At 67.4% G+C, this 220,886-nt stretch carries 222 protein-coding genes, 2 tRNA genes, 1 other RNA gene and 1 pseudogene; 104 read left to right on the plus strand and 122 right to left on the minus strand.

The annotated features are described in order from the left end of the window. Positions 1–55: 55 nt before the first annotated feature. Positions 56–262 carry a hypothetical protein gene (locus FHY50_RS10965; RefSeq protein WP_140230756.1) on the minus strand — a complete coding sequence of 69 codons (207 nt, stop codon included), beginning with the start codon at positions 260–262 and terminating at the stop codon, positions 56–58. 80 nt (positions 263–342) lie between these two features. On the opposite strand from FHY50_RS10965, the gene hrpB reads away from it, so the two are divergent. The 5 genes and pseudogenes from hrpB (at position 343) to FHY50_RS14490 (ending at position 4,610) form a co-directional block, all read left to right on the plus strand. Next, positions 343–2,805 carry an ATP-dependent helicase HrpB gene (gene hrpB / locus FHY50_RS10970; RefSeq protein WP_140230757.1) on the plus strand — a complete coding sequence of 821 codons (2,463 nt, stop codon included), beginning with the start codon at positions 343–345 and terminating at the stop codon, positions 2,803–2,805. A 30-nt stretch (positions 2,806–2,835) separates the two neighbouring features. Next, positions 2,836–3,117, plus strand: coding sequence for an ETC complex I subunit (locus tag FHY50_RS10975; protein WP_140230758.1), 282 nt, complete (start codon positions 2,836–2,838; stop codon positions 3,115–3,117). 37 nt (positions 3,118–3,154) lie between these two features. Further along, positions 3,155–3,937 (plus strand): enoyl-CoA hydratase-related protein, encoded by a 783-nt coding sequence (locus tag FHY50_RS10980; RefSeq protein WP_140230759.1) that lies wholly within the window; start codon positions 3,155–3,157, stop codon positions 3,935–3,937. 2 nt (positions 3,938–3,939) lie between these two features. Continuing rightward, a pseudogene (locus tag FHY50_RS14535) lies at positions 3,940–4,122 on the plus strand (nitroreductase family protein); the annotation flags it as partial. Positions 4,123–4,229: 107 nt separating this feature from the next. After that, positions 4,230–4,610 carry a nitroreductase family protein gene (locus FHY50_RS14490; protein ID WP_208402836.1) on the plus strand — a complete coding sequence of 127 codons (381 nt, stop codon included), beginning with the start codon at positions 4,230–4,232 and terminating at the stop codon, positions 4,608–4,610. Between the two features lie 6 nt (positions 4,611–4,616). Here FHY50_RS14490 and FHY50_RS10995 read toward each other — a convergent pair whose 3' ends face one another. From FHY50_RS10995 to FHY50_RS11055, 13 genes are all read right to left on the minus strand, one after another. Next, positions 4,617–5,771 carry an acyl-CoA dehydrogenase family protein gene (locus FHY50_RS10995; RefSeq protein WP_140230762.1) on the minus strand — a complete coding sequence of 385 codons (1,155 nt, stop codon included), beginning with the start codon at positions 5,769–5,771 and terminating at the stop codon, positions 4,617–4,619. Positions 5,772–5,837: 66 nt separating this feature from the next. Next, a complete protein-coding gene (locus tag FHY50_RS11000) occupies positions 5,838–6,314 on the minus strand; it encodes a hemerythrin domain-containing protein (RefSeq protein ID WP_140230763.1) in 477 nt (158 codons plus the stop codon). A gap of 96 nt (positions 6,315–6,410) precedes the next feature. Continuing rightward, a complete protein-coding gene (locus tag FHY50_RS11005) occupies positions 6,411–7,658 on the minus strand; it encodes a putative DNA modification/repair radical SAM protein (protein WP_140230764.1) in 1,248 nt (415 codons plus the stop codon). 39 nt (positions 7,659–7,697) lie between these two features. Then, the gene (locus FHY50_RS11010; protein ID WP_140230765.1) at positions 7,698–9,137 is read right to left on the minus strand and encodes a hypothetical protein; all 1,440 of its coding nucleotides are present in this window, start codon (positions 9,135–9,137) and stop codon (positions 7,698–7,700) included. Positions 9,138–9,202: 65 nt separating this feature from the next. After that, positions 9,203–9,604 carry a hypothetical protein gene (locus FHY50_RS11015; protein WP_140230766.1) on the minus strand — a complete coding sequence of 134 codons (402 nt, stop codon included), beginning with the start codon at positions 9,602–9,604 and terminating at the stop codon, positions 9,203–9,205. 53 nt (positions 9,605–9,657) lie between these two features. Beyond that, the gene (locus FHY50_RS11020) at positions 9,658–10,194 is read right to left on the minus strand and encodes a demethoxyubiquinone hydroxylase family protein (protein ID WP_140230767.1); all 537 of its coding nucleotides are present in this window, start codon (positions 10,192–10,194) and stop codon (positions 9,658–9,660) included. Beyond that, positions 10,194–10,673 carry a disulfide bond formation protein B gene (locus FHY50_RS11025; protein ID WP_140230768.1) on the minus strand — a complete coding sequence of 160 codons (480 nt, stop codon included), beginning with the start codon at positions 10,671–10,673 and terminating at the stop codon, positions 10,194–10,196. The genes FHY50_RS11020 and FHY50_RS11025 overlap by 1 nt, the downstream gene beginning before the upstream one ends. Positions 10,674–10,683: 10 nt before the next feature. Beyond that, a complete protein-coding gene (locus FHY50_RS11030) occupies positions 10,684–12,027 on the minus strand; it encodes a S41 family peptidase (protein ID WP_140230769.1) in 1,344 nt (447 codons plus the stop codon). A gap of 103 nt (positions 12,028–12,130) precedes the next feature. Continuing rightward, positions 12,131–13,285, minus strand: coding sequence for a murein hydrolase activator EnvC family protein (locus FHY50_RS11035; RefSeq protein WP_140230770.1), 1,155 nt, complete (start codon positions 13,283–13,285; stop codon positions 12,131–12,133). Positions 13,286–13,289: 4 nt separating this feature from the next. Further along, positions 13,290–13,712, minus strand: coding sequence for a 23S rRNA (pseudouridine(1915)-N(3))-methyltransferase RlmH (locus tag FHY50_RS11040; RefSeq protein ID WP_140230771.1), 423 nt, complete (start codon positions 13,710–13,712; stop codon positions 13,290–13,292). A gap of 12 nt (positions 13,713–13,724) precedes the next feature. Further along, complete coding sequence (gene rsfS / locus FHY50_RS11045) at positions 13,725–14,111, minus strand: ribosome silencing factor (RefSeq protein ID WP_140230772.1); 387 nt, start codon at positions 14,109–14,111, stop codon at positions 13,725–13,727. Positions 14,112–14,119: 8 nt separating this feature from the next. Further along, entirely contained in the window at positions 14,120–14,743 is a 624-nt protein-coding gene (locus FHY50_RS11050; protein ID WP_180345112.1) for a nicotinate-nucleotide adenylyltransferase, read from the minus strand. Positions 14,744–14,762: 19 nt separating this feature from the next. Continuing rightward, the gene (locus FHY50_RS11055) at positions 14,763–16,010 is read right to left on the minus strand and encodes a glutamate-5-semialdehyde dehydrogenase (protein ID WP_140230773.1); all 1,248 of its coding nucleotides are present in this window, start codon (positions 16,008–16,010) and stop codon (positions 14,763–14,765) included. Positions 16,011–16,060: 50 nt separating this feature from the next. Here FHY50_RS11055 and FHY50_RS11060 point away from each other — a divergent pair, with 50 nt between their 5' ends. Beyond that, entirely contained in the window at positions 16,061–17,122 is a 1,062-nt protein-coding gene (locus FHY50_RS11060) for a DUF3667 domain-containing protein (RefSeq protein WP_140230774.1), read from the plus strand. A 30-nt stretch (positions 17,123–17,152) separates the two neighbouring features. Here the strand turns inward: FHY50_RS11060 and FHY50_RS11065 are convergent, their stop codons facing one another. The 6 genes from FHY50_RS11065 to FHY50_RS11090 form a co-directional block, all read right to left on the minus strand. After that, positions 17,153–17,845, minus strand: a complete 693-nt coding sequence (locus tag FHY50_RS11065; RefSeq protein ID WP_140230775.1) for a GIN domain-containing protein — start codon at positions 17,843–17,845, stop codon at positions 17,153–17,155. 42 nt (positions 17,846–17,887) lie between these two features. Then, positions 17,888–18,613 (minus strand): head GIN domain-containing protein, encoded by a 726-nt coding sequence (locus FHY50_RS11070; RefSeq protein ID WP_140230776.1) that lies wholly within the window; start codon positions 18,611–18,613, stop codon positions 17,888–17,890. A 109-nt stretch (positions 18,614–18,722) separates the two neighbouring features. After that, positions 18,723–19,256, minus strand: coding sequence for a CarD family transcriptional regulator (locus FHY50_RS11075; protein WP_140230777.1), 534 nt, complete (start codon positions 19,254–19,256; stop codon positions 18,723–18,725). A gap of 246 nt (positions 19,257–19,502) precedes the next feature. Continuing rightward, entirely contained in the window at positions 19,503–19,844 is a 342-nt protein-coding gene (gene fdxA, locus FHY50_RS11080) for a ferredoxin FdxA (RefSeq protein ID WP_140230778.1), read from the minus strand. A gap of 36 nt (positions 19,845–19,880) precedes the next feature. Next, positions 19,881–20,183, minus strand: a complete 303-nt coding sequence (locus FHY50_RS11085) for an RNA-binding S4 domain-containing protein (protein ID WP_140231167.1) — start codon at positions 20,181–20,183, stop codon at positions 19,881–19,883. Between the two features lie 13 nt (positions 20,184–20,196). Further along, the gene (locus FHY50_RS11090) at positions 20,197–22,680 is read right to left on the minus strand and encodes a helicase-related protein (protein ID WP_140230779.1); all 2,484 of its coding nucleotides are present in this window, start codon (positions 22,678–22,680) and stop codon (positions 20,197–20,199) included. A gap of 185 nt (positions 22,681–22,865) precedes the next feature. On the opposite strand from FHY50_RS11090, the gene FHY50_RS11095 reads away from it, so the two are divergent. From FHY50_RS11095 to FHY50_RS11105, 3 genes are read left to right on the plus strand one after another with little or no spacing between them, the layout of a single operon-like run. Continuing rightward, positions 22,866–24,362, plus strand: coding sequence for a M23 family metallopeptidase (locus FHY50_RS11095; RefSeq protein WP_243846628.1), 1,497 nt, complete (start codon positions 22,866–22,868; stop codon positions 24,360–24,362). A 37-nt stretch (positions 24,363–24,399) separates the two neighbouring features. Next, a complete protein-coding gene (locus FHY50_RS11100; RefSeq protein ID WP_140230780.1) occupies positions 24,400–25,542 on the plus strand; it encodes a CaiB/BaiF CoA transferase family protein in 1,143 nt (380 codons plus the stop codon). A gap of 32 nt (positions 25,543–25,574) precedes the next feature. Beyond that, on the plus strand, positions 25,575–26,357 hold the full coding sequence (locus tag FHY50_RS11105; RefSeq protein ID WP_140230781.1) for an SDR family NAD(P)-dependent oxidoreductase: 783 nt from the start codon (positions 25,575–25,577) through the stop codon (positions 26,355–26,357). Between the two features lie 9 nt (positions 26,358–26,366). On the opposite strand, the gene FHY50_RS11110 is transcribed toward FHY50_RS11105, so the two are convergent. After that, the gene (locus tag FHY50_RS11110) at positions 26,367–27,125 is read right to left on the minus strand and encodes a FadR/GntR family transcriptional regulator (RefSeq protein WP_243846629.1); all 759 of its coding nucleotides are present in this window, start codon (positions 27,123–27,125) and stop codon (positions 26,367–26,369) included. Between the two features lie 156 nt (positions 27,126–27,281). Between FHY50_RS11110 and FHY50_RS11115 the strand changes: the two genes are divergently transcribed. After that, positions 27,282–28,328, plus strand: a complete 1,047-nt coding sequence (locus FHY50_RS11115; RefSeq protein WP_140230782.1) for a flavin reductase family protein — start codon at positions 27,282–27,284, stop codon at positions 28,326–28,328. 23 nt (positions 28,329–28,351) lie between these two features. Here FHY50_RS11115 and FHY50_RS11120 read toward each other — a convergent pair whose 3' ends face one another. From FHY50_RS11120 to FHY50_RS14235, 5 genes are read right to left on the minus strand one after another with little or no spacing between them, the layout of a single operon-like run. After that, positions 28,352–29,137 carry a crotonase/enoyl-CoA hydratase family protein gene (locus FHY50_RS11120; RefSeq protein ID WP_140230783.1) on the minus strand — a complete coding sequence of 262 codons (786 nt, stop codon included), beginning with the start codon at positions 29,135–29,137 and terminating at the stop codon, positions 28,352–28,354. 29 nt (positions 29,138–29,166) lie between these two features. Beyond that, a complete protein-coding gene (locus FHY50_RS11125) occupies positions 29,167–29,814 on the minus strand; it encodes a winged helix-turn-helix domain-containing protein (protein WP_166745429.1) in 648 nt (215 codons plus the stop codon). Continuing rightward, complete coding sequence (locus FHY50_RS11130; protein ID WP_180345113.1) at positions 29,783–30,733, minus strand: transposase; 951 nt, start codon at positions 30,731–30,733, stop codon at positions 29,783–29,785. Before FHY50_RS11130 ends, FHY50_RS11125 begins: the two co-directional genes overlap by 32 nt. Continuing rightward, positions 30,721–31,650: a hypothetical protein gene (locus FHY50_RS11135; RefSeq protein WP_140230785.1), complete on the minus strand. Its 930-nt coding sequence runs from the start codon at positions 31,648–31,650 to the stop codon at positions 30,721–30,723. Before FHY50_RS11135 ends, FHY50_RS11130 begins: the two co-directional genes overlap by 13 nt. A 4-nt stretch (positions 31,651–31,654) precedes the next feature. After that, on the minus strand, positions 31,655–31,804 hold the full coding sequence (locus FHY50_RS14235; RefSeq protein WP_166745430.1) for a hypothetical protein: 150 nt from the start codon (positions 31,802–31,804) through the stop codon (positions 31,655–31,657). Positions 31,805–31,923: 119 nt separating this feature from the next. On the opposite strand from FHY50_RS14235, the gene FHY50_RS11140 reads away from it, so the two are divergent. Continuing rightward, positions 31,924–32,367 carry a PaaI family thioesterase gene (locus FHY50_RS11140; RefSeq protein WP_140230786.1) on the plus strand — a complete coding sequence of 148 codons (444 nt, stop codon included), beginning with the start codon at positions 31,924–31,926 and terminating at the stop codon, positions 32,365–32,367. Further along, positions 32,364–32,744, plus strand: a complete 381-nt coding sequence (locus tag FHY50_RS11145; protein ID WP_140230787.1) for a PaaI family thioesterase — start codon at positions 32,364–32,366, stop codon at positions 32,742–32,744. The genes FHY50_RS11140 and FHY50_RS11145 overlap by 4 nt, the downstream gene beginning before the upstream one ends. Here the strand turns inward: FHY50_RS11145 and FHY50_RS11150 are convergent. Beyond that, positions 32,741–33,889 carry a PQQ-dependent sugar dehydrogenase gene (locus tag FHY50_RS11150; RefSeq protein WP_140230788.1) on the minus strand — a complete coding sequence of 383 codons (1,149 nt, stop codon included), beginning with the start codon at positions 33,887–33,889 and terminating at the stop codon, positions 32,741–32,743. The two genes, FHY50_RS11145 and FHY50_RS11150, sit on opposite strands and share 4 nt — an antisense overlap. Before the next feature lie 234 nt (positions 33,890–34,123). On the opposite strand from FHY50_RS11150, the gene rimP reads away from it, so the two are divergent. The 6 genes from rimP to FHY50_RS11180 all read left to right on the plus strand — a co-directional run bounded on the left by rimP (position 34,124) and on the right by FHY50_RS11180 (position 41,076). Then, the gene (gene rimP / locus FHY50_RS11155; protein WP_140230789.1) at positions 34,124–34,663 is read left to right on the plus strand and encodes a ribosome maturation protein RimP; all 540 of its coding nucleotides are present in this window, start codon (positions 34,124–34,126) and stop codon (positions 34,661–34,663) included. Between the two features lie 10 nt (positions 34,664–34,673). After that, on the plus strand, positions 34,674–36,326 hold the full coding sequence (nusA, locus tag FHY50_RS11160; RefSeq protein WP_140230790.1) for a transcription termination factor NusA: 1,653 nt from the start codon (positions 34,674–34,676) through the stop codon (positions 36,324–36,326). Continuing rightward, positions 36,307–37,062: a DUF448 domain-containing protein gene (locus FHY50_RS11165; protein WP_140230791.1), complete on the plus strand. Its 756-nt coding sequence runs from the start codon at positions 36,307–36,309 to the stop codon at positions 37,060–37,062. The genes nusA and FHY50_RS11165 overlap by 20 nt, the downstream gene beginning before the upstream one ends. Beyond that, entirely contained in the window at positions 37,059–39,725 is a 2,667-nt protein-coding gene (gene infB, locus FHY50_RS11170) for a translation initiation factor IF-2 (RefSeq protein ID WP_140230792.1), read from the plus strand. The genes FHY50_RS11165 and infB overlap by 4 nt, the downstream gene beginning before the upstream one ends. Before the next feature lie 155 nt (positions 39,726–39,880). Then, positions 39,881–40,291 (plus strand): 30S ribosome-binding factor RbfA, encoded by a 411-nt coding sequence (gene rbfA, locus FHY50_RS11175; RefSeq protein WP_140230793.1) that lies wholly within the window; start codon positions 39,881–39,883, stop codon positions 40,289–40,291. Continuing rightward, positions 40,288–41,076, plus strand: a complete 789-nt coding sequence (locus FHY50_RS11180; protein ID WP_140230794.1) for a DUF72 domain-containing protein — start codon at positions 40,288–40,290, stop codon at positions 41,074–41,076. Before rbfA ends, FHY50_RS11180 begins: the two co-directional genes overlap by 4 nt. A gap of 108 nt (positions 41,077–41,184) precedes the next feature. Here the strand turns inward: FHY50_RS11180 and FHY50_RS11185 are convergent, their stop codons facing one another. Genes FHY50_RS11185 through hemC form a run of 6 tightly spaced genes read right to left on the minus strand, consistent with a single transcriptional unit; the run spans position 41,185 to position 46,494 of the window. Continuing rightward, positions 41,185–42,315: a CaiB/BaiF CoA transferase family protein gene (locus FHY50_RS11185; protein ID WP_140230795.1), complete on the minus strand. Its 1,131-nt coding sequence runs from the start codon at positions 42,313–42,315 to the stop codon at positions 41,185–41,187. Continuing rightward, on the minus strand, positions 42,287–42,742 hold the full coding sequence (locus tag FHY50_RS11190) for a GreA/GreB family elongation factor (RefSeq protein WP_140230796.1): 456 nt from the start codon (positions 42,740–42,742) through the stop codon (positions 42,287–42,289). Before FHY50_RS11190 ends, FHY50_RS11185 begins: the two co-directional genes overlap by 29 nt. A gap of 49 nt (positions 42,743–42,791) precedes the next feature. Further along, positions 42,792–43,979, minus strand: a complete 1,188-nt coding sequence (locus FHY50_RS11195) for an acyl-CoA dehydrogenase (RefSeq protein WP_140230797.1) — start codon at positions 43,977–43,979, stop codon at positions 42,792–42,794. Positions 43,980–43,988: 9 nt separating this feature from the next. Next, the gene (locus FHY50_RS11200) at positions 43,989–44,885 is read right to left on the minus strand and encodes an MICOS complex subunit MIC60 (protein ID WP_140230798.1); all 897 of its coding nucleotides are present in this window, start codon (positions 44,883–44,885) and stop codon (positions 43,989–43,991) included. Beyond that, positions 44,882–45,574, minus strand: a complete 693-nt coding sequence (locus FHY50_RS11205) for a uroporphyrinogen-III synthase (protein WP_140230799.1) — start codon at positions 45,572–45,574, stop codon at positions 44,882–44,884. Before FHY50_RS11205 ends, FHY50_RS11200 begins: the two co-directional genes overlap by 4 nt. Beyond that, on the minus strand, positions 45,574–46,494 hold the full coding sequence (gene hemC, locus FHY50_RS11210) for a hydroxymethylbilane synthase (protein WP_140230800.1): 921 nt from the start codon (positions 46,492–46,494) through the stop codon (positions 45,574–45,576). The genes FHY50_RS11205 and hemC overlap by 1 nt, the downstream gene beginning before the upstream one ends. Before the next feature lie 146 nt (positions 46,495–46,640). Here hemC and tsaD point away from each other — a divergent pair, with 146 nt between their 5' ends. Together tsaD and FHY50_RS11220 are read left to right on the plus strand one after the other, a co-directional pair. Continuing rightward, positions 46,641–47,696 (plus strand): tRNA (adenosine(37)-N6)-threonylcarbamoyltransferase complex transferase subunit TsaD, encoded by a 1,056-nt coding sequence (gene tsaD / locus FHY50_RS11215; protein WP_140230801.1) that lies wholly within the window; start codon positions 46,641–46,643, stop codon positions 47,694–47,696. A gap of 10 nt (positions 47,697–47,706) precedes the next feature. Further along, the gene (locus FHY50_RS11220) at positions 47,707–48,684 is read left to right on the plus strand and encodes an NAD(P)H-dependent glycerol-3-phosphate dehydrogenase (RefSeq protein WP_140230802.1); all 978 of its coding nucleotides are present in this window, start codon (positions 47,707–47,709) and stop codon (positions 48,682–48,684) included. 21 nt (positions 48,685–48,705) lie between these two features. Here the strand turns inward: FHY50_RS11220 and FHY50_RS11225 are convergent, their stop codons facing one another. Continuing rightward, complete coding sequence (locus tag FHY50_RS11225) at positions 48,706–48,867, minus strand: DUF1674 domain-containing protein (protein ID WP_140230803.1); 162 nt, start codon at positions 48,865–48,867, stop codon at positions 48,706–48,708. Positions 48,868–48,935: 68 nt separating this feature from the next. On the opposite strand from FHY50_RS11225, the gene htpX reads away from it, so the two are divergent. From htpX to purH, 5 genes are all read left to right on the plus strand, one after another. Then, positions 48,936–49,880 (plus strand): zinc metalloprotease HtpX, encoded by a 945-nt coding sequence (gene htpX, locus FHY50_RS11230; protein WP_140230804.1) that lies wholly within the window; start codon positions 48,936–48,938, stop codon positions 49,878–49,880. 1 nt (position 49,881) lies between these two features. After that, positions 49,882–51,147 (plus strand): RsmB/NOP family class I SAM-dependent RNA methyltransferase, encoded by a 1,266-nt coding sequence (locus tag FHY50_RS11235; RefSeq protein WP_208402838.1) that lies wholly within the window; start codon positions 49,882–49,884, stop codon positions 51,145–51,147. 49 nt (positions 51,148–51,196) lie between these two features. After that, the gene (rpe, locus tag FHY50_RS11240) at positions 51,197–51,859 is read left to right on the plus strand and encodes a ribulose-phosphate 3-epimerase (protein WP_140230805.1); all 663 of its coding nucleotides are present in this window, start codon (positions 51,197–51,199) and stop codon (positions 51,857–51,859) included. Then, positions 51,856–53,592: a heparinase II/III family protein gene (locus FHY50_RS11245; RefSeq protein WP_140230806.1), complete on the plus strand. Its 1,737-nt coding sequence runs from the start codon at positions 51,856–51,858 to the stop codon at positions 53,590–53,592. Before rpe ends, FHY50_RS11245 begins: the two co-directional genes overlap by 4 nt. 62 nt (positions 53,593–53,654) lie before the next feature. Continuing rightward, complete coding sequence (gene purH / locus FHY50_RS11250) at positions 53,655–55,223, plus strand: bifunctional phosphoribosylaminoimidazolecarboxamide formyltransferase/IMP cyclohydrolase (protein ID WP_140230807.1); 1,569 nt, start codon at positions 53,655–53,657, stop codon at positions 55,221–55,223. Positions 55,224–55,241: 18 nt separating this feature from the next. Here the strand turns inward: purH and thiC are convergent, their stop codons facing one another. The 8 genes from thiC to FHY50_RS11295 form a co-directional block, all read right to left on the minus strand. Beyond that, positions 55,242–57,104 (minus strand): phosphomethylpyrimidine synthase ThiC, encoded by a 1,863-nt coding sequence (gene thiC / locus FHY50_RS11255; protein WP_140230808.1) that lies wholly within the window; start codon positions 57,102–57,104, stop codon positions 55,242–55,244. Positions 57,105–57,367: 263 nt separating this feature from the next. Next, positions 57,368–58,132: a hypothetical protein gene (locus FHY50_RS11260; RefSeq protein ID WP_166745431.1), complete on the minus strand. Its 765-nt coding sequence runs from the start codon at positions 58,130–58,132 to the stop codon at positions 57,368–57,370. A 69-nt stretch (positions 58,133–58,201) separates the two neighbouring features. Further along, positions 58,202–59,065, minus strand: coding sequence for a MipA/OmpV family protein (locus FHY50_RS11270; RefSeq protein WP_180345115.1), 864 nt, complete (start codon positions 59,063–59,065; stop codon positions 58,202–58,204). Between the two features lie 78 nt (positions 59,066–59,143). Further along, on the minus strand, positions 59,144–60,094 hold the full coding sequence (locus tag FHY50_RS11275; protein ID WP_140230811.1) for a phytoene/squalene synthase family protein: 951 nt from the start codon (positions 60,092–60,094) through the stop codon (positions 59,144–59,146). Next, complete coding sequence (locus FHY50_RS11280) at positions 60,091–60,672, minus strand: LOG family protein (RefSeq protein ID WP_140230812.1); 582 nt, start codon at positions 60,670–60,672, stop codon at positions 60,091–60,093. Before FHY50_RS11280 ends, FHY50_RS11275 begins: the two co-directional genes overlap by 4 nt. Continuing rightward, the gene (locus tag FHY50_RS11285; RefSeq protein ID WP_140230813.1) at positions 60,669–62,147 is read right to left on the minus strand and encodes a phytoene desaturase; all 1,479 of its coding nucleotides are present in this window, start codon (positions 62,145–62,147) and stop codon (positions 60,669–60,671) included. The genes FHY50_RS11280 and FHY50_RS11285 overlap by 4 nt, the downstream gene beginning before the upstream one ends. Then, a complete protein-coding gene (gene crtY, locus FHY50_RS11290; protein WP_140230814.1) occupies positions 62,144–63,307 on the minus strand; it encodes a lycopene beta-cyclase CrtY in 1,164 nt (387 codons plus the stop codon). Before crtY ends, FHY50_RS11285 begins: the two co-directional genes overlap by 4 nt. 40 nt (positions 63,308–63,347) lie before the next feature. Then, positions 63,348–64,457: a serine hydrolase domain-containing protein gene (locus tag FHY50_RS11295; RefSeq protein WP_166745432.1), complete on the minus strand. Its 1,110-nt coding sequence runs from the start codon at positions 64,455–64,457 to the stop codon at positions 63,348–63,350. A gap of 86 nt (positions 64,458–64,543) precedes the next feature. Here FHY50_RS11295 and FHY50_RS11300 point away from each other — a divergent pair, with 86 nt between their 5' ends. Then, positions 64,544–65,350 carry a sterol desaturase family protein gene (locus FHY50_RS11300; RefSeq protein WP_166745433.1) on the plus strand — a complete coding sequence of 269 codons (807 nt, stop codon included), beginning with the start codon at positions 64,544–64,546 and terminating at the stop codon, positions 65,348–65,350. Next, a complete protein-coding gene (locus FHY50_RS11305; RefSeq protein ID WP_140230816.1) occupies positions 65,307–65,711 on the plus strand; it encodes a DUF2141 domain-containing protein in 405 nt (134 codons plus the stop codon). The genes FHY50_RS11300 and FHY50_RS11305 overlap by 44 nt, the downstream gene beginning before the upstream one ends. A gap of 59 nt (positions 65,712–65,770) precedes the next feature. Here FHY50_RS11305 and FHY50_RS11310 read toward each other — a convergent pair whose 3' ends face one another. The 5 genes from FHY50_RS11310 to FHY50_RS11330 form a co-directional block, all read right to left on the minus strand. Beyond that, positions 65,771–67,447, minus strand: a complete 1,677-nt coding sequence (locus FHY50_RS11310) for an ATP-binding protein (RefSeq protein WP_140230817.1) — start codon at positions 67,445–67,447, stop codon at positions 65,771–65,773. A 76-nt stretch (positions 67,448–67,523) separates the two neighbouring features. Then, entirely contained in the window at positions 67,524–68,288 is a 765-nt protein-coding gene (locus FHY50_RS11315) for a TIGR02186 family protein (RefSeq protein ID WP_140230818.1), read from the minus strand. Then, a complete protein-coding gene (locus tag FHY50_RS11320) occupies positions 68,288–69,202 on the minus strand; it encodes a sulfite exporter TauE/SafE family protein (protein ID WP_140230819.1) in 915 nt (304 codons plus the stop codon). Before FHY50_RS11320 ends, FHY50_RS11315 begins: the two co-directional genes overlap by 1 nt. Positions 69,203–69,248: 46 nt before the next feature. Next, entirely contained in the window at positions 69,249–70,265 is a 1,017-nt protein-coding gene (locus FHY50_RS14415) for a hypothetical protein (RefSeq protein ID WP_243846632.1), read from the minus strand. Beyond that, positions 70,262–71,665: a glycosyl transferase family protein gene (locus tag FHY50_RS11330; RefSeq protein ID WP_140230820.1), complete on the minus strand. Its 1,404-nt coding sequence runs from the start codon at positions 71,663–71,665 to the stop codon at positions 70,262–70,264. Before FHY50_RS11330 ends, FHY50_RS14415 begins: the two co-directional genes overlap by 4 nt. A gap of 70 nt (positions 71,666–71,735) precedes the next feature. Between FHY50_RS11330 and FHY50_RS11335 the strand changes: the two genes are divergently transcribed. After that, positions 71,736–72,746 (plus strand): SMP-30/gluconolactonase/LRE family protein, encoded by a 1,011-nt coding sequence (locus FHY50_RS11335; RefSeq protein WP_243846633.1) that lies wholly within the window; start codon positions 71,736–71,738, stop codon positions 72,744–72,746. Here the strand turns inward: FHY50_RS11335 and FHY50_RS11340 are convergent. Then, the gene (locus FHY50_RS11340; RefSeq protein WP_140230822.1) at positions 72,711–73,571 is read right to left on the minus strand and encodes an inositol monophosphatase family protein; all 861 of its coding nucleotides are present in this window, start codon (positions 73,569–73,571) and stop codon (positions 72,711–72,713) included. The two genes, FHY50_RS11335 and FHY50_RS11340, sit on opposite strands and share 36 nt — an antisense overlap. Before the next feature lie 117 nt (positions 73,572–73,688). Between FHY50_RS11340 and FHY50_RS11345 the strand changes: the two genes are divergently transcribed. Beyond that, positions 73,689–74,786: a phospholipase A gene (locus FHY50_RS11345; protein WP_243846634.1), complete on the plus strand. Its 1,098-nt coding sequence runs from the start codon at positions 73,689–73,691 to the stop codon at positions 74,784–74,786. A 41-nt stretch (positions 74,787–74,827) separates the two neighbouring features. After that, on the plus strand, positions 74,828–75,352 hold the full coding sequence (locus FHY50_RS11350) for a peroxiredoxin (RefSeq protein ID WP_140230823.1): 525 nt from the start codon (positions 74,828–74,830) through the stop codon (positions 75,350–75,352). Positions 75,353–75,407: 55 nt separating this feature from the next. Here the strand turns inward: FHY50_RS11350 and FHY50_RS11355 are convergent, their stop codons facing one another. Then, positions 75,408–75,848: a DUF4168 domain-containing protein gene (locus tag FHY50_RS11355; RefSeq protein ID WP_140230824.1), complete on the minus strand. Its 441-nt coding sequence runs from the start codon at positions 75,846–75,848 to the stop codon at positions 75,408–75,410. 254 nt (positions 75,849–76,102) lie between these two features. Between FHY50_RS11355 and ppc the strand changes: the two genes are divergently transcribed. Next, positions 76,103–78,778, plus strand: a complete 2,676-nt coding sequence (gene ppc, locus FHY50_RS11360) for a phosphoenolpyruvate carboxylase (RefSeq protein WP_140230825.1) — start codon at positions 76,103–76,105, stop codon at positions 78,776–78,778. Here ppc and FHY50_RS11365 read toward each other — a convergent pair. The 7 genes from FHY50_RS11365 to FHY50_RS11395 all read right to left on the minus strand — a co-directional run bounded on the left by FHY50_RS11365 (position 78,775) and on the right by FHY50_RS11395 (position 87,534). Continuing rightward, positions 78,775–79,170 (minus strand): acyl-CoA thioesterase, encoded by a 396-nt coding sequence (locus FHY50_RS11365; protein WP_140230826.1) that lies wholly within the window; start codon positions 79,168–79,170, stop codon positions 78,775–78,777. The two genes, ppc and FHY50_RS11365, sit on opposite strands and share 4 nt — an antisense overlap. Positions 79,171–79,180: 10 nt before the next feature. Continuing rightward, on the minus strand, positions 79,181–80,044 hold the full coding sequence (locus tag FHY50_RS11370) for an SMP-30/gluconolactonase/LRE family protein (RefSeq protein WP_140230827.1): 864 nt from the start codon (positions 80,042–80,044) through the stop codon (positions 79,181–79,183). 7 nt (positions 80,045–80,051) lie between these two features. Further along, complete coding sequence (locus FHY50_RS11375; RefSeq protein WP_140230828.1) at positions 80,052–81,851, minus strand: IlvD/Edd family dehydratase; 1,800 nt, start codon at positions 81,849–81,851, stop codon at positions 80,052–80,054. Between the two features lie 286 nt (positions 81,852–82,137). Continuing rightward, entirely contained in the window at positions 82,138–83,598 is a 1,461-nt protein-coding gene (locus FHY50_RS11380) for a phospholipase D-like domain-containing protein (protein WP_337250274.1), read from the minus strand. Then, positions 83,595–84,677 (minus strand): ATP phosphoribosyltransferase regulatory subunit, encoded by a 1,083-nt coding sequence (locus FHY50_RS11385; RefSeq protein WP_140230829.1) that lies wholly within the window; start codon positions 84,675–84,677, stop codon positions 83,595–83,597. Before FHY50_RS11385 ends, FHY50_RS11380 begins: the two co-directional genes overlap by 4 nt. Positions 84,678–84,697: 20 nt before the next feature. Beyond that, a complete protein-coding gene (gene serA, locus FHY50_RS11390) occupies positions 84,698–86,275 on the minus strand; it encodes a phosphoglycerate dehydrogenase (RefSeq protein WP_140230830.1) in 1,578 nt (525 codons plus the stop codon). Between the two features lie 92 nt (positions 86,276–86,367). Then, the gene (locus tag FHY50_RS11395; protein WP_140230831.1) at positions 86,368–87,534 is read right to left on the minus strand and encodes a phosphoserine transaminase; all 1,167 of its coding nucleotides are present in this window, start codon (positions 87,532–87,534) and stop codon (positions 86,368–86,370) included. Positions 87,535–87,684: 150 nt separating this feature from the next. Here FHY50_RS11395 and FHY50_RS11400 point away from each other — a divergent pair, with 150 nt between their 5' ends. Both FHY50_RS11400 and FHY50_RS11405 read left to right on the plus strand, forming a co-directional pair. Beyond that, a complete protein-coding gene (locus FHY50_RS11400; protein WP_140230832.1) occupies positions 87,685–88,371 on the plus strand; it encodes an extensin-like domain-containing protein in 687 nt (228 codons plus the stop codon). 44 nt (positions 88,372–88,415) lie between these two features. Beyond that, positions 88,416–89,279, plus strand: coding sequence for an LOG family protein (locus FHY50_RS11405; protein WP_140230833.1), 864 nt, complete (start codon positions 88,416–88,418; stop codon positions 89,277–89,279). A 64-nt stretch (positions 89,280–89,343) separates the two neighbouring features. On the opposite strand, the gene FHY50_RS11410 is transcribed toward FHY50_RS11405, so the two are convergent. Next, positions 89,344–90,015, minus strand: a complete 672-nt coding sequence (locus tag FHY50_RS11410) for a c-type cytochrome (protein WP_140230834.1) — start codon at positions 90,013–90,015, stop codon at positions 89,344–89,346. A 122-nt stretch (positions 90,016–90,137) separates the two neighbouring features. Here FHY50_RS11410 and FHY50_RS11415 point away from each other — a divergent pair, with 122 nt between their 5' ends. Next, complete coding sequence (locus tag FHY50_RS11415; RefSeq protein WP_140230835.1) at positions 90,138–91,028, plus strand: prephenate dehydratase; 891 nt, start codon at positions 90,138–90,140, stop codon at positions 91,026–91,028. 36 nt (positions 91,029–91,064) lie between these two features. Here the strand turns inward: FHY50_RS11415 and FHY50_RS11420 are convergent, their stop codons facing one another. Further along, complete coding sequence (locus FHY50_RS11420; protein ID WP_140230836.1) at positions 91,065–92,729, minus strand: MFS transporter; 1,665 nt, start codon at positions 92,727–92,729, stop codon at positions 91,065–91,067. A gap of 73 nt (positions 92,730–92,802) precedes the next feature. Here FHY50_RS11420 and FHY50_RS14240 point away from each other — a divergent pair, with 73 nt between their 5' ends. Continuing rightward, positions 92,803–92,949: a hypothetical protein gene (locus tag FHY50_RS14240; RefSeq protein WP_166745434.1), complete on the plus strand. Its 147-nt coding sequence runs from the start codon at positions 92,803–92,805 to the stop codon at positions 92,947–92,949. A gap of 35 nt (positions 92,950–92,984) precedes the next feature. Here FHY50_RS14240 and FHY50_RS11425 read toward each other — a convergent pair whose 3' ends face one another. Beyond that, positions 92,985–93,350 carry a DUF5335 family protein gene (locus FHY50_RS11425; RefSeq protein ID WP_140230837.1) on the minus strand — a complete coding sequence of 122 codons (366 nt, stop codon included), beginning with the start codon at positions 93,348–93,350 and terminating at the stop codon, positions 92,985–92,987. Between the two features lie 164 nt (positions 93,351–93,514). Here FHY50_RS11425 and FHY50_RS11430 point away from each other — a divergent pair, with 164 nt between their 5' ends. Next, a complete protein-coding gene (locus FHY50_RS11430) occupies positions 93,515–94,063 on the plus strand; it encodes a hypothetical protein (protein WP_140230838.1) in 549 nt (182 codons plus the stop codon). Between the two features lie 25 nt (positions 94,064–94,088). Here FHY50_RS11430 and FHY50_RS11435 read toward each other — a convergent pair whose 3' ends face one another. The 3 genes from FHY50_RS11435 to dnaK form a co-directional block, all read right to left on the minus strand. After that, positions 94,089–94,709, minus strand: coding sequence for an HdeD family acid-resistance protein (locus FHY50_RS11435; RefSeq protein WP_166745435.1), 621 nt, complete (start codon positions 94,707–94,709; stop codon positions 94,089–94,091). A gap of 43 nt (positions 94,710–94,752) precedes the next feature. After that, positions 94,753–95,406 (minus strand): BON domain-containing protein, encoded by a 654-nt coding sequence (locus FHY50_RS11440; RefSeq protein ID WP_140230840.1) that lies wholly within the window; start codon positions 95,404–95,406, stop codon positions 94,753–94,755. Between the two features lie 173 nt (positions 95,407–95,579). Beyond that, on the minus strand, positions 95,580–97,442 hold the full coding sequence (dnaK, locus tag FHY50_RS11445) for a molecular chaperone DnaK (RefSeq protein WP_140230841.1): 1,863 nt from the start codon (positions 97,440–97,442) through the stop codon (positions 95,580–95,582). A 146-nt stretch (positions 97,443–97,588) separates the two neighbouring features. On the opposite strand from dnaK, the gene FHY50_RS11450 reads away from it, so the two are divergent. Next, positions 97,589–98,575: a YfdX family protein gene (locus tag FHY50_RS11450; protein ID WP_140230842.1), complete on the plus strand. Its 987-nt coding sequence runs from the start codon at positions 97,589–97,591 to the stop codon at positions 98,573–98,575. 18 nt (positions 98,576–98,593) lie between these two features. On the opposite strand, the gene FHY50_RS11455 is transcribed toward FHY50_RS11450, so the two are convergent. Further along, a complete protein-coding gene (locus FHY50_RS11455) occupies positions 98,594–99,202 on the minus strand; it encodes a TMEM175 family protein (RefSeq protein WP_140230843.1) in 609 nt (202 codons plus the stop codon). Positions 99,203–99,477: 275 nt separating this feature from the next. Between FHY50_RS11455 and FHY50_RS11460 the strand changes: the two genes are divergently transcribed. After that, complete coding sequence (locus FHY50_RS11460; RefSeq protein WP_140230844.1) at positions 99,478–99,963, plus strand: redoxin domain-containing protein; 486 nt, start codon at positions 99,478–99,480, stop codon at positions 99,961–99,963. After that, a complete protein-coding gene (locus FHY50_RS11465) occupies positions 99,956–100,516 on the plus strand; it encodes a DsbA family protein (RefSeq protein ID WP_140230845.1) in 561 nt (186 codons plus the stop codon). Before FHY50_RS11460 ends, FHY50_RS11465 begins: the two co-directional genes overlap by 8 nt. A gap of 119 nt (positions 100,517–100,635) precedes the next feature. On the opposite strand, the gene FHY50_RS11470 is transcribed toward FHY50_RS11465, so the two are convergent. Beyond that, positions 100,636–100,854: a DDE-type integrase/transposase/recombinase gene (locus FHY50_RS11470; protein WP_140230846.1), complete on the minus strand. Its 219-nt coding sequence runs from the start codon at positions 100,852–100,854 to the stop codon at positions 100,636–100,638. Between the two features lie 114 nt (positions 100,855–100,968). Further along, positions 100,969–101,059, minus strand: a tRNA-Ser gene (locus FHY50_RS11475). A 103-nt stretch (positions 101,060–101,162) separates the two neighbouring features. On the opposite strand from FHY50_RS11475, the gene FHY50_RS11480 reads away from it, so the two are divergent. Continuing rightward, positions 101,163–102,020 carry a peptidylprolyl isomerase gene (locus FHY50_RS11480; protein ID WP_140230847.1) on the plus strand — a complete coding sequence of 286 codons (858 nt, stop codon included), beginning with the start codon at positions 101,163–101,165 and terminating at the stop codon, positions 102,018–102,020. On the opposite strand, the gene FHY50_RS11485 is transcribed toward FHY50_RS11480, so the two are convergent. The 3 genes from FHY50_RS11485 to FHY50_RS11495 form a co-directional block, all read right to left on the minus strand. Then, the gene (locus FHY50_RS11485; RefSeq protein WP_140230848.1) at positions 102,017–102,799 is read right to left on the minus strand and encodes an MliC family protein; all 783 of its coding nucleotides are present in this window, start codon (positions 102,797–102,799) and stop codon (positions 102,017–102,019) included. The two genes, FHY50_RS11480 and FHY50_RS11485, sit on opposite strands and share 4 nt — an antisense overlap. 59 nt (positions 102,800–102,858) lie before the next feature. Further along, positions 102,859–103,197: a DNA primase gene (locus FHY50_RS11490; RefSeq protein ID WP_180345116.1), complete on the minus strand. Its 339-nt coding sequence runs from the start codon at positions 103,195–103,197 to the stop codon at positions 102,859–102,861. 92 nt (positions 103,198–103,289) lie between these two features. Next, the gene (locus FHY50_RS11495; RefSeq protein WP_140230849.1) at positions 103,290–104,516 is read right to left on the minus strand and encodes a multidrug effflux MFS transporter; all 1,227 of its coding nucleotides are present in this window, start codon (positions 104,514–104,516) and stop codon (positions 103,290–103,292) included. 117 nt (positions 104,517–104,633) lie between these two features. Between FHY50_RS11495 and FHY50_RS11500 the strand changes: the two genes are divergently transcribed. The 3 genes from FHY50_RS11500 to FHY50_RS11510 all read left to right on the plus strand — a co-directional run bounded on the left by FHY50_RS11500 (position 104,634) and on the right by FHY50_RS11510 (position 107,554). Continuing rightward, the gene (locus FHY50_RS11500) at positions 104,634–105,143 is read left to right on the plus strand and encodes a hypothetical protein (protein ID WP_140230850.1); all 510 of its coding nucleotides are present in this window, start codon (positions 104,634–104,636) and stop codon (positions 105,141–105,143) included. A gap of 90 nt (positions 105,144–105,233) precedes the next feature. Next, positions 105,234–106,199: an isopenicillin N synthase family dioxygenase gene (locus FHY50_RS11505; protein WP_140230851.1), complete on the plus strand. Its 966-nt coding sequence runs from the start codon at positions 105,234–105,236 to the stop codon at positions 106,197–106,199. A 62-nt stretch (positions 106,200–106,261) separates the two neighbouring features. Further along, positions 106,262–107,554, plus strand: a complete 1,293-nt coding sequence (locus FHY50_RS11510; protein WP_140230852.1) for a homoserine dehydrogenase — start codon at positions 106,262–106,264, stop codon at positions 107,552–107,554. A gap of 23 nt (positions 107,555–107,577) precedes the next feature. On the opposite strand, the gene FHY50_RS11515 is transcribed toward FHY50_RS11510, so the two are convergent. The 4 genes from FHY50_RS11515 to FHY50_RS11530 are packed head-to-tail and all read right to left on the minus strand — an operon-like array spanning position 107,578 to position 111,075. After that, a complete protein-coding gene (locus FHY50_RS11515; RefSeq protein ID WP_140230853.1) occupies positions 107,578–108,156 on the minus strand; it encodes an ABC-type transport auxiliary lipoprotein family protein in 579 nt (192 codons plus the stop codon). 11 nt (positions 108,157–108,167) lie between these two features. Next, positions 108,168–109,136 carry an MlaD family protein gene (locus FHY50_RS11520; protein WP_140230854.1) on the minus strand — a complete coding sequence of 323 codons (969 nt, stop codon included), beginning with the start codon at positions 109,134–109,136 and terminating at the stop codon, positions 108,168–108,170. Then, the gene (locus tag FHY50_RS11525; RefSeq protein WP_140230855.1) at positions 109,136–109,969 is read right to left on the minus strand and encodes an ABC transporter ATP-binding protein; all 834 of its coding nucleotides are present in this window, start codon (positions 109,967–109,969) and stop codon (positions 109,136–109,138) included. Before FHY50_RS11525 ends, FHY50_RS11520 begins: the two co-directional genes overlap by 1 nt. Then, positions 109,966–111,075: an MlaE family ABC transporter permease gene (locus FHY50_RS11530; protein WP_140230856.1), complete on the minus strand. Its 1,110-nt coding sequence runs from the start codon at positions 111,073–111,075 to the stop codon at positions 109,966–109,968. The genes FHY50_RS11525 and FHY50_RS11530 overlap by 4 nt, the downstream gene beginning before the upstream one ends. A 62-nt stretch (positions 111,076–111,137) precedes the next feature. On the opposite strand from FHY50_RS11530, the gene FHY50_RS11535 reads away from it, so the two are divergent. Next, on the plus strand, positions 111,138–111,815 hold the full coding sequence (locus tag FHY50_RS11535; protein ID WP_140230857.1) for an HAD family hydrolase: 678 nt from the start codon (positions 111,138–111,140) through the stop codon (positions 111,813–111,815). 2 nt (positions 111,816–111,817) lie between these two features. On the opposite strand, the gene FHY50_RS11540 is transcribed toward FHY50_RS11535, so the two are convergent. The 3 genes from FHY50_RS11540 to FHY50_RS11550 are packed head-to-tail and all read right to left on the minus strand — an operon-like array spanning position 111,818 to position 117,488. Continuing rightward, entirely contained in the window at positions 111,818–113,089 is a 1,272-nt protein-coding gene (locus tag FHY50_RS11540) for a DUF445 domain-containing protein (protein WP_140230858.1), read from the minus strand. 31 nt (positions 113,090–113,120) lie between these two features. Beyond that, positions 113,121–116,264: an efflux RND transporter permease subunit gene (locus FHY50_RS11545; protein ID WP_140230859.1), complete on the minus strand. Its 3,144-nt coding sequence runs from the start codon at positions 116,262–116,264 to the stop codon at positions 113,121–113,123. Between the two features lie 12 nt (positions 116,265–116,276). Beyond that, entirely contained in the window at positions 116,277–117,488 is a 1,212-nt protein-coding gene (locus FHY50_RS11550) for an efflux RND transporter periplasmic adaptor subunit (protein ID WP_140230860.1), read from the minus strand. Between the two features lie 224 nt (positions 117,489–117,712). Here FHY50_RS11550 and FHY50_RS11555 point away from each other — a divergent pair, with 224 nt between their 5' ends. Beyond that, the gene (locus FHY50_RS11555; RefSeq protein WP_244935346.1) at positions 117,713–118,438 is read left to right on the plus strand and encodes an SIMPL domain-containing protein; all 726 of its coding nucleotides are present in this window, start codon (positions 117,713–117,715) and stop codon (positions 118,436–118,438) included. Positions 118,439–118,530: 92 nt separating this feature from the next. Here FHY50_RS11555 and FHY50_RS11560 read toward each other — a convergent pair whose 3' ends face one another. The 3 genes from FHY50_RS11560 to FHY50_RS11570 all read right to left on the minus strand — a co-directional run bounded on the left by FHY50_RS11560 (position 118,531) and on the right by FHY50_RS11570 (position 119,575). Next, the gene (locus FHY50_RS11560; RefSeq protein ID WP_140230861.1) at positions 118,531–118,782 is read right to left on the minus strand and encodes a GlsB/YeaQ/YmgE family stress response membrane protein; all 252 of its coding nucleotides are present in this window, start codon (positions 118,780–118,782) and stop codon (positions 118,531–118,533) included. A gap of 160 nt (positions 118,783–118,942) precedes the next feature. Continuing rightward, positions 118,943–119,242, minus strand: a complete 300-nt coding sequence (sciP, locus tag FHY50_RS11565) for a CtrA inhibitor SciP (protein WP_140230862.1) — start codon at positions 119,240–119,242, stop codon at positions 118,943–118,945. An 84-nt stretch (positions 119,243–119,326) separates the two neighbouring features. Next, positions 119,327–119,575, minus strand: a complete 249-nt coding sequence (locus tag FHY50_RS11570; RefSeq protein ID WP_180345117.1) for a hypothetical protein — start codon at positions 119,573–119,575, stop codon at positions 119,327–119,329. 133 nt (positions 119,576–119,708) lie between these two features. Here FHY50_RS11570 and mnmA point away from each other — a divergent pair, with 133 nt between their 5' ends. Further along, complete coding sequence (mnmA, locus tag FHY50_RS11575; RefSeq protein WP_140230863.1) at positions 119,709–120,821, plus strand: tRNA 2-thiouridine(34) synthase MnmA; 1,113 nt, start codon at positions 119,709–119,711, stop codon at positions 120,819–120,821. Here mnmA and FHY50_RS11580 read toward each other — a convergent pair. Next, the gene (locus FHY50_RS11580) at positions 120,818–121,138 is read right to left on the minus strand and encodes a hypothetical protein (RefSeq protein ID WP_140230864.1); all 321 of its coding nucleotides are present in this window, start codon (positions 121,136–121,138) and stop codon (positions 120,818–120,820) included. The genes mnmA and FHY50_RS11580 overlap by 4 nt on opposite strands. Positions 121,139–121,162: 24 nt before the next feature. Between FHY50_RS11580 and FHY50_RS11585 the strand changes: the two genes are divergently transcribed. Next, on the plus strand, positions 121,163–122,203 hold the full coding sequence (locus FHY50_RS11585) for a serine hydrolase domain-containing protein (protein WP_140230865.1): 1,041 nt from the start codon (positions 121,163–121,165) through the stop codon (positions 122,201–122,203). Position 122,204: 1 nt separating this feature from the next. Here the strand turns inward: FHY50_RS11585 and FHY50_RS11590 are convergent, their stop codons facing one another. Genes FHY50_RS11590 through pdxH form a run of 3 tightly spaced genes read right to left on the minus strand, consistent with a single transcriptional unit; the run spans position 122,205 to position 124,532 of the window. Next, entirely contained in the window at positions 122,205–122,999 is a 795-nt protein-coding gene (locus tag FHY50_RS11590) for a PhzF family phenazine biosynthesis protein (RefSeq protein WP_140230866.1), read from the minus strand. 10 nt (positions 123,000–123,009) lie between these two features. Continuing rightward, a complete protein-coding gene (locus FHY50_RS11595; protein ID WP_140230867.1) occupies positions 123,010–123,957 on the minus strand; it encodes a cation diffusion facilitator family transporter in 948 nt (315 codons plus the stop codon). Further along, positions 123,954–124,532: a pyridoxamine 5'-phosphate oxidase gene (gene pdxH, locus FHY50_RS11600; RefSeq protein WP_140230868.1), complete on the minus strand. Its 579-nt coding sequence runs from the start codon at positions 124,530–124,532 to the stop codon at positions 123,954–123,956. Before pdxH ends, FHY50_RS11595 begins: the two co-directional genes overlap by 4 nt. A gap of 93 nt (positions 124,533–124,625) precedes the next feature. Between pdxH and ku the strand changes: the two genes are divergently transcribed. From ku to FHY50_RS11650, 10 genes are all read left to right on the plus strand, one after another. Then, positions 124,626–125,504 carry a non-homologous end joining protein Ku gene (ku, locus tag FHY50_RS11605; RefSeq protein ID WP_140230869.1) on the plus strand — a complete coding sequence of 293 codons (879 nt, stop codon included), beginning with the start codon at positions 124,626–124,628 and terminating at the stop codon, positions 125,502–125,504. Between the two features lie 126 nt (positions 125,505–125,630). Continuing rightward, positions 125,631–128,111, plus strand: coding sequence for a DNA ligase D (gene ligD / locus FHY50_RS11610; RefSeq protein ID WP_140230870.1), 2,481 nt, complete (start codon positions 125,631–125,633; stop codon positions 128,109–128,111). Between the two features lie 61 nt (positions 128,112–128,172). Further along, a complete protein-coding gene (locus FHY50_RS11615; RefSeq protein ID WP_140230871.1) occupies positions 128,173–130,659 on the plus strand; it encodes a circularly permuted type 2 ATP-grasp protein in 2,487 nt (828 codons plus the stop codon). After that, the gene (locus FHY50_RS11620) at positions 130,659–131,543 is read left to right on the plus strand and encodes a transglutaminase family protein (RefSeq protein ID WP_140231179.1); all 885 of its coding nucleotides are present in this window, start codon (positions 130,659–130,661) and stop codon (positions 131,541–131,543) included. Before FHY50_RS11615 ends, FHY50_RS11620 begins: the two co-directional genes overlap by 1 nt. Before the next feature lie 109 nt (positions 131,544–131,652). Then, positions 131,653–132,570 carry a DnaJ C-terminal domain-containing protein gene (locus FHY50_RS11625; protein WP_180345118.1) on the plus strand — a complete coding sequence of 306 codons (918 nt, stop codon included), beginning with the start codon at positions 131,653–131,655 and terminating at the stop codon, positions 132,568–132,570. 8 nt (positions 132,571–132,578) lie between these two features. After that, positions 132,579–133,520, plus strand: coding sequence for a YihY/virulence factor BrkB family protein (locus tag FHY50_RS11630; RefSeq protein ID WP_244935347.1), 942 nt, complete (start codon positions 132,579–132,581; stop codon positions 133,518–133,520). Beyond that, entirely contained in the window at positions 133,517–134,344 is an 828-nt protein-coding gene (gene fabI, locus FHY50_RS11635; protein WP_140230872.1) for an enoyl-ACP reductase FabI, read from the plus strand. The genes FHY50_RS11630 and fabI overlap by 4 nt, the downstream gene beginning before the upstream one ends. Then, complete coding sequence (locus tag FHY50_RS11640; RefSeq protein WP_140230873.1) at positions 134,344–134,766, plus strand: hypothetical protein; 423 nt, start codon at positions 134,344–134,346, stop codon at positions 134,764–134,766. Before fabI ends, FHY50_RS11640 begins: the two co-directional genes overlap by 1 nt. Continuing rightward, positions 134,763–135,833, plus strand: coding sequence for a chorismate synthase (gene aroC, locus FHY50_RS11645; RefSeq protein ID WP_140230874.1), 1,071 nt, complete (start codon positions 134,763–134,765; stop codon positions 135,831–135,833). The genes FHY50_RS11640 and aroC overlap by 4 nt, the downstream gene beginning before the upstream one ends. Before the next feature lie 116 nt (positions 135,834–135,949). Then, a complete protein-coding gene (locus tag FHY50_RS11650; protein ID WP_140230875.1) occupies positions 135,950–136,255 on the plus strand; it encodes a hypothetical protein in 306 nt (101 codons plus the stop codon). 61 nt (positions 136,256–136,316) lie between these two features. On the opposite strand, the gene FHY50_RS11655 is transcribed toward FHY50_RS11650, so the two are convergent. After that, the gene (locus FHY50_RS11655) at positions 136,317–137,621 is read right to left on the minus strand and encodes an adenylosuccinate synthase (protein WP_140230876.1); all 1,305 of its coding nucleotides are present in this window, start codon (positions 137,619–137,621) and stop codon (positions 136,317–136,319) included. 105 nt (positions 137,622–137,726) lie between these two features. Further along, positions 137,727–140,714, minus strand: coding sequence for a PAS domain-containing protein (locus FHY50_RS11660; protein ID WP_243846636.1), 2,988 nt, complete (start codon positions 140,712–140,714; stop codon positions 137,727–137,729). A 111-nt stretch (positions 140,715–140,825) separates the two neighbouring features. On the opposite strand from FHY50_RS11660, the gene FHY50_RS11665 reads away from it, so the two are divergent. From FHY50_RS11665 to FHY50_RS11685, 5 genes are all read left to right on the plus strand, one after another. Further along, positions 140,826–141,833, plus strand: a complete 1,008-nt coding sequence (locus FHY50_RS11665) for a fumarylacetoacetate hydrolase family protein (protein ID WP_140230877.1) — start codon at positions 140,826–140,828, stop codon at positions 141,831–141,833. A 101-nt stretch (positions 141,834–141,934) separates the two neighbouring features. Beyond that, a complete protein-coding gene (locus FHY50_RS11670; RefSeq protein WP_140230878.1) occupies positions 141,935–143,221 on the plus strand; it encodes a 3-methyl-2-oxobutanoate dehydrogenase (2-methylpropanoyl-transferring) subunit alpha in 1,287 nt (428 codons plus the stop codon). A 184-nt stretch (positions 143,222–143,405) separates the two neighbouring features. Continuing rightward, on the plus strand, positions 143,406–144,410 hold the full coding sequence (locus tag FHY50_RS11675) for an alpha-ketoacid dehydrogenase subunit beta (protein ID WP_140231183.1): 1,005 nt from the start codon (positions 143,406–143,408) through the stop codon (positions 144,408–144,410). A gap of 2 nt (positions 144,411–144,412) precedes the next feature. Then, positions 144,413–145,711, plus strand: a complete 1,299-nt coding sequence (locus tag FHY50_RS11680; protein WP_140230879.1) for a dihydrolipoamide acetyltransferase family protein — start codon at positions 144,413–144,415, stop codon at positions 145,709–145,711. Between the two features lie 9 nt (positions 145,712–145,720). After that, entirely contained in the window at positions 145,721–146,146 is a 426-nt protein-coding gene (locus tag FHY50_RS11685; protein ID WP_140230880.1) for a DUF1810 domain-containing protein, read from the plus strand. Here FHY50_RS11685 and FHY50_RS11690 read toward each other — a convergent pair. The 11 genes from FHY50_RS11690 to FHY50_RS11740 all read right to left on the minus strand — a co-directional run bounded on the left by FHY50_RS11690 (position 146,141) and on the right by FHY50_RS11740 (position 152,993). Next, the gene (locus FHY50_RS11690; RefSeq protein ID WP_140230881.1) at positions 146,141–146,626 is read right to left on the minus strand and encodes an MmcB family DNA repair protein; all 486 of its coding nucleotides are present in this window, start codon (positions 146,624–146,626) and stop codon (positions 146,141–146,143) included. The genes FHY50_RS11685 and FHY50_RS11690 overlap by 6 nt on opposite strands. Before the next feature lie 49 nt (positions 146,627–146,675). Then, positions 146,676–147,206, minus strand: a complete 531-nt coding sequence (locus FHY50_RS11695; RefSeq protein ID WP_244935348.1) for a cell wall hydrolase — start codon at positions 147,204–147,206, stop codon at positions 146,676–146,678. Between the two features lie 301 nt (positions 147,207–147,507). Beyond that, the gene (locus tag FHY50_RS11700) at positions 147,508–147,846 is read right to left on the minus strand and encodes a DUF1491 family protein (protein ID WP_140230883.1); all 339 of its coding nucleotides are present in this window, start codon (positions 147,844–147,846) and stop codon (positions 147,508–147,510) included. Continuing rightward, on the minus strand, positions 147,843–148,322 hold the full coding sequence (locus tag FHY50_RS11705) for a PaaI family thioesterase (protein WP_243846637.1): 480 nt from the start codon (positions 148,320–148,322) through the stop codon (positions 147,843–147,845). The genes FHY50_RS11700 and FHY50_RS11705 overlap by 4 nt, the downstream gene beginning before the upstream one ends. Further along, complete coding sequence (locus FHY50_RS11710; RefSeq protein ID WP_140230884.1) at positions 148,312–148,779, minus strand: PTS sugar transporter subunit IIA; 468 nt, start codon at positions 148,777–148,779, stop codon at positions 148,312–148,314. Before FHY50_RS11710 ends, FHY50_RS11705 begins: the two co-directional genes overlap by 11 nt. A 16-nt stretch (positions 148,780–148,795) precedes the next feature. Then, on the minus strand, positions 148,796–149,383 hold the full coding sequence (gene hpf / locus FHY50_RS11715; RefSeq protein ID WP_140231185.1) for a ribosome hibernation-promoting factor, HPF/YfiA family: 588 nt from the start codon (positions 149,381–149,383) through the stop codon (positions 148,796–148,798). Positions 149,384–149,447: 64 nt separating this feature from the next. After that, on the minus strand, positions 149,448–150,143 hold the full coding sequence (dnaQ, locus tag FHY50_RS11720; RefSeq protein WP_140230885.1) for a DNA polymerase III subunit epsilon: 696 nt from the start codon (positions 150,141–150,143) through the stop codon (positions 149,448–149,450). Between the two features lie 7 nt (positions 150,144–150,150). Then, on the minus strand, positions 150,151–150,759 hold the full coding sequence (gene coaE / locus FHY50_RS11725; RefSeq protein WP_140230886.1) for a dephospho-CoA kinase: 609 nt from the start codon (positions 150,757–150,759) through the stop codon (positions 150,151–150,153). Continuing rightward, a complete protein-coding gene (locus tag FHY50_RS11730; RefSeq protein WP_140230887.1) occupies positions 150,756–151,574 on the minus strand; it encodes a shikimate dehydrogenase family protein in 819 nt (272 codons plus the stop codon). Before FHY50_RS11730 ends, coaE begins: the two co-directional genes overlap by 4 nt. Next, the gene (locus tag FHY50_RS11735; RefSeq protein WP_243846861.1) at positions 151,571–152,125 is read right to left on the minus strand and encodes a Maf family protein; all 555 of its coding nucleotides are present in this window, start codon (positions 152,123–152,125) and stop codon (positions 151,571–151,573) included. Before FHY50_RS11735 ends, FHY50_RS11730 begins: the two co-directional genes overlap by 4 nt. A gap of 46 nt (positions 152,126–152,171) precedes the next feature. Continuing rightward, positions 152,172–152,993: a pyruvate, water dikinase regulatory protein gene (locus FHY50_RS11740; RefSeq protein WP_140230889.1), complete on the minus strand. Its 822-nt coding sequence runs from the start codon at positions 152,991–152,993 to the stop codon at positions 152,172–152,174. A gap of 305 nt (positions 152,994–153,298) precedes the next feature. Here FHY50_RS11740 and hemE point away from each other — a divergent pair, with 305 nt between their 5' ends. From hemE to FHY50_RS11760, 4 genes are all read left to right on the plus strand, one after another. Next, complete coding sequence (gene hemE / locus FHY50_RS11745; protein WP_140230890.1) at positions 153,299–154,351, plus strand: uroporphyrinogen decarboxylase; 1,053 nt, start codon at positions 153,299–153,301, stop codon at positions 154,349–154,351. Further along, on the plus strand, positions 154,348–154,803 hold the full coding sequence (locus FHY50_RS11750) for a CopD family protein (protein WP_140230891.1): 456 nt from the start codon (positions 154,348–154,350) through the stop codon (positions 154,801–154,803). The genes hemE and FHY50_RS11750 overlap by 4 nt, the downstream gene beginning before the upstream one ends. A gap of 202 nt (positions 154,804–155,005) precedes the next feature. Continuing rightward, positions 155,006–156,262, plus strand: coding sequence for a transcription termination factor Rho (rho, locus tag FHY50_RS11755; protein WP_140230892.1), 1,257 nt, complete (start codon positions 155,006–155,008; stop codon positions 156,260–156,262). A gap of 25 nt (positions 156,263–156,287) precedes the next feature. After that, the gene (locus FHY50_RS11760; protein WP_140230893.1) at positions 156,288–157,022 is read left to right on the plus strand and encodes a YjbE family putative metal transport protein; all 735 of its coding nucleotides are present in this window, start codon (positions 156,288–156,290) and stop codon (positions 157,020–157,022) included. Between the two features lie 55 nt (positions 157,023–157,077). On the opposite strand, the gene FHY50_RS11765 is transcribed toward FHY50_RS11760, so the two are convergent. Beyond that, entirely contained in the window at positions 157,078–157,776 is a 699-nt protein-coding gene (locus FHY50_RS11765) for a dienelactone hydrolase family protein (protein ID WP_140230894.1), read from the minus strand. A gap of 117 nt (positions 157,777–157,893) precedes the next feature. On the opposite strand from FHY50_RS11765, the gene FHY50_RS11770 reads away from it, so the two are divergent. Genes FHY50_RS11770 through FHY50_RS11795 form a run of 6 tightly spaced genes read left to right on the plus strand, consistent with a single transcriptional unit; the run spans position 157,894 to position 163,649 of the window. Continuing rightward, the gene (locus tag FHY50_RS11770) at positions 157,894–158,130 is read left to right on the plus strand and encodes a DUF6489 family protein (protein WP_140230895.1); all 237 of its coding nucleotides are present in this window, start codon (positions 157,894–157,896) and stop codon (positions 158,128–158,130) included. Further along, the gene (mnmE, locus tag FHY50_RS11775) at positions 158,130–159,437 is read left to right on the plus strand and encodes a tRNA uridine-5-carboxymethylaminomethyl(34) synthesis GTPase MnmE (RefSeq protein WP_140230896.1); all 1,308 of its coding nucleotides are present in this window, start codon (positions 158,130–158,132) and stop codon (positions 159,435–159,437) included. Before FHY50_RS11770 ends, mnmE begins: the two co-directional genes overlap by 1 nt. A 30-nt stretch (positions 159,438–159,467) precedes the next feature. Beyond that, positions 159,468–161,333, plus strand: a complete 1,866-nt coding sequence (gene mnmG, locus FHY50_RS11780; protein ID WP_140230897.1) for a tRNA uridine-5-carboxymethylaminomethyl(34) synthesis enzyme MnmG — start codon at positions 159,468–159,470, stop codon at positions 161,331–161,333. Beyond that, positions 161,330–161,947 carry a 16S rRNA (guanine(527)-N(7))-methyltransferase RsmG gene (rsmG, locus tag FHY50_RS11785; protein ID WP_140230898.1) on the plus strand — a complete coding sequence of 206 codons (618 nt, stop codon included), beginning with the start codon at positions 161,330–161,332 and terminating at the stop codon, positions 161,945–161,947. Before mnmG ends, rsmG begins: the two co-directional genes overlap by 4 nt. Beyond that, a complete protein-coding gene (locus FHY50_RS11790; RefSeq protein ID WP_140230899.1) occupies positions 161,944–162,723 on the plus strand; it encodes a ParA family protein in 780 nt (259 codons plus the stop codon). The genes rsmG and FHY50_RS11790 overlap by 4 nt, the downstream gene beginning before the upstream one ends. Beyond that, positions 162,720–163,649 carry a ParB/RepB/Spo0J family partition protein gene (locus FHY50_RS11795; protein ID WP_140230900.1) on the plus strand — a complete coding sequence of 310 codons (930 nt, stop codon included), beginning with the start codon at positions 162,720–162,722 and terminating at the stop codon, positions 163,647–163,649. Before FHY50_RS11790 ends, FHY50_RS11795 begins: the two co-directional genes overlap by 4 nt. Positions 163,650–163,667: 18 nt before the next feature. Here FHY50_RS11795 and FHY50_RS11800 read toward each other — a convergent pair whose 3' ends face one another. Then, positions 163,668–164,885: a UbiH/UbiF/VisC/COQ6 family ubiquinone biosynthesis hydroxylase gene (locus FHY50_RS11800; protein ID WP_140230901.1), complete on the minus strand. Its 1,218-nt coding sequence runs from the start codon at positions 164,883–164,885 to the stop codon at positions 163,668–163,670. A 166-nt stretch (positions 164,886–165,051) separates the two neighbouring features. Between FHY50_RS11800 and FHY50_RS11805 the strand changes: the two genes are divergently transcribed. The 4 genes from FHY50_RS11805 to ribA all read left to right on the plus strand — a co-directional run bounded on the left by FHY50_RS11805 (position 165,052) and on the right by ribA (position 170,129). Next, positions 165,052–167,331: an FtsK/SpoIIIE family DNA translocase gene (locus tag FHY50_RS11805; RefSeq protein WP_420030887.1), complete on the plus strand. Its 2,280-nt coding sequence runs from the start codon at positions 165,052–165,054 to the stop codon at positions 167,329–167,331. Between the two features lie 78 nt (positions 167,332–167,409). Next, positions 167,410–168,036, plus strand: coding sequence for a LolA family protein (locus tag FHY50_RS11810; protein WP_140230903.1), 627 nt, complete (start codon positions 167,410–167,412; stop codon positions 168,034–168,036). A 237-nt stretch (positions 168,037–168,273) separates the two neighbouring features. Then, complete coding sequence (locus FHY50_RS11815; RefSeq protein ID WP_140230904.1) at positions 168,274–169,071, plus strand: exodeoxyribonuclease III; 798 nt, start codon at positions 168,274–168,276, stop codon at positions 169,069–169,071. 2 nt (positions 169,072–169,073) lie between these two features. Beyond that, the gene (gene ribA / locus FHY50_RS11820; protein WP_140230905.1) at positions 169,074–170,129 is read left to right on the plus strand and encodes a GTP cyclohydrolase II; all 1,056 of its coding nucleotides are present in this window, start codon (positions 169,074–169,076) and stop codon (positions 170,127–170,129) included. 9 nt (positions 170,130–170,138) lie between these two features. Here the strand turns inward: ribA and FHY50_RS11825 are convergent, their stop codons facing one another. Further along, positions 170,139–170,633, minus strand: a complete 495-nt coding sequence (locus tag FHY50_RS11825) for a TetR/AcrR family transcriptional regulator (protein ID WP_166745436.1) — start codon at positions 170,631–170,633, stop codon at positions 170,139–170,141. 226 nt (positions 170,634–170,859) lie between these two features. On the opposite strand from FHY50_RS11825, the gene FHY50_RS11830 reads away from it, so the two are divergent. Beyond that, positions 170,860–171,195 carry a VOC family protein gene (locus FHY50_RS11830; RefSeq protein ID WP_244935349.1) on the plus strand — a complete coding sequence of 112 codons (336 nt, stop codon included), beginning with the start codon at positions 170,860–170,862 and terminating at the stop codon, positions 171,193–171,195. Positions 171,196–171,250: 55 nt separating this feature from the next. Here the strand turns inward: FHY50_RS11830 and FHY50_RS11835 are convergent, their stop codons facing one another. Beyond that, positions 171,251–171,937 carry an HAD family hydrolase gene (locus tag FHY50_RS11835; RefSeq protein ID WP_140230908.1) on the minus strand — a complete coding sequence of 229 codons (687 nt, stop codon included), beginning with the start codon at positions 171,935–171,937 and terminating at the stop codon, positions 171,251–171,253. Further along, a complete protein-coding gene (locus FHY50_RS11840; RefSeq protein ID WP_140230909.1) occupies positions 171,934–172,620 on the minus strand; it encodes a YggS family pyridoxal phosphate-dependent enzyme in 687 nt (228 codons plus the stop codon). The genes FHY50_RS11835 and FHY50_RS11840 overlap by 4 nt, the downstream gene beginning before the upstream one ends. Positions 172,621–172,684: 64 nt before the next feature. On the opposite strand from FHY50_RS11840, the gene FHY50_RS11845 reads away from it, so the two are divergent. After that, positions 172,685–173,203: a thiamine phosphate synthase gene (locus tag FHY50_RS11845; protein ID WP_243846638.1), complete on the plus strand. Its 519-nt coding sequence runs from the start codon at positions 172,685–172,687 to the stop codon at positions 173,201–173,203. On the opposite strand, the gene FHY50_RS11850 is transcribed toward FHY50_RS11845, so the two are convergent. Further along, on the minus strand, positions 173,200–173,937 hold the full coding sequence (locus FHY50_RS11850) for a porin (RefSeq protein WP_180345119.1): 738 nt from the start codon (positions 173,935–173,937) through the stop codon (positions 173,200–173,202). The genes FHY50_RS11845 and FHY50_RS11850 overlap by 4 nt on opposite strands. Positions 173,938–174,108: 171 nt before the next feature. On the opposite strand from FHY50_RS11850, the gene FHY50_RS11855 reads away from it, so the two are divergent. Genes FHY50_RS11855 through holA form a run of 4 tightly spaced genes read left to right on the plus strand, consistent with a single transcriptional unit; the run spans position 174,109 to position 178,561 of the window. After that, positions 174,109–174,540, plus strand: coding sequence for a DUF3576 domain-containing protein (locus FHY50_RS11855; protein ID WP_140230911.1), 432 nt, complete (start codon positions 174,109–174,111; stop codon positions 174,538–174,540). A gap of 15 nt (positions 174,541–174,555) precedes the next feature. Next, positions 174,556–177,051, plus strand: coding sequence for a leucine--tRNA ligase (gene leuS, locus FHY50_RS11860; RefSeq protein ID WP_140230912.1), 2,496 nt, complete (start codon positions 174,556–174,558; stop codon positions 177,049–177,051). Then, positions 177,048–177,551 carry an LPS assembly lipoprotein LptE gene (gene lptE, locus FHY50_RS11865; protein WP_140230913.1) on the plus strand — a complete coding sequence of 168 codons (504 nt, stop codon included), beginning with the start codon at positions 177,048–177,050 and terminating at the stop codon, positions 177,549–177,551. The genes leuS and lptE overlap by 4 nt, the downstream gene beginning before the upstream one ends. After that, positions 177,548–178,561 carry a DNA polymerase III subunit delta gene (gene holA, locus FHY50_RS11870; protein ID WP_140230914.1) on the plus strand — a complete coding sequence of 338 codons (1,014 nt, stop codon included), beginning with the start codon at positions 177,548–177,550 and terminating at the stop codon, positions 178,559–178,561. The genes lptE and holA overlap by 4 nt, the downstream gene beginning before the upstream one ends. A 23-nt stretch (positions 178,562–178,584) precedes the next feature. Here the strand turns inward: holA and FHY50_RS11875 are convergent, their stop codons facing one another. From FHY50_RS11875 to FHY50_RS11885, 3 genes are read right to left on the minus strand one after another with little or no spacing between them, the layout of a single operon-like run. Further along, positions 178,585–178,764 (minus strand): Trm112 family protein, encoded by a 180-nt coding sequence (locus FHY50_RS11875; protein ID WP_140230915.1) that lies wholly within the window; start codon positions 178,762–178,764, stop codon positions 178,585–178,587. Further along, entirely contained in the window at positions 178,761–179,366 is a 606-nt protein-coding gene (locus tag FHY50_RS11880) for an LON peptidase substrate-binding domain-containing protein (protein WP_140231187.1), read from the minus strand. The genes FHY50_RS11875 and FHY50_RS11880 overlap by 4 nt, the downstream gene beginning before the upstream one ends. Continuing rightward, on the minus strand, positions 179,363–180,265 hold the full coding sequence (locus tag FHY50_RS11885) for a tetratricopeptide repeat protein (RefSeq protein ID WP_140231188.1): 903 nt from the start codon (positions 180,263–180,265) through the stop codon (positions 179,363–179,365). The genes FHY50_RS11880 and FHY50_RS11885 overlap by 4 nt, the downstream gene beginning before the upstream one ends. A 177-nt stretch (positions 180,266–180,442) precedes the next feature. Between FHY50_RS11885 and FHY50_RS11890 the strand changes: the two genes are divergently transcribed. Next, positions 180,443–180,517: transfer RNA gene (locus tag FHY50_RS11890), tRNA-Gly, on the plus strand. A 4-nt stretch (positions 180,518–180,521) separates the two neighbouring features. Here the strand turns inward: FHY50_RS11890 and FHY50_RS11895 are convergent. Beyond that, positions 180,522–181,397 carry a hypothetical protein gene (locus FHY50_RS11895; protein WP_140230916.1) on the minus strand — a complete coding sequence of 292 codons (876 nt, stop codon included), beginning with the start codon at positions 181,395–181,397 and terminating at the stop codon, positions 180,522–180,524. Between the two features lie 135 nt (positions 181,398–181,532). On the opposite strand from FHY50_RS11895, the gene FHY50_RS11900 reads away from it, so the two are divergent. From FHY50_RS11900 to FHY50_RS11945, 10 genes are all read left to right on the plus strand, one after another. Further along, positions 181,533–182,111 (plus strand): thymidine kinase, encoded by a 579-nt coding sequence (locus tag FHY50_RS11900; RefSeq protein ID WP_140230917.1) that lies wholly within the window; start codon positions 181,533–181,535, stop codon positions 182,109–182,111. Beyond that, on the plus strand, positions 182,111–183,001 hold the full coding sequence (truB, locus tag FHY50_RS11905) for a tRNA pseudouridine(55) synthase TruB (RefSeq protein ID WP_140230918.1): 891 nt from the start codon (positions 182,111–182,113) through the stop codon (positions 182,999–183,001). The genes FHY50_RS11900 and truB overlap by 1 nt, the downstream gene beginning before the upstream one ends. Positions 183,002–183,015: 14 nt before the next feature. After that, positions 183,016–183,285 carry a 30S ribosomal protein S15 gene (gene rpsO, locus FHY50_RS11910; protein WP_140230919.1) on the plus strand — a complete coding sequence of 90 codons (270 nt, stop codon included), beginning with the start codon at positions 183,016–183,018 and terminating at the stop codon, positions 183,283–183,285. A 246-nt stretch (positions 183,286–183,531) separates the two neighbouring features. Beyond that, positions 183,532–185,880: a polyribonucleotide nucleotidyltransferase gene (pnp, locus tag FHY50_RS11915; protein WP_140230920.1), complete on the plus strand. Its 2,349-nt coding sequence runs from the start codon at positions 183,532–183,534 to the stop codon at positions 185,878–185,880. Between the two features lie 137 nt (positions 185,881–186,017). Next, the gene (locus FHY50_RS11920; protein ID WP_140230921.1) at positions 186,018–187,043 is read left to right on the plus strand and encodes a sensor histidine kinase; all 1,026 of its coding nucleotides are present in this window, start codon (positions 186,018–186,020) and stop codon (positions 187,041–187,043) included. Positions 187,044–187,172: 129 nt separating this feature from the next. Further along, a complete protein-coding gene (locus FHY50_RS11925) occupies positions 187,173–188,939 on the plus strand; it encodes a RecQ family ATP-dependent DNA helicase (RefSeq protein WP_140230922.1) in 1,767 nt (588 codons plus the stop codon). 10 nt (positions 188,940–188,949) lie between these two features. After that, a complete protein-coding gene (locus tag FHY50_RS11930) occupies positions 188,950–189,381 on the plus strand; it encodes a protein tyrosine phosphatase family protein (RefSeq protein WP_140230923.1) in 432 nt (143 codons plus the stop codon). Then, positions 189,378–189,722, plus strand: coding sequence for a hypothetical protein (locus FHY50_RS11935; protein WP_140230924.1), 345 nt, complete (start codon positions 189,378–189,380; stop codon positions 189,720–189,722). The genes FHY50_RS11930 and FHY50_RS11935 overlap by 4 nt, the downstream gene beginning before the upstream one ends. Before the next feature lie 56 nt (positions 189,723–189,778). Beyond that, complete coding sequence (locus FHY50_RS11940) at positions 189,779–190,738, plus strand: sterol desaturase family protein (protein ID WP_140230925.1); 960 nt, start codon at positions 189,779–189,781, stop codon at positions 190,736–190,738. After that, positions 190,672–192,258, plus strand: coding sequence for a GMC family oxidoreductase (locus tag FHY50_RS11945; RefSeq protein WP_140230926.1), 1,587 nt, complete (start codon positions 190,672–190,674; stop codon positions 192,256–192,258). Before FHY50_RS11940 ends, FHY50_RS11945 begins: the two co-directional genes overlap by 67 nt. Positions 192,259–192,264: 6 nt before the next feature. Here FHY50_RS11945 and pdeM read toward each other — a convergent pair whose 3' ends face one another. The 4 genes from pdeM to FHY50_RS11965 are packed head-to-tail and all read right to left on the minus strand — an operon-like array spanning position 192,265 to position 196,630. After that, positions 192,265–192,927: a ligase-associated DNA damage response endonuclease PdeM gene (gene pdeM, locus FHY50_RS11950; RefSeq protein ID WP_140230927.1), complete on the minus strand. Its 663-nt coding sequence runs from the start codon at positions 192,925–192,927 to the stop codon at positions 192,265–192,267. Between the two features lie 29 nt (positions 192,928–192,956). Further along, positions 192,957–193,931 carry an aspartyl protease family protein gene (locus FHY50_RS11955; protein WP_140230928.1) on the minus strand — a complete coding sequence of 325 codons (975 nt, stop codon included), beginning with the start codon at positions 193,929–193,931 and terminating at the stop codon, positions 192,957–192,959. A 47-nt stretch (positions 193,932–193,978) separates the two neighbouring features. After that, on the minus strand, positions 193,979–196,411 hold the full coding sequence (locus FHY50_RS11960; RefSeq protein ID WP_140230929.1) for a ligase-associated DNA damage response DEXH box helicase: 2,433 nt from the start codon (positions 196,409–196,411) through the stop codon (positions 193,979–193,981). A gap of 33 nt (positions 196,412–196,444) precedes the next feature. Further along, the gene (locus tag FHY50_RS11965; protein WP_140230930.1) at positions 196,445–196,630 is read right to left on the minus strand and encodes a hypothetical protein; all 186 of its coding nucleotides are present in this window, start codon (positions 196,628–196,630) and stop codon (positions 196,445–196,447) included. A gap of 90 nt (positions 196,631–196,720) precedes the next feature. On the opposite strand from FHY50_RS11965, the gene FHY50_RS11970 reads away from it, so the two are divergent. After that, entirely contained in the window at positions 196,721–197,719 is a 999-nt protein-coding gene (locus FHY50_RS11970; protein WP_140230931.1) for a ligase-associated DNA damage response exonuclease, read from the plus strand. A gap of 23 nt (positions 197,720–197,742) precedes the next feature. After that, the gene (locus FHY50_RS11975; protein WP_140230932.1) at positions 197,743–198,684 is read left to right on the plus strand and encodes a M20/M25/M40 family metallo-hydrolase; all 942 of its coding nucleotides are present in this window, start codon (positions 197,743–197,745) and stop codon (positions 198,682–198,684) included. Between the two features lie 52 nt (positions 198,685–198,736). Here FHY50_RS11975 and FHY50_RS11980 read toward each other — a convergent pair whose 3' ends face one another. Both FHY50_RS11980 and FHY50_RS11985 read right to left on the minus strand, forming a co-directional pair. Further along, complete coding sequence (locus tag FHY50_RS11980) at positions 198,737–200,272, minus strand: ABC transporter permease/substrate-binding protein (protein ID WP_140230933.1); 1,536 nt, start codon at positions 200,270–200,272, stop codon at positions 198,737–198,739. Continuing rightward, the gene (locus FHY50_RS11985; protein ID WP_140230934.1) at positions 200,269–201,045 is read right to left on the minus strand and encodes an ATP-binding cassette domain-containing protein; all 777 of its coding nucleotides are present in this window, start codon (positions 201,043–201,045) and stop codon (positions 200,269–200,271) included. Before FHY50_RS11985 ends, FHY50_RS11980 begins: the two co-directional genes overlap by 4 nt. Before the next feature lie 48 nt (positions 201,046–201,093). On the opposite strand from FHY50_RS11985, the gene FHY50_RS11990 reads away from it, so the two are divergent. Together FHY50_RS11990 and FHY50_RS11995 are read left to right on the plus strand one after the other, a co-directional pair. Next, positions 201,094–201,861, plus strand: a complete 768-nt coding sequence (locus FHY50_RS11990) for an SDR family oxidoreductase (protein ID WP_140230935.1) — start codon at positions 201,094–201,096, stop codon at positions 201,859–201,861. Positions 201,862–201,961: 100 nt separating this feature from the next. Continuing rightward, entirely contained in the window at positions 201,962–202,519 is a 558-nt protein-coding gene (locus tag FHY50_RS11995) for a hypothetical protein (RefSeq protein ID WP_208402842.1), read from the plus strand. On the opposite strand, the gene FHY50_RS12000 is transcribed toward FHY50_RS11995, so the two are convergent. Next, on the minus strand, positions 202,516–203,025 hold the full coding sequence (locus FHY50_RS12000; protein WP_140230936.1) for a GNAT family N-acetyltransferase: 510 nt from the start codon (positions 203,023–203,025) through the stop codon (positions 202,516–202,518). The two genes, FHY50_RS11995 and FHY50_RS12000, sit on opposite strands and share 4 nt — an antisense overlap. After that, complete coding sequence (locus FHY50_RS12005; protein ID WP_140230937.1) at positions 203,022–203,312, minus strand: 4a-hydroxytetrahydrobiopterin dehydratase; 291 nt, start codon at positions 203,310–203,312, stop codon at positions 203,022–203,024. The genes FHY50_RS12000 and FHY50_RS12005 overlap by 4 nt, the downstream gene beginning before the upstream one ends. Before the next feature lie 46 nt (positions 203,313–203,358). Between FHY50_RS12005 and FHY50_RS12010 the strand changes: the two genes are divergently transcribed. From FHY50_RS12010 to FHY50_RS12020, 3 genes are read left to right on the plus strand one after another with little or no spacing between them, the layout of a single operon-like run. Next, positions 203,359–203,754 (plus strand): metallopeptidase family protein, encoded by a 396-nt coding sequence (locus FHY50_RS12010; protein ID WP_140230938.1) that lies wholly within the window; start codon positions 203,359–203,361, stop codon positions 203,752–203,754. A 20-nt stretch (positions 203,755–203,774) separates the two neighbouring features. Continuing rightward, the gene (gene ccmA, locus FHY50_RS12015) at positions 203,775–204,323 is read left to right on the plus strand and encodes a heme ABC exporter ATP-binding protein CcmA (RefSeq protein ID WP_337250275.1); all 549 of its coding nucleotides are present in this window, start codon (positions 203,775–203,777) and stop codon (positions 204,321–204,323) included. Next, a complete protein-coding gene (locus FHY50_RS12020; protein ID WP_140230940.1) occupies positions 204,320–204,958 on the plus strand; it encodes a heme exporter protein CcmB in 639 nt (212 codons plus the stop codon). Before ccmA ends, FHY50_RS12020 begins: the two co-directional genes overlap by 4 nt. Before the next feature lie 3 nt (positions 204,959–204,961). On the opposite strand, the gene FHY50_RS12025 is transcribed toward FHY50_RS12020, so the two are convergent. From FHY50_RS12025 to FHY50_RS12035, 3 genes are read right to left on the minus strand one after another with little or no spacing between them, the layout of a single operon-like run. Beyond that, on the minus strand, positions 204,962–205,591 hold the full coding sequence (locus FHY50_RS12025; RefSeq protein WP_140230941.1) for a 2-dehydro-3-deoxy-6-phosphogalactonate aldolase: 630 nt from the start codon (positions 205,589–205,591) through the stop codon (positions 204,962–204,964). Next, positions 205,588–206,460, minus strand: coding sequence for a 2-dehydro-3-deoxygalactonokinase (locus FHY50_RS12030; RefSeq protein WP_140230942.1), 873 nt, complete (start codon positions 206,458–206,460; stop codon positions 205,588–205,590). The genes FHY50_RS12025 and FHY50_RS12030 overlap by 4 nt, the downstream gene beginning before the upstream one ends. Before the next feature lie 4 nt (positions 206,461–206,464). Further along, the gene (locus tag FHY50_RS12035) at positions 206,465–208,060 is read right to left on the minus strand and encodes a sodium/sugar symporter (RefSeq protein WP_140230943.1); all 1,596 of its coding nucleotides are present in this window, start codon (positions 208,058–208,060) and stop codon (positions 206,465–206,467) included. Positions 208,061–208,238: 178 nt separating this feature from the next. Between FHY50_RS12035 and FHY50_RS12040 the strand changes: the two genes are divergently transcribed. Further along, positions 208,239–208,970, plus strand: a complete 732-nt coding sequence (locus tag FHY50_RS12040; RefSeq protein WP_140230944.1) for a FadR/GntR family transcriptional regulator — start codon at positions 208,239–208,241, stop codon at positions 208,968–208,970. A gap of 114 nt (positions 208,971–209,084) precedes the next feature. Here the strand turns inward: FHY50_RS12040 and FHY50_RS12045 are convergent, their stop codons facing one another. Further along, positions 209,085–210,020: a ribose-phosphate pyrophosphokinase gene (locus FHY50_RS12045; RefSeq protein ID WP_140230945.1), complete on the minus strand. Its 936-nt coding sequence runs from the start codon at positions 210,018–210,020 to the stop codon at positions 209,085–209,087. Positions 210,021–210,124: 104 nt separating this feature from the next. Here FHY50_RS12045 and gltX point away from each other — a divergent pair, with 104 nt between their 5' ends. Then, positions 210,125–211,486, plus strand: coding sequence for a glutamate--tRNA ligase (gltX, locus tag FHY50_RS12050; protein ID WP_140230946.1), 1,362 nt, complete (start codon positions 210,125–210,127; stop codon positions 211,484–211,486). An 8-nt stretch (positions 211,487–211,494) separates the two neighbouring features. On the opposite strand, the gene FHY50_RS12055 is transcribed toward gltX, so the two are convergent. The 4 genes from FHY50_RS12055 to FHY50_RS12070 form a co-directional block, all read right to left on the minus strand. Then, positions 211,495–214,905, minus strand: a complete 3,411-nt coding sequence (locus tag FHY50_RS12055) for an error-prone DNA polymerase (protein ID WP_140230947.1) — start codon at positions 214,903–214,905, stop codon at positions 211,495–211,497. After that, positions 214,883–216,430 carry a Y-family DNA polymerase gene (locus FHY50_RS12060; RefSeq protein WP_140230948.1) on the minus strand — a complete coding sequence of 516 codons (1,548 nt, stop codon included), beginning with the start codon at positions 216,428–216,430 and terminating at the stop codon, positions 214,883–214,885. The genes FHY50_RS12055 and FHY50_RS12060 overlap by 23 nt, the downstream gene beginning before the upstream one ends. Next, positions 216,327–217,106: an ImuA family protein gene (locus FHY50_RS12065; protein ID WP_140230949.1), complete on the minus strand. Its 780-nt coding sequence runs from the start codon at positions 217,104–217,106 to the stop codon at positions 216,327–216,329. Before FHY50_RS12065 ends, FHY50_RS12060 begins: the two co-directional genes overlap by 104 nt. Before the next feature lie 91 nt (positions 217,107–217,197). After that, positions 217,198–217,428 carry a hypothetical protein gene (locus tag FHY50_RS12070; RefSeq protein ID WP_140230950.1) on the minus strand — a complete coding sequence of 77 codons (231 nt, stop codon included), beginning with the start codon at positions 217,426–217,428 and terminating at the stop codon, positions 217,198–217,200. A gap of 109 nt (positions 217,429–217,537) precedes the next feature. Between FHY50_RS12070 and FHY50_RS12075 the strand changes: the two genes are divergently transcribed. Both FHY50_RS12075 and FHY50_RS12080 read left to right on the plus strand, forming a co-directional pair. After that, positions 217,538–219,355 carry an ABCB family ABC transporter ATP-binding protein/permease gene (locus FHY50_RS12075; protein WP_180345120.1) on the plus strand — a complete coding sequence of 606 codons (1,818 nt, stop codon included), beginning with the start codon at positions 217,538–217,540 and terminating at the stop codon, positions 219,353–219,355. 11 nt (positions 219,356–219,366) lie between these two features. Beyond that, positions 219,367–220,323 (plus strand): alpha/beta fold hydrolase, encoded by a 957-nt coding sequence (locus FHY50_RS12080; protein WP_140230951.1) that lies wholly within the window; start codon positions 219,367–219,369, stop codon positions 220,321–220,323. Between the two features lie 145 nt (positions 220,324–220,468). On the opposite strand, the gene ssrA is transcribed toward FHY50_RS12080, so the two are convergent. Beyond that, positions 220,469–220,808: a transfer-messenger RNA gene (gene ssrA, locus FHY50_RS12085) on the minus strand. Between the last annotated feature and the right edge of the window lie 78 nt (positions 220,809–220,886).

The following is a 220,886-nucleotide window of genomic DNA, read 5'->3' on the forward strand; positions in this document are numbered from 1 at the left end:
TAGCCGAAGACACGAAAGGGGCGGGCCATGCGGTCCGCCCCTTTTTCATATCGGATCATTCCTCGTCGCTGGGTTCGTCCTCATCGACGACGAGCGCATCCTCCTCATCGGTGTCGAGCGCCTTGTCGATCTCCTCCGAAATCAGGTCGAGTTGTTCGTAGCTGGTCTCGAACTCGAACGATTCGCCATCCTCATCCTCGATCATCAGCAGGTAGCCGTCGCTGGTCGGGCTGATCGCGAAGCTGGACAGGGTCTTGGTCATGGTCGGGGTTCCTCAGAAGCGTTGCAGGGGGCGATACGCATGAATTGTGCCTTGGCTCCCGCGCCGCTAGCGGTTTCACGATGAGCGGTTTGCCGATCCACAGCGTGCTGCCCCAGTTGCTGGCCGCTCTCCAGGCGCGTTCTTCGGCAGTGCTGGTCGCACCGCCGGGCGCGGGCAAGACCACCGCGGTCGCCCCGGCGCTGTTGGATGAGCAATGGTGCGACGGTGAAATCCTGTTGCTGTCGCCGCGCCGCATCGCCGCGCGCGCTGCTGCCGAGCGCATGGCCGAGCAGGCAGGCGAACCGGTCGGCAGGACGTTTGGCTATGCCACCCGCATGGACAGCAAGCGATCCGCTGCGACGCGGGTCACCGTGATGACCGAAGGAATCTTCGTCGCCCGGATTCAGGCCGACCCCGAACTGGCAGGCGTGTCGACAATCCTGTTCGACGAAGTCCATGAACGCAGCCTCGACAGCGATTTCGGCCTTGCGCTGGCGCTCGATGCTCAGTCAGGTCTGCGACCCGAGCTGCGCATCGTGGCCATGTCCGCGACGCTCGACGGCGCCCGCTTCGCCGCATTGATGGACGACGCGCCAGTGATCGAAAGCGCAGGCCTCAGCCATCCTCTGACGATCGTCCACCTCGGCCGAGGCAATGCGGACCGCATCGAGGACGCTGTCGCCGGTGCGATTCGTCTCGCGCTGCGGGAAGCCGAAGGCGGCGTGCTGGCATTTCTGCCCGGTGTCGCGGAGATCGAGCGAACCGCCGAACGGCTTGCTGGTCTGGGGCCCGACATCGCGCTCCACCGGCTCCATGGCAGCCTCGACCCCGCCGCGCAGCGCGCCGCCATCGCCCCAGATCCCGATCGCCGCCGCAAGCTGGTGCTGGCGACGGCGATCGCGGAGACCTCGCTGACCCTCGACGGTATCCGCATCGTCGTCGATCCGGGATTGGCGAGGCGTCCGCGCTACGATCGCGCCGCCGGGATGACCCGGCTTGTCACCGAACGCGCCAGCCAGGCGGCGGCGACGCAGCGCGCCGGGCGAGCGGCGCGGCAGGGTCCCGGAACCGCCTATCGCCTGTGGGAGGAAGCCGCGACCGCTGGGCTGCCGCGCTTCGATCCGCCCGAAATCCTCGAAGCCGACCTGTCGGCGCTGGTGCTCGATTGCGCGCGCTGGGGCGTCGCCGATCCGCGTACCCTGCGCTGGATCGATCCGCCGCCCGCCGCCGCGATCGACGAAGCGCGCACGCGGCTGCGCGCGCTCGGCGCGATCGATGCGGATGGCCGTCCGACCCCGCATGGCACGGCGATCGCGGCGCTGCCCCTGGCGCCGCGGCTGGCGCATATGCTGGTCCGTGCCGGCGACCGGGGCCTTGCGGCGGTGGCCGCGCGCGTCGCGGTGCTGCTCGGCGAGCGGGGATTGGGCGGCAATGATGTCGATCTGGAAGCGCGGATGCGGCGCTGGGACGGCGAACGCGGCCAGCGCGCGGAAGCGGCGCGTCGGTTGGCACAGCGCTGGGCGCAGATGGTCGACGACAGCGGCGGCAGCACCGGCGACGCGGCCGCGACGTGCGTCGCGCTCGCTTTTCCCGATCGTGTCGCGCGCCGCCGCGATGCCAGCGGCGAGCGCTGGGCGTCGGTCGGAGGCCGCGGCTTCCGGCTCGATCCCGCGTCCAGCCTGGCGCGCAGCGAATGGCTGGCGGTCGCCGAGACGCAGGGCATGGCCGCGGGCGCGCGCATCCTGACGGCGACGCCGATCGATCCCGCCACAATCGACGCCCTCTTTGGCGAGCGGATCGTCACGGAGCGCATCGCCGCGTTCGATCCCGCCACCGCTAGTGTCCAGCCCCAGCGGCAGCGGCGTCTGGGCGCGCTCAAGCTGGCGAGCGGCCCCGACAGCGATGTGCCCCGTGCGATGATCCAATCCGCCTTGCTCGAAGGCGTGCGCACGCACGGCCTGGCGCTGCTTCCTTGGAGCGACGCCGCCGACGCACTGCGCCGGCGCGCCGCCTTTGCCCGGGCGCACGGCGCTCCTGCCGCCGCACTCGACGACGTGTCGCTGCTCGACCGCCTCGATGACTGGCTCCCGCCGCTGCTGGCGGGCAAGCGCCGCCTCGCGGCGATCGACGCCGACGCGCTGACCGCCGCGCTCGAAGGGCTGCTCGGCTGGGATGCGTTGCAGACGCTGCGCCGCCTCGCACCTGCACGCTTCGAATCGCCCGCCGGATCGAGCCATGCCATCGATTATGGCGCCGAGGGCGGTCCGCGCGTCGAGTTGCGCGCGCAGGCGCTGTTCGGACTTGCCGAGCATCCGGCGGTGGCCGCAGGCGCGGTGCCGCTGGTGCTGTCGATCGTGTCGCCCGCGGGGCGCCCGATCCAGACGACGCGCGACCTGCCCGGCTTCTGGGCGGGGAGTTGGGCGGCGGTCGCGCGCGAGATGCGCGGCCGCTATCCGCGCCATCCCTGGCCCGACGACCCGGCGAATGCCCGGCCGACGCTGCGCACCAAAAATGCGGATGCGCGCGCGCGCGCTTCGCGGTAGGACGGCCCCAACCCGCTCCGGAGGAACGCCGTGCCGACTGCCCGCATCTATCAACGCCCCAAGAACGCGATGTCGTCGGGCCGTGCCCGCACGCAGGAATGGGTCCTCGAATTCGAACCCAGCGAAGCCAAGCGCGCCGATCCGCTGACCGGCTGGGCGGGATCGGGGGACACGCGAAACCAGGTCAAGCTGGCCTTCCCCACGCTCGACGCGGCCAAGGCCTATGCCGAGCGCGAGGGTGTCGCCTTCCACGTCGTCCCCGCCCCCGTCCGCACGCTGAAGCTTCAGGCCTACGCCGACAACTTCCGGTAACACTTTACGGATCGGCGGGCAGCAGGCACCAAGCGGCATGACCTATTCGCACATCCGCTTCGACACCGCAGACGGCATCGCCACGCTGACGATCGACCGGCCGGACGTGATGAACGCCGCCGGTCCCGTCACGCTGACCGAGATCCGCGACGCGCTCGACCGCGTCCGGGACGAAGGCAGCGCACGCGTGTTGCTGCTGACGGGAAGCGGCCGCGCCTTTTGCGCCGGGGCCGATTTGTTGGGCCGCGCGCCCGGCGCCGACAACGACCTGGGTCTCAGCCTCGAACAGGGGTTCAATCCGGTGATCGAGCGGATCATGGCGCTGCCGGTGCCGGTGGTCGTCGCGGTCAATGGCGTGGCGGCGGGCGCGGGATGCAGCATCGCGCTGGCCGGCGACATCGTGCTGGCGGGCCGCTCCGCCTATTTCCTTCAGGCGTTCGCCAATATCGGACTGATTCCCGATTGCGGTTCGACCTGGCTGTTGCCGCGGCTGGCAGGGCGCGCACGCGCCACCGCGATGATGATGCTGGCCGATCGCATTCCTGCCGAGCAGGCGCAGGATTGGGGGCTGATCTACCAGGCGGTGGAGGATGACGCGCTGATGGCGGAGGCGCAGGCCATCGCCGGGCGGCTGGCGAGCGGCCCGACCACCGCCTATCGCCTGATCCGGGCCGGGATCCGGGATACCGCGACACAGAGCTTCACCGAGACGCTGGCGATGGAACGCGATCACCAGCGTCTCGCCGGCCGCACCGCCGACCATGCGGAGGGCGTCGCAGCGTTCCTCGCCAAGCGCAAGCCGAGCTTCACCGGCAGGTGAATATGCGCGCCGACGATTTCGCCGCGATCGTTGCCGAGCGGCGATCGGTCCGCGGGTTCCTGCCCGATCCGATCCCGCGCGACCTGCTCGATCGGGTGTTCGAGGTGGCGGCGAAGGCGCCGTCGAATTGCAACATCCAGCCCTGGGTGACGCACGTCGCGTCGGGCAGCGCACTCGAACGGTTGCGCGCGGCGTTGCTGGACGATGCCAAGGCCGGACGCACCTCGCCCGATGTCGAGGCATCCGGCGGCTATGGCGACCCCCTTATCGCGCGCGCAAGATCGGCGCGGCAGTGGCGTTGTTCACCGCGACCGGTGTCGGCCGCCACGACGCCGCGGCGCGCCAGGCATCGTTCCTCCGCAATTTCGAGCTGTTCGATGCGCCGCACGTCGCGCTGTTCTTCATGCCGCGCAGCTTCGGCATGCGCGAGGCGTCCGACGTCGGCATGTACGTCCAGACGCTGATGCTGGCGCTGACGGCCAACGGGCTGGGGTCATGTGCGCAAGGCGCGCTGGGGCATTTTGCCGGAACGGTAAGGCGCGTGCTCGGCATCCCCGACGATCTGCTGTGCCTGTACGGCCTCAGTTTCGGCTGGCCCGATCCCGGCCATCCCTCTGCGGCGGCGCGCACCGACCGCGCCGCAGCCAGCGATCTGGTCACCTTCCACGCGTAAGGCGCGCTACAATGCCCGCGCGATCAGCAGCTTCATGATCTCGCTCGACCCGCCATAGATGCGGCTGACGCGCGAGTTGCGGAACATCCGCGCGATCGGATAGTCGTTGATATAGCCATAACCGCCATGCAGCTGGAGACAGGCATCGACCACCTGCCCCTCGGTCTCGGTGGCGAACAGCTTGGCGATCGCCGAAGTCGGGTTGTCGAGCGTGCCCGCGATCGCCTGGTTGATGCAGTCGTTGACGAAGCAGGCCGCGACCCGCGCCTTGGCATAGAGGTCGGCAAGCGTGAACTGGGTGTTCTGGAATTCGAAGATCGGCTGGCCGAACGCGCTGCGCTCGCGGGTATATTCGACGGTCAGTTCGAGCGCGCGCTCCATCGCCGCTACCGAGTTGATCGCGATCAGCAGGCGTTCGCGCGGCAGCTCGGCCATCAGCTGGCGAAACCCCTGCCCCTCCGCCTCACCCAGCAGATTCTGCGCCGGTACCCAGACGTCGTCGAAGAACAGCTCCGACGTGTCCTGAGCCTCGTTACCGATCTTGTCGAGCATACGGCCGCGGCGGAATCCTTCGGCATCGTCCGTTTCCACGATCAACAGCGACGTGCCCCGTGCGCCTTGTGCCGGGTCGGTTTTGGCCACGACAACGATCAGGTCGGCGAGCTGGCCGTTCGAAATGAACGTCTTCGACCCGTTGATGCGATAGCCGTTGCCGTCCTTGAGCGCGGTCGTACGGATCGCTTGCAGGTCCGAACCCGCGCCGGGCTCGCTCATCGCGATCGCCGCGACGCGATCGCCATTGGCTAGGCCGGGCAGCCAGCGCGCCTTTTGCTCCTCGGTGCCGTGCAGCTGAATGTACGGCGTGATGATGACGTTGTGCAGCGAGGCGGCAAACCCTTCGATGCCCTTGCGCTGCACCTGATCGACCACGACCAGGTCGTGGCGAAAGTCGCCGCCGCCGCCGCCATAGTGCTCGGGCACCGACACGCCGAGCAGGCCCGCCTGCCCCGCCTCGTGCCAAAATGCCCGTTCGACCTGCCCGTCGGCGCGCCATTTGGCCACCCGCTCCGCATCGACCGCACGATCCAGGAACGTCGCTACCGAATCGCGAAACATCCGCAGTTCGGCATCGGCGAGATAGTCCGGTTCGGGAAAATGCATGGTGCCGCCTTTGCAAGGAACGACATCCGTCTCAAACCGCAACGCATTCCGTCAAGCGGCAATCGCTCATTCGCGGTCGTCGCCCGGCTCCTCTGCCTCCGCGCGCTGCAACTCCTTGGGCTTGCGCTGCTCGAAGATGTTGGCCAGCCTCGCTTCCTGCTCGCTCGACAAGATCTTTGACGCAGCGGGAAACATCTCTTCCTCTTCCTCGTCGATATGATGCTCGTAGCGGTGGCGCATCGCGTCGAACTTGTCCTTCCAGGCCGACGACGCGGTATCGAGCTCTGCCATCTCGCCGAAGAAATCGTCGATCTCCTTGTGCTCGGACACCGAATGCCGTGCCTCGTCGCGAAGGCCGGGCTCGGCAAGCATCGTCGCGTACAGCGACTCCTCTTCCGCTGCGGCATGAGCGGTCACTTCGACGCGAAACTCCTCGAACAGCGCCTCGCGCTTGGCGCTATCTGCCTGATCGATCCGCGCCAGCAGCGCGCGGTGGCGATCGTGATCGGCCTTCAGGTCGGCAAAGATGCGGGCATCGGCCATCGGAACGTCTCCCTTGAATGTGCTGGCCCCAACCCGTCGGCGGCGGCCGGGTTTCACCTGCGAATCGCTATCAGCCCCAAGTCGCGCGGCGCGACTTCACGCCGCGAACAGTTCGAGCTGGCGCTGCACCGGCGCGACGATCGGACGAAGGTCGGCGCGGTCGCTCAGCGCGACCGGGCGCCAGTCCTGCGCGATCAGGAACGGGCGCACCTTGGCGATCGACACCGTCAGCCGCGCGACATCGGCGAGCGCAAGCCGCCGCCATCGCCGCGACGTGAGGATGGCATTGACCGCCTTCACCCCCAGCCCCGGCACGCGCAGCAACGCCTCACGCGGGGCGCGATTAACGTCCACCGGGAAGCGGTCGCGAAACTTGAGCGCCCAGGCAAGCTTCGGGTCGATGTCCAGCGGCAGCATCCCCGTAGCGGCATCGGTCGCCTGCGCCACTTCGTCGGGACGATAGCCATAAAAGCGCATCAACCAGTCGGATTGGTAGAGGCGATGCTCGCGCATCAGGGGCGGACGCTGCAGCGGCAGTACTGCGCTGGCATCGGGGATCGGGCTAAACGCCGAATAATAGACCCGGCGAAGCTCGAACCGACCATAAAGCGATGCTGCTTTTGCAACGATGTCGCCGTCCGTCGCAGCATCGGCGCCGACGATCATCTGCGTCGATTGACCCGCGGGCGCGAAGCGCGGCGCGGATTTGAAGCGTTTGCGCGCGTCGGCGGTGTCGTCGATCGACCCGCGCATTGCGCCCATCGCGCCTTCGATCCGCTGCGCCGATTTTTCGGGTGCCAGCCGCTTGAGCCCGCCGACCGTGGGCAATTCGACGTTGATCGACACCCGATCGGCATGAACTCCCGCTTGGCGCACCAGTTCGGGATCCGCATCGGGGATCGTCTTCAGGTGGATATAGCCGCGGAAATCATGGTCCTCGCGGAGCGAGCGCGCGACCTCGACGATCTGTTCCATCGTGTAGTTGGACGATCCGATGATGCCCGACGACAGGAACAGCCCCTCGATATAATTGCGCTTGTAAAAAGCGAGCGTCAGATCGACGACTTCCCTCGCGGTGAACCTCGCGCGGCGGACGTTCGAACTCTTGCGATTGATGCAATAATGGCAATCGAAGATGCAGCTGTTGGTCAGCAAGATCTTGAGCAAGCTGATGCATCGGCCATCGGGCGCATAGGCGTGGCAGATGCCCATGCCTTCGGTCGACCCGATACCCTTGCCGCCCTTGGAATTGCGCTTGCTGGTCCCCGACGACGCGCACGACGCATCATATTTCGCAGCGTCGGCTAGGATCGCCAGTTTCTGCCGAGTGTCGAGTTGGGCCATTCGTTCGTGATATGTTCGCGAGTATCGCTTGTCTACAACTCAGGTCAAGCGGCGGGTACGGAATATCAGCAATGCCAGCAGGAAGACGGCTGCGATCGCCCATGCCTCGAACCCCTGCCACGGGGTCCATCCGCCATATTCGCTGGCGATGGTACGCAGGTATCCGCGCGCGAAGCGGTCGTGCCACACAAGATCGAGGATCGAGCGGCCGGGCTGGGTCGCCGGGTCGGGTGCGAAGACCTCCGCCGAGGCGATCACTGCATTCACGGCGATCGACAGCGCCAGCAGCCCGCTTGCCAACCAGCGTCCGATCCGCCCGCCAATATCCGCCCAATAGGGTGCCAGGCCGATCGCTAGATAGGCCAGAGCGGGCAGCGTATGGCGCGGACCGGTCGCATTGCCGCCGTTCCAGTAGAAATAGGAGGCGTTGTAGAGAAACGCCGTCGCCGCCCCGCCCACTGCCAGCCAGCCGAGGTCGCGCGTGTCCGGGTTACGGATCAGCCGCGCGATCCCGAACGGGGCCAGCAGCATGACCGGCGCCACCCAGATCATGCCGCGATCGGTGCCGAACACGATGGCGGCGAGCACTTCCGGCTTGGGATAGGTGAGGCCGAACAGTCCCTGCTGCATCCCTTCGAACCCCACCACGCCCTGGTAGCCGAGGCGAAACGGCGTGCCGAACGCGGCGAGATTATATCCGAGCAGCGGCAGCAGCGCGACGACCCCGGCGGCCAGCGCCGCGCCAAGCATGGGGTTGCGCATGGCTGGCGACAATCTCGCGGCACGCCATAGTCCCCACAGCCCGACCGGTGCGCCGACGAGCAATGCCGGATGCTCGATCACCAGCGTCCAGCCCAGCGCCGCGCCAGCCAGCGCGAACCCCGGCACCGGTCGCCGCGCTCCGGGCCGGGTCGCGCGCCGGATCGCCCAGATCGCCACCACCAGCAACGCGGTGACCGGCGCATGCCCGAACAGCGTCGTGCTCCACCCCCACACCGGACTGCCAAGGCCGAAACCGAGCGCACCGAACAGCGCCCCGCCCCTGTTGCCGGTCAGGCCCAGGCCGAGATCATAGAGCAGTACCGCCGCCAGCGCGGTCAGCGGCGCGATGATCAGCGCCACTATCAGCCGCAAACGAAGTTTCAGGAACCCGCCAAGCGCCTCGTTGCCGAAGACGTAACCGAGCGAGCCGCTGCGTTCGCCGGTGACGCCGTGCACCGCCGCGACCACGGGAAGCGCCATCAGCGTCGTGCCCGGCGCTTTGTCCATATAGCTGTGTCCGTCGAACGTCGCCTTGTCGATCGTCAGCGGCGCGAATTCGTCGATCCGTGCGTCGCCATCCTCGACCAGCGAGATCGCGGCGAACAGGCGCGTAGTGTTGTTGGGATTCCATTCCCACGACCCGAACGCCGCGATAGATCCCCACACCAGTGCGAACAGCAGCAATAGCGTCAGGCGATCCGGGCGGCGGGATTGCATGCGGCGCGCCTAGCAGCAGCGTGCCGACTGCGCCAGCTTCAGACGCTATGCCGACTGCGCCAGCGTCAGGGCAGCGGCAGGTTGGCGGCGTCGCGCTCCGCTTCCTTGCGCAATGCCTTGTTGCGTGCCGCGGCCTGCCCGAAACAGCCGCTCGCGCCGCCGACACCGACCGCCGAACACGAGCCGATACCGCTGTCGCCGGCGTCGAAGGTCGATTCGACTCGCTCGGCCCATGCCTCGTTCTGTGGTGTCACCTCAAGCTGGCGCAGTTCCTGCGGAATGCGGAACCGCTCCGCTTCACCGCGGCGGACGCACACGACGATCTCCTCGCCATCGGCGTTCGTCGGGCAGCGGTCCTGGCCATAGATCACCAGTACGCCGTCCTGCACCGCATTCTGCGCGGCGGCGGGGGCAGGGAGCATCGGTACGGCCAGCGCCGCGATTGCCACCATCCACATCTTGCTCATCACCGCACTCCTCACTCTGCTCGATCCATCAACGCACGAAGCGCGGCTTGAGGTCAAATCCGTTTCGACGCGGCAATCGCAACGCGGCATCCGGCGCGGATCAGCGCCGACATCACCGGATAGCCGATCGCCTGCTCGGCGCCGTGGTCGAGCGCCGCCTGTTTGTGCTCCAGCTCCTCGGCCTGAAAATCCAGCACCGCGGCACTCAGCTCGGGATCATCCTCGCCCAGCGCATCGAGCTGCTGCTGATAATGCAGGTCGATCTCGGTCTCGACCGCGACGGTGCATGCCATCGCCGCGCGGGGTCCGATCGCCGCGGTCACTGCCCCAAGCGCAAAGCCCGCGACGTCCCAGAAAGGCTGCAGTACCGTCGGCCGCACCCCGCGTTCGGCGATCATGCGGTCAAAGAAGGCGCGGTGGCGTTCTTCCTGCTCGGCCATCCCGGCGATCGCACGCGCCATCGGCACATGATCGCCCATGATCGCCAATTGCCCGGCATAGATGCGCGTCGCGCCATATTCTCCGGCCTGGTCGACGCGGATCATCGCCGTGGTCGGCTCGCGCCGGTCGCCGGGTCGCCATCGTGCCATCAGCCCGCCTTTCGCTTCAACAGCGCCAAGATGGCGACGGCACCGCCCAGCGAAAAGAGCGCGTTGAACCCGGCGAGCGAAATTCCCGCAAAGGTCCATTGCGGCACGTCGCAGCGCGTCAGCGGCGCGGCCATGATGTCGGCGAGCAGGTCGCCCGAACCCGACGAAGGCGCGGCCGAACAGCCGGTGATGCCATCCCACCAGCGATATTCGACCCCGGCATGGAACACGCCGATCGCTCCCGACAGCGCGATCAGCAGCGCCGCAAGCACCACCAGCGCGACGCGATTGTTGGTCTGCGGCACGAAGAACGCCAGCAGCGCCGCCGCGATGGCGCCATAATGCGGCCAGCGCTGCCAATGGCACATCTCGCACGGGTACAGCCCGCCCAGATATTGCGAGCCGAGCGCCCCCGCGATCAGCGCGAGCGGCAGCAGCAGCGCCAGCCAGCGCGCCGCGATCAGGCCGGGTCCACGCACGCGGCCGGGATCAGCGCGCCGAGCGAGTGGCAGCAGGCTTCGCCTGCGCCAGTTGCGGCCCGGTGCCAAGCCGGCCGATCGTCTTCAGCGCATAATGCAGCTGGAAATCCTCGATTCCCTGCTTCTTGAGCTGCTCGGCGGTGGCGGCAAAGCGCGGGTCGGTCTTGTCATCCTCCTCAAGCGTACGGTCGTCGACCTTAGCCTCGTTGATCAGATGGCGGCGCAGATCGGCCTCGCGGAACACCGGCCGGTCCTTGTAGTCAGGGTCGGAAATCTGCGGCACGACCAAATCGGGTTCGATCCCGCCTTCCTGCACCGACTTGCCGGACGGCGTGTAGTAGCGCGCGGTGGTGAGGCGGAGCGCGCTTTCCGGCCCGAGCTGGAGCAGCGTCTGCACCGATCCCTTGCCGAACGTGCGTTCGCCCATCACCAGTCCGCGATGATGATCCTGGATCGCGCCGGCGACGATCTCCGACGCCGATGCCGTCCCCGAATCGACGAGCACGACGATCGGCAGGCCGTTCGCCAGATCGCCGGGACGGGCGTAATAGCGCTCGATATCGCCCTTGGCACGGCCGCGCTGCGATACGATCTCGCCGCGTTCGAGGAACACGTCCGACACCTCGATCGCCTGGTTGAGCAGCCCGCCGCCATTGTTGCGCAGATCGACGATATAGCCGAGCGGCTTCTTGCCGAGCGATTTCTCGATCGCCATCATCGCCGCGCGGGTGTCGGCGCCGGTCGATGCCGAGAAGGTGTTGATGTTGACGATGCCGATGCCGTCCTTGACTTCCCACTTGACCGGCTTCTGCACGATGATCTCGCGCATCATCGTGACGTCGATCGGCTTGTCCTGACCCGGACGCACCAGCGTCAGCGATACCTTGGTCCCCGGTTCGCCGCGCATCTCGGTAATCGCCGCATCCAGCGTCTCGCCGAAGATCAGCTTGCCGTCGATGTGCGTGATATAGTCGCCGGCCTTGACCCCGGCGCGATCGGCCGGGGTATCCTCGGTCGGAGCGATCACCTTGACCGCACCGTCTTCCTGCGTGACCGTCAGGCCCAGGCCGCCGTAATTGCCCTCGGTCTGGATGCGCATATTCTCGAAATCGAGCGCATTGACATAGGAGCTGTGCGGATCGAGCGCCGCCAGCATCCCCTGGATCGCGCCTTCGACCAGCTTCTTGTCCTCGACCGGTTCGACATATTCGGCTTTGACGCGGTTGTAGACGTCCATGAACACGTCGAGCTCGCGATAGCTGTCGGTATCGACCTGCGCCATCGCCGCGGTCGCGATCGGAACGAGCGCCATCGCCGATGCGATCGCGGTTGCCTGGAGCAGCGGACGGGCCATGCGGGATACTCTTGATACGGGGTTTTGATACAGGCTTCGGGGCGATGATAGCGCCATTCGCGCCGCGATCAAAGGATGCAGTGACGATCGGTGCAGCGGCGAGTCAGCGCAGCAGCGCCACCAGGTCGATCGGGACGCCGCGCCGCCGCAGCTCGGTGGTGATGCGCGGCGCAGCGCCGGCCGGCGCTCGGCCGATCGGATCGCCCGCGGCTACGCGATCGCCGCGCTCCACGCTGGCCCGCTCGAGCCCGCTCACCAGGCTGCTCCATCCGTCGCCATGCGCCAGGATGACGACGCCGCCATAGCTTCGAAACGCGCGGGCGAAGACGACGCGACCCGCCGCCGGCGCGACCACTATCGCCCCCGGCCAGGTCGCCACCGTCAGCCCGCGTGCGCGCACGCCATTGTCCGACACCTCGCCGAGCCCGGTGACGAGCTGGCCCGCGACCGGCAGGCGATACGGCGCTTCTCCTTGCACTTCGACGCCGCGCGCGCCCGGCCGCGGCAGCGGCCCGTCCAACCGCTCGAGCGAAGCGCGGGTGTCGGCGGCGATCCCCGCCAGTTCCATCTGATCGACGATGTCGCGCGCATCCTCCCCCAGCGCCAGCGCCCTATCCGACTCGACCAGTGCAGTGCGTTCCAGCGCGACCGAGCGCAGCCGGCTTTCGGACTCGGCGCGGACGAGCGCGATTCGTTCGCGTTCGAGCGCGGCGCGCCCATCGGCCAGCGCCCGCGCCGCGCCGCTCGCCTCGATGCGCAGCCGGTCCGCGCGCTCGACTGCCCGGCGCAGCTCGGCCGAACGCGCCGCGACCACCGGCACGACGCTGGCCAGCGCCGCACGGACATGCACCAGATCGGCGGTCGATCCCGGCTGCGCGATCGCGGCGATCGCCGGACGCCGGGCCAGCGCCTGCAGCGCCGCGACCAGCCGCAGCGTCGGCGCCTGCCGCTCCGCCAGGCGGCTGCGTTCGAAGGCCAGGCGGCGCTCGATCAACGCGACACTTGCCTCCGCCGCGGCGGTCTCCGCTTGCGCCGCCGTCACCCGCGCCGCGACTGCCGCCTGCGTGACCCGTGCGCGCGCGGCCGCGTCACGCGCCCGCTCCGCCCCCGCCTCGAGCGCTCGCGCGCGTTGGAGCGCCGCCGCCTGAGCGCGCCGCGCCTCGGCAAGCCGCGCACGATCCGCCGCCGATGGGTCCGCCTGCGCGGTCAGCAGCAGCGTCGCGGCGCCTGCCAAAACGAGAATGCGGACGGCGCGCATGCCGTCACCCCTCGCGATGATAGGGGTGGTTGGCAAGGATGCTGGTGGCGCGAAACAGCTGCTCGGCCAGCATCGCGCGCGCCAGCAGATGCGGCCAGGTCAGCCGCCCGAATGCGATCAGAAGATCGGCCTCCGCACGGTCGGCATCGCCGAACCCGTCGGCGGCGCCGATCAGGAAGCGCGCCTCGCGCACGCCATCGTCGCGCCAGCGCCCGAGAATATCGGCAAAGGCCTTCGACGAAAGGTCGCGTCCCGTTTCATCGAGCAGGACCCGGCGGGTCTCCGCGGCGTAGGGCGGCATCCGGCCGCCCTGATCGGGCAGTTCGGTGATGCGCGTGTTCCAGGCGATCCGCTTGAGATAGCGGTCGATCAGTTCGGCTTCAGGCCCGCGCCCGATCCGCCCGCGCGCGACGATATGCAGCAGCACGCGGGGGCAGGATCAGTGAGTCTGGGGCGGCGCGTCGTCTCCGAACGCCCACATCCTCTCGAGATTGTAGAAGCTGCGCACTTCGGGACGGAACAGATGGACGATCACGTCGCCGGCATCGATCAGCACCCAGTCCGCGCCGGGCAGCCCCTCGATCCGCGCCGGTCGGCCGAATTCGGCCTTGATCTTCTCAGCCAGCTTGGTCGCCATCGATGCCACCTGCCGGGTCGATCGTCCCGATGCCACCACCATGTAATCGGCGATGCTCGATTTGCCGGCGAGCGGGATCGACACCGTCTCTTCGGCCTGGTCGGCGTCGAGCGAGGTCAGGACGAGCTGATGCAGCGCCTCGGCCCCTTGCGGGTCGGACGAGCGGTACGCAGCGGAGGATGTGGCCAAGAGAGCTCCTAGGACTGGGGCTGTGCGGGTTGCGGGCGGGGCGGCGCGAAACGCCGGTGCCAGGCTGGGTCGGCGGCGCGCAAGCGTGTCGCCGAAGTCGGATCGAGGCGGAAGCGCAGCAGCACGAGGGCCGGCAATCTCCACTTGGTCCAGTTCTTCGCCTGGCCTGCGGGGCGCACATGCCGTCGCAGCCAACTCATCGCAGGACTTGCGCGAGCATCCCCTTCATAGCCCGGACGCGCGATCACCGCAATCGGCATGGTGCGCGCGATGTCGCGCCAGCCTTTCCACTGATCGAACTGGGCCAGATTATCGGCGCCCATCAACCAGATGAAGTCGTGCTTGGGGCGCAACGCGACCAGCTTGCGCAGCGTATCGACGGTATAGCGCGTCCCCAGCCGCCGCTCGATCGCGGTGGGGCGGATCGGTGCATGCCGCGCCATTGCCTGAGCCGACGCCATTCGCGCCGCAAAGGGCGCCATATCGGCGGCACCTTGTTTGAGCGGATTGCCTGGCGACACCAGCCACCACACTTCGTCGAGCCCGAGCGCACTCAGCGCCGCAAGCGAGATCGCGCGATGCCCGCGATGCGCCGGATTGAACGATCCGCCGAGCAGCCCGATGCGAATCAAGAGACCGCCGTCGTCGCCATTATCCACGCACCTGTCCGGTTCCGCGCACCAGCCATTTATATGTGGTCAGCCCCTCGAGCGCGACCGGGCCGCGGGCGTGGAGGCGGCCGGTGGCGATGCCGATTTCCGCGCCCAGCCCGAACTCGCCGCCATCGGCGAACTGGGTCGATGCGTTCCACATCACGATCGCCGAGTCGACGTCGGTGAGGAAGCGTTCGGCGGTGGCGGCATCTTCGGTGACGATGGCATCGGTATGATGCGAACTGTGGCGCGCAATATGCGCGATCGCGCCGCCCACTCCATCGACCATCGCCACCGACAGAATCGGCGCGAGATATTCGGTGTCCCAATCCTGTGCCGTCGCCACTCCGATACGCGCATCGATCGCCTGCGCGTCGGCATCACCGCGCAGCTCGCAGCCGGCCTCGAGCAACGCCGCTACGATCGTATACGGATCGGGCAAGGCGCGATCGATCAGCAGCGTTTCGGTCGCACCGCAAATGCCGGTGCGCCGCAGCTTGGCATCGACGACGATCGCACGCGCCCTGGCGGGGTCGGCGGCGGCATCGACATAGCTGTGGCAGATGCCGTCGAGATGCGCGAGCACCGGCACGCGGGCATCGGCCTGAACCCGCGCGACCAGCGACTTGCCCCCGCGCGGCACGATCAGGTCGATCGCGCCCGCCGCAGCCAGCATCGCGCCCACCGCCGCGCGATCGGTGGTCGGCACCAGCTGCACCGCATCGCGCGGCAACCCCGCGCTCTCCAGCCCGGTTACGAAGGCTAAATGGATCGCGGCGTTGCTTGCCCGCGCTTCCGATCCTCCGCGCAGGATCGCGGCGTTGCCCGCCATCACGCACAGGGCCGCTGCATCGGCGGTGACGTTTGGCCGGCTTTCGAAGATGATCCCGATCACCCCGATCGGCACGCGGACGCGGTCGAGCACCAGCCCATTGGGGCGCTCGGAGCGATCAATGCGCTGTCCGACCGGATCGGCAAGCGCCGCAACCGCCTCGATTCCCTGCGCCATCGCATCGATGCGCCCCGTGTCGAGCCGCAGGCGGTCGAGCAATGCGTCGGTCAATCCCCCCTGCTCGGCGCGTGCCATGTCCTGCGCGTTCGCCTCCAGGATCGCGGCGGCGCGATTGCGAACCATGTCGGCAGCGGCGCGCAGTCCGTCCGCCTTGCGCGCGGTCGGCATCGCGGCAAGCTGGCCGGCGGCGGCGCGGGCCGCCACGCACATCGGGGCGAGATCGAACTCCATCATGCTACAAGTTGCGCTCGCGCGGCGACAGCGCAACTGATAAATGCCTGGTGATGAGTGGGGAGCTAGAGGGGGCGGCCGAACTGGCCACTGGCGGCCTGATCGCGCGCGCGTTCGAGCCGCGCGCGGGCGAGGGCGCGGGCGAAGGCGACGCAATGTGCCTCAACTGCGGGACTGCGCTGCTCGGAACGCATTGCCACCGCTGCGGGCAAGCGGCGCACGTACATCGCTCGTTCGGGGCGATCGGGCATGAACTGCTCCACGGCGTCGTCCATTTCGAAGGCAAGATGTGGCGCACGCTGCCGATGCTCGCCTTCCGTCCCGGCGAATTGACCCGGCGCTATGTCGCCGGTGAGCGCGCGCGCTTCGTCTCGCCGATGGCGATGTTCCTGTTCTCGGTGTTCACGCTGTTCGCGCTGCTGTCGATCCTGGGCGTGTCGCCGCCGACCGAAATATCGAGCGGCGCGCAAGTAGAAGCCGGGATTGCTGAAACCCGATCCGATCTCGCCGACGACCGCGAGGAAGCAGTCGAGGATCGCGATCGTCTGGCGCCCGGCGATCCGCAGCGCGCCAAACTCGACGCCCGGATCGCCGATATCGACCGCGAGGCCGCGGTGCTGGCAGCGGCGGCCACCGCGGTCAAGGGCAAGGGCAGCACCGTGACCGACATCGGCAAGACGGGCTGGCACCGCCTCGACAAGGGGATCGAAAAGGCCAACCGCAATCCGGGGCTGCTGCTCTACAAGCTGCAGGCGAACAGCTACAAATTCTCGTGGTTGCTGATCCCCCTGTCGCTGCCGTTCGTCTGGCTGCTGTTCGCGTGGAAACGGCAGTATCGCCTGTACGACCATGCGGTGTTCGTGACCTATTCGATCGCGTTCATGTCGCTGGTGTTCGTCACGCTGATGCTGCTGGACATGATCCCCGGGGCGATGCCGCTGATCGGCACCCTCGCCCTGATCGTCCCGCCGCTGCACCTCTACAAGCAACTTCGCGGCGCCTATGCGCTCAGGCGCTGGTCGGCGCTGGCGCGGACCCTCGTGCTCGGCAGCCTGATCGGCGTGGTGCTGACGATGTTCATCATAGCCCTGCTGGCGCTCGGACTGGTCGGCTAGCGTCGTTTCGCTCAAACGACACCGGGCGGGTCAGCGATCGCCTTCGCAGCGCACCGTGCCCGGTCCCTTGATATCGCACGGCGCAGTGCCCCCGACGCTGATCGCACCCAGCCCGGTGGCGGTGACGACCGCCGTACCGCGCGCGGCGAAGCTGCTGTCGCCGCCGCTTTGCGCCACCACGTCGAGGTCGCCGACCATCAGATCGGCGGCGTCGTAACTACCCGCGCCGCTGACGGTGAAGCGCCCGCGCCGCGCATCGCCTGCCAGCGCGATGATGCCGGTGCCGTTGAGCGTTGCGCGCACCTCGTCGGCATCGACGTCGCCGACGGCGATCGCCCCCGACCCGGTCAGCGACAGCACCACTTCCTGGCCGCGCAGCCGATCGACTGCGACACGCCCGCTTCCGGTCAGCACGACGCTTTGCAGCCGAGGTGTCGCCACTGCGATCTGCGGCCGGTCGGGGGTGTCGCCGGGCCAACCGCCCCACGCGCTGGGATTGACCGCGACGACGAGGATGCGGTCCTCGACGCGGACATCGACCGAATCGACCGCGCGAGAATCTCCGCGGATCGTCGCGGTCGCGCCTGTCCCGGTCGCGACCTCGACCGCGAACGGACCCTCGACGCGGACGCCATCAAATCCGGTGACCATCACCGTGCGCTCGTCGGCGGAGATGGCAGGCGCGACCGAAAGGGAAAGCGCGGCGGGCAGGATCCAGATCATCGGGCTAGGATCGCACCGAAGCGCGACCGCTGGCAAGCGGCATCAATTGCCGCAGCGCGCCTCGCCCGACCCCACCTTGCTGACGGTGCAGCGCGCCGCGCTGCCCAGATCGGCCGAGCCGGATCCGACCAGCGACACCTGCGCCGGGCCATTGACCGCGGCGCTCGCATCGCCCGACCCGGCGATCGACACCTCGGCGGTCCGAGCGCGCAGCTGCTCCGCGCGGATGTCGCCCGACCCGGCAATGTCGAGCACCAGCCGGTCGGCCGTGCCAGCCGCCGACAACGCGCCCGAGCCCGCGACCGACAGCCGTACCGCACCGCCCGCGAGCGCACCCACCGTCAGGTCGCCCGAGCCCGCCAGATCGGCGTCGAAGTCGCCCTCGGCGCGGTCGATGGTCAGGTCGCCCGAACCGGCGAGCGACCCGCCGCGGATCGCCGGCATGGTCACGGTGATGGTCACGCCCTTGTCGTCGTCGCGCCAGCGGAACCCGTCGCGCCCCTTGCGGCCGATCCGCAGCTCGTCGCCGACCTTCTTGATCTCGAGCCGTTCGATCGATGCGGGGTCGCCGGTGGCGCGGATCGCGAACGCCCCACCGGTGCGAACCTCGACATCGTCCGATCCGCGCAGCTCGACGCGGGTGAAGTCGCGCACCGGATAATCCCGCGTGACGCCGCCCTGCGCCGCGGCGGCCCCTGCCTCGCCGCTGGCGGCATTGCCCCCGCATGCCGCCAGCGGCAGCGCCGCCAAAAGCCATATCGCCTGCATATCAGCCTCCTTCGTGTATTATTAATATAATACACGCGAGGGATAGCGCACGCAAATGAAAAGGGCGGCCCGAACGGACCGCCCTCAAGCACTTCGTCGCGGCCGATATTCAGGCCGCGACCTTGTCCTTGTTGTAGATCGCGGCCGAAGCACGCAGGATCTCGAGCAGCTTCTCGAGCGCCTTGGGCTCGTCGATCTCCTCCATCGCCGCGAGTTCGCGTGCGAGGCGGCTGGCGGCGGCTTCGAAAATCTGGCGCTCGGAATAGCTCTGCTCGGGCTGATCGTCGGCACGGAACAGGTCGCGGACCACTTCGGCGATCGACACCAGGTCGCCCGAATTGATCTTGGCCTCATATTCCTGGGCGCGGCGCGACCACATGGTGCGCTTCACCTTGGGCTTGCCCTTCAGGGTATCGAGCGCCTCGCGCAGCGTCTTGTCGCTCGACAGCTTGCGCATGCCGACGCTCTCGGCCTTGTTGGTGGGAACGCGCAGGGTCATGCGCTCCTTTTCGAAGCGGAGCACGTACAGCTCGAGCTGCATTCCCGCGATTTCCTGCTTCTGGAGTTCGATCACACGGCCAACGCCGTGCTTGGGGTAAACGACATAATCACCGACGTCGAAGGACAGCGCCTTGGCAGCCATTCTGATCAACCTTTCCGTGGACCAGGCCCGAGGGGGAGCACCTGACGCCGGGTCGAGAAAACCAGGCTGGCGCGGTCGGGCCGATTACAGTTGCGTCTCTTGTGGCCGCAGCGCTCACACGCTGCGTGGATGATCCGTTTAACACAGTCGTAACAAAATTACCAGCGCACGGTTCCGCGCCGGCTGCTCATGGAACCGTTTCCAGGTGCGGACGTCGGCATATACCGCGACGCCGCGTCCGTGCAATCAATCGCCAGCGCCGGGTTCGGGCGAGAAATACTTGTCGAACTTGCCCGCCTCACCCTTGAACTTGTCCGCGTCATCGGGGGTCTGGCCCGCATTGCGGGTCACGTTGGGCCATTGCGCGGAGAAGGTCGTGTTGACCTCGAGCCACTGCTCGAGGTCGCTTTCGGTGTCAGGAAGGATTGCCTCAGCCGGGCATTCGGGCTCGCACACGCCGCAATCGATGCACTCGCTGGGATTGATCACCAGCATGTTCTCGCCCTCATAGAAGCAATCGACCGGGCACACCTCGACGCAGTCCATGTATTTGCAGCGGATGCAGGCGTCGGTGACGACATAGGTCATTGCGGGATGTGGCTCCGATGGGCGTTTCGGCCCCTGCTATTGCGGGGGGTCGGTGGCGTCAACGGGCTTTGCCGCGCTGCCTTCGGCATTGCCATCCAGCCGGGTGTACAGCGCCTGCGCCTCGGGGGCAGGCCCGCGCCGGACGGGAAGCGCCTCGATGCGCAGCACGCGCACCTCGCCATGCTGCGCGAACGCCAGCACGCTGCCGATGCGCACCGGGCAATGCGCGCGATCGATTCGCCGCCCGTCGATCCGCAGCGTACCGCGCTCGGCGAGCGCCTGCGCCGCGCTGCGCGTCTTGGCCAGCCGCGCGAACCACAAAAATCGGTCGAGCCGCATCGTTGCGGCCGCCTCAGCCAAGGTCGAGTTCCGCCAGCGCAGCGAACGCCCCGTCACGGCGAGCGGCGCGCGGCGCGGGCAGCGCACGCGCCGGACGCCGCCCACGCCAGGCCCAGTGCGGCCTGCCCTCGGCCGGGGCCACGCTCTTGAACCCCAGCATCGCCATGAGGCGGTCGAGCGTGGCCGGCGCCATCCCGATCGAGGTCGCAAAGGCGAGGTCGGGGGCAAAGGCGGCGCGGCCCTTGCGCGCATCGTGCGCGGCGCGGGCGATGCGCTCGACCAGGTCGACTCGCACCGCCTGCGCCATGATCGCGCGATATCCTCCCCCTGCCGCGGCGCGCGGCAGCACCGTGGCACCGGGCGGTGCAGCTGCGGCCGTGTCATCTCCGCGCGCGGCGAGCAGCGCTGCCCGCCACCGTGCAGGCTCGGCCTTGAACAACCGCGGATCGAACAGGTCGAGCGTACCGATCACCGCGCCGGCGCGCTTGAGCGCGCGCCGTGCCGCAGGATCGAGCCGCTCGACGGAATCACCTACCGCGCTGCGTGCGACGAAGCCTCCGCCAGTGAGCAGCGCCGCCGCGGTGACGCGCAACTGCGGATCGGACGCCGCATCGCGGGCGATCGCGTCGAGCCGGACCAGCCCTGGGACATGCGCCTCGACCCGGTCACCGAGCCAGCGCGCCAGCCGGACCTCCACCGCCGAGCGCGCCCGCATATCGAGACTGTCGAGCGCGCGGTCGAGCTTCACCCGCGGCCGGGTCAGCGCCGCCCCCGGCACCAGCGACGCGATGCGCGCGCCGTTCCATGTGATTCCCCCGCCCGACAATCCCAGGTCGCGATCGTCGGTCGCCGCGAGCGCCGCGCCGCGCCGCGCAAGTTCGCTGCCGAGACGTTTCTCCGCTGCCGCAAGCAGCATTCGCTTGTCGGTGGCATCGAGCCCGGGCAGCACCGAGAAGCGGAAGCCGTCGAGCCGCCCGATGACATGGTCCTCGACCCGCACCGCTCCGTCCTCGGCGATCGTCACCGGCAACTGGCTGGCATCGGCGCCGATCGCGCGCAGCAGCACCGTCGTGCGCTTGTCGACGAAGCGCTGCTGCAGGCTGGCGTGGAGCGCATCGGACAGTTTCTCCTCGACGCCGCGCGTGCGCTCCGCCCAATGCTGCGGATCCTCCAGCCAGTCGGCGCGGTGCGCGATATAGGCCCAGCTGCGCGCCGCGGCGATCCGCCCGGCCAGCTTCTCGACATCGCCGTCCATCCGGTCGAGCCGCGCGATCTCGTCGGCGAACCACTGGTGCGGCACATATCCCCGCCCGTCGGACAGGTGCCCGAATACGCGCCCGACGAAACGGGCATGGACATCTACGCCGAGCTTGCGGAAATCAGGGAGGCCGCACGCCGCCCACAACCGCGCGACCATGGCCGGGGAGCGAACGCGGGCGCGGACCCAATCCTCGTCGGCGAGCCGTTTCAGCACCGCGAGGTCGGTCGCCTGCGGCGCCGCGCGCAGCACGGCGTCTTGCGGGCGTTCCTCCAGCGCCGCGATCAGCGCATCGATGCTCGACAGGTCGGGCTCGCCGTCGCGCCAGTAGAGATGCTCGAGCGGCGGCATCCGGTGCCCCTCGATGGCGAAGACTTCCTCTGGCGTGAAGGCATTGGCGCCGTCCTCGCTAAGCGCTCCGAACGTGCCGTCGCGCTGATGCCGTCCGGCGCGCCCTGCGATCTGCGCCATTTCCGCCACCGTCAGCCGCCGCTTGCGCCTGCCGTCGAATTTGTGGAGCGATGCGAACGCGACGTGCGCCACGTCCATGTTGAGCCCCATGCCGATCGCATCGGTGGCGACGAGGTAATCGACTTCGCCGGCTTGGAACATTGCCACCTGCGCGTTGCGGGTGCGCGGCGACAGCGCCCCCATCACCACCGCCGCGCCGCCGCGCATCCGGCGGATCGCCTCGGCGACGGCATAGACTTCCTCGGCGGAAAACGCGACGATCGCCGAGCGGCGCGGCAGGCGCGACAGCTTCTTGGCGCCGGCATAGGACAGCGTCGAAAAACGCGGGCGGCCGATCACCTCGGCCTCGGGGACCAGCGCCTTGAGCATCGGCTTGAGGCTTTCGGAGCCGAGCAGCATCGTCTCCTCGCGCCCGCGGGCGCGCAGGATGCGGTCGGTGAAGATGTGCCCGCGCTCGGGATCGGCACCCAGTTGCGCCTCGTCGAGCGCAAGAAACGCGACCTCGCGCTCGAGCGGCATCGATTCGGCGGTACACAGCAGCCAGCGCGCCTTGGGCGGGAGGATCTTTTCCTCGCCGGTGATCAGCGCGACCTCTCCCGGCGGTTTGATCCTGACCACCCGGTCATAGACCTCGCGTGCGAGCAGCCGCAGCGGAAAGCCGATCATGCCGCTGGCATGCCCGCACATCCGCTCCACCGCGAGGTGCGTCTTGCCGGTGTTGGTCGGGCCCAGCACGGCGGTGAGCGGACTACGCGCGAACTGGCTCATGGCATCCAAGATCGCGATTGCCGCGGCGAAGCGCAAGCGCCGCGTCCTGTCGCCGCCAATAACCGCTTCGCCGCAGGGTGTGCCGCATAAGCGCCCGGTTAATTTGACTTTAAATCCTCGTCCCCACAGTGATTCGGCAAGACCGGGCCCGGGGTGGCAGTCCGGGATTTTGGGGGCCGCGCACGTTGTTCTTGCGCACCGATCAGGGGTTGAACGGCGGCGGCGGCGCTTCGAGCGGCGTCGGAGCACAGGCGTCCGCGTCGCGCGCGCTGGTTTTGCTCCCGCCCGACACGCTGCTCGATCGGCTGCGCACGACCGACTGGACGCCCGATCTCGGCTCCGACATCGGCTCGCGCACCTGGTTTCGCGGCGTCGCTACATGCCTGGCCCTGTGCGCAGGCACCTGGATGCTGGCGCCAGGCCTGTTCGATCCGCTGCCCGGAGTAACCGCTCCGGCTTTTGCCGGAGCCGATTTCGACGAGATCCGCAGCCAGTCGATCGCGCCGCTTGCGCTGGGTGCGACCACCGGCCACCGCATGGCGGCAACCGATCTGGTCGCGGCGCTTCCCGACACGCCCGAACGTCCGATCATCGACCTGACCGCGACGCTGGCGAACGGCGACACGCTGCGCCGCACGCTCGAGCGGTCGGGCGTAGCGCCGGGCGAAGCGGCGCAGGTCACCGATCTGGTCGGCCGCGCCGTCGCGCTCGGCGAGATCACGCCGGGAACCCGCCTCGACATCAAACTGGGACGCCGGGCCGTGCGTTCTATGCCGCGCCCGCTCGAAAAGCTCGCCTTCCGCGCCAAATTCGATCTCGCGGTCGAACTCGCGCGCAGCGGCGACGGCCTCGGCATCCGCCGCATCCCGATCGCCATCGACCGCACGCCGCTGCGCATCCGCGGCCGCGTCGGCACCAGCCTCTACCGCTCGGCGCGCGCCGCAGGCGTGCCTGCGCGGTCGGTCGCGGCCTTCATCAAATCGATCTCGGCCAAGGTGCCGATGACGCGAATCGGCGCCGACGACGAATATGACATCATCGTCGAACAGGCACGCGCCGAAACCGGCGAGGTTCAGCTCGGCGACCTTCTGTTCGCCGGGCTTTCGCAGGGCAGCAAGGCGGTCCAGCTGGTGCGCTGGGAACAGGGCGGAACGACGCGCTGGCTCGATCCCAAGGGCATGAACGAGCGCCGCGGCAGCATGAGCCTGCCGGTCGCCGGGCGGCTGTCGTCCGGGTTCGGCTCACGCGGCCATCCCGTTCTGGGCTTCCGCCGCTTTCACAAAGGTCTCGACATCGCCGCGCCGACCGGCACGCCGATCCATGCCGCAACCGATGGCGTCGTCGCCTTTGCCGGGCGCAACGGCGGCTACGGCAATTTCGTCAAGCTCAGCCACGGCGGCGGCATGCAGACCGCCTATGGCCATATGAGCCGGATCGCGGTGCGGTCGGGCACGCGGGTGTCGCGCGGACAGGTGATCGGCTATGTCGGTTCGACCGGCCTGTCGACCGGTCCTCACGTCCATTACGAGCTGATCAAGGGTGGCCGCGCGGTCGATCCGCGATCGGTGTCGCTCAGCAGCGTCGAGCGGCTGACCGGCAGCGACCTCGCCGCCTTCAAGTCCAAGCTCGCACGATTGATGGCAGTGCCGAGCGGCGCAGGCGCGGCGCGCGAGCCCGAGTAGCCGCTATCCGGATACGTCCCGCTTCGTGCACCACGTCATGACCGGCGCGCTGGCAGGCATCCGCATCGTCGAGTTCACCGGGATCGGCCCGGGACCCTTTGCCGGAATGATGCTCGCCGATCACGGTGCACAAGTGATCCGCATCGTTCGCCCCACCACCGCCCGGCTCCCCGCGCTCGACCGCTTCGACGTGCTCGCGCGCAGCCGATCGGTGATCGCGATCGACATGAAGACGCCAGCCGGGATTGCGGTGGTCCGCGATCTGTGTCGCTGCGCACACGGCGTGATCGAAGGCTACCGCCCCGGCGTGATGGAGCGACTGGGGCTCGGTCCCGACATCCTGATCGGTGACACGCCGGCATTGGTGTATGGCCGCATCACCGGCTGGGGGCAGGACGGCCCGCTGGCGCAGGCCGCCGGGCATGACATCAACTATATCGCGATCAACGGCGTGCTGCACACGATCGGGCGCAAGGGCGAGCGGCCGGCGGTGCCGGTCAATTATGTCGGCGACTTCGGCGGTGGCGGAATGCTGCTGGCGTTCGGCATGCTGGCCGCGCTGCTCGCGGTGCGGAACGGTGCGCCGGGCCAGGTCGTCGATGCCGCGATGGTCGACGGCTCGGCGCTCTTGTCGGGGATGGTGTGGCAGATGAAGGCCGCGGGGCTGTGGCGCGACCTACCGCAATCCAACTGGCTCGACGGCGGCGCGCATTTTTACGACAGCTACGCCTGCGCGGACGGCAAGTTCGTCGCGATCGGCGCGATCGAGGCGCCCTTCTATGCCTTGCTGCGCGAGAGACTGGGTCTGGCCGACGATCCCGCGTTCGACGCGCAGTTCGACCCCGCGGCGTGGGATGGGCTGCGCGATCGGCTCGCGGCCGTGTTCGCGACGCGCACGCGCGACGAATGGGCCGCATTGCTCGAGGGCAGCGACGCCTGCTTCGCGCCGGTGCTGTCGCTGGGCGAAGCGCTGGCGCATCCGCACATCGCCGCGCGTGGGACGTTCGTGGAGGTGGCCGGACACACCCAGCCCGCGCCTGCCCCGCGCTTCTCGAAGACGCCTGCGGCCACACCGTCCGGCGCTCGGCCCGCGGGAGAGGATGTGCGTACCGTGCTGGCTGGAATCGGCTATGACGGCGACCGGGTCGAGGCGCTGATCGCGGCGCGCATAGTCGGGTGAACCGATCGCGGATGGTACGGGAAGGAACGGCGATGGCTGGAAACACACTGATCACCGGCGCTTCCGCCGGTCTCGGCGCCGCCTTTGCACGCAGCCTGGCCGCGCGCGGCGACGACCTGATCCTGACCGCGCGCCGCGGCGACCGGCTCGAGAGCCTGGCCGGCGAATTACGCACCGCATATGGCGTGACCGTAACCGTCATTGCCGCCGATCTCGGCGTTCCGGGCGGGGCCGACGCGCTGTTCGCCGACATCGTGCGCCGCGGGCTGAGGGTCGATACGCTGATCAACAATGCCGGCTTTGGATTGCAGGGTGCGTTCGCCGACCAGGACCGCGCCGCGCTTGCCGGAATGCTCGACTGCAATTGCCGCGCGCTGGTCGAACTCAGCCATCTGGTACTGCCCGGTATGATCGCGCGGCGTTCGGGCGGCATCCTCAATGTCGCATCGACCGCCGCGTTCCAGCCGGGACCGTGGATGGCAGTCTATTACGCGACCAAGGCGTTCGTGCTGAGCTTTTCCCAAGCGCTGCACGAAGAGGTCAAGCCGCACGGCATCCGCGTCGCCGCGCTCTGCCCTGGCCCGACGCGGACCGAATTCGCGGAGCATGCCGGGATGGCGGACAGCGCGTTGTTCGCGCGGTTCGCCGGGCCGATCGACGGGGTGGTCCGCGACGGCCTGGCCGCGCTCGACGCCAATCGTGCGGTGGCCGTGTCGGGCGCGCTCAACAAGGGGCTGGCGTTCTCGACCCGCTTGGCGCCGCTCGGCATGCTGCGGCGGATGGCGGGCAGGTTGCAGAAAGGGCGGGTCCGCTGAGCGCCCCGCTCAGCGACCGGGGGCGTAGGCGCGAGCGCGGGTGGTGTCGAGGAACGCCATGTCGACGAGGTGCGTCATCGCCGCGTGCGCCTTTACCGGGTCACCTTCGGCGACGGCCTCGAACACCTTGCGGTGATCGGGCAGCGGGTCGCGGCGCAGCGGGCTGTTGCGCTGCTTGAAGATCGTCGTCCAGGCGACCGCCGCGCCGACGCCGCTGGTCAGCGACACGAGGAACTGGTTGCCCGACGCGTCGAGCAGTGCGGCGTGGAATTCCTGGTCGGCGATGCGACCGGCCTCGACCGCCAGCGTATGCGTCTCCATCGCACTCAGCGTACGTTGCATGATCTCCAGATGCGTATCGTCACGGCGGCGCGCGGCCAGCGCGGCGGCTTCGGGCTCGACAATCTTGCGCAGTTCGAACAGCGCCGCGATCAGGGCGTCGTCGGGCTCGAATTCGAAGAACCACGACAGCACGTCGGGATCGAGCATGTGCCATTTCACCCGCGCGCTGACGCGTGTGCCGGTCTTGGGTCGCGATTCGACCAGGCCCTTGGCCGCGAGCATCCGCAGTGCCTCGCGATAGGCGGTGCGCGAGATCGCCAGCCGTTCGCTGGCATCGATCTCGCCTTCGAGCACCTGGCCGGGAGCATATCGGCCCGAAACGATCGCGATACCGAGATCGCGCGCGATGCTGCCGTGGATGCGCAGCGACTTGCGCTGCGCCGCCGCTTCCCCGTCGGGCATCCGGATGTTCGCTGTCGTCGCCATCACTGGCCACCTTAGCCCAGAAGTCCGCGCGCGCAATCGCGCGCGCCCGAGCGCGACGAACGACGGGGTCGCGGCGCCCTTGGACCGCACCATCGTCGCAAACGCCGGTGGAAACTCGGGGTGCTTCGTGTATCGCCTGCCCGCGAAGGAGTATGCATGGCCAAGACGACGTTCGCCGGCTTTGGCGGCGCCCACCTCGACGCCGAACTCTACGGCCGCTCCGACAATCCCGGCGTGCTGCTGCTTGGCCTGCAAGGGGCAAGCTGGGACGCGGTCGCGGCCGCGCTGGCCGATGCCGGGCGCTACGTCATCCGCCTCGAACTGCGCAATCGCGATGTCGACGCCCAAATCGGAGATCTGCGCACCGTGCTTGCCGAACTTGGATCGCGGCCAGTCATCGTAGCGGCCGCGCAGGGCGGGAGCATCGCGGCGCTGACGCTTGGTGAGGGTGCTGCGCAGTTGGCCACCGGGCTGGTCCTGATCGATCCCGGCCCCGCCGACCCCCGTCTCGATGCCGCCGCGCGCAATCTGACGATACCGGTGCTGGCGGTGCATGGCGCGCAGGCGACCGCTGCGTTCAGCGATGCGATTCCCGATGTCGAAACCGTCGAGGCGATCGGCCCGGCGGGCATCCTCGCCGCGGATCAGGCGGATGCGTTCAGCGCGCTTCTGCTCGACTTCCTCGAACGCCGGGTGCCGCGCCAGGCACCCGAATATCGCACCGGCTCCGATCCGCGCACGCTGCGCGACGCGCTCGGATGCTTTGGCACCGGCGTTACGGTGGTGACGACGATCGAACCGGGCGGACGCCCGATCGGGCTGACCGCCAATTCCTTCACCTCGGTATCGCTCGATCCGCCGCTGCTATTGGTGTGCCTGGCGAACAGCGCCGCGAGCCTGCCGGCATTTCTCGCGGCGCCCCATTTCGCCGTCAATGTGCTGCACATCGGTCAGCAACCGGTGTCCGGGCGCTTCGCCGCGCGCGTCGAGGATCGCTTCGCGGGCACGCCGTGGGAACGCTGGGAGACCGGGGTGCCGATCATCGAGAACTCGCTCGCCAGCTTCGAATGCGCGCGTGAGGCGGTGCATGTCGCGGGCGATCATCACATCGTCATCGGCCATGTTCTGCGCGTCCGGTTCGAGCCGAGGCGCGATCCGCTGTTGTACTTCCGCGGCAAGTATCGGCGGCTGCATTTCGATTGAGGTCGCAGACAGCGATTGCCCGATCAGTCCACGAACACGGGCGCACGCTTTTCCATGTTCGCACGCACCGCCTCGATCTGGTTCGGCGTGCGCAACAGCCGTACCTGCTCGTCGCTTTCGGCCAGCAGCAGCGATGCCGCCGATGCGTCCGCCGCCTGGTTCGCCAGCCGCTTGGCAGCGCGGATCGCGTGGGGGTGGCGGCCCGCGATCGAACGGGCGAGCGCCATCGCCTCGGCATGCGGATCGTCGGCGATGCGCGTGACGAGGCCGATCCGCGCCGCTTCCTCCGCCCCGACCTCGCGCGCGGTGTAACTCAGCTCGCGCAGCACATCGTCGCGCAGCAGCGTGCGCCACAGCGCGTAGCCCGCCATATCGGGGACGATGCCCCATTTCATCTCCATGATTGCCAAGCGCGCGTCGGGCGCGGCGATGCGCACGTCCGCGCCGCTGGCAATTTGCATCCCCCCGCCGAAGCATACGCCGCGGATCGCGGCGATCACCGGCACCGGCAATTGCCGCCAGCCCCATGCCACCTGCTGGACCAGATTGGCGTCGCCATAGGGGCGGGCATGGATGTCGAGCCCCGATCCGCCGGCCGCCATGCTGGCCATGTCGAGGCCGGCGCAAAACCCGCGCCCCTCGCCCGACAGCACGACAGCGCGCAGGCCGGGCAGCGCCGCCAGTTGTTCGATCGCCGCGGCGATGGCGGCGAACATCGCCGGGTCGATCGCGTTGAGCTTGTCCGGGCGGTTGAGGCGGACGTCGGCGACGCCGCCCTCGACCGCGATCGTCACCCGCTGTTCGTCCATGATCCCGCTTCCCGGCTGTTGCCGTTCGCTTATGCGCTCAGCCGATAGCCGCGTCCACGATCGGTGTGCAGCATCGCCGGCCCGGCGGCATCGAGCCGGGCGCGGAGCCGCGAGACATGCACTGCGACGACATTGGTGCCGGGATCGAAGCGCAGTCCCCAGACATTGCGGAGCAGGGTAGCGCGCGGGACCGCGATTCCGCGACGTTCGGCCAGATATAGCAGCAGCGCGAACTCGCGCGGCAGTAGTCCCAGATCGCGACCATCGCGCGAGGCACTGCGCCGCAGCGGATCAAGCACCAGCCCACCTAGCTGGATCGGCGCGCCGCGCACCCGCGCCGCCAGCCGCGCGGCAATCTCGTGCGGCGGCGCATCGACCAGTGCTGCGTCATCGGCCCCGGCATCGAGCGCGGCGGTGACCGTCGCACCTTCGCCGCCAAGCAGCATCAGCGGCCCGCGCCATCCCCGCCCGCGAGTGCGACCGACGACGCGCGGTGCATCGTCGGTCGCGCTCAGCAGCAACGCCGCCGTCGTCGGGCAGAGGCGATCTTCCGCGATCGGCGCGAGGATCAATCCGCGCGCCTGCAATGCGGCAGCGATCGGGCCGCTATCGATATCGCTCGCCACGCGCTGCATGACGTCATGGCTAGCAAAGCGCCTCTCGATCGCGATCGCCAATCGCCTCCATTCCGGTGCAGGCGGCGGCGATTGCCGCCAGCCGCGCCCGCGCATGATCGCGTACCCGGCGACTGGGATCGGCCGTGGCCGCGGCCCAGATCGGTTCGGCCGCCGCACGGTCGGGCGCGGCACTAGCCAGCGCGGCGTGCGCCGTCACGCGCATGCGCTCGCACGGATGCGCCGCCGCGAAATGCTGCGCCAGATCGGTGCCATTTCCGCCGCCGAACTGGGCCGCCAGCGTCACCAGCGCTTCGGACGGCGCGATCGTCAGCGCGGCGTCGATGGTTCCGCGCGCGATGTCGAAGCGATGCTGGTCCACCCATGGCTGCGCCGGATCGTAGCCCAGGATGTTGAGCGAAACCGAAAACGCGTCGGGGGGCAGCTGGACATGGATGTCGCGGCGCATCCGGTACAGCATCAGCTTGCCGGGATCGAGCTTCGAGCGCTCGGCAAAGCGCAACCCGGCATGCTCCCCAGGAATGCCGCACCGCGCGGCGGGATCAATTTCGTAATAGTCGCTCCAATAGCCCGGCCCGAGATAACCGACCGTAAGGAACGAAAAATTATGGTCGTGCGGAAGGTCGTAGAAGAACGCCGCCTCCCCACTTGCGCGGACCACCGCATCGGTCCGTGCCGGCCAAAAATTGGCGCGCAGCACGAAGCGGCCGTCCGGCGGCTGCAACAGGAAAACCTGCGGACCATAGCCGTTGCTCGTTACCTGGCCGGAGCAGCGCGTCTTGAGTTCGCCGATCGCCATGTCCGCGAGGAAACTGCGGTTGCGGCCGATCCGGGCGAGCAATGGCCCAAGGCTGGCAAAGGCATCGTCATCGCGTACGTCGATGCGCGTGTCGGCGAGTGCAGCGACAAGCTGGTCGAGCTCGATCGCGCCTTCGCTGCCGGGATCTATCAGGCGTGGCACGCAGCCTCGCGCATCTTGCGGGTAACCAGCGCCAGCGTCGCCGATGCCGCGGCGTGAACTTGCGCGTCGCTGTCGCCGAGAGCCATCTCCTCCAGGCGCGGCAGCGCCGAGGCGGCATCGAGCGCGATCCATTCGCGCATCGCATCCCAGCGGAACGGCGATGCAGTATCGCGGGTGGCGGCGTCGAACTGCGCGGCGGCATCTCGTCGCCCGCAATGCCGCAGCAGCGTCAGCAGCATCGCCGTGCGCGCCGCACCGTCGTCGAGCGTCGCCTGGCGCAGCAAGCAGCCATCGGCCACAGTATATTCGCGCATGGTGGCGGCAGCATCGATGCGAACATGCGCGACCAGTTGCACGACATCGTGGCGCGGTGCCTCGATCGCCTGTGCGGTAACGCGTCCGTCGCAGCGCAGGATCGCACCGTCGGCAAGCAGGCAGGACGGCTGTTCGACGACGCGCATCCCGTCGCCTTCGACCGTCCAACGCCGCAGCTTCGCCCCGTGCGCACGGATATAGCGGGTGACGGTCATCCGGCCGCTGGCGACCACGCTCGCACGCTGCGCTGCCGCGGCGAGCGCGCACGCGTCGATGACGCTCGCGCTGATCGAGACCACCGCATTCTCGAACAGCACCGCACCCGTCCGCGACCCGTCGCGGCTGACCTTGAGCGGCACGTCGAGCAACGGCCAAGCGCGGACCTCGGCGACCAAGGGGGCGAGCAGCTCCGCCACCCAAGCGTCATCGGTAAACCATTGTTCGGCGACATCCGCCACCTGCGCGGCGCTGGTACAGTCTGCAAAACTGGCATCGATCGCGGCCCGCACCGAATGCTCGCGCCAGGCTTTCGCGAAGGCGACCGACGCCGGACGCGCGGCGAGGATTGCGCTGCGCACGGCAGGTGACGTCCCGTCGGCCATGACGTCAGCCGGTCTGGTAGATCAGCACCGCGACCGCGATGATGTGCTCGAACACGTCGTCGCGCGCCGCCTCGGCGACCCGGATCGCGCCGCTGGTGGCGATCTGCGTGCCCAGCTCGACGATCTCGTCGATGACGATCCCGAAATTGACCATGTCCCTCCCCCATTTTGCGTGGTGAGGCGCAGCGTGCCGGGGCACAGGCGCTGGGCAAAGTTACAACGCTGTAACCTCCCTGCGATTGCCCACCCGGCCCGGCATGTTAGGGAGGCAGGATGTCGGCCCAGGCTCCCCCGCAATTCGCGATCGATCCCAAGCGGCTGTTGGCGATGCGCGGCGGGCATACCGGTGCGCTCGGACTGGAATATCGCGATCACGGCGCCGATTGGGCGGAACTGGCGCTGCCGTATCGCGACGATCTGGTGGGGGACCCCGCGACCGGGGTGCTGGCATCGGGACCGATCCTGTCGATGATGGACGTCGCCACCGCGATCGCGATCTGGCTTAGGCGCGGCGCATTCCTGCCGCAGGCGACGCTCGACCTACGCATCGACTATCTGCGCGGGTCGCGCCCCGGCCAGGCGGTGATCGGCCGCGGCGAATGCTATCGCATCACCCGCTCGATCGGTTTCGTGCGCGGGCAGGCGCATGACGGCGACCCCGCCGATCCCATCGCGCACGTCGCCGGTACGTTCATGTTCACCGATCCGCCGCAATGACGCTGCCGCCCTATGCCGACTGGCTCGGTCTGACCGTAGAGCGGGAGGGCGCCGGACCGCCCGTGCTGGCGATGCCGTTTTCGGCGCGCGTGCTGGGCAGGCCGGGGTTCCTCCACGGCGGCGCGCTCGGCGGGCTGCTCGAAATGGCCGCGGTGCTGGCACTGCGCGACGCGCTCGGCGACGAGGCGGCGCGGGTCAAGCCGATCAACGTCACGATCGACTTCATGCGCGGCGGCCGCGAAAAGACGACGTGCGCACAGGGGCGCGTCACGCGCCTGGGCACCCGCGTTGCCAATGTCGAGGCCACCGCGTGGCAGGACGACCGCGACATTGCCATCGCGGTCGCCCATATGAACTACCGGTTGGTGCGCGATTAGGTCTTCGGCGTCAGCTTGAGCATCCGGCCAGCGCTGCCGTCGTCCCCGTCCTCGAGCACATAGATCGATCCGTCGGGCCCTTGTTCGACCTCGCGGATACGCGCACCCATCGGCCATTGGTCGCCCTTGGTCGCGTTGGCGCCGTCGACATCGACGCGGACCAGCGCTTCGCTCGACAGCCCGCCGATGAACAGATCGCCTTGCCATTGCGGGAACTGCGCGCCCGAATAGACCATCAATCCGCCCGGCGAAATCACCGGATTCCAGGTGACCTTGTATTTCTCGAACTCGGGCCGGGTATCGTGATCGGGGATGTCGCGTCCGTCATAATGGTCGCCGTCGGATACGATCGGATAGCCGTAATTCCTGCCCGGCAGGATCAGGTTGACCTCGTCGCCGCCCTTGGGACCCATTTCCTGTTCCCACAAATTGCCCGATGCGTCGAAGGCGAGCCCAAGCAGGTTGCGGTGCCCGTACGACCAGATCGCCGGATTGAAGCCCTGTGCCGCCAGCGGATTGCCCGGCGCAGGCTTGCCGTCCATCGTCAGCCGCAGCACCTTGCCGAGCGTCGCCTGCTTGTCCTGCGCGGGGGTGAATTTCTGGCGCTCGCCATTGGTGAAGAACAGATGGCCGTCGGGCGAAAACGCGATTCGGCCCGAATAATGGCCGTCGCCTTCGACATAGGGCGAGGCGCGGAAGATCACCTGAACATTCTGGAGCGAGGGCGAATCGCCGTCTGGCGACATCACGCCGCGCGCCAGCGCGACGCCCTTGCCGCCATCGCCCGCTTCGGAAAAGCTGTAATAGACCATGCGGTTGGTGGCGAAATCGGGGTGAAGGACGACGTCCATCAACCCGCCCTGCCCGGCGCTGTCGACCGGCAGCGTGCCCGCCACCACCTGCTTCGACTTGCCGTCCGCCGACACCAGCATCAGTTGCCCCGCCTTTTCGGTGACGAGCATGCGGCCGTCGGGCAGGAAGGTCATTGCCCAGGGCGCGTCGAAATCGGCGACCGGGGTCACCGCGAAGGGAAGGTTGCCGGGATCCGCCGCTGCCGCGGTCTGGCCATTGGCAGGCGCGGGATCGGTGGCGGCGGTGCAGGCAGCGGCAAGGCCGGCACCGGCAAGGACGAGGAAACGGGACATGGGCGCTCCTGATTGCGGGGGAAAGGACGGACCCATCGGCCCTGGATACGCATCGCGTAACGCAGGCAGTGGGCGCATCGATCCATGTCAAAGCGTGTCCGGCTTGCACGGCGCGTGCATCCGGCGTATATCGCGCTTGCTTTCCGCACCATCGTTACGGTTTGGAGGTCGGGCCCGACGGGTCCGGCGCCGATCCCGCACAGCTGGTTCGGACGGGATTTATCCGGAGACGACATGGCTGACACCGCGCATCTGACGAGCCTGATCGAGCCCGAGGCGAACGCCTTGGGGCTCGCGCTCGTGCGGGTGAAGCTGTTCGGCGGCACCTCCGATCCGACGTTGCAGGTGATGGCCGAGCGCCCCGACACGCGCCAGCTCACCATCGACGACTGCGCCGACCTGTCGCGCCGCATTTCCGACGTGATGGACGCGCTCGAGGCCGAGGGACGCGATCCGATCGACCATGCCTATCGCCTCGAAGTCTCCTCGCCCGGCATCGACCGCCCGCTGACGCGGCTGTCGGACTTTGCCGACTGGGCAGGGCATGAGGCGCGCATCAACCTGACCGCGCCGTTCGAGGGTCGCAAGCAGCTGACCGGCATCCTCGGCGGCACCGACGGCGATCGCATCACCATCGACGTGCGCAAGCACCGGCCGATGACGATCGGGTTCGATCAGGTCGCCGACGCCAAATTACTGATGACCGATGCGCTCATCGCCGCCACCGCGCCGCTTTCCAGCGAAGGCGCTGACAAGATCGAAGTAGAAGGGTAACGACACTGCCATGGTCACCGCTGTCACTGCTAACCGCGCCGAACTGATCGCCATCGCCGATGCGGTGGCCAAGGAAAAGCTGATCGATCGCGGCATCGTCATCGAAGCGATGGAAGACGCCATCCAGCGCGCCGCACGCACCCGCTATGGCCAGGAAATGGACATCCGCGCCAAGCTCGATCCCAATAACGGCGACCTGCGCCTGTGGCGCGTCGTCGAAGTGGTCGAGGAAGTCGAGGACCTGTACAAGCAGGTCAACGAGAAGGACGCGCAGAAGCTCAAGGACGGCGCCGTGGTCGGCGACTATCTCGTCGATCCGCTGCCGCCGATCGAGTTCGGCCGCATCCAGGCGCAGGCCGCCAAGCAGACCATCTTCCAGAAGGTCCGCGATGCCGAGCGCGAGCGCCAGCACGAGGAGTTCAAGGACCGCGTCGGCGAAATCATCACCGGCGTCGTCAAGCGCGTCGAGTTCGGCCATGTCGTGGTCGATCTCGGCCGTGCCGAGGGCGTGATCCGCCGCGATCAGCAGATCCCGCGCGAGCTGGTCCGCGTCAACGACCGCATCCGCAGCCTGATCCTGTCGGTACGCCGCGAGAATCGGGGGCCGCAGATCTTCCTGTCGCGCGCGCACCCCGACTTCATGAAGAAGCTGTTCGCGCAGGAAGTGCCGGAAATCTACGATGGCATCATCGAGATCAAGGCGGCGGCACGCGATCCCGGCAGCCGCGCCAAGATCGGCGTCATCTCGCATGATTCGAGCATCGACCCGGTCGGCGCGTGCGTCGGCATGAAGGGCAGCCGCGTGCAGGCGGTGGTCCAGGAGATGCAGGGCGAGAAGATCGACATCATCCCGTGGAGCGAGGACACCGCGACCTTCGTCGTCAACGCGCTCCAGCCCGCCAATGTCAGCCGCGTCGTCATCGATGAGGAGGACGACCGCATCGAGGTGGTGGTTCCCGACGACCAGCTCAGCCTGGCCATCGGCCGCCGCGGCCAGAATGTCCGCCTCGCCTCGCAGCTGACCGCCAAGGCGATCGACATCCTGACCGAGGCCGACGCGTCGGAGAAGCGCCAGAAGGAATTCGTCGAGCGTTCCGAGATGTTCCAGAACGAACTCGACGTCGACGAAACGCTGGCACAGCTGCTGGTCGCCGAAGGGTTCGGCGAACTGGAAGAGGTCGCCTATGTCGAGATCGACGAATTGGCTGGGATCGAAGGCTTCGACGAGGATCTGGCCGGCGAGTTGCAGAACCGTGCCTCCGAAGCGCTCGACCGGCGCGAGGAAGCCAATCGCGCGCTGCGCCGCGAACTCGGCGTCGACGACGAGCTCGCCACCATGCCATACATCACCGAAGCGATGCTGGTGACGTTGGGCAAGGCCGGGATCAAGACGCTCGACGACCTCGCCGATCTCGCTACCGACGAACTCGTCCAGAAGAAGCGCGTCGAGCCGCGCCGCCGCAACGACGACGCCCCCAAGCGCAGCGATGCGCGCAGCGAGGACAAGGGCGGCATCCTTGCCGACTATGGCCTGAGCGACGAACAGGGCAACGAGATCATCATGGCCGCGCGTGCGCACTGGTTCGCCGACGACGCACCCGCCGCGCCGGCCGAGGCCGAGGCCGCATCCGGGGAGGACGCTGTTGCGGAATCCTCGCAATGATACGCTAGGCGGCAAGCAGACCGGAAAGGCGGCGGACGACACGATCCGCCGCTGCATCCTGTCGGGCGAGCGCGAGGTGCGCGACCATCTGGTCCGCCTCGTGCTGTCACCCGACGGCGAGGTGCTGCCCGACGTCCGCGCCAAGGCGGCGGGGCGCGGCGCGTGGATCGGCGTCGATCGCACGACGTTCGAGGCGGCGCAGGCCAAGGGCCGGTTGCGCGGCGCGCTGGCGCGGGCGTTCAAGACCGGGGATTTCCGCATTCCCGACGATCTGGCCGAGCGGATCGAGCGTGCGCTCGAACGCAATGCGCTCGACCGCATGGGACTGGAGGCGCGTGCCGGCACGCTGTTGACCGGCAGCGAGAAGATCGAGGCGGCGGCGCGCGCGGGCCAGCTCAACCTGCTGGCGCATGCCAATGACGCGGGCGCCGACGGCGCCGGCAAGTTGGCCCAGGCATGGCGCGTCGGCTCCGAAACCGAAGGATCGGGCGCCAGGGGATTGGAATTGCCGGTCGGGCGGTCCATATTGTCCTTGGCCCTGGGCCGCGAAAACGTGGTACATATCGGGCTTACCGACGCCCGGGCGGCGAAGCGGATGAGCGAAGCGCTCGGCCGCTGGCTGCATTTCATCGGACTCGACCGCGCGAACGCGCCTTGCGAATCTGCCTCGCGGGGCGCATCGGCCATGCAGCCGACGGCGCAGGAACCGGCAGCGACGAATAGGGAATCTGAGTGAGCGATACGGACAACGAAAAGCCGAAACTGGGCACGCGCGCGCCGCTCGGCCTCAAGCGCACCGTCGAAACCGGCAAGGTGAAGCAGAGCTTCAGCCACGGCCGGTCGAACACGGTCGTGGTCGAGGTGAAGCGCCGCCGGGTGATCGGCCGTCCGGGCGAGGAAGCGCCGCGCGAGGAACCCGCGCCCGCTCCCGTCGCCGAAGCCCCGGTCGCACCGCCACCACCGCCGCCCGCGCCGCGTGCCAAGGCTGCTGACAGCCTGCTGTCGCGCCAGGAACTCCAGGCCAAGCTGCTGCGCGAAGCCGACGAGGCGCGGATGACCGCGCTCGAGGACGCGCGCCGCCGCGAGGAACAGGCACGCATCCAGGCCAATGACGACGAGCGCCGCCGCGCCGAGGAAAAGCGCGCCGCCGAGGCCGAAGCTGCCAACGCCCCGCCCGCCCCCGAGCCGGCGCCGGTCGAGCCGTCAGCTCCTGCCGCCGCCGAACCCGCTGCCGCAAGCGAGCCGGCACCGCCGCCGCCCGCGCCGCCGCAGCCGGTAGGGCTGTCGCTCGACCCCACCCTGCCCGCGCCGCGCCGGTTCACCCCGGTCGCGCGTCCCGAAATCCCGCGTCCGGCCCCCGCGCCGACGCCCACCCCCGCGGCCAGCGAGCCGGCATCCGGTTCGGGCGCATCGGCGCGGCCAGCGCCGGCCGGCACCACCGTGCCCAAGCGCACCGAGCCGCCCGCACGTCCGGCACGCGGACGCCAGGGCGACGATCGTCGCCAGTCGGGCAAGCTGACCGTCAACCGCGCGCTGGGCGACAATGACGGCGCGCGCGCGCGCTCGCTCGCCGCCCTGAAGCGGGCCCGCGAAAAGGAAAAGCGCGGCCATTCGGGCGGCCCGCGCGAGCCGCAGGTCAAGCAGGTCCGCGACGTCAAGGTGCCTGAGGCGATCACCATCCAGGAACTCGCCAACCGCATGGCGGAAAAGGGCGCCGACCTGGTCAAGACGCTGTTCAAGATGGGCATGCCCGTCACCATGACGCAGACCATCGACCAGGATACCGCCGAACTGCTCGTCACCGAATTCGGGCACAATATCGTGCGCGTTTCGGACAGCGACATCGACCTTGCGATCGACACGACCGAGGATGCCGAGGGCACGCTGCTGCCGCGTCCGCCGGTGGTGACGATCATGGGCCATGTCGATCACGGCAAGACCTCGCTGCTCGACGCGCTGCGCGGCAGCGGCGTCGCGGGCGGCGAAGCCGGCGGGATCACCCAGCATATCGGCGCCTATCAGGTCACGCTGAAGGACAAGTCGAGCGTCACCTTCCTCGACACCCCGGGCCACGAGGCGTTTTCGGAGATGCGCGCGCGCGGCGCCAACGTCACCGACATCGTCGTGCTGGTAGTGGCTGCCGACGACGGCCTGATGCCGCAGACGATCGAGGCGATCAATCACACCAAGGCGGCCGGCGTGCCGATGATCGTCGCGATCAACAAGGTCGACAAGCACGAAGCCAATCCGCAGCGCATTCGCGAACGCCTGCTCGAGCACGAAGTCGTGGTCGAGGAGATGTCGGGCGACGTCCAGGACGTCGAGGTATCGGCGCTCAAGAAGACCGGGCTCGACGACCTGATCGACAAGATCCAGCTTCAGGCCGAATTGCTCGAATTGCGCGCCAATCCCGATCGCGCGGCCGAAGGCACCGTGGTCGAGGCGAAGCTCGACAAGGGCCGCGGCCCGGTCGCGACGATCCTCGTCAGCCGCGGTACGCTCAAGGTCGGCGACATCTTCGTCGTCGGCGCCGAGAGCGGCAAGGTCCGTGCGCTGATCGACGACAAGGGACGCCAGGTGAAGAGTGCCGGGCCATCGACCCCGGTCGAGGTGCTGGGCCTGTCGGGCGTGCCGATGGCGGGCGATCCGCTGCAGGTGGTCGAGAGCGAGGCGCGTGCCCGCGAAGTCGCCGAATATCGCGCCGGCGTCATCCAGCAGAAGCGGACGACGACTTCGCCCGCCACGCTCGAGACGATGTTCAGCGCGCTCAAGGACAAGCAGGCGATCGAATATCCGCTGGTGGTCAAGGGCGACACGCAAGGGTCGGTCGAGGCGATCGTCGGGTCGCTCAACAAGATCTCGACCGACGATATCCGCGTGCGCATCCTGCAGGCGGGCGTCGGTGGCATCACCGAGAGCGACGTGACGCTCGCGGCGGCCTCGGGTGCGCCGATCATCGGCTTCAACGTGCGTCCCAACGCCAAGGCGCGCGAGATCGCCGAACGCAACAAGGTCGCGCTTAAATATTACGACGTGATCTACAACCTGACCGACGATATCCGCGCCGGCATGGCGGGCGAGCTCGGGCCGGAAGCCTTCGAGACGGTGGTCGGCCGCGCCGAAATCCGCGAGGTCTTCTCGGCCGGAAAGCATGGCAAGGCGGCGGGTCTGCTCGTCACCGAAGGCATCATCCGCAAGGCATTGAAGGCGCGCATCACCCGCGACGACGTCATCATCTATCAGGGCGAGATCGCATCGCTGCGCCGCTTCAAGGACGATGTCGCCGAAGTCCGTGCCGGCCTGGAGTGCGGCGTGACGTTCACGCAGAACTTCGTGGACATCAAGGCGGGCGACTATCTCGAGACCTTCGAGGTCGAGATGCGCGAACGGACGCTTTGATCGATGGGCGAGGAATTCAATCCGAACTCCTCGCCCTTCCTGACGCGGCTCGATCGCCGACTACGCTGTGCCGGTGAAGGCTGTGCAATTGGGTGTATCCCTGTCGTGGTAATGATTCTGGCCCCTTTCATGGTCTTTCTTTGAAGAGTCAGCGTATGGCACGCCCCACCGACACTCCCGAAACCCGCTCCGTTCGCCTGCTGCGCGTCGGCGAGCAGGTGCGGCATGCCTTGTCGGACGTGCTGATGCGCGGCGACGTGCATGACGACACGCTCGCCAGCCATCTGGTGACCATCACCGAAGTGCGGATGTCGCCCGACCTGCGGCACGCGACCGCGTTCGTGAAGCCGCTGCTCGGCAAGGCCGAGGAAGCGGTACTCAAGGCGCTGCGTACCCACACCGCCTATCTCCAGTCCGAAGTGGCACGCCGCGTGAACCTGAAATACGCCTCGAAGCTGAAGTTTCTGGCCGATGAGAGCTTCGACGAGGGCAGCCGCATCGACGCGCTGCTGCGCGCGCCCAAGGTGGCGCAGGATCTCCGGGAAGACGGGGACCGGGACGCGTGATTCGCGTCGGCATCGGCGGCTGGACCTACGAACCGTGGCGCGGCGGCACATTCTATCCCGAGAAATGGCCGCAGAAGCGCGAGCTTGAATATGCCTCGCGCGCGGTGACTGCGATCGAGATTAACGGCACCTATTATTCCAGCTTCAAGCCGGCGAGCTTTGCGGGATGGCGCGACACCGCGCCCGATGGCTTCGTGTTTGCGGTCAAGGCATCGCGTTATTGCACCAACCGCAAAGTTCTCGCCGAAGCAGGCGAATCGATTGGCAAGTTCCTTGGGCAGGGATTGACCGAACTCGGCGACAAGCTGGGCCCGATCCTGTGGCAGTTCATGGCGACCAAGAAATTCGATGCCGACGATTTCGCCGCGTTCCTGAAACTGCTGCCGGAAAAGCAGGACGGGGTGCCACTGCGGCACGCGGTGCAAGTGCGGCACGACAGTTTCCAGGTGCCCGAATTCGTGGCGATGGCCCGCGCGGCCGGCGTGGCGATCGTGTTCGCGGACTCGGCCGACTATCCCGCAATCGCCGATGTGACCGGCGATTTCGTCTATGCGCGGCTGGAGAATGCCGAGGCGCAGTATGTCGCAGGCTATGCACCGAGCGCGCTCGATCGCTGGTCGGACGCGGCGCAGGAATGGGCCGAAGGTGGTTCGCCGGAGGGTCTGCCCTATGCCGGCGCCGATCGCGCGCTCAGGCAGCCGCGCGACACCTTCATATTCATGATCAACGGCGCCAAGGAAAAGGCCCCGGCGGCGGCGCAGGCGCTGATCGAGCGGATTGGCTGAAACGCAGTCGGCTCCCTGCCCCGTTCGTTTCGAGCGTAGTCAAGAAACCTGATTGAGCGCTATACGGCGATTTCTCGACTGCGCTCGAAATCAACGGGTAAGGGTGTTTCACGGTCGCGCCGGACTCGCCCGATCCGACACCATGCGTTCGCCATCGATGACAATCGGCGAGGCAACTCCCGGAATTCCATCCATATCCAGCGCCATGCCGCGCGCCGCGACCTGCGCGTCGGCAAAGACCTCGTCGACGCGGTTGATCGGGCCGGCCGGGATCCCTTGCCTTTCCAATGCTTCGTACAGCGCCGTCTTGTCCCAGCCGCCAATCGCATGGGCGAGGATCGGAATCATCGCCGCCCGGTTGGTGACGCGCGCCGGGTTGGTGGCGAACCTTTCGTCGTCGGCCAGGTCCAGTCCCAACACCGCGCACAGCCGCCGGAACTGTCCGTCATTGCCGACCGCGACGATCAGGTCGCCATCGGCGCAGGCGAATGCCTGATAGGGGGCGAGATTGGCGTGGCCGTTGCCCATGCGGTGCGGGACGGTGCCCGACGCCATCCAGTTGAGCGCCTGGTTGGCGAGCACCGCGACCTGTGTGTCGAGCAGCGCCATATCGATATGCGCGCCCTGCCCGGTCGCATCGCGCCGCCTGAGCGCCGCCAGGATCGCGACCGCGGTATAGGTGCCGGTGAAGATGTCGGCATAGGCGATCCCGGCCTTTTGCGGGGGCCCGTCCGGCTCGCCGGTCAGCGACATGAACCCGCCCATCGCCTGGATGATGAGGTCGTATCCGGCGCGCGTCGCATAGGGTCCGGTCTGGCCGAACCCGGTGATCGACGCCGTGATCAGCCGCGGATTGACGGCGGCGAGGCTGGCATGGTCGAGGCCGTATTTGTCCAGCCCGCCGACCTTGTAATTCTCGATCACGACATCGGCGCCGCGAACCAGATCGCGCACCTGCGCCTGGCCGTCGGCCGTGGAGATATCGATTGCGAGCGATGTCTTGCCGCGATTGGTCGAGTGGAAATAGGCGGCGTCGAGGTTGCTTCCGTCCGGCCCTTGCAGGAACGGCGGGCCCCAGTGGCGGGTGTCGTCGCCCGTTCCCGGACGCTCGACCTTGATCACCTCGGCCCCCAGATCGGCCAGCAACTGCCCGCACCACGGCCCGGCAAGGATGCGCGCGAGTTCGACGACGCGCAGCCCGGCCAGTGGCTTATTCAACCCCGACGACCTCCACCGCATCCTCCTCGTCCGCGAACGCGACGAAATCGCCCGCCGCCGCGCCCATGACGGCGCGGGCAAGCGGCGCGGTGAAGGCCAGCTTGTGCTTGGCCGGATCGGCCTCGTCATGCCCGACGATGGTGAAGCGGCGCTTCTTGCCGTTGACCCGCACGGTGACGCGGCTGCCTATCCCCACTTCGTCCTCGGCGGGCTCTGGCGCGATCTCCGCGGTCGCCGCCTGGGTATTCCAATAGCGCAGGTCGCGTTTCAGCCTCTTGACCGCATCGGCGTCGGATTGGGCGGCGATCTCTGCCTCGAGCTTCCGGACCATCGCGCGGATCGCCTTGAGCCCGGCATTCGTCACCAGATTGGGGCCGACCGGGATCGGCAGCTCGAACTCGGGTTCCTTGTGCTCGTCGTCACCTTCGCGGCGGAATGCGACGCTCATGGCTGTTCTCCGATGCAAAGAGCGGGCGCGTGCGGCGCTGGAAAAATCCTCACGCGAACGCCGCGATGCCGGTGATCGCCCTCCCCAGAATCAGCCCGTGGACGTCGTGCGTGCCTTCATAGGTGTTGACCGTCTCGAGGTTGATCGCATGGCGCAGCACGTGGAACTCGGCGGCGATGCCGTTGCCGCCATGCATGTCGCGCGCGACCCGCGCGATATCGAGCGCCTTGCCGCAATTGTTGCGCTTGAGGATCGAGATCGCTTCGGGGCTGAGCGTCCCCTCGTCGAACATGCGGCCCGCCCGCAGGCAGGCGTTGAGGCCCAGCGCGATCTCGGTTTCCATGTTGGCGAGCTTCAACTGCACCAGCTGCGTTGCCGCCAGCGGCCGCCCAAACTGCTGGCGGTCGAGCGTGTAGGTCCGCGCCGCCTCCATGCAGAACTCCGCCGCGCCCATCGTGCCCCATGCGATGCCGTAGCGGGCGCGGTTGAGGCAGCCGAACGGCCCCTTCAGCCCGGCGACATCAGGCAGCAACGCATCTTCGCCGACCTCGACATTGTCCATCACGATCTCGCCGGTGATCGATGCACGCAGCGACAGCTTGCCCTCGATCTTCGGCGCGGTCAGCCCCTTCATGCCCTTTTCGAGCACGAAGCCCTTGATGCCGCCGCCATGCGCCTCGCTCTTGGCCCAGACTACGAAGACGTCGGCGATCGGCGAATTGGTGATCCACATCTTCGATCCGGAAATCGAATAGCCGCCATCGACCTGCCTGGCAGTGGTCCGCATTCCCGACGGGTCGGACCCGGCATCGGGTTCGGTCAGCCCGAAACAGCCGACCCATTCGCCGCTGGCCAGCTTGGGAAGATATTTGCGCTTCTGCGCCTCGGTCCCATAGGCGTTGATCGGATGCATCACGAGGCTCGACTGCACACTCATCGCCGAGCGATAGCCGCTGTCGATCGCCTCCACCTCGCGCGCGACCAGGCCGTACGCGACATAGCCCAGCCCTGCGCCGCCGAACTCCTCGGGAATGGTCGGGCCGAGTAGGCCAAGCTGTCCCATCTCGTGCATGATCGCGCGGTCGAAATCCTCGTCGAGATAGGCGCGGGTGACGCGCGGCAGCAGCTGTTCGCGCGCATATTGCCGCGCGGTGTCGCGCACCATCCGCTCTTCATCGGTCAATTGCGCGTCGAGCGCGAAGGGATCCTGCCAGTCGAAACGGCCCATATCAGCCATGGTACATGCTCAATTGCCTGGGGGTGATTGCGGGATCGCGGGCGCGGGGAGCGCGGTCTGCGGCGGCATCTGCGGCACCGGCGCAAAGCCGCCGCCCTGGATCGCGGTGGTCTCGATCGTGTTGAGCGCGGCGCGTGCATCGACATAGCGGCGCGCGGCGTCGGTCCAGCTCGATGCGCGCTCGGCGCCGGGCAGGCGGGCGACCTCGGCAAGCGCACCTTCGACCTGCCCGGCGTCGAGCATCCGGCGCGCGCGGGTCAGCCGGTCGTTGGGACGCGGACTCGGCGTCCCCTCGTCGCGCAGCACCACCAGATCGGACACCTCGCGGCGCAGCGCAGCCGTCCAGCTTTCGTCGGCATTGCCGCTGGTCAGGTCGGGCGCCAGCGTGTCGAGCGCGAGCCGCAAGTCCTCGAGCGTCACCGGCTGACGCGACGCAGCGATAACATAGCCGACCGCGCGCGGTTCGACCGCGCCGAAGCGTTCGCGCAGCTGCCCCTCGATATATCCGAGACCCAGCCCGCGATCGAGCGCGCGCCGCGCGGCGAACGCCACCAGCAGGCCCTCGGCGCGCGTCGCGAAGGTCGAGGCCACCCGCGAGTCGCTGTCGACATTGGCCAGCCGCGCCTCGAGCATCTGGATACGCTGCGCCAGCTGGATTTCGCGCGCATAGAGCGACGCGACATCGGTGCCGGGCGGCAGTGCCGCGGTCGGCTGCGCCGCGGCTTGCGGTTGCACCGCGGTTCCGCGTGCCGCACTGCGGCTGCCTAACCAGCGCTCGCCGAAATAATGGACGCCCGCCGCCATCGCCGCCAGTCCCGCAAGGAATGCGAGCAGCGCGACGATCCAGCCGGTACGCGCCGACGCGCGCGGCGGGCGGCCGGTATCGAAACTGCCGGTGTCGCTCATGGCGCCTTATCCTCGCGCATGGCGGGCGGGTCAATCGCCAGCGTCCGCGCCGCATCGATCAGCGCCGCGTCGCTCGGCAATGCGGCGATCGCGGTGGAGTCCCAACCGCCGCCAATCGCTTCGAGCGCCTCGGCGCTGATCGCTACCACCCGGATCGACGGGCGCAGGTCCCCGGCGACATCGCGCAGCGCCGATCCGGCCCGCGGCGAATGCACCAATGCCACCGCGCCGCCCAGCGCCGCTACCGCATCGGCAGGGGGATCGACCCGCTCGCTGGCATAGACGACGCGCGTGTCCGCGGCGAGGGCCAGCGCTTCGGTGCGGTCGCGCCCGGCAAGATGCAAGGCGCGGGCAAAGCCCATCGCCTGCGCCCATTCGCCGAGCGCGCCGACGCCGTGCGTTCCCGTCACGGCCACGGTCAGCCCGGCGGCGCGCGCCGCGTCGGCGGTTGCCTGGCCGACCGCGAGCACCGGCAGCCCCGCGAGGCTGCGCAGCCCTTCCCCGGCATGACGCACGGCATTGGCGCTGGTCAGCAACAGGCTGTCGAACCCCGCCGGATCGGGCACCTGCCACGCCACCGGCACCACCGCGAACAACGGCAGCCGCAGCGCGGTCATCCCGGCCGCTGCTATGCGCCCGGCGGTAGCGGACGCGCCCGGTTCGGGGCGCAGGACGGCGATCGGGCGCATCACTCGGCGGCGAACAGGCGGCGGATGCTGGCAGGCGCGCGCTCCAGCAGCTCGCGCGCAAGGCCGGGCGCGATCTCGATATCGCCGACCGCGCCGCGCGCTTCGCCGGCCACCTTGTCGCTGCCATCTTCGGCGAGCAGTTCGGCGCGCAGCGTCAGTTCGCCGTCGGCGATCGTCGCCAGCGCACCCACTGCCGAATGGCAATCGGCGCCAAGTTCGGCGAGCAGCGCGCGTTCGGCGGTCACGCATGCGCAGGTGGTCGCGCAGTCGATCGCCGACACCAGCGCGCGCGCTGCCGCGTCTTCGGCGCGGACCTCCACCGCGACCGCGCCTTGCGAAGGCGCGGGCAGCATCGTCTCGACCGGGATGGCATGCCCGACGTCGCCGCGCCCCAGCCGATCGAGCCCGGCTGCCGCGAGCAGCGTGGCATCCGCTTCCCCCGCCGCCACCTTGGCGAGCCGGGTGTCGACATTGCCGCGAAACACGATGATCGACAGGTCGGGGCGGATTGCGCGCAATTGCGCAGCGCGGCGCGGCGAGCTGGTGCCGATCACCGCGCCGTGCTTGAGCGCCTCGATCGACGCCGCGCCGATAAGCCGATCGCGAACATCGGCGCGCGGCAGCGTCGCGGCGATGGCGATCGGGGTAGGCCGGATCGTCTCGACATCCTTGAGCGAATGCACGCAGCAATCGACCTCCCCCGCCAGCAGCGCGCGGTCAAGCTCCTTGGTCCACAACGCCTTGCCGCCAATCTCCGCAAGCGCGCGGTCCTGCACGCGGTCGCCGGTTGTGCGGATGACGACGATCTCGAAGCTGTCAGCGCTGCGGCCGTGCGCCGCCGAAAGCGCGTCGCGGACCATGCCCGCCTGGGTGAGCGCCAGCGGCGAGCCGCGCGTGCCGATGCGAAAGAGGGATGCCATCCGCCTTGTGCTAGCCGCGCGTGCAGCTAGAGGAAAGGGATGGCGTGCATCCAAGATGCGGCACCGGCCCGCTCCCCCACCCGACCGCCCGTCCGGCATGACCATGTGGGGGGCCAGGTGGCGGAGCGGGACGGGGCTACACCACAATGCTGATCCTCGGCATCGAATCGAGTTGCGACGAGACCGCGGCGGCGCTGGTGCGGTCCGACCGCACGATCGTTGCGCACAAGCTGGCGGGACAAGAGGCCGCGCACGCGCCCTATGGCGGCGTCGTACCCGAGATCGCCGCGCGTGCGCATGTCGAGATGGTCGGCCCGCTGGTCGAGGCGGCGCTGGCCGAAGGCGGGGTCGCGCTGCGCGATGTCGATGCGATCGCGGCGACCGCCGGGCCCGGACTGATCGGCGGGGTGATGGTCGGGCTGGTCACGGCCAAGGCGCTGGCGCTGGCGAGCGGCAAGCCGCTGATCGCGGTCAATCATCTCGAGGGGCACGCGCTGTCGGCGCGGCTGACCGATCCCGACCTCCAATTCCCCTACCTGCTGTTGCTGGTATCGGGGGGGCATTGCCAGCTGTTGCTGGTAGCAGGCGTCGGCCGCTATCGCCGGCTGGCGACGACGATCGACGATGCCGCGGGCGAAGCGTTCGACAAGACCGCCAAGCTGCTAGGCCTCGGCTTTCCCGGCGGCCCCGCGGTCGAGCGGGCTGCGGCCGACGGCGATCCCCGCGCGGTGCCGCTGCCGCGCCCGCTGTTCGGTTCGCCCGAGCCGCATTTCTCATTCGCCGGGCTCAAGAGCGCAGTCCTGCGCGCGCGCGACGCGGGGACGCATCGCGCCGAAGACATCGCCGCCTCATTCCAGCAGGCAGTGATCGATTGCCTGGTAGATCGCACGCGGGTGGCGATCCGCGCCGCCGCCTTGCCGGTTTCGAGCCAGGACGGGTCGATTACCGCTCTCGTCGTCGCCGGGGGTGTCGCTGCCAATCGCTCGGTCCGCGCCGCGCTCGAAACGCTTGCTGCCGAACACGGCCTGCGCTTCGTCGCGCCGCCCTTGTGGCTGTGCACCGACAATGCCGCGATGATCGCCTGGGCGGGCGCCGAACGCTTCGCCGCAGGGCTGACCGACCCGCTCGACGTCGCCGCGCGCCCGCGCTGGCCACTCGATCCCGATGCGGAAAAGGTGCGCGGCGCGGGGGTCAAGGCATGAGGATGGGGGCATGAAGCTGGGCGTGATCGGCGGCGGCGCCTGGGGCACCGCGCTCGCGCAGGTCGCCGCGCGCGGCGATCGCGACGTGCTGTTATGGGCGCGCGAGCGCGACGTCGTGACGTCGATCAACCGCGACCATGTCAACGCCGCGTTTCTGCCGGGAATCGCGCTGTCGCCGTCGATCCGCGCTACCGGCAGCCTGGGCGAGCTGAGCGGCTGCGACGCGTTGCTGGTGGTCGCCCCGGCGCAGCATGTCCGCGCCGTACTCGCCGAAACCGCGGTCGGTGCCACGCCGCTGGTGCTGTGCGCCAAGGGGATCGAGGCGGGGACCCGGCTGCTGGTCGGCGAAGTCGCGCAAGGCGTGCACCCCCGCGCACCCATCGCGGTGCTGTCGGGGCCGACCTTTGCGCACGAGGTCGCTGCCGGACAGCCGACGGCGGTGACGCTGGCGTGCGCCGATGCCGGGCTGCGTAGCGCGCTCGCCGACAGGCTCGCCGGTCCCGGCTTTCGCCCCTACGCGTCGGACGACGTGGTCGGTGCCGAGATCGGCGGCGCGGTAAAGAACGTGCTGGCGATCGCCTGCGGCGTGGTCGAGGGTGCCGGGCTCGGCCTCAACGCTCGTGCCGCACTGATCGCGCGCGGGTTTGCCGAAATGACGCGCTTCGGCGTCGCCCGCGGCGGACGCGCGGAAACACTCGGCGGACTGTCGGGATTGGGCGACCTCGTACTGACCTGCAATTCGGTCAATTCGCGCAATTTCTCGCTCGGCCTCGGGCTCGGACGAGGTCGTTCGGCGCAGGCGCTGCTCGCCGATCGCCGGACCGTCGCCGAGGGCGCGTTCACCGCCCCCGTGCTGCGCGAGGCGGCGGCGGAGGCCGGCGTCGACATGCCGGTCTGCGCGGCGGTCTGCGATCTGCTCGAAGGCGCGCCGATCGACGCGGTGGTCGGCGCGTTGCTGGCACGGCCGCTCAAGCGCGAGGCAGCCTGAGCCTCCGGCTTGCGAACGGCCTCAGAAGTCGATCGCGATGCCCTTGTTCTCCCAGTCGCCATAGCGGACCGGGTCCTTGCCGTCGGGATCGTCCTGCGGCCGCTGCATCGGTTCGGGCTGCGGCACCGGCGGCGATTTCGAGAGATGCGCGGGCGGCTTCACGTGGGTCGGGCGTTCGCCCATCGAATCCTCCTTGCGATTGAACAATCTGGCGCCTCGCCCCACATTGGCCTGCGAAGGAGGCGGTTCAAGTGAACCAGGTCAAGACGACGATATTGCTCGCGGCGCTGACCGCATTGTTCATGGCGCTGGGCTTCACGCTCGGCGGCGCGCGCGGCGCCGTGCTCGCGCTGGTCGTGGCAGCGGGCATGAACCTGTTCACCTATTGGAACGCCGACAAGATCGTCCTCAAGATGCATCGCGCGCGGGAGGTCGATGGCACTTCCTGCCCCGAATTCGTCGGGCTCGTCAGCGAATTGGCGCGCCGCGCGAACCTTCCCGTGCCCAAGGTCTATGTCATCGATTCGCCGCACCCCAACGCCTTTGCCACCGGGCGCAATCCCGCCAATGCCGCGGTCGCCGCGACTACGGGGCTGCTCGGCATGCTGACTCGCGACGAGATCGCGGCGGTGATGGCGCACGAGATCGGCCATGTCCGCAACCGCGATACATTGATCATGACGATGGTCGCGACGATCGCCGGTGCGATCTCAATGCTCGCAAATTTCGGACTGTTCTTTCGCGGCGACGCGCGTGGCTCGATCCTGCCGACTATCCTCGCGGTGCTGGTCGCCCCGTTCGCAGCGATGATCGTCCAGCTGGCGATCAGCCGCACGCGCGAATATGGCGCCGACCGGGCCGGCGCCGAGATTTCGGGCAATCCGCGTGCACTCGCCTCGGCGCTGGCCAAGCTTGCGCGCGGCGCGGCGGCGGTGCCCAATCCCGTGACGCAGCGCAATCCGGCGGCGGCGGCACTTTATATCGTGCCCGGCCTCGGCAAGGGTGGCGACAGCCTGTTCTCGACGCATCCCGATACCGGCAACCGTATCGCCGCGCTCGAGGCCATCGCCGCCGAGATGGGGGGAAGCATGCCGTTTCCGCCGCATCGTCCGCGCATGCGCGCTGCCACGTCGGTACCCGTCACCCGTACGCCGCCGCGCCGCGCCAGCGCGCTCGATCCGAACAAGCGCCGCTAACTTGGCCGCCGTCACTTTCGATCCGCCCGGCACCGCCGCGCGGCGAGCTGCGCTTCGGCTGCTCGACGCCGTGCTCCGCCGGGGACTGGCGATCGAACAGGCGATCGGCAATGCTACCAAAGGCATCGACAAGCGCGAGGATCGTGCGCTCGCACACGCCATCGCCGCCGAAGTGCTGCGCTGGCTGCCCGATCTCGACGAACTGATCGATTCGGCGACCAGGCGTCCGCTTCCCGACGATGCCAAGGCGCGCACGGTGCTGCGCATCGCGCTGGTCCAAGCGCTGCGCATGCAGACGCCGCCGCATGCCGCCATCGCCACCGCATTGCCGCTGGTCGATGGCGGTCCTCGCAAGCTGGTGCACGGCGTGTTCGGCACGTTGATGCGCCGTCCTGCGGCCTTGCCCGAATTCCCCCGGCTTCCCGATGCCGCGGCGCTGCGCTGGCAGGCGCATTGGGGCGACGAGACCGTCGCCGCCGCGGGCCGCGCGCTGGCGGTGCAGCCGCCGCTCGACCTGACGCTCGCCCGCCCGGACGCTGAGGCGCCGCCGGGCGAGGCGCTGATGCCGCAGCACCTGCGGCTGATCGACCCCGGCGCGGTGCCGGCGCTGGACGGGTTTGCGGGCGGCGGCTGGTGGGTACAGGACCTTGCCGCATCCCTGCCAGCGCGGTTGCTTGGCGCCGGCCCCGGTCGCGCGCTCGACCTGTGCGCCGCGCCGGGGGGCAAGACGCTGCAGCTCGCGGCGGCGGGCTGGAGCGTGACCGCGGTCGATATCTCGCAAAGTCGTCTCGCGCGACTTGGCGAGAACTTGGAGCGGACCGGGCTGGCGTTCGATATCGTCGCCGCCGATCTGCTGGACTGGGCCCCGGCAAGCCCCGCCGACGCGGTTCTGCTCGACGCGCCGTGCAGTGCGACGGGCATCTTTCGCCGCCATCCCGACGTGCTGTACCGCGTGCGCCCGTCGCTGATCGCGGAAATGGCGCAGTTGCAGGCACGGCTGTTTGCGCGTGCCGCCGATTGGGTGCGCCCGGGCGGGACGTTGGTCTACGCCACCTGTTCGCTCGAACCGGCCGAAGGCGAGGCGCAGCTCGAAGGATTGCTCGCCGCGCGCCCAGATTTCGCGATCGATCCCGTGCAACCCGGTGAATTGCCCCCGGGTCTCGCACCGCACTCGCTGGGTTATGTCCGCACCCTGCCAGGAATGCTGGCCGACCAGGGCGGGCTCGACGGATTCTTCATCGTCCGACTGCGCCGCTCGCCAAGCTGACCGCGTCGCGCTTGCTAGGCCAACGCCCCATGCTACAGGGGGGCGCATCATGGCCAAGCCCGTCCGCATCGCCCCGTCGATCCTGTCCGCCGATTTCGCACGATTGGGCGAGGAAGTCCGCGCGATCGACGAAGCGGGGGCCGACTGGATCCACATCGACGTGATGGACGGGCATTTCGTGCCCAACCTCACCATCGGCCCGGCAGTGGTCAAGGCGCTGCGTCCGCATACGACCAAGCCGTTCGACGTCCATCTGATGATCTCGCCCGTGGACGCCTATCTCGACGCGTTCGCTGAGGCCGGGGCCGACACGATCACCGTCCATCCCGAGGCGGGGCCGCATCTCCATCGCACGCTCCAGCGAATCAAGGGGCTGGGGCTGCGCGCGGGCGTGGTGCTCAACCCCGCCACCCCCGCCAAGATGCTCGACTATGTGCTGGAGGACGTCGACCTGGTGCTGGTGATGAGCGTCAATCCGGGATTTGGCGGGCAGAGCTTCATCCCGAGCCAGCTGCGCAAGATCACCGGGATCCGCACGATGATCGACAAGCTCGGCAAGGACATCGATCTCGAGGTCGATGGCGGCGTCGATCAAGGCAATTGCGAGGCGGTGATCGCCGCCGGCGCCGACGCGCTGGTCGCCGGGACTGCCAGCTTTCGCGGTGGCCCGGCCGCCTATGCCGACAATATCCGCCTGTTGAGAGGCGGATGACCGACCTGCCCCCGGTCGATCCCGGCGCCGACGGGATCGAACAGGGCAAGCGGCTGGTGCGCGTGTCGGGCGATGGTGGGCTGTCGCTCGCGGATCGGCTGGCCGAGCGCTTCCACCGCCTGACGTGGCGCACGCCGCTGCACGCGCTGCGGCTGAAAGGGCATCACCCGCTCAAGCTGATCGCCGTCGCCGACGACCCGTTCCTCGGCGATCCCGATCGCGGCCATGCGCTGCTCGACGGCATGCTTAGCCTGCGCGGCGAGACGCGCAATCTCCACGAGCTCCATCTCGACCGGCCCGGCTTTTCGCCGGCGTTCGGCGAATATCTGCACAGCTTTGCGTGGCTGCGCGATCTGTCGACGGTAGCGACCCGGGCGCATGCCGCGCCGATCGCCGAAGCGCTGATGCGCGAGTGGCTGAGCGTCCATGCCGACCATGTCGCCGGCGCGGCATGGCGCGCCGACAATTGGGGCAGGCGCATCCTGGCGTGGATCGCGCATGCGCCGCTGATCCTGTCGTCGACCGATCTCGTCTATCGTTCGAAAGTCCTCAACACGCTGGCGCGCGGGGCGCGCCACATCGATCGCGTCGCTGACAAGGCTCCGGCGGGGGCGCCGCGCATCGCCGCATGGTGCGGTGTCGTCGCTGCCGGGCTCATCATTCCCGGCGGCGATCCGCGGCGCGCGTTCGGCGAAGCCGGGCTGGCGCGCGCCATCGCCTCCGGCATGTTCGACGATGGCGGCAGCGTCGGTCGCTCGCCGGCCGCGCAGCTCGAAATTGTCCAGCTGCTGACGATGCTGCGCGAAACCTATGCCGCGCGCCGCCTGCAGCCGCCCGAGATCGTCGCCGCGACGCTGCACCGCGCGGTCACCGCGCTGCTCGGGCTGATGCACGGCGATGGCGGCCTGTCGAGCTGGCAGGGATCGGGACCGATGGCGGCCGAGATGCTCGCGCAGGTGATCGATGCCACCGGTGTGCGCGCGCGGCCGCTGCGCCAGGCAGGCGAATGGGGCTATCAGCGGCTGTCGGCGGCCAAGGCGGTGCTGATCTTCGACGCCGCGCCGCCGCCGGTCGGCCGCCTCGTCGCGGGTGGATGCGCATCGACGCTGGCGTTCGAGTTTTCGGACGGACCCAATCGTATCGTCGTCAATTGCGGCGGCGCGCGCGCCGTCACCGCCAGCGTTCCCGCGCCGCTCGCCGAAGGGCTGCGGACCAGCGCCGCGCACTCGACGCTGATCGTGGGCGACAGCAATTCGAGCGCGATCCATGGCGACGGCACGCTTGGCAAGGGCGTGGTCGAGGTCGAGCTGACGCGCCAGGAAAGCGACGCCTCGAGCCGGATCGAGGCGAGCCATGACGGCTATGTCCGCCGCTTCGGCCTGCTCCACCGGCGTCAGGTCGTGCTGTCGGGGGACGGGCGCGATCTGCGCGGAGAGGATTCGCTGCTGCCGTCGGGGCGGCGCAAGGCGCGCGGCGATACCGGTTTTGCGATCCGCTTCCATCTGGCGCCGAGCGTCGAGGTTGCCGCCACTGCGGACGGGCAGGCGGCGATCCTGCGGCTGCCCGGTCAGTCGATGTGGCAATTCCGCAGCCGCGGCGCGGCGGTGTCGATCGAAGAATCGATCTGGATCGACGGCGCCGGCCGACCGCACGCTACGCGCCAGCTGGTGCTGACCGCCATGGCTCCGCCGGGCGGCGCCGTGGTCAGTTGGCTGTTCCACCGGGCACGGTAAGTACGACGCATCGGCCGAGCGCGGACTTGCACTCGCCCGCCGCGCCCCGTACCCGCCCGGGCATGACTAGCATCCCGATCCGCCGCGCGCTTCTTTCCGTTTCCGACAAGACCGGGATCGTCGATCTCGGCCGCGCGCTGGCCGCGCGCGGCACCGAACTGGTTTCGACCGGCGGCACCGCAAGCGCCTTGCGCGATGCCGGACTGACGGTGCGCGACGTGTCCGACCTAACCGGCTTTCCCGAGATGATGGACGGCCGCGTCAAGACGCTGCACCCGGCGGTGCATGGCGGGCTGCTCGGCGTGCGCGACGACCCCGCCCATGCTGCGGCGATGGCAGCGCACGGCATCGGCGCGATCGACCTCGTCGTCGTCAACCTCTATCCGTTCGAAGCGACCGTGGCCAAGCGCGCCGACCGCGATACGGTGATCGAGAATATCGACATTGGCGGGCCGAGCATGGTGCGGTCGGCGGCCAAGAACCACGCCTATGTCGCGATCGTCACCGATCCGGCCGACTATGCGATGCTCAAAGGCGGCGTCACCACGATCGACCAGCGCAGGCTGCTCGCGGCCAAGGCATTCGCTGCGACCGCCGCCTATGATGCGGCGATCGCGGGATGGTTCGGCCATGTCGACCAGGGCGCGCGCTTTCCCGATCGCGTCACGCTGCCGATGCGCAAGCTGGCCGAGCTGCGCTATGGCGAGAATCCGCATCAGCTCGCCGCGCTCTATGCCCCGAACACGGGCGGCGACGGCATCGCCGGCGCGCAGCAGCTTCAGGGCAAGGAACTCAGCTACAACAATTACAACGATGCCGACGCGGCGCTCGAGCTGGTCAGCGAGTTTCGCGACGGCCCGCCCACCGTCGTCATCGTCAAGCACGCCAATCCGTGCGGCGTGGCATCCGCAGACACGCTGATCGATGCGTACCGGGCGGCGCTGGCCTGCGACAGCGTCTCAGCATTCGGCGGCATTATCGCGGTCAATCGCCCGCTCGATGGTGCTACTGCCGAGGCGATCAGCGGCATCTTCACCGAAGTGGTTGCGGCGCCAGATGCCGATGCCGATGCGCGTGCGGTATTTGCGCGCAAGAAGAATCTGCGGCTGCTGCTGACTGGCGATTTGCCCGACCCCGCACGCAAGGGTCGCATGCTCAAGTCGATCGCCGGCGGCTTCCTGATCCAGTCGCGCGATTTCGGCACCTTGACCGACGAATTGCTGAAGGTCGTGACGCGCCGCGCCCCAACGCCGCAGGAGCTCGCCGATTGCCGCTTCGCGTGGACGGTGGCCAAGCACGTCAAATCGAACGCGATCGTCTATGCCAGGGATGGCGCAACGGCGGGCATCGGCGCGGGACAGATGAACCGCCTTGAAAGCGCGCGCATCGCCGCGTGGAAAGCAAAGGACGCAGCCGAAAAGGCGGGTTGGGAAGCCCCGCGCACGATCGGCTCCGCTGTTGCTTCGGACGCGTTCTTTCCATTTGCGGATGGGCTGCTCGCCGCGGTCGAGGCGGGCGCCACCGCCGTCATCCAGCCCGGCGGATCGATCCGCGACGACGAGGTGATCGCCGCCGCCGACGCCGCCGGACTGGCGATGGTGTTCACCGGAATGCGCCACTTCCGCCACTGATCGAACGGGCGCGAACAGCTAGCGGTCGGTCGGAAGGTACAGCTCGCTTCCTTCCTCACGAAAGCGATCGCGCATCTGCGCCATTCCCGCTTCGGCATCGGGCACCGGTTCGGCATGCGCGGCGAGGAAGCTGTCGGCGCCCTGATTCTGCTTTGCCGCGAAGTCGCGCACTTCCTGCGTGATCTTCATGCTGCAGAATTTCGGACCGCACATCGAACAGAAATGTGCGGTCTTGGCACCTTCGGCGGGCAGCGTCTGATCGTGGTAGCTTTCCGCGGTATCGGGATCGAGCGACAGGTTGAACTGGTCGCGCCAGCGAAATTCGAAGCGCGCACGCGACAGCGCGTCGTCGCGTATCTTGGCTGCCGGATGCCCTTTCGCGAGGTCCGCCGCGTGCGCGGCCAGCTTGTAGGTCACCACCCCGACCTTGACGTCGTCGCGGTCGGGCAGTCCCAGATGCTCCTTGGGGGTGACGTAGCACAGCATCGCGGTGCCGAACCATCCGATCATCGCCGCACCGATCGCACTGGTGATGTGGTCGTATCCCGGCGCGATGTCGGTGGTCAGCGGCCCCAGCGTGTAGAAGGGCGCCTCGCCGCACGCTTCCAGTTGCTTGTCCATATTGGCCTTGATCTTGTGCATCGGCACATGGCCCGGCCCTTCGATCATCACCTGGACATCGTGCTTCCAGGCTACTTGGGTCAACTCGCCGAGCGTCGCCAGCTCGGCGAACTGCGCCTCGTCATTGGCGTCGGCGATGCTGCCCGGGCGCAGGCCGTCGCCCAGCGAGAAGGCCACGTCATAGGCCTGCATGATCTCGCAGATCTCCTCGAACCGGGTGTAGAGGAAGCTCTCCTTGTGATGGCTCAGGCACCACTTCGCCATGATCGACCCGCCGCGTGAGACGATGCCGGTGACCCGCTTTGCGGTCATCGGGATATAGGGCAGTCGCACCCCGGCATGGATGGTGAAGTAGTCGACGCCCTGTTCGGCTTGTTCGATCAGCGTGTCGCGAAAGATCTCCCAGGTCAGGTCCTCGGCGACGCCGCCGACCTTTTCGAGCGCCTGATAGATGGGCACCGTGCCGATCGGCACCGGCGAGTTGCGCAATATCCACTCGCGCGTGTCGTGGATGTTGCGGCCGGTCGACAGGTCCATCACCGTGTCGGCGCCCCATCGGATCGACCAGACCAGCTTGTCGACTTCCGCCGCGACGTCGCTCGCGACCGCGCTGTTGCCGATATTGGCGTTGATCTTGACCAGAAAATTGCGCCCGATCGCCATCGGCTCGGATTCGGGGTGGTTGATGTTGCTGGGGATGATTGCACGGCCGCGCGCCACTTCGTCGCGGACGAATTCGGGCGTCACGAAATCGGGAATCGCCGCACCGAAATCCTGGCCGTCGCGGATGTGCTCGCGGATCTGCTCGCGGCCGAGATTCTCGCGCACCGCGACATATTCCATTTCGGGAGTGATGATCCCGCGCCGGGCATAATGCATCTGGCTGACGTTGGCGCCGGGACGCGCGCGCAGCACCTGCTTGCGGACATTGGGGAAGGGCTGGACCCCGCCGGAACGGTCGGGCCCGAGCTGGCCGTTATCCTCAGGGCGCACTTCGCGCTGCGCGACCTTCTCGACATCGCCGCGGCCAATGATCCAGTCGCGGCGGATTTCGGGCAGCCCCGCCATGATGTCGATGCGGGCATTTGCGTCGGTATAGGGGCCCGACGGATCATAGACGCGCAGCGGCGGTTCGCCGCACGACGGCTCGAGGTCGATCTCGCGCATGGCGACGCCGAGTGGGCCGACATGGACCTTGCGCGATCCGCGGATCGGGCCGGTGGTTACCTTGAGTTCGGTGCGGGCAGGAATGTCGGCCATGATGCTCTCCAATGGCGGGAGAGCACGGACTTCGGGAAAAAGGCCGCTCCCTCCCTACGCCGGTGTCAGGCCTGATCCCTGCGGATCAGTCCCTTAACGATGCTGTCGCGTTTCCTCGCGGAAACGCTAGGCCGGATCAGGTTCAGCGGGTCGCCGGCTCGTGCCAGCATCTCAACCGCCGATCAGCGGTCCCCCGGGGAATGGCGTTAGCATAGGGGGGGCAAGCCCCCCCGTCCAGTTCGGTCGATCGTCAGCAGATGTCATCAATCCACCGGCGTCAGCGTCACTTCGCCGCCCAGATAATAGAGAGCGGTCAGCCCTTCATAGCCCGAGTCGGTGCCGATCACGAGCCACAGCCGCCCCTCGGCATCGCTTTCGACCACCGGGCCGTCGCCGTCGCTCGACAATTGCTTCAAGCCATAGCGAGATCCGCTGCAATCGCCGGCATCGTCGGCAGCGACATTGCCCAGCACCGCGACGTCGTCGCCGCCCTCGGCCTGGTTTGCCTTGTCGAAATTGACCGAGAGCAGCCCGTCATCGAGCATCCGCGCCGGCGCCGCGCCGCTCGCCCCGGCCTTGACCGTCACCGCTTCGCCGGGCGCGCCGCCGATGCCGAAGCATCCCGCCGGGGCGTTGCTGGCGATGGTGATGTCGGTATCGACCCGATACGCCTGGTTGGGCGCCAGGTCGGCAACCGGACGCGTCAGATACATGAACACGTCGTCCGACCGGTTCTCGCTCGACAGCAGGAAACCCGTGCGGCTCGCCAGCGGCGCGGGCAGATCCTCGATCCGGGCGGTGAAGCCGATCACTTCCTCCATGCCCTGCGAATAATCGGCATAGTCCGCCAGCCAGCCCGAGGCGCCGTCCGAAAAATCGATGTCGAGGGTCACCGCGCTCGGACCGGGGCCGGGGGTCGGGGTCGCCGTCGGGGTCGGGGTTGGCGTCGGCGTCGGATCGGGATCGCCCGATCCGTTATCCTCGCACCCCGCCAGCACCAACGCCGCCGCCAATAGAATCGCTCGCATCGCTCACTCCTCGTCTGCCAATCATCGGCATGACGAGGCCGGTCGCGCGATCCCGTACGGCGTCCGGCATCAGAAGCTGTAGGCCAATCCGACTGCGCCCAGCCATTGCCCGCGCGACCCCGCCACGCTGGTGATCGGGCTGTCGCCGAAATCATTGAGCATCCGCTTGTAGGTGCCGCCCGCGACGAGTTGCAGCCCGTTCAGCAGGTCGCCGGTCAACGAATGGGTGAATGCCAGCCCGATGGTATAATGCTTCCATCCACCGTCGGCGTCATAGGCAGGCAAGCCAGACAGTACCGCATCGGGCGCAGTGACCGAGAAATAGGTGTCGGCATAGCGGTTCTCGACACGCTCCGCCGAGACGAACAGCCCGACCAGCGCCTTGCGGCTGAGCGGCGTGGAATAGCTGACCGACGGCGTCCAGATGCCGCTCTCGTGCGTGCCGGACACATCGGTGCGGTAGCTGAGCGAGGCCGAAAGCCGGTCGAAATCGCTGGTGATCACGCCGGTCTTGCCGATGCCGACATAGCCGCCGAGCTCGATCGCGATGTCGCGTTCCGGCAGCGACGCGACACGGATGTCGTCGATCGCGTCGACACTCGACCGGTTGAAGTTGACCACGGCGATCGGCCCCGCCTGGAAATCCCAGGTCGGACCGACCCCATCGCGGATCAGGTCGACGCTGGCGCGGTTGCCGAGCACGGTGAAGGCGAAGCCGCTGACTCGCCCGATCGCGGCGGGAAAGGGCGTGACGCTATAGTCGTTCGACCCCTCGTAATCGGGCAGGATCGCCGCGCCTGCGCCGACGATGGCGAAGTCGCCACCGGCATCGGGCAGGTCCGCCGCTGTCGGGGAAGCGTCTTGATCCTGCGCCTGGGCAGGGGCGACGGCGAACGCGGCGCAGGCCGCGAGGGAGAAAAGCAGGGATCGCAAGGAAAGGAACTCCGGGCAAGGTTTCAGGAGCGAAACGTCGGCGTTCAGTTTTAGGTCCGTCGTTCGCACAATTGAGGGTCAGCTGCCCGGACGGGTCCACAGATGATCGGGCCGCGCGACCGCTGCGCCTTTCTTGCGCGCCCGTGCCTGGACCCATGCCCGCGCGATCCAGCTCAGCTTTGCCAGCTTCGACGTCGACACGCGGTGGTCCCAGGCATGGTCGCCGCGCTTGGCCACTTCGCGCGCGATATCGCCGTAAATGCCCGCCGCCGCGAGGACCGCCCAGGCCGAGCGGAACGGCAGCCTTGCGGTGCCGACGCGCGCGCTCGTTTCATATTCCTCCGCCATCGCCGCCAGCCGCCGCGCCAGCACCGTCAGGCGCGGGCGGAAATGCGGTTTCATGTGCTGGCCGGGCGGGAAGTCCATCTCGGTCAACCATTCGTCGGGCAGGTAGCATCGCCCACCGCGATCATCCTCCTCGATATCGCGTGCGATGTTGGCGAGCTGGAAGGCGATGCCGAGGTCGCAGGCGCGATCGAGCGTGGCGTCGTCATCGGGATCGACGCCCATCACGACCGCCATCATGCAGCCGACGACTCCGGCGACATGATAGCAATAGCGCAGCAGGTCGGCCTCGGAGCGCGGCCGCCAGTCGGCGGTATCGAGGCGGAACCCCTGCACCACGTCGCGGGCGAAGCGCGGCGGCAGCCGGGTTTCGGCGGCGACGATGCGCAGCGCGTCGAAGGCCGGATCGCCGACCCAGTGTCCGGCCAGCGCCGCCTCGGTCTTTACCTCGATCTCGGCCAGCCGCGCCTGCGGATCGGCGACCTTGCTCAGCGCGTGGCCGTGATCCTGGCCATCGGCCAGATCGTCGCATTTGCGGCACCACGCATAGAGCAGCCAGGTGCGCTCGCGGGTCGCGCGGTCGAACAGCCTGCTGGCCGCGGAGAAGCTCTTCGAACCCCGCGCGATCGATTCCTGTGCGGTTGCGACGATCGCCGCGCGGGAAGGCACGGCGCCTGCGCTCACAGTTCCTCGCGCGTCATCCGAAAGATCGGCGTGTGCGGCACATAGGCCGCCATGCGATCGAGCAGCCGACCCAGATCGTCGTCGACGATCAGGATGTCGCGGTGCTGCGACCGCAGGAAGCCCACCTCCGCCATGGTGTTCACGAACGCGATCAGATGATCGTAATAGCCCGCGACGTTGAGCAGCCCGACCGGGTCCGAATGATAGCCTAGCTGCGACCAGCTCATCGCTTCCCACAATTCGTCCATTGTGCCGGTGCCGCCGGGAATCGTCAGGAAGCCATCGGAAAGCTCGGTGAAGCGCGCCTTGCGCTCGTGCATCGTGGTGACGGTTTCGAGGCTGGTCAGTCCGCGATGCGCGACCTCGGCATTGACCAGCGCTTCGGGAATGACGCCGATCACCTCGCCGCCCGCCGCGAGCGCGCCATCGGCTACCGCGCCCATCAGCCCAAGCCTGCCGCCGCCATAGACGACGCCGATCCCGCGTTCGGCCAGGCTGCGCCCGATCGCATGCGCGGTATTGAGGAACACGGGATCGGCGGGCGAGGCCGAGCCGCAATAGACGGCGATGCGGTTCACCGCCGCTCCTCCAGCATCAGCTCCGCCGTCGCCTTGGCGCTGCCGACCACGCCGGGAATGCCGGCGCCCGGGTGCGTGCCAGCGCCGACGAAATACAGGTTCGAGATATGGTCGTCGCGATTGTGCGCGCGGAAATACGCGCTCTGCGTCAACAGCGGCGCGAGGCTGAAGGCGCTCCCCTGATGCGCGTTCAGATCTGCTGCAAAGTCGGTCGGCATATAGCTGAACTTGGTGACGATCCGCTCGTGGATGTCGGGGATCAGCCGCCTGCCGACCTCGTCGAGGATGCGTTTTTCGAGGATCGGCCCGATTTCGTTCCAGTCCGCCGGGAATTTCGCCATGTGCGGCACCGGCGCGAGCGCGTAGAAAGTCGAATGCCCTTCCGGTGCCATCGACGGATCGGTGACGGTCGGGTGGTGAAGATAGAGCGAAAAATCCTCGCTGAGCACGCCGTGATCGTAGATGTCGGCGAGCAGCCCCTGATAGCGCGGCCCGAACAGGATCATGTGGTGCGGGATGCCCGGCCATGTCCCTTTGATCCCGAAATGCACGACGAACAGCGACGGTGAATAGGTCTTGCGCTCGAGCTTCTCGGCGGTGCGCTGCGCGCTGCGCGATCCGGTCAAGAGGTCGCGATAGCTGTGGACGATGTCGGCATTCGACGCGACCGCATCGACATCGGCATGCCATCCCGACTTGGTCGTGACCCCGGTCACCCGGTCGCCCAGCGTGACGATGTCGGTGACCGGATCGCCCAGCCGGACTTCGCCGCCGAGCCGCTCGAAATGCCTGACCATGCCGGCGATCAGCCTGTTGGTCCCGCCCATTGCGAACCACACCCCGCCGTCGCGCTCCAGCTTGTGGATCAGCGCATAGATCGCGCTGGTGTTCATCGGGTTGCCGCCGACCAGCAGCGTGTGGAACGACAGTGCCTGGCGCAGCTTCTCGTTCTTCACATAGGAGGCGACGATCGAATAGACAGATCGCCACGCCTGGTACTTGGCCAGTGCCGGCGCCGCCTTGAGCATCGAGGCGAAGTCGAGGAACGCCTTGGCGCCCAGCTTGACATAGCCTTCCTCGTACACGCCCTTCGAATATTCGAGGAACTTGCCATAGCCCTCGATATCGGCGGGATCGAGCTTGGCGATCTCCTGTCGCAGCACCGCGTCGTCATTGGTGTAGTCGAAATTGGTGCCGTCGACCCAATTGAGCCGGTAGAAGGGCGTGACTGGCGCCAGCGTGACGTCTTCGGCCATGTCGTGGCCCGACAATTCCCACAATTCGCGCAAGGCTTCGGGGGCGGTGATGACGGTCGGCCCGGCATCGAACACGAACCCGTCGCGTTCCCAGTGATAGGCGCGCCCGCCCGGCTTGTCGCGGCCCTCGAGCACGACGGTGTCAATCCCCGCCGATTGCAGGCGGATCGCCAGCGCCAGCCCGCCGAACCCCGACCCGATCACCGCTGCCTTCTTCACCGTTTATTCTCCACTATGGCCCTGATCGCGCGCCCGATCGGCACCGGCGGTTTGCCCGTCAGCACCCGCGCCTTGTCGAACAAGGTCGATTGCCCGGCATAGAAGCGGCCGACGAGGCGCGCATCCAGCCGGTAGAACCGCTCGAGCACACGATAGCGCTCTTGCGGGTCGGCGGCGCGGAACAGCATCGCCGTCAACATGCGGTAGAAACCCCGCCGCTCCCATGTCGTGCGCGCGAAGCCGTGGAGCAAGTCGTGCAGGCCGCTTCCCGACAGGTCGTGCGCATTTGCCACCAGCGCCGCGGTACGCACTGCGTCGGGCAGCGAATATCCGGTCAGCGGATGGAACAGCCCGCCGCGCATCCCCGCCTTGGCGACGCGGCTGCCGCCCGATTTCCAATACCCCTCAAAATCGCCGCCCATCGCCACCGGCAGCGCGCCGACCTCCTGCCGGACGATCCGCTCGACCTGCCAGCCCTTGTTCGCGGCGTAATCCGCGATGCGCGATGTGTTGGCGCTGCGATCGATATCGGGCGTGTCGCTGTAATAGGTGTCCTCGACGAACATCCGCGTCGCCGAGAAAGGCAGGCAATAGACGAAGCGATAGCCGTCGATCTGCGGCACGGTCGCGTCCATGATGACCGGGCGATCGCCGCCATGTGGCTGGGCCAGTTCGAGCTCTTCGCCGACGAATTTCTGCCAGCCGAGATCGAGCTGGTCGAGGTCGCCCGCGCCGCGCGTGTCGATCACCCCGCCCGCCTCGATGCGGTCGCCGCTTGCCAGCACCACTTCGCGCGCGCTCAGCCCGAGCACGCGGGTGCGCAGCATCTGTGCCTTTTTCGGCAGCGTCGCCTTCAGATGCGCGTCGAAGCGGTGCGATTCGATCGAGTAATAGGCCGCCTTGATGGTGCGGCCATGTGCCGGAAACGCGATGTCGTACTGGGTCCAGCCATGCGAGATCAGCGGTGCGACGATCCAGCGGTCGGCAGCGGCAACGTCGCTGGCGAAGAACGACCACAAGTGATTGCCGCCGAAGCCGGCGGCGCCATCGATCACGCGCACGTCGAGATCGGGCCGCGCCTTGCGCAGCGCCAGCGCGATCAGCCCGCCCGCCAGCCCGCCGCCGACGATCGCGAGGTCGCAATGGGTGGTGGACGGCATCGTCGTTCGCTAGCCGGGAATGGGGATAGGGGGAAGTGCCTCAGTCGCTCGCGCCCTGCTGCGCCAGTTCGAAATTGGCGATTTCATGCGCGACCGGGGCGTCGCGGTTGGCGAGGACGATGACGGTCCGGCCAGTCGAGGGATAATGGCGGATGTCTGTGTTGATGCCGTCGGCGCCGCCGCCATGTCCCCAGCGGAATTCGCGCGCCGGCACCCCCTCGCCATAGCCGGTGGCGAAGAAGCCCAGTCCCATGAATTCGCGATAGGTGCGGGTCGCCTGTGCGAACAGGCCAGGCGGGATCAGCTTGCCGGAACGTAGCGCCTGCACGAACGCAAACATGTCGCGGGCCGTCGATACCTGCCCGCCCGCACCGAAGCCGCGCGCCGGGATCGTCTCGCAATTGCGCACCGGCTTGCCTGCGACACTGGCATAGCCGACCGCGATATCCGCGGCGGGGTCGCTGCAGTCGGCGAAACCGGTGCGGGTCATCCCGGCAGGGGCAAAGATGTGGCGGGCGAGATAGGCTTCATAGGGTTCGCCCGACACCAACTCGACGATGCGGCCAAGCACCACGAAGCCGAAATTGCCATATTCCTGATTGCTGCCCGGCTCGAACGCTGGCGCGCGGTCGTCGTGCAGCGCGACCATCGCCGCGTGGCTGCGGGCAGCGGCGCGATTGGTCGCATTCTCCGGACCGAACAGATCGATATCGCCAGCCCCTGCGGTATGCGTGAGCAGTTGGCGGATCGTCACCTTCTCGCGGAAGTCGCGATTGCGATAGTTGGGCAGTACCTCGCCGACGCGCGTGTCGAGCGACAGCTTGCCGCCGGCGATCAGCTGCAGGATCGCGGTGCTGGTGAACATCTTGCCTGCGGACGCGAGGTTGAAACGGGTATCGGGCGTGATCATCGCCGGATCGTCGCGGTCGTCGCGCGGGTCGATCGGGCCATAGCCACGCTCGAGCAGGATGCGATCGCCCTGCGCCACCAGCACTACGCCCGAGAACCGGTCGGCCGCCGTCAGCCCCTGCGCAAATCCATCGAGCCGGGCAATTGCGAGACGATCGGCGGAGATATCCGAACCCGGCGACTGGGCGAGAGCGGGTACCGCCAGCATCGCGAGCAAGATGGTGGAAAGCGTGCGAAGCATCCAGATTCGGTCCTTCGTCAAGGCGTGATGCGCGCGACCGGCGGGCTCTGGCATACGCTTCCACCTTCGCCTAGAAGGCGCAAGCCATGTCGATCGCGCTTGCCATCCTGTTGTCCACGCTGGCGATGATCGCGATCGTCGGGGTGCGCTATCTCGCGACGAGCGGCGCGTTCGCACTGGCGACGCGGCTCACCCGCCCGGGCCTCTATACCGGGCTCGACGCGCAGATCGGACGCGAGATCAAATGGTCGCTCTACTCGGCGGTGATCTATGGCGTTCCTGCCGGGATCGTCGGCTGGGGCTGGAGCAATCTGGGCTGGACGCAGATCTATTCCGACGTCACCGATTATCCCTTGTGGTACCTTCCGACATCGGTGCTGCTGTATCTGATCGCGCACGATACCTGGTTCTACTGGACGCATCGCTGGATGCACGTACCCAAATGGTTCCGCATCGCGCACGCCGTCCACCACGCCAGCCGCCCGCCGACGGCATGGGCGGCGATGGCGTTCCATCCGGTCGAGGCGCTGACCGGCGCGATCGTCATCCCGCTGCTCGTGTTCGTGATCCCGATCCATGTCGGGGCATTGGGCGCCGTGCTCGCGATCATGACGCTGATGGGCGTGACCAATCACATGGGGTGGGAAATTTTCCCGCGGTTCATCTGGAACGGCCCATTGGGGGGCTGGCTGATCACCGCCAGCCATCATCAGCGCCACCACGAACGCTATGGATGCAATTATGGGCTATATTTCCGCTTCTGGGATCGCGTCTGCGGGACGGATGGCGGGCTGGGCAGCTTTGCGGTTCGTACCGGGCCAGCGCGGACTGCGCCGGTTGGGCGCGGCGATGCTGCTGGTCGCATTGCTGCCGGGGGCGGCGCCGACGGCTGATCTGACAATCGCGATCGAGCAGCTGCGCACCGACCGCGGCGAGCTCGGCATCTGCGTCACCGCCGATCCGGCCAGCTTTCCCGATTGCAAGGACGACGCTCGGGCGATCTGGCGCTGGACCAAGGCGAGCGCCCCCGCCCTGACCGTCGCCGGGCTGGCGCATGGCCACTATGCGATCTCGGTGATCCACGACGAGAACGGCAACCGCAAGCTCGACACCTTCGTGGGTATCCCGCGCGAAGGCTTCGGCTTTTCGAACAATCCCAAGATCGGCTTCGGACCGCCCAAGTTCGCTGCCGCACGTTTTTCGGTCGATGGGGCAGGCACACGACAGCAGGTGCGGATGCGGTACATGCTGTGAGTGCTTTGGTCCGTTCGTACGGATGCGGTACCGGGCCGGTGCCGCAAACCGGATAACGTCTACCGCCCCTGGCTGCGCCAGCGCTTGACGGTGCGGTCGATGATGCCCTCTTCTCCGCCGGTCTCGCGCCACAGTTCCGAGAACATCGGATCGCCCGACGCCGGGCGGCGCACTTCTTCGAGATCGTCGAACAGCACGCGGATCGGCGTCGCCACGCCTTCGCCGCAGATGATGCATTCGCGATTGCGCAGTGCCGGAATGGCGTCGAGGAATCCGCGCGCGCCTTCGGGCATGGCGGCACGCACGAAGGCCTGATCGCTGTCGTTGTTGAGCCGCATCGCGATGATCGTGCCGCATTGCGACAGCACGCCTTCGGCAAGGTCGGACGGCCGCTGTGTGATCAGGCCGAGCGAGATGCCGTATTTGCGGCCTTCCTTGGCTATGCGGCTGAGGATGCGTCCCACCGAAGAAGTATCGGCGTGGCGCTCGTTGGGGATGTAGCGATGCGCTTCCTCGCAGACCAGCAGGATCGGCCGCTGCGCCTCGCTGCGCGACCAGATCGCGAAGTCGAACACCATCCGGCTGAGCATTGCTACCACCACCGAGGTGATCTCGCTCGGCACGCCCGACACGTCGATGATCGAGATCGGCTTGCCGCCCGATGGAAGGCGAAAGATGCGGCCGATGAATTGCGCCATCGTGTCTGCAACCAGCATGCCGGAGAACATGAACGCATAGCGCGGATCGGCCTTGACCTCGTCGATCTTCGTCTTGAGCCGCAGATAGGGCGAGGTGTCGCCGGCGCGGTCCATCTTGCCCATTTCGAGCTGGATGATGTTGGTGAGGTCGGAGAGCAGATAGGGAATCGGCGAATCGACCGTCAGCTTGACGTCGCCCGCGAGCCGGTTCTTGGCCCGCGCCATCAACAGGCATTTGGCGAGGATGTCGGCGTCGATCTGCGAGTCGGAGCCGTCCTCGGTGACGAACACCTCGCAATGCTCGTCGAAGTTCATCAGCCAATACGGCATCTGCAGGTTGCCGACGTCGAAGATCGCGCCGTTGGTGCGGAACGCGGCGGCGTATTCGCCGTGCGGATCGATCATCACGATATGCCCCTGCGGCGCGAGGTCGCAGATGCGGTGGAGGATCAGCGCGGCGCTGGTCGATTTGCCCGTTCCGGTCGATCCGAGCAGCGCGAAGTGCTTGCCGAGCAGCGCGTCGACATACAGCGCGGCGCGGATATCGCGGGTGGGATAGACGGTGCCGATCTCGACATGCGCGCGGTCGTCGGCCGCATAGACCTGGCGCAGGTCGCCGGTCGATACCGGGAACACCTCGGTTCCGGGCACCGGATAGCGGGTGACGCCGCGGCGGAACTTGTAGAGTTTGCCGGTAAGCTTCTCCTCGTCGCCCTCGCCGAGAAAGTCGATCTGCGCCGCGATCCGGGGGATCGCACCCTCGACCATCCGCAGCGAGCGGATATTGGCGATCAGCCAGGTCGCACCGACGCGCAGCTTGACCTGCGCGCCGACCTGTCCGGCATTGACGAGCGCAAGATCGGTGTGGGTCGCAAGCGTGGCGATCGCCGATGGGTCGAGCAACGCCAGGCTGGATGATCCGGTGATCTCGACAATGCGGCCGATCGCCGAAATGACCGGCGCGCGCCGGTCGCGGCCGCCGACGGCGCCCATCGGCACGGCACCCCTGAATTCATGCGCACCCAAGATCTCGGCCATCCACCATCCCCGGCAAGTCCCTGATCGGCACATTGGCGCAGGAAGGTAAAGATACCGTTCGTCCGGTTTTTCAACGCTATAGCTTGCGCCAGATCGCCCCTGCCGCCCAGCCGAAACCGACCGACAGCAACACCGCGACCAGCCCGTACAGGATCGAGTGACGATCGGCCGCGCGCGCCACGAATCGCTCGAACCCCGACTTTCGGATGTCGATCTCGCGCACCGCCGCGGCGAGGACGCGCCCGTCGCGGATCAGGAAGGTCTCCGCGGTGAACCGGCCGACCGGTACGCGCGCGGGAATGTCGATGCGCGCGCGGTACAGCACGTCGTCGGTGATCTCGACCGCACCCGGCGCCTCGACATAGAGGCTGCGCGAGCGATTGCGCTCGACCAGCCCTGCGGCGAAGCGCGCCTCGACATCGCTGGTGGTGCCGCTGGCGGGCGACAATTGCAGGCTGGCGAGCCCGAGTTCGTAGATCGCGCGGGTGCGTTCATCCACGATGTCATCGATCGGCCGCGACGAAGCGATGGCATAGAAGGACGGCGCCGAGCGATAGCGCATGCGATCGGCATTGACCCAGATGCCGGCGACCTTCTCCTTCTCGCGCACCGTCACCGATTGCGTCGGTCCCTTGACCACGACGACGATGTCGGCCGGATCCTCGCCCGACGGCACGCGCCCGCCGGGATAGAGGATCGCGCCGAACAGCAGCAGTTCGGCGCCGGTGAAGCTGTAGATGATCTCGATATCGCGCTGCGATACGTCGGGTACCAGCACCGGCTTGGCAGCTCCGATCAGCAGCAGCGGCGTAAGCAGCAGCAGCGCGATCCGCCGCAGCATCACGATGCGACCACGCTGAAGATTTCGTCGGGCCGCCAGGTCAGCCCCAGCACCATGCGGACGGCGACGCCAAGCACGATCAGCGCGAGCGCCAGCCGCAGATATTCAGGCTTCACGCTCGCGGCAAAGCGCGTGCCGACCTGGGCCCCGGCTACCGACCCGATCAGCAACAGCACCGCCAGCACGATATCGACCGCCTTGGTCGTGGTCGCGTGCACCATCGTTGCCGCAGCGGTGACGAACAGGATCTGGAACAGCGAGGTGCCGACGACGACCTGCGCGCCCATGCCGAGCAGGTACAGCATCGCCGGAATCAGGATGAACCCGCCGCCGACGCCGAGCAGCATCGTCAGGATACCGGTGGCGATGCCGAGCAGCAGCGGCGCCAGCGGCGAGATGTAGAGCCCAGAGCGATAGAAGCGCCAGCGCAGCGGCAGCGCGGCGACCATCGGATGATGGCGGCGGCGCATCGCCTTGGGCGCGGAGCCGGATCGGACCGCACGTACCGCACCGAACGCTTCCTTGAGCATCAGGCTGCCGATCGAACCGAGCATCACCACATACAGGATCGCGATGACGGTATCGATCTGCCCGCTCGCCTCGAGCAGGTTGAACAGGAACGCGCCGACGAACGCGCCGACGATCCCGCCCGCGACGAGCACCCCGCCCATCTTCACGTCGACGCCGCCGCGCCGGAAATGCGCGAAGACTCCCGACACGCTGGCGCCGGTGACCTGGCTCGCCGCCGAGGCGGCCGCGACGGTCGGCGGGATGCCGTAGAAGATCAGCAAGGGCGTCGTCAGGAACCCGCCGCCGACGCCGAACATCCCCGACAGCAATCCCACGCCCGCGCCCAGCAGCACGATGACGAGCGCATTGACCGACAGGTTGGCGATGGGGAGGTACAGGTCCATTGCCGATGTGCGTTATCCTGTCCCGGCGCAGGGAAAAAGCCCGATGCTAGAAATCGGCGCCGAGCGACAGCGCCAGCCCCGATCCGGGCGCCGCATTGCCGGCGATGCGCTGGCGCCAGTCAAGCCCGAGGCGCAGCGTGCGCCCGGCGACAGGGATCGCCGCGGCGACGCCCGGGCCGATGTCGATCCGTTCGGCCCCGCGCTGCGCCGCACCCCATGCCCCCAGCCCGGCGTCGATGCGGACGGCGCCGATCGCCGCGATCGGGCGGGTGATGCGCGCAGCGCCGTCGGCAAAGGGCTCGACCCGGTCTCGCGCGACCGCCCCCGCCTGCGCATAGGCCGCCAGCGTGAACCCGGCAGCGACCGGGACCGCATCGACTCCGCCGACGGCGAGCAAGGCCGGCCCGCCCCGCGCGCCGTCAAAGCCGAAGCGCTGTTCGGCGATGATCGCGACCGGCGCATCGAGGGGGCGCCATTCGACGCCGATCGCCGCCTCGCGACCGACACCGGCAAGCGGCGTAGCGACACGCGCAGCGATGGCGATGCGGTCCGCACGGTCGAGGCGATAGCGCAGCCGGGCACCGGCTTGGCTGCCGCCCAAGCGAACCCCGGCGGCCTCGTCCCCCGAACGGGCGACGAACCAGGCGCTGCCGGTCAGGCGCGGCCGTCGCGGGGCTTCGATCAATCCAGGCAGCGATCGGATCGCGGGCGGCGCGCTGGCGAGACGATCGCGGCGCGGCAGCCGCTGCGGAACACCCTGATATTGCACCATCCCGAGCAGGGCGAACTGCACGAGCGCGTCTTCGCGTGCGCCGCGGGGGGCTGCAGGCAGGGCAGGGAACGGCGCAGCCCCGCCGGCGACGGTCCTGCCGGGAAATTCGTGTGCCCGAGGCAGCACCGCCGCGCCACTCGGTGCTGCGGCGCTACGGACGGGGATCGGCAGAATTTCGCGTATCGCCTCGGGCAACGAACCGGTGACCGGCCAAAGCAACAGCACTCGCGCCGATATCCAGCCGCCGCCGACCAGGCCGAGGAAGCGCAAGGGGCGGCCACGAACGCTCATCCGGCGGGGTCGACGCCGGCGGGAAAATGGTGCGAGGTCTTGTCCCAGCGCAGCTCGCGCCCCCGCAGCGACGCGACATAGCGAAACACCGCGCGCCGCGCCGCGAGCAGCGTGATGGCGTTGCCGACGACCATGCGCGGGACCGACAGCAGCGCTTCGCCGCGGCCATAGAGCATCCCGACAAACGCCGCGCGCAGTGCGAGGCGCCACAGCAGCAGGCCGGCATTGGCGACGAGCAGCCACCAGAACCACGGCGCCAGCACGGTTCCCGGACGCCCGGCGAACCATCCAGCCCCCGCCGAGACTGCCCACAGCACCAGCGAACAATAAGCGCTGGCGAGCAGGATCACCGCCAGAAGCGCGCGCCGGTCGCGCATCCGCATCCAGTGATCGGTCAGCTGGTGCGCCCGCCCCCACCCGATCCGGTCCCAGCCCGCCAGCGCGATGCCGGTCATCCACCGCGCCTTTTGCCGCACGGCGGCGTCGATCGTGGCGGGGAAATAGGCGCGGATCGCAACCGGGCGTCCGCCGGCAGCTTCGAGCACGCGTGCGAAGCGGCCGCGCCCACCCATCGCCGCGATCGTCAGGCCGAGCTCGTAATCCTCGGTCAGCGACGTCGCATCGAACGGATCGCCGCCCCGTGCCGCGGCGACGCGGTCCAGCATGTCGCGGCGGATCGCGCAGCCGGTGCCCGCGAGCGGCAACCCTGCGCGCAACGCTTGGCGCACCAGCATCTGCTTGCCATGCGCCTCGGCGAATTCGTCGATATAGTGGCCCGAGACCAGCCGCGAGGTGCGATCGACCAGCGGCAGCACCGGCAATTGCACGACATCGGCGCTGCCGAGCAACGCGTCGAATATCCGCAATTCCCCGGTATGGACGACATCCTCGGCATCGTGCAGCACGACCGCATCGGTGCGCCTACCGTGCCGCGCATCATCGCGTGCAAGCGCGTGCCACAGCTGGTTGAGGCAATCGGCCTTGGTCGTGGGACCATCGCGGTGATGCACGACCAGCAGGACCCGCGGATCGCCCGCCGCGATCTGCGCGACGAGATCGATCGTCGCACGGTCATTGGGGTAGGCACCGACCAGGATGCGATAGTCGGGATGGTCGAGCCGGGCGAGCGCAGTGCGCAGCATGCCGCCGATCACTGCGGCTTCGTCCCAGGCCGGAACCAGCACCGCGAACCGGCGAAGCGGTGCTTGGGCTGTAAAATCCGCCAGGTCCGGGTCCGGCCTGCGCCGCCGACCGCGCAGCGCCGCACGCAGGAAATAGACGAGGTCGATCGCGAGATCGTCGATCCCGCCGATCAGAAACCCGACCGCAGCGAACAGCGCCGCTTCATGCGCGACGATCTCCACCGCGGCGATGACGCCCCCCACGTCCGCCAATGCCATCCCCCCGATTCGCGCTGGCAGTATTCAGGCTCGTAGCGCATTGAGCAACCAGCCTTTCGATCGGGAGCCGATGATGACCAGTCCGACCGCCAGCCGCCGCACGATCCTCGCCGCGATCGCCGCGCTGCCGCTGGCCGGATGCGCGGCGCGCGCGGTGCACGGGACGGATGCGGGCGGGGTCGAACGGCTCGACCCTGCGCTCGACCGCATCATTCCGCGCACGGCACATGTCGAGACGATCGCCACCGGCTATCGCTGGGCGGAGGGGCCGGTGTGGAACGCCCGCGACGGCAGCCTGCTGTTTTCCGACGTGCCGGCCAATGTCATCCACCGCTGGGTACCCGGCGAAGGCGCGCGGCCGTGGCTCGATCCGTCGGGGCTGGCCGGGCCGATCCCAGCCGAAATCCGCGAGGCGGGGGCGAACGGGCTGGCGATCGATCGCGCCGGATCGCTGGTGATGGGCGACAGCGGCAGCCGCACCGTCGCGCGGCTCGACATGGCGACGCGCGCCAAGACGGTGCTGGCCGACCGCTTCGAAGGAAAGCGCTTCAACAGCCCCAATGACGTGGCGCTGGCGCACGGCGGCGCGATCTATTTCACCGATCCGCCCTATGGCCTGGCGGGCGGCGACGCGTCGCCGGTCAAGGAACTGGCGTTCAACGGGGTATACCGGCTGGCATCGGACGGCGCCGTCACCCTGATCGACGATGGCTTGAGCTTTCCCAACGGCATCGCGCTTTCGCCCGACGAGCGCACGCTGTACGTCTCGATCTCCGACCCCGAGCGCCCCGAACTGCTGGCCTATCCGCTGGACGCAGCCGGACGGGCCGGGACCCCGCGGCGGCTGTTCGATTTCCGCGCAGGGGTGGCGGCGAAACAGCCCGGCCTGCCTGACGGAATGACGGTCGATGCGCGCGGCACGTTGTTCGCGACCGGCCCCGGCGGCGTCCATGTCCTCACCCCCGACGGGCGCCTGCTGGGCCGCATCGCCACTGGCGTCGCGATCGCCAATTGCGCCATCGGGGCGGGCTATCTCTATCTGGCGTCAAGCGACCGCATCGCCCGCATCGCCCTCGCCTGAACCCCCGGCTGAATCATCGTGCGCGTGCGGCGACGCCATGCGCAGCGCGTCGAGCACGTCGTCGGTCCGCGCCGGATCGCCGATCGCCAGGACATGACCCTGGCTTGCCGAGGTCAGCGGATCGCCGTTCCAGTCGCACATCCGGCCGCCCGCGCCTTCGACCACCGGCACCAATGCGGCGAAGTCGTAGAGCTGCAGCCCGCTTTCGCAGACGATGTCGAGATGCCCGCTGGCGAGCAGCCCGTAATTGTAGCAGTCGCCGCCATAGACCGGCCCCTGCCGGACATTGCCGCCCGACGTCGCCGCGACCAACGCGAGGAAATGCGGCACGTCGCCTTCGGCGAAGAGATGCGGGCTGGTGGTGGCGAGCGCGCCGCCGCCAAGCTGCGCACAGCTGCGGGTTCGCACCGCGGCGCCGTTGAACAGCGTTTCGCGGCCCGCCACGCCGGTCCAGCGTTCGCGCGCGATCGGCTGGTCGATGATGCCGAGCACCGGCCAGCCATCCTCGACCAGTGCGATCAGCGTGCCGAAGATCGCGCGCCCCACCGTGAAGCTGCGCGTACCGTCGATCGGGTCAAGCACCCATTGCCGTCCGGTGACGCCGTCCTTGACCCCATATTCCTCGCCGACGATGCCGTCGCCCGAACGTTCGGCGTCGAGGATGCGCCGCATCGCCGCCTCCGCCTCGCGATCGGCTAGCGTGACCGGCGAACGGTCGTCCTTGAGCTCCATGCCGAAATTGCCGCGGAAATAGGGACGGATGACGGCTCCGGCCGCATCGGCGAGACGCTCGGCGAGCGCGATGTCGTGAGAGGAAACGGGCATGGTCGGCGTTCTAGCGACTGTAACCAAGCGGCGATAGGCAGGGCATGCGGGACGGCAACGATCGCTCGCCCAGAAAAGACTTTCCTACACAGCATTGTTCCTGTTAGGTTATAAAAGATGGATAAATCTCTCCCATACCGTATGTTTCGCTGCGCGCTCCTTGCCATCGGCCAGGTTTTTGCGGTGCTTGGCGTCGCTGCGTCGGTGGCGCTGTTCCCAGCCGCCGCGTCTGCGCAGGTGCGGACGCTGCCGGCCCAGCCGGCAACGATCGACGCCGCACGGGCGGGGATCGACGTCTATCTGGTCAACGAAGGCGGCGGCGACGCCGCGGCTGATGCGCCCGCAACGATCGAGGTGACGACGCTGGACGGCGTTCGATTGACCGTGGCGCAGCAGGACGCGCCGCCCGCGACAATTGCGGCGGGGGCGTTCGTCAAGCTGCGCTACGCTGCGCAGGCGAGCGCCGCCGCACCGCTCGCAATGACCGCGCCGTCCGCGTCGGAGACGGTCGTCGCCGCGGCGCAAGGCAACGCGTCGGGCTTCCTCGATCGTTTCGAGCCCTATGCGCCGGTCTATGGCGTGTTCGGCGCTGGCGATGCCGGGGCGAAGCTGCAGGTGAGCTTCGCGTTCCGGCCGTTCGACGACGCTGGCGCGCTGGACGGCCTGCGCTTTGCGTGGACGCAGACGATGTTCTGGGCGATCGACGAGCCCTCGGGGCCGTTCCGATCGACCAATTACGCGCCCGAGCTGTTTTACGTGCACAACCTGTCGGACACGCTGACGGTGTCGGGCGGCTACCGCCACGATTCGAACGGGCGCGGCGACATCGGCTCGATCGACGCCAACCGGTTGTACGCGCAAATCGCCAAGCGCTGGGATTTGGGCAACGACTGGTCGGTCGTCGCCGCGCCGCGCGTCTGGGCCTATGTCGGCAAGCAGGGCGCGGCGCCCGATCTCGACCGCTATTGGGGGTTCACCGCGCTCCATCTGGGAATCGGGCAACGCGACGGCGTCCGCCTCGCAATCGATGCGCGTGGCAATCCCGGCACCGGCAGGGGGGCGGCCGAAGCCTATCTGTCCTATCCGCTGGCGCGGATCGGCGGTGGGCTGGGCATCTACGCCTTCGGGCAGGGCTTTACCGGCTATGGCGAGGCGATCGACGACTATGCGCTCCAGCGCACGCACGCGCGCTTCGGTATCGCGCTGACCCGATAACGGCGATAAGGTGCCGATCACTGCCGTTGAGGAGATTTCCCATGCGCCTATCGCTGTTGCTCGCCGCCCTTGCCCTGCCCTTTGCGGCGCCGGTCGGCGCGGCGCTGGCACCGGGAGCCAAGGCCCCCGATTTCCGCACCCAGGGCGCGCTGAACGGCAAGGTGTTCAACCTGACGCTGTCGGACCAGCTGACCAACGGGCCGGTCGTCCTGTACTTTTTCCCCGCGGCATTTACGCCGGGCTGCAATGCCGAAGCCAAGGCGTTCGCCGATGCGACTGCGCAGTTCAAGGCGGCGGGGGCGACGGTGATCGGCATGTCGGCCGATCCGGTCAACCGACTGGTCGCGTTCTCGACCGAACATTGCGCGGGCAAGTTCGCGGTCGCCAGCGCCGGGCCAAAGGTCGTGAGCGGCTATGACGTGGCGCTGGCCGGGCGCAAGATGACCAGCCGGACCAGCTATGTCATCGCCCGTGACGGCCGCATCGTCTATGCACATGACGATCCCAGCCCCGCAGGACATATCACCGGCACGTTGGCGGCGGTGAAGAAGCTCGCCCGCAGCTGAAACGAAAAGGGCGACCGGATCGCTCCGGCCGCCCTTCGTCATCGAGGGTAGGCGATCAGTTGGTTGGCGCTGGCGTCGTCGACACGCCCGCCTCCGCCTGGATCGCCGCCTGCACCTTGCCCTGCAGCGTGGTGTCAGTCTGCGCCGTCTGGGCGATCGCATTGAACTTGGCCGGTTCGAGACCCTGTTCCTGGACCTTTGCCGCCATCTGCGTCTGCTTCTGCTCGGCGGGGATCGTCGTATCCTTCTGGATCGCATCGAGCGCGACCACCGCCTTGGCGAACTGCGTCACTTCGGCATCGGTGATGCTGGCCGCCGAGACGGCCGGAGCGGCCGTGGTCGGGGCAGCGGTTGTCGGAGCCGCGTTGGAGGGGGCGCCGGTCGTCGGCGGAGTCGTCTGCTGCATATTCGGGCTGGGTGTCGTGGTCTGCGCCAGTGCGGGCGCAGAGATGGTGACAAGTCCAGCAGCGATCAGCGATCGGGTGAGCGTCTTCATCTCGAAATCTCCGTGATCCGTGCAAACAAATCGGGTTGCACCGATACCTATCATGGTTGCCAAGTTCATTTTCAACGCATACGCGGTCGGCAGTTGCTTAGACGGGTCCGGTTGTCGCTCCAGATATAGCCTGGATGGCCGGCCAGATACCACGCACTACTATTCTATGCTGGATTCGAGCCGCGGCAACTCGCAGCGGGCCATCGGATGCGACAGGCTTGACCCCGACTGGTGCCGCAGTGCAGCAAGGCGGCATGGCCAGCCTCCCCGCGATCACTAACAACCCGGATATCCGCTTTCTGGGTCGGCTCCTCGGCGACGTGATCCGCGGCTATGGCGGCGAGGAACTGTTCAAGCGCACCGAGTATATCCGCTCGACCTCGGTCGATCGTCACCGCGGCGTCGCCGGGGCGGACGCGATCGATCCGGGGCTCGACCGGCTGAGCCTCGACGAGACGCTCGATTTCGTGCGGGGATTCATGCTGTTCTCGATGCTCGCCAACCTCGCCGAGGATCGTCAGGGCGTCGCCGCCGAGGCGGATGCTGATATCGAACACGCGCTAGACAAGCTCGCCGATCACGGCATCGATCGAGCTGCGGTGGCCAAGCTGCTCGATCGCGCGCTGATCGTGCCGGTGCTGACCGCGCATCCCACCGAAGTGCGGCGCAAGTCGATGATCGATCACAAGAACCGCATTGCCGAGCTGATGGCGCTCAAGGATCGCGGCATCGCCGAAACCGAGGATGGCGATCAGGTCGACAACGCGATCCTGCGCCAGATCGCGTTGCTGTGGCAGACGCGGGTGCTACGCCGCGAACGGCTGTACGTCACCGACGAGGTGGAAAATGCGCTGAGCTATCTGCGCGACGTGTTCGTGCCGACGCTGCCCGCGCTCTATGCCCGCTGGGACCGCGCGCTGGGCGAGCGCGTGCCGACGTTCCTCAAGCCCGGCAGCTGGATCGGCGGCGACCGCGACGGCAACCCCTATGTCACCGCCGAGTCGATGCGGCATGCGCTGGCGCGCGCCGCGGAGACGGTGATCGGCCAGTATCTGGACGCGGTGCATGCGCTGGGCGCCGAGCTGTCGATCTCGACCGAGCACGTCGCGGTCGATGCCGGAGTGGAGCAGCTTGCCGAAGCCAGCGGCGACGAGGCCAGGAGCCGCGCCGACGAACCCTATCGCCGCGCTTTGTCGGGCATCTATGCGCGGCTGGCGGCGACGCACGAGGAGCTGGCCGGCAAGCCCGCGCCGCGCCCCGGGCCGCTGGCCGGTGACGCCTACGCTGAGCCGGGCGAACTGCGCCGCGACCTGCGCGCGATCGCGCACGCGCTCGCGGCCGAAGGCGGCGGCACGCTGGCGTCGGGCGGCGCGCTGGGGCGATTGATCCGCGCCGTCGAAATTTTCGGATTCCACCTCGCCACGCTCGACATGCGGCAGAATTCGGCGGTGCACGAGCGCGTCGTCGCCGAGTTGCTCAAGGTCGGCGGAGTGTCGCCCGATTATCTGGCGCTCGGTGAAGAGGAGCGCGTCGCGCTGCTGCGCCGCGAGCTCGAAAGCCCGCGGCCGCTGACCAGCCGCTATGCGACCTATTCGGACGAGACCGCGTCCGAACTTGCCATCCTCCACGCCGCTGCGGAGGCGCATGCCCGGTTCGGGCGGGCCGCGATCACCAACTATGTCGTGTCGATGGCGGAGTCGGTGTCCGACCTGCTCGAAGTGCATCTGCTGCTCAAGGAAGCGGGGCTGTACGTGCCGGGCGATCCACCGCAGGCCCACATCATGGCGGTTCCGCTGTTCGAGACGGTCGCCGATCTGGAAGCGGCGCCGGCGATCATGGCCGACTGGTTCGCGCTGCCCGAGGTCGCCGCGATCGCCCGGACACGCGGATATCAGGAAGTGATGATCGGCTATTCCGATTCCAACAAGGACGGCGGCTATCTGACCTCGACTTGGCAACTGGCGCGCGGTTCGACCGCACTGGCGCCGGTGTTCGAACGCGCCGGCGTGGCGATGCAGCTGTTCCACGGCCGCGGCGGCGCGGTCGGGCGCGGCGGCGGATCGGCGTTCACCGCGATCCAGGCGCAGCCGGCCGGGACGGTACAGGGGCGCATCCGCATCACCGAGCAGGGCGAAGTGATCGCCGCCAAATACGGCACGCGCGCGAGTGCCGCGACCAACCTCGAGGCGATGGCGTCGGCGACATTGCTCGCCAGCCTCGAGCCGCAGCGGCTGAGCGACGGCGACTATGCGCGCTTTTCGGCGGCGATGGACACGCTGTCGGACACCGCGTTCCGGGCCTATCGCGACCTGGTCTATGGCACCGACGGCTTCACCACCTTTTTCCGTCAGGCGACGCCGATCGCCGAGATCTCCGGCCTCAAGATCGGGTCGCGGCCCGCCAGCCGCAAGAAATCCGACGCGATTGAGGATCTGCGCGCGATCCCGTGGGTGTTCAGCTGGGCGCAGGCGCGGGTGATGCTGCCCGGCTGGTACGGCGTCGGCGCCGCGATCCAGGCGTTCGAGGACAAGGGCCTGCTGCGCGAGATGGCCGCGGGCTGGCCGCTGTTCGCCGCGACGCTCGACAATATGGAGCAGGTGCTTGCCAAGTCCGACATGGGCATCGCCGCGCGCTATGCCGGGCTGGTCGAGGATCGCGCGCTGGCCGACACCGTGTTCGGGCGCATCCGCGACGGCTGGCAGGCGACCCATGACGGGCTGCTGACCGTGACGCGGCAGACGCGGCTGCTGGAAAAGCACCCCAAGCTCGATACCTCGATCCGGTTGCGGCTGCCCTATATCGAGCCGCTCAACCTGCTCCAGATCGAGCTGCTCAAGCGATATCGCGCAGGTGAGGACGATGCGCGGATCGGCGAAGGTATCCTGTTGTCGATCAACGCGATCGCGACGGCGCTGAGGAACAGCGGCTAGTCAGCCAGAAACGGCACCGCCACTTCCCTTGGCACGCGGATCAGCTTGCCCGATGCGCGTTCGACGATCGCCCAGGTGGTCTTCGCCTCGACCTTCACCCGGCCATCGGCACCGGTGAAGCGCATGTGGCGGTCGAAGCGTGCACCGCGCGGCGCTTCGGGCACCCAGGTCTCGGCAGTGACGCGCTCGCCCGCCGCGACATTGCCACGATAATCGATCTCGTGCCGGGTGACGACCCACACATAGGCATCGACATGGGCGGGATCGGCGACTGCCGCCCAATGCGCGACCGCGACGTCCTGGATCCAGCGCACCCAGACGGCATTGTTGACGTGGCCGAGCTCGTCGATGTCGGCGGGGGTTGCAGTGATCGTCCGGGTGAAGCGCGGCATGCGCTCGCGGCTACCCTGCGTAGACACCGGGCCGCAAGCCCCTGACGCCCGGGTCGAGGACTTCGAACAGGCGACCGGCATCGGCTTCACCGGGCACGCCGTCCGCTGCCGAGGTGACGAACATGCGGTCGAGATCGGGGCCGGCAAAGGCGATGTTGGTGATCTGCGACGCGGGCAGCGCGATCGAGCGCTGGTGCGAACCGTCGGGCGCGAAGCGGCTGATGCGCGATCCGCCCCAGTGCGCGACCCAAAGATGCCCTTCGGCGTCGGTGGTCATGCCGTCGGGCGAGCCCCAGTCGCGATCGAAATCGATGAACAGCGCGCGGCCCGAGAGCGAGCCGTCGGCGGCGCGATCGTACCGGTAGATCGCGTTGCGGCCGGTATCGGTGTGGTAGAAGGTCGCGCCATCGGGGCTGATCGCCGGGCCGTTGGCGATGATGATGTCGCGTTCGAGCGTGTGCAGCGTGCCATCGGGGTCAAGGCGATAGAGCGCGCCGCTCGGCACGTCGCACGACAGCGGCATCGTCCCGGCATAGATGCGACCCTCGGCATCCGCCTTGGCATCGTTGAGGCGATTTTCGGGGAGGTCGGGCTCGGGATCGAGCATCGGCACGATCGCCAGCGGATCGAGCGTCACGGCATGGAAACCGGTCTGCATTCCCGCGATCAGCCCGCCCGAGTCGCGCTCGATCACCCAGCCGATCATCTCGGGCATCGCGATGCGATCGACCGTGCCACTCGCCAGCGACAGGCGGTTGAGCGCCTTGCCGATGATGTCGGTCCAATAGAGCACGCCGTCGCGTGCAGACCACAGCAGTCCTTCGCCAAGCTGGTCGCGGACGCCGGCGGTATCGACGATGCGGATCTCGGTCATCGCTTCCTCAGTGATTATGCCGGGGCACGCCGCGCGTTTGCGCCAGCCGTTGATACTCGACCGCCGGTTCGAGGACTGCGCCGGTGCCGAGCTGTCCGACGACGGCGCGCTGCATTTCCTGCCACGGCGTCTGGCTGGCGGGATAGTCATAGCCGCCCTGCGCGTCGAGGTCGGCGCGGCGCTGCGCCAGTTCGGCGTCGGACAAGAGGACGTTCGCCTCGCCGGTATTGAGGTCGATGCGCACGCGGTCGCCGGTGCGCAGCAGCGCCAGACCGCCGCCTGCCGCTGCCTCGGGCGAGGCGTTGAGGATCGAGGGCGAGCCGCTGGTGCCCGACTGGCGCCCGTCGCCGATACACGGCAGCGCGTGGACGCCGGCCTGAAGCAGATGGAGCGGCGCGCGCATGTTGACGACTTCGGCGGCACCGGGATAGCCGATCGGCCCGGCGCCGCGCATGATCAGCAGCGTGCGGTCGGTCGCACCGAGATCGGGATCGTCGATGCGGTGGTGATAATCCTCCGGCCCGTCGAACACGATCACCGGGCCTTCGAAGGCGTTCGGATCGGCAGGATCGGACAGGTAGCGCTGGCGGAATTCGTCGTTGATGACCGACAGCTTCATCACCGCGCTGTCGAACAGATTGCCGCGCAGCACCGAGAAACCGGCGGCGGGCTTGATCGGATCGTCAAAGCGGCGGATCACGCGTTCGTCCTCGATCACCGCATCGGCGCAGTTTTCGGCCATCGTGCGCCCGTTGACGGTCAGTGCGTCCTCGATCAGCCCCTGACCCATCAGCTGCGCGACCACCGCAGGTACGCCGCCGGCGCGGTAATAGTCCTCGCCCAGATACTCGCCCGCGGGTTGCAAATTGACGAGCAGCGGCACGTCGCGGCCATGCTCCTGCCAGTCTTCGATATCGAGATCGACGTTCAGGTGCCGGGCGATCGCATTGAGGTGGATCGGCGCGTTGGTCGATCCGCCGATCGCAGAATTGACGCGGATCGCATTCACAAAGGCGCTCCGCGTCATGACGTCGCTCGGCTTGCGATCGGCGTGCACCATCTCGACGATCTGCAGCCCGGTCTTGTACGCGCATTCCTGGCGGTCGCGGTAGGGAGCCGGGATCGCGGCCGAACCCGGCAGCGACATTCCCAGCGCCTCGGCCAGCGAGTTCATCGTCGTCGCGGTGCCCATCGTATTGCAATAGCCGGTCGAGGGCGCCGACGACGCCACCAGCTTGATGAAGCCCTTGTAATCGATCTCGCCGGCCGCGAGCATCTCGCGCGCCTTCCACACGATCGTGCCCGATCCGGTCCGCTCGCCCTTGTGCCAGCCGTTGAGCATCGGTCCGACCGACAGCGCGATCGCGGGGATGTTCACCGTCGCCGCCGCCATCAGGCATGCAGGCGTCGTCTTGTCGCAGCCGATCGTCAGCACGACGCCGTCGAGCGGATAGCCGAACAGCAATTCGACCAGCCCGAGATAGGCAAGGTTGCGGTCGAGCCCGGCGGTCGGGCGCTTGCCGGTCTCCTGGATCGGATGGACCGGAAATTCGATGGCGATGCCGCCCGCCTCGCGGATGCCGTCGCGCAGCCGGTCGGCAAGGACGATATGATGGCGGTTGCACGGCGACAGGTCGCTGCCGGTCTGGGCGATGCCGATGATCGGCTTGCCCGATTGGAGTTCCTCGAGCCCGAGCCCGAAGTTCATGTAGCGCTCGAGATACAGCGCGGTCATGTCCGCGTTGGTCGGATCGTCGAACCAGGCGCGCGAGCGCAGGCGCGGGGCAGTCGGGGAAGCGTCGGTCATGCAGTCAGCCTGTCTGGAACGTCGATCGAAGAGCCGCGAAACGCAGGGACTTGGGGATGCGGTCGGTCGCATAATCCGAACGGTGTCGCAGCGATCGTAAACGCCAAGGTCCTATCGACAGCGAGCACTACCCTCTTCCCTCTCCGGATTATACTCAGACAATTGCCAGGAGTTTGGCAATCGGGCAAGTGCGGCCTCGCGGGGTCGCGATCGGACGCTACCAGTACGAAAGCGCCGATACCAGATCATTGGTAGCGCTAACGAGCCATTTTATCCGATAAATCCTCTAGCGGCGGCGGCGCGTACGCTTGAGGCGGCGCAGCAGGCGGCGTTTTGCGGCCGGTTCGAACGCCTGTTCGGGATGCTCGGGATCGAGCGACTGGCTGTCGGCGACGGCGGTCTCGAACTCGGTGATATCCGGCGGCACGAACGGCACCAGTGTTCGCCCCGATCCGCGTAGCGCATCGATCGTCGCGATCAGCGAGCCGGTCTTCGCATAATGCTGCTCCACCGCTTCAGGATCGACGCCGAGATGTTCGGCCATGAGGTCGGTGCGTATGGCGGCGATCGTCGCGCGCGCCGCGCCGTCGTGGTCCGAGGCGGGCCGCGCCTCGATCGTGACGTCGCATTCGCTGTCGAGCCCCATCGATCGATTGTTCATATTTGCCGATCCGACGCGCAGCACCGCGTCATCGACGATCATGATCTTGGCATGGACGTAGATGTCCGCGCCATGCGTGGTCACCGGCGTGAAGATGCGAAGCCGCTCGGAATGCTTGCGCTTGCCGAGTTCCTCGATCAGCGCGGCGCGCGCCGCACCCATCACGAACTCCTCCAGCCAGCCATCGGCGACCTTGGGATTGACGAGCACGAATTCGGGGCCGTCGGCCTCGTCGAGCCGCGCGGCGATCGCTTCGGCAATGGCGCGCGAGGCGAAATATTGCGTCTCGATATAGGCGAAGCGCCTGGCATCCCGGATCATCGCCACGAATTGCGCCTCGATCTCGCGGATCTGGGGCAGGGTGTCGGTTTCGCCGCGAGTGCGGGCGATGGTAACCGGGACGTCGGTGAAGTGCGGTTCGAACCCGTCGATCCATACGCCGTCATGCGCGTGCGGGACCGGCAGCGTCACCCCGCTTGCCAGTTTCCAGCGGTCGCGCGCCAGTTCGCCCAGCGCCTTGGCGACATCGCCTTCGAGCGCCATCGTCGCGTCGTGCCACGGCATATAGCGCCGCCGCGTGAAGGGGCGCCTGCGCCGGTCGTCGCGGTCGCGATGCTCGCGCGTGTCCCAGCGCGCTGCGGTCATGTCGATGCCGCCGCAAAAGGCGAGGCTGTCGTCGATCACCACGATTTTCTGGTGGTGGCTGGCGCCGGTCGGATGGTTCTTGTCGACCTGAAAGGTGATCTGAGGCGACGAGGCCCATTTTGCCAGGCGGAACAGCGTCGTGCCGCGTCCGACCAGCTTGGCGGCGCCGACCCCCCAGGTCAGGATGTTGATCTGCAGATCGGGGCGATTGTCCGCCAGCCACGAAATGAACGGCCCCAGCTTCCACGGCGCACCGTCATCGGGCTTGGACGGATCGAGCCAGATGCGTGTGTCGAAATCCCAGCCGATCAGCATGAGCTGTTCACGCGCATTCATCATCGCGCGGCGCGCACGACGGTAATATTCCTGGGCATCGACGATCACGGCCGCCTTGTCGGCATGTTCGGTGCGCCAAGCGCCGGGATCGGGGGAATTGGTCAAATCGCGACGGGCCCTTCGCTGCTCAGGCGGTGCGTGCACAATTGCGCCTGCGGACTGTCGTCGGCGGTCAGCGCCGCAACCGTGACCCAGCCGTCGCGGCGCAGCGCAGCCGATCGCTGTGGATCGGTGCCCAGCGGCACGAACAGCCGCCGCCGCTCGCCGCCCGCCAGTCCGGCGTCGAGAATGGCGTCGGGAAACAGCGAAAAGCCGATCGCAGGCTCTTCGGCGCCCGATTCATGGACCACGGCATAGCTGCCGCCGCGGCCGATCTCACCCGCAATACCGCGCGCGAAGATCGAGAAGCCGAGCCAGCTTTGATATTCGAAGCCGTGACGCTCGGTCGGATCGAGGGTGAGCGCAACTTCGCCGGGCAGCGCCTGCGCGATCGCCTCCAGCCCGTCGAGCCGGGTCGCAAGCGCGCCTGCGTGCGTGCCCGAGCGCAGCCGCGCGATCGCCTCGGCGAACGGGCCGGCCGCCTCGATCAGCGGCAGATAGGCGCGATCGATCGCGGCGACGCCGGCCGCGTCCTTGGCATCGAGCCGGTCGCGCAGATCGTCGGACGCGCCGCTGCCGATCGCATCGACCAGGTCGGGCAGCGTGAAATCGACCGACAGCCCGACCACGCCCGCCGCCGCCAGCGCCTCGATCGCGACGCCGACGATCTCGCGCGCGGCGACCACGCTGTCGAGTCCGATCAGCTCGCAACCGATCTGGCGCGTCGCGCGGGCCGGGCGCAGCTCGCTCGCGCGCAGCTTGAGCACCACCCCGGCATAGGACAGGCGCAGCGGCCGAGGGTGATGCGCCATGCGCGTCGCGGCAATGCGCCCGACCTGCGCGGTCATGTCGGGTCGGATCGCCAGGCTGCGCTGCGACACCGGATCGACGAAGCGTACCGCATCGGTGGCCCGCCCGGCCTTGAGCCGCCGCGACAGCGCGTTCTCGAACTCGGCGAGCGGCGGATCGACCTGCTCATAGCCATGGCCATGCGCAACATCGAGCACGCGCCGCTCGAGCCGGGCGGCGGCGTCGGCGAGCGGTGGCAGGCGATCGTGGAACCCTTCGGGGAGGAGGCCGGTCATACCCGGCCCCCTATATCCCGTCAGAACTTCAGCGCCATCACCGTTTTCACGCCGGGCAGCGCGCGCACCCTGGCGATCAGGTCGGGCGTCACCGCCTCGTCGACCGACAGCAGCAGCACCGCTTCGCCACCGGCATCGCGGCGACCGAGGTGGAAGGTGCCGATGTTGACGCCGCTTTCACCCAGTGTCGTGCCGATCCGGCCGATGAAGCCGGGCGCATCCTCGTTGACGACATAGAGCATGTCGCCGTCGAGATCGGCCTCGACCTTGATCCCGAACAGCTCGACGAGCCGCGGCGCTTCGTTGCCGAACAAGGTACCCGCGACCGAGCGGTCGCCCGCCTGGGTACGCACGGTGACGCGCAGCAGCGTGTGGTACACGCCTTCGCGTTCGTGGCGGATCTCGCGGATGTCGAGCCCGCGTTCCCTGGCGAGGAACGGCGCATTGACCATGTTCACGGTGTCCGAATGGACCCGCATCAACCCGGCGAGCACCGCGCCGACGATCGGCTTCTGGTTGAGTTCGGCGGCGGCGCCCTCGGTTTCGATCGAGATCTGGTCGAGCGCACCGTGCGCAAGCTGGCCGACCAGGCTGCCCAGCTTTTCGGCGAGCGCCATGTACGGCTTCAATCGCGGCGCTTCCTCGGCCGACAGGCTCGGCATGTTGAGCGCGTTGGTGACGCCCCCATTGACGAGGAAATCGGCCATCTGCTCGGCGACCTGGATGGCGACATTGACCTGCGCCTCGCTGGTCGAGGCACCCAGATGCGGAGTCGAGACGAAACCGGGGGTGCCGAACAGCGGCGACGCCTTGGCCGGTTCCTCGACGAACACGTCGAGCGCCGCGCCTGCGACCTGGCCGCTGTCGAGCGCGTCCTTGAGCGCGGCTTCGTCGATCAGCCCGCCGCGCGCGCAATTGATGATGCGCACGCCCTTCTTGGTCTTCGCCAGCGCCTCGCGGCTGAGGATATTGCGAGTCTGCTCGGTGAGCGGGGTGTGCAGCGTGATGAAATCGGCGCGGGCGAGCAGCTGGTCGAGCTCGACCTTCTCGACGCCCATCTCGATCGCGCGTTCGGGGGTGAGGAACGGATCGAAGGCGATCACCTTCATCTTCAGGCCGCGCGCGCGGTCGGCGACGATCGAGCCGATATTGCCCGCGCCGATCAGCCCAAGCGTCTTCGACGTCAGCTCGACGCCCATGAAGCGGTTCTTCTCCCACTTGCCGGCCTGGGTCGAGGCGTCGGCTTCGGGCAGCTGCCGGGCAAGCGCGAACATCAGCGCGATCGCGTGTTCGGCGGTGGTGATCGAATTGCCGAACGGGGTGTTCATCACGACAACGCCCTTGGCCGACGCCGCGGGGATGTCGACATTGTCGACGCCGATCCCGGCGCGGCCGATCACCTTGAGGTTGGTGGCGTGCTCGAGGATCGCCTTGGTCACCTTGGTCGAGGAGCGGATCGCGAGGCCGTCATAGTCGCCGATCATCGCCATCAGCTCTTCGGGGGTCTTGCCGGTGATCTCGTCGACCTCGACGCCGCGCTCGCGAAAGATCTGCGCGGCCTTAGGATCCATCTTGTCGGAAATGAGGACTTTGGGCATTTTGCTTCTCCGGGCTCCGGCGACGGCCGGAGCACTGGGTTACGGACATCCGTTGGTGGCCAATGCTCCGACCTGCGCCGGAGCACGATGATTCAGGCGGTGGCCTGGGCGTATGCCCAATCGAGCCAAGGGCCGAGCGCCTCGATGTCGGCAGTATCGACTGTGGCGCCGCACCAGATGCGCAAGCCGGGCGGCGCGTCGCGATAGCCGGCGACGTCGTACGCCGCGTCCTCGCCCTCGAGCAGCGCCGCCATCTTCTTGATCAGTGCCTCGTCGGCGCCCTCGACGGTAAGGCATACGCTGGTGTTCGACCGCGTCGCCGGATCGGTCGCGAGATGCCCGAGCCAATCACGCGCCTCGACGATCCGGCCGAGCGCAGTGGCATTGGCGGTCGACCGCGCGATCAGCGCATTGAGCCCGCCGATCCCCCGTGCCCATTCGAGCGCGAAGATATAATCCTCGACCGCCAGCATCGACGGGGTGTTGATCGTCTCGCCCTTGAAGATTCCGTCGATCAGCTTGCCCGACTTCGTCATGCGGAAGATCTTGGGCATCGGCCAGGCGGGGGTATAGCTCTCCAGCCGCTCGACCGCGCGCGGGGACAGGATCAGCACGCCGTGCCCCCCTTCGCCGCCCATGACCTTCTGCCAGGAAAAGGTGGTCACATCGAGCTTGTCCCACGGCATTTCCATCGCGAACACGGCGGAAGTGGCGTCGGCAAAGGTCAGCCCCTGACGATCATCGGCGATCCAGTCGCCGTTGGGCACGCGCACGCCGCTGGTGGTGCCGTTCCAGGTGAAGATCACGTCATGATCGGGGTTGACGGTGGTCAGGTCGACGATGTCGCCATAGTCCGCCTTCATCACGGTCGGCTCGATCTTCAGCTGCTTGACCGCGTCGGTTACCCAGCCCTCGCCGAAGCTTTCCCACGCCAGCACCGATACCGGGCGCGCGCCCAGCATCGACCACATCGCCATCTCGACCGCGCCGGTGTCGGACGCGGGAACGATGCCGATGCGGTGAGTGTCAGGCACCTGCAGCACTTCGCGCGTGAGGTCGATCGCGTGTTGCAGACGGCTCTTGCCGAGCTTCGAGCGATGCGAACGGCCGAGCACGCTTGTGTCGAGCCTGTCAGGCGACCAGCCGGGCGGTTTGGCGCAGGGGCCGCTGGAAAAATGGGGGCGCTGAGGCTTTTTGGCCGGCTTTGTGGCGGGTCTTGCAGACGCAACTGCGGCGTCGGCGGAACGGGGATCGGTCATGTCAGTCTCTCCTCACAGAGAGCGCGCGCGGCGTTGGGACCGCGTGGCCCGTCGCCGCACCTAGCGGCGATGCGACCGGAGTCAAGCTGGGCGCGGCGAAGCGAGCCGCGCTTAGGCGATGGTTAACGAACGCCTCGCTACACCGGTCCGATGCGTACCCGGACCTGTATTTCCGCGATCCTTGCCCTCCCGCTCCTGCTTTCGGGCTGCCTGTTCGGCGGCAGTGACCGCGACGAGCGTCCCGCGCGGGTCACGCCGAGGGCGTCGGGCCCGGTGTCGCTGCCCTCGCGCCCGAGCGCGGAAACCCGGCAATGCTACGCCGATCTCGGTCGCGACCGGATCGAGTATCGCACCTTGCCCGACCGCGACTATGGCGGCGGCTGCCTGGTCATCGGCGCGGTGCAGTTGCTCGACATCGGCGTGCCGGTCGCGAACCTCAAATCGATGCGCTGTCCGCTGGCGCGCGCCTTCACCGGTTGGGTGCGGGGCGGCGTCGCACCCGCCGCGCTGCAGATGCTGGGCAGCGAACTGGTGCGGGTCGAGAGCATGGGCACCTATTCGTGCCGCGGCATCGTCGGCGGCGGCGCGGGCTCAGCCGGCCGCATCTCGCAGCATGGCCTGGCCAATGCCGTCGATGTCGCGGTATTCGTGCTGCGCGACGGCCGCCGGGTGAGCATCGAGGACGGCTGGAACGGATCGCCGCAGGAGCGCGCGTTCCTGCGCACGATCCGCGCATCGGCGTGCAAACGCTTCACCACCGTGCTCAGCCCCGACTATAATTCGGCGCATTACAACCATCTCCACCTCGACCTGGGCGGCAAGGCTTTCTGCCGCTGACGCGCAGCTTTCGCTTGTCACAGGGATGGGCTAGGCCAGCGCCGATGAAGGAAACCAAGGTTCCGTCGCGGGTATTTCGCCGCGCCGACGAAGATGCTGCCACCGTCCGCGAAGGCACGCATACCCCGCAGACCGAGCATCCGGCCTATCGCCTCGCCTTTCAGGACATGGACTTCCTGCTGCGCGAAGATCTGCGCCCGGTGCGCTTCCAGCTCGAGCTGCTCAAGCCGTCGCTGCTGCTCGATGAAGCGAAGATCGCGTCGATGCTGGTCATCTACGGATCGGCGCGGATTCCCGAACCGGCCAAGGCGCAGGCGTTGCTCGACCTGGCCACCGACGCGCAATCGCGCCGCATCGCCGAGCGGCTGGTGGAGAAGTCGAAATATTATGACGAGGCACGCAAGCTCGCGCAGCTCGCCAGCAATTTTCCGAGGGACGAAAGCGGCGACCGGCATTTCGTGGTTTGCTCGGGCGGCGGGCCGTCGATCATGGAGGCCGCCAATCGCGGCGCCGAGGATGTCGGCGCCGAATCGGTCGGGCTCAACATCGTCCTGCCGCACGAGCAGGCACCTAACCCGTATGTGACGCCATCGCTGTCGATGCAGTTCCATTATTTTGCGCTCAGGAAGATGCACTTCCTGCTGCGCGCACGCGCGGTCGCGGTGTTTCCCGGCGGGTTCGGCACGTTCGACGAATCGTTCGAGCTGCTGACGCTGATCCAGACCGGCAAGATCGAGCGCATCCCGGTGCTGTTCTATGGCCGCGACTTCTGGAACCGCGTCGTCGATTTCGATGCGCTGTGCGAGGAAGGCGTGATCAGCCCGCGCGACCTCGACCTCATCACCTTCGTCGATACCGCCGAAGAGGGGTGGCAGATCATCCAGGACTTCTACGCCGACAGGGACTGAGCGCAGGCGCAACGCAAAAGGGCGCCCCGCGAGGCGCCCTTCACGTCGTCGCACGGCGGCGAAATTATTCGGGAGCTTCCTCGGCCGCTGCCGGATCCTGCGACGGCGCGCCGGGCGCCGGGGTCGCGACATTTTCCAGATCGCCGGTCTGCTGGCCGTCGGTGGCATTGGCGATCGCCGCGTCCTCCGAAGGCGTCGCCGCCGCATCGGCCGCAGGCGCGGCGGGAAGCGGCAGGTTCGAGCCCTGCGAATTGAGATACGCGATCACGTTGGCGCGCTCTTCCGGGTTCGACAGTCCGGCAAAGCTCATCTTGGTGCCGGGCGCGTATTTGCGCGGGCTGGTCAGCCACGCGCTCATCGATTCGAAGTCCCAGTTTCCGGCGATGCTCTTGATCGCGTCGGAATAGGCGAAGCCGGCGGCGTGGCCGTGCGGCTTGCCGAGCACGCCGTACAGGTTCGGGCCGATGCCGTTGGCGCCGCCCTGGTTGATCGAATGGCACGACGCGCATTTTGAGAACACTTTTTCGCCCGCGGCGGGATCGGCGCTGGCGAGCAGCGTCGCGATCGGCACTTCGGCGGCACCGCCCTCGCCTTCCTCGACCACGCCTTCGATCGGATAACCCATCTTCTCGGGGCGTTCGCTTTCGAACACCATGCCGCTCACGATCGAAAGTCCAAGGGCCGCGGCGCAGCCGGCCAGTGCCCAGCCTGCGATAGTGTTGGTGCGATTGTCCATGAAAGTGCCGATATCTCGCCAATAAGGGATTCGAGCAGTCCTTTAGGGGGCGTTTTGCTGCATCGCAAGCAGCGCCGGGCGCGCTTGCAACGAAGGCTCCGGCCCGATAAGCGCGCCGCTCCATGGACAATTTCGCCGCCCCCGCCCGTCCCATCGTGGCCCGGATGATCGCGGCGGCAGCCACCGAGCCGGCCCGCGCGGTGGCGTTCCAGGGCGCTCCCGGAGCGAACAGCCATGTCGCCGCGACCGAAGCATTTCCGCGCGGCCTGCCGCTGCCATGCTTCGATTTTGCTGATGCGATCGACGCGGTGCAGGCCGGCCGCGCCGATTGCGCGATCATACCGATCGAAAATTCGCTGCATGGCCGCGTCGCCGATATCCATTTCCTGCTGCCCGAATCCGGCCTGGTCATCACCGGCGAGCATTTCCTCGCCATCCGCCACGCGCTGATGGGATGCGGCGCGCGCGGCGACGTCCGGGAAGCGATGAGCCATCCCCAGGCGCTCGGCCAATGCCGCCACTGGCTGCGCGCGCACGCGATCCGCCCGGTCGCCTATCCCGACACGGCCGGTGCCGCGGCACTGGTCGCCGAGCGCGGCGATCCGGCTCTGGCCGCGCTCGCGCCGCCCGCCGCCGCCGCCTTGTACGGGCTCGCCCTGCTCGAAGAGGATGCGAGCGATCCCGGCACCAACATGACGCGCTTCGTCGTACTCGCGCGCGCCGCGTCCGCGCGGCCGCTGGACGGGCCGGTAATGACGACCCTGGTGTTCGAGGTGAAGAACGTTCCCGCCGCGCTGTACAAGGCGATGGGCGGGTTCGCGACCAATGGCGTCAACATGACCAAGCTTGAAAGCTATCAGCGCGGCGGCAGCTTTGCCGCTACCGAGTTCTTCGCGGATATCGAGGGGCAGCCCGGCGATCCCGCCGTCGATCGCGCGCTCGACGAACTGCGCTTCCATTCGAAATGGGTGCGGCTGCTCGGCAGCTACCGCCAGGCGCGCAAACGCGGATAATGGTGGGTTCGCGAGCCGCACCGGCCCGCCCCGTCGCTAATCGAGATTCCGGCGAAACGTCTCCGGCAGGAACAGCAGCCCGACGATCAGCGTCATCGCCGCCACCGTCACCGGATACCACAGGCCATAGGTGATATCGCCGGTCGCCGCGACCATCGCGAAGGCGACGGTGGGCAGGAAGCCGCCGAACCAGCCATTGCCGATATGATAGGGCAGCGACATCGACGTATAGCGGATGCGGCTGGGAAACAATTCGACCAGCAATGCCGCGATCGGGCCGTAAACCATCGTCACCAGCAGCACGAGCGCGGTCAGGATCGCCACCACCGTGACGCGGTCGATCTGCGCCGGGTCGGCGCGGGCGGGATAGCCGGCCGCCGCCAGGGCGGCACTCACATCGCCTTGGAACGCGGTGACAGCGGCCGCGCGCGGCGGGCCGCTCACCTGGCTCGGATCGGGCGCCGCGATCACCGTCGATCCGATCCGAATTTCCGCCAGCGTCCCCGGCGGCGCGGCGACATTGGCATAATCGAGCCCGCCTTTGGCGAGATAGGCCTTGGCGATGTCGCAGCTGGTCGCGTCGAAGCGGTTGCGCCCCACCGGGTCGAACTGGAACGAGCATTCGCCCGGGTCCGCCACGACAGTGATCGGCGCGGTCGCACTGGCGCGCGCCAGCGCCGGGTTGGCGGCACCGATCAGCGCGCCGAACAGCGGGAAATACAGCACCGCCGCCAGCGCACAGCCGGTGAGGATGATCGGCTTGCGCCCGATCCTGTCCGACAGCCAGCCGAAGAATACGAAAAACGGCGTGCCGATCGCCAGCGCGATGGCGATCAGGATATTGGCGGTCGCACCGTCGACGCGCATCGTCTTTTCCAGGAAAAACAGCGCGTAGAACTGCCCGGTATACCAGACCACCCCCTGCCCCGCGACTGCACCGAACAGCGCGATCAGGACCCATTTGGCGTTGCTCCAGCGCCCGAACGCTTCGGTGAGCGGAGCCTTGGACGTGGTGCCTTCGTCCTTCATCTTCTGAAACACCGGACTTTCCGCGAGCTGAAGCCGAATCCACAACGACACGCCGAGCAGCAGGATCGAGATCAGGAACGGCACGCGCCAGCCCCACGCCGCAAAGCTCTCCTCGCCCATCGCCGTGCGCAGGCCGATCACCACCAGCAGCGCCGCGAACAGCCCCATCGTCGCGGTGGTCTGGATCCAGCTGGTGTAGAAGCCGCGCTTGCCCGGCGGTGCATGCTCGGCGACGTAGGTCGCCGCCCCGCCATATTCGCCGCCCAGCGCCAGTCCCTGGATCAGCCGCAGCGCCACGAGGATGAACGGCGCCGCCACGCCGATCGACGCGTAGCTCGGCAGCAACCCGACCGCGAAGGTCGACAGGCCCATCAGCCCCATTGTTACCAGAAAGGTATTCTTGCGCCCGACCAGGTCGCCGATCCGCCCGAACACCAGCGCGCCGAACGGCCGCACCGCGAACCCCGCGGCAAAGGCGGCGAGCGCTAGGATAAAGCCGGTGGTTTCGTTGACGCCCGAAAAGAACTGCGCGGTGATGTACGTCGCGAGCAGGCCATAGAGGTAGAAATCATACCATTCGAAAACGGTGCCGAGCGACGACGCGGCGATGACCAGCCGCTGCCTGCCTGCCGCGGAATGCCCCATCGGCAACCCCTGTTGCGTCGCCGTCATCCCGCCCCCAATTCACCGATCATCTTGCGGTATCATCGCCGCATCGCGCCGCGACGTCGAGTGGGAAGTGGCGATGCTGTCAGTTGACGCGAACTCGTCCCCACACGATGCGGTTCGGTCCTTGCAGGCAGCGCCGTTGCATGAAGGTCTGGTGGTCGACGAGATGGCGTTCGAGGTTGATCCGAAGAGCGGCGGCGCCAACTGGTTCTGGACATTCTGACAGAGCCCCTCCCCGGATATGCCGTTGCCGCATCATCATGTCCCGGCCTTCGCCTGCTCCGCGTCCGCAGGTGCTGGAAGCGCGATCGGATCTGCGAAGCGCACGATCTGGTGCCGATCCTCGCCATCGACGATATGCAGGGCGAGCAGCGAGTCGGTCACATAGTCGGCATGGATTTCGCGGGGCGATCGGATCAGGTGATCCACGCCTTCGAGCGCAATCGACACCATGTCGCTCTTATGATCGTAGCTGATCCCCAGCAGCGGCAGCCATTCTGCCACGATCTGGTCCCCCAGATCGAGCGACGCCACTTCGATCTCGGCTCGCTTGCCGACCGGTCCGCGCGTGAAAACGCTGAAAAAGTCGTGCCAGCCGCGCCGATCAATGCGGTGAATCGCCATGTGAGCCTCCTTTGACAGGGTGATCGCATAGTGATGGAACGCTAGCGCCGCGCATGCCTTGACGAGCGTCAACGCGACCGGCCGATCCAGCGGGCGGGCAACCCGTAATTGGCGATCGCCGCGGCGCAGTTGCCGACACGGCCGAACATGCCTAGCCACAAGGCATGACTACGACTGAAATGGGCGGCGCATCGGGCGATCTGCCGCTGATCGACGAGCGTCTATGGGAACGCGTCGCGCGGGATTTCGATGAGATCGGCCCCGAGGCCTGCATGGCCGAGCTGCTCGACGAGCTGCTCGCGCACAATCCGCACTATCTCGAGATGGCCATGCGCAGCGCGCGGGATGTCGGCGATTCGGAACGCATTCTCTCGGGATTTGCAATGTTCTATCGCATCCTCTGGCTTAGCGCGCGCGAGCGCGGCCGTCCGCTGCCCCGCATCACGCCCGAAACGCGCGATGCGATCGCCGCGCTGGCGGGCGAGTGCGGCGAGGCGCAGTTCGTGCGGCTGGCTACCCAGACACTGCTCGATGAGAATCCCGGCCTGCTGCAGATGGCGGACAGCTTCGCCTCCCGGCATGACGATTATCTAGGGATCATGCAGGGTTTCGCGCTGCTTTATAAGAGCCTGTCGGCGCAGGCCGTGATCGATGGCTTGGGTGTGCTCGCGCAACGGCGTGCTCCCGATCGCAAGGGCCGCCCGGCGAAGTAGCGTCGGGCGGATTGCGGCCGGGGTCTCAGGGCGAGACAGGCTCATGCGGGCGATGATCGCCGCGCGCGACGCGTTCGGCATCGCGCAGGCGCAGCTTGTAGGCGACCGAAAGCAGTATCGATCCGGCCAGCCAGCCCTGGAATGCGATCATCCAGCTGAGCGTGAAGATGCCGATCTGCGGAAACAACAGCAGCAGCACGCCGAGCGCCAGCGAGATGCCACCCGCGGCGATCATCCAGCCCCGGCCGTGATCGCCCTTCAACCTAAAAGCGCCGACGATCGATGCGACCCCGCTCAACAATGCCCAGGCGGTGAGCAGGACCACGAAGGCAAGAATGGTCAGTCCGGGGTAAAAGACGGCCAGCACCGCGGTGGCCAAGGCGACGACGCCGTGCAGCGCCGACCATCCCCAACGCTCGTTCCGTCGCGCCCCGCGAACCGCCAGAATGATCGAGAAGACGGCGTCCACCGCGCAATAGACCGCGAATATCCCGGCGAGCACCAGCAGCGTGATGTCCGGCCAGAGCGCCGCCAGCGTCCCCAGCACGATCGCGCCGACACCGCGCAACGCCATCGCCCACCAGAGACCGGCGATGCGATCGTTACGCCTGCCCGGGTCGAGCATCCGGTAAAGGGCCGTAGCCATCTGCATTCTCCTTCATCCAATGGGCGATGCGCTGGTCAGTGCATCACGGTACGATCGTGATCCGGTTGTCGACATGGGACACGCCCGGCGCCCGCCAGGCGGCGCGTTCGGCTTCCTTCCGTTCCGCCCAGGACCGCACGGTCCCGCGCAGGATGACGTCGCCGCCGCTGGCCTCGACCGTGATCCGCTGCGCGTCGAGTGTGGCGGCGCGCTTCAGCGCGTCTTCGATCTTCCCCTTGACTTCGGTCGGGGACACGAGCGGCTTCACCTTGATCGAGTTGATGACGCCCTTGAGCCCCTTGATCCGGCGCACGGCGTCCTCCGCGCGCTGGCTCTGGAACTTCCAGTCGACACTGCCCTCCAGCGTGATCCAGCCGTTGCGGGCGGTCACCTTGATGTGCTGCGACGAATAGGGAAGCTCGCGTGCCAGCGCCTCGACGGCGTCGCGGGCGATTTCGGGGTCGGCACGCTCGTTGAGCGACGGCAGCTTGACCTCGATATCGTTGGCGACGCCGCGAACGCCCTTCACTTTCTTGGCGGCGCGCTCGGCTTCATATTTCTGGCTGTAGCTGCGAACGAAGCCGGTCAGGGTGACGACGCCGTCCTTGACCGAAACGCCGATGTCTGTTGCGTCGATATCCGGATCCCATTTGAGTTCGGCTTCCACGTCGCGCTTGATGTCACCGTCGGTTGCCATGGTACGTCTCCTTCAGAGGGTAGAAGGTCATGGCGTATCCCTCGTTTGCGGACCTTGCCTTGACGATCGTCAGGCGATGCGTTGCGCGACAAAGAAAAGGGCTCTCCGGTCTGCACCGGAGAGCCCGGCTTCGCGCGGGAGCACGATCGGCCCTGATGGTCGCCGGCCAGATGTCAGCTGCCCGGAACCTCCTCGAACTCGGCATCGACCACGCCGTCTTCGGGTGGGTGTTGCGGTGACGGCTCGGCGGCGGGCTGGTCTAGCGTCAGGGCGAGCTGCATCAGCGTAGTGGTCTTGGCCTCGAGGTCCGCCGGCGAATCTCCAGCGAGCGCGGTGCGGACATCGGCCACTGCCTGTTCGACCGCGGCGCGTGCCGCCTGCTCGCCGTTGCCGGTTGCAAGCGTACGCTCGACGCTCGCGATCGCGCTCTCCGCTTGGTTGCGCGCTTCGACCAGGGCGCGGCGCTTGCGGTCTTCCTCGGCATGCTGCTGCGCTTCCCTGACCATGCGTTCGATGTCCGCCTGGCTGAGTCCGCCCGACGCCTGGATGCGGATCTGCTGCTCCTTGCCGGTGCCCTTGTCCTTGGCACTGACGTTGACGATGCCGTTGGCGTCGATGTCGAACGTCACGTCGATCTGCGGCTCGCCGCGCGGCGCCGGCGGGATGCCGACCAGGTCGAACTGACCGAGCAGCTTGTTGTCCGCCGCCATTTCGCGTTCGCCCTGAAAGACACGGATGGTCACCGCCTGCTGATTGTCGTCGGCGGTCGAATAAGTCTGCGACTTCTTCGTCGGGATCGTGGTGTTGCGATCGATCATGCGCGTGAACACGCCTCCCAGCGTCTCGATGCCGAGGCTCAGCGGCGTCACGTCGAGCAGCAGCACGTCCTCGACGTCGCCCTGCAGCACGCCTGCCTGGATCGCGGCGCCGATCGCTACGACCTCGTCCGGGTTCACGCCCTTGCTCGGTTCGCGATCGAAAGTATGCTGTACGCTTTGCTGGACCCTAGGCATGCGCGTCATGCCGCCGACGAGCACCACCTCCTCGATATCGGCAGCCTTGAGCTTGGCGTCGTCCATGGCCGCCTTGCACGGTGGCTCGGTGCGCCGGACGAGATCGTCGACCAGTTCCTCGAGCTTGGCGCGATTGAGGGGGATGTCTAGGTGGCGCGGCCCGGTCGCATCGGCGGTGACGAAGGGCAGGTTGATCCTGGTCTCCAGCGTCGAGGAGAGCTCGACCTTGGCCTTTTCGGCCGCTTCGCGCAGCCGCTGCAGGGCCAGCCGGTCTTGTCGCAGGTCAATGCCGTCGGAGTTCTTGAACGTGTCGGCGAGCCAGTCGACGATGCGCTTGTCGAAATCCTCACCACCCAGAAAGGTGTCGCCATTGGTGGCCTTCACCTCGAACACGCCGTCGCCGATCTCGAGGATCGATACGTCGAAGGTGCCGCCGCCCAAGTCATAGACCGCGATCTGTCCTTCCCCCTTCTTCTCCAGCCCGTAGGCGAGCGCCGCTGCGGTCGGCTCGTTGATGATGCGCAGCACCTCAAGGCCAGCAATCTTGCCGGCGTCCTTGGTCGCCTGGCGCTGGCCATCGTTGAAATAGGCGGGGACGGTGATGACCGCCTGGGTAACTGTCTCGCCCAGATAGGCCTCGGCGGTTTCTTTCATTTTGGTCAGGACAAAGGCCGATATCTGCGCGGGCGAATAGGTCTTGCCCTGAGCCTCGACCCAAGCATCGCCGTTCTTGCCCTTGACGATCTTGTAGGGGACGAGCGCCTTGTCCTTGGCAACGACCGGATCGTCATAGCGGCGACCGATCAGCCGCTTGATCGCATAGATGGTGTTCTCCGGATTGGTGACCGCCTGGCGCTTGGCCGGTTGGCCGACGAGGATCTCGCCATTCTTGCCGAAAGCGACCACCGACGGCGTCGTGCGCCCGCCTTCGGCATTCTCGATCACGGTCGCCTTGCCGCCGTCGATCACCGCCACGCAGCTGTTGGTTGTGCCGAGGTCGATGCCGATCACCTTGCCTGCCATGTTCGCCTCCTGTTGCGCGGACTTCGGGAGGCAGGGTCAGGCAAAGTGGTTCGCGGTGCGTTGACGATCGTCAACGCCGACGCGTGAGCATCCTCCTAGGGTTTTGCAGGGCCAGCGCCGCTCCACAACTCAAGGAGATTTCTCACATGTCCGCCATTCAGCAGCCCGCCGCGGCGCGCTTCGGTCAGCCGCGATCACTCCGCCTAAATGTCGGCATAGCGCTGATGGGCCTGAGCCTGACAGCGCCGGGCTGCTCGCCGCAGGGTGACCCTGTCGACAACGCGCAGAACGTCGCGGCGCCCGCCGCCAATAGTGCCGATGCGACCCCCCGCGTGACGACACTCGACAACCGTGTCGGCAACCAGATCGCCGACAAGCGGCGTACGCTCATCGCCGACGCCATTTCAGCGCTCCAGGAAAGCTATACCGCCCTCGATCTGATGGCAGCGGGCAATGCCGATAAAGCCGTCGCGGCTCTCGCGCGTGCGACCGGCAAGCTCGATATCGTCCTCGCGGCGGATCCCGAACTCGCGCTCGCGCCGGTCGATGTCCGCGTCGCGACGCATGACGTCATCGCGACGCCGGCCGACGTCAAGCAGCTGCGCGACCAAGCCGAGGCAGCGCTGGACGATGGGCGGCTCCAGGATGCGCGGCGTCTGATCGCCGGAATGGCGAGCGAGCTTGTGATCAGCACCGTCAACATTCCGCTCGCGAGCTATCCGGCCGCAATCAAGCAGGCGGCCGCGCTGATCCACGCCGACCGCACCGCGCAAGCCCGAGCCATGCTCGAAACCGCATTGGCGACGCTGGTCGTCCAGGATACCATTATCCCGCTGCCGCTCGCCAGGGCGGAAGCGCTACTCGCGCTGGCGCAGCCGCTCGCAGAAAAGGCGCAGCGCAACGCCGACGAAACGGCGCGACTGCAACGCCTGCTCGCCGACGCACGGCTTCAGATCGAACTGGCACAGTCGCTCGGCTATGCCACCCGGGACGATCTCGACGCGCTTTCGGACGAGCTCAAGGTCATCGAAGACAAGACCCAGAGCGCAGGGAGCGGGCCGCGCCTGTTCGATCGGATCAAGGCGTTGTTCTCCCAGGCGAGCCGTCAGGCGAACACGCCTCCGCAGCCCTGATCGACCGGCACTGCATCGCTATCGCGATGGTGCGTGGCGGCCTTCCGACTGCTGCAGATTATGCCAGCGTTCGAAGCGGCGGTCGGGCATCAACCAGGTGACGGAAACCGCGATGTAGAGCGAAATGGACAGCCAGGGCGACACGAATGCCGCGGGGATGCCAAGTCCGTAAAGCGCGAAACTGATCCACTCCTTCTCGCGCGCACCGACCACTGCCCGGATGCGCGACTGCGTGCCTTCCGCCAGGATCAGCTCGCGTTCGAGCAGGATATAGCCAAAGGCCGCCATCACGGTCACCACGCCATAGGCGGCGACTGGCTGGGCCGTAACGCCCGCAAGGCCGATCCACCGGATCACGAAGGGCATCAGCGTGAGCCAGAACAGCAGGAACAGATTGGCCCAGAGCGCCCGCCCGTTCACCCGGCTGGCAGTCGCCAGCATGTGATGATGGTTGATCCAGAAGATGGCGATGTTGACGTAGGCGAGTGCATAGGTGGCAAGCAACGGAACGGCGGGCTTGATCGCCTGCCAGCTGTCGGTATCCGGAACATGCAGATCGATCACCATGATCGTTATCGCAATCGCCACCACCCCATCGGTGAAAGCCATCAGGCGGTCGGTCTTCATGGCGGCACCTCGATAACATCAAGCTGCCAATCTGGTCAGTCGCCCACGGACCCGCATTGACGGTCGTCAACCGGGCTGCACGTCACCGCGTCCGGGCAACGCCGATCTCATGTGCTGTCGCATACACGGTCATCTGAAGCGCCGCCCTGACTGCTCAACGAACGGGGAATATTGACGGCCATCAACGCGGCAACCGGGGACGCCGGGCACGATGCTAGGAACGAGGTGGAGACCAGACATGACGACCATGTTCGATGCCGCGCGCGCGGTGCCACATGAGTGACATCCTGCAACCGGGCGCATCGGCCCCCGACTTCACCGGCGTCGTCACGCCGGACCAGACGCTTTCGCTCAGCGACTTTCGTGGCCGCCGCGTCATCCTCGCCTTCTATCCCGCCGACTGGAGTCCCGTGTGCGGCGATCAGATGAGCCTGTACAACGCGGTGCTCCCGGAATTCCGCAAGCATGGCGCGGAGCTGCTCGGTATCTCGGTCGATGGCGCGTGGTGTCACCAGGCCTATGCCAAGGCGAACCAGTTGCACTTCCCGCTGATCGCCGATTTCCATCCCAAGGGCGCGATCGCCAGCGCGTTCGGGGCCTATCGCGAGGGCGAAGGCGTGGCCGAGCGCGCGCTCTTCCTGATCGACGAGTCCGGTCGCATCGTCTGGAGCTATCGCTCACCGATCGCGGTCAATCCCGGCGCGGACGGAATACTCGACGCACTCGAGCGGATGCCGAACAAGGAGACGGCCAATGTCTGAACTGCGGTTCCCGGTCAGCGACCAGGATCATTCCATCGGGCCATCGAATGCGCCGGTAACGCTGGTCGAATATGGCGATTACCAGTGCCCGCATTGCCAGGCGGCCTGGCCGCACGTCGAGCAGGTGCTGCGACATTTCGGGCGCAATCTGCGCTATGCGTATCGGCACTTCCCGATCTGGACAGCGCATCCGCTGGCCAAACCCGCCGCGGAAACCGCCGAATTCGCCGGTGCCCGCCAGCTGTTCTGGGAAATGCATTCGGCAATCTTCGCCAACTCGCATCGTCTGTCTCGCGCCACGCTCGTCACCCTTGCCGCACGGGAAGGACTGGATCCGAACGAATTGGCGGCGGCGCTGGATCAGCATGAGTACGCCCCGAAGGTGGACGCGGATTTTCTGAGCGGCGTTCGCAGCGGCGTGAACGGCACGCCGTGCTTCTTCATCAACGGCGTGCGGCACAACGGCACGTACGATGCGGTGTCGCTTTCGACCGCGATCGAGCGGACGGGAAGTGGTACAGCCGCCCATGTGATGAGGATGCCGGTCGCATGATGGCCAGCCATCGGTGCTGTCAGTCTAATGCGAACTCGTGTCCACACGATGCAGTTCGGTCTTTGGTCGAACTTTTTTCTCGTCGTCAGAACGGCAGGTGCCTGTTCTCTATCCGGTCGTTAGCTCAGCGGCCGATCTCCTGGCGAGCTCGGCGACCCAGTTCGTTCATTGCCGCGCCGTAGCTGCGCAGGCCATCGGTAGTGATGGCTTCCGGGCCGCCGTGGCCGCTTAAGCGTCTTCCTCATAAAGCGCAGCGCTGCGTCCTTGTCGCGGGTCCTGGTGATGTAGCTTTCGAGGATTTCTCCTTCCCGGTCGACCGCTCGCCACAGGTAGACCATCTCGCCATTGAGGTTGGCTGGTCGCGACCGTTCGCATCAATCCGCCGCAGAGAACCGGTCGCGAACCCGGTCGCAATGCCAAGAACCCAGAATTATCGTGGGGTACAAGGCTTTTGGCGGAGCGGGTGGGATTCGAACCCACGATACGCTTTTGACGTATACTCACTTTCCAGGCGAGCGCCTTCGACCACTCGGCCACCGCTCCGCATGCTCTGGACGGGACCGGCGCGTAGCCGAGCCGAGGGGGTTCCGCAAGCATGCGGTCGTTGCGCGCCCTGCCCGCTTCGTGCCACCATCGCTGGATGGTCATGATCGCTTTCGCCGCGCTGCTGGCGGCCCAGTCCGGACAGGCAGCCGCCGCACCCGCCCCTCCTCCCGCAGCGTCCGATCCGGTCGCGGGGGACTGGCGAGAGATTCCGGGCGATGAGCTGCTGGTGATGACGCTGGCCGACGGCCGCACCGTGGTGATCCGGCTCGCCGCGCGGTTTGCGCCCGAGCATGTCGCCAATATCCGCGCGCTGGCCCGCGCCGGGTGGTGGGATGGCGAGAGCGTCTACCGCGTCCAGGAAAACTGGGTCGCGCAATGGGGGGACCCGACCGAGAAGAAGCCGCTGCCGCCCGGCATCGTCCCCTCGCCGGTGCCCGAGTTCGAGATCGCCGCGTTCGAGCCGGCGCAGCGCCTCGCCAGGCCCGACGCCTATTCGGCCGCATCGGGAATCACTGCCGATGGCTGGCCGATCGCCACCGACGGCAGGGCGGCATGGCTGACGCATTGCTATGGTTCGGTGGGAGTCGCGCGCGATGCGCTGCCCAATACCGGCAGCGGGGCCGAGTTGTTCACCCCGATCGGCCAGTCGGCGCGGCGGCTCGATCGCAACTATACCGTCGTCGGGCGCATCGTCGAAGGGATGCAGCATCTGTCGAGCCTGAGGCGCAGCGATGCGGCGATGGGCATGTATGCGACCGCCGGCGAGCGCACACCGATCGTTTCGGTGGCGCTGGCGAGCGACCTTCCGGATACGGATCGCCCGCGTTTCGAGGTTCGCACCGCCGACAACCCACGCTTTGCGGCGTATCTGGCCCAGCGGGCGAATCCCGAAGCGCCGACGGTCGCGGTCGGGGTCAATGTCTGCGACCTGCCGCCGCAGGTTCGGCGCAGGCCTTAGGTCGCGCTGCACTCGATCGGAGCGTCACCGGGCAGCCGGATCGTCGCATCGCTACCCTTGCCGCGCAATTCCGCGCCATCGCCGCGATACCAGATGCCCGACGCGGCGCGTTGCTGCGCGAGCACGCCGATGCGCTGGCCGCCTTGCGTCAGCGTCACAGTCCCGGCCCGGTTGTCGAACGCGGCGTCGATGCGCGAGCCATCGGCGCAGGCGTAGCGCGCTGCCGTGGCTTCGAGTGGCGGCGCGGCCTGCGCGCGGACGTCGCCGAAATCGACCGAACGGATGCGCCAGCGGGCCACGCCGTCACTGTCGCCTGCCCGGCTGAGCGTCACCCGGCCCAGCACCGGATCGGCATCGGCATCGGCTACGGTGGCGCGAAACGGTACCGAGACCCTGCGTTCGTCAGCACCGACCGCGATCGGGCCGGGCTCGCCGACGTCGACCGCGAAACTGCCGAGTCCGGCAAAGCGGCGCGCTGCGACATCGGCGGCGGCGGCATCGCCGTCCCACGCGATCAGCGCGCCGACCGCGTCGCCGGTGCGCACCTGATCGAGATAGCCGCGCGCCACCTCCGCGGCTGCGCGGGCCGTTCCGGGAGCAGCATCGCGTTCGGGAGGGGGTTGCGAAGCGTCGGTGTCCGTGGCGACGGCCGGCTCGCCGGATGCATCGTCCGCGGGTTCGGGCAGACCGATCGTGGCGGTGTCGCCGCGATCGGGCGGGTCGTCGCTGCCGCATCCGGCGAGCAGCACAGCGGCAAGGGCAATCGGGATGGTGCGCATGGCGTCCTCACAGCGAAACGGCGGGACGCTTGTGCTGCGTCCCGCCGCGTCGGGCAAGGTCAGGGCTCGACCGCCTGTTCGTCGGCGTCGTCGAGATCCTCGTCATCGGCGAGGTCGTCGTCCTCGAACGCTTCCTGAAGCTCGTCTTCCTCGACATCTTCGTCGTCCTGATCGGCGTCGTCGTCCTCTTCGCCCAGATCATCGTCCGACATCGCGAGCATATCTTCGTCCTCATCGTCGTCATCGCCCAGGTCGGGGGCGAGATCGGTGAGGAGGGTGCCGTCGGTCGGCCCGTCGCGCGTTACTTCGAGGATCTCGGCGCGCTGGCTCTCGTCATAGCCTTCTTCGTTGAACCCGTCGTCATTGGGGCCCTGTTCGGGCACTTGATGGCCGCCCATGTCATCCTCACAACTAGTGGACGGCACCATCGCCGCCTGCCGGTCCGAACGGCGCAGGCGCGCCGCCGTTCCGGGGCGTTGCGACGAACGGCTCAGCTTGCGCGAAACAATCGGCCGCGCTCGACCACGGCGACGATCGCCAGCGCGATCAGTCCGCAGATCAGGAACCCGGCATAGAGCGGCACCGTCGATCCGTCGAACGCCTGGCCGATGCCTGCGCCGATCAAGGCGCCGCCCAGCGTGGACACGAAGCCCTGCACGCTCGACGCGGTGCCCGCGATGTGCCCCATGTTCGACATCGCCATCGCCGAGAAGTTCGACGTGGCCAGCCCGAAGCACGCCATCATCATCGCCTGCAACACCGCGAACACCACCAGGCTTTCGACCCCGGCAAGCGCGACGATGAGGTGCACCGCGGCAATCACGATTAGCGCCGCCAGCGCGCTGTGCGACAACAGCCGCATGCCGAAGCGCATGACGATGCGCGAATTGGAATAGTTGGCGACCGCCATCAGCCCGGCGACGCAGATGAAGATGACGCTGAGCAGTTCGGGGCGGCCGAACACGACTTCCATGATCTGCTGGATTGAGTTGATGAACCCGAACAATCCTCCCGACAGCAGCGCCGCAGCCAGGGTATAGCCGGCCGAGCAGCGATCGCCGAGGACCGTGCGATAGCCCTGCGCCAGGCGGGCGAACCTGAATGGATGCTGGTCCTCGGGCGCCAGCGTTTCGGGCATACGCAACATGAACCAGACCAGCACCGCCGCCGACACGATGGCGATGCCGATGAAGATCCACCGCCACGGCGCAACCAGCAGCACCAATTGCCCGAACGACGGCGCGAGTACCGGCGCGGCCATGAACACCATGAATACGAGACTCATCACGCGCGCCATCGCCCGTCCCGAGAAACAGTCGCGGACCATCGCCACGGTGACGACGCGCGCGCCCGCCACCGCCATGCCGCCGGCGAAGCGCGCGGCGAGCAGCAGCGCAAAGCTCTCGGCCGCGGCAGCAGCGAGATTCGCTGCGACCGCGAACAGCAGCGCGCCGATCAGCACCGGGCGGCGCCCAAACCGGTCCGACAGCGGGCCGTGGGCAAGCTGGGCGATGGCGAAGCCGACGAGGAAGGCGGTGATGACATACTGGCGGTCGTTGGCGACGGTGACGCCCAGCGCTTCGGCGATGGCGGGAAGCGCGGGGAGCATCGAATCGATGCCGAGCGCGGTCAGCGCCATCAGCGCCGCGCACAAGGCGACGAACTCTGTGAACGGGAGCGGCGCGCGGTCGGCCGCAACGCGGGTCATCTGGTCCATCTCGCGCTCCAAAAAACCGCGTGCCTGCCCGGGCGGGCGGCACGTCCCGTCATTGACCTCCGGCCGCTCCACGCTTACGTGTATTGCCAACGCAAGACACCAAGGAGCCACGCCGCCATGATCCGTTCCCTGTTCGCACCGGCACTCCTGACGATGCTCGCGGCCTGTGGAGGCGGAGACGATCAAGGCACGTCGATATCGCTAAATACCGGCGAAGGGAATGCTGCAACTGCGAGCGTGAATGGAGCGACCGGAGAAATCGCGGTCAACGTGCCGGGGTTCAAGGGAAAGCTCGACCTGCCCAAGTTCAAGCTCGACGCAGGCGACATCGATTTGAACGGCGTCTCGCTGTTCCCCGGATCGACCGTGCGCGATCTCGACATCGCCGCTGACCGTGACAGTGAAGCGCCGAATGGCGGCGACCGCGTGTCGATCACGTTCGACAGTCCGGCGGCGGCTGCGGACGTGCGGCAATGGTTCCAGGGCGAGCTGGCCGGCGCCGGCTATACGCTGCGCACCGATGGCGACGGGCTGGTCGGCACCACCGAAGATGGCTCGGCATTCCGGCTCGACCTGACCCCGGGGGACGGCGCGCGATCGCAGGGGACGATCACCATCGGGGAATGACGGTCCCGGACGATCGAGGTGCGTGACCTGTTCGTGCGGTCGGTCAGCGTCTATATCGGCGCGAACCGAAGCAATTCAGACAGGTCCCTCATGCTCGACACGCCCGCGCCCGCCGCCCTCGACCAGGTCCCGCTCGTCAGCCTGGCCGAGCAAGCCTCCGATCCCGAAGGCTTCGCCCGCGCATTCGGTGCGTCGTTCGAGCGGTTCGGCTTCGCGATGGTCGCCGACCACGGCATTGACGACGTCCTGATCGACCGGGCCTGGCGCGCGACGCAGGAAATGTTCGCGCAGGACGAGGCCGCCAAGCGCCGTGGCCATGTCCAGGGGGGCGGCGGCGCGCGCGGCTATACCCCGTTCGGGGTCGAGATCGCCAAGGACGCCAAACAGAATGATCTAAAGGAATTCTGGCATATCGGTCGCGAGCTTCCCGAGGGACACCGCTATCGCGACGTCATGGCACCCAATGTCTGGCCCGAAGCGCCGGATGATTTCCGGGAAATCTTTCTCAAGCTGTTCGCCGCCTTCGATGCCGCCGGCGACAGGCTGCTTTCGGCGATCGCCCGCTATCTGGGGCTGGCACCCGACTGGTTCGATCCGGCGGTCGCCGACGGAAACTCGGTCCTGCGGCTGCTGCATTATCCGCCGGTATCGGCCGACGCGCCGGGGGTTCGCGCCGGCGCGCATGAGGACATCAACCTCATCACCCTGTTGCTGGGAGCCGAGGAAGCCGGACTGGAGCTGCTCGACCGCGATGGTCGCTGGCTGGCGGTGAAGCCCCCGGCCGGGGCGATGGTGGTCAATGTCGGCGACATGCTGCAGCGGCTGACCAATCACGTCCTGCCCTCGACCACCCACCGCGTCGTCAATCCGCCGCCCGAGCGGCGCGGCAAGTCGCGCTATTCGATGCCGTTCTTCCTCCACCCGGCCCCCGACTTCCTGATCGAGACATTGCCGGGATGCGTCACCGCCGAGCGGCCGAACCGCTATCCGCAGCCGATTACCGCGCATGACTATCTGCACGAGCGCCTGGTCGAGATCGGACTGATCAAGAAATAGCGCCGCCACGGCTGGCCAGCCGCGCATCTTTCGGTTAGCCGCGCGCGGCTGGAGGAATGAAAATGACCGAACCGTTGCGCGTGGCCCTGGCCGGGATCGGTACCGTCGGGGCCGGAGTGATCCGCCTGATCGACGCCAATCGCGAGCTCATCGCGCGCCGTGCCGGGCGGGCGATCGAGATCGTCGCGGTATCGGCGCGCGACCGCGGCAAGGACCGCGGCGTCGATATCGCGCGGTTCGACTGGATCGACGATTCGACCGCGCTCGCCCGCCATTCGCGCGCCGACGTCGTGGTCGAGCTGGTCGGCGGCGCCGATGGCCCGGCGCTGGCCCTGGCGCGCGCGACGCTGGAAGCGGGCAAGAGCTTCGTCACCGCCAACAAGGCGATGATCGCGCATCATGGGCTGGAGCTGGCAGGCGCGGCGGAAGCGGCCGGCACCGCGCTCAAGTTCGAAGCCGCGGTCGCCGGAGGCATCCCCGTCATCAAGGGACTGCGCGAGGGCGCTGCCGCCAACGAGATCGCGCGCGTCTACGGCATCCTCAACGGCACCTGCAATTTCATCCTGTCAAAGATGGAAGCAGAAGGTCGCGACTTTGCCGATGTGCTTGGCGAGGCGCAGCGGCTGGGGTTTGCCGAAGCCGATCCGACCTTCGACATCGACGGCGTCGATGCGGCCCACAAATTGTCGATCCTCGCCAGCCTGGCGTTCGGCACCAAGCCCGCATTCGGCGACGTGGCGACCAGCGGCGTGCGCCATGTCCTTGCCGCCGACATCGCCGAGGCGGCGGCGCTTGGCTATCGCATCCGCCTGCTCGGGATCGCCGAATCGAATGCCGCAGGACTGTTCCAGCGCGTCCACCCGCATCTGGTGCCGCTCGATCACCCGCTGGCGCATGTCTCGGGCTCGCTCAACGCTGTGGTCGCCGAGGGCAATTTCGTCGGCCGGCTGTTCTTCCAGGGCGCAGGCGCCGGCGACGGCCCGACCGCAAGCGCGGTAGTCGCCGACCTGATCGACATCGCGCGCGGCGAGTTCGGCCCGCCCTATGCGATGCCCGCCGATTCGCTGCTGGCTCAGCCCGGTGCCGATACCGGCGATCGCCGCGGTCGTGCCTATGTCCGCTTCACCGTCGCCGACAAGGTCGGCGTGCTCGCCGAGATCGCCGCCGCGATGCGCGATGCCGGCGTGTCGATCGAGAGCCTGATGCAACGCGGCGCGATGGCCGACGGCAGCGTGCTCGTCGCGATCGTCACGCACGAAGGCCCGGAGCGCTGCGTGGCGCAGGCGCTGGAGAAGCTGCGCGGCTCGCCGAGCCTGATCGGGCAGCCGCTATGGATGCATATCCTGGATAGCTGACGCTGCTGGATAGCGGCCTGGCGTTACCGCCCCACCCAATCCGCGACTTCGCCCGCGACCTGGTTCGCGGCTTGGTTGAGCGCGACGCCCACGGCGCTCGCCTCGACCACTGCGACCGGCACGCGCGCTTCGAACCGCCGTTTCTCGAAATTGGTCGCGCCCGGGCGCAATATCGCGGCGTCGTAGGTCACCACCGCTTCGCTGGTCGCGGCATCGATCCCGAAGCTGCGCAGCTCGCCGGTAAGTTCGGCACCAGGATCGACGTTCGACTGTCGCCGCGTGAGCACCATCCGCCCCGTCCGCGCCGTCACCGTATCGCCAAGCAGCCGCGCGAACAGCCGCGCCGGCGGTTCGACCCATTGCGCATCCTTGACATAGGCGATCGAGGTGTCGGTCGAGCGCACCGGAACGCGTTCGACCGACAATTCCTGCGGCGTCTGCGGCACGCGGATGGTGATTGTCCCGGCCTGCCCGGTCTGTGTCTGCCCCGTTGCGATCGTCGCGGCAGGATCGAGCGTGAGCAGCGACGGCGGCGGCTCCGCCCCGAACGAGATGCACGCGGACAGCGGCAGCGCCGCGAGGAGAGACAAGAGCTTGGTCATGGCGCGCCCCATCAATTGGCGGGTTCGTAATCGGGAAGTTTCTGCGATCCGACGAGCGAGCCGGCGCCGCCGCGATTGACGCGCTCGGCGACCGCCGAAAGCGCCTCGGTCATCTGGCGCAGGTCCTGGACCAACTGGCCGACCTCGGGGATGGTCTGCTTGGAGAAAGCCTGCAGGCCCGGTCGGGCGTCGGTGATCGCGCCGTCGAGCGACTCCGCGCTCTTCTGCGCCGACGCGATCGCCTTGTTGAGATTGGCCATCGCTGGCTGGACGTCGTTCGCCAGCACCTGGTTGGTGGTTCCGGCGAGCTGGCCGATCTGCTCGGCGGCGACGCCGGCGCGCTGGATCGCGATCCGCGTCTCGGCAAGCGTCGCGGCGATCTCCGGCCCGCGATCGGCGAGCGCGTCGGTCAGGCGACCGGTATTTTCGAGGATCGCCGCGATCGAATTCTGGTTACGGTCGGACAGCAATCCCGTCAGCCGCTCGGTCAGCGTCGTCAGCCTCTCGAGCAGCTGCGGCGCCGACGACAGGATCGCGCCGAGTCCGCCGGTCCGCGTGGGGATCAGCGGCACGCCGAACGGGCAGCTCGCCGACGCGTTCTCGCTGGGACACGCGATAGGCGGTGCGTCCTTTACCGCGCCATCGAGCGAGATCTGGCTGACACCGGTGAAGCCGATGCCCTGGATCGAGGCGGTCGTCCCCTGCAGGATCGGCACGTCCTGATTGACGGTGATGCGCACGCGCACGAATTCGGGATCGGGCCTGAACAGCGCGATCTCCTTGACCTGGCCCGAGGGCACGCCCGAGAACGCGACCGGTGACCCCTTGGCAATACCGTCGACAGCCTGTTTGAACAGGATGTCATATTCCTTGTCGGCGCTCGAATTGACGCGCGCCAGCCAGACGATGAACAGCGCCAGCACCGCCAGCAGGATCAGCACCACCGCGCCGACGAGAACATGGTTCGAGCGTGTTTCCATCAGTCCCTCATCGCGCCTTCGCGCTGTTGTTCGGCGGGGTCGCGCGTTGATTCGGCCCGCTGCGCACTGTCGATCGCGGCGCGCCCGCGTGGTCCGTTGAAATATTCCTGGATCCACGGATGATCGAGCGCGAGCAGTTCGTCGATCGTCCCGACCGCGATCACCTTCTTGTCGGCGAGCACCGCGACGCGGTCGCAGATCGCATAGAGCGTGTCGAGATCGTGGGTGATCAGGAACACCGTCAGCCCCAGCGTTTTTTGCAGCGACTGGGTGAGTTCGTCGAACGCGGCGGCGCCGATCGGGTCGAGCCCGGCCGTCGGTTCGTCGAGGAACAGCAATTCGGGATCGAGCGCGAGCGCGCGCGCCAGCCCGGCGCGCTTGCGCATGCCGCCCGACAGTTCCGACGGGAATTTGGGCGCGGCGTCTGCGGGAAGCCCGGTCATCACCACCTTGTAGGCGGCGATCTCCTGGAGCAGCACCGGGTTCAGCCCGGGATAGAATTCCTTCAAGGGAACCTGAACATTCTCCGACACGGTCAGGGTCGAGAACAGCGCGCCACCCTGGAACAGGACGCCCCAGCGCTTGCGCACCTCGACCGCCTCGGTGGCATCGGTGCCGACCGTATTCTCGCCGAACACATGCACCTCGCCCGCGACCGGCGTCTGCAGGCCGATGATCGACCGCATCAACACCGACTTGCCGGTGCCCGATCCGCCGACGACGCCGATGATCTCGCCGCGGCGCACGTCGAGGTCCAGCCCTTCGTGGACGACCTGCTCGCCGAACGCGTTCTTGAGGCCGCGAACCGAGATGATCGGCTGATCCTCGGTCATATCCAGCCGATCCGTTCGAAGAACACCGCGAAGAACGCGTCGAGGACGATGACGAGGAAGATCGCCTGGACCACCGCCGAGGTCGTGCGCAGCCCGACCTGCTCGGCGTCGTTCTCGACCAGCATCCCCTGGAAACAGCCCGCCATGGCGATGATCGCGCCGAACACCGGCGCCTTTATGAGGCCGACATAGAGATCGGTGATCGGCACGACTTCGCGCAGCCGCTGAATATAGGTGACCGGCGGGATGTCGAGGCTGACCCAGCACAGCAATCCGCCGCCGATTATCGCGACGATCGATGCGTAGAAGCCGAGCAGTGGCATCATGATGATCGTCGACAGCACGCGCGGCAGCACCAGCGCCTCCATCGGCGACACGCCGATCGTGCGCATCGCGTCGATTTCCTCGGTCAGCTTCATCGTGCCGATCTGCGCTGCGAACGCCGAACCGGAACGACCGGCCACCATGATCGCGGTCATCAGCACGCCGAGTTCGCGCAAGGTGATGCGGCCGATCAGGTTGATCGTGAACACCTCGGCGCCGAACTGGCGCAACTGCACCGCGCCCTGCTGCGCGATGACGACGCCGATCAGGAAGCTCATCAGTCCGATGATGCCGAGCGCGGTGACGCCGACCGCTTCGAAGCGCTGGACGGTGGCGTTGAAACGGAAGCGTTTGGGATGCCGGATCACCGCACCGAGCGAAAGGACGGTCGCGCCCATGAAGCCGAGCAGGCCGAGCAGAGTGCGTCCGGCAGTCGCGGTGGCGGCGCCGATCTCGTCCAAGATGCGCGCGACCGGCGACAAGGGCTTGCGCCCCATCGCCACCGGCTGATCCGCTGCCTGGACCTGTTCGAACAGATGCTGCGTATCCTCGGCGATGCCTTCGACCCGGGCGTCGCGATCCCGCGCGAATTTGTGGACGATCCACGCCCCGACGGTGTCGATCCGGTCGATGCTCGACAGATCGACGCGCGTGACCGACGACCCCACGGCATCGAGGCGATCCGGAACATCGCCAAGCCGCGCCAGCGACCAGTCGCCGGTCAGGAACAGCGACGCTCCGCCATCGCGTGAATCGAGCGAGAAATCAGCTGGCCGCATCATTGGCGCCACCCATCGTCGATTCGGGCTGGTTCGGCAAGCGCGGACGCGGCACAGCGCCCGCAATGAAGCATCGCATCGCCTTCTACGATCTCGACAAAACCATCACCCGTGCGCCAACCTGGACGCGCTTCCTGGTCACCGCGGCATGGCACGGGCCACGCTGGCGCCTGGCGGTGTTGCCGGTCGCCGCGCTCGCCGCGCTTGGCTTTCCGCTGCGCCTGGTCGATCGCGCGCGGCTGAAGCGGCTGACGCATCGGCTGGTGATCGGCCCGGCGGTGGCACCGCCGCACATGGCTGCGCTCGCATCGCGCTTCGCTGCGCGTACGCTGTCGCACAATCTGCGCCGCGGGGCGCTGGCGCGGATCGATGCCGATCGTGCCGCCGGATATCGGCTGGTCCTCGCGACGGCGTCGTTCGATTTCTATGTCGGCGCGATCGCCGAGGCGCTGCGTTTCGACGACGTGGTCGCCACCGCCGGCAGGCGCAGCGATGATGGCGATCATGCGCCGGGCTGCGACGGGGACAATTGCTACGGCTTGGCCAAGCTGGCGACGGTTGAGGCATGGATGCAGCGCGCGGGGATCGCGCGCGACGCCGCAACGGTGCGCTTCTATTCGGACCATGTCTCCGACGCGCCGACGCTCGGCTGGGCCGACGAGGCATTCGCGGTCAATGCGCACGCGCCGCTGCGCGCCTTGGCCCGCCGGCGTGGCTGGACGCTGCTCGACTGGCGCCGCTGACGTCACAGCCCGACATCGACGGCATGGATGACAAGGCCGACCAGCCCGCCGACCAGCGTGCCGTTGACGCGAATATACTGCAGATCGCGCCCGACCGCATTCTCGAGCCGGCCGGTGATCGTGCGCGTATCCCAGCCGCGCACCGTATCGGAAACCAGCCGCACGATGGCATCGCCATAATCGGCCGCGGCACCGACCGCAGCACGCCGCACGAAGCGGTTGATCGTGCGGGCAAGCGCGGGATCGCTCTGCAATGTTCCGCCGAGTTGACGCATCGCGTCGCCCAGCCGTCCGGCCATCATCGCGTCGGGATCGCGGGCCATGCGGAGCATGCCGGCGCGCGCGGTTTCCCAAACGCCCTGCCACCAGTCGCCAAGCGCCGGATTGTCGAGCAGTTCGGCCTTGAACGCTTCGACCTTGGCCTGCGCCTCGGCATCATTTTGGAGGTCGGTGGCCAGCCGGGCCAGCCCCTCCTCCGCCTTGAGCCGTAGCGGATGCGTGGGGTCCTCGGCCATTTCCTCGACCAGCCGCTCCAGCCCGTCAATGATCTTGTTGGCCAGCGTCTCGTCGAGCCCGGTCCAGCGCAGGATCGACCCGGCGCGATCATGCACCATCGCGCGGATGAGGTGCTGGTTGCTTTCAAGGATACGCGACGCCCAGCGGATGATGCCGTCGAGCAAAGGTGCGTGGCGGCCATCGGCGATCGCGGCTTCCATCGCTTGCCCCAGCAGCGGAGCGATGCGAAGCGCGCGCAGCTGCGAAGACAGAGCGCCCTTGACCATTCCGCCCAGACGTTCGGGATCGAGCGATTCGAGCAGGTCGGCAGCAAGCCGCGACGCGCCGTAGCGCAGCCGCCCACCGCTGCCGCCGGGCGGATCGGACAGCCAGCGCCCGGCTGCGCGTGCGACATCGATATGCTGCATCCGCCGCGCGACGACGCCAGGGGTCAGGAAATTGTCCTTGAGGAACACCGCCAGCGTGTCGCCGATGCGGTCCTTGTTACGCGGCACGATCGCGGTATGCGGGATCGGCAGGCCGAGCGGGTGGCGGAACAGGGCGGTGACCGCGAACCAGTCGGCCAGCCCGCCGACCATCGCCGCTTCGGCGAACGCCTGGACATAGCCCCAGCCGCCGCCGTGGCGTGCCTCCATCCAGCGCGCCGCAAGGAACAGGCATGCCATCGCTACCAGCAGCCCGGTGGCGATCAGGCGCATGCGCCGCAGCGGCTGGGGGACGGCGTCCCCCGGCCGGGGGACGCGCTGGAACAGGCTCATGCCCGAACCAATCCCCGAGCGCGGGGAAGGTTCACTCCGCCGGCTGCGATCCCTCGTCGCCGCGATAGCCGATATGCCCGCCGGGCTGGTGGTCGATCGCCGGACCCACCGGCTTGCCGTCGTCGCCGGGACGATAGGTAAGCAGGCGCCGCGACAGCCGCGGCCCGATCCAGCGCTCGATCCCCACCGCCAAGCTGAACGTCGCCGGCACCAGCAACAGCGTGAGCAGGGTCGACAGCAGCAACCCGCCGATCACCGTCACCCCCATCGGCGCGCGCCACGAATTGGCGCCGCCGATCGACAACGCCGTCGGCACCATGCCCGCGACCATCGCCACCGTCGTCATCACGATCGGCTGCGCGCGCTTGTGCCCGGCGTCGACGATCGCTGTGAACTTGTCGACGCCCTTTTCCATCTCCTCGAGCGCGAAGTCGATCAGCAGGATCGAGTTCTTGGCGACGATGCCGAGCAGCATCAGCAACCCGATATAGACCGGCATCGATACCGCATCGCCGGTGATCCACAGCGCGATCAGCCCGCCCAGCGGCGCGAGCAGCAGCGAGCCCATGTTGACGAAGGGTGGCATGACCCGCTTGTAGAGCAGCACCAGCACCGCGAAGACGAGCAGGATTCCCGACACCACCGCGACGATGAAGTTGGTGATCATCTCCGCCTGCCACTTGGCTTGGCCGAGCGTCAGTCGCGTGACCCCGATCGGCAGGTTCTGCATCGTCGGCAAGGCGTCGATCTGCTTCTGCGCGTCGCCCGAGATCACGCCGGGCGCGAGATCGGCGCCGAGCATCAGGCGGCGCTGCTGGTTGATGCGGTCGACGCGGGTCGGGCCTGATCCGAAGCTGATATCGGCGACGACGTTGAGCGGGACCGCGCCGCCGCTCTGCGTCGGCACCGGCAGATTCTCGATCGTCGACAGCCGTTCGCGCGAGTCCTCTGCGAGCGCCACGCGGATCGGGATCTGGCGATCCGACAGAGAGAAGCGTGCGCTGTTCTGGTCGATATCGCCAAGCGTCGCGATACGGATCGCGCTCGACAGCGCCTGCGTCGTCACGCCCAGGCTGGCGGCGAGGTCGAGCCGCGGGGTGATGACGATCTCCGGCCGTTGCAGGTCGCCCGAAATGCGCGGCGCAACCAGCGTCGGCAACCGGCTCATCTCGGCCATGATCTTGATCGCGGTCTGGTTGAGCAGTTCGGGATCCTCGCCGCCTAGCGTGATCGTCATGTCGCGCCCGCTCGACCCCCAGCCGAACTGCGACTGGAACGACACGCGTGCGTCGGGAATCTTGTTGAGTTCGGGCGCGAGGTCGCGTTCGAACTCGATGCTGGTGACGTCGCGCTCGTCCTGATCCTTGAGCTTGGCAGTGACGCGGCCATTGCCGACATAGCTGCGCGCATAGACGTCGGCCACGGCGGGCTGCGCCGCAAGAAGGTTGGCGACGCGATCGACCACCGCCTTGGTCTGTTCGAGCGTGGTGCCTGGCACCATCTCGATCGACGCAGTCGAATTGTCGTTGTCCTGCGTCGGCTGGAAGGTCTGCGGCAACTGCATGAACACCAGCACCGTCGCGACCAGCGACGCCGCACCGCCGACGATCGCCACCCAGCGATGCCGCAGCGTCCAGCGCAGGATGCCGACATAGCGGTCCATGATCCAGCTCTCGCCGTGGCTGGCATGGCCGTGTGATTTCAGGAAATAGGCGGCGATCATCGGCGTGATCAGCCGCGCCACGGCCAAGCTCATCAGGACGGCAGCCACGACGGTGAGACCGAAATTCTTGAAGAACTGTCCAGAGATGCCGGGCATGAGCCCGACTGGCAGGAACACCGCGACGATCGCCATCGTCGTCGCCAGCACGGCGAGGCCGATCTCGTCGGCGGCGTCGATCGATGCCTGATAGGCGGATTTGCCCATCCGCATGTGCCGCACAATATTCTCGATCTCGACGATGGCGTCGTCGACCAGCACGCCAGCGACCAGGCTCAATGCCAGCAGCGTCATCTGGTTGAGCGTGAAGTTCATCATGTCGAGGAACCAGAAGGTCGGGATCGCCGACAACGGGATCGCCAGCGCCGAGATGATCGTCGCACGCCAGTCGCGCAGGAACAGGAATACGACGATCACCGCCAATATGGCGCCTTCGACCATCGCCTCGATCGCGCTGTTATACTGATCCTCGGTCTGCTCGACATTGTTGAAAAGCAGTTCGAAGCGGACATCGGGATTGCGCTTTTCCAGCGCCTCGAGCTTGGCCTGCGCTTCGTGGAAGACGGTGACGTCGGACGCGCCCTTCGACCGCTTGATGTCGAAAGTCAGCACCTGCTTGCCGTTATATTCTGCGGTCGAGCGCCGCTCGCCATACAGGTCGCGCACCTCGGCGATATCGGCGAGGCGGACGCTGCGCCCTGCACCGACCGAGATCTGCGTCTGGCCGAGCGCGAACGCGGTGTCGGCATTGCCGAGCACGCGCACCGATTGTTCGGAACCGGCGATCTCCGCACGACCGCCCGCGGCATCGACATTGACCTGGCGCAGCGCCTGGTTGACCTGGCTGGCGGTCAGCCCCTGCGACTGCAGCTTCAGGGGATCGAGGATCACGCGGATCTCGCGATCGACGCCGCCGATGCGATCGACGGTCGACAGGCCGGGAACCGACAGCAATTCTTTGGCTACGGTATTGTCGACATACCAGCTCAATTCCTCGACCGTCATGTCGGTGGTGATCGCGGTAAAGCTGGCGAGATCGTTGTCGGTGGTGTTGGCGCGGTAGACCTGCGGCTCGAGGATGCCTTCGGGCAAGTCGCCGCGGATCGTGTTGACCGCTTCGCGTACGTCAGTGACGGCGCGGTCGATGGGGGTGCCGATGTCGAGCTGGACGATCGTCGTCGACTGCCCTTCCGTGATGTTCGATTCGATCTGGTCAATGCCCTGGACGCCGCGCACCGCCGCCTCGACGCGCTGGGTGATCTGCGTTTCCAGCTCGGACGGCGCAGCGCCCGGCTGGCTGATGACGACGATCGCGACCGGAAACTCGATGTCTGGGTCCTGGTTGACGTCCATCCGCACGAAGCTGACGATCCCTGCGATGGTGAGCGCGAGGAACAGCACGATCGGCGCCACCGGATTGCGGATCGACCAGGCCGAGATGTTGCGGAAGTTCATCGGACGATGCGCCTATCGCTTGAGCGTGGTGAGGGTGGGCACGACCTTCTGCCCCGGGTTCAGGAACGCGCCGGCGGTCAGCACGACGCGTTCGGTGCCGGTAATGCCGCTGGCGATCGCGACGCCGGCATCGGACACGTCGCCGACCGTCACCGGACGCCGCTGCGCCTTGTTCTCGGCATCGAGGATATAGACGAAGCTGCCCTGCTGATCGTTGAGCACCGCCGATTCGGGGAGCATCGGCGCGGTCGTTGCGCCGGTCTGGATGCGCGCGCTGGCGAAACCCCCGGGACGCAGCGCGCGATCGTAACGCACGGCGATGCGCGCGATCCCCTGCCGCGTCTGCGGATCGATCACCGGTGATACCTGCCAGACTTCGCCCGAAAAGGTTTCCTCCGAACCGACAGGCTGGATCTCGGCGGGAACGCCGACGCTGACGCGCGCGAGGTCGCTTTCGCTCAACTGCGCGCGCATCTCCATCTGTCCACCCATCGCGACGCGGAACAGAACGCCGCTGCCCGAACTGACGATCTGGCCCGGCTCGACCGCGCGGGTCAGCACCAGGCCGGCGGCGGGCGCGCGGATATCGAGACGGCCGTTGCGCGCCTGGGCTTCCTGAAGCTGCGCCTGTGCGACGCGGACGCGCGCGACTGCGGCATCGCGGGTGGCGGTGCGCTGATCGATGTCGGCGCGCGAGATGAAGCCGCGATCGACCAGCTGGTTGGCGCGTTCGAGCTGCGCCTGCGCGAGATCGGCGTCGGCCTGCGCCACCCGCACGCTCGCGGCGAGCGACGCCGCAGTCTGTGCCTGCACCGAGCGATCGACGGTCGCCAGCACCTGGCCGCTGTTCACCCAGCTGCCCGGCTCGACCAGCACGCGCGTCACCAGCCCGCCCTCGCCGGCGACGCCGACCGGCATCTCGCGGCGCGCGGCGATCGCGCCGGTGCCGCTCACCACCTTGGTCACGGTGACGCGGCCGGGCACGGCGACGGTGACGCTGGGAATCTGGCCGCCACCGGCGGGCGCCGCCGCGCCCGGTGCAGCCGTTCCAGCTTCGCCCTCGGCCTCGCCGCTGCGGAAGAAATACGCCGCCGCCGCCAGCGCCGCGACGATCAGGAGGATGGCAGCGACGATGATCCAGCGCCGACGGCGCGGACGCCCTTCGCGACCATCCTCGATCGCGATCGCCTCGCCCGGTCCGATTCCACCCGTTTCATAGTTCATTTGCGCCACTTCCGCTCCGGCCCCTTCGCCGCGTTGCCCACGGGCTGTGTTATAGGAATAAGGCACCGACCTCAAGCGGTTCCGGCACGCGGCACCCACTGCCTGTTTTTTTGCGAAATCGCAAGGATTTCCGGGTCCCGCCGAATGACGGCTTGCGGTTCATCGCGGGTTGCTGCGTCCTGCTGCATGACGCATGTTCATTGTCTGATACGGGAGGAACCCAAGTGATCCGCAAACTTCTGATTTCGGCGACCGCGCTGCCGCTGCTCGCGCTCGTCCCCGCCGCGGCGCAGACCCAGCCCGCTGCGCAACCGCCGATGCTGCTCGACGCGACGCTGCTCGACGTGGTTGCGGAAGGGCGCACGACGCGCGTCCCCGACCTTGCCACGATCAACGCCGGCGTGGTCACCCAGTCGGCAACCGCCGCGGCGGCGATGACCGCCAATTCCGCGGCGATGGCGCGGGTCACCGCAGCGCTCAAGCGGGCCGGCGTGGCCGACCGCGACATCCAGACCTCGACGATCGGGCTCAGCCCGCAATATCGCTATGCCGAGAACCAGCCGCCCGTCATCACCGGCTATCAGGCGTCGAACCGTGTCACGGTCCGGTTCCGCGATATCGCCCGCAGCGGCACGATCCTTGATGCGCTCGTCCGCGAAGGCGCCAACTCGATCGATGGTCCGACGCTGGGCCTGGCCGATCCCGATCCGGCGATGGACGAGGCCCGCACCAATGCCGTCAAGCGCGCCCGCGCCCGCGCCGAACTCTACGCCCGTGCCGCAGGGCTGCGCGTCGAACGTGTCCTGTCGATCAGCGAGCAGCAGCAACCGCCGGTCGGTCCGATGCCGGTGATGATGAGCGCGCGGATGGAAGCCAAGGACGCTACCGAGGTGGTGCCGGGCGAGCAGGACATCACCGCGCAGCTATGGGTGCGCTTCCTGCTGCGCTGAGCAGCGCAGCGGTTGGGTGCGGACTTCCCCCACGCAACGAAAAGGCCGCTCCATCGCTGGAGCGGCCTTTTGCCTGTTCTCGGATCGCGGCGTTACCGGACCCGGCCGCGGCGCACGAGGTTGACGATCGCCAGCAGGATCACCGCGCCCACCAGCGACGTGAGGAAGCTCATCACGGTGATGCCGTCATTGATGTTCTGACCGAAGATCAGCGACGCGATGAACGCACCGACGATGCCGACGACGATGTTCAGGATGATGCCCTGCTGTGCATCGGTGCGCATGATGATGCTGGCGAGCCAGCCTACGACACCGCCGACAATAAGCCAGATAATCAAACCCATGATAAGTCCCTCCGTTATGCCGGATTGGTATCCGACCGACGGGTGCTAGGACTCGCGAAAGCAGTGGTTTGTTCCGTCTGCGTTTTGAACAACCGTCCGGCAATGCGACGAACCGTTGTCCGCGCTGGGAAGAGTCGGCGGCGCAGTCGCCTTTGATACCTCAATATTTGCGCTGGCGCTCGTACAGCGAACGGTAATGCTGGATGCGCGTCACGCGCAGGCCGGGCATCCCGGAACGGTCGATCGCGCGCTGCCATCCGGCGAATTCCTCGACGGTGAGGCCATATCGGTCGCAGACCTCGTCCACGGTAAGCAACCCGCCATTGACTGCCGCGACCACTTCCGCCTTGCGCCGAACGACCCAGCGCGTGGTGCTGGGCGGCGGCAGCGTGTCGAGCGTCAGCGGCTCGCCGAGCGGGCCGATGACCTTGGCAGGCCGAATTTTCTGGTTCTCGATCATCCACTAACCTCGATCGGGGCGGGGGCCCCTTGAACACCGTAACGACGCCTGTAGCGCACCACCCTTGAACATCGCTTAAAGCCGCTAGGTAAACACCACGTTCATCGCCAGCCGCTGCCGTGCGAGCGTCGCAGCGGTGGCACGGTTGAACGCAGCCGGAGCCTCAAAGCGGGGGTGACGACCCTCGCCGGGCGCGCGGTCGAGCATCGCCTGCAACCGCGCCGTCGGACTTGCCGCCTGTCGCGCCGCGATGCCGGCGAGCAGGACCGCGAGCCCGGCCGGCAAGGCGCGGATCGGACGGGCTTGATCGTGGAAGGCGAAGCTGAGGTCCAACGGGCGATCCTGAACGGTTGCGACTCGAACCCCGCATGTAGCGATGGCCGCTGAATCACCGGTAAAGGAGCGCGATCGCGCGCCTGAGCAGGGGTTTTTTGCAACCCGGCGTTCTTTTGCCTACATGGCGTCCATGCCGATCGGGGATTTCCAGCTGCCCGCGCCGCCCCAGGCGCGCCGGATCGTCGTCGCCATGTCGGGCGGCGTCGACAGCTCGGTCGTCGCCGCGCTTGCCGCGCAGACCGGGGCAGAGACGATCGGCGTCACGCTGCAGCTGTACGACCATGGCGAGGCGACCGGACGCGCGGGCAGCTGCTGCGCGGGGCGCGACATCCGCGATGCGCGCGCGGTGTGCGACCGGCTCGGCATCGCGCATTATGTGTTCGATCACGAAAGCAGCTTTCGCACGCAGGTGATCGACGATTTCGCCGACGAGTATCTCGCCGGGCGCACGCCGATCCCATGCGTACAATGCAATATGGGTCCGAAGTTCACCGATCTGTTCCGGCTTGCCCGTGATCTGGGCGCCGACTGCCTCGCCACCGGTCATTATGTTCGCCGCGTCGAAGGTCCGGCCGGCGCCGAACTGCACCGCGCGATAGATCCGGCGCGCGACCAGAGCTATTTTCTGTTCGCGACGACGCAGGAACAGCTCGACTATCTGCGCTTTCCGCTCGGCGGCCTGCCCAAGGCGGAAGTCCGCGCGCTTGCTGAGGCGTTCGGGCTGACGGTCGCGGCCAAGCCCGACAGCCAGGACATCTGCTTCGTCCCCGACGGCGATTACGCGTCGCTGGTTCGCAAGCTGCGCCCCGATGCCGTCGATGGCGGCGAGATCGTCGATCTGGCGGGGCGGGTGCTGGGCCGGCATGCGGGCATCATCCACTACACCGTCGGCCAGCGCCGGGGTTTGGAGATTGGCGGTCAGGCCGAGCCGCTCTACGTCGTCCGGCTCGAGCCGCACACCAAGCGCGTGGTCGTTGGACCGAAGGCAGCGCTGGCGGTAGCATCGGCGCGGATCGAGCGGGTCAACTGGATCGGCGGCGCGCACACCGGACCGCTGACCGTCAAGGTCCGCTCACTGGCACGCCCGGTTCCTGCCCGCTTCGATGGCGCGACGGTGGCGTTCGAGGCGCCGGAATATGGCGTCGCCCCCGGTCAGGCAGCCGCGCTGTACGACGGCGACCGCGTGCTGGGCGGCGGCTGGATCACCGCGACCGAGCCTGCCGCCGCGATGCTCGCTGCCTAACGCAGCGGCTCGGGCTGGCAGCCGAGTTCGGGATCGAAGGTGACCGAGCGGCTGGCGATCAGTGGTACCGACGCGGTGACGGTGCGGGTAGCAGGATCATCGGTCAGCGTGATCGGCTCCATCCCCGGTTCGAAATCGGCATAGCATTGCGCAAGCGGGCGATTGCCGATGTACCGGCACGCGCAGGCGACCCGAGCGCCATAGCCGACGCCCAATGCCAGTTGCGGCTGCATCGAGCGGATATAGGCGAACGCGCCCGCCGCCAGTAGCAGCAGTATCGCAAGCAGCGACCAGCCGATCTTGCTTCTTGTCTTCATCTCCGGCGAGCCTAGTCTGCCCGAATGCGCTTGCCTATCGTCCTCTTCGCCGCGTTGATGCTGGGGGGCACGACGGTCGTCCCCCCGCCTTCGACCGACCCGCTGTTCGCCGCAGGGCAAGGCGAGACGCGCGGCGTGCTGATGCTGATCGACGGCAGGGTCGCGCAAAAGCGCTATGCGCCGGGCTATTCCGACGCCAACCGCTTCATCAGCTGGTCGATGGCCAAGACGATCACGGCGATGCTGGTCGGCGAACTGGTCGCCGACGGACGACTGCAACTCGACGCGCCCGCTCCGGTCGCCGAATGGGCGGACGACGCACGCCGTCGCATCACGCTGCGGCAATTGCTGCACATGGCCTCGGGGCTCGACCATACCGAAGTCGGCGAACCGATCGAGAATTCGGACACCAACCAGATCCTGTTCGTCGGCGGCACGCAGGACATGGCGGCACGCGCGATCGCCAAGCCGCTCGAGGCGGCGCCGGGGCAGCGGTTCGAATACAGCTCGATGACGACGCTGATCCTGTCGGAGATCATCACCCGCACGTTGACCGACAGCCGCGAGCCGCGGGTGCGGGCGGCGGCGTATCGACGCTTTGCGGAGGAACGGTTGCTGCGCCCCGCCGGGATCACCACCGCGTTCCTCGAATTCGACGGTGCAGGGACACAGATTGGCGGGTCGATCCTGCACATGGGGCTGGACGACTGGGGACGGATCGGCACGCTGCTGCTGGACGGGCGGGCTGCGGACGGAACACAGGTAATTGCGCCCGGCTGGCTGGCCTTCATGAAGGCGCCGTCGCCGACCAACGGCCATTATGGGGGGCAGACGTGGCTCAACACGGCGGGGGCGGACGACGCGCTCTTTCCGGGCAAAGGTCCGGACACGACGGTGGCGGCGCTGGGGCATCTCGGCCAGTATGTGATAGCCGCCCGGGGCACCGTTCCCGGCACGGCAACGCCGCGAAGCGTGGTGCTGGTGCGGCTCGGGAAGACCCAGGACGATCAGCTGGCCGCGGTGCGCGCGGCGCTTGGCGACGTGCTCGATCCGCTGGTCGAATAGCCTATAGCCGGAACCATCCCTCGATCACGGTCACGCATTGGCCGGTCAGCAGCGTTTGGTCGCCCGCCAGTTCGCACGTCACCCGACCGCCACGCACGCTGGCCTGGAACGCGGTAAAGGTTTCGCGGCCGAGGCGGTCGGACCAATAGGGCGTGAGCACCGCATGCGCCGAACCGGTCACCGGATCCTCGTCGATGCCGGCGAACGGCGCGAACACGCGGCTGACGACATCGGCTTCGCTTCCGGGTGCAGTGACGATGGTGAGGATATCTTCGGAGCCCGTCAGCGCCCGGAAATCGGGCCGGACCGCGCGCACGGAGTCGGCGCTGCCCAGCACGACCAGACTGTAGCCGCCGGGATGCCACAAAGTCGCGTCGGCATGGGCGAGGCCAAGCGCTGCAAGCGTGTTCGGCAGCGGCTTCGGCTCGGCGCGGTAGGTGGGCAAGGCCATGCGATAGCCGCTGTCGTGCCGTTCGACCCACAGCGTTCCCGCCTTGCGCGTGGCAAAGGTCACGCGGTCGCGCGCGGGATCGCCCGACAACAGGACATGTCCGCTCGCCAGCGTCGCATGACCGCACAAGGCGACCTCGATCGCGGGCGTGAACCAGCGCAGTTCATAGTCCGTCGCTCCGCTTGGGTCAGGAACGACGAACGCGGTCTCGCTCAGGTTGTTCTCCGCGGCGATCGCCTGGAGGACGGCGTCGTCCAGCCAGGCATCGAGCGGGATCACCGCCGCGGGATTGCCGGTGAACGGACGATCGGCGAACGCATCGACCTGCGCGAACGGCAGCTTCATGCCGGGCGCCTCATATCCGCTTGGCGAACCAATGCGGGGTCACGTCGGCCTCGACGAGCGGATTGTCGGTGTCGACATGGCCTGCGGGATCGAGATGGATCAGCACCTCGACCTTGGGAAAGGCGCGGCGCAGCGCCTTTTCGACATCCTCGACGATGTCGTGCGCGGCCCCGACAGTGAGCGCGCCGTCGACTTCCATGTGGAACTGCGCGAAGTCGTGGCTGCCCGAACGGCGGGTGCGAAAATCGTGGATGCCCTGCAAGCCCGGCTGGCGCGCGGCGACCTCGATGAAACGCGCCCGCTGCTCCTCGGGCCATTCCTTGTCCATCAGCTGATCGATCGCGTTCGACGAGGCCTTGAACGCGCCCCAGCCGAGCCACAGCGCGATGGCGATGCCGAACACCGGGTCGGCCCAGCTCAATCCCAAAAACTGATCGAGCGCGATCGCCGCGATCACCGCGCCGTTGAGCAGCAGGTCGGACTGGTAATGGACGTTGTCGGCGAGGATCGCGACCGATCCGGTTTTGCGGATGACGCTGCGCTGATACCATAGCAGCAAGGCGGTCGCGGCGATCGCGATCAGCGACACGGCGATGCCGAACTCGCCGTCGCTGGTCTGGCGCGGCATCTGAAACGCCAGAATCGCGCGCCACGCGATCCCGACCGCCGACGCGGTGATGAGCCCGACCTGGAACAGCGCCGCCAGCGCTTCCGCCTTGCCGTGTCCGAAGCGATGGTCGTGGTCGGCAGGCTCGGCCGCCAGCCGGACGCCGTACAAGGTGACGAGACTGGCAAGCAGGTCGAGCCCGGTGTCGGCGAGGCTGCCGAGCATCGCAACCGATCCGGTATGCCAAGCAGCAAACCCCTTGAGCGCGAGCAGGAAGCACGCGGTGGCGACGCTGGCCAGCGCGGCGCGCAGCGCGAAGGGAATGAAGCGGCGGCGTTCGTCGAGCGTCATGGGTAGAGCATCCCTTCGCTCCAGCCGCTCGCTCCGGCGGTGAATACGCGACGTTCGTGCAGCCGGTGAGCACGGTCCTGCCAGAATTCGATCTGGTGCGGCGTCACGCGATAGCCGCCCCAGTGCGGGGGGCGCGGCACGTCCCGCCCATCGAACCGCGCCTGCATCTCAGCGAAGCGCGCCTCGAACGTGGCGCGATCGGCAAGCGGCCGCGACTGGTCCGACGCCCAAGCGCCGAGCTGCGAATCGCGGCTGCGAGTGCCGAAATAGGCGTCGGATTCGGCGTCGCTGGCATGCGCCACCGGCCCTTCGATCCGAACCTGCCGCCGCAATGACTTCCAGTGAAACAGCAGCGCCGCCTTTGCCGCGGCGCGCAGGTCGCCCGCCTTGCGGCTTTCGCGGTTGGTGTAAAATACGAATCCGTCGGCGCCATGCCCCTTGAGCAGCACCATCCGCACCGACGGCTGGCCATCCGCGCCGACCGTCGCCAATGCCATCGCATTGGGGTCGTTCGGCTCGCTGGCCTGCGCCTCGGCATACCAGGCGTCGAACAGGGCGATCGGATCGTCTGCCATCGCGCCGCATTACCCCCAGGATACGCATTTTGTCGAGGAACGATGCGTGCGCTCGTGCTTTGAATCGGCCTCGCAACGACCGGGGAGACGGTGATGGCCGCGCGCGCCTATTGGCAGGGACAGATCAGGCTGGCGCTGGTGTCGATCCCGGTCGAAATCTACACCGCCACCAAATCGGGCGCGCAGGTGTCGTTCCGCCAGATCCACGAACCGTCGGGCAAGCCGATCAAGTATGACAAGGTCGTCACCGGTGTCGGATCGGTCGATGCCGAGGACATCCTCAAGGGCTATGAGGTCGAGAAGGGCAGCTATGTCCTGCTCGAACAGGACGAGATCGACGCGGTGAAGCTCGAATCGAAGAAGACGCTCGAGCTCACCCAGTTCGTCGACGCGCACGAGATCGACGTGCTTTATTATGAAAAGCCCTATTTCGTGGTGCCCGCCGACGACCTCGCCGAGGAGGCGTTCATCGTCCTGCGCGAGGCGCTGAAGCGCACCAAGAAGGTCGGGCTGGGGCAATTGGCGCTGCGGGGGCGCGAATATGTCGTCAGCCTGAAACCGTGCGGGCGCGGCATGGTGCTCGAGACGCTGCGCTATGCCGACGAGGTCCACAAGGCACAGGGCTATTTCCGCGAGATCCCCGACGCGGCACCCGACGAGGACCTGCTCGACCTCGCCGAATCGCTGATCGCCAAGAAGACCGCGAAATTCGATCCGGCCAAGTTTCACGATCGCTATGTCGACGCGCTCAAGGACCTGATCGCGCGCAAGGTAAAGGCGAAAGGCGGCAAGATCGTCGATACCGACGACAAGGAACCGGCGCAGCGCGGATCGAACGTGGTCGATCTGATGGCGGCGCTCAAGAAATCGCTCGAAAAGCCGGGCGAGACTCCTGCCAAAAAGCCTGCGGCGAAGAAAGCGGCTGCCGCCAAAAAGACACCGGCCAAAGCCCCGGCGCGCAAGCGTGCGTGACCCGCTCCCCTCTCGTCGGTTTCAGGCGAAATGGAGAAACCGCGAGCTAGTGCCCAGCCCAAGTTTCTCGACTTCGCTCGAAACGAACGGAGGGGTGGCAGGCGGTGATGATGGTGGGAGGCGGCAGTGACCGCCAAGCCCGACCCGCTCGCCGCCTATAACGCCAAGCGCGATTTCGCCCGCACCGCCGAGCCTGCGGGCACATTGGAGCCGGGCAAGGGCAATATGTTCATGGTGCAGAAGCACGATGCCACGCGGCTACACTGGGACTTGCGGCTGGAAGTCGATGGCGTGCTCAAGAGCTGGGCGGTGACGCGCGGGCCGAGCCTGAACCCCGAAGACAAGCGGCTGGCGGTCCGCACCGAGGACCACCCGCTGTCCTATGCGACGTTCGAGGGGACGATCCCGAAGGAGGAATATGGCGGCGGCACGGTGATGCTGTGGGATCGCGGCACCTGGGCGCCCATCGCGGGCAAGTCGGCCAAGGATCTGGAAAAGGGACATCTGCACTTCATCGTCGAGGGCGAGCGGATGAAGGGCGAATGGCTGCTGATCCGGTTGAAGGGCCGCCCCAAGGAGAAACGCGAGAACTGGCTGCTGCGCAAGATTGACGACGCGCATGCCGGCGGATCGGATACGCTGGTCGAGACGGCGTTGACCAGCGTGGCGACCGGAAGGACGATGGCGGAGATCGCGGAAGGAAAGGCTCCCTCACCGTCATCCCCGCGAACGCGGCGATCCAGCCTGGGTCTTTCCGCCGCCGGGCAGGACAAGAAGAAGCTGGGTTCCCGCGGTCGCCGGAATGACGGGGCTATGGCTGGGTTCGAGGAACTCCAACTCGCCACGCTGGTCGACTCAGTCCCGAGCGGCAACCAATGGCTGCACGAGGTCAAATATGACGGCTACCGCGCGCTGGTCGCCACCGGTGGCGGCGCGGCGAAGGTTTTCACCCGCAGCGGCCTCGACTGGACCACCAAGTTTTCCGGGATCGCCGAAGCGTCTACCGCCCTGCCCCCCGCCCTGATCGACGGCGAGATCGTCGCGTTCAAGCGTGGCAAACCCGATTTTTCCTCGCTGCAGGCGGCGATCAAGGATGGCGGCGACATGACGCTGTTCGCGTTCGACCTGCTGATGCTGGACGGCGCGGACCTGACCACACTGCCGCAGGTCGAGCGCAAGGAGCGGCTGCGCGGGGTGCTGGCGGAGTGCGACGACCGCATCCAGTTCGCCGAACATGTCATCGGCGCGGGCGAGCAACTGTTCGAGACGATGTGCCGCGAAGGCTATGAGGGGATCGTGTCGAAGCGGATCGACGCGCCGTATCGCGGCACGCGCAGCAAGGCGTGGCTCAAGGTCAAATGCACGCGGCGGCAGGAATTCGTGATCGTCGGCTGGCTGCCGTCGTCGCCGCGCGGGCGCGGGTTCAAGTCGCTGTTGCTCGGCCAGCACGGCGATGACGGGCTGGTCTATGCCGGCAAGGTCGGGACCGGCTTCGACGCGGCGATGATGGACATGCTGATGGGCAAGCTGGGCAAGCTCGCGCGCAAAACCGCGACGGTCGATGCGCCCAAGGCGGCGGTGCGCGGGGCGCGATGGGTGACGCCGAGGCTGGTCGCAGAGATCGCGTTCGCCGAGTTCACCCCCGACAACGTCCTGCGCCACGCTAGCTTCATCGGGTTGCGCGGAGACAAGGCGGCAGCGGACGTCCGGCCCGAGCGCGCCGAACCCGCACCCCCTGCCCCCGCTTCCAACATCAAGATCAGCAGCGGCGACCGCGTGATCTTCCCGGGCGACGGCATCACCAAAAGCGAGCTTGCCGATTATTATGCCGCGGTCGCGGGGATCGCGTTGCCGTGGATCGCCGATCGCCCGATCAGCCTGGTGCGGTGTCCGCAGGGGCGCGCCAAGCAATGCTTCTTCCAGAAGCACGATGCCGGCAGTTTCGGCGAGCAGGTCCATCACGTCGACATCCGCGAAAAGGACGGCGGCACCGAACCCTATCTCTATATCGACAGCGCCGACGGCCTGCGCGCCTGCGTCCAGATGGGAACGATCGAATTCCATGGCTGGGGATCGCGCGTCGGCGACGTCGAGAAACCCGATCGGCTGGTGTTCGACCTTGACCCCGACGAGGGACTGGATTTCGAGGACGTCAAGCGCTCGGCGCTGGATATCAAGCGGCAGCTGGGCGACATAGGGCTGGCCAGCTTCGCAATGCTGTCGGGCGGCAAGGGCGTGCACGTGATCGCGCCGTTGACGCCGAAGGCGGAATGGCCTGAAATCAAATCGTTCGCCGAACGCTTCTGCCGCGCGCTCGCGCATGCCGAGCCCGATCGCTACACCGCGACGATGAGCAAGGCCAAGCGGAAGGGGCGCATCTTCCTCGACTGGCTGCGCAACCAGCGCGGATCGACCGCGGTGCTGCCTTATGTCGTGCGCGCCCGGCCTGGCGCGCCGGTGGCGGCTCCGGTCAGCTGGGCCGAGCTTGGCGACATCGACACGCCTGCGCGGTTCGGCCTGCGCGATACGGCGGTGCTGGTCGAACGCGCGAACGGGCGCGGGCTGAAGGGATGGGGCGTGGCCGAGCAGGTACTGCCCGATTTGTGACCGTTGCTTGTTGCACCCCAGCAAGCGATGTGGTCACGTCGCCCGCGACGGGGAAAATTGCATGGCCAGCCAGGTTGCCGGACTGTTCGATGCCGGCATCATCGCCGATCGCTGGATCGCGGAATATTGCGGCGGCCGCCCGCGCGGCGACGTGCTGTGCGGCACCGATGGCGACGCGCGCATCGCGTGGCAGGCGCTGCTCGAGGAACTGGCGACCGCATCAGGCGATTCGCTGACCCAGGCGCGCGAGCGGGCGCAGCGCCAGGCCGACGATATCGGCACCGGCTTCAGGATTGCTGGCGAAAGTGACGAGCGTCCCTGGCCGCTGTCACCGATTCCGCTGCTGATCGACGCCGCCGACTGGGCGGAGATCGATGCGGGCGTGCGCCAGCGCGCCGACCTGTTCGAAACCGTGCTGGCCGACCTGTACGGCGAGGGACGGCTGGTCGCGCAGGGGCTGATCCCGGCGGCATTGGTGACGGGCAGCCCGTACTTCCTGCGGCCGATGCTCGGACTCGATCCGCCCGGCGGACATCACCTGCATTTCATGGCGGTCGATCTGTGCCGCGGGCCAACCGGCGAATGGCGCGTGCTGGGCGACCAGCTGCGCGCGCCGACCGGTGCGGGTTATGCGCTCGAAAACCGGCTGGCGATCGCGCGCACGCTGGGCGGCCTGCAGGGACGGCTCAACATCGAGCGGCACGCGCCGTTCTTCGCGTGCGTGCGCGAAGGGATGGCGGCGTCGTGCGAGCGCAGCGACCCGCGCATCGGCCTGCTGACCCCCGGACGCTTCAACCCCAGCTATGCCGAGCAGGCGCATCTCGCGCGGTATCTGGGCTTCCTGCTGGTCGAGGGTGCCGACCTGGCGGTGCGCGAGGACAAATTGTTCCTGCGCACGATCGCGGGGATGAAACGTATCGATGCGCTGTGGCGCCGCGTCGATCCCCGTTTCCTCGACCCGCTGGCATTCGACAGCAGCTCGACGATCGGCGTCGCGGGACTGGTCGATGCGATGGCGGCGGGCAATGTCGTGGTCGCCAATTCGCCGGGATCGGGTGCGCTCGAATCGGCGGCATTCGCCGCGTTCCTCCCTGCACTGGCCACACGGCTGACCGGAGAGGGGCTCAAGCTGCCCAACATCGCGACGTGGTGGTGCGGCCAGCCGCGCGAACTCGAACAGGTGCTGGGGGACATGGATTCGATGGTGGTCGCGCCGGCGTTCGGCGTCGCACCGCAAGGCTTGCCCGGCGGCGAGCCGGTGGTCGGCGCCGACCTGTCGCCCGGCGATCGCGCCGCACTGATCGCCGACATGGCGCGCCGTCCGCAGGATTATGTCGGGCAGGAAATCGTGCGCCTGTCGACGATGCCGGTGGCGATCGACGGTGCACTCGCGCCGCGCCCTTTCACCTTGCGTGTCTTTGCCGCGCGCGACGGCGACGGAGCATGGACGGTGCTTCCCGGGGGCTTCGCGCGGATCGGCGAGCATCCCGACATCCGCGCCGCGGTGATGGGCGAAGGCAGCTGGTCGGCGGATGTCTGCGTCTACGGCCCCGAACCGGTCGAGCCGGTGTCGCTGCTGCCCGCGGTCGACAGCGTCCAGCTGCGCCGCAATCCCGGCACATTGCCCAGCCGCGTCGCCGATAATCTGTTCTGGCTGGGCCGCTATCTCGAGCGCGGCGAGGCGTTGCTCGCGATCATCCGCGTGCTGCTGGGCCATTCGTTCAGCGCCGACACCGGCGCCGCGCTGCCCTCAGCGACGATCCGCAAGCTGGCGGGGCTGATCACCGCTAGCGGTGCCGCCCCCTTCCCCGCCAGCTTTCGCCGCGCCGACCTGACCCAGTTCGCGCGCACCGCGCTGGAGGCGAGCGATGAATGGTACAGCGTGCGCGCCATCAACCGGCAGGCGCGCACCATCGGCGCGGGATCGCGCGACCGCCTGCCCGCCGACATGATCCGGCTGCTCGACGCGCCATTTCCGGTCAAGGGCGGCATCCTCGACCGCGCCGGGACGCTGCAGCGGCGCTATGCCGCGCTGGCGGGGATTTCGGCCGAGCATCTGGCACGCACCGATGCCTGGGCGTTCGCCGATATCGGCCGCCGCATCGAGCGCGCGGTCAAGTCGGTGCGCATCGTCAGGGCGTTTGCCGGGGCAGACGCCAGCATCGACGATCTTTCGACCCTGCTCGATCTCGCCGACAGCCAGATCAGCTATCGCCAGCGCTATCTGACCGGGATCGCGCGGGTGCCCGTGATCGACCTGGTGGCGCTCGACCCGGGCAATCCGCGCGGGCTCGCCTATCAGGTGACGCGGATGGGAGAGCATTTCAAGCGCCTGCCGGTGCTGAGCGACGACGGCATCGCCGAGCCGCAACAGGCGCTGGCGGTGGAACTGATGGCGATGACCGAGACGGCGCGCGCCGCTACGCTCGACGCGGCGGCGCTCGATGCGATCGAGGCGCGCATCTTCAGCCTCGCCGAAGCGATCGCCCGCCGCTATTTTCTGCAGGGCGCCGAGCCGCTGCGCGCGGGGGGACTGACGCTGGCATGATGCATTATGCGATCCGTCACGTGACGACGTTCGACTATGCCCAGCCGGCCAAGTTCGCGCGCTGCAACCTGCGGCTGAGCCCGATCGACTGGCCGGGGCAGACGGTCGAGGACTATGCGCTGACGGTTTCGCCTTCGGGGCGGACCGCGCCGGCCCGCGCGCAGGCGGGGCTGGCCAATGTGCTGCGCCTGGTGATCGACACGCCGGTCAAGACGCTGACGATCGAAAGCGCGGCGCGGATCACCGTCGACCGCGCGGTGCCGGTGCCGAGCCCGGAGGACCCGACGCTGGCCGAAGTCGCAGGCCTGGCGCGCGCCAGCCGCGACCTGTCGCCGATCGGTCCCGCAAGCTATCTCTATCCCTCGCCGCGGATCGCGCTCGATCCGCCGATCGCCGAGTGGTGCGCGCAGGATCTCGATCCGGACCGCAATGCGTTGGAAGCGGGAATCGCGCTGGCGCGGCGCATCCAGCGCGACTTCACCTTCGATCCGAGCGCGACGCTGGTCGACACCCCGCCGGCCGAAGCCTTCGCCCGGCGGGTCGGCGTCTGCCAGGATTTCGCGCAGATCATGATCTGCGGCCTGCGCTCGGCCGGATTGCCCGCTGCCTATGCCTCGGGATATCTGCGCACGCTGCCGCCGCCGGGGCAGGAGCGGCTGGTCGGCGCAGACGCGACGCACGCCTGGGTGCTGTTGTGGTGCGGGCCGGATCGCGGCTGGATCGGGCTGGATCCGACCAACGGCATCTGGATGGCGTCCGATCACGTCGTCATCGCCATCGGGCGCGACTATGCCGATATCGCACCGATCGACGGCATCGTGCTGGGATCGGGGGCGCAGGAGATGCAGGTTTCGGTGGATGTCGCGCCGATGGAAGGTGCCTGACCCGTTCATTTGGTCTGACACCGGCGAAGAGGGGCGAAAGGTACGGAAGCGTTTGCGAATGTCGCCGTACGGGACCATCTACGCAACAACACGATCAACGGGGATATGAGTGGCCGACCCTTACGCAACCCTGGGCGTCGCACGCGGCGCCAGCGAGGCAGAGATCAAGAAGGCGTATCGTACGCTCGCCAAGGAGCTGCATCCCGATCGCAACAAGGACAATCCCAAGGCGTCGGAGCGGTTTTCCAATGTGACGCAGGCCTATGATCTGCTGACCGACAAGGACAAGCGCGCCCGCTTCGACCGCGGCGAGATCGACGGCGACGGCAATCCGACGTCGCCATTCGGTGGCCAGGGCGGCTTTCGCCCGGGCGCGGGCCAGGCCGATTTTGGCGGCGAAGGGGGCGATTTCGGCGACATCTTCGAAGGGCTGTTCGGCCGCGGCGGCGGCGCGCGCGGCGGCGGCGGCTTCGCCAGCGGCTTCGGGCGCCGCGCGGCGCCCAAGGGCGCCAATGTCGCCTATCGGCTGGCGGTCGGGTTCGAGGATGCCGCCGCGCTGAAGCCGCAGCGCATCACGCTGGCCGACGGCAAGACCATCGACCTCAAGCTGCCGGTCGGCGTCGAGAGCGGCACGCAGATGCGGCTGACCGGCAAGGGCCAGCAGGGGCCGGGCGGCAATGGCGACGCGATCGTCACCATCGAGGTAACGCCGCACCGCTTTTTCACCCGCGACGGCGACGATGTCCGTATCGACCTGCCGATCAGCCTCGCCGAGGCGGTGCTGGGCGGGCAGGTGCGCGTGCCGACCACCGAGGGCGCGGTGATGCTGACGGTGCCCCGCGGATCGACCTCGGGCAAGGTGCTGCGGCTCAAGGGCAAGGGATTTCATCGCAAGACCGGCGGGCGGGGCGACCAGCTGGTGACGCTGATGATCGACATCCCCGCGAATGACGCCGACCTGATCGCATTCGTGGAAAATTGGCCCGGCCGCGATGCTGTCGATCCGCGCGCCAAGCTGGGCATCTGACCGCGCCAGTGTCGCCTGAATCGCCCGAAGAGCGCGCCCAGCGCCCGAACGCGTTTCGCCGCCGCCTCGACAGGATGGGGGTGACGCAGCGCATGATCGAGGTGACCAAGCGCGTCGCCGTCGGCACCTATACCGACGGCTTCACCCATGCCGGAAACCTCGCCTATCTGTCGCTGGTCACGCTGTTCCCGTTCTTCATCGTCGCGGCGGCGATCGCGCGATTGTTCGGCCGCACCGGCGACGGCATCCAGGCGGTCACTGCCTTCCTCAAGACGGTCCCGCCCGAGGTGGCAGGCGTGCTTGAAAAGCCTATCCTTGACGTCCTCGAGGCACGATCGGGGTCGCTACTGTGGCTTGGCGCGATCGTCGGGCTGTGGACGACGACCGGGTTCATCGAGACGGTGCGATCGATCCTGCGCCAGGCGTACGGGCTGACGTTCGACCGGCCGTTCTGGGAATATCGGCTGGGGTCGATCGGGCTGATCTTCGGGTCGGTGATCCTGGCGATGGCGGCGTTCAGCTTCCAGGTGATCCTCGTCGGGGTCGAACAGTTCATCCTGCGCGTGCTGCCATTCGCAACCGATGCGGCGTCGATCGTGTCGATCAGCAAGATCGCGCCTGCCATCGCCTTGTTCGGGGCGCTGTACATGCTGTTCTATTCGCTGACGCCGCGGCGCTATCGCATGAAGCAATGCCCGAAATGGCCGGGGCCGCTGTTCGTCGCCGGCTGGTGGCTCGGCACGACCGCGTTGTTGCCGGTCGTGCTCGGGATGCTCGGCAACTACGACCTGACCTATGGCAGCCTTGCGGGCGTGATGATCGCGCTGATCTTCTTCTTCATCATCGGCCTGGGGGTGGTAATTGGCGCCGAACTCAACGCGGCGCTGGCGGAACTGCCGCCGGGCGGGTTAGAGAGCGCGGACGAGAACAAGGAGACCGCGACGTCGTGAGCGGATTGATGGACGGGAAACGCGGGCTGATCATGGGGCTCGCCAATGATCGCTCGCTGGCATGGGGCATTGCCAAGCAGCTGTCGGAGGCCGGCGCCGAACTGGCGTTCAGCTATCAGGGGGAGGCGGTGGCCAAGCGCGTGCGGCCGCTGGCCGAGCAATTGGGCGTAGCGCGCCTGTTCGAATGCGACGTCGCCGACATGGCCTCGCTCGACCGGCTGTTCGACGAGTTGGGAAAGCAATGGCCGACGATCGACTTCGTCGTCCACGCGATAGGCTTTTCTGACAAGAACGAGCTACGCGGGGCCTATTACGATACCAGCCTCGACAATTTCCTGATGACGATGAACGTCAGCGTCTATTCGTTCACCGCCGTGGCGCAGCGCGCGCGCGCGATGATGACCCCATTCGACCCGGACACGGGCAAGGGCGGTGGCTCGCTGCTGACACTGACCTATTACGGGTCGGAAAAAGTCGTGCCGCACTATAATGTCATGGGCGTGGCGAAGTCGGCGCTCGATACCTCGGTCAAATATCTGGCGATGGATCTCGGGCCGGAGAATATCCGGGTGAATGCGATTTCCGCCGGGCCGATCAAGACGCTGGCAGCAAGCGGGATCGGCGATTTCCGATACATCCTCAAGTGGAACGAGCTCAACTCGCCGCTGCGGCGCAACGTCACGATCGAGGATGTCGGCGGCGCGGGGCTGTATCTGTGCAGCGACCTCGCCAGCGGAGTGACCGGAGAAATCCACCACGTCGACGCTGGGTACAATGTGATCGGGATGAAGGCGGAGGATGCGCCGGACATCGCGCTGGCGTAATGGCGAGCGGCGCGTCTCCAAGCGAAACGCTGCTCGCCAAGCTCGGCATCAAGCCGGGCATGGTCGCATGGGGGGTCGCGATCCCGGCCGAGTTGGCAGAGGCCCTCCCGCTGCCGTGCGACCGGCCAGCGTCGGTTGACGTCATAATCGCGTTCGTCGCCGAAAAGGCCGAAGTCGCGGCGATGCTTGCGGCGGTGCTGCCGGCTTATCGTCGCGGCGGACGGCTATGGTTCGCCTATCCCAAGAAAAGCGGCCGGGTACGCAGCGACCTTAGCCGCGACACGGGCTGGACGCCGTTGCTCGAAGCCGGACTGCTCCCGGTGACACAGATCGCGATCGACGGCGACTGGTCGGCGTTGCGGTTCCGGTATCGCGACGAGATCGCCAAGCTGACCCGCAAGCAGGATGCCCCGGGCGCATGAGCTTCAACACGTTCGGCCGCATCTTCCGCTTTACCACCTGGGGCGAATCGCATGGGCCTGCGATCGGCGCGGTGGTCGATGGCTGCCCTCCCGGCATCGCGCTGAGCGAAGCCGACATCCAGCCGTTCCTCGACAAGCGCCGTCCGGGCACCTCACGCTTCACGACGCAGCGACAGGAACCCGATCAGGTACGCATCCTGTCGGGCGTGTTCGAAGGGCGAACCACCGGGACGCCGATCAGCCTGATGATCGACAATGTCGACCAGCGTTCAAAGGATTATTCGGAGGTCGCGCAGGCCTATCGCCCCGGCCATGCCGACTATGCGTACGATGCCAAATACGGGTTTCGCGACTATCGCGGCGGCGGGCGATCCTCTGCGCGCGAGACGGCAATGCGGGTCGCGGCCGGGGCGATCGCGCGGCTGGTCATCCCGGGCGTCGCCATCCGCGCCTGGGTCGAGGCGATCGGCGGCGACGCCGTCGACCCTGCGCAGTTCGACGCGGGCGAAATCGATCGCAACCCGTTCTTCTGCCCTGACGCCGATGCGGCCAAGCGCTGGGAAGCGTTGATCGACGCCGCGCGCAAGGCGGGGTCGTCGCTGGGGGCGGTGGTTGCCTGCGAGGCGATCGGGGTCCCCGCAGGCTGGGGCGCGCCGCTCTATGCCAAGCTCGACAGCGAACTGGCGGCGGCGTGCATGTCGATCAACGCGGTCAAGGGCGTCGAGATCGGCGACGGTTTCGGCGCGGCGATGCTCAGCGGAGAGGCCAATGCCGATGCGATGCGGCCGGGTTCGCACGGCGCGCCCGAATTCCTCGCCAACCATGCCGGCGGGATCGCGGGCGGGATCGCCACCGGCCAACCGGTCCGCATCCGCACGGCGTTCAAGCCGACCAGTTCGATCCTGACGCCGGTGCCGACGATCGACCGCAGCGGCGCGGCAACCGAAATCCGTACCAAAGGGCGCCATGATCCGTGCGTCGGCATCCGGGGCGTTCCGGTGGTGGAAGCGATGGTAGCACTGGTGCTGGCGGACCAGATGCTGCTGCACCGGGCCCAATGTGGCTGAAAAATGGCACAGCTCCCGCTGAACCGAGCCTGACCGGGGACGGCTGGATTCGCAATTCCGGGCCGAACCGCCACCTTGTTGGTTAGCAACACGCTACCCAATCACAGGAGAATATCATGCGTACGCATGCACTTGTCGCCCTCGCCTTCCTCTGCGGTTCGACCGCCGCCGTGGCACAAACCACCACGCCGCAGCAGACGCCGCCGACCACGCAGGACTCGACCACCGACAGCACCACGGTCGATGATGCGATGACCCCGACCGATACCACGCCGATGCCGGCCCCGACGCCACCGCCGACGGATCCGGTCACCAATCCGGATGCTACCGCCGACGATGCGGACGATACCGATGCAACGGATCCGATGACGCCCGAGGCGACCATGCCAGATGCCACGACCGGCACGCCGCCGCAGCGCTGATCGACATCGATGCGACTATCAAGGGCCCGGGAAACCGGGCCCTTTTTTGGTTGTGCCGGTTTCAGTCGGCGAAGGGGTCGCGCACCAGGATGGTGTCGTCGCGTTCGGGACTGGTCGAGACCAGCGCGACCGGGCACTGGATCAATTCCTCGACACGGCGGATATATTTGATCGCCTGCGCCGGCAGATCGGCCCAGCTGCGCGCACCGGCGGTCGATTCGGACCAGCCAGGCATGGTTTCGTAGACCGGCTCGACCGCGTCCTGGTCGGCGGCGTGCGCCGGATAATGGTCGATCATGGCACCGCGCAGGCGATACCCCACGCACAATGCGACTTCGTCGAACCCGTCGAGCACGTCGAGCTTGGTCAGTGCAATGCCGGTAACGCCGGAGACCGCGACCGATTGCCGCACCAGCACCGCGTCGAACCAGCCGCAGCGGCGCTTGCGCCCCGTGACGGTCCCGAATTCGCGACCCCGTTCGCCAAGCCGCTGGCCGGTGGCCCCCTCTTCGCCATCTGGGTCGAGCTCGGTCGGAAATGGTCCCGACCCTACCCGCGTCGTATAGGCCTTGGCGATGCCGAGCACGAAGCCGACCGCGCTCGGCCCCAGCCCGGTCCCACCGGCGGCGGTCCCGGCGATGGTGTTCGACGACGTGACGAACGGATAGGTGCCGTGGTCGATGTCGAGCAGCACGCCCTGCGCGCCTTCGAACAGGATGCGCCGCCCGCGCGCGCGCGCGTCGTGAAGCACGCGCCACACCGGCTGCGCATAGGACAGCACGAAATCGGCGATCTCGCGCAGCTGATCGAGCAGTGCGGCGCGGTCGATCGGCGCTTCGCCGAACCCGGCGCGCAGCGCGTCGTGATGCGCGCACAGCCGGTCCAGCTGCGGATCGAGCGCATCGAGATGCGCCAGGTCGCACACCCGGATCGCGCGGCGGCCGACCTTGTCCTCATAGGCCGGGCCGATACCGCGCCGCGTCGTCCCGATCTTTCCAGCGCCGCTGGCATCTTCGCGCAGGGCGTCGAGATCGCGGTGGAATGGCAGGATCAGCGCGCAGATATCGGACAGCATCAGCGTTTCGGGGGTGACCGCCACCCCCTGCTCGCGCAGCCGCTCGATCTCGTCGCGGAGCGCCCAGGGGTCGAGCACGACGCCGTTGCCGATGACGCTGGGTGTCCCGCGCACGATGCCGGAGGGCAGCAGCGACAATTTATAGACCTTGTCGCCGACCACCAAGGTATGTCCGGCATTGTGCCCGCCCTGAAAGCGCACGACCACATCGGCGCGCTCGGCGAGCCAGTCGACGATCTTGCCCTTGCCCTCATCGCCCCATTGGGCGCCGATTACGGTGACATTGGCCAAGCTGCGGTCCTTTGCAAAGAGTGCCGCGTTCCCCTAAATCGTGGAAGCGGGCCGGTCCAGCGCGATCGGGCATCCCGGCGGCCCCACTCCCGCCCGGCCGGCTTTCTATTCGTCGAGGGCCGCGCGAACGCGGTGCGCGAGCCGGGCGAGATCGAACGGCTTGGCCAGCACGCTACCCTGCGACGACATGTCGTCGACGATGTCGCGGGTATAGCCGCTGGTATAAAGCACCCGCAGCCCCGGGATCGCCGCTCCTGCGCGATCGGCCAGCTCGCGCCCGGTCATTTCGGGCATGATGACGTCGGTGAACAGCAGGCTGATCCCTTGCCCCGCTTCAATCATCGCCAGCGCCTCGGCCCCATGCGCGGTATGGACGACGGTGTAGCCGAGTTCGCGCAGCGCCTCGACCGAGAAATTGCGAACGCGTTCCTCGTCCTCGACCACCATCACCACCTCGTCGCTCGCGCCGCGCGGCAGCGTCTCGCGCCGGACCGGATCGCTCTGGGGGGCGGCCGCGGCGCCGGACGATGCAGGCAGGTACAGCGTCACCGTGGTGCCGTGCCCCGCTTCGCTGTCTAGGCGGACATGCCCGCCAGACTGGCGCACGAAACCGAACACCTGGCTGAGTCCGAGCCCGGTGCCCTTGCCGACGCCCTTGGTCGTGAAGAACGGTTCGAACGCGCGCGCGGCGACGTCGGGCGCCATGCCCGCGCCGGTGTCGCTGACGGTGACAAGGATATAGTGCCCCGGTGCCAGCCCCATGCCGACGCGGTCGGCTTCCGACATGGCGGCCATTGCCGTGGCGATCGTCAGCACGCCGCCGCGCGGCATCGCATCGCGCGCGTTGACTGAAAGATTGAGGATGACGTTCTCGAGCTGGCTGGGATCGGCCATGGCAGGCGCCAGGTCGGCCGCCAGCTGCGTCTCGACCCGGACATCGTCGCCGATCGTGCGATTGACGAGGTCGATCATGCCCAGCACCATCGCGTTGACGTCGATCACCGACGGCGCCAGCGGCGTCTGGCGCGCGAAGGCCAGCAGCCGCTGCGTCAGCGCCGCCGCCCGGGTCGCGCCGTCGCGCGCAGCCAGCACGTAGCGATCGACATCGGTCGATCCCTGCCGCAGACGCCGTTCGAGCAGGTCGAGCGCGCCGATCACGACCGCGAGCATGTTGTTGAAGTCGTGCGCGATGCCGCCTGTCAATTGACCGACCGCTTCCATCTTCTGTGCCTGACGCAGCTGTTCTTCCGCCGCCATCAGTTGCTGCGTACGCTCGCTCACCGCAGCTTCGAGCTCAGCACGCGAGCGGGCAAGCACTTCGCGCGCCTCGACAATGTCCTGAATGTCGGTGCAGGTGCCGAACCAGCGCGTGATGCGGCCACCTTCGTCGCGCACCGCCTGCGCACGGCCGAGCACCCAGCGATAGTGCCCGCTGTGATGGCGCAGGCGATATTCGATGTGATAGCGCTCGCCGCTGGCAAGGCAGTGCTGCCACTGCGCCCAGGCGCGCTCCTGGTCTTCAGGGTGGAACATCCCGTTCCACCCGGCGCCATCGGTCGATCCGTGCGGCACGCCGGTGAATTCATACCAGCGGTCGTTATAATAATCGTGGAAGCCGTCGGGTCGGGTCGACCATACCATCGGGTCGATCGAATTGGCGATCGCGCGGAATTTCTCCTCGCTTTCCTGGAGTGCGGCGACCGCTTCGACACGCTCGATCGCGTCCCAGGTGATTTCGGCGACCGCTTCGAGGAACGCCACCTCCTCCTCGGTCCAAGCGCGCTGCTCGGCCTGATTGGCGTACAAACTGCCGACCCAGCGCCCGTGCCGCAGCAGCGGCACGCCGATCGCCGCGGCGGAATGTTTCGATATCCCGGTCTCGGCATGGTCTGCGTCGCCCCGCGTGTCGCCGAGCACCAGCGTGCGTCCGGCGCGATAGCGACGATGCGCCGCCTCCCCCAGCGTCGATGCGTGGAACGAACCGCGCATCGGCGGCAGCGCGCCGCTGGTCCAGCACGGCCCGAACTCGACCGTCTCATCGGGGGCGACCCGATAGAAGCCGAGCCGATCGACCTCGAGCCGCCGCCCCAATGCAGTGGCGGTGAAGCGCATGATCGCCTGCGGATTGTCGAGCCCGCGCTGGCGCTCGGCGAGCGAATAGAGAAAGGTCTGGCTTTCGTTGGCCTTGCGCAGTTCCTCGGCGACGGCGCGGGCCTGATCCTCTGCGCGGCGACGATTGGTGATGTCGAAGGTGACGCCCGGCAAGCGCAGCGCGGTGCCGTCTTCGGCGTAGCTGACCCGCCCCTCTGCCGCGACCCAGCGCACGCTGCCATCTTCCTGGACCAGGCGATATTCGCTGGCGAAGGGCAGGCCTTCGCCGATCGAACGGGTGATTTCGCCTTCGACCCGCACGGCATCGTCGGAATGGATGCGCCCGAAGAACATCTCCAGTGGCGCACCATGTTCCGCGAGATCGGGATCGACGCCGTACATCCGTGCGAAACGCGAATCGGCGGTCACCTGATCGGCGACGATATCCCAGTCCCAGGTGCCGACCCCGTGCGAAGCGCCGAGAGCCAGTTGCAGCCGCTCCTCGCTGAGCCGCCGGGCGCGTTCGGCGAGCACCCGCTGGGTCACGTCGTTGCCTTGGTTGAACGCACCGACGATCACGCCATACTCGTCGCGGATCGGCGACAGGCTGTAGTTCCAATAGGCTTCCCGCGGCACGCCGTCGCGAACGATGTCGAGTCGCTGGTCGTAGCTGGCGGTGGACACGCCGGTCGCCATCAGCTGGTCGAGCTGCGGGCCGACAATGTCCCAGATTTCGGCGAACACCTCTGCTCCGGGCTGGCCGAGTGCCCAAGGGTGCCGCTCAGCCGGAATCGGGGCCCAGGCGTCGTTGTAGACCAGCCGCAGATCCGGACCCCAATAGATTGCGGTGGGGTGGCCCGATCCCAGGCACAGATTAACCGCGAAGCGCAGCGCTTGCGGCCAGCTATCCAGCGGGCCCAGCGGATTTTTCGACCAGTCATGGTGGCGGATACGCTCCGCCATCTCGCCGCGATGATCGAGAAAACTCAGGCCGGAGTGCATGTTGCGAGCGATGCTTGGACCGACCGCGGCTGTCAACCACGCCGCGGCGCGAGCCTCGACAAGCGCGCCGCACCGACTATGCAGGGGAGGTACCAGAACACAGGAGAGCGCATGAAACTGGCCAGTCTCAAGCACGGCCGCGACGGCCGCCTCGTCGTCGTGTCGAGCGATCTTGCCTGGTATGCCGACGCACAGGCGATCGCGCCGACACTGCAGGCGGCGCTCGACGACTGGGACGAGATCGAATCGCTGCTGCGCAACCTCGCCACCGACCTCGATCACGAAGTCATCCCGCGCGAGCGGTTCCACGAGCGCGAGGCGGCGTCGCCGCTGCCGCGTGCCTATCAGTGGGTCGACGGGTCGGCCTATGTGAACCATGTCGCGCTGGTGCGACAGGCGCGCGGCGCCGAAATGCCCGACAGCTTCTGGCACGATCCGCTGATGTATCAGGGAGGCTCGGACGGGTTTCTCGCCCCGCGCGATGCGATCCCCCTGGCCGACGAAGACTGGGGCTGCGATCTCGAGGCGGAAGTCGTCGTCGTCACCGGCGACGTCGCGATGGGCGCGAGCCGCGAGGAAGCGCTCGCCGCCGTGCGGCTGGTCGGACTGACCAACGATGTCAGCCTGCGCAACCTCATCCCCGGCGAACTCGGCAAGGGCTTCGGCTTTCTCCAGTCAAAACCCGCGAGTGCCTTCTCGCCGGTATTCGTCACCCCCGATGCGCTGGGAGACTGGTGGCAGGACGGCAAGCTCCACCGCAAGCTGATGGTCGATCTCAACGGCGAAGCGTTCGGCCGCGCCGATGCCGGGGAGGACATGACCTTCGACTTCGGAACGCTGATCGCACATGCCGCCAGGACGCGCGCGCTCGGGGCGGGCACGATCGTGGGATCAGGCACCGTGTCGAATCGCGACGCCGATGGCGGGCCGGGCCGGACGATCGCCGCCGGCGGCGTCGGCTATAGCTGCCTTGCCGAGCTGCGCACCACCGAGACGATCCGCGACGGGGCGGCGGCGACCCCGTTCCTCCAGCATGGCGACACCGTCCGCATCTGGGCGGAGGACGACCGCCATCATCCGATCTTCGGGGTTATCGAACAGCAGGTCGTGCCGGTCTGAACCAGCCACTGGCGTGGCCGCTTGAAATTTTATAACAAGCGGCCAAAGCCCGTGTCCGCGCGTTGGTGCTGCCGACGATGCGGCCATTTTCTGGAGAGACCATGACCGGCGACCTGCCGCGCCCCAATCTGCCGCCGCTTTCGCTGCATGTGCCCGAACCCAAGTTCCGGCCTGGAGACGCGGCCGATTTCAGCGACATCGTGGTGCCACCTGCGGGCGAAGCGCGGCGTCCCGACACCGCCGCTGCCGCCGACAGCTTTCACGACCTGGCTTATACGCTGGTGCGGGTGCTCGACGACGACAATCAGGCGGTCGGCCCCTGGAACCCGCGGCTCAACCCCGACCAGCTGCGACGAATGTTGCGGATGATGGCGCTGACCCGCGCGTTCGACGAGCGCATGTTCCGCGCACAGCGTCAGGGCAAGACCAGCTTCTACATGAAATGTACGGGCGAGGAGGCGGTGTCGGTCGCCGCGGCGATGGCGCTCGCACGCGACGACATGTGTTTCCCGAGCTATCGCCAGCAGGGCATCCTCATCACCCGTGACTGGTCGATGACCGAGATGATGAACCAGATCTATTCGAACAAGGGCGACCGGCTGCAGGGCAAGCAGCTGCCGATCATGTATTCGGTCAAGGATCACGGCTTCTTCTCGATCTCCGGCAACCTCGCCACCCAATATCCGCAGGCGGTCGGCTGGGCGATGGCAAGTGCGGCCAAGGGCGACACCCGCATCGCCGCCACCTGGTGCGGCGAGGGATCGACTGCCGAGGGCGACTTCCATTCCGCCTGCACCTTCGCCAGCGTCTATCGCGCGCCGGTGATCTTCAACGTCGTCAACAACCAATGGGCGATTTCGAGCTTTTCGGGATTTGCCGGCGCCGAGGCGACCACGTTCGCGGCGCGGGCGGTCGGGTACGGAATTGCCGGGCTGCGCATCGACGGCAACGACGCACTGGCGGTCTATGCGGCGACTTCATGGGCGGCCGAGCGCGCGCGGACCAATCAGGGACCGACGCTGATCGAGCATTTCACCTATCGCGCCGAAGGGCATTCGACCTCGGACGACCCGTCGCAATATCGCTCCGCCGACGAGGCCAGCGAATGGCCGCTCGGCGATCCGATCGCGCGGCTGAAGGCGCATCTGATCGCGATCGGCGAATGGGACGACGCGCGCCACGCCGCGCAGGACGTCGAGCTGGCCGAGATGGTGCGCGCCGCTCAGAAGGAAGCCGAGAAGAACGGCATCCTCGGCCATGGCCTCCACCAGCCGCTCGACACGCTGTTCGACGGAGTGTTCGAGGAAATGCCGTGGCACCTGCGCGAGCAGCAGGCGCAGATGCTGGCCGAAGAGACGGCGAGCGGGCGGCCATGGGACCGCAAATGATGACTGGTTCCTGCCCATTCCTCCTGCTCGTCTCCCCCGCGAACGCGGGGGTCCAGCTTCTTGATCTGACGAGCACGCGACAAGGCAGCTGGATTCCCGCTTTCGCGGGAATGACGGGATATGTGTGGTGAGCAATGTGATCGAAGAACAGACCGTGGGTGATTCAGATACTCCCACGACCCGCATGAACATGATCCAGGCGATCAACTCCGCGATGGAGGTGATGATGGAACGCGACCCCGACGTCATCGTCATGGGCGAGGATGTCGGCTATTTCGGTGGCGTGTTCCGGGCGACCGCGGGCTTGCAGGCCAAGTTCGGCAAGCAGCGCGTGTTCGATACGCCGATCACCGAATGCGGCATCATCGGCGTCGCGGTCGGGATGGGGGCCTATGGCTTGCGCCCTGTGCCCGAGATCCAGTTCGCCGATTACATCTATCCCGCGCTCGACCAGCTCGTCAGCGAAGCGGCGCGGCTGCGCTATCGATCTGGCGGCGAATTCACGTCGCCAATCACGGTACGGTCGCCGTTCGGGGGCGGCATCTTCGGCGGCCAGACGCACAGCCAGTCGCCCGAGGGCATCTTTACGCACGTTTCCGGCCTCAAGACGGTGATCCCGTCGACGCCGTACGATGCCAAGGGGCTGCTGATCGCAGCGATCGAGGATAACGACCCGACGATCTTCTTCGAGCCCAAGCGCATCTACAACGGCCCGTTCGACGGCCATTGGGACCGCCCGTCGCAGAACTGGTCGAAGCATCCCGCTGGCGAAGTGCCGACCGGCTATTACAAGATCGAGCTAGGCAAGGCGGCGATCGCGCGTCCCGGCAACGACCTGACGATCCTCGCCTATGGCACGATGGTGCATGTCTGCCAGGCGGTGGTCGCCGATGCCGGCATCGATGCGGAGATCGTCGATCTGCGCACGCTGTTGCCGCTCGACATCGACACGATCGAGGCGTCGGTGAAGAAGACCGGCCGCTGCCTGATCGTCCACGAAGCGACCCGGACGGCGGGGTTCGGTGCGGAACTGTCGGCATTGGTCCAGGAGCGCTGCTTCTATCATCTGGAAGCACCGATTGAGCGGGTGACCGGGTTCGACACGCCCTATCCGCACAGCCTGGAATGGGCGTATTTCCCGGGGCCGGTCCGCATCGGCCAGGCGCTCAAGAAGATCATGAAGGACTGACGATGGCGCGCTTTTCTTTCCGCCTCCCCGATATCGGCGAAGGCATTGCCGAGGCCGAGATCGTCACCTGGCACGTCGCCGTCGGCGACCGGGTCGAAGAGGACCAGCAACTCGCCGACATGATGACCGACAAGGCGACGGTCGAGATGGAATCGCCGGTCGCGGGGACGGTGGTCGAGCTGGCTGGAGAGGTCGGTGACCAGATCCCGATCGGATCGACGCTGGTGGTGATCGAGACCGAAGGCGATGTCGCGGACACGCCTGCCGAAGCGATCGAGGAGCAGGTCGAGGCCGAGAATCCCGGGGTGGAGGAGGTCGCGGAGCCCAGCCCCGCTCCACCCCGTGCTCCGGCGCAGGCCGGAGCGTTGGCGACCGAAGCGAAAGACCTGCTACCGCTCCGGCCTGCGCCGGAGCACGCGGAAGCGCGCACCGTGCTCGCCTCCCCCGCCGTGCGCGCCCGCGCCAAGGAACTCGGTGTCGACCTGGCCGCGGTCAAATCCGACGGGCAGCATGTCCGCCACGCCGATCTCGACGCCTATCTTCGCTACGGATCGGGCGAGGGCTATCACGCGCCCCGCGCATCGCGCGCGCGTGACGATGAGGCGATCAAGGTCATCGGCATGCGCCGGCGCATTGCCGAGAACATGGCGGCATCGAAGCGGACGATCCCGCATTTCACCTATGTCGACGAGATCGACGTCACCGCGCTTGAGGCGATGCGCGGTGATCTCAATGCCAATCGCGGGCAGCGGCCCAAACTCACCATGCTGCCGCTGCTCATCGTCGCGATCTGCCGGACCTTGCCCGAGTTTCCGATGCTCAATGCGCGCTATGACGACGACGCGGGCGTGGTGACGCGCCACGGCCGCGTCCACATGGGCATGGCGACGCAGACCGACGCCGGCTTGATGGTACCGGTGATCCGCGACGCGCAGGACAAGAATGTGTGGCAGCTGGCAACCGAGATCGCGCGTCTCGCCGACGCCGCGCGCACGGGCAAGGCCAAGTCGGACGAGCTGTCGGGGTCGACGATCACCGTCACGTCGCTGGGCCCGCTGGGCGGAATCGCGACGACGCCGGTGATCAACCGGCCCGAAGTTGCGATCATCGGACCCAACAAGATTGTCGAGCGGCCGGTTTTTGTCAGAAATCCACAGGGGGGCGACGACATCCGCCGCGCCAAGCTGATGAACCTGTCGATTTCGTGCGACCACCGCGTCGTCGATGGCTGGGATGCGGCAAGCTATGTCCAGGCGGTGCGCAAGCTGCTCGAAACGCCGGTATTGCTGTTCGCGGATTGAACGCGGGCGATGGACCGCTTCGACCTGGGCCGCTTCGTCGACGCGCAGGCGGCAAGCTATTCCGAGGCGCTTGCGGAAATAACCGCGGGCACGAAGCGGAGCCACTGGATGTGGTTCATCTTTCCCCAGCTCGCCGGGCTGGGGCGCAGCGCGATGGCGCAGCATTATGCGATCGGTTCGCTGGCGGAGGCGCGCACCTATCTGGCGCACCCGGTGCTCGGGCCACGGTTGATCGCGTGTATCGAAGCGCTGGCAGCGATCGGCGACGCCGATGCGGAGAAGGTGTTCAGCCCGGTCGACGCGGTCAAGCTGCGGTCGTCGCTGACCCTGTTCGCCTTGGCCGGTGGTCCGCCGATCGTCGAACGCGAGCTTCAGCGATGGTGCGGCGGGCCCGATCCGGCGACCCTGGACCTGTTGCCCGACCGCGCTTCATAGCGGTGGGATCGCTTCCGGGTCGGTCAGGCCGATGACGCGGCGCGCGGCGCGCCGGGCCAGCGCAAGCGTGCACCGCTTGCGGGCGGCGGACGGCATCGGGTGCGAGCGCGCCTCGCGCACGATCGCCGCATCATAGCGGTCGGCGACGATCACGCCGCAGCGCTCGGGAAGGAACGCCTCGCGATCGAGCGGGGAAGCGTCGAAGCCTTCGGGAACTGCCCAGAAGAAGCGGTCGCAATGGTCGAGATAGTCGGTCCATTTGCCGTCGCCGAGCAGATCGGCGCGCGACACCTTTATCTCGACGATGACCAGCGCGCCGCGGGCGTCGAGCGCCATCAGATCGGCGCGGCGCCCGCCGTCGAGCGGCACTTCGGCAATCGCGACGATGTCGTGGCGCAGCAACATGCGCGTGACCCCGCGCGCGACATCGGCGGCGACAATGCCGCCGGGCATGGCAAGGGCCGGAGACGCAATCTGCATCCCGGCCCTTTAGAACAATAGGCGAACGAGGAAAAGCCCCGCCGCGCGATCAGCGATAGAAGATATGGTTGCCGAGCGATGCGACGCGCGCCTTGTTCCAGCGCGGCGAAACATGGCGCGCATGAAAGAACAGCGCGTTCGGCGCCGGGTTCTTCCAGGCATCGGCTTGTGCGATCTTGGCGACCGCTACCGCGGTCTTCCATGCCGCGCGCCCCTCGGGCACACTGGGCAGGCGCCCGCCGCGCACGAACGAGAACTGGCTGCGCTGGGTGAGCACGCCGCACACCGAAGACGGGAAACGGCCCGATCCAGCGCGGTTGAGGATGACGTTGGCGACCGCAAGCTGGCCCGACAGCGGCTCGCCCTTGGATTCGAAATAGACACCGATCGCGAGGCAGCGCGTCTCGTCGTCGAGCGTCCCGGCACCGACGGCATGCGCGTCAACCGCGTCGGACAGGCTGGCGAAGCTGGTGGCGAGTGCCGGATTGGCCACTGCGCCGATCGGCGGCTCTGCGGCGATGTCCGACGATTCGGGCGTAAGCGACGCGGGCAGGATCGGCGAGGGAGGGGTGGGAACCACAGCAGGGGCGGCGGCGTTGACCACATTCCTGACATCAGCCTCGACTTCCCGGGCGAGGCCCGGAGACGTAGCGCCGATCGAGGCTGCGGCGCATGATAGGACGGCCGCGACGGACGCGACCCGAAACTTGAACGGCATTCATTGACGATCGAATGCGGTGGATACGCGAGAGTGCCGCTCCTGCCATTGCAAGGCGACTCTACCGGGCATTCCCCCGACTGCGTCACCGACGAGATCGCACCCCGCACGGCCCAACGCGAAAAAATCTATCGCGGCCTGTGCCTTGTGCAGTGCAGCAGAGTCAATCGTTCAGGATCGTTTCAGCGACGAATCGTTCCGCGTCTGCGACATCCACCTCGATCACCCACAAATCGGGATCGACGCGGCGGCGGCGCTGCCAATATTCCGTCGCGGCCGCATCGTCGACGATCCGATCGGGGCCGCATTGTGCTAAAACGGCGGTGCCATCGCGAGACATTCCCCGCTCCAAAAAGCGCAGATTACCGCCCCTGTCGCCAGCCAGGACGAGGATCATCCCGCCCTCGCTGTCGCCACGCGCAAGCACCATCGCACTTCCGCCGGCATTGCCGACTCGTCGGATCAACGCACTTGTGACGAGATGCGTTGGAAGACGGTTCACCGGGGGTCCGCATAGCCGGGCAGATCGGCCAGCGCGATCCGCGAGCGCATGAAGGTGCCCGTCCCGCGCGCCGCTTCCTCCCCATCGCTGTCCAGCAAGCGCGCATCGGCAACGAACACGCGGCGCTGCCCGCTGATCCAGCGGCCCTCGGCTACCACCGGTCCTGCCTTTAGCGGGCGCGTGAACAGGAGGTTGAAGGCGGTGGTCAGCAGGAAGCGATCGGTGACAAGGCTGTTGGCGGCGTAGAAGGCGGCATCGTCGAGCATCTTGAAATAGCCGGTACCGTGCACCGCGCCCGCAGCGTGAAAATGCCGCTCGTCGAGCGTGAAACGAATGCGCGCGATCCCTGCCGAAGGGATTTCCAGTACGGAATCGAACAGCTGATTGATCGGCGCGGCGCCATAGAGCCGTTCGAGCGCGCGGTAATGCGTTTGCGCTCCGACCGGATCGGCTTGCGCCCCCGCGTCACGCGGCATCGCGCGCCTCACCTGCGGTGAGCAGCGCATAAATTGCATCGCGCAGCCCCGCGCCGCGCAGCTTGGCGGCAAAACCCCGGTCGCGCAGCCGCCTCGACACCAGCGCAAGCGCCTTGAGATGCTCGGCGCCAGCCGCCGCGGGCGAGATCAGCATGAAGACGAGATCGACCGGCAGGTCGTCGACCGCCTTGAAATCGAGCGGCTTGACCAGCCGCACGAACACGCCGGCGACATGGTCGATCCCCTCGACACGGGCATGCGGGATCGCGATGCCACCACCGAACCCGGTCGAGCCCAGCTTCTCGCGCTCGGCGAGCCGCGCCTGGATCGCTGCCGCATCGCCGCCGATCTGGGCGGCGGCGATGTCGGAAAGCGCTGCGAACAGGGCTTTTTTCGACGCTACGGACAGGTTCGCCCGTACCGCGTCGGGCTGGATCAGGTCGGCAAGGTCGGTCATCGATACAGGGTCGGCATCAGCCGGCCCGATTGGGCTCTACCCAGCCGATGGTCCCGTCATGGCGGCGATACACCATGTTGTGCGCGCCGGTCTTGCTGTTGAGGAACAGCAGCGCGTTGGTGTTGCGCAGATCGAGCATCATCACGGCGTCCGACACGCTGGATTCGGGGACGTCGACACGGGTTTCCGCGACGATCAGCGGTGCGTCGGCCGCTTCCTCCTCTTCGGCAGCGGAGCCGTTGAATACGGTGTAGCCGGCATTGTCGTACGCGCCGTCTTCGGCTGCAGCGGCGCGGGTATCGGCGTGGCGGTCCTTCAGGCGACGCATGTACCGGCGCAGCTGCTTCTCGATCTTGTCGGCAGCGCCATCGAACGCGCCATTGGCGTCCTGGCCGTCGTTCGACGCCTTCAGCACGACACCCTGCATGACATGCGCGACGACATCGCAGGTGAAGCCGTGATCGTGCGGCCCCTTGCCGAACGTGACCTGTGCGGAGATCGCACGGCTGAAATATTTGTCGGCGATACCCTGGAGGCGTTCGGTCACGAGCTGCTTGAGCGCATCGCCCGTATCGACCTGATGGCCTGAAACCCGGATATCCATAGTCGTCTCCTCAGTGAGGCGGTGCACCTAGGCAGCCGCCCGGAACCCGTCAACCGACGCCCGCTCAGCCCACCGGCAACGCGGTGTTCCACAAGGGCGCCTTGACGGTGGATAGAAACGCCGCATGCCGTGCAAGTTCCTCGGACGAGGCCGCGAAGGCGCGCGGCGGCCGCACCGTCACCGGACTGCCGACCGCGTCGTCCACAAGGTTTTCCACAGGCGTTTCCGCAACCAGCCCCAGTCCGATCTGACGCCCGCCGGTAAGCTCGACATAGACCTGCGCGAGCAGTTGCGCGTCGAGCAGCGCGCCGTGGAGTATGCGGCGGCTGCGATCGATGCCGAACCGAACGCACAGCGCATCGAGCGAATGCTTGGCACCCGGGTGCCGTGTCCGCGCCAGCGCCAGCGTATCGACCATCCGCGTCGTGCAGATTGGCACGCGGCCGCATTGGCCGAGCTCGCCATTGAGAAAGGCGAAGTCGAACCCGGCATTGTGGGCGACCAGCGGCGCGTCGCCGAGAAAAGCGAGGAGTTCCTCGACCTTTTCATGCCAGCGCGGCTTGTCGGCAAGGAACGCGTCGCCCAGGCCGTGGACCGCCTGCGCGCCGGGATCCATCGGCCGTTCGGGGTTGAAATAGGCGTGGAATACCCGGCCGGTCTCGCAGCGATTGACGATCTCGACGCAGCCGATCTCGACGATGCGGTCGCCGCCCGAGAAGCTGAGGCCGGTAGTTTCGGTGTCGAAGACAATTTCGCGCATTTGCGGGTTATCGACCGATCGGCGTGCGCAGGCAAGCAATCACCCGCGCGACCTCGGCACGGGTCGTCTCGAGCGGGACATCGGTGGGAATGACGAAATCGGCGCGTGCGCGTTTCTCGCTATCGGGCAATTGCTTGCCGACAATCGCCTCGAACTTTTCAGTCGTCATTCCCGGACGCGCCAGCACCCGGGCGCGCTGCACTGCAGGCGCAGCCGAAACCACCGCGACTCGATCGACCTGTGCGCTGCCGGATCGCTCGAACAGCAGCGGGATGTCGAGCACCACCAGCGGCGCGGCGGCATGCCGCGTCAGGAACGCTTCGCGCAGCGCGGCGACGGCGGGATGCACGATCGCCTCGAGCGCTTCGAGTGCCGCAGCATCGGAAAATACGCGCGCACCCAGCGCTGCGCGATCCACGCCCTGTCCACCGGTCATCCCCGGAAACGCCGCCTCGATCGCCGGCAGCAGCGCACCGTCCGGGCCCTGCAGCCGGTGCACTTCTGCATCGGCATCGAATACCGGCACGCCCTCCGCCGCGAACATCGCCGCAACGGTCGATTTGCCCATCCCGATCGACCCGGTCAGGCCCAGTTTCAGCGGTGCGAGCGAGGTCACGCCGTCAGCAGGGCTCGCAGCGCCGCCTCGCTGGCATCGTCGCGCGGCGGCTCGGCGTCGAACAGGATCTCGAATGCCAGCGCCGCCTGTCCGATCAGCATCTCCAGCCCGTCGACGGTGGCAAGGCCCCGCGCGCGCGCCGCCGCGAGCAGCGGCGTTTCGAGCGGCGCGTAGACGAGGTCGTAGACCACCGCATCGTCCGGAAGCGGCGCCAGATCGATCGCCAGCGGCGGCTGTCCGGTCATGCCGAGTGGACTGGCGTTGACCAGCAGCGCCGCAGGCGGCAGCGGCGCGGACATCGCGATCACATTCCCCTTCAGCCCGAATGCCGCCAGCAGCCCCGCGCCCTTGAGCGGATTGCGCGCTACTAAGTTGACCCGGCCGACGCCGACCTGGGCCAGCGCGAACAGCACAGCGCGCGCCGCTCCCCCCGATCCGATGACTGTGACGCTCGCTCCGGCCAGATCGAGCGCCGAAATCGGATCGTAGAAGCCGCCGGCATCGGTGTTGGTACCAATGATCGTGCCATCGTCAGCGCGGGCGGCGAGGTTGATGGCGCCGATCGTGCTGCGGACGTTGCCGCGATCCTCGACATGGTCGAGCGCGGCGAGCTTGTGCGGCAGCGTGATGTTGCATCCGCGCCAAGCGGGATCGGCCGCACGCGCCGCGAAATAGTCGGCCAGTTGCCCCGGCAGCACGTGCACGGCACGATACGACGCATCGAGACCGAGCGCTTCGATCCAGTGACCGTGGATCATCGGCGACTTGGAATGCGCGATCGGATCGCCGATGACCTCGGCATATGATTGCGTCATGACGGCATCGCCCCGCGCTGGCGCAGATAGCCGAGGATCGGCAGCAGCGGCATGCCAAGTACGGTGAAGTGACTGCCGTCGATGCGATCGAACAGTTGCACGCCTTCTCCCTCGATCCGGAAACAGCCCACGCAGCCGGCGATCGCCGGCCATTCGCACGCCAGATAGGTTTCGATGAACGCCGGCGACAATGGCCGCACATGGAGCAGCGCGCGATCGACGTGGCGCCACACCGCCCGGCCCCCCTCGGCGATCACCGCCGCGCTCAGGATCTGATGACGCCCGCCCGACAGCGCCGCGAGATGCGCAGCCGCGTCGGCGCGATCGATGGGCTTGTCGAGCAAGGTGCAGTCGGCGAGCGCGACGATCGAATCGCAGCCGAGCACGAGTTCGCCCGGATGGCTCGCCGAGAGCTTGAGCGCCTTGAGCTCGGCAAGCGCGTCGGCGGTGTCGCGCGGGGAAAGACCGTTTGCCGCAAGCCCGGCCTTGGCAGCATCCTCATCGACATGAGCGGGCAGCGCGCGATAGGCGACGCCCGCGGCATCGAGCATGGCGCGCCGCGACGCGCTTTGCGACGCGAGGATCAGTGTCGGTGCATCAGCCATCACGCTGCGCCAGCCTGCGTTCGTTGGCGAGCGTGATGATCGCCGCAGCGGTCTCCTCGATCGAACGACGCGTGACGTCGATCACCGGCCAGCCATTGTCGGCGAACATCCGCCGCGCATAGGCGACTTCGCGCGCGACCGCATCCTGATCGACATACGCGGTCTCCGGTGCCTGGTTGAGCAGCAGCAGGCGGTTGCGGCGGACCTGCACCAGCCGTTCGGTGCTGGTGGTCAGTCCGACGATCAGCGGATTCTTGAGCGTGAACAATGCCGGCGGCGGCGGACTTTCGACGACGATCGGGATATTGGCGGTCTTGTAGCCGCGATTGGCGAGATAGATCGAGGTCGGCGTCTTCGACGAGCGCGACACGCCGGCAAGCAGGATGTCGCATTCCTCCCAGTCCTCGGCAGCGATGCCGTCGTCGTGCGCGATGGTGAACTGGATCGCATCGACCCGCGCGAAATAGGCGGCGTCGAGCGCGTGCTGCCGCCCCGGCCGCGCCTTGGCCTCCTGGCCCAGCATCGCCGACAGCGCGTCGTTGACGGCGTCGAGCGGCGCCACAGCCGGCAGCCCGAGCGCACGGCAACGCGCCTCGAGCGTGCGGCGCGTCGCAGGGTTGACCAGGGTGAACAGCACCAGGCCGGGATTCTGCGCGATCTCCTGGAGGATGCGGTCGAGATGCGCCTCGCTGCGCACCATCGGCCAGAAATGCCGCAGCGTCTCGACACCGTCATATTGCGCGAGCGCGGCCTTGGCGATGTTCTCCAGCGTCTCGCCGGTGGAGTCGGAGAGGAGATGGAGATGGAGCTTCATCGTGCCCGGCTGGACAAGGCTGTGGACAACATGGGGACATGCGCTAGCGCAAGCCGCCGCACCCGCCAAGCGTCGGACCCCGCTGTCGATAACCCATCGGCTGTCCACAATCGCATCGACAGTGCATGCATGTGCGCACAGTCTGTGGATGCCGGGGATGCCCCGGTCGAATCGCGGCGCGGCAGTGCGAATGTAGCGTCAAGCTGTTGGCAGATTCGGGAGATTCGCTTAAGCCCCGGCTTCCACGCACCAACAGCTTTCAACATCCTCTTTAATTCTAATCTTTAGATAGTAGGGGCCGGGTCCTGACGCACGTACATGCCGAGAAACCGTTGCTCGCCGCGCTGCGGGGGCAGGTTCAGCCGACACCGCCGATCTGGTTCATGCGTCAGGCGGGTCGCTATCTTCCCGAATATCGTGAACTTCGCGCGCAGAAGGGCGGATTCCTCGCGCTGGCGATGGATCCCGAGGCGGCGGCGGAAATCACGCTGCAACCGATCCGCCGCTTCGGCTTCGACGGCGCGATCCTGTTTTCCGACATCCTGACGGTGCCGATGGCGCTCGGCCAGGAACTGTGGTTCGAGACCGGGGAGGGGCCGCGGCTGGCTCCGCCGCTGACCGGACGCAGTGCGATCGAGGCGCTGACGCCGCCGTCCGGGGGGGACGTCCTTGCCCCGATCTATGCGACGGTCCGCCGGGTCGCAGCGGCGCTCCCGCCCGAGACGACGTTTCTGGGGTTCGCAGGAAGCCCGTGGACGGTCGCCACCTACATGATCGCGGGGCAGGGGTCCAAGGACCAGCATGCCGCCCGAACGCTCGCCTATGGCGATCCACCGGCAATGCAGACACTGGTCGACCGCATCGTCGCGGTCACGATCGACTATCTCGCTCGGCAGCACGAGGCAGGGGTCGCTGCAGTGCAGTTGTTCGACAGCTGGGCAGGCAGCCTGTCGCCGCAGCAGTTCGAACGCTGGGTGATAGCGCCCAATGCCGCGATCGTCGCCGGGCTGCGCGCGCGCTGCCCTGATGTGGTCATCATCGGCTTCCCCAAGGGAGCAGGCGGAAAGCTGCCCGCCTATGCCCGGGAAACCGGGGTCGATGCGCTCGGTATCGACGAAACGGTCGATCCCGCCTGGGCGCATGCCGTATTGCCCGACGCGATGCCGGTGCAGGGCAATCTCGATCCCATCGCACTGCTGACCGGCGGCGGCCAGCTCGACGCGGCAGTCGATCGGATCGTCGCGGCGTTCGGCGGGCGTCCCCATGTCTTCAACCTGGGCCATGGCATCCTGCCGGCGACGCCGATCGCGCATGTCGAACAGGTACTGGCGCGGGTGCGCGGTGGAGCGGTGCGATGATCGGATTTCTCGGCGGCGCCTATCTTTGGGTGAAAGCGGCCCACGTCATCTTCGTGATCTTCTGGATGGCGGGGCTGTTCATTCTGCCGCGCTATCTGGTCCACCACCAGGAAGGGCTCGGCGACCCGGCCGAGGCGGCGCGCTGGGTGGAACGCGAGGGCAAGCTGCGGCGCATCATCCTGACCCCGGCGCTGATCGCGGTATGGGGCATCGGACTGGTGCTCGCCGCGAATCTGGGGCTGTTCGGCGGCGGCGAGGGACTCGGGTGGCTCCATGCCAAGCTGCTGCTCGTGCTGCTTCTGTCAGGGTATCATGGCTGGTCGGTCGGCTATTCGAAGCGGCTGGCGCGCGGCGAGGCGACGGTGGCCAACCGGACGTTGCGGATGCTCAACGAGATTCCTGCGCTGGGCGTGACGCTGATCGTCATACTGGCAGTCGTGCGTCCGTTCTGAGCGCGCGCGTTCGCGGGGCGCTCCACGTCTATCCGGGATGACGCGGATGCGCTTGACTTGATCCGAGCGCGAAACTACCTCGCGACGCTGTACCGGCCGCGTTCCCGCGCGCGCCGTGGCATCCTCCTCAAGACGCTGCCGTCCGCGTATCCCGTCGCCGACACCAAGCGCTTTCCCCCTGCTCGCCTGACCGGAAATTCCCATGCATCTCAAAGACCTGAAGAACAAGAAGCCTGCCGAACTGGTCGAGATGGCCGAAGGGCTCGGTATCGAGGGTGCCTCGACACTGCGCAAGCAGGACCTGATGTTCGCTATCCTCAAGGTCCAGGCCGAACAGGGCGAGCAGATCATGGGGCTGGGCACGATCGAAGTGCTGCCGGACGGCTTCGGATTCCTGCGCTCGCCCGAGGCGAACTACCTCGCCGGGCCGGACGATATTTACATCTCGCCGAACCAGGTGCGCAAATTCGGCCTGCGCACCGGTGATACGGTCGAAGGCGAGATCCGCGGGCCCAAGGATGGCGAGCGGTATTTCGCGCTCACCAAGCTGGTCTCGGTCAATTTCGACGATCCCGATGCCGTGCGCCACCGGGTCAATTTCGACAATCTGACGCCGCTATATCCCGAGCAGAAGCTGACGCTCGATCCCGAGGATCCGACGCAGAAGGACAAGTCGGCGCGCGTGATCGACATCGTCAGTCCGCAAGGCAAGGGGCAGCGCACGCTGATCGTCGCGCCGCCGCGCGTCGGCAAGACGGTGATGCTGCAGAACATCGCCAAGGCGATTACCGATAATCATCCCGAAGTCTTCCTGCTCGTGCTGCTGATCGACGAGCGTCCCGAGGAAGTCACCGACATGCAGCGTAGCGTGAAGGGCGAGGTCGTTTCATCCACCTTCGACGAGCCCGCCACGCGTCACGTCCAGGTTGCCGAGATGGTGATCGAAAAGGCCAAGCGGCTGGTCGAGCACAAGAAGGACGTGGTGATCCTGCTCGATTCGATCACCCGCCTCGGCCGCGCCTACAACACCGTGGTGCCGAGTTCGGGCAAGGTGCTGACCGGCGGCGTCGATGCCAACGCGCTGCAGCGGCCCAAGCGCTTCTTCGGCGCGGCGCGCAACATCGAGGAGGGCGGATCGCTGTCGATCATCGCCACCGCGCTGATCGATACTGGCAGCCGCATGGACGAGGTGATCTTCGAAGAGTTCAAGGGCACCGGCAATTCGGAAATCGTGCTCGATCGCAAGGTCGCCGACAAGCGCATCTTCCCGGCACTCGACGTCGGCAAATCGGGCACCCGCAAGGAAGAACTGCTGGTCGACAAGGCCAAGCTGTCGAAGATGTGGGTGCTGCGCCGTATCCTGATGCAGATGGGCACGATCGACGCGATGGAGTTCCTGCTCGACAAGATGAAGGATTCGAAGACCAACGAAGACTTCTTCGATTCGATGAACCAGTGATCACGCGCGGGCGTTGGGGGCAACGATGCTGGAACTGATCTATTCGGCCGCGGTTGCGGCGGCACCCGGGCTCGGCTCACCCGCCGACATCTGGGCCAATATCCTCAAGGATTTCTCGAACATCACCGAACCCGCCGCGCTGGCCGCGTTCGGATCGGTGTTGATGATCGATCTGGTGCTGGCTGGCGACAATGCGATCGTCGTCGGCGCGCTTGCGGCAGGGCTTCCTGCCGATCAACGCAAGAAGGTCATCCTGATCGGGATCGGCGCCGCGCTGGTGCTGCGGATCGCATTTGCATTGATCGTCAGTTGGCTGATGGGCGTGGTCGGGCTGATCTTTGCGGGCGGTCTGCTGCTGTTGTGGGTAAGCTGGAAATTCTGGCGCGAGATCCGCGATCATGGTGGGCAGAGCGCGGGCTCCGACGAAGTGCTCGGCGACGAACGCTCGGGCCTGAAATCGTCGAAGAGCTTCGCCAGCGCGGCATGGGCGGTGGCGGTCGCCGACGTGTCGATGAGCCTCGACAACGTCCTCGCCGTTGCGGGCGCCGCGCGCGAGCATCCCGGTATCCTCGTCGTGGGACTGCTGCTTTCGGTGGCATTGATGGGGCTGGCCGCCAATTTCATCGCCCAGCTGATCGAGCGGCACCGCTGGATCGCCTATATCGGCCTGGCGGTTATCGTGTTCGTTGCCGGCCGGATGATCTACGAAGGCTGGATTGGGACCGAGGATACGCTGGGGATCGTCAGCTTCTTCCGCTGATTTTATTTAAGTGAGTCGCGGGGAGCGGGTCGAGAACCCGCTCCCCGTTTGCGTGTCAGGCGAGGTGCTGGGCGAAGAACGCCGCGGTGCGCTGATCGGCGAGTTCAGCGGCCTGTGGCGAGCGACGCTTGCCCGACTCGGTGGCGAAGCCGTGATCTTCGCCCGGATAGTCGTGGAGCGTGACCTTGGGGTGGTCGTCGAGCCCGGCATGCATCGCCTGCTGCGTAGCTGCATCGACGAAGCCGTCGTCACCGGCAATGTGCAGCATCAACGGACGTGCGATCGCGTGCTTCTCGCCTAGCAGACCGTCGATCCCCACCGCATAATAGCCGACGGTGGCGTCCACGTCAGTGCGCGACGCGGTCATGTAGGCAAGCCGCCCGCCGAGACAGTAGCCGACCGCCCCGACCTTGCCCCCGCCGACCGCATCGCGCGCGACGCGGATCGTGGCTTCGATATCCTCAATGCCCTTGTTCTGATCGAACTTGCCCATGAGATCGAGCGCCTGCTGCATTTCCGATTCTATGTCGGGATCAAGCTCGATGCCGGGCTCGATCCGCCAGAACAGATCGGGCGCGATGGTAAGATAGCCTTGCTCGGCGAGATGGTCGCACTTCTGGCGGATGCCGGCATTCACGCCGAAAATTTCCTGGATCACGACGATGGCGGCGCTCGGCGTGTCTTTCGGCCGCGCCACATAGGCCGAAAACCGCCCGGTCTGGTCGAGCGTGTCGATCGAAAGCATCTCACCCATATTTCTCTCCAAAAGCATTGGCCGCGGACCGGTCCGAGGGACTTGGTGTCTTTAGCCATCGTGCATAGAGAGGAATGGCGTAGCAGCGCAGGCCGCGCACTCAAGCGGAGAGAAGCGATGAAGATCAACGTCGAGGTCGATTGCACCCCCGAAGAGGCGCGGCGGGCGATGGGGCTTCCCGATTTCACGCCGATCCACGACCGTTACGTCGCGATGATGCTCGATGCGATGCAGAATGGCGTCAGCCCCGAGATGGTGGAGGGACTTTTGCGCAGCTGGGCGCCGATGGGCGAGGCCGGGATGGGGTTCTGGCGCAAGATGTTCGATCCGTCGGGCGGCACCGCCGACCGCTGATGCGCCGCGATACCATCGTCGCACTGTCGAGCGGCGCGCTTCCGTCGGCGATTGCCGTGATGCGGATCAGCGGCCCCATGGCAACCGCCGCTGCGGGTCGTCTCGCCGGGTCGCTGCCACCGCCGCGTAGCGCGCGTGTGCGGGTGTTGCGCGATCCAGAAGATGGCGCGCGGCTGGATCGAGCGCTGGTGCTGTGGTTCGATCCGCCGCATACCGCCACCGGCGAAGCGCTAGTCGAGTTGCACCTGCACGGCAGCCGCGCCGTCGTCGCGGCTGTCGAGCGCACTTTGCTCGGGCAGGACGGCGTTCGCCGCGCCGAGCCCGGCGAATTCACGCGCCGCGCCCTGCTCAACGGACGGATCGATCTTACACAGGCGGAAGGCCTAGGCGACTTGCTGGCCGCGGAAACAGAAGGCCAGCGCCGTGCCGCGCTGAGCGTCGCCGAAGGCGGAGTGCGCCGTGCCGTCGAGGGCTGGAGCACCGCATTGCTCGAATTGGCGGCGCGGGTCGAGGCAGCAATCGACTTTAGCGACGAAGAGGATGTCGAGGCGGGCGAGGCGGACACCTTCGGCGATGATATTCGCGCGCGAGGGCATTCCATCGCCACGGAAATAGCCGCGGCACTTGCGGGACCCAGCGCGCAGCGGTTGCGTGATGGTATCCGTGTCGTGCTGGCAGGGCCACCCAACAGCGGCAAATCGACGTTGTTCAATCGGCTCGTCGATCGCGAGGCGGCAATCGTGTCGCCCATTGCGGGAACGACCCGGGACCGGATCGAGGCGTCGGTAGCGATCGGAGGGATCGCCTATGTGCTGACCGATACGGCGGGACTGAATGAGGATCATGCCGATCCGATCGAAACAATCGGGATACGGCGCGCCATCGCTGCGATGCAGGATGCCGATATCGTCCTGTGGCTCGGCGACGACGCCCCGCCGTCGATCGAAGATGCGGAAGTGCTCCGCGTGCACGCGCGATGCGATCTCCCCGGTCGCAGAGATTCCCCGCACGTCGCGCTGTCGATTTCCGCGCATAGTGGCGAAGGGCTCGACGAATTGGTCGCTTCGTTGACTGTCACCGCTCAGCGGCGCCTGCCACGACCGGATGCCCTGGCATTGCACGATCGACATCGACGATTGCTAACGGACGCGACGGCAACGCTTGCGTCGATGGCGGACCAGGAAGACTTGATCGTCATAGCCGAGATGCTTCGGGGAGCCCTTGCGGCGCTGCATCGGATCACCGGGACTACCGACACAGAGGCGATGCTCGACACGTTATTCTCTGGCTTCTGCATCGGCAAGTGATGTTCCACGTGGAACAGCTTTGACGCGAAAATGCGAAGTGCGTATCTGCGCGCTATGAACGTGGATGTGATCGTGATTGGCGGAGGCCATGCCGGCGTGGAGGCGGCGGCCGTGGCGGCGCGGCGTGGCGCGCGCGTCGCCTTGGTGACATTCGACGCTGAAACGATCGGTGCAATGTCGTGCAATCCAGCGATCGGGGGGATCGGAAAAGGGCACCTCGTTCGCGAAGTCGATGCTTTTGGCGGTATTATAGCACGCGCCGCCGACGCGGCCGCGATCCATTACCGCATGCTCAATCGCAGCAAGGGCAGCGCGGTACATGGCCCACGCGTGCAGGCGGATCGTGCGCGGTTCGCCATTGCCGTTCGAAAGGCACTGGGTGCGCTGGAGGGTGTAAAGGTCATCGAAGGCGAAGCCGTCGCACTGCAGTTGCGAGGCGGAGAGGTGGCGGGCGTTGAACTCGCCGATAGGAGCTGTATCGCCGCGAAGACAGTGGTGATCGCCAGCGGGACATTCCTCGGCGGACGAATGTTCTGCGGCGAACATCGCAGCGAGGGCGGGCGAGCGGGCGAACGAGCAGCGACGCGCCTGGGTCGGCAACTCCGTGATTTCGGTCTCCCCATCGGTCGGCTCAAGACCGGAACCCCGCCTCGGCTCGACGGACGCACCATCGACTGGGGGCGGCTGAGCGAACAGCCGAGCGACGCTCAGCAATGGACCATGGCGCATGTCGTTTCCGCGCCGCGGCTTCCGCAGATTGCCTGCGCGATCACGCGCACGACCCAGCGAACGCATGACATCATCCGGTTGGGTCTGGATCGGTCGCCCCTGTTCGGCGGCGACATCGCCGGGCAGGGACCGCGCTATTGTCCCTCGATCGAGGACAAGATCGTCCGGTTCGGCGACCGGGATGGCCATCAGTTGTTTCTCGAGCCCGAAGGGCTCGATACCCCGCTCGTCTATCCGAACGGATTGTCGACATCGCTTCCGCTCGACATTCAGGCCGCCGCGATCTCATCGATCGCAGGGCTGGAAAGGGCGACGATCGTCGCCCCGGGATATGCAGTGGAATATGACTTTCTTGACCCCCGCTCGCTCGATGCGACGTTGATGAGCCGGGCCTATCCGGGACTGTTCTGTGCGGGCCAGATCAACGGTACCACAGGGTATGAGGAAGCGGCCGGGCAGGGGCTCATCGCGGGAATCAATGCGGCGGCGCATGCGCTCGGGCTGGAGAGCTATCGCCCAAGCAGACGATCCTCCTATCTTGGCGTCATGATCGATGATCTGGTGTTGCAGGGCGTCAGCGAACCCTATCGCATGCTTACTTCTCGCGCCGAATATCGCCTGCGGCTCCGCGCTGACAATGCGCCCACGCGGCTCGGTCCCGATGCAGTGCGGCTAGGCTGCCTCGCTCCAGCGGATGCGAAGCGACATTCGGAGCGACAGCGGGAATTTGACCGCATCCGCGCAGCATTCGCGATGGAGACGACGGCGGTCGAACTCGCCGGCCGCGGCGTGCAGGTGGCGTTGGACGGCGCGCGACGCAGTGCGGCCGACTGGCTGCGGTTTCCAAATGTGAGCGCACAGGATGTCCTCTCCGCCGAGATGCTGGAGGCTAGCGATCCGGCGCTGGTCGATGAGGCTGTGACCGACGCCAGATACGCGCCCTATCTCGCTCGCCAGGACTTGGAGGTAGCGGCGCTCGAACGCGACCAAGCGGCGACGCTCGATCCGGCGCTCGATTATCGCGGAATCCCCGGTCTTTCGAAAGAAATGGTCGAGCGTCTCACAGCGGTGCAGCCGACAACAATGGCCGATGCCAGCCGCATCCGCGGAATCACTCCGGCAGCACTGACGACCATCCTTCTTCATTCAAAGCGCGCGGCGGCGTGACGGAGGACGAGGCGCGGGCGTGGGTTCGCGAACATTACGGTGTTTCACGTGAAACACGGCTCGCCAATTTCGCCGAGCTAGTCGTACAGGAAAATGAGCGACAAAATCTGGTGTCACCGGCCAGCGTTCGCGAAATGTGGAGCCGCCATCTCGTCGATTCTGCGCAACTCGAGCGACTGGGGCATCGAGATGATCCAGGCCTTTGGATCGACATCGGCAGCGGCGCAGGTTTCCCGGGATTGGTGGTCGCCTTACTCACGGATCGGCCTGTGTTGCTCGCCGAGCCCCGTCGCAGACGTGCCGAATTTCTTGCGACCGCCGCCGGGATCATGGGTTGCCAGAATGTGGAGGTCTTGCAGTCCAAGATCGAAGCCGTGCCCGCGCGAACCGCTGTGACAATCTCGGCGCGCGCCGTCGCAGCGATCCCCTCACTTTTCAAGGCGGCGATACATCTCGCGAACGACGACACCGTGTGGGTCTTCCCCAAAGGCCGAAATGCCGAGATCGAGGTGGCAGAAGCCCGCGGTGCGTGGCATGGTACGTTCCACGTGGAACAGAGTATCACCCAACCCAACTCGGCAATAGTCATAGCGACCGGAGTACGGTCGCGGTGATCGTGATCGCCGTTGCCAATCAGAAGGGTGGCGTCGGCAAGACGACGACCGCGATCAATGTCGGCACTGCGCTCGCCGCGACAGGGCTTCGCGTATTGCTTCTCGATCTCGATCCGCAAGGCAACGCGTCTACCGGGCTGGGAATTGGACATTCGCAGCGTGAATTCTCGACCTATGACCTGCTGATCGGCGACACGTCGCTGGAGGAGGCGGCAGTGGCGACCCGTATACCGCGCCTCGACATCGTTCCTGCCACGGTCGATCTGTCGGGCGCGGAAATCGAGCTGATCGAATTCGATGCGCGCACGCACCGCCTCGATCGTTCGGTACGTTCGGGCGGCGATCGCTGGGATGTGGTGCTGATCGATTGTCCGCCGTCGCTTGGCTTGCTTACGATCAATGCGATGGTGGCGTCGCATGCATTATTGGTACCGCTGCAATGCGAGTTCTTTGCGCTTGAGGGCCTCAGCCAGCTGCTGACCACGGTCGAGCGGATCCGCGGACGGTTCAACCCGGGGCTGTCTATCCTCGGGGTCGTGCTGACGATGTACGATCGCCGCAACCGGCTGACTGACCAGGTGTCCGACGATGTCCGCGCGGTGCTCGGCCGGGTGGTGTTCGATACCGTCATCCCGCGCAATGTCCGTCTGTCCGAAGCACCGAGCCATGGAGTGCCCGCCCTGATCTATGACCATCGTTGCGCGGGATCGCAGGCCTATATCGCGCTCGCCCGCGAAGTGATCGGACGGATGCCGAGCGCGGCGGAAGCGGCATGAGCGACGACGCCGCTGCCGCCTCGAATCGCAAGCAGCGTCCCGGGCTCGGTCGCGGGTTGAGCGCGCTGCTGGGCGACAGCGTGCGCGACACGCCCAATGATCGGTCCGCCGATGCCGCGACGATACCGGGACTGCGCATGTTGCCCGTTAGCGCGATGGCGCCGCATCCCGGCCAGCCGCGCCGCCATTTCGACGAAGCAGCGCTCGACGAGCTGGCCGCGTCGATCGCGCAACGCGGCATCATCCAGCCGATCGTCGTCCGACCGCATGGCAAGGAGTATCAGATCGTCGCCGGCGAGCGTCGCTGGCGCGCATCGCAGCGGGCGCGGCTCCATGAAGTCCCGGTGATCGTCCGCAACCTCGACGACGCCGAAACGCTTGAAATCGCCCTGGTCGAAAATATCCAGCGTCAGGACCTCAATGCGATCGAGGAAGCCGACACCTATCGCAAGTTGATCGATGCGTTCGGGCATACGCAGGAAGCGCTTGGGCGAATTGTCGGAAAGTCGCGCAGTCATGTCGCCAACCTGCTGAGATTGCTCGACCTGCCCGTGATGGTCCAGAAGATGGTGGTCGATGGTGCGATCCACATGGGGCATGCGCGCGCGATCCTGACCGCGGCGGACCCGGACGCGCTGGCCGATCAGGTCGTCGCCAAGGGCCTGTCGGTGCGCGACACCGAGCGGCTTGCCCGCGGCAAGGCGAGCGGCACTGGCGTCCAGCCCCGCGTCCATCTGTTCGGCGAGGGTTCGTCTTCACCCGGCAAGGATGCCGATATCGCCGCGCTGGAGAGACAACTGGGCGACGTGCTCGGGTTGGCAGTTCACATCGCACACGGGGAAAAGGGCGGGTCGCTGGCGATATCTTATTCGACGCTCGACCAGCTCGACATGCTTTGTCAGCGGTTGAGCGGCGAGACAATCTGAGCGGACAGTCCGCCGGCCCTATAGCGTCATGCCCTGCAGCAACGCTGGCAGCGTTCCGGTTTCGCCGCGCGCTTCGGCCATGAGCCGGTGCTTGAGCGGCGGGATCGCATTGACCGCAGATATGCCGGCGCGGCGCACCGCCGACGCGGTCTTGCCCCGAACTCCGAAGATGCGGTTGAGGATGTCGGTCGATATCGCGACCATCATCGTGTCGAGCCCGCGCCACGCCTGGTACCGCGCCAGCACCTGCGCGTCGCCGAGGTCGAGTCCGAGTCGCTTGCTCTCGACCAGCACTTGCGTCAGCGCAGCGACGTCGCGGAAGCCGAGGTTGAGGCCCTGACCGGCTATCGGATGAATGCCGTGTGCCGCATCGCCGACCAGCGCCAGCCGCTCTGCGGTGATCCGCGCGGCGTGATGGAAACCCAGCGGATAGCTGGTCCGCTTCGACAGCGGCCCAAGCTTGCCGAGGAAACCGCCCATGCGCTTTTCCGCCTCCGCCAGCCAGGCACGATCCGACAGCTTTAACATCCCGGCGGCGTCGGCGGCGCGCACTGTCCACACCAGTGCCGAGCGATGCCCATCGGCGTCGTCGTTGAGCGGGAGAATCGCGAAAGGTCCGGCCGGATAGAAGATTTCATATGCGCACTGGTCGTGCGGATGTTCGTGTCCGAACGTCGCGATCATCGCGGCATGGTCATATTTCCACTGCGCCACGCTGATCCCGGCGACCGCGCGTGTCGGCGAGTTGCGTCCCTCTGCCGCGATCAGCAGGTCGGCATGGACAGTGCTACCGTCGTCCAGCGTCGCAACCACGCCTGCAGGGCCGCGATCGACCGCGGTCGTGCGCGTTTGCATCCGCATGGTGACGCCGGACGCTGCCTGCGCACTCTCGAACAAGGCGCGGCGCAGCACGCGGTTTTCATACATGATGCCGAGCGCACCGTCGTCGGCGTCGGGGATGAAATCGAGCGCACCCGGCTCCAGCCCGTCGCTGACCCGGATCGAGGCGATCGGGCAGCCGCTGTCGCCCAGCCGCGCGCCGACGCCGATCGCATCGAGCATATGGTGGCTGGCGCTGGCGACCGCGGTCGCGCGCCCGTCGTAATCGGCGGCGAGGATGGTATCGGGATCGGCCGGGTCTACGATTGTCGCAGTCAGCCCATGCGCTGCAAGCGCGACGCCGAGCGTGCTTCCGACCAGTCCGCCGCCCAGGATGAGGACATCGCTTTTCGCCATGGGTTTCCTGTAGCGCTGCCACGCGCGGCTGCCAATGCCGCCGGCAAGCGTCCGGCTGCTTGACGTCGAGTCCCGGCGGCGCGATGCTCCGCCGCGATATTCAGGCTAAATTCGGAGTTCAACGGACATGGCAAGCCGGGCGCAGCCAAGGCTTTGGCGCGACACGATGAAAGCGGGCGCGCTCCGCTCGGGCGCGCTGTTTGGCGCGTTCGGCCTGTTCGCGCTCGCGGTGCTGATGGCACTCGCGCTTGCCAGCTATGATCCTGGCGACCCGTCGTTCAACACTGCTGCGGGCGGGCCGGTGCAAAACTGGATCGGGCTTCCCGGATCCTACGGCGCCGACCTGCTGCTGGCGATGTTCGGGCTGCCCGGTGCGTTGCTGTTACCGCTGTGTCTGGTCGTCGCGTCACGGCTGTGGCGCGACCGACCGGTCGGCGGATGGAAGGCGATGCTGCGCAATTGCGTGACAGGCGTCGTGCTGATGGGAGCCGCACTGGCGTTCGTGTCGAGCGCGTCGGTTTTGACGCTGTCGGCGGGATGGGGCGGGGTGGCAGGCCTGGCCATTGCATCGATGCTGCGCTGGGCTGTGGCATTCATCGGTGATGCCACCGCGATCCTGTGGACCGAGCGCGGACTGGGCGTCGTGCTGGGTATCGCCGGGGTGGTGCTGTGGGGCAAGGGGCTGACGATCGAACTGGGCGAGCGCCGCTGGACGCTTCCCAAGGTAACGCTGCCGGGCAGCGGCAGCGATCGCGACGCGCCGTTCGCCGCCGACCCGCCGCGCGCGATGGAAGCCGAGCCAGCCAGGCCGACGCCGCGCAAGGTCGCGACCCCCGATCCGCGGCCGGGGCCGGTGATATCCGATCGCGCGTCGGCACCGGCGCCGGCAAAGGCCAAACCCAGCCAGGAGTCGCTCGACCTGCGCGACAATTACCGCCTCCCTCCGCTCGATTTGCTGACGCCGGGAGTGCCCAGTACCAAGAGCATGGCCGACAAGGCGGCGCTCGAGCGCAATGCCCGGCTGCTCGAAAGTGTGCTCGACGATTTCCACGTCCGCGGTTCCATCGTCGAGGTGCGGCCGGGGCCAGTGGTGACGATGTACGAGCTCGAACCGGCATCGGGGATCAAGGCGAGCCGCGTGATCCAGCTTGCCGACGACATCGCGCGCAACATGTCCGCGATCTCCGCCCGCGTCGCGACGATCCCGGGGCGCAGCGTGATCGGCATCGAGCTTCCCAACGCCAAGCGCGAGAGCGTCAGCCTGCACGAACTGATCGCCAGCCAGAGCTATGCCGACCAGTCGGCGCAGCTGCCGATCGTGCTCGGCAAGAACATCGCCGGCGACCCGGTCATCGCCGATCTCGCGCCGATGCCGCATCTGCTGGTCGCGGGCACGACCGGATCGGGCAAGTCGGTGGGGCTCAATTGCATGATCCTGTCGCTGCTCTACCGACTGACCCCCGATCAGTGCCGGTTGATCATGATCGATCCCAAGATGCTCGAGCTGTCGATGTACCGCGGCATCCCGCATCTGCTCGCCGACGTCGTCACCGATCCGCCCAAGGCGGTGCGTGCCTTGAAATGGGCGGTCGAACAAATGGAGGAACGCTATCGCATGATGGCGTCGGTCAACGTCCGCAGCCTCGCCAGCTTCAACGACAAGGTGCGAACCGCCAAGGCGAAGGGCCAGAAGCTCGGCCGCAAGGTCCAGACCGGGTATGATCCCGACACCCGCGCGCCGATCTATGAGGAAGAGACGCTCGATCTGGTGCCGCTGCCGCAGATCGTCATCATCGTCGACGAACTCGCCGACCTGATGATGACCGCGGGCAAGGAAGTCGAGTTCCTGATCCAGCGGCTGGCGCAGAAGGCGCGCGCGGCCGGCATCCACTTGATCATGGCGACGCAGCGCCCGTCGGTCGATGTTATCACCGGCGTCATCAAAGCCAATCTGCCGACGCGGATCAGCTTCAACGTCACTTCGAAGATCGATTCGCGCACGATCCTGGGCGAACAGGGCGCCGAACAGCTGCTCGGCAAGGGCGACATGCTCTACATGCCCGGCGGCAAGCAGATCAGCCGCGTGCACGGCCCGTTCGTGTCCGACGACGAGGTGATGGCGGTCGCCGATTTCTGGCGCTCGCAAGGTGCTCCCGATTATATCGACGCGGTCACCAACGATCCCGACGGCGACGCGGAATTCTCGCTCGACGGCGCGCCGCTCGGCGACGACAGCCCAGAGGACCAGGCCTATCGTCGCGCGGTGCAGCTGGTCGCCGAGAGCCAGAAGGCCTCGACCAGCTGGCTGCAGCGCCAGCTGCGCGTTGGCTACAACTCCGCCGCGCGCCTGATCGAGCGGATGGAGAAAGAGGGCCTTGTCTCGCGTCCGGACCATGTCGGGCGGCGCGAAGTATTGATGGACGAAGAAGGGCGCCCGCTGGGATAAGCTGAACCGACGGGCACTCTTCAATTCACGGCGCGTTCAATCGCGTCTCGCTACCGCCATTCAATGATCAGGAACCGTATGACCTCGCCGCTGACGGGCCGCGCCTTCGCCGCCATATTTGCAGCCCCCATCGCCATCGTCGCGCCGGCCGTGGCGCAGACCGGTGATATCGCTGCGGTCCAGAGCCATTTGCGCAGCGTCGAATCGATGACGGCCAACTTCACGCAGACTGATCGGTCGGGCAAGACCCTGACCGGGAAGCTGACGCTCAAGAAACCGGGCAAGATCCGCTTTCAATATGAAAAGGGCGTACCGATCCTGATCGTCGGCGACGGCAAGGCGCTGAACTTCATCGATTATTCGGTGAAACAGCTGTCGCGCTGGCCGATCGGCAATTCGCCGCTCGGCGTGCTGATCGATCCTCGCCGCGATATCCGCCAATATGCCAAGGTGATACCAAGCGCCAATCCCGACGTGTTGAGCGTCGAGGCATATGATCCGAAGAAGCCCGAATTCGGTCGCATCACGATGATCTTCGCGCGCAATGCCGGGGCACCGGCGGGGCTGATGTTGCAGGGGTGGGTCGCACTCGACGCGCAGAACAACCGCACGACAATTCGCTTGTCTAATCAGCGCTTCAACGCGCCGATTAGCGACGGAGCGTTCCGCTTCAACGACCCGCGGAGATCCGGGCGCCCCGGCTGAACCGCGACCGACCGATCCGTTCATATTGGCGACAGGTACCTACCGCTAGTTGAAACGTCGCGGAGGCGGGGCTTCCGGGATTTCCCCCCTGTTGCCCGGACGGGCCCCCCTCCTGCCTGCGTGACGAACGCTGGTCGGCCCTCGCTCCCCGCCCCCGGAGCGGGGGCCTTTTCACGAGACGTGCAGTAGAGCGCCCACGCTCTGGCGCAACGGGGTACCCGCCGCTACATCGCCGCGATGCCCGAAACGCTCTCCGTCGCATCGTGGAACATCAATTCGGTCCGCTTTCGCATCGATATCGTCGCCCGGTTCCTGCGCGAGGCCTCGCCCGATATCCTGTGCCTGCAGGAGACCAAGGTGGTCGACGAGGCATTCCCGTTCGATGCGTTCCGCGCGCTGGGCTATCCGCACATCGCCATCAACGGCCAGCGCATGCACCACGGTGTCGCGGTGATCAGCAAGCTGCCGCTGGCGGAAGACGATCGACTCGACTGGCAGGCGAATGGCGAGGCGCGGCATCTCGGCGTGCGGCTTGCGAACGGGCTGCGCATTGAGAATGTCTACGTCCCGGCCGGAGGGGACGTCCCCGATCGCGCGGTCAATCCCAAGTTCGGCCAGAAGCTCGATTTCGTCGAGCGCATGACCCGTTGGAGCGCGGGCCTTGCCGACATGCCAACGCTGCTGGTCGGCGATTTCAACATCGCTCCGCTGGAATGCGATGTGTGGAGCCACAAGCAACTGCTCGACGTGGTCAGCCACACGCCGGTCGAAGTCGCGGCGCTGGCACGATTGCAGGCGGCGGGCGGCTGGGTCGATCTCGGGCGGCATTTCTTCCCCGCACCGCAGCGGCTCTACACCTGGTGGAGCTATCGCGCCAAGGACTGGGCGGCTTCGGATCGGGGACGGAGGCTCGACCATATGTGGGCCTCGCGCGAGGTCGCAGCCAAGGCGACGGCGCACCGGGTCCATGAGGATTGTCGATCGTGGCTCAAACCGTCGGATCACGTCCCGATCGTCACCGAGTTCGCGTTTTGACCATGGCGGACCGGCCGGCGGATCGCTCGATCGCGCGGGCGATCGATGCACTCCATCGCGGCTGGCCGATCGCGATCGACAATGTGGAGCTGCTGGCGGTGGAAACCGCGGACGAGGAACGGCTGGCAATGTTTCTGGACGGTGCCGCGCCGGGGGTGGTGATTTCGGCCGGGCGTGCCGCGACGCTCAACCTCGCCAACCAGCGCGAGGCCGCCGATCCCGAGGCTCCCGTACGCATCGCCGCAGCACCGTGGCTCGATCTGGCGACCGCGACGGCGCTGGCCGATCCGCAGTTCGACCTCGCGACCCCGCTCAAGGGGCCGTTTCGCGCTGATGACAATCCCGATCCGCGCGCGACGGCCGCCGCACTTCGGCTGGCGCGCATCGCCGGATTGCTGCCGGCGTTCTTTGTCGGCGGAAAGGGTGCGGAGTGCGCGATCACCGCAGCTGCCATCGACCGCTACGACACTCCCGAAGCGCTCCGCATCGCATCGCGCGCCCGGCTTCCGACGCTGGCCGACGAGGGGGCGGAGATCGTAGCATTTCGAAGTTCCGCGGGGCCGCACGAGCATGTCGCTCTGCTGCTGGGAACCCCGAACGGCGAACCGCCGCTGGTCCGGCTGCACAGCGAGTGTCTGACTGGCGACGTGCTCGGCAGCCTGAAATGCGACTGCGGGCCGCAGCTGCAGGCGGCGCTCGCGGCGATCAAGGCGCAGGGCTGGGGCATCCTGCTGTACCTGCGGCAGGAAGGACGCGGGATCGGCCTGATCAACAAGCTGCGCGCCTATGCGCTGCAGGACCAGGGGTTCGATACGGTCGACGCCAACACCCGGCTGGGCTTCGCGATCGATGCTCGAGATTTCGGCGTGGCGGCGCGGATGCTGCACCTGTTGAAACAGGACCGTATCCGCCTGCTGACCAATAATCCGGCCAAGGTCGCTAGCCTTGAAGCAGCGGGGATCGTTGTGGTCGAGCGCGTTCCGCACCATTTGCCGCCCAATCCGCACAACGCGCGCTACCTTGCGACCAAGCGCGACCGGACGGGGCATCAGTTCTAACGGCAACCTTCAACCGCGATCGACGATGCCCGGACTTGTCAGGCGCGAGCAATCGATCAGGCGATCGGTCATCTGCCCGGCGGTCGCCGCCGCTTCGCCGCTCAACCAGCTGCGCAGCATCGCAAGCTGCGCCGCCGCGATACCCGTGGCGGTAATGATCGAAGCGCCGGCAGGGCAACCGGATCGTTCGACATGCGGCCGGATCGCCTCCGCCAGATCGCGCTGGACACGCGGGGCGATCGACGACGCCATGAGTGGCCGTCCGATCGCCCGTCGGTCCCAGAGATGCTGGACCATGCCGAGCACATAGCCGCGGGCCGCCCGCCCCGAGGCGGCGGTGGCAAGTGCCAGCAGGATCGGCTGCATCGCATCGAGCAGGACCTCGTCCTTGCTGTCGAAATGGTCGTAGAAGGTCGATTTGCCGATCCCTGCGTAGCGGGTGATGTCGGCCACGCGGATCATGTCATAGCGACGCTCCCCTATCAGCGTCGTCAACGCGGCCACGATCATTTCGTGGGTCCGCGTCGCGCTGCGACGGACGAGGGCGGGGCGGTCCGGCATATGCCGTGCTGTACCAGCGATGCGAGCATCGAAGAAACGCGCGGTGCCGGACTTGTGCCACCCCACGTCCGGATGCGCGCCCGTTGCGCGCTTTTGCCCTCGTCAATCGCCGCTGGCGGGGCCAGTTGTTTGACAGCAGAACGGGAGAATACGGATGGATCATCGCGCAGTGGCAATCATTCCGAGCAGCGATCTCGACGCGAGCGAAGCATTCTACCGCAGACTGGGGCTGGAGGTGGCCAGCGACTATGGGCACTACCGGATCCTGCAGGACGATCGCGGCTGGCACCTGCACCTGACCTATGCACCGGGCTGGCCGAAGCACATCGAGGACAATCCATTCGGCTTGTATCTGTATGTCGAGGACGTCGATGCGATCGCCGACGCCGTGCGCGAGCTGATCATCGAGGAGGGTGCGCCGCACGCGAAGCCATGGGGCACGTACGAGTTCTCGGTCAGCGATCCGAGCGGCCTCCTGGTTCGTGTCGGCCGCGCCGTCCCATAACCGGTGACGCGGCGGGCGCAGCGCCAGATCGCAGCGCAGACCGGCCGCCCCGACGTTATTCTGCCTCGACGTCGGCCCCGACTCCTACCAATCGCGCCACCTCGTCAAAATCCGCTGCCACGTCCTGCACCCCCAGCGCGCGCAGCGTCGCGGCATGGTCGGGGGGACAGTGCATCCCCGCGCACAGCCCGATCACGTGCGCGCCCGAGGCGACCGCGCCGGTGGCGCCGACCGGAGAATCCTCCAGGACGACGCAGCGCGCAATCGGCACGCCGAGCTGAGCGGCGGCGTAGAGGTAGAGGTCGGGCGCGGGCTTGCCGCGAGTGACATGCTGCTTGCCCGAATAGAGATGGTCGCCGAACGCATCGCGCAGGGCGAGATGGTCGAGATGCGCCGCGATCCAGTCCACCGAGCTCGACGAGGCGATCGCGCGCGGCAGCTCGGCGGGCAGCGAGCGCACGAACGCCACCGCTCCCGCGACCTGATCGAGCCCCTCGCGCAGCACGCGCGCATCCTCGGCATCGCGCGATGCGTAGAAATCTTCGGGAAGGTTTCGGCCGATATGCCGTTCGACCGCGCCGCGGAAATCCGAACCCGACAGCCCCATGAACCGCGCCATCGCCTCGGCCGGGGTCGTCGGATGGCCGAGATCGGTAAGATACTGCGCCAGATGCCGGTTGCCGGCATATTCGCTCTCGATCAGCACGCCGTCGAAATCGAAGATAATGGCGTCGAACTTCATGCCTGTGCCTCCAATGGCGGTCGCTCGCCGAACAGGGCGGTACCGATGCGCACCTGCGTCGCGCCGATCGTCACTGCGGTTTCGAAATCGCCCGACATGCCCATGCTGAGCTCGGCGACGTCATGGTCGCGCGACAATTTGGCGAGCAACGCGAAATAAGGCGCCGGTTCGACGCCCTGCGGCGGGATGCACATCAGCCCGGCGATCGGCAGGGTGGCGGCGCGCGCCTGCGCCAGCAATGCGGGCAGATCGGCGACGGGGCAGCCGCCCTTTTGCGCCTCGTCGCCGATATTGACCTGGATTAAGCAATCGGGGCGCCGCCCGCTGCGGTCGATCGCCTTGGCCAGCGCGGTGACCAGCGACGGCCGATCGACCGAATGGATCGCATCGAACAGCGCGACCGCCTCGTCGGCCTTATTGGATTGCAGCTGGCCGATCAGGTGGAGCGCAATGCCGGGATACTCCTCGCGCAGTGCGGGCCATTTGCCGGCGGCTTCCTGCACGCGGTTCTCGCCGAACACCCGGTGCCCGGCGTCCAGCAGGGGACGGATCGCATCGGCGTCGTGCGTCTTCGACACCGCGATCAGCGTCACCGACTCGGGCTTGCGGTCGGCGAGCGTCGCGGCGCGCGCGATCCGGTCCTGGATCGCGTCCAGCCGCGCTTGGGCAGTGTCGGGAATCATCGCCGCCGCTATAGGCAGCACGATGCGCGCCCGCCACCCCCGCCCGATCCCGCATGCGTGGCTCATGACCGATCAGCGGCTGGGCGATGCGCTATGGGAAATCCTGGAACGGATTCCGCGCGGTGCGGGCGTGGTGTTTCGCGACTATGCGCTTGCTCCCGCCGAGCGCCGTCTGCGGTTCGAGCGCATCCGCCGGGTAGCGAAGCGGCGCGGATTTATGCTGGTGCGCGCCGGATCGCTGCCGATGCGCGGCGAGGACGGCATCCATGGGCGACACCGCCGGACGCGGCCCGGCATCCGCACCGCTGCGGCGCATTCGCGGCGTGAGGCGATCGCGGCGATCCGCGCCGGAGCCGACATGCTGTTCGTGTCGCCGGTGTACGCCACGCGCTCGCACCCGGTCGCGCCGAGGCTGGGACGGGTGCGGCTGGGGCTGATGATTCGCGGGCTGCGAGTGCCGATCGTCGCGCTGGGCGGGATGGATGCGCGCCGATTGCGGGGGATGCAGGCGTTGGGAATCACCCGGTTCGCGGCCATCGACGCGTGGTTGCCCGGCCGGAGGCCGGGCGGGCAAACGCCCTAAAAGCGGAAGGCGGTACCGATATAGACCGCCTGGCTGTCCCGCTGCTGCCCCTGCTGGGTCAGGCGCGGGAGGCGGGCGCGATCTTCTTCCGACTTGTAGCGTACGCCGGCGGTGACATCGAGGTTGCGGCTGAGCGAATAGGAGCCGCCGACGTCGAGCGAATAGGCCGGGCCTTCGGCGACCAGTGCGGGCTGGCCTTCGGTCGGGCGATCGACCCCGGCCTTGACGCGCGCGCTGGCCCGCTTGCCGGTGTAGCTGACGCCGAGATCGGCGACTTCGCGGCTGCCGGGCAGCGCGCCGAGATCGACCCGTGCCATGTCCCCCGACAGTGCGAAGCGCTTCCACCCCACCGACACGCCCAGATTATAGGCGATCGGTGCGATGCTGACATTGTTGGCAGCAGGCGCCGAGATACGTTCGGCGGCCGATGCGCTGCGCGACGACCGCGCGCGAACCGCGACGGTCACCGACTTGCGGCCGTCGGACTTGCGCTCGGAAGGCGTGAAGCGGAACCCGCTATTCCCCGACAGTCCGGCGCGCGCCAGCACTGCCGCGAGTCGGGGATCACCCGAAGCCGGGGTGAACGAGCCGATGCCCGAGCGGCTGATGCTAGGCGACCGCTTCAGCAGCCGCTGCGCCCCCGATTCCTGGGCATGGAGCATCGGCGCGACGACGGTTCCGGCGGCGAGCAACGCCCCGAATCCCAACCCCGCAATGATCCGCCCCTTGGCCATGAAACCCTCTTGTCCGACAAAGGCCGTACCATGATTCGAAGCCAAGGTTCCACCGGCCAGAGTCTTTTGATTTCAACTGTTGCATAAGGCCCACAGCGGAGCGGTGCTTGCGGCGTTCGTGCGACCTTCTATAGATGCCGCAGAACTTCTGTTTGCTTGAGGAAATGACCGATGAACCGCCGCTGGAACCCTGTCCTGCTGGGCACGCTGGCACTGGCGCTCGCCGCGTGCGGCGGCCGTGATCGGCCGCAGGCCGACCTCGCCGCAAGCCAGATCACGACGATCGGCGTCAATTCCTATCTGTGGCGCGCGTCGCTCGATACGTTGAGCTTCATGCCGTTGCTCCAGACCGACTCGAACGGCGGCGTGATCGTCACTGACTGGTACACCAATCCGACCACCCCGACCGAGCGGATGAAGGTTACGGTGACGATCCTCGACACCGACCTGCGCGCCGATGCGCTGCGCGTGGCGGCGCTGCGCGAGGTCAATCAGGGCGGGCAGTGGGTGGCCGCTCCGGTCCAGGCGGCGACGGTGCAGAAGCTGGAAGGGATCATCCTGACCCGGGCTCGCGACCTGCGCCGCACCGCGCTCGCCGGTTAAAGGAACCACGCGATCATGGCGTCGCGGTTCAACGCGTTGAAAGCGGATGCGGCGTGGCAGGCGGTCTGGGAGGAACGCCGGACCTTCGCGGCCGACGACGCGTCGCCCAAGCCCAAAAGCTATGTGCTCGAGATGTTTCCCTATCCGTCGGGAAAGATCCACATGGGGCATGTCCGCAATTACACGATGGGCGACGTGTTGGCGCGGTTCCGCCGGATGCAGGGCATGGAAGTGCTGCACCCGATGGGCTGGGACGCGTTCGGCATGCCGGCCGAGAATGCGGCGATGGAGCGCGGCGTCCATCCCGGCGGCTGGACCTATGACAATATCGCGGTGATGCGCGCGCAGCTGAAGCGACTGGGCTTCGCGCTCGACTGGAGCCGCGAACTGGCGACGTGCGATCCGGCCTATTACGGGCATGAACAGGCGCTGTTCCTCGATCTGCTCGCGGCGGGGCTGGTGTATCGCAAGGAAAGTGCGGTCAACTGGGACCCGGTCGACATGACCGTGCTTGCCAACGAACAGGTGATCGATGGCAAGGGCTGGCGATCGGGCGCGCAGGTCGAACGGCGCAAGCTGAGCCAGTGGTTCCTCAAGATCACCGACTTCGCCGACGAATTGCTGGACGGCCTTGATAGCCTCGACAAATGGCCCGACAAGGTCCGGCTGATGCAGGAGAACTGGATCGGCAAATCGGTGGGATTGCAGTTCCGGTTCGCCACGTCCGATGGCGGCGCGGTCGAAGTCTTCACCACGCGTCCCGACACGATCTTCGGCGCCAGCTTCGTCGCCGTCGCCGCCGACCATCCGATCGCGCAGGCGCTCGCTGCCGCGAACCCGGAAGTTGCGGCGTTCATCGAGCGCTGCAAACAGGGCGGCACTACCGCGGCCGAGATCGAGACGCAGGAGAAGCTGGGATTCGACACCGGCTTGACCGCTACCCACCCGTTCGACGCCGGGTGGCAGCTGCCGATCTACATCGCCAATTTCGTGCTGATGGAATATGGCACCGGCGCGGTGTTTGGGGTGCCCGCGCACGACCAGCGCGACCTGGATTTCGCGCGCAAATACGACCTGCCGGTCCGCCGCGTGGTTGGTGAAGGCGAGGCGACCGACCCGGTGTTCGAAGGCGCCGAGGCCTATACCGGCCCGGGCGCGCTGGTGAACTCGCGCTTCCTCGACGGCATGGACGTCGATACCGCCAAGCGCACCGTGATCGCGCGCGCCGAAGCCGAAGGCTGGGGCAAGGGCACGACCGTCTGGCGGCTGCGCGACTGGGGCGTGTCGCGGCAGCGTTACTGGGGCACGCCGATCCCGATCGTGCATTGCGACGCGTGCGGCGTGGTGCCAGTGCCAAAGGAGCAGCTGCCGGTGGTGCTGCCCGAAGACGTCAGCTTCGACGTCCCCGGCAACCCGCTCGATCGCCATCCGACCTGGAAGCATGTCGACTGCCCGTCGTGCGGCAAGCCGGCGCGGCGCGAGACCGACACGCTCGACACCTTCGTCGATTCGTCATGGTATTTCATCCGCTTCGCCAGCCAGCCGGACGACCAGCCGTTCGACAAGGCGGTCGCTGAGAGCTGGCTGCCGGTCGCGCAGTATATCGGCGGGGTCGAACATGCGATCCTGCACCTGCTCTATGCGCGGTTCTGGACGCGCGCGCTGCGCCACGTCGGCAAACTGGATGTCGCGGAGCCGTTTGCCGGGCTGTTCACCCAGGGCATGGTGACGCACGAGACGTACAGGGCGGCGAGCGGTCAATGGCTCTCGCCGGACGAGGTTCGCGACGGCGTGGAGATCGCGACCGGAAAGCCAATCACGCTCGGCCGCATCGAGAAGATGTCGAAGTCGAAGAAAAACACCGTCGATCCGACCGGCATCGTCGATCAATATGGCGCCGACGCGGTGCGCTGGTTCATGCTGTCCGATTCGCCGCCCGAGCGTGACTTGCAATGGTCGGAGAGCGGGATCGAGGGGGCGTGGCGGTTCGTACAGCGGCTGTGGCGGCTGTTCGATGGCGTCGCCGACGCACCGGGCACTGACACCGCGCTCGACCGCAAGCTGCACCAGACCATCGCCGGGGTCGCGACCGATATCGAGGCGCTGCAGTTCAACAAGGCGGTCGCTAAGCTCTATGAACTCGTCAATGCCATCGAAAAAGCGGCACCTTCCGCCTCTCGGACGCAAGCGATCCGCACCCTTGTTCGCATCGTCGCGCCGATGGCACCGCACATTGCCGAGGAAGCCTGGGCGGCGATGGGTGGCGAGGGTCTGGTCGCCGACGCCGCGTGGCCCGATGTCGATCCGGCGTTGCTGATCGATGACGAGGTGACAATCGCGATCCAGGTCAACGGCAAGCTGCGCGACACGCTGACCATGCCCAAGGGCGCGGCCAGGGATGCGGTGGAAGCGGCGGCGCTGGCGTCGCCGAACGTGGTTCGCCTGCTCGAGGGCAAGCCGCCGCGCAAGGTGATCGTCGTCCCCGACCGCCTCGTGAACCTGGTCGCATGATCCGCATCGCCGCCGCGCTGATGCTTGTCGCCGCGCTGGCGGGCTGCGGGCTGCGGCCGCTCTATGGCGGCGCTGAGGGCGGCGCGGTGCGATCGGCGCTCGCCGCGGTCGAGGTCGCGCCGATCGAGGGGCAGGCGGGCTGGCTGATCGCGAACGCGCTGCGCGATCGGCTGGCGGGGCCGGGCGCTGCCACGCCGGCCTATCGCCTTGAAGTCGTCCTCGACGATTCGCTGATCGGGCTGGGCGTGCGCCGCGATGACACGATCACGCGCGAACGGCGGACCCTGCGGGCCCGCTACCAGCTGATCGATCTGGCCACCGGGCTGACCTTGCTCGACCAGACCGCCGGGTCGGACGCCGGGATCGACGTGGTCGGTTCCGAATATGCCACGATCGCGGCGGAGCAGGCGGCGCTCGAGCGGCTGTCGGTGATCGTCGCCGACCAGATCGTCACCCGCGTCGCACTCTACACCCGGCGTACCGACCCGGCCGCGCGATGAAGGTTAAGCCCGATGCGGTTCGCCAGGCGATCGACCGCGGGGCGGGCGATCTCCGGCTGATCCTGCTGCACGGTCCCGACGAATCGGCGGCGCAGGAGCTTGCCGCGCAACTCGGGCGCAGGCTCGGGCCGGACGCCGAGCGGGTCGATCTCGACGCCGCAGCGCTCAAGGCCAATCCCGGCCGTCTCGCCGACGAGGCCGCGTCCTTGTCGCTGTTCGGCGACAAGCGCTGGATCCGCGCGACGATCGGCGAAGAGAGCCACGAGGCGGTGAACTTGCTGATCGCATCGCAAAGCGCCGTCAATCCGGTCGTGGCGATCGCCTGCGGGGTCAAGAGCAGCGGCAAGCTGGTCAAACTGGCGGAAGCGACGCGCGGCGTGCTGTCGTGCGCCTGCTATGTCCCGGAGGGCGCCGATGCCGCCCGGATCGCGGCACAGGTCGCGCGCGATCACGGCGTCCGGCTCGCGCCGGGCGCGGCGGCGCGCCTCGCCGAAGCGGTCGGGAGCGATCGCGCTTTGCTCGCCAGGGAAGTCGAGAAGATCGCGCTCTACCTCGACGCCGCGCCCGACCGGCCGGCCGACGCCGACGATGCGGTGCTCGATGCGATCGGCGCCGTCCGCGACGAGGACACATTGTTTGCCGCGATCGCTGCGATCGTCGAGGGCGATCCGGTCGCGACCGGCGCCGAAGTCCGCGCGATGGGAGGCGATACTTCACCGATCCCGCTGCTGCGCCAGCTCGGCAAGCGGCTGGTCGCGCTGGCGGAGATGCGCAGCGAGATCGATCGCGGCGAAGGGGTCGATCGCGTCATCGACGCGCGGCGCGTGCATTTTCGCGAGAAGCCGGCGACCGTCCGCGCGCTCAGGCGCTGGTCGTCGGCGCATCTCGCGCGCGGCGTCGATCGCGTCCGCGCTGCCGAACTGGCAGCGGTGGCGAGGGACAATGCCGGGTCGGTGCTGGCCTGGGACGAGGCGCTCGCAATCGCGCGCGCGGCGCAGCGTTGGGGGTAGGGACGTTCCGGGCAGGGCTAGGGCTAGACCCGCCGCGCTTCCTCGATCAGCAGCACCGGTACGCCGTCGCGGATCGGATAGGCGAGCCCTGCCTCGTCCGACACCAGTTCCGAACCGTCCTCGCTGAGCCGCAGCCTGGTGCGCGTCGCCGGGCACACCAGGATCGACAGCAGCCACTCGTCGAGCATCGCCGCCGCGGTCATTGCAGCGTCCCGACATCGTCGCCGTGGCGACCGAAGAACTGCATCAGCTGGACGATCATGTCGGCGCGCGGCGAAAGGCCGTCGGATTCGAGCAGCGCCTGCTTTGCGGCGACGTCGAATGGCGCGATCTGGGCGATGCCGTTGACCAGCGATTCGTCGTCGAGCCGCGACACCGCTTCCCAATCGACCGCATAGCCCTGCGCATCGGCGAACCGGCGTGATTCCATCTCGATCGACGCACGCTCGCCCAGCGACAGCGTCTCGGGCTCGCCGACCGCTTCGATCTCGGCCTCCACCTGGCGGAACGCGGTGGCGACGTCGAGCTCGCGCACGATGCGAAACCGCGCGATACCCTCGAGCACGAGATCGTAGCGCCCGTCCTCCATCGCCTCGACATCGACGATGCGGCCGACGCAGCCGATCTCGAACAGCGGCGGCGGATCGCCCGCGCCGCGCGGCTGGACCATGCCAATCCGGCGGTCGCGGGCGAGGGCGTCGCTGACCATCGCGCGATACCGCGGCTCGAAGATGTGCAGCGGCAGGTGCATGCGCGGGAACAGCAGCGCTCCCCCCAGCGGAAACACCGACAGCCGCTGCGTCATCCGAACAACACCGCCGACAGCTTGCGGCGTTGTGCCGAAACCCACGGATCCTCCAGCCCGACCACGTCGAACAGCTGGAGCAGTCGCTGCCGCGCCGCTGCGTCGTTCCAGTCGCGATCCTCGGCGATCATCGCCAGCAAGGTCGTGGCGGCGGCATCGCGCTCGCCAGCCGCCATCTGGCCGCCGGCGAGCGCAAGCCGTGCATCCATGTCGCCGGGGTTGGCAGCGACCGCCGCTTCGAGCGGCGCCAGGTCGCCGACCGGGGCGGCGTTTTTCGCCAGCGCGAGCGCCGAGCGCGCGCGATCGATCTCGAGACCCTTGCCGGCATCGCCATCGGCGTCGAGATGCGCGATGGCCATCTCCGCCTCGTCGACGCGGCCGGCGGCGATCAGCGCGCGGATCAGGCCCCCCTGCGCGCCGGGATGATCGGGCGCCATCTGGACGATCTGTCCGAAGATGCCGATCGCGCGCTCGCCATCGCCGCTCGCCAGCACCTCTTCGCCCATCGCCAGCAGCGGCTCGATCTCGGCTTCCTTATCCGCCGCGGGACTTTCGATCGGCAGTTGCGCCAACGCCTGGTCGAGCATCGCCTTGAGCTGCGATTCGGTGCGTGCCTGGGTGAGGTCGGCGACGAGCTGGCCCTGGAACATGGCGTACACCGTCGGGATCGAGCGGACCTGGAACTGAGCGGCGATGAACTTGTCGGCATCGACGTCGATCTTGGCGAGCACCACGCCCTTGTCGGCATAGTCGGCGGCGACCTTCTCGATCACAGGGCTCAGCGCCTTGCACGGCCCGCACCATTCCGCCCAGAAATCGATGATCACCAGCTTGGTCATCGACGGTTCGACGACGTCGCGGCGAAAGGTTTCGATGGCTTGCTTGTCGGCGGCGGACATACCCAGCGTGGCCAAGAGCGGCTCCATTGATAAGGATGAAGGTTCGGCTCCTATGTGGGCGCTTGCGTGCGCGAGGCCAACCTTTTTCCCGGCCGCGCCATGGGGGCTTGCGGCGCCCCGATGCCGATGCTAGTGGCCTGCGCCTTGATCGAGCCCCTTGCGGCCCGATCCGCTCGAGCGGGCGTAGCTCAGGGGTAGAGCACAACCTTGCCAAGGTTGGGGTCGAGGGTTCGAATCCCTTCGCCCGCTCCAGATTTCACGATCGTGACGATTGCGTGCGAAAGGTCGCGAGCGCGGCCTGGCGGCCGGGTTCGTAGCGGTCGTGGACGATCGCGGCATAGCGATCGACGCTGTCGAGGCTGGCACGCAGGCTCGCCTCCAACCCCGGCAGCATCGCTTCGGCAGCATCGTCGTCTCCGACCGCCTCGAGCATCCTCGCGACATAGCCTTGTGCGACGTCGAGCGGCGCCATGCGGGCATTGCGGGCACTCGTGCCGGGCAGCGCGGTGACCGCTTCGGACGCGCCGATCGCTGCCAGCATCCGCCAGCCCGGATAAGGATCGCCGTCGTCGAAATCATGGGCGATCACGGGAAATCGCGTCGCGGCGGCAAAGCGCGTCAGGTGCCGTTCCGCATCAAAGCAATAGTGCCAATAGGGAGTGCCCAGCGCCCCAGCCATCGGATCGGCGATGTGCAGCGCGCCGGTGCGCATCACGGCGTAGAACATCGCCGTGGCGTCGGCATAGACATGATGCTGGAGCTGCGCGAACAGGCTGGCGAAGCAGGCGCCGGGATCGCGCAGCACCGCATGCCACTCGATCGAGGCACCCGCGCGCGCCGCCGCCGTCTCGATCGCGTCGATCGGCGCGCGGTGGAAGATCGCCGCTTCGAGATCCTCGGACGACAGCACCAGCGTGTCGCACCGCGCCGCGCGCGCCTCCTCGAACATCGTGTCGAGCGGCCCGGACCGGCCGACAAGCAGCTGCCATGCAGCATCGTGGTGGGCCGGATACCCCGGCTGCCGCTGATAATAGACGCCGTGCTGCGCCAGCGCTTCGGCATTGTCGTTGAACAGATGCTGCAGCCAGGTCGATGCTGTCTTGTGCAGGCCGATATGGACGATCAGGCGCATGGCGGTGGTCTCCCTACCCGGCGGCTAGTACGTCATGGTTACGGCGGAGCAAATGCGCCGGATTGTCCACAGGCTTGCCCACAGCTGCAATACCATGCGGCTGGTCGTCGGCGCCCCGTTGCGGCAGACAGCGCCATGGCCAAGCTCTATTTCTATTATGCGTCGATGAACGCCGGCAAGTCGACGACCCTGCTCCAGGCAGACTTCAACTATCGCGAGCGCGGACTGCACACGATGCTGTTCACCGCCGCGATCGACGATCGCATGGGTCAGCGGCGGATCGGTTCGCGCATCGGGCTCGAAGCCGCGGCGCTGCCGTTCGAGCCAGGCACCGACCTGTTCGCGTGCGTGGCGGGCGAGCATGCGCGCAGCCCGGTCGGGTGCGTACTGGTCGACGAGGCGCAGTTCCTGACCGCCGCGCAGGTCGCGGCGCTGGCGCGAGTCGCCGACGAGGCGAACGTGCCGGTGCTCGCCTATGGCCTGCGCACCGATTTCCAGGGCGAGCTGTTCGAAGGGTCGGCGCGGCTGCTGGCGATTGCCGATTCGCTGGTCGAGCTCAAGTCGATCTGCCAGTGCGGGCGCAAGGCGACGATGAACCTGCGCATCGACGCGAATGGCGATCCGGTGCGATCGGGCGCGCAGACGGAGATCGGCGGCAACGATCGCTATGTGGCGATGTGCCGGCGGCATTTCGTCGCGGCGATGGGAACGTAATGCACGGCTGGATCATCCTCGACAAACCGCTCGGGCTCGGCTCCACGCAGGGGGTAAGCGCGGTCAAGCGCGCGTTGCGTCAGGGCGGCTATCCCAAGGTGAAGGTCGGGCACGGCGGGACACTCGATCCGCTGGCGACCGGCGTGCTGCCGATCGCATTGGGCGAGGCGACCAAGCTCGCCGGGCGGATGCTCGACGCGAGCAAGGTGTATGAGTTTACGATCGGGTTCGGGACGCAGACCGACACGCTCGACGCCGAGGGGACCGCGATCGCGACGAGCGACGTGCGGCCGACCTTGGCGGACGTCGAAGCGGTACTGCCGCGCTTCACCGGACCGATCGAGCAGATGCCGCCGGCCTATTCCGCGCTCAAGGTCGATGGCGAGCGGGCCTATGATCTGGCGCGGGCCGGGGCGGAGGTGGTGCTGGCGACCCGCGCGGTGACGGTGTTTTCGCTGGTGCATAGCTCCGGCGCGGAGGAGCAAGTCGACAAGGTCACCCTCACCGCCCATGTCTCCAAGGGCACCTATATCCGCAGCCTGGCGCGCGACATCGCGCTTGCGCTCGGCACGGTCGGGTCGGTGACGATGCTCCGCCGCACCCGAGCCGGGCCGTTCGGGCTCGACCACGCGATTTCGCTGGACAAACTGAACCAATCCGCTACTGCCCGCGCGCTTGAAGACATCCTCCTGCCGTTGAGGGCGGGGCTGGACGACATCCCGGCTCTATCCCTCTCCCCCGATCAGGCAGGGCTGCTCCGCCAGGGGCGGGTGTTGATCGGGATCGCTGCCGACGATGGCCGATATTTCGCGATTGCGGACGATGTCCCGGTCGCGCTGGTAGAGGTTTCGGGCCGTCAGGTCCGTGTCGTCCGTGGCTTCAACCTCTAATCGAAAGGACCACGATGTCGATCACTCCGGAGCGCAAGGAAGCGCTCATCACCGAACATGCCCGCCAGTCGGGCGACACCGGCAGCCCCGAGGTCCAGGTCGCGATACTGACCGACCGGATCGTCACGCTGACCGAACATTTCAAGACGCATGCCAAGGACAATCATTCGCGCCGCGGGCTGCTGATGATGGTCAACAAGCGGCGCTCGCTGCTCGACTATCTCAAGAAGAAGGACGCCGAGCGGTATTCGGCGCTGATCGCGAAGCTGGGTCTTCGCAAGTGAAAATGGCGCCCTCGGGCGCCATTTTTATACCGGTGCAGGCCGGGATCCAGCAAGTTCAGGCGCGATAGCGCTCTTCCAGCCGCTGGAGCTGGGCCCCGGCCTTCGGGTCCCATCAAAATAGCATTTTGATGGGTGCCCTGCCGCCGGGGTACGACGGGGAAAGGCAATTCGGCCCGACCTCACGAGCCAAGAACGGCTCGCACACGGGCCCCAGCCACATCGGGTGGCTGGTGTAAAGGAAACCAAATGTTCGATACCAAAACCGTAAGCATCGAGTGGGGCGGACAGACCCTGACGCTCGAAACCGGCCGCGTTGCGCGGCAGGCCGATGGCGCCGTCATGGCGACGCTCGGCGAGACCGTCGTGCTGTGCGCCGTCACCGCCGCACGCTCGGTCAAGGAAGGGCAGGACTTCTTCCCGCTCACCGTCCACTATCAGGAAAAATTCTCGGCTGCGGGCCGCATTCCCGGCGGCTTCTTCAAGCGCGAGCGCGGCGCGACCGAAAAGGAAACGCTGACCAGCCGTCTGATCGACCGTCCGATCCGCCCGCTGTTCCCGGAAGGATTCTATAACGAGATCAACGTGATCTGTCAGGTTCTCAGCTATGACGGCGAGAACGAGCCCGATATCCTCGCGATGGTCGCGGCATCGGCGGCGCTGACGATTTCGGGCGTTCCCTTCATGGGCCCGATCGGCGCGGCGCGCATCGGCTATGTCGACGGCGAATATATCCTCAACCCTAACTCGACCCAGATCAAGGAAGGCGATCTAGACCTAGTCGTCGCCGCCACCGGCAATGCCGTGATGATGGTCGAATCCGAAGCCAAGGAGCTTTCGGAAGACGTCATGCTCGGCGCGGTCCAGGTCGCGCACAAGGCGTGCCGCGAAGCCGCCAACGCGATCATCGATCTTGCCGAACAGGCCGCCAAGGAGCCGTGGGAACTCGCTCCCGTCGCCGACAAGTCGGCCACGCTCGCCAAGCTTGACGCCGCGATCGGCAAGGACATCGCCGCCGCATACAAGCTGACCAACAAGTCGGAGCGCCAGAACGCGCTCAACGAAGCGCGCGCCAAGGCGCGCGAGGTGTTCGCCGACCTGCAGGAAAGCGATCCCGCGCAATATCTCGGCACGCTAAAGCTGGTGAAGAAGCTGGAAGCGAACATCGTGCGCAACGCCATCCTCAAGGACGGTACGCGCATCGACGGCCGCACCACCACCCAGATCCGTCCGATCGAGGCGATGGTGCACTTCCTGCCGCGCGCGCACGGCTCGGCGCTGTTCACCCGCGGCGAAACGCAGGCGATCTGCACGACCACGCTGGGCACCAAGGATGCCGAGCAGATGATCGATGGCCTCGATGGCCTCAGCTACTCGAACTTCATGCTGCACTATAACTTCCCGCCCTATTCGGTCGGTGAAGTCGGCCGCTTCGGTGCGCCTGGCCGCCGCGAAGTCGGTCACGGCAAGCTCGCCTGGCGCGCGCTGCACCCGGTGCTGCCGAGCAAGGACGAGTTCCCGTACACGATCCGCGTCCTGTCGGACATCACCGAGTCGAACGGATCGTCGTCGATGGCGACGGTGTGCGGCGGTTCGCTGGCGATGATGGACGCGGGCGTTCCCTTGAAGCGTCCGGTGTCGGGCATCGCGATGGGCCTTATCCTCGAAGGCAAGGACTTTGCGGTGATCAGCGACATCCTCGGCGACGAGGATCATCTCGGCGACATGGACTTCAAGGTCGCGGGCACGTCCGAGGGCATCACCACGATGCAGATGGACATCAAGATCGCGGGCATCACCGAAGAGATCATGCGCAAGGCGCTGGCGCAGGCCAAGGAAGGCCGCGCGCACATCCTGGGCGAGATGGCCAAGGCGCTCGACCACACCCGCGAGGAGCTGTCGGCACACGCGCCGCGCATCGAGACGCTGCAGATCGACAAGTCGAAGATCCGCGACGTCATCGGCACCGGCGGCAAGGTAATCCGCGAGATCGTCGCGACGACCGGAGCCAAGGTCGACATCGACGACGAGGGCGTCATCAAGGTCTCGTCGTCCGACACCGCGCAGATCGACGCGGCGATCGCGTGGATCAAGGGCATCGTCGAGGAAGCCGAGGTCGGCAAGATCTATGACGGCAAGGTCGTCAACCTCGTCGACTTCGGCGCGTTCGTGAACTTCATGGGCGGCAAGGACGGCCTGGTCCATGTCTCGGAGATCAAGAACGAGCGGGTCGAGAAGGTCAGCGACGTGCTGAGCGAAGGCCAGGCGGTCAAGGTCAAGGTGCTCGAGATCGATCCGCGCGGCAAGGTGCGCCTGTCGATGCGCGTCGTCGATCAGGAGACCGGCGCCGAGCTGGAAGACACCCGCCCGGCCCGCGAACCGCGTGAGGGCGGCGATCGTGGTCCGCGCGGCCCGCGCCGTGACGGCGACGGCGGCCGTGGCCGTGGTCCAGGCGGCGGCGGCGAGCGTGGCTCGGGTGATCGTGGCCCGCGCCGCGACCGCGGCCCGCGCGACGACAGCCGCGGCCCGCGTCGCGACGAAGGTGCCAAGGACGATGGCGGCGACATCGGCCTGCCTTCGTTCATTACCGAGAACTGATCGCCGCCTAGACGTGATCGAGGAAGGGGGGCCGGGTGGTCCCCCTTTTTTCGTGAACGCGGGCACAGTGCGCAGTCGGGAGCGCGCTCCCGCCGCCGGGGCTGGCAATCGTCCAACTTGTTGCATAGGCGTATCGGATGCGGAAACCCGATGAAAGCGCAGGCGCGCCGCTGCTCGAACGGCTCCCGATCGCGGTCGATCGCCCGGGACTGGCGACGATCGCCACGCTCGCGCTCGTCGCGGCCGCGCTGGTTGCGCGATTCGCTGCCGATCCGCTGTTCCCCACCGGCTTTCCCTACGTAACCTTTTTCCCTGTGGTCATCCTCGCGTCGGCACTGTTCGGTGCGCGCCAGGGACTGCTGTCGGGCGTGCTCGGCGGTCTGCTGTCGTGGTATTTCTTCATCGGCGCGCCCGACCGCTTCGAACTCGGATCGGGTATCGCCACCGCGCTCGGCTTCTACGCGCTGGTGGTCGGCACCGACGTGCTGATCATCCACTGGATGCAGCGCGCCAATGCCAAGCTCGCCGCCGAACGCGAACGCAGCCGCGCGCTCGCCGATACGCGCGAGCTGTTGTTTCGCGAACTGCAGCACCGCGTATCGAACAATCTGCAGGTGGTTGCCGCCTTGCTCAGCCTCCAGAAGCGTCAGGTCGGCGATGCGGCTGCGCGCGCTGCGCTCGACGAGGCATCGCGGCGGATGGCGGTGATCGGGCGGATCAGCCGCCAGCTCTATGATCCGTCGGGCCGTGCGCGCGACGTACGCTCGCTACTCGAGCCGCTTTGCGCCGACGTCGTCGACGCCAGCGGGCGCAAGGACGTCGAGGTGCGCGTGACCTGCGCCGCCGATGAGGAGCTTGCTCCCGATGCGGCGATTCCGATGGCGCTGATCGTCGCCGAATCGGTCGCCAATGCCATCGAGCATGGGTTCGCAGGGCGCGATGGCGGCCGGATCGAGGTCGAACTGTCGCGGGGGGCCGATGGCGGTGTCGTGGTCGAGGTCCGCGACGATGGTCATGGCGTGCCGGACGGCTTCGCGATCGACCAGCAGGCGAGCCTGGGCCTGCGCATCGCCGCGATGCTGGCGGAACAACTGCGCGGTAGTTTCGCGTTGATCGGCGGGGCGGGGACGACGGCGAGGCTGGTGCTACCGGCGACCAGCTAGCCCTCGTTCGTCCCGAGCGGTGTGCGGGGTGTCTCGAATTCGCTCGACACGAACGCGATGGGAGGGTTGCAACCGGGCAAGGCAGCTCGAGCCTCGACACTGCCGCGCCCGCCATCCTATTGGCACCCGATGCGCGATCCGCTCGAAATCCTCCGCACCACCTTCGGCTTTTCCGGCTTTCGCGGGGTGCAGGCCGACGTCGTCGACCGCGTGCTCGCCGGGCAGCACACGCTGGCGGTGATGCCGACCGGCGCAGGAAAGTCGCTGACCTACCAGCTTCCCAGCCAACTGCTGGAAGGAACCTGCCTGGTCATCTCCCCTCTGATCGCGTTGATGCACGACCAGTTGCGCGCAGCCGAAGCGGTCGGCATTCGCGCGGCGACGCTGACCTCGGTCGACAGCAACCGGGATGAGACGATCGAGCGGTTTCGCGGCGGTGCGCTTGATCTTCTCTATGTCGCGCCCGAACGCGCTTCGGGGGAGGGCTTCCGCACCCTGCTGAGCCAGGCGCCGCTCGCGCTGTTCGCGATCGACGAGGCGCATTGCGTCAGCGAATGGGGGCATGATTTCCGCCCCGACTATCGCCTGCTCCGCCCGCTGCTCGATCGCTTTCCCGACGTGCCGCGGCTCGCGCTCACCGCGACCGCCGACGCGCATACCCGCGCCGACATCTGCGAACAGCTCGGTATTCCGCGCGACGGGATGATCGTCGCCGGGTTCGACCGGCCCAACATCCGCTATGCAATTTCGCCGCGCGACCAGACCACGCGGCAGATCGCGGACCTGATGGCCGATCAGCCCGGACCCGGCATCGTCTATGCCCAGACGCGCGCCGCGACCGAGAAGCTGGCCGAGGCGCTGGGCCGCACCGGCCGCCCGACGCGCGCCTATCATGCCGGACTCGACCCCGCGGTCCGCGCCCGCAATCAGGCCGATTTCGTCGCATCCGAGGATATGGTGATCTGCGCCACCGTGGCGTTCGGCATGGGCATCGACAAGCCCGATGTCCGCTTCGTGGCGCATGCCGGCCTGCCCAAGTCGATCGAGGCCTATTACCAGGAGACCGGCCGCGCCGGGCGCGATGGCGATCCGGCGGTCGCGCACCTGTTCTGGGGCGCCGACGATTTCGCACGCGCGCGCCAGCGCATCGCCGAGGTCGAACCCGCGCGACAGCCCGGCGAGCGTACCCGGTTGACCGCGCTGGCGGCGCTGGTCGAGACCGCCGGATGCCGCCGCGCGATCCTGCTGCGCCATTTCGGCGAGGATCCGCCCGAAGCGTGCGGCAATTGCGACAATTGCCTGAACGCGCCCGCCGCCGTCGACGCCACCGTGGTCGCGCAGAAATATCTCTCGGCGGTGTTCCGCACCGGCCAGATGTTCGGCGCGGGCTATGTCGAGGCGGTGCTGACCGGCCAGTCGAGCGAGCGCAGCCTGATGAACGGGCACGAGACCCTGTCGGTGTGGAACATCGCCGAGGACGAGGAGGCCGCGCTGATCAAGCCGGTCGGCCGAGCGCTGCTGCTGCGCGACGCGCTGCGCGCCAATGCGCATGGCGGGCTGGAGTTCGGCCCCGGCGCGCGCGGGTTGCTCAAGGGCGGCGAGACGTTGAGGCTCGTCGTGCCGCCCAAGCGCGAGCGGCGGCGGCGCGGCGGGGGCAATGCCGCGCTCAATCCAAACGGCGATCCGCTATTCGAGGCGCTGCGCAACAAGCGCCGGGAACTGGCACAGGACGGCAATGTCCCGCCCTATGTCATCTTCCACGATTCGGTACTGCGCGACATGGCGGCGCTGCGCCCCGACAGCCGCCAGGCGCTGGGCGCGATCACCGGCGTCGGCACGCGCAAGCTGGAGGCTTATGGCGACGCGTTTCTGGCGGTGATCGCGCAGGCAGGCTAAAGGTAGCGCCATGGACATTCGACCGATTACCGACCGCATTGCGGTCGCACCGCAAATCCAGCCGGGCGACGTCGCAAGCCTCGCCGCCGACGGCTACACCGCGATCGTCAACAACCGCCCCGATGGCGAGGATGCGGGCCAGCCGAGCGGCGACGCGATCCGCGCCGCCGCCGAGAGCGCGGGGCTGGCCTATACCGCGATCCCGATCACCCATGCCGGGTTCTCGTTGCCGCAGGTCGATGCGATGACCGCCGCAATCGATGCCAGCGAGGGCAAGCTGCTTGCCTATTGCCGTTCGGGAACGCGTTCGTGCAATTTGTGGGCGCTGGCGGCTACCAAGGCGGGCGACGAGCCCGATGCGATCGTCGCGATGGGGCAGGCGGCGGGGTACGACCTGACCGGTATCCGACCGTTACTCGACCAATTGGGCTCGGCGCGGTGAACTGGACGCTGCTGGTCGGGTCGCTCGGGGCGATCCTGGCCTTGGCGGGAACGGCGCGGTGGCTGGGGCTGGGCGGTATCGCGATCGCCGACGATGCGCAGGCGATCGCCGCGGCACAGGCAGCGGTCGCCGGGTTCGAAGCGATTGCCGCGCAGGTCGATCGCGAGGGCCGGGCGGCACTGGTCGAGGGTGCCGACGGAAGTGCGGTGGTGCTCAAGGCCGCAGGCGCGCGGATCGCCGCGCGGCACCTGCAACCGCCGATCCGCACCGCCGACACCGATGAGGGGATCGTCGTCGAGACCGGCGACCGCTGGTTCGGCTATGTCGCGATCCGCGATTAGGCTGGGCGGGGCAGGGACACTGGCGCGGCAACTGACACGCATGTAAGCTGCCGTCGATGCCCGATCTGCCCAGCCCCGTCGATCTAGCGATCCCCGCCTTTGTCGCGCTGGTGTTCGCCGAGATGCTGGTCGCATGGGCAAAGGACCGCAGGCGGTATTGCCCCAGCGACACGCTGACCTCGCTCGGGCTCGGCCTGGGCAGCACCATTGCCGGTATCCTGTCGGGCGGGCTGGTGTTCGCGCTGGCGACATGGGTCCACCAGTTCGCGCTGTTCGATATCGGCTATGCGTGGGGATGGTTCGTCGTCGCGTTCGTGCTCGACGACCTGGCTTACTATGCCTTCCACCGGTCGGCGCATCGCGTGCGCTGGTTTTGGGCGAGCCATGTCATCCACCATTCGAGTCAGCATTATAACCTGTCGACCGCGCTCAGGCAGACCTGGACCGGCTTCTTCTCTCTGGGTTTCCTGTTCCGGCTGCCGCTGTTCCTGATCGGCTTTCCGCCGGCGATGGTCTTCTTCGTCGCAGGCGTGAATCTGGTCTATCAGTTCTGGATCCATACCGAGGTGATCCACCGGATGCCGAAATGGTTCGAAGCGGTGATGAACACGCCGTCGCACCACCGCGTCCATCACGCCACCAACCCGCGCTATCTCGACCGCAACTATGCCGGCGTGTTCATCGTCTGGGACAGGCTGTTCGGCACCTTCGAGCCCGAGCGCGACGACGATCGGCCGCGCTACGGCATCGTCAGGGACCTCGGCAGCTTTAACATATTGTGGGCGGCGTTCCACGAATGGATCGGCATCGCCCGCGACGTGTGGCACGCACCGTGGCGGCACAAATGGAATTATATCGCGCGCGAACCCGGCTGGAGCCATGACGGCAGCCGCGACACCTCGGACGCGATCCGCGCCCGCTGGCAGGCAAAGAACGAAGCGGAGGGGAAATGGACGCAGTCGACTTCATCGTCGTCGGAGCCGGATCGGGCGGCAGTGCGGTTGCCGGGCGGCTGAGCGAAGACGCCAATCGCACGGTCGCGCTGCTCGAGGCGGGCGGGCGCAACACCTCGCTCAAGACCGTGATGCCCGGCATGATGCCGTTCCAGTCGGAGGGCACCAACTGGCGCTATGAGACCGTTCCGCAGCCGGGGCTGAACGGCAGGCGGGGCTATCAGCCGCGCGGCAGGGGATTGGGCGGATCGAGCGCGATCAACGCGATGCTGTATCTGCGCGGATGCCGGTGGGACTATGACAATTGGGCAGCGATCGGCGCGACCGGCTGGGGCTATGACGACGTTCTGCCCTATTTCAAGCGCGCCGAGCATAATGTCCGTGGGGGAGACGCGTATCACGGCGCCGATGGGCCCTTATGGGTCAGCGACCAGAACCACGCGCATTCGGGAAGCGAAGCGTTCCTCGATGCCGCGCAGGCGCTGCAGATGCGGCGCAATCCCGATTTCAACGGCGCCGAGATCGAGGGCGTCGGCCTGTATCAGGTAACGCAGCGAAACGGCGAACGCTGGAGTGCGGCGCGGGCATATCTCGGCGACGGCAAGCATCCCGCCAATCTGAAGGTGCTGACCGACGTCCTTGTCGAGCGGGTGCTGTTCGAAAATGGACGCGCGGTGGGCGTCACCTATCGCCAGGGCGACACCATCCACACGCTGCTCGCGCGTGGGGGCGTGGTGCTGGCGGGCGGCGTGTTCGCGACACCGCAATTGTTGATGCTGTCGGGGATCGGCCCCGGCGAGCATCTGCAACGCCACGGCATTCCGGTGGCAGTCGATCGCGCTGCTGTCGGAACCAACCTTCAGGATCATATCGACTATGTCGCCGCGTTCGAGACCGAGGGCTCGCTGTTCCTCGGGCGGTCGCTGGCGGGCAGCGTCAAGTCGCTGCGGGGCATCGCGCGCTGGCTGCGCAACCGCACCGGTCCGATGACGACGCCCTATGCCGAGGCCGGCGGCTTCGTGAAGACCGATCCGACCGCACCCGCGCCCGATGTCCAGTTTCACTTCCTGATCGCGATCGTCGAGGACCACGGACGCACGCAGGTCGCCGGGCACGGCTATAGCTGCCACGCCTGCGTGCTCAGGCCGGAAAGTTCGGGGACGGTGCGGCTGGCGACGAACGACGTCGCCGACGCGCCGCTGATCGACCCGCAGTTCCTGTCCGACCAGCGCGATGTCGAAACATTGAAGCGCGGGGTGCGCTCGATGTACCGCATCCTCCAAACGCCGCCGATGACCGGTTATCGCGGGCGCGATCGCTATCCGGTCAATCTGGACGACGATACCGCGTTGGAGGCGCTGATCCGGCAGCGCGCCGACACCGTGTACCATCCGGTCGGCACCGCGCGGATGGGGTCCGACGCGGATGCGGTCTGCACGCCGCAGCTCGGCGTTCGCGGCGTCGATCGCCTGTGGATCGCCGACGCGTCGGTGATGCCGAAACTGGTCTCGGGCAACACCAATGCGCCGTCGATCATGATCGGCGAGCGCGCTGCGGAATTCATTCGCACCGCGACCGCTTAAGATCGCTCAGGCCGCGATCGGAAAGCGCATCAGCCGCGTGTCCGTCGCGATCAGCGCCTGCGCCCCGCGTCCGACGGCACGCACGATCTCCGGGTGGTCGGCGTCGAGCCCGCCAGTCAGCGAGCCGAATGCGGGCAGGATCAGCTTGGTCGGCGTCGCCACAAAACAGCGCCGCGCGATCCGCCGTCCGCGCACGGTGACGCGCAGCTTGGGGTGGAAATGTCCCGAAATTTCCGGCCGCGGCTCGCCCGGCTCGGCTTCGTGGCGCAGCATCAGGCCATCGACCATCGCTTCGCGCACGATGCGCCCGCCGCAATGGTCGGTCATGCCGGCATCGTGGTTGCCGGTGATCCACGTCCAGTCGAGCGCGCCGGTCAGCGCGCGCAGCCGGGCCTGCGCCTGGCCGGGAAGCCGCTCGCAACCCGCTGCGTCGTGGAAGCTGTCGCCCAGGCACCACAAAGCGCGCGCGTCGCAGCGCGCCACCACCGCTTCGAGATCGTCGAGCGTCATCAGCGAATCATAGGGCGGCAGCATCTGGCCGAACTGCGCGAACCAGCTCGCCTTTTCGAAATGCAGGTCGGCGACCAGCAGGGCGCGATGCAGCGGCCAGAACAGCGCGCCTGCCCCGAGCGCCAGGAAATCGTGACCGCCGAACGAAAAGGGAACCATGGTTTCGCTATGACGGCATGGACGCACGATCACAAGCCCGGCGGCGCACCGCGGCGACGCAAATCGGCGGGAAGCCGGAAGGTAACCGCGCGGTTCGCGAAATCGATATCGACCTGCCGGAACAGCCGCATCGCATCCATGCCGAGCAGGATCGCGGGTCGTCGGTCCAGCCCGAGCCGCCGGAACGGTGCCGCATCGAGAAACGCGATCGGGATGTCGCGAAAGGTGATCCCGCCGACCGACAATTGCGGGACCGCATGATAGTCGGCCCCGATCTGCTCGCCGGTCACGCTAGTCAGCTCGATCCGGCGCAGCATGCCGCGGCGTCCCGCGATCGCGCGCTGCAGCGCGAGGTTGCCGATGCTGACGCCGGTGCCGGTGTCGAGGATGACGTCGACCCGCTGCGAACCCAGCCGCGCCTCGGTCAGGATCAGCTGGCCAAGCAGCGACCGCGCGCGCACGATGATCTCGTCGGGCTTCGGCCGCGCGGGCGCCCGGCGCCGCGCGTCGCGCACCACCATCGACCGCGCGTCGAAATCGATCGACACGGCGCGGCCTGCCAACGTGTCGAGCCCGATCAGCCCGGCCGCGCCCAGATCGATGGCATCGAGCGCCGGTGCCTCGATCGACCCGGTCGCGGCAAGCGCGTCGATCGCGATGGTCGGCACGATCACGGTCGCGGCGGGAGTACGGCCGGTAATCGTGGTCAGCACCACCCGCCTGCCCGCGGCAAGATCAAGCGTCCGCGCCAGTTCGTGCGAGACCACCGTGCGTTCGGATCCGGTATCGAGGATGAAGCGATATGGCCCTTGCCCGCCGATCGAGACGGGTAGGGTGATGCGATCGCCGAGCAGCGCCAGCATCACCAGCTGCACCGAATCCTCGACCGGGCTCACCGGCACCGATGCCGGCGCTTCGGCTGGGACGGAGGGGAGCGTCTGCGTGGATGCGGGCGCGGCGATCAGCAGCGCGGACAGGATAGTCGCGGTGGCCCGGCGGGACATGGCGCATGATAGGCCTGCGGGCACCCCGCCGCAATCGCCGCTGCCGCTCAGTCGGGCCGCATCGCCTCCGCCGCGAGAATTTCGGCTTCCTCGAGCAAGGCGTCGTCGGTCGATCCCTGCGACACTTTTTCGCGGCCGATCAGCACCAGCACCGGCACCGCCAGAGGACTGATGCGGTCGAGATCGACATGCACCATCGTGCCCGCCGCGCGTTCGAGCAGGCTGGCGAGCCGCCCGACATCGGTCATCCGCGCGCGCGCATCTTCCCATGCCGCCTGCAGCATCAGATGCGTCGGCTCGTATTTGCGCAGCACGTCGTAGATGAGGTCGGTTGAGAAGGTGACCTGCTTGCCGGTCTTCTTCTTGCCGGGATGGTTGCGCTCGACCAGCCCGCCGATCACCGCCACTTCGCGAAACGCGCGCTTGAGCAGGCTCGACGATTGCACCCAGCTGACGAATTCGTCTTCGAGGATATCGCTGGAAAACAGCGCCGCCGGATCGGTGATCGGCTCCAGCCCGTAACAGGCGAGCGCATAGTCGTTCGACACGAAGCCGACCGGCTTGAGTCCCAATGCCTCCATCCGCCGGGTGATCAGCATGCCGAGCGACTGGTGCGCGTTCCACCCCTCGAAGCTGTACGCGACCATATAATGCCGCCCCTCGCGCTCGAACGTCTCGACCAGCAACTCGCCGGGCTTGGGCAGCAGCGAGCGGCGATCCTGCATCTCCAGCCATTCGCGTACGTCTGGCGGAAATCGCGGCCATTCGCTGCGGTCGTGCAGGAAACCGCGGACGCGATCGGCAAGGTTGGTCGACAGCGGCATCCGGGACCCGCCATAGGTCGGGACCCGCGCCGGCCGCGCGGTCGCGCGTACCACCAGGTCGAGCTCGGTCATCCGCTCGACCTCGAGGCTCATCCCCGCGAAGAAAAAGGTGTCGCCCGGCGACAGCGTAGAGGCGAAATATTCCTCGACCTTGCCCAGCTTGCGCCCGTTCTTGAACCGCACATCGAGCATGTCGGCCTCGACGATGATGCCCGCGTTCAAGCGGTGCTGCGTGACGAAGCGCGGATGCGCTACCCTCCACAGGCCGTCGCCGTCACGCGTCAACCGCTTGAAACGGTCATAGGCGCGCAGCGCGTAGCCGCCGTCGGCGATGAACTGGAGGACGCGGTCGAAGACCTCTTGCGACAGCGCCGAATAGGGCAATGCTGCGCGAACCTCGTGCAGCATAGTCGCAGCATCGAACGGGGCGGCGCAGGCACACGCCATCAGATGCTGCGCAAGGACGTCGAGCGCGCCGGGGCGAAAGATATCGGGGTCGAGCTCGCCCGCCTCGACCGCGTCGAGCGCGGCGCGCGCCTCGAGATACTCGAAGCGATTGCCCGGCACCAGCACCGCTTCGGACGCCTCGTCGAGGCGATGGTTGGCGCGGCCGATCCGTTGCAGCAGCCGCGACGAGCCCTTGGGCGCACCCATCTGCACGACGCAATCGACATCGCCCCAATCGACTCCTAGGTCGAGGCTGGCGGTGGCGACCAGCGCGCGCAGGCGACCATCGGCCATCGCGCCTTCGACCTTGCGCCGTGCCTCGCGCGACAGGCTGCCGTGATGCACCCCCATCGGCAGGTTCATGTCGTTCGCCTTCCACAGGTCCTGGAAGATCAGTTCGGCCAGGCTGCGGGTGTTGCAGAACACCAGGGTCGTGCGGTGCGTCTCGATCTCGGCCATCACCTGCGCCGCGGCATAGCGCCCCGAATGCCCCGACCACGGCACGCGGTCCTGCGGCAGCAGGATGGCGATGTTGGGATCGGCGCCGGGCTCTCCCTCGACCAACGTGACCGTGTCGATGTCGCCGTCGGGGGCGAGCCACGCGCGATAGCCGTCGGTATCCGCGACCGTCGCCGACAAAGCGGTGCGGCGCATCGCTGGCGCGATCGCCTGCAGCCGCGCCATGCCCAGCGCGAGCAGGTCGCCGCGCTTGCCGGTGGCAAAGGCATGGACCTCGTCGACGATGACGCAGGCGAGCCCAGCGAACAGCCTGAAGCTGTCGGGATGGCTGAGCAGCAGGCTGAGCGATTCGGGCGTGGTCAGCAGGATGTTGGGCGGCTTGGCCCGCTGCCGCGCCTTGCGGTCGCTGGGCGTATCGCCGGTGCGCGCCTCGACGGTGATGTCCAGCCCCATCTCTTCGATCGGGGTGAGCAGGTTGCGTTGCACGTCGATCGCCAGCGCCTTGAGCGGCGAGATGTACAGCGTGTGGATGCCGCCGCGCGGCGCGGCGACAAGCTCGTCGAGCGTCGGCAGGAAACCGGCGAGCGTCTTGCCCGCTCCGGTCGCGGCCACCAGCAGCGTGTGCCGCCCCGTCCGCGCCGCCGCCAGCATCTCGATCTGGTGTCGCCGCGGCCGCCAGCCCCTTCCGGCGAACCAGTCGGCAAGCGGCGCGGCAAGATCGGTCGGGGCAGGCGCGTCCGCGGCTTTCATCCGGGGCTCAGATGGGCGCGCGCGGCGCGGCGATCAACGGGTTTCGTTCGCCTTGTCGAGGCGATCCTGCTCCTCGTACATCGCCCGCGTTGCGGCTTCGTTCGCGGCTTCCTGCGCCTTGGTCATGCGGTTGTTGCGCATCGCCCACACGATCGCGACGACCAGCACGACCGGCCCGACGATCGTCAGCACTCCCCACAGGCTCGAAGTATCGAACATGGCGCGTTCCTCATTGTGTCGCTGCGTCAACGTACCACCCGGGAAGTTCGATCCGGTTGGATTCGCGGCGCAACGCGCCATATCGCGCCGATGACCCGTTTAGGCGACTGGATCGAACCTCACCCCACCGGCATCTACGTGCCCGCCGCCGATGCGTGGATCGATCCGTCGGTGCCGCAACCGCGCGCGCTGGTGACGCACGGCCATGCCGATCACGCGCGCGGCGGGCATGGCGAAGTGTGGGCGACGCCGGAGACGCTGGCGATCATGGGCGTCCGCTATGGCGACCAGAGCGGCCGCCCGGTCGGCTATGGCGAGACCTTGCGGGTGGGCGAGGTCGACGTGTCGTTCGTGCCTGCCGGCCATGTACTGGGATCGGCGCAGATCGTGCTCGACCATCGCGGCGAGCGCGTGGTGGTGTCGGGCGACTATAAGCGCCGCGAGGATCCGACCTGCGCGCCGTTCGAGGTCGTGCCGTGCGACATCTTCGTCACCGAGGCGACGTTCGGACTGCCGGTGTTCCGCCATCCCGAGACGCATGACGAGATGGACAAGCTGCTGGCCGCACTGCGCGCCGAACCCGATCGCTGCATCCTAGTCGGCGCCTATGCGCTGGGCAAGGCACAGCGGGTGATCCGCGAATTGCGGGTGATGGGGTTCGACGATCCGATCTACCTGCACGGCGCGCTGCAGCGCCTGTGCGACCTGTACGTCGCGCATGGCATCGATTTGGGCGAATTGCGCCCGGCGACCGAGGCGAGCAAGGCCGAACTGGCCGGACGCATCATCCTGGCACCGCCGGGGGCGCTCAACGATCGCTGGTCGCGGCGGCTGCCCGATCCGATCACCGCGATGGCCAGCGGCTGGATGCGCGTGCGCCAGCGTGCGCGCCAGCGCAACATCGAGCTGCCAATCCTCTTGTCCGACCATGCCGACTGGGACGAACTGACCACCACCATCCGCGAGATCGCCCCCAAGGAGGTGTGGGTGACGCACGGCCGGGAGGACGCGCTGGTGCACTGGTGCGGGCTGCACCAGATCAAGGCACGCGCGCTTGACCTGGTCGGGTTCGAGGACGAGGACGACTGACCGTTGCTTTTTGGGGTCGAGTCGTGATTTTCCAGTCGCTTGCCATTGCCTTCGTTCTTACCGCATCGCCGCCTGTCCACGACGTCCCGCCGGCGCTGGTCGACGATCTGCGGACCCTGTCGAGCGCGCGCATGCAAGGGCGCGCTCCGGGGACGATCGGGTCGGAGCGAGCGCGCGAATACATCGCCGATCGGCTCCGCGCGATCGGGGTCGGGCCGCTCTACAATCGATACGAGCGCCCGTTTGCCGTCCGCGAGCCGAAGCGGACGGTGCGCGGTACCAACCTGCTGGCGGTGATCGAGGGCACCGACATGACCAGCGACCGGGTAGTCGTGCTCGGCGCGCATTACGATCATTGGGGGTTTCGCAAGGGCAAGCTCTACCCCGGCGCCGACGACAATGCCTCGGGGGTCGCCGGGTTGCTCGCAGTGGCTGCCGCGCTCAAGGCCGATCCGCCGCGGCATCGCACGATCCTGGCATTCTGGGACGGGGAGGAACTGGGCTATTTCGGGTCGAAGGCGTTCGTCGCCGACCCGCCGGTACCGCTCGATCGCATCGCGCTCAACATCAACCTCGACATGATCTCGCGCAGCGACAAGGGCGAGCTCTATGCCGTTGGCGGGCAGAGCTGGCCGGTGGTGCAGTCGATCCTCGACGACCTTGCCAAGACCGCACCGGTGACGCTGAAATTCGGGCATGAGGGGCCACCTTGGGAAGGCTCGGACGTGTGGATCGACGGGTCCGACCATTATCAGTTTCACCTCAAAGGTATTCCCTTCGTCTATTTCGGGGTCGAGGATCATCCCGATTATCATCAGCCGAGCGACACGTTCGACAAGGTGCCGCTCGACTTCTACGCGCGCTCGGTGGCGACGGTCGAAGCGGCGGTGCGGGCATTCGATGCCGGGCTCGACACGATCCCGCGCGAGCACGTCCCGCCGCCGGTGGTGGATGAGGACGACTGACGCGGGCGCAGTCGGTTGGTTTCTACCCCGTTCGCTCGAAACGAACGAATTTCTAGCTGGAAGGATCGAACCCCGCCCGCTTCGCCAGCCACCGCGCCGCGGCATCGGGACTCGTCTTGTCCACGTCGCGATCGACCTGGAGGTTCGCCGCGCGCATCGCCTCGACGTCGATCGCGCCGACTAGCGGCTGCAGCGCGGCGACGAAGCGCGCATCGTCGGCGCGATCGGGCGCGACCATCAGGATCGCGTCGTAGCCGGGGATCGCGCCCTTGGGATCGGTCAGCACCTTGAGGTCCTGCGCGGCGATGCGGCCGTCGGAGCTGAATGCCGAGATGACGTCGGCCCGCCCGCCCGCGATCGCGCGATACATGAAGGTGGGGTTGAATGCCTGCGCCGCGGCGAAGCGCAGCGGATAGGCGCGCTTGATCGCGGCCCATTCGGGACGCTCGAGGAATTCGAGATCGGTGCCGAACGACAGCGACGGCGATGACCGCGCAAGATCGTCCAGCGTGGCGATCCCGCGGCGCTCGGCATCGGTGCGGCGCATCGCAAAGGCATAGGCGTTTTCGAACCCCAGCGATCCGAGCAGCCGGACGCCATGCTCGGCCTGCGCCCAGTCGCCGATCCTCGCCACCATCTCGGGGCGTGGCGGAATGTCCTGGCGCCGCATCTCGTTGGTCCAGATCGTCCCCGAATAATCGACATAGACGTCGATATCGCCGCTCGCGAGCGCGCCGAACACCACCGCCGATCCGAGGCCCTCGCGATAGCGCACGCGATATCCCGCGTCCTCGAGCCGGTGACCGATCAGGCGCGCGAGGATGAACTGTTCGGAAAATCCCTTGGCACCGATCGTGACGACCCGGCCGCCACTCGGCAGCGCGGGGACGATCGCGATGCCGATCCCGACCAGCAACGCGGCGAGGCTGCCCCACACCTGCCAGCGCCGCCGCGCGCGGATGCCATGCTCGGCAGCGCCCAGCAGCAGGTCGACCACCAGCGCCAGCCCCGCCGCGGCGATGCAGCCCGCGACCACCAGCGTCCAGTTCTGGGTCTGCAGCCCGGCAAAGATCAGGTCGCCCAGGCTCGGCTGGCCGACCGTGGTCGACAATGTCGCGGCGCCGATCGTCCATACCGCCGCGGTGCGGATGCCCGCCATCAGCACGGGCAGCACCAAAGGCGCCTCGACCAGCCGCAATTTCTGCCGCGGCGTCATGCCGACGCCGTCGGCGGCCTCGAGCACTGCCGGGTCGAGCTGCGCCAGACCGGTGACGCCGTTGCGCAGGATCGGCAGCAGCGCATAGAGCGCCAGCGCGAGCAGCGACGGCAGGAAGCCGAGCGCCGGGATGCCGCCGCCGACCAGCGCCGACAGGCTGAGCAGGATCGGATAGAACAGCGCCAGCAACGCGAGCGCAGGGATAGTCTGGACAAGGCTGGCGAAACCGAGCGTGACCCGCGCGACAGTGGCGCTGCGCGCCGACCAGATGGTCAGCGGCAGCGCGACGAGCAGCCCCAGCAGCAGCGCCGCCGCCGAAACCAGGACATGGTCGGCGAGCAGGCCGGGTACGCGCGCGAAGGCGTCGGTCATGCGCCGCGCTCCAGCTCGGCAAGGCGGTGCGCCTGGGTGCGCGGTACCGCGACCAGCGCATCGGCGACCGGACCGCCTTCGCCGGCCAGCAGCGCGTGCGGCGCGGCGTCGGCGGCGATCCTGCCGCCGTCCATCACCAGTACCCGGTCGGCGAGCAGCAGCGCTTCGGCCATGTCGTGGGTGACGAGGATCGTCGTCAGCCCGAGCCGGTCGTGGAGGGTGCGGATCGCCTGCCCGAGCCCGTCGCGCGTCACCGGGTCGAGCGCGCCGAACGGCTCGTCCATCAGCATCAGGCGGGGTTCGGTGGCGAGCGCGCGCGCGACCCCGACGCGCTGCGCCTGCCCGCCCGACAGCTCCGCCGGCATGCGCCGCGCGAATTCCGGCGGCAGCTCGACCAGAGCGAGAAGATCGGCGACACGCGCGGCGGCACCGGTTTCGCCGGTCAGCCTGAGTCCGATCGCGACATTCTCGCCGACGCTCATATGCGGGAACAGCCCGACATTCTGGAATACATAGCCGATGCGGCGACGGATCAGGTGCGAAGGATCGTCCGCAACCGGCCGGCCATCGATCGCGACGCTGCCTGCGCTGGGTTCGATCAGGCGGTTGACCATCTTGAGCAGCGTCGACTTGCCCGAACCCGACGCGCCGACCAGCGCGACGAAGCTGCCCGCGGCGATCTCGAGCGAGACGGCATCGACCGCGGTGACGCGCGCCGAATAGCGCTTGGTGACCTCGCGAAAGGCGACCGAAGGACCGGTTTGTGCTGGCATCGCCGCGCGTTGTGCGGGATGACGGCGGCAAGGTCAAAGGAAGCGGACATGGCAAAGGCGATCTTCGTGACGGGCGGCGCCTCGGGAATCGGCCTTGCGGCGGCCAAGCGCTTTGCCGCCGAAGGCTGGCGCGTCGGACTGGCCGACGTGAATGCCGCCGCGCTAGGTGCTGTGCGCGGACAGATCGAGGGCGCGAGCGTGTACGTCATGGATGTCCGCGATCGCGCGGCATGGACCCGCGAACTTACAGCGTTTGCGGGTGGGGACGGCATCGACGTCGTGTTCAACAATGCCGGCATCGCCAGCGGCGGCCCGTTCGTAGACACGCCCGACGACGAGATCGACCGTGTCGTCGCGATCAACTTCATGGGCGTCGTCAACGGCGCGCGCGCGGCTTATCCGTTTCTCAAGCAGCGACCAAGCGCCTGCCTGCTCAACACCGCGTCGGCGGCGGGGATCTATGGCACGTCGGGCGCGGCGATCTATTCGGCGACCAAGTTCGCGGTGCGCGGTCTGACCGAGGCGCTCGACGGCGAATGGCGCGCCGACGGCATCAAGGTCCGCTCGCTGATGCCCAGCTTCATCGAGACGCCGCTGCTCGATGCAAGCGTGACCGGATCGAACCAGAATGTGCGGCAACGGGTGCTCGCGGCGGGGCTGGAACTGACCCCGGTGGACACCGTTGCCGACGCCGCATGGGGGGCGGTGCACGGCGATGCAGTCCACACGGTGGTGGGCAAGACGGCGCGGCGATTGAAGTTCGCGGCGCGCTGGATGCCGGGGTCGCTGCGCCGACAAATGGGTCGCCGCTTCTAGCATCGCTGCGATTGCTCAGCGATTGCTCACCCGCCGCTCATGACCTTCATCGCAGTGTCGGTCAGCCTGTCCGCCATCGCAATCGTGAAAGGCAAGACAGATGGCATCCGGCATCAGCAACAACCGCGGCCGGCAACCCGGCATTCTCTGGCGCATCGTCGGCTGGGGATTTGCGGCGGCGCTGCTGGCGCTGCCGCTGGTCGCGCGCTGGCCGTGGACCGCTCCCGACTTCGCATTCGCCGCGGTGATGATCGGCGGGGTGGGGATGCTGTTCGAGATCGCGGTTCGCTTTACAACCAACCTCGCCTATCGCGCCGGCGTAGCGGCCGCGCTGGTGGCCGGGTTCCTGCTGGTGTGGATCAATGCCGCGGTCGGCATCATCGGCGACGAGGGCAATCCCGCGAACCTGATGTATGCGGGCGTGGTCGGGATCGCGCTGATCGGCGCGATGGCGGCGCGCGGACGGCCCGGGGGCATGGTGCGCGCGATGGCGTCGGCGGCGATAGCGGTGGCGCTGATCGCCGCGATCACGCTGCGTGCGGGGCTCGGCGGGACCGAACCGCCGGGGGCACTGGGCGTGCTGGTGCTCAACGGCTTTTTCGTCGCGCTGCTGTCAGGATCGGCAGCTTTGTTCCGGGCAGCGGCACGGTCCGCCTAGAGCGGCAGCGCCATCACCCAGTCCTGGTAGGTCGCGCTGCCGACCGCGAAGCTGCGCGTGCCGATGACCGCAAAGCCTTCGCGGCGATAGAAGGCAATGGCGCGGGCATTGCCCTGATAGACGCCAAGCAGCAGCCGTGCAGCGCTGCCGTTGCGGGCATGCGCCGCCGCCGGGGCCAGCAGCGCCGCGCCGATGCCGCTGCCCTGAAACCGCGACAGCGCGTAGATGCGCTTGAGTTCGATATCGCCCGCCTGCGCCCCGGGCAGGTCGGGCGGGCAAAGCAGGCTGTAGCCGACGGGTGCGCCGCCGATTTCTGCAAGCCAAGCGGCGGCATCGCGCTTGGCGAGCAGCGCGCGATAGGTCGCGGCGTCATGCTGGCCCAGGCAGTGCGCGACCACGGCATCGCCATCGATCACGCCCGCAAAGGCATCGAGGAACGTCGCCGCGCCGACGACCGCCAATCGATCGATATCGTCCGCGGCGGCGCGGCGGAGCGTCCAGCTCATTCGACCAGCGCGTCGATCGCCTGCGCCATCTCGATATCGCGCCCCGACAGCCCGCCTGCGTCGTGCGTGGTCAGCACGATCTCGACCCGGTTCCACATGTTCGACCATTCGGGATGATGGTCCAGCTTTTCCGCGATCAGCGCGACCTGCGTCATGAAGCCGAATGCCTGGCTGAAATTGTCGAAGGTGAAGCCGCGCACGATCGCATCGCGCGCCTCGTCATTGTCCCAGTCGGGCAGGCCGTCCAGCGCCTCGACCCGTTCGGCCTCGCTCAGTTGCTCGGTCATATGCCCTCCTTGCCCGTTGGGCTGCACCATGCCTATGAACCGGGGCATGGAGCAAGGCCGCACCGCGCCCGACCTGCAGACGATCGAGGCGCTGGCGCGCGCCGCGCTCGCGCGCATTCCGGCGCCCTTTGCGGAGCATCTCGCCGACGTCGTACTGGTGGTCGAGGAATTCGCCGACGACGCGACGCTGGATGCATTGGGGATCGAGGAGCCGATCGAACTCACCGGCCTGTATCACGGCCGACCGATCGGCGAGAAATCGGCGTTCGACAGCGGCGGCGAGCCGGATCGCATCCATCTCTATCGCGCGCCGATCCTGTGGGAATGGATCGAAACCGGCGTGACGCTCGAAGCCCTGGTCCATCACGTCGTCGTGCACGAGGTCGGGCATCATTTCGGCCTGTCGGACGAAGCGATGCATGCGCTGGAGGACGCGGCCTGACCGCGCTCGGCTTCCGTTCGGTGGCCTGTGCGCGCGGCGGGCGGATGCTCTTCGAGGACGTGTCGTTCGCGCTTGGGCCGAGCGACGCCGCGCTGGTGACTGGGCCGAACGGGGTGGGCAAGTCGAGCCTGATACGGATCGCCGCCGGGCTGCTCCCGCCCGCCGCCGGAATGGTCGAGAGCACCGGCAGCCGCGCGCTGTTGGCGGAGACTGCCGCGCTCGACGGGGAGGTGACGCTGGCGCAGGCGACCGGCTTCTGGGCGCGGATCGATGGCAGTCCGGATGCTGCCATGCCCGCACTGGAACGCGTGGGGCTGGCGCATCTGGCACCCGTGCCGGTCCGTTTCCTGTCGACCGGGCAGCGCCGCCGCGCGGCGATGGCGCGTGTCGCGGCGAGCGATGCGCGGATCTGGCTGCTCGACGAACCTGCGACCGGGCTGGACGCGGCGGCGGTGACCACGCTCGAAGCGCTGATCGCCGGACACCGTGCGCAAGGCGGCATCGTGCTGGCGGCGACGCATCAGCCGATCGCGATGCCGGGCGCGATCGCGATCGAGCTTGCGGCATGATCGCGCGGCTCGCCTGGCGCGAAGTGCGGCGCGCATGGACGAGCGGCGGCGTGCTGCTGCCGGTCGCGTTCTTCCTGCTGGTCGCGATCCTGTTTCCCTTCGCGGTCGGCCCGGACGCCAAGCTGCTCGCGCGGATCGGCGGCGGGGTGGTTTGGGCGGCGGCATTGCTCGCGGCGCTGATGCCGGTCGAGCGGCTGGTCGCGCCCGACATGGAGGCAGGCGTGCTCGATCAACTGGCGGTGCGCGGCGTCCCCGATGCGACCGTCGCGCTGGCCAAGATCGTCGGGCACTGGCTTGGCTTCGGCCCGCCGATCCTGCTCGCGGCGCTGCTCGCTGCGGCGCTGTTCGGGATCGATGCGGCGGCGCTGGGCCGGGTGATGCTCGGCCTGCTGATCGGCACTCCGGCACTGGCCGCGCTGGCGGTGGCGACGAGCGCGCTGGTGGCGGGGTTGCGCGGTGCTGGGGCGCTGGCGGGTCTCGTGATGCTGCCGCTGGCGGTGCCGCTGCTGATCTTCGGCGCAGGCGCGATCGAGGGCGGGGCGGGAAGTTTCAAGCTGCTGGGCGCGGTCAGCCTGCTGCTGCTGGCGGGCGCGCCGTTCGTCGCGGGGGCAGCGATGCGGTTCGGTCGGGAATAGGGTTCAGGCGCGGACTGCCCGTACGAACGCATCGGCGTTGGCGCGCACCTGTGCCGCCGGCATGCCCGCCTTGTACAGCGCAGAGCCCAGCCCGAACCCGGCCGCACCCGCCGCAAGCCACGGTCCCATCGTATCGGGCGCGACGCCGCCGACCGGCAGGATGCGGACGTCCCTGGGAAGCACGGCGCGCATCGCCTTGATCACGACGGGCTGATAGCCCTCGGCCGGAAACAGCTTGAGCGCCGCGGCTCCTGCGTCGAGCGCGGCGAACGCTTCGGTCGCAGTGGCGATACCCGGCATCGCGACCAGACCGCGTGCCGCCGCTTCGCCGATCACCGCCGGGTTGGCGTTGGGCGCGATGATCAGCGTGCCGCCCGCCTCCTCGACCGCCTGCACCGACGCCATGTCGAGCACGGTGCCCGCCCCGACCACCGCCCGTCCCGCGAAGCGCCGGGCCAGTCGCGCGACGCTGTCGAGGGGATCGGGAGAGTTGAGCGGGACTTCGAGGATGCGGAAGCCCGCTTCGACCAGCGCGTCACCGATCGCCTCGACCTCGTGCGGCTCGACCCCGCGCAGGATCGCCACCAGCGGCAGTTCGGCAAAGGCGGCGTCGAATTCCGAACGATGAGTCATGCGCGCAGCTCCTGGATCGCGGTAATGCCGGCGACGAACGCGGCGTGGCTGTCGACGATCCGCGCGCTGCCGCCCAGCGTCTCGATGGCGAGGCGGTAGAGCCCGCCGAGCTCCGGGTCGGCGAGGATGTGGAAATCGCGATCGCCGCCCTCGGCAAGTCGCGCGGCGACGTCGCTGCCGATCAGCGCGCCACTCGCAAACGATGCGGCGTCGTCCTCGGCCAGCCGTCCCAGCACCCCGCCCGCACGGATCCCGAACAGCGTTGCGCCAAGATCGCGCTTCGCGCCCTGGCGCACGCCATCGACAAAGGCCGGGCCGGCGGCGACCGGCGCCGTCATCTGGCGGGCAAGGACGCTATGCGCGCGCAGCATCGCGAACATCTCGCCGGTCATCGCCGTAGTGAAGCTCGTGACCTCTCCGCGCGTGATGGCCGCCCATTTGCAATGCGTGCCCGGCTGGCACAGCATCGCGTCGCGCGGCACCAGTCCGGCTGCGACCGCGCCGAGCAGCTGCACCTCCTCGCCGCGCATCACGTCGCTGCGCTGCTCGGTATCGACAGCGATGCCGGGAACGATGGCGGTGCGGGCGTCGATCGAAAGGCAGTTGGCGGCAAGCACTTCGATGCCGGCGGGCACCGCGACATACGCCGCCTCGCGCCAGCCGATGGTCGAGCCGACCATTCCTGCCATCAACACCGGAAGGTCGCCGCAGCGCTCGCGGATCGCCGCCAGCTCCTGCTCGAATCCGCGACTCTGCATCGCCGCTACCCCGCGGTCGTCGCGCTCGGTCGCCGCGACTGCGCCGTTCTCGATGCGATAGACGCGGCGGTTGGTGGTGCCCCAGTCGATCGCGAGGAACGGCGCGGTCATCGCTTCACCACATCGACGCGTAAAGCGCGATGACAATGCCGACGATCGCGAAGGCCGCGACGTTGAAGCTCGACGTCGTGCGGAACGTCACGCCCTCGGCGGTGATGCGGTCGCTGCCCGCCGCGCCGGGCCTGACCAGCGACAGCACGATCGCCAGCACCAGCGCGATCACGAAGACGAGGCCCATGCGGTTGATGAACGGCATTTCGGGCATGCCGACCTTGAACAGGTACGAGAGCACGACCGACGCGACCGCGGCGGCGATCGCGCCCCATTCGCTCGCGCGTTTCCAGAACAGGCCGAGCAGGAAGATCACGGTGATGCCGGGTGTGAAGAAGCCCGAGAATTCCTGGATGAACTGGAACGCCTGATCCGACCCGCCGAGCAATGGACGCGCGGTGAACAGCGCGATCACGGTGGCGACTGCCGCCGAACTGCGCCCGATCAGCACCAAATGCTTTTCTTGCCCCGTCCGGCCCGATCCATCCTCGGCCGCCGTCGGCACATTGCGGAATTTGGCATAGAGGTCGAGCGTGAAGATCGTCGCGATCGAGTTGATCTTCGACGCGGTCGACGCGACCACCGCCGCCATCAGCGCGGCGAACACGAGGCCGAGCAGGCCGGTCGGCAGATAGCGCATCATCGTAGGGTATGCTTCGTCGGCCGGGTTCAGCCCGGGCGCGAGGATGACCGCAGCAAGGCCCGGAACGACGACGACCAGCGGCATCAGCAGCTTGAGGAAGGCCGCGAAGACGATGCCCTTCTGCGCTTCGGCAAGGTTCTTGGCGGCGAGCGCGCGCTGGATGATATACTGGTTGAACCCCCAATAGCTGAGGTTGGCGATCCACATGCCGCCGACCAGCACGGCGATTCCGGGCAGTTCCTGATAGCCGACCTCGCCGGGCTCGAGGATCATGTTGAACTTCTCGGGCGCCTGCGCGAGCAATGTCTGGAAACCGGCGAACACGCCCGCGCCGCCGCCGACCTCGTTGAGCGTCAGCGCAGAGATGGTGAGGCCGCCGAGCACCAGCAGCGTGACCTGGACGATGTCGGTCAGTGCCACCGCCTTGAGCCCGCCGTACAGCTGGTACAGCAGCGCGAAGCCGCCGAGCCCGAACAGCGCGACCATCTGATCGACGCCCGCGACCTTGTTGACCGCGATCGAGCCCAGCCAGAGGATCGCGGTGAGGTTGACGAAAACATACAGCGCCAACCAGAAGATCGCCATCAGCGTACGAATGCTGGTGCCGTACCGCTGTTCGAGGAACTGCGGCATCGTGTAGATTTCGTTCTTGAGGAAGATCGGCAGGAAGAACTTGCCGACGATCAACAGCGTGATCGCCGCCATCCATTCGTACGACGCGATGGCCAAGCCCATGACATAGCCGGACCCCGACATGCCGACGATCTGTTCGGCGGAGATGTTCGCCGCGATCAGCGACGCGCCGATCGCCCACCACGGCAGCGACTTGGACGCCAGGAAATAGTCGCTGGTGTCCTTTTCCTTGCCACCCTTCTCGCGCGACACAAACTGCGCGAGGCCGAAGATGAAGATCGCATAGACGATGACGACGACCAGATCGATGGTGCTCAGGCTCATGACGGCGTCGTCCCCTCGTTCCCCGCGCCATGCCGATCGATCGCCGACGCATTGTCCGGATTGATTTATAAGATTTATTGCGCTTGTCTAGCGCGACCTGACCGGCGACGATACGCATGAAACACCCGGCAGACTTTGCAAGGCCTGGTCGAGCCTGGGAAGAGGAGAGCAAGCGCCGATGTCACCGCCCGAAAGCCCCGCGCCCGCCGCGCCGATCCTCGGGCGCAACCTGACCTATGGCATGCTCGACCGTATCGGCCGCGCGATCGTCACCGGCCAGTATCTCGAGCGCAGCTTTCCCACCGAGGCGGAACTCGCAAAGCAGCACGGCGTAAGTCGGTCGGTGACGCGGGAGGCGGTAAAGATGCTGACGGCAAAAGGCCTGCTCAGCGCGCGGCCGCGTCAGGGGACGATCGTCCAGCCGGCAAGCTCGTGGAACCTGTTCGATACCGATGTGCTGCGCTGGCTGCTCGAACGGCAATTTTCGGTCGACCTGCTGCGCCATTTCAACGAGCTGCGCGTCGCGATCGAGCCCGAGGCGGCGGCGCTGGCGGCGCTGCGCAGCGACGACGCCGATCGCGCCGCGATCACCGCCGGGCTGGTCCGGATGACCGCCGCCGAGCGCGGCGACGACGACCCTCTCGAATCCGACATCGCGTTCCACGTCGCGATTCTCAACGCGTCGAAGAATCCGTTCTACCAGCAGTTCCGCGACGTCGTCGAAACCGCGCTGCGCACGTCGATCCGCTTCACCAACCGCATCAAGGGACGCAATGCCAGCATCGACGATCACGCCGTGGTCCACGACGCCATCCAGCAGCGCGACGGCGACGCGGCGCGGGCGGGCATGCGCCATCTGATCGGCGAGGTGCTGCAGCTGATCGAGGGAGCGGGGGACAAGGCGGGGTGAGGGTCGTCAGTGGGATCACTCCTCCTTCTCCGTTGGTTTAGAGCGAAGTCGAGACACCGCCACGGGACGCTTGGATCGCGTTTCTCGACTTCTCTCGAAACGAACGGGTGGAGGTCAGTCGAACAGGCTGGACACCGATGCCTCGTCGGCGATGCGCTTGATCGCTTCGGCCAGCAGCGGCGCGATCGTCAGGTGGCGGATGTGCGGCGCATCCTTGATGACGTCATGGTTGCCGATCGAATCGGTGATCACCAGTTCGCGCAGTTCCGACGCCTCGACCCGCGCGACCGCGCCGCCCGACAGGACGCCGTGGGTGCAATAGGCGACGACGTCCTCCGCCCCCGCAGCCTTCAGCGCGGCGGCCGCGTTGCACAAGGTCCCGGCGGAATCGACGATATCGTCGATCAGGATGCAGAACCGCCCCTCGACCTGGCCGATGATGTTCATCACCTCGGATTCGCCAGGGCGCTCGCGGCGCTTGTCGACGATCGCCAGCGGCGCGTTGTCGAGCCGCTTGGCCAGTGCGCGGGCGCGGACCACGCCGCCGACATCGGGCGAGACCACCATCAGGTTCTTGTCGGAGAACCGCGTCAGGATGTCGGCCGACATCACCGGCGCGCCATAGAGATTGTCGGTCGGGATATCGAAAAAGCCCTGGATCTGCCCGGCATGCAGGTCGACCGACAGTACCCGGTCGGCACCCGCTACCGTCACCAGATTGGCGACCAGCTTGGCCGAGATCGGCGTGCGCGGGCCCGGCTTTCGATCCTGACGGGCATAGCCGAAATAGGGGAGCACCGCGGTGATGCGCCGCGCCGACGCGCGTTTCAGCGCATCGATCATGATCAGCATCTCCATCAGATTGTCGTTGACCGGGTAGGATGTCGATTGCAGCACGAACACGTCCTCGCCGCGGACATTCTCGAGGATCTCGACGAAGATCTCCTCGTCGGCGAAGCGTCGCACGCTGGCCTGGGTCAGCGGTGTCTCGAGATAGTGCGCGATCGCCTGCGCGAGCGGCAGGTTCGAATTTCCGGCCAGAAGTTTCACGCGCGCGCCCTTATGCTGTCCCTTGTCGCAGCGGTGCATAGCTGGCGTGCCGGGGAGGGGAAAGGGGCATTGCCGCTCGTGCGCCCGCGCCCTAGACCGCGGCGATGGCCGCATCCGTCGTCACCCGCTTCGCCCCCAGCCCGACGGGGCACCTTCATGTCGGCAATCTGCGCACCGCGCTGCACAACTGGATGTGGGCGCGGCGGCACGGCGGACGATTTCTGCTGCGCATCGACGATACCGATGCCGAGCGCTCGCGCGAGGACTATGTCGATGCCATCCGCGCCGACCTTGCCTGGCTGGGGATCGAGCCCGACGGCGAGGAGCGCCAGTCGGCGCGCTTCGATCGTTACGCGGAGCGCTTCGACGACCTGGTACGAAGCGGCCGCGTCTATCCGGCTTACGAGACCCCCGAGGAACTCGACCTGCGGCGCAAGATCCTGCTCGGGCGCGGGTTGCCGCCGGTCTATGACCGCGCCGCACTGCGGCTGAGCGATGCCGAGCGCGCCGCGCTGGAGGCGCAGGGGCGGCGCCCGCACTGGCGCTTCCGGCTCGATGCCGCCGCACCGATCGCATGGGAGGATCGCATCCGCGGCCATGCGCAGTTCGATCCTGCCCTGCTGTCCGACCCGGTGATCCGCCGCGGCGACGGGTCGTGGCTGTACCTGCTGCCGTCGGTGATCGACGATATCGACATGGGCATCACCGACGTGGTGCGCGGCGAGGACCATGTCTCGAACACAGCGGTGCAGATGCAGATGTTCGAGGCGCTCGGCGCTGCGCCGCCCGCCTTCGCGCACGAAGCGCTGCTGACCGGCAGCGAAGGCAAATTGTCGAAGCGGCTCGGATCGCTCGGCATCGCGCATTTCCGCGACGCGGGGATCGAGCCGCAGGCGATCGTGGCGCTGCTGGCGCGGATCGGCACCAGTGATCCGGTGGAGCCGCTGGTCGATCCCGAGCCGCTGATCGCCGCGTTCGACTTCGCCCGGTTCGGTCGTGCCCCGGCGCGCTTCGACGAGGAGGAGCTGGCGGCGGTCAACGCTCGGATCGTCCACCAGCTGAGCCACCAGGCGGTCGCCGACCGCTTGCCCTCGGGCATGGGCGAGGCGGCGTGGCACGCGGTGCGGCCCAACCTGACGCGCGTCGCCGACGCCGCCGACTGGTGGGCGGTGATCGAGGGATCGATCGCCACCGCCGGGCAGGACGAGGCCGACCGTCCGCTGCTGGAGCAGGCAGCGGGGATCGCCGCCGGGCTCGACTGGAGCGACCAGCCCTGGGCGGCGCTGACCGGCGCGCTCAAGGCGACGACGGGCCGCAAGGGAAAGGCGCTGTTCCTGCCGCTGCGCCTGGCGCTGACCGGGCGCGACCACGGCCCCGACATGGCTGCGCTCCTCCGGCTGATCGGCAGGGAACGGAGCGTCGAGCGGCTGCGTGCCGCCGCAGCGGGGCCGGGTCAGCGTTTCTGAAATCCACTCTAATGGAAATCGCGCGATCTGGGTAGGATGCGGATGTCGCGCGGGTGGCCGGCATGGCGCGGATGCTGGGGATGGACGAACTCGTCGGCGCGCGACAATTGCGTGCGCACCGGCGCGTCCTGTCCCAGCGTGTCGAGCAGCGGGGTCAGGTCGTCGATGCGCGATGCCATCAGGTGGACGACGCCCTCGGGGCTGCGCTGGACCTCACCGGTGATCGCCATCAGCCGCGCCGCCATCACCTGGCGGCGATAGGTTTCGAACAGCCGTGCCCAGATGACCACATTGACGATGCCGGTCTCGTCCTCGATCGTCACGAAGATCGCGTTGCCCTTGCCCGGTCGCTGACGCACCAGCACGATCCCGGCAGCACACAGGCATTTGCCCGGCTTTGCCGCGGTCACCTTGGCACAGCTGACGATCGAGCGCGCCGCCAGCGTTTCGCGCAGGAAGCGCAGCGGATGGCCTTTGAGCGACAGCCGCGTCATCTGATAGTCGGCGACGACATGCTCGGCCGCCGACATTTCGGGCAGCATGCTGTCCGCTTCCTCGCCCAGTTCGCGCGCGTGCGCCGCGGCGAATAGCGGCAATTCGCGGTCGGGAGTGCGGCGCACCGCCCACAGCGCCTCGCGCCGCCCGGCATCGATCGATCCGAACGCATCGGCATCGGCGAGCAGCCGGAGCGCGCGCTGCGGCAACCCCGCGCGGCGCGCCAGTGCCTCGATCCCGTCGAACCTGCCTTCGGAACGCGCCGCGACGATCGCATCGGCCCAGTCGCGCCGAAAGCCGCTGATCTGGCGAAAGCCCAGCCGCAGCGCGAGAGGGGCTTCGTCATCGCGTTCGATGCGATTGTCCCAGCCGCTGGCATCGATATCGATCGGCCGCACCGCGACGCCGTGTTCGCGCGCGTCACGGACGATCTGTGCGGGGGCATAGAAGCCCATCGGCTGCGAATTGAGCAGCGCGCACGCGAAGATCGCTGGGTGATGGCATTTGATCCACGACGACACATAGACCAGCTTGGCAAAGGCGAGCGCGTGGCTTTCGGGAAAGCCATAGCTGCCGAACCCCTCGATCTGCTGAAAGCAGCGCCGCGCGAAATCGGCGTCATAGCCGCGCGCGGTCATGCCCCCGATCATCTTGGCCTCGAAATCCTCCATTCCGCCGACCCGTCGAAACGTCGCCATCGACTTGCGCAGCCGGTTGGCCTCGCCCGGCGTGAAGCGTGCGGCGACGATCGCCAGCTTCATCGCCTGTTCCTGGAACAGCGGCACGCCGAATGTCTTGCCGAGCAGCTGGCGCAATTCGTCGGGCGGGCCGTGGTCGGGATGCGGCGATGGATATTCGACCGCTTCCTTGCCCGACCGGCGGCGCAGATAGGGGTGGACCATGTCGCCCTGGATCGGACCCGGGCGCACGATCGCGACCTGGATGACCAGATCGTAGAGCGCGCGCGGCCTGAGCCGCGGCAGCATGTTGATCTGCGCCCGGCTTTCGACCTGAAACACGCCGATGCTGTCGCCCTTGCACAGCATATCGAACACCGGCGGGTCGTCGGGCGGGATGCTGTCGAGTGCCCAGTGCCCGAGCCCCTCCGCCTCCATCAGCTCGAAGCTCTTTTGAATGCAGGTCAGCATGCCCAGCGCCAGCACATCGACCTTCATCAGCTCGAGCGCGTCGATATCGTCCTTGTCCCATTCGATGAAGGTGCGGTCCGCCATCGCGCCGTTGTGGATCGGCACCAGTTCGTCGAGCCGCCCCTGCGTCAGCACGAAGCCGCCGACATGCTGCGACAGATGGCGCGGGAATTCCAGGATCTGGTCGACAAGATCCTTCATCTGCGCGATCGCCGGATCGGCCAGGCTGAACCCCGTCTCGGCAAAGCGCCGCTCCTCCATCGCCTGCGCGAAGCTGCCCCAGGTCGTGCTCGACAGCCGGGCGGTCACGTCCTCGGTAAAGCCCAGCACCTTGCCGACTTCGCGCACCGCGCTCCTCGGCCGGTAATGGATGACCGTAGCGGCGATCCCGGCACGCTCGCGGCCGTAGCGGCGATAGATATACTGCATCACCTCCTCGCGCCGCTCATGTTCGAAATCGACGTCGATGTCGGGCGGCTCGTCACGCTCCGAAGACACGAAGCGTGAGAACAGCAGGTCGTAGCGCATCGGATCGACCGCGGTGATGCCGAGCAGGAAGCACACTACCGAATTGGCCGCTGAGCCGCGGCCCTGGCACAGGATCGGCGGCGTCTGCTCGCGCGCGAAGCGGACGATGTCGTGGACGGTCAGGAAATAATAGGCATAGCGCCGCTCGCGGATCAGCGTGAATTCCTCGTAGAGCAGGCGGCACAGTTTCCCGGGCAATCCGCCGGGATACCGGGCGTCCGCCGCGATCAGGACGATATGCTGCAACCAGTCCTGCGGTGCCCAGCCGTCGGGCACGGGTTCGTGGGGATATTCATATTTGAGGTCGTCGAGGGTGAAGGCGATGCGATCGAGCAGCCGGATGGTCTCGTCGATCGCGCCGGGCGCGTCGCGAAACAGCCGCGCCATTTCGGTAGGCGGCTTGAGGTGGCGTTCAGCGTTCGCTTCGAGCACGCGGCCGGCCTCGGCGATCGTCGTGCCTGCCTCGATGCAGGTCAGTACGTCGTGCAGGCGGCGCTGATCGGCTGTGGCGTACAGCGCGTCGTTGGTCGCGAGCAACGGCACACGGGCTGTGTCCGCCACCGCCTGCCACATCGCCAGCCGCCGCGCATCGCTGCCCCGCCGCGGCATCGCCGTGCCGAGCCAGACCCGGCCCGGGGCGACCCTCGACAGCTGCGCCAGCGTCGCTTCGACCGTGTCCGGCGCAGGCGACGGCACCAGCTGCAACGGGCGCGCAGGGGCATCATCGTGGACAAAGCCAACCGGCCGCGCCTGCACCGCCTGTTCGGTCGCCGAACTGGCGGTGAGCACGATCAGCAGCAGGTCTTCGGCATGCCCGAGCAGGTCGGCGAAGCGCAGGATGCATCCGCCCTTGGCCGCGCGCAGATTGCCCAGCGTCAGCAGCCGCGTCAGCCGCCCCCAGCCCAGCCGCGTCCGCGGATAGACGACGATGTCGGGCGTGCCGTCGGCGAACACCAGGCGCGCGCCGACCACCAGGCGGAAATCGATCTCCTCTGCCCGCTCTTCCATCAGCTTGGCACGTGCGTGCTTGAGTGCGGCGTGCGCCCGCACCACCCCTGCGACGCTGTTGCGATCGGCAATGCCGATCCCGGCCATGCCAAGCGCGACTGCCTGAGCGACCATATCGGCCGGATGCGACGCCCCGCGCAAAAAACTGTAGTTGGTCGCCGCGACCAGTTCGGCGAACTCGCTCACGCGAACAGCGCCCTTGAGGGGACAGTGTCGCTCACGCGAACAGTCCGTGCACATACCAGCGCGGATCGGCGGTCTCGCCGTCGTACAGGCCGTGGCGGAACAGCCAGAAGCGGCGGCCGCGGACGTCCTCGACCCGGTAATAATCGCGCGTCAGCCGGTTGCCGCGCACCGGCTTCCACCACTCGGGCGCGATGCGTTCCGGCCCTTCGAAACGGCTGATCTCATGCAGCGTACGGCGCCAGCGAAAACGGCGCGGCGGACCGTCGGGGACTTCGGCGACGACCTCGACCGGCTGCGGCGGATCGAACAGGTGGATCGGGCGGAGCGGGGGTTCTCCCACGGGCGGCGGAGTCCACGTGGCGGCGACCGTCCGGTCGGCGGCGGGCAATGCCAGCACGCCCTGTTCGGGAATATGGCTGTCGGCGGGAACGAAGCGGCGGATGCGTCCGCGCCCCAGCCGGGTGCTCAGCCGATCGACCAGCGCCGCCAGCGCCTGTTCGGCGATCGCGCCGCCCTCGAGCTGGAGCTGCGTCGCCGCGAGCGGCTCGATGCGCGGTACCGCCAGCCGGATCAGGTCGAAACCGAAGCCGGGGTCGATCGGATCGGCAAGCGTATCGAGCCGGTCGCCGAGCAGCCGCATCAGCATGTCGGGATCGCGCATCGGCAACCCGCTTTCGATCGCAAGGTCGCGCACGACACCATCGCTGCGATACAGCCGGATCGCGAAGCGTCGCCCGCCCGCGGCGCGCTGTTCGAGCGCCTGTGCGGCGGTTTCGGCGAGCGTGCGGATCGCCGCCAGCATCGCGTCGGTGCGTGCGACAGGCTCGGCAAAGCGCTGGTCGAAGCGCAATGCCGGAAGCGCGCGGCGCGGCGTGATGCGGCTGTCGGCATCGCCCAGGATGCGCGCGAGCATCGCCGTCGCCGCTTCGCCGAAACGCGCGGCAAGCGGCGCAGTCGGCCGCCGCGCGAGATCGCCGATGCTGTTCAAACCGGCACGGCGCAGCGCCAGCTCGCTGTCCGAATCGAGACGCAAGGCACGAACCGGCAGCCGCAAGATCGCCTGGCGCTCGTCGGCGGCAGGCGCGGTCTGATGGCGGGCCAGCGCCTGCGCGGCTTCGGGCGTGGCGGCGATGGCATGGCGCAGCACCAGCGGCCAGTATGCGAGGCGGCGTTCGACATCGGCGGCCAGCGCGGCTTCGCTGCCATGGGCGTGGATGCAGCCGGTGATGTCGAGCGTGACGCCATCCGGCGGGTCGATCGCCACCAGTGGCGTATAGCGATCGCAGCAATCGGCGACGCGTTCGATCAGCAACTGGTCGGCGAGCGGATCGGCCGGATATGCGACAAGATCGGGGAGCTGCGCGCGCGCATCGGCAAGCGCGGTGCCGGGGGTGATCCCCAACGCCAGCGCGCACGGGTCGGCCGCGACGATCCGCATCGCGCCGCGCTGTTTTTCGGTGAATACGAAAGGGGCGTCAGGCGCTTCTACGCCATTGCCCAGCGCCAGCCGATCCGCCGTCAGGAAGGGAAAGAACAGCGCCAGAAAGCGACGCCGGGTCTTCGAAGCGTCCAAGGTCACGATTCCACTCCACGCGCCATGCGCCGCCGGCCGGGCGGCCGCGCTGGCGGATCAGTTGCAGGTCGAATGCCGGTCGTCCCGGCGCATTGGCGGCCAGCGGCGCTGCCGGTGCGGCGGTGACCGTCCAGCGCGTCTGCGCGGCGCTCGGCATCGGTTCGGCGGCGATGCGCAACATCAGGATGGCGACGCCCGATTGCTGCGCCGCTATGGCCAGCCTCCTGCTGGCGGTCAGGTCGAGAGCGCGCGGATGGCCCCATAGCTCGACCACCGCGACGCCGACCTCGTCGCAGCGCACGATGTCGCCAGCCGCGCGCAGCAATGCCAGCGGATCGGGCAGCACGCCGAGGATCAGCCGCGCCGGGTCGCAGCCGACTTCGCTGAGGCCCGGCGCATGCAGGCTGCCGCCACGATGTTGAGCCTCGCCAAGCCGCAGCCACAAGAGCGTTCCGCCAAGCTGCCGCGCCAGCATCGCGGCAAACCCGGCGGCGCTGCTCGCGTCGTCGCGCTCGATCGCGAAAATCTCGTGCAGGCAGCCGCGCCCCAGCCCGCCGCCCAGCGCTGCGTCGATGGCGCCGATATCGACCGGCGATAGTGCGCCTGCGGCGGACGACCGCGTTTCGCCAAGATCGGCAATGCGCGCACGCAAACTGGCAATCGACTCGGCGGGACCATCCATGTGTTCATGATATGTTCCTTAGCAGCCCCGAGTCAATTTCGAGGTTGCCAAGTGTAGATGCTAAGCCAGAATCCAGACAGCGAAGTTCGCTTCACCCCCGCGACGAATCGCCCTGTGTCCGCGCCATACGCTCGGTATTCGATTGGCATGCCGCGCTGATCGTCGGAAAGGACAGGTCGGTATTGCGCAACAGCGCCTCGTTCATCGCGCTGCGACATGTCGCTGCGCTTTCGTATCTCACCGGCTCGACGCGTGCCTCCTGGCAAGCTGCACCGCTATCGGCACAACCCATGATCGCCATGACATAATAGAGCGGTTCCATCGTCTTCTCCCGTGTCAAGCCATCAACGGGCAGTCTGCGACGAAGGTTCCGATTTTGCGACGAACCGTGCGCGTTGCATCTGCCGGGCGAAGCGCCCACTTGGGCAGCCATGCCGCCGATCCCCGATTCCACCGTCACGACCGAGCGGCCGATGCTGGCGACGATCAAGCGGTTTCTGCCCTATCTGTGGCCCGACGATGCGCCTGCGCTGAAGGTGCGGATCATCGGTGCGCTCGGCTTCGTGCTGCTGTCCAAGATCGTCCAGGTCTATGTCGTGTCGTACACGCTGAAATATGCGGTCGATGCGATGTCGGCGGGCAGCCGCGACGAATTATGGTTCGTCCTCGCGATGGTCGGCGGCTATGCGGCGGCGCGCTTTTCGACGACCTTGTTCGACAATCTGCGCAACACGGTGTTCGAACGCGTCGGACAGGAGGCGACGCGGCGGCTGGCGACCAGCGTGTTCGCGCATCTCCACCGGCTGTCTCTGCGCTTCCACCTCGAACGCCGCACGGGCGCGGTGACCAAGGTGATCGAGCGCGGCACCAAGAGCATCGATACGATGCTGTATTTTCTGCTGTTCAACATCGCGCCGACGATCCTCGAACTGGCGCTGGTGCTGCAGATTTTCGGGTCAAATTTCGGGATGTGGCTGGTCGCCGCGACGATCGCGATGATCATTGTCTACATCTGGTTCACGCGGCTGGTCACCGACTGGCGTGCCGCCCTGCGTGAACGCATGAACAATCTCGATACCGGCGCGGTCAGCCATGCGGTCGATTCGCTGCTCAACTTCGAAACGGTGAAGTATTTCAACGCCGAGGATCGCGAGAGCGAGCGCTATGATCGCGCCGTCACCGCCTATGCCGAGGCCGCGATCAAGAGCGAGAATTCGCTGGCGATGCTCAATGTCGGGCAGTCGCTGATCACCGCGATCATGCTGGGCGGCGGGATGGCAATCGTCGCCTGGGGCTGGGGTACGGGGCGATTCTCGCCGGGCGACGTCATCCAGGTGTCGACGCTGCTCAGCCAGCTGTTCCGCCCGCTCGACCTGCTCGGAATGGTCTATCGCACGATCCGCCAAGGCGTGATCGACATGGGCGCGATGTTTGATCTGATCGACACCGATGCCGAAGTCGTCGACGTACCCGGGGCTCAGCCGCTTGCCGTCCCCAGCGGGCATGTCCGCTTCGAAAATGTCCTATTCGGCTATGATCCCGAACGCGTTATCCTCAAGGGTATCGACCTCGACGTGCCCGCCGGCACGACATTGGCCGTGGTGGGATCGTCGGGCGCCGGCAAGTCCACGCTCGCGCGGCTGCTGTTCCGCTTCTACGATGTCACCGGCGGGCGCATCACCATCGACGGACACGACATCGCCCAGGTCCAGCAAGCGACCCTGCGCGCCGCGATCGGTATCGTCCCGCAGGACACGGTGCTGTTCAACGACACGATCGGCTACAACATCGCCTATGGCCGCGCCGAAGCCTCCGCCGACGAGGTTCGCGCAGCCGCCCGCGGCGCCGCGATCGGCGACTTCATTGAAAGCCTACCCGACGGGTACGAGACCCGCGTCGGCGAACGCGGGCTCAAGCTGTCGGGCGGCGAGAAGCAGCGCGTCGCGATCGCGCGGACATTGCTCAAGAACCCGCCGATACTGATCCTCGACGAGGCGACCTCCGCGCTCGACAGTCGTACCGAGGCCGATATCCAGGCAACGCTGGAAAAGATCGAGCGTGGCCGCACCACCATCGTCATCGCACACCGATTGTCGACCGTGGTCGATGCCGACCGCATCGTCGTGCTCGATGCCGGCGAAGTGGTCGAGAGCGGCACGCACGCCGAACTGCTGCGCAAGGGCGGGCTCTATGCCGAAATGTGGATGCGTCAGGCGCAGGAACGCGACACTGCGCTGGCAGCGGAATGAAGGAGGACCGGATGAGCGACGCCAAGAAGGACGTACCCTGGGCAGGCATGGCGCTGGCGGCGGCGGGAGCGGTCGGCGGCGGCTTGGCGCTGTGGTCGGCTTATGCGGCGCGCGGGGCGCAGGCGATGGCTCCGGCACAGGGACGCTTCGTCGACGTGCCCGGCGCGCGATTGCATTATGTCGACCGGGGCAGCGGGCCGGTGCTGCTGCTGGTGCACGGACTCCTCGGCAATCTGCGCCATTTTTCCTATGGCCTGGTCGATGCGCTCGCGAAGGATTTCCGGGTGATCGCGGTCGACCGGCCAGGTTCGGGCTATTCGGTCGCGACCGGCAAGGACGCACCCGACATCGCGCAGCAGGCACGGATCATCCTTGCCTTCGCCGATGCGCTCGGGCTCGATACGCCGCTGCTGGTGGGGCATTCGCTGGGCGGCGCGGTGGCGCTTGCGGCGGCGGTGCTTGCACCCGACCGGTTTCGCGGCCTTGCATTGATCGCCCCGCTGACCCAGCCGATCGACACCCCGCCAAAGGTGTTCGCGCCGCTGATGGTGCCGCCGCTGCTGCGCGGGCTCGTGTCGTGGACGCTGGCGGTTCCGGCCGGAACCCTGAATGCGGGCGCGGCGGCGCAGGCGGTGTTCGCGCCCGAGCCGGTGCCCGCCGACTTCGCCACGCGCGGCGGCGGTGCGCTCGCGATCCGGCCGGCGACTTTCCGGTCGGCATCGTTCGAGCTGCGATCGTCGCGCGACGCGATGCTGGCACTGGTTCCGCGTTATGCGGAAATGACGGTGCCGATATCGATCCTCTATGGCCGCAGCGATGCGCTGCTCGATCCGGCGCTCCACGGCGAAGCGACTGCCGCGACGATGCGGACGTCCAGGCTGGAGCTGGTCGATGGCGGCCACATGCTGCCGATCACGCAGGTCGAGCGGACGGCAAAGTTCGTGCGCGAGGCGCACGCGCGAGCTTAGTTTCGTAATTCCGCGCCGGCCTGCTCCCCCACCCGGCCGCCCATAGGATATCCTGTCAGGGCGGCCGGGTGGGGGAGCGGGCCAGTGCAGCCTCGCGCAAACAAAACCGAGTGGGGAGCTTCTGTTGCTCGGTGCTCCCCGTACCGCCGCGGCGCTTCTGTTGCCCGGTGCGCTCAACCGCGCTTTTGTCGTTCTAACCTAGATCGTGAGATCCAGAATTAGGCCGCAATTGCGAGTGCTTCATTGTCATTGGCACTTGTGTAATGGGCCGTTGCGGTGGTCCCATTCCGAGCGAAAGCTGCGCTTTTCAACACACGTCGATCCTGGTTCGGCCCCGTCATCATCCGCCGTTTCGGGCGGTTGGTGGTGGAGCCGCCGGGTACTGCCCCCGGGTCCGCTGCGCCTATGACACGCCGCAATTTATCGCCATAGCCGGGCAAGCCCGACCCCTTGGATATAGCGATCGTGCGGCGAAAGAAAAGGTGGGAGTCTTTGTAGAGAGCGGCACCGGCACAAACACGCCTTTCCAGCGCCACAATGTCCCGCTAGGGACTAGGATATCA

Origin of the sequence: Sphingomonas japonica (assembly GCF_006346325.1) — a bacterium.
Taxonomy (GTDB): domain Bacteria; phylum Pseudomonadota; class Alphaproteobacteria; order Sphingomonadales; family Sphingomonadaceae; genus Sphingomonas; species Sphingomonas japonica.

Excerpts from the sequence above, each read along its gene's own strand:
- FHY50_RS10965 (WP_140230756.1), bottom strand. The coding sequence starts at position 262 with ATGACCAAGACCCTGTCCAGCTTCGCGATCAGCCCGACCAGCGACGGC.
- hrpB (WP_140230757.1), top strand. The coding sequence starts at position 343 with ATGAGCGGTTTGCCGATCCACAGCGTGCTGCCCCAGTTGCTGGCCGCT.
- FHY50_RS10980 (WP_140230759.1), top strand. The coding sequence starts at position 3,155 with ATGACCTATTCGCACATCCGCTTCGACACCGCAGACGGCATCGCCACG.
- FHY50_RS10995 (WP_140230762.1), bottom strand. The coding sequence starts at position 5,771 with ATGCATTTTCCCGAACCGGACTATCTCGCCGATGCCGAACTGCGGATG.
- FHY50_RS11000 (WP_140230763.1), bottom strand. The coding sequence starts at position 6,314 with ATGGCCGATGCCCGCATCTTTGCCGACCTGAAGGCCGATCACGATCGC.
- FHY50_RS11005 (WP_140230764.1), bottom strand. The coding sequence starts at position 7,658 with ATGGCCCAACTCGACACTCGGCAGAAACTGGCGATCCTAGCCGACGCT.
- FHY50_RS11010 (WP_140230765.1), bottom strand. The coding sequence starts at position 9,137 with ATGCAATCCCGCCGCCCGGATCGCCTGACGCTATTGCTGCTGTTCGCA.
- FHY50_RS11015 (WP_140230766.1), bottom strand. The coding sequence starts at position 9,604 with ATGAGCAAGATGTGGATGGTGGCAATCGCGGCGCTGGCCGTACCGATG.
- FHY50_RS11020 (WP_140230767.1), bottom strand. The coding sequence starts at position 10,194 with ATGGCACGATGGCGACCCGGCGACCGGCGCGAGCCGACCACGGCGATG.
- FHY50_RS11030 (WP_140230769.1), bottom strand. The coding sequence starts at position 12,027 with ATGGCCCGTCCGCTGCTCCAGGCAACCGCGATCGCATCGGCGATGGCG.
- FHY50_RS11035 (WP_140230770.1), bottom strand. The coding sequence starts at position 13,285 with ATGCGCGCCGTCCGCATTCTCGTTTTGGCAGGCGCCGCGACGCTGCTG.
- FHY50_RS11055 (WP_140230773.1), bottom strand. The coding sequence starts at position 16,010 with ATGATGGAGTTCGATCTCGCCCCGATGTGCGTGGCGGCCCGCGCCGCC.
- FHY50_RS11060 (WP_140230774.1), top strand. The coding sequence starts at position 16,061 with ATGAGTGGGGAGCTAGAGGGGGCGGCCGAACTGGCCACTGGCGGCCTG.
- FHY50_RS11065 (WP_140230775.1), bottom strand. The coding sequence starts at position 17,845 with ATGATCTGGATCCTGCCCGCCGCGCTTTCCCTTTCGGTCGCGCCTGCC.
- FHY50_RS11070 (WP_140230776.1), bottom strand. The coding sequence starts at position 18,613 with ATGCAGGCGATATGGCTTTTGGCGGCGCTGCCGCTGGCGGCATGCGGG.
- FHY50_RS11075 (WP_140230777.1), bottom strand. The coding sequence starts at position 19,256 with ATGGCTGCCAAGGCGCTGTCCTTCGACGTCGGTGATTATGTCGTTTAC.
- fdxA (WP_140230778.1), bottom strand. The coding sequence starts at position 19,844 with ATGACCTATGTCGTCACCGACGCCTGCATCCGCTGCAAATACATGGAC.
- FHY50_RS11085 (WP_140231167.1), bottom strand. The coding sequence starts at position 20,183 with ATGCGGCTCGACCGATTTTTGTGGTTCGCGCGGCTGGCCAAGACGCGC.
- FHY50_RS11090 (WP_140230779.1), bottom strand. The coding sequence starts at position 22,680 with ATGAGCCAGTTCGCGCGTAGTCCGCTCACCGCCGTGCTGGGCCCGACC.
- FHY50_RS11100 (WP_140230780.1), top strand. The coding sequence starts at position 24,400 with ATGACCGGCGCGCTGGCAGGCATCCGCATCGTCGAGTTCACCGGGATC.
- FHY50_RS11105 (WP_140230781.1), top strand. The coding sequence starts at position 25,575 with ATGGCTGGAAACACACTGATCACCGGCGCTTCCGCCGGTCTCGGCGCC.
- FHY50_RS11110 (WP_243846629.1), bottom strand. The coding sequence starts at position 27,125 with ATGGCGACGACAGCGAACATCCGGATGCCCGACGGGGAAGCGGCGGCG.
- FHY50_RS11115 (WP_140230782.1), top strand. The coding sequence starts at position 27,282 with ATGGCCAAGACGACGTTCGCCGGCTTTGGCGGCGCCCACCTCGACGCC.
- FHY50_RS11120 (WP_140230783.1), bottom strand. The coding sequence starts at position 29,137 with ATGGACGAACAGCGGGTGACGATCGCGGTCGAGGGCGGCGTCGCCGAC.
- FHY50_RS11135 (WP_140230785.1), bottom strand. The coding sequence starts at position 31,650 with ATGGCCGACGGGACGTCACCTGCCGTGCGCAGCGCAATCCTCGCCGCG.
- FHY50_RS14235 (WP_166745430.1), bottom strand. The coding sequence starts at position 31,804 with ATGGTCAATTTCGGGATCGTCATCGACGAGATCGTCGAGCTGGGCACG.
- FHY50_RS11140 (WP_140230786.1), top strand. The coding sequence starts at position 31,924 with ATGTCGGCCCAGGCTCCCCCGCAATTCGCGATCGATCCCAAGCGGCTG.
- FHY50_RS11145 (WP_140230787.1), top strand. The coding sequence starts at position 32,364 with ATGACGCTGCCGCCCTATGCCGACTGGCTCGGTCTGACCGTAGAGCGG.
- FHY50_RS11150 (WP_140230788.1), bottom strand. The coding sequence starts at position 33,889 with ATGTCCCGTTTCCTCGTCCTTGCCGGTGCCGGCCTTGCCGCTGCCTGC.
- rimP (WP_140230789.1), top strand. The coding sequence starts at position 34,124 with ATGGCTGACACCGCGCATCTGACGAGCCTGATCGAGCCCGAGGCGAAC.
- nusA (WP_140230790.1), top strand. The coding sequence starts at position 34,674 with ATGGTCACCGCTGTCACTGCTAACCGCGCCGAACTGATCGCCATCGCC.
- rbfA (WP_140230793.1), top strand. The coding sequence starts at position 39,881 with ATGGCACGCCCCACCGACACTCCCGAAACCCGCTCCGTTCGCCTGCTG.
- FHY50_RS11185 (WP_140230795.1), bottom strand. The coding sequence starts at position 42,315 with ATGCGGTGGAGGTCGTCGGGGTTGAATAAGCCACTGGCCGGGCTGCGC.
- FHY50_RS11190 (WP_140230796.1), bottom strand. The coding sequence starts at position 42,742 with ATGAGCGTCGCATTCCGCCGCGAAGGTGACGACGAGCACAAGGAACCC.
- FHY50_RS11195 (WP_140230797.1), bottom strand. The coding sequence starts at position 43,979 with ATGGCTGATATGGGCCGTTTCGACTGGCAGGATCCCTTCGCGCTCGAC.
- FHY50_RS11200 (WP_140230798.1), bottom strand. The coding sequence starts at position 44,885 with ATGAGCGACACCGGCAGTTTCGATACCGGCCGCCCGCCGCGCGCGTCG.
- FHY50_RS11205 (WP_140230799.1), bottom strand. The coding sequence starts at position 45,574 with ATGCGCCCGATCGCCGTCCTGCGCCCCGAACCGGGCGCGTCCGCTACC.
- hemC (WP_140230800.1), bottom strand. The coding sequence starts at position 46,494 with ATGGCATCCCTCTTTCGCATCGGCACGCGCGGCTCGCCGCTGGCGCTC.
- tsaD (WP_140230801.1), top strand. The coding sequence starts at position 46,641 with ATGCTGATCCTCGGCATCGAATCGAGTTGCGACGAGACCGCGGCGGCG.
- FHY50_RS11220 (WP_140230802.1), top strand. The coding sequence starts at position 47,707 with ATGAAGCTGGGCGTGATCGGCGGCGGCGCCTGGGGCACCGCGCTCGCG.
- FHY50_RS11225 (WP_140230803.1), bottom strand. The coding sequence starts at position 48,867 with ATGGGCGAACGCCCGACCCACGTGAAGCCGCCCGCGCATCTCTCGAAA.
- rpe (WP_140230805.1), top strand. The coding sequence starts at position 51,197 with ATGGCCAAGCCCGTCCGCATCGCCCCGTCGATCCTGTCCGCCGATTTC.
- FHY50_RS11245 (WP_140230806.1), top strand. The coding sequence starts at position 51,856 with ATGACCGACCTGCCCCCGGTCGATCCCGGCGCCGACGGGATCGAACAG.
- purH (WP_140230807.1), top strand. The coding sequence starts at position 53,655 with ATGACTAGCATCCCGATCCGCCGCGCGCTTCTTTCCGTTTCCGACAAG.
- thiC (WP_140230808.1), bottom strand. The coding sequence starts at position 57,104 with ATGGCCGACATTCCTGCCCGCACCGAACTCAAGGTAACCACCGGCCCG.
- FHY50_RS11260 (WP_166745431.1), bottom strand. The coding sequence starts at position 58,132 with ATGCGAGCGATTCTATTGGCGGCGGCGTTGGTGCTGGCGGGGTGCGAG.
- crtY (WP_140230814.1), bottom strand. The coding sequence starts at position 63,307 with ATGCCGTCCACCACCCATTGCGACCTCGCGATCGTCGGCGGCGGGCTG.
- FHY50_RS11295 (WP_166745432.1), bottom strand. The coding sequence starts at position 64,457 with ATGCTTCGCACGCTTTCCACCATCTTGCTCGCGATGCTGGCGGTACCC.
- FHY50_RS11300 (WP_166745433.1), top strand. The coding sequence starts at position 64,544 with ATGTCGATCGCGCTTGCCATCCTGTTGTCCACGCTGGCGATGATCGCG.
- FHY50_RS11305 (WP_140230816.1), top strand. The coding sequence starts at position 65,307 with ATGCTGCTGGTCGCATTGCTGCCGGGGGCGGCGCCGACGGCTGATCTG.
- FHY50_RS11310 (WP_140230817.1), bottom strand. The coding sequence starts at position 67,447 with ATGGCCGAGATCTTGGGTGCGCATGAATTCAGGGGTGCCGTGCCGATG.
- FHY50_RS11315 (WP_140230818.1), bottom strand. The coding sequence starts at position 68,288 with ATGCTGCGGCGGATCGCGCTGCTGCTGCTTACGCCGCTGCTGCTGATC.
- FHY50_RS11320 (WP_140230819.1), bottom strand. The coding sequence starts at position 69,202 with ATGGACCTGTACCTCCCCATCGCCAACCTGTCGGTCAATGCGCTCGTC.
- FHY50_RS14415 (WP_243846632.1), bottom strand. The coding sequence starts at position 70,265 with ATGAGCGTTCGTGGCCGCCCCTTGCGCTTCCTCGGCCTGGTCGGCGGC.
- FHY50_RS11330 (WP_140230820.1), bottom strand. The coding sequence starts at position 71,665 with ATGGCATTGGCGGACGTGGGGGGCGTCATCGCCGCGGTGGAGATCGTC.
- FHY50_RS11335 (WP_243846633.1), top strand. The coding sequence starts at position 71,736 with ATGATGACCAGTCCGACCGCCAGCCGCCGCACGATCCTCGCCGCGATC.
- FHY50_RS11340 (WP_140230822.1), bottom strand. The coding sequence starts at position 73,571 with ATGCCCGTTTCCTCTCACGACATCGCGCTCGCCGAGCGTCTCGCCGAT.
- FHY50_RS11345 (WP_243846634.1), top strand. The coding sequence starts at position 73,689 with ATGGATAAATCTCTCCCATACCGTATGTTTCGCTGCGCGCTCCTTGCC.
- FHY50_RS11350 (WP_140230823.1), top strand. The coding sequence starts at position 74,828 with ATGCGCCTATCGCTGTTGCTCGCCGCCCTTGCCCTGCCCTTTGCGGCG.
- FHY50_RS11355 (WP_140230824.1), bottom strand. The coding sequence starts at position 75,848 with ATGAAGACGCTCACCCGATCGCTGATCGCTGCTGGACTTGTCACCATC.
- ppc (WP_140230825.1), top strand. The coding sequence starts at position 76,103 with ATGGCCAGCCTCCCCGCGATCACTAACAACCCGGATATCCGCTTTCTG.
- FHY50_RS11365 (WP_140230826.1), bottom strand. The coding sequence starts at position 79,170 with ATGCCGCGCTTCACCCGGACGATCACTGCAACCCCCGCCGACATCGAC.
- FHY50_RS11370 (WP_140230827.1), bottom strand. The coding sequence starts at position 80,044 with ATGACCGAGATCCGCATCGTCGATACCGCCGGCGTCCGCGACCAGCTT.
- FHY50_RS11375 (WP_140230828.1), bottom strand. The coding sequence starts at position 81,851 with ATGACCGACGCTTCCCCGACTGCCCCGCGCCTGCGCTCGCGCGCCTGG.
- FHY50_RS11385 (WP_140230829.1), bottom strand. The coding sequence starts at position 84,677 with ATGACCGGCCTCCTCCCCGAAGGGTTCCACGATCGCCTGCCACCGCTC.
- serA (WP_140230830.1), bottom strand. The coding sequence starts at position 86,275 with ATGCCCAAAGTCCTCATTTCCGACAAGATGGATCCTAAGGCCGCGCAG.
- FHY50_RS11395 (WP_140230831.1), bottom strand. The coding sequence starts at position 87,534 with ATGACCGATCCCCGTTCCGCCGACGCCGCAGTTGCGTCTGCAAGACCC.
- FHY50_RS11400 (WP_140230832.1), top strand. The coding sequence starts at position 87,685 with ATGCGTACCCGGACCTGTATTTCCGCGATCCTTGCCCTCCCGCTCCTG.
- FHY50_RS11405 (WP_140230833.1), top strand. The coding sequence starts at position 88,416 with ATGAAGGAAACCAAGGTTCCGTCGCGGGTATTTCGCCGCGCCGACGAA.
- FHY50_RS11410 (WP_140230834.1), bottom strand. The coding sequence starts at position 90,015 with ATGGACAATCGCACCAACACTATCGCAGGCTGGGCACTGGCCGGCTGC.
- FHY50_RS11415 (WP_140230835.1), top strand. The coding sequence starts at position 90,138 with ATGGACAATTTCGCCGCCCCCGCCCGTCCCATCGTGGCCCGGATGATC.
- FHY50_RS11420 (WP_140230836.1), bottom strand. The coding sequence starts at position 92,729 with ATGACGGCGACGCAACAGGGGTTGCCGATGGGGCATTCCGCGGCAGGC.
- FHY50_RS14240 (WP_166745434.1), top strand. The coding sequence starts at position 92,803 with ATGCTGTCAGTTGACGCGAACTCGTCCCCACACGATGCGGTTCGGTCC.
- FHY50_RS11425 (WP_140230837.1), bottom strand. The coding sequence starts at position 93,350 with ATGGCGATTCACCGCATTGATCGGCGCGGCTGGCACGACTTTTTCAGC.
- FHY50_RS11430 (WP_140230838.1), top strand. The coding sequence starts at position 93,515 with ATGACTACGACTGAAATGGGCGGCGCATCGGGCGATCTGCCGCTGATC.
- FHY50_RS11435 (WP_166745435.1), bottom strand. The coding sequence starts at position 94,709 with ATGGCTACGGCCCTTTACCGGATGCTCGACCCGGGCAGGCGTAACGAT.
- FHY50_RS11440 (WP_140230840.1), bottom strand. The coding sequence starts at position 95,406 with ATGGCAACCGACGGTGACATCAAGCGCGACGTGGAAGCCGAACTCAAA.
- dnaK (WP_140230841.1), bottom strand. The coding sequence starts at position 97,442 with ATGGCAGGCAAGGTGATCGGCATCGACCTCGGCACAACCAACAGCTGC.
- FHY50_RS11450 (WP_140230842.1), top strand. The coding sequence starts at position 97,589 with ATGTCCGCCATTCAGCAGCCCGCCGCGGCGCGCTTCGGTCAGCCGCGA.
- FHY50_RS11455 (WP_140230843.1), bottom strand. The coding sequence starts at position 99,202 with ATGAAGACCGACCGCCTGATGGCTTTCACCGATGGGGTGGTGGCGATT.
- FHY50_RS11460 (WP_140230844.1), top strand. The coding sequence starts at position 99,478 with ATGAGTGACATCCTGCAACCGGGCGCATCGGCCCCCGACTTCACCGGC.
- FHY50_RS11465 (WP_140230845.1), top strand. The coding sequence starts at position 99,956 with ATGTCTGAACTGCGGTTCCCGGTCAGCGACCAGGATCATTCCATCGGG.
- FHY50_RS11470 (WP_140230846.1), bottom strand. The coding sequence starts at position 100,854 with ATGGTCTACCTGTGGCGAGCGGTCGACCGGGAAGGAGAAATCCTCGAA.
- FHY50_RS11480 (WP_140230847.1), top strand. The coding sequence starts at position 101,163 with ATGATCGCTTTCGCCGCGCTGCTGGCGGCCCAGTCCGGACAGGCAGCC.
- FHY50_RS11485 (WP_140230848.1), bottom strand. The coding sequence starts at position 102,799 with ATGCGCACCATCCCGATTGCCCTTGCCGCTGTGCTGCTCGCCGGATGC.
- FHY50_RS11490 (WP_180345116.1), bottom strand. The coding sequence starts at position 103,197 with ATGGGCGGCCATCAAGTGCCCGAACAGGGCCCCAATGACGACGGGTTC.
- FHY50_RS11495 (WP_140230849.1), bottom strand. The coding sequence starts at position 104,516 with ATGGACCAGATGACCCGCGTTGCGGCCGACCGCGCGCCGCTCCCGTTC.
- FHY50_RS11500 (WP_140230850.1), top strand. The coding sequence starts at position 104,634 with ATGATCCGTTCCCTGTTCGCACCGGCACTCCTGACGATGCTCGCGGCC.
- FHY50_RS11505 (WP_140230851.1), top strand. The coding sequence starts at position 105,234 with ATGCTCGACACGCCCGCGCCCGCCGCCCTCGACCAGGTCCCGCTCGTC.
- FHY50_RS11510 (WP_140230852.1), top strand. The coding sequence starts at position 106,262 with ATGACCGAACCGTTGCGCGTGGCCCTGGCCGGGATCGGTACCGTCGGG.
- FHY50_RS11515 (WP_140230853.1), bottom strand. The coding sequence starts at position 108,156 with ATGACCAAGCTCTTGTCTCTCCTCGCGGCGCTGCCGCTGTCCGCGTGC.
- FHY50_RS11520 (WP_140230854.1), bottom strand. The coding sequence starts at position 109,136 with ATGGAAACACGCTCGAACCATGTTCTCGTCGGCGCGGTGGTGCTGATC.
- FHY50_RS11525 (WP_140230855.1), bottom strand. The coding sequence starts at position 109,969 with ATGACCGAGGATCAGCCGATCATCTCGGTTCGCGGCCTCAAGAACGCG.
- FHY50_RS11530 (WP_140230856.1), bottom strand. The coding sequence starts at position 111,075 with ATGATGCGGCCAGCTGATTTCTCGCTCGATTCACGCGATGGCGGAGCG.
- FHY50_RS11535 (WP_140230857.1), top strand. The coding sequence starts at position 111,138 with ATGAAGCATCGCATCGCCTTCTACGATCTCGACAAAACCATCACCCGT.
- FHY50_RS11540 (WP_140230858.1), bottom strand. The coding sequence starts at position 113,089 with ATGAGCCTGTTCCAGCGCGTCCCCCGGCCGGGGGACGCCGTCCCCCAG.
- FHY50_RS11545 (WP_140230859.1), bottom strand. The coding sequence starts at position 116,264 with ATGAACTTCCGCAACATCTCGGCCTGGTCGATCCGCAATCCGGTGGCG.
- FHY50_RS11550 (WP_140230860.1), bottom strand. The coding sequence starts at position 117,488 with ATGAACTATGAAACGGGTGGAATCGGACCGGGCGAGGCGATCGCGATC.
- FHY50_RS11560 (WP_140230861.1), bottom strand. The coding sequence starts at position 118,782 with ATGGGTTTGATTATCTGGCTTATTGTCGGCGGTGTCGTAGGCTGGCTC.
- sciP (WP_140230862.1), bottom strand. The coding sequence starts at position 119,242 with ATGATCGAGAACCAGAAAATTCGGCCTGCCAAGGTCATCGGCCCGCTC.
- mnmA (WP_140230863.1), top strand. The coding sequence starts at position 119,709 with ATGCCGATCGGGGATTTCCAGCTGCCCGCGCCGCCCCAGGCGCGCCGG.
- FHY50_RS11580 (WP_140230864.1), bottom strand. The coding sequence starts at position 121,138 with ATGAAGACAAGAAGCAAGATCGGCTGGTCGCTGCTTGCGATACTGCTG.
- FHY50_RS11585 (WP_140230865.1), top strand. The coding sequence starts at position 121,163 with ATGCGCTTGCCTATCGTCCTCTTCGCCGCGTTGATGCTGGGGGGCACG.
- FHY50_RS11590 (WP_140230866.1), bottom strand. The coding sequence starts at position 122,999 with ATGAAGCTGCCGTTCGCGCAGGTCGATGCGTTCGCCGATCGTCCGTTC.
- FHY50_RS11595 (WP_140230867.1), bottom strand. The coding sequence starts at position 123,957 with ATGACGCTCGACGAACGCCGCCGCTTCATTCCCTTCGCGCTGCGCGCC.
- pdxH (WP_140230868.1), bottom strand. The coding sequence starts at position 124,532 with ATGGCAGACGATCCGATCGCCCTGTTCGACGCCTGGTATGCCGAGGCG.
- ku (WP_140230869.1), top strand. The coding sequence starts at position 124,626 with ATGGCCGCGCGCGCCTATTGGCAGGGACAGATCAGGCTGGCGCTGGTG.
- FHY50_RS11615 (WP_140230871.1), top strand. The coding sequence starts at position 128,173 with ATGGCCAGCCAGGTTGCCGGACTGTTCGATGCCGGCATCATCGCCGAT.
- FHY50_RS11620 (WP_140231179.1), top strand. The coding sequence starts at position 130,659 with ATGCATTATGCGATCCGTCACGTGACGACGTTCGACTATGCCCAGCCG.
- FHY50_RS11640 (WP_140230873.1), top strand. The coding sequence starts at position 134,344 with ATGGCGAGCGGCGCGTCTCCAAGCGAAACGCTGCTCGCCAAGCTCGGC.
- aroC (WP_140230874.1), top strand. The coding sequence starts at position 134,763 with ATGAGCTTCAACACGTTCGGCCGCATCTTCCGCTTTACCACCTGGGGC.
- FHY50_RS11650 (WP_140230875.1), top strand. The coding sequence starts at position 135,950 with ATGCGTACGCATGCACTTGTCGCCCTCGCCTTCCTCTGCGGTTCGACC.
- FHY50_RS11660 (WP_243846636.1), bottom strand. The coding sequence starts at position 140,714 with ATGCACTCCGGCCTGAGTTTTCTCGATCATCGCGGCGAGATGGCGGAG.
- FHY50_RS11665 (WP_140230877.1), top strand. The coding sequence starts at position 140,826 with ATGAAACTGGCCAGTCTCAAGCACGGCCGCGACGGCCGCCTCGTCGTC.
- FHY50_RS11670 (WP_140230878.1), top strand. The coding sequence starts at position 141,935 with ATGACCGGCGACCTGCCGCGCCCCAATCTGCCGCCGCTTTCGCTGCAT.
- FHY50_RS11675 (WP_140231183.1), top strand. The coding sequence starts at position 143,406 with ATGAACATGATCCAGGCGATCAACTCCGCGATGGAGGTGATGATGGAA.
- FHY50_RS11680 (WP_140230879.1), top strand. The coding sequence starts at position 144,413 with ATGGCGCGCTTTTCTTTCCGCCTCCCCGATATCGGCGAAGGCATTGCC.
- FHY50_RS11685 (WP_140230880.1), top strand. The coding sequence starts at position 145,721 with ATGGACCGCTTCGACCTGGGCCGCTTCGTCGACGCGCAGGCGGCAAGC.
- FHY50_RS11690 (WP_140230881.1), bottom strand. The coding sequence starts at position 146,626 with ATGCAGATTGCGTCTCCGGCCCTTGCCATGCCCGGCGGCATTGTCGCC.
- FHY50_RS11705 (WP_243846637.1), bottom strand. The coding sequence starts at position 148,322 with ATGCCGCGTGACGCGGGGGCGCAAGCCGATCCGGTCGGAGCGCAAACG.
- FHY50_RS11710 (WP_140230884.1), bottom strand. The coding sequence starts at position 148,779 with ATGACCGACCTTGCCGACCTGATCCAGCCCGACGCGGTACGGGCGAAC.
- hpf (WP_140231185.1), bottom strand. The coding sequence starts at position 149,383 with ATGGATATCCGGGTTTCAGGCCATCAGGTCGATACGGGCGATGCGCTC.
- dnaQ (WP_140230885.1), bottom strand. The coding sequence starts at position 150,143 with ATGCGCGAAATTGTCTTCGACACCGAAACTACCGGCCTCAGCTTCTCG.
- FHY50_RS11730 (WP_140230887.1), bottom strand. The coding sequence starts at position 151,574 with ATGACGCAATCATATGCCGAGGTCATCGGCGATCCGATCGCGCATTCC.
- FHY50_RS11735 (WP_243846861.1), bottom strand. The coding sequence starts at position 152,125 with ATGCTCGATGCCGCGGGCGTCGCCTATCGCGCGCTGCCCGCTCATGTC.
- FHY50_RS11740 (WP_140230889.1), bottom strand. The coding sequence starts at position 152,993 with ATGAAGCTCCATCTCCATCTCCTCTCCGACTCCACCGGCGAGACGCTG.
- FHY50_RS11750 (WP_140230891.1), top strand. The coding sequence starts at position 154,348 with ATGATCGGATTTCTCGGCGGCGCCTATCTTTGGGTGAAAGCGGCCCAC.
- rho (WP_140230892.1), top strand. The coding sequence starts at position 155,006 with ATGCATCTCAAAGACCTGAAGAACAAGAAGCCTGCCGAACTGGTCGAG.
- FHY50_RS11760 (WP_140230893.1), top strand. The coding sequence starts at position 156,288 with ATGCTGGAACTGATCTATTCGGCCGCGGTTGCGGCGGCACCCGGGCTC.
- FHY50_RS11765 (WP_140230894.1), bottom strand. The coding sequence starts at position 157,776 with ATGGGTGAGATGCTTTCGATCGACACGCTCGACCAGACCGGGCGGTTT.
- FHY50_RS11770 (WP_140230895.1), top strand. The coding sequence starts at position 157,894 with ATGAAGATCAACGTCGAGGTCGATTGCACCCCCGAAGAGGCGCGGCGG.
- mnmE (WP_140230896.1), top strand. The coding sequence starts at position 158,130 with ATGCGCCGCGATACCATCGTCGCACTGTCGAGCGGCGCGCTTCCGTCG.
- mnmG (WP_140230897.1), top strand. The coding sequence starts at position 159,468 with ATGCGAAGTGCGTATCTGCGCGCTATGAACGTGGATGTGATCGTGATT.
- FHY50_RS11795 (WP_140230900.1), top strand. The coding sequence starts at position 162,720 with ATGAGCGACGACGCCGCTGCCGCCTCGAATCGCAAGCAGCGTCCCGGG.
- FHY50_RS11800 (WP_140230901.1), bottom strand. The coding sequence starts at position 164,885 with ATGGCGAAAAGCGATGTCCTCATCCTGGGCGGCGGACTGGTCGGAAGC.
- FHY50_RS11805 (WP_420030887.1), top strand. The coding sequence starts at position 165,052 with ATGAAAGCGGGCGCGCTCCGCTCGGGCGCGCTGTTTGGCGCGTTCGGC.
- FHY50_RS11810 (WP_140230903.1), top strand. The coding sequence starts at position 167,410 with ATGACCTCGCCGCTGACGGGCCGCGCCTTCGCCGCCATATTTGCAGCC.
- FHY50_RS11815 (WP_140230904.1), top strand. The coding sequence starts at position 168,274 with ATGCCCGAAACGCTCTCCGTCGCATCGTGGAACATCAATTCGGTCCGC.
- ribA (WP_140230905.1), top strand. The coding sequence starts at position 169,074 with ATGGCGGACCGGCCGGCGGATCGCTCGATCGCGCGGGCGATCGATGCA.
- FHY50_RS11835 (WP_140230908.1), bottom strand. The coding sequence starts at position 171,937 with ATGAAGTTCGACGCCATTATCTTCGATTTCGACGGCGTGCTGATCGAG.
- FHY50_RS11840 (WP_140230909.1), bottom strand. The coding sequence starts at position 172,620 with ATGATTCCCGACACTGCCCAAGCGCGGCTGGACGCGATCCAGGACCGG.
- FHY50_RS11845 (WP_243846638.1), top strand. The coding sequence starts at position 172,685 with ATGACCGATCAGCGGCTGGGCGATGCGCTATGGGAAATCCTGGAACGG.
- FHY50_RS11850 (WP_180345119.1), bottom strand. The coding sequence starts at position 173,937 with ATGGCCAAGGGGCGGATCATTGCGGGGTTGGGATTCGGGGCGTTGCTC.
- FHY50_RS11855 (WP_140230911.1), top strand. The coding sequence starts at position 174,109 with ATGAACCGCCGCTGGAACCCTGTCCTGCTGGGCACGCTGGCACTGGCG.
- leuS (WP_140230912.1), top strand. The coding sequence starts at position 174,556 with ATGGCGTCGCGGTTCAACGCGTTGAAAGCGGATGCGGCGTGGCAGGCG.
- lptE (WP_140230913.1), top strand. The coding sequence starts at position 177,048 with ATGATCCGCATCGCCGCCGCGCTGATGCTTGTCGCCGCGCTGGCGGGC.
- holA (WP_140230914.1), top strand. The coding sequence starts at position 177,548 with ATGAAGGTTAAGCCCGATGCGGTTCGCCAGGCGATCGACCGCGGGGCG.
- FHY50_RS11875 (WP_140230915.1), bottom strand. The coding sequence starts at position 178,764 with ATGACCGCGGCGGCGATGCTCGACGAGTGGCTGCTGTCGATCCTGGTG.
- FHY50_RS11880 (WP_140231187.1), bottom strand. The coding sequence starts at position 179,366 with ATGACGCAGCGGCTGTCGGTGTTTCCGCTGGGGGGAGCGCTGCTGTTC.
- FHY50_RS11885 (WP_140231188.1), bottom strand. The coding sequence starts at position 180,265 with ATGTCCGCCGCCGACAAGCAAGCCATCGAAACCTTTCGCCGCGACGTC.
- FHY50_RS11895 (WP_140230916.1), bottom strand. The coding sequence starts at position 181,397 with ATGCGCCTGATCGTCCATATCGGCCTGCACAAGACAGCATCGACCTGG.
- FHY50_RS11900 (WP_140230917.1), top strand. The coding sequence starts at position 181,533 with ATGGCCAAGCTCTATTTCTATTATGCGTCGATGAACGCCGGCAAGTCG.
- truB (WP_140230918.1), top strand. The coding sequence starts at position 182,111 with ATGCACGGCTGGATCATCCTCGACAAACCGCTCGGGCTCGGCTCCACG.
- rpsO (WP_140230919.1), top strand. The coding sequence starts at position 183,016 with ATGTCGATCACTCCGGAGCGCAAGGAAGCGCTCATCACCGAACATGCC.
- pnp (WP_140230920.1), top strand. The coding sequence starts at position 183,532 with ATGTTCGATACCAAAACCGTAAGCATCGAGTGGGGCGGACAGACCCTG.
- FHY50_RS11920 (WP_140230921.1), top strand. The coding sequence starts at position 186,018 with ATGCGGAAACCCGATGAAAGCGCAGGCGCGCCGCTGCTCGAACGGCTC.
- FHY50_RS11925 (WP_140230922.1), top strand. The coding sequence starts at position 187,173 with ATGCGCGATCCGCTCGAAATCCTCCGCACCACCTTCGGCTTTTCCGGC.
- FHY50_RS11930 (WP_140230923.1), top strand. The coding sequence starts at position 188,950 with ATGGACATTCGACCGATTACCGACCGCATTGCGGTCGCACCGCAAATC.
- FHY50_RS11940 (WP_140230925.1), top strand. The coding sequence starts at position 189,779 with ATGCCCGATCTGCCCAGCCCCGTCGATCTAGCGATCCCCGCCTTTGTC.
- FHY50_RS11945 (WP_140230926.1), top strand. The coding sequence starts at position 190,672 with ATGGACGCAGTCGACTTCATCGTCGTCGGAGCCGGATCGGGCGGCAGT.
- pdeM (WP_140230927.1), bottom strand. The coding sequence starts at position 192,927 with ATGGTTCCCTTTTCGTTCGGCGGTCACGATTTCCTGGCGCTCGGGGCA.
- FHY50_RS11955 (WP_140230928.1), bottom strand. The coding sequence starts at position 193,931 with ATGTCCCGCCGGGCCACCGCGACTATCCTGTCCGCGCTGCTGATCGCC.
- FHY50_RS11960 (WP_140230929.1), bottom strand. The coding sequence starts at position 196,411 with ATGAAAGCCGCGGACGCGCCTGCCCCGACCGATCTTGCCGCGCCGCTT.
- FHY50_RS11965 (WP_140230930.1), bottom strand. The coding sequence starts at position 196,630 with ATGTTCGATACTTCGAGCCTGTGGGGAGTGCTGACGATCGTCGGGCCG.
- FHY50_RS11970 (WP_140230931.1), top strand. The coding sequence starts at position 196,721 with ATGACCCGTTTAGGCGACTGGATCGAACCTCACCCCACCGGCATCTAC.
- FHY50_RS11980 (WP_140230933.1), bottom strand. The coding sequence starts at position 200,272 with ATGACCGACGCCTTCGCGCGCGTACCCGGCCTGCTCGCCGACCATGTC.
- FHY50_RS11985 (WP_140230934.1), bottom strand. The coding sequence starts at position 201,045 with ATGCCAGCACAAACCGGTCCTTCGGTCGCCTTTCGCGAGGTCACCAAG.
- FHY50_RS11990 (WP_140230935.1), top strand. The coding sequence starts at position 201,094 with ATGGCAAAGGCGATCTTCGTGACGGGCGGCGCCTCGGGAATCGGCCTT.
- FHY50_RS11995 (WP_208402842.1), top strand. The coding sequence starts at position 201,962 with ATGGCATCCGGCATCAGCAACAACCGCGGCCGGCAACCCGGCATTCTC.
- FHY50_RS12000 (WP_140230936.1), bottom strand. The coding sequence starts at position 203,025 with ATGAGCTGGACGCTCCGCCGCGCCGCCGCGGACGATATCGATCGATTG.
- FHY50_RS12005 (WP_140230937.1), bottom strand. The coding sequence starts at position 203,312 with ATGACCGAGCAACTGAGCGAGGCCGAACGGGTCGAGGCGCTGGACGGC.
- FHY50_RS12010 (WP_140230938.1), top strand. The coding sequence starts at position 203,359 with ATGGAGCAAGGCCGCACCGCGCCCGACCTGCAGACGATCGAGGCGCTG.
- FHY50_RS12020 (WP_140230940.1), top strand. The coding sequence starts at position 204,320 with ATGATCGCGCGGCTCGCCTGGCGCGAAGTGCGGCGCGCATGGACGAGC.
- FHY50_RS12025 (WP_140230941.1), bottom strand. The coding sequence starts at position 205,591 with ATGACTCATCGTTCGGAATTCGACGCCGCCTTTGCCGAACTGCCGCTG.
- FHY50_RS12030 (WP_140230942.1), bottom strand. The coding sequence starts at position 206,460 with ATGACCGCGCCGTTCCTCGCGATCGACTGGGGCACCACCAACCGCCGC.
- FHY50_RS12035 (WP_140230943.1), bottom strand. The coding sequence starts at position 208,060 with ATGAGCCTGAGCACCATCGATCTGGTCGTCGTCATCGTCTATGCGATC.
- FHY50_RS12040 (WP_140230944.1), top strand. The coding sequence starts at position 208,239 with ATGTCACCGCCCGAAAGCCCCGCGCCCGCCGCGCCGATCCTCGGGCGC.
- gltX (WP_140230946.1), top strand. The coding sequence starts at position 210,125 with ATGGCCGCATCCGTCGTCACCCGCTTCGCCCCCAGCCCGACGGGGCAC.
- FHY50_RS12055 (WP_140230947.1), bottom strand. The coding sequence starts at position 214,905 with ATGTGCACGGACTGTTCGCGTGAGCGACACTGTCCCCTCAAGGGCGCT.
- FHY50_RS12065 (WP_140230949.1), bottom strand. The coding sequence starts at position 217,106 with ATGGATGGTCCCGCCGAGTCGATTGCCAGTTTGCGTGCGCGCATTGCC.
- FHY50_RS12070 (WP_140230950.1), bottom strand. The coding sequence starts at position 217,428 with ATGGAACCGCTCTATTATGTCATGGCGATCATGGGTTGTGCCGATAGC.
- FHY50_RS12075 (WP_180345120.1), top strand. The coding sequence starts at position 217,538 with ATGCCGCCGATCCCCGATTCCACCGTCACGACCGAGCGGCCGATGCTG.
- FHY50_RS12080 (WP_140230951.1), top strand. The coding sequence starts at position 219,367 with ATGAGCGACGCCAAGAAGGACGTACCCTGGGCAGGCATGGCGCTGGCG.